This window comes from Picosynechococcus sp. PCC 8807 (assembly GCF_001693295.1).
Taxonomy (GTDB): domain Bacteria; phylum Cyanobacteriota; class Cyanobacteriia; order Cyanobacteriales; family MRBY01; genus MRBY01.
In genome coordinates this window covers 399,593-630,278 of the sequence record NZ_CP016483.1, presented here as the reverse complement: position 1 = coordinate 630,278, position 230,686 = coordinate 399,593, and the positions used below count along the sequence as shown (strand labels likewise).

The following is a 230,686-nucleotide window of genomic DNA, read 5'->3' as shown; positions in this document are numbered from 1 at the left end:
TTACGGTTTTTCCTTCAATGGTTAATTTCCCAGTTTTGAGCTGGCCATAGCTCACCAAACCAAAGGTGGGCCGCACTCGGCGCGGAATCGAAAAATCCATCACCGGGGCGACAATTTCTTTATCTTGGACGGCACAGTGGGCGATGACTTCCTCATGGAGAACCGGTAAAGGCACCCCCACGCCCAACATTAAAGAAGGGCCGTACTTGGTGAAATAACAACCCCGTACCCACTTGGGATCCATTTGTTTTGCGTCGCCAATCAAAGCCAAGGTGGAGGCTGGCCCCAGGGGGGTGCGATTGCCCAGACGTTTCTGGAGGGGAAAATGCTGGGTGCCTTCCCAGGCTACATAACCAATACCGCCCCCCAAGAAAATTTTGCTGCCCACCCCAATTAACTCTAGATCGGGATCATTTAACAAAGGAGAAATTGCTCCGGCACAGGCATAGACGGCGTTTCCCAAATGGGGCTGGAGGGGGCCGAGGTAAGTATAGAGGGGGCGATCGCCACCGTTAACGCCCACAATAAAATTTTGATAAAGATTGCGGGGATTGAATAGATAAAACTGATTAATTTGATCTTTCGTGAGGGTATTGTCCCAGGTAGCGCGCGGATAACAATCGGTCACATGGCCCAGGGCATGGAGATGGACAGTCTTACCTGCGATCAGATCTTCAATGACGTGGCCGCCGCCTTTCTGGGAGAGGGGGCGATCGCCAATTTCCGCCGCTTCATTTTCCAGGGGATCTTCCATCATGGTTGCCCCTAGGTAAATATCCACCGCCCCCAAGCCAGGATAAGCAGGCACCCCATTGAGCCAGCATTTGCGAATTTTAATGGGGGGATCCGTATGGCCCAGGTTGAGCATTGCCCCCGAAGATTCCATCGGCTCAAAGGTACCTGTGGTCACCACATCAACGGTTTCAGCAATTTTTTTGATGCCCCATTCCGCCACCCGTGCTTTCACTTCCGACACCGTCCAGACAACGGCCTGGTGGGCGAGAATCTTTTCGTTGATGCTGGCGATCGTTCTCATGGTTGAACAGAGGGAAGCGTACCCTTTCATCCTAGGAGAAAATTACCCTTGGTTACGCCGCCGCCGGCACCGCTCCGAACAATATTTCACGTCATCCCAGCATTTTTCCCATTTTTTGCGCCAGGTAAACGGCAGTCCGCAAACGGTACAAATTTTCGTCGGGAGATCGGCTTTTTTACGCTGTCGTGCCATGGTCAATCATTGCAACTGGATGTCGCCTTGTTTCAGGTTGCTTTTTTACTTCAGGGTGCGGCCTAATACATCCGGCCCAAAACGTAGTCAATGAGATCCGTGAGGGCATCTTTGGAGGGAGACGGATCTAGGCACTCTAAACTGTGGCAAGCCAATTGACCGTGATGGGCTGCAAGTTCTTTAGCGCGACTGATCCCATTGCTGTTGCGCACAATTTCGAGGGCTTTTTCGGGGTCGCCATTTTCGGCAAATTCCCGCTCGATCAGTTGGGTTAGGTTGGGATGCTCTTCCATGGCAAACAGGGCTGGGGCGGTGATGTGGCCGCCGATTAAATCAGATCCGGCGGGTTTCCCCAGGACATCGGTAGAGCCAGTGAAGTCGAGGATGTCATCGACAATCTGGAAGGCCAAGCCTAAATTGCGGCCATAGTCATAGAGGCGATCGCCAATTTCTGGGTCAACCTCACTGAGAACAGCCGCCGCTTTGGCGCTATTTCCAATTAACGACGCTGTTTTGTAATAGGATTTTTCGATGTAAATTTCGAGGTTCATTCCGGTGTCGAAGCGGTTCAGCCCCTGTTGAATTTCCCCTTCGGCAAAGTCTTTAATCACCTCAGAGAGCAATTTCACCACGGTGAGATTATCTAAATTCGCGAGGTACCACGAGGACTGGGCAAAGAGAAAGTCTCCGGCCAAAACCGCGATGCGATTATCAAAAAGGCTATTCACGGTGGGCACACTCCGGCGCAGGGCCGCTTCATCGACCACATCGTCGTGGACAAGGCTCGCCGTATGAATCATTTCGGTAATTTCTGCCAGGCGACGGTGCCGCTGGGTCAAGGGGCGATCGCCTAGGGTTGCCCGGGAGGCCAAAAGCACAATGGCGGGTCGAACTCGTTTCCCCCCCGCAGAAAACAGATGCTCTGCCGCGGCCCCCAAAATCGGATGTCGGGCGCTAATTAGCCGCGTCAGATTTTCACTGAGCTCCTTGAGGTCGGCTTCGACGGGAGAAAAAAGGGTAGTCGCTGAAATCATTATTAAGCCGAGGGAAACGAAATTTACGAAAATTTACATATTCTATATTGTATGGCAATGGATTCGTTTCAGCAGAAAACGGCTCTTTTTTGCGGGTCTACCCTGGCCCGATCGCTCGTAGGGACACCTGTTTCAGGCAGGCGATCGCCCTTTAGCCATTGGTGATCGAAAGGGGCGATGTATTCACCATGAGGTTTTTTAAGTCCACCTGTTCCACTAGGGGCTGATGTCCAAGCCATCCCTTCGCCGATTGGGCGAACTGGTCTGGGCAACCGCTCACCGCAAAGCGGGTTGGTAAAGGTGACTGGGGATTTTTCCAACCCATCAATTCCAATTCCTGTTCCGTGGCACTGACCACATATTCCGCCGGATCGACACAAATCACATGGCTCGGCAAAATTGATTGAATTACCCCAGACAAGTGGCGATAGTGGGTACACCCATAAACCAAGGTATCAATGCCCTGTTCGAGGAGTGGTTGCAGACGTTTCTGAACAATGCGTTTCGTGTGGGGATCGTTAATGCGATTGGCCTCAATGAGGGGGACAAATTCTGGGCAGGGCATTTGCCACACCGCCGCCTCTGGGTTCGCTTCCAGAATCGCGTTTTGGTAAGCGCCGCTATTCACTGTGGCCTGAGTAGCGATCACCCCGATGCGTTTCCCTTGACTGACTGCCCCCCTTGCTCCGGGAAGAATCAGCCCTAAAACGGGGGTCTTAAATTCTGAGCGGATCACGTCCAAGGCGATCGCCGAGCTTGTATTACAAGCCATCACCACCATCTTCACCCCTTGGGCTTCCATCCAAGTCAGAATTTCGCGCACATATTGAATCAACTCTTCGGGTGAACGATCACCATAGGGTAATCGGGCCGTATCGGCAAAATAGATAATCGACTCTTGGGGGAGTTGTCGGTAAAGGGCTCGAAGGACGGTGATGCCCCCCAAGCCACTGTCAAAAATGCCAATGGGGTGTTGCTGTTGGTTGCCCATAGATTCTCGTTCACACCAAATAAATTAAACAAAGATTAGCGCAGTTTTAAGGTATTTGCGCTTATTTCTGTGGCGAATTACTGATTTTCTGGCAACCCCCTGGGCTAGCGCACATTGTTTTGGATATATTCCAGGATGCCAGCGGCGATCGCCTGGGCCATTTGGCTCCGAAATGCAGGATCATTCAAGCGGGGAGCATCTTCCCGACCCGTGACAAAACCTGTTTCCACGAGCACTGAAGGCATCGATGTATTACGCAATACATAAAAGCGCGCCGTTCTCACACCCCGGTCTCGCATTTGGATCCGTCGCATAATGTTGCGGTGGATGGATTCAGCTAAGGCTCGACCACTTTGGTGATAGTACACTTCCAAGCCGTTCACATCGGGGCGACTCATGCTGATGGCATTGGCGTGGATACTCACGAATAAATCGGCATTGGCATTGTTAGCCAGTTGAGTACGTCCTTCTAGGCTGACAAAATAATCCGTATCCCGGGTCATTCGGGCTGTGATGCCACTTTGTTGTAAAATTCGGGCTACTTCCTGGGAGATGGGAAGAATCACGTTTTTTTCCTGTAGGCCGCCAATCCCCACAGCACCGGGATCACGACCACCGTGGCCGGGGTCGATCATGACCATAATATTGCTCCGGGGCGGGCGAAAATTTGGCAGTACCGCTTGGGTTGTGGGGGGCGGTGCCGTTGGGGCCGGCGGCACAAACAGAGAACTTGTTGTTTGGGGACGATTGAGGTCTAGGGCAAGGAACTGAGCGTTGGGTTGACTGAGACTTCCAATTTGGACTCCCTCGGCAGGTTCAATCTGGACGAGCACCGTATTGGCCGTTTCCTGGCGGATGGCAATGCGGGAAATGGGACTATCTCCACCCCACTGGGGGCCACGCACAGGTTGAGCAAGGCGAGCGTTGTTAATGCGAATTTGGTAAAGACCTTCGTTTCGATTCCAACCACCGTCGGCCTGGAGGCGATCGCTGCCACGGATGACTAACTGGGTACTGTTGCGGGCAAGTTCTAGGGCTTCAACGATGGTTTGTTGGGGTTGAGCTGTGGCGACTGATTGTTGGGTGGGGACGGCGATCGCCCCGGTTTCTCTTCCCCCTAGGCTACTGGTGCCCCCATCCGGAAGCAGTACCAAACCGCCATCACCGTAGGTGGTATACAGCGCGCGCCACCGAGGGCTACCGGGTTCTAAATTTAAGGTAATGCGGGCTTCGGTACGGCTGGGTTGCTCAAATTTGATTTGGCGGACTTTGTAGCGGTTAACATCTAGGGTCTGATTTTCTAAGCTCCGGGGCAACTGCAAATCCCGCAGGGTAAAGGTAAGGCGATCACCATCTTGGTCGGTAGTGATGCGACTACCGGGCCGGGGATCCAGGTTCACGAGGAATCCCTGTTGGGTCACCCGCACCAAGTTATTAAAAAAAGCTTCTTCTGGAGCGGCGTTACTGGGATTTCCAGGATTGGCAGAATTGTTAAAAATTTCTGGGGTACTGGGAGCTACTGGGGCCACGGGAATGAGTTCAGGTTCTGGTAAATTCACAACCCAATCCGTCGGCGATCGCCCTTCAAAACGAATTGCCTCAGGATCTAAGGTATAGCCAGGGGCTAATTCCACCACCAACCGTGTGACATCTGGCGCAAACTGACCTAGCCGTACGCTCGTAATTTTGCCGCCATAGCTGCGATTGACCGTAGAGCTTCCCAGGACAGTGCCCGGTAAATCAATCACCAAACGGCTGGGATCTGGGATCAGTTGCGCTTCGGGCTGCACCCGTTCATTGGTGCGAAACTGCAATTGACGTCGTTGGGTATTAAATTCCCAAAAGACCAATTGACCTGCCCAAGCCGGTAGTTGCCAAGTGGATAGCGTCAGTAGCGTCAGAAAAAACCAGAAAAATCTCACAGTTAAAAATCCTCGACTCACAAGGGAAAATGCCACGCCCTCAAGATATAGAACAATTCCGGTGGATAGAGATAAAACCTCTTCCTACCTTCTCCCAAGGGACGTGGGTCGCTTAGGATATGTTTCAATGGTTGCCCAAGGCTGAATTATTGTAGCTTCTCCGGCGTCTCTCCAGTGGCGATCGCCGCCTGGGGTTCCTTAAAGACCAAACGCAAAAATGGCGGTGCAATAAATGTCGTCAAGATGACCATCATAATAATTGCCGCTTCCGTCGATTCCGAGAGGGCGCCACTGGCCGAACCAACCCCTGCAAACACAAGGCCCACTTCGCCCCGGGGAATCATGCCTACCCCAATCGCCAACTTGTTCAACTGGTCTTGGCCGAAGACGGTAAAGCCCGTAATGACCTTACCGACAATTGCGACCACGATCAAAAAGGCGGCAATAATTAATCCCTCACGGTTCGCGGGGACAGCCGGGTTGAGGACACTGAGGTCTGTTTTTGCGCCGACGCAAACAAAAAAGATCGGCACAAACAAATCCGCCACCGGCAATACCTGTTCTTCTAGTTCGCCCCGTTTATCCGTTTCCGCCAGAATCAGTCCAGCCGCAAAAGCTCCAAGAATCGCCTCCAGTTGGATTACCGTTGCAATGTAGGACAGCACAAAAGCAAAAACGACGGATACAGTTAACAGTTGGCCTCTGGTTTTCATCCCATCCACCAAACTGACAAATAAAGGACTCAGGAGACGACCGACAATAATCGCACCAATGAGAAACGCCCCAGCACTCACAATGAGCCAGATAGTGTTGACAACCTGCACTTCTCCTGTTTTCGCCAAGCTTGCAACCACAGCGAGGACAATAATGCCGAGGACATCATCGAGTACAGCCGCGCCAATGATAATTTGTCCTTCTTTGGTGGTCAGTTGACCCAATTCTGCTAGCACCTTCGCGGTAATCCCGATACTGGTTGCCGTGAGGGCTGCCCCCGCAAAAATCGCTGGCACTGTACTGAGATGGAATAAAAAGACTAAACCTGCTGTCCCTGCAGCAAAAGGTGCCACAACCCCAACCACGGCGACAATGGCGGCTTGGGGGCCAACTTTAATCAATTCTTGTAGATCCGATTCAAGACCAATTTCAAACAGAAGGATAATGACCCCTAGTTCTGCGAGGACAGAAATTACTTCGCTTTGGGTGGCAAACACTGCCGGGGCTGCCTCTGGACTTAAACCGGCTGTATTTTGCAGAAATTGCATCAGTAGTGATTGGGACGCTTCGATGCCCCCTTCTGGAAAGACCAGTAAACTCAGGGCAGATACGCCCACCAATACTCCGCCGACTAATTCGCCCAGTACTGGGGGGAGATTGATGCGGGAACAAAGCTCTCCGCCCACTTTACTCGCAAAGTAGATGACCACAAGGCTCAGTAGCACCGCAGCCAGAATAATGGAGGGTTCCGCTGCTTCACTAGCGGGGGGCGCATTGAGAAGGAACGATTGAAAATACGGCATGAATTTTTGATTACAAGGTAACGACAAGCGTAGGGACCAAAGTTGTCCGGGGAGGTTTGGCTTCGGTCAAAAAACGGGGCAGAATAACCAGAGGCTTCCTGGTCGCGTTTTACCAGATTAATGTAACAAACCCCTGGATCATTAAAGGGTTTATTCTTGACGGATTTATCGGCAACTTTTCGTTTTGGGACAATAATTAGAAGGTATTTGCCCTGGAAATTGCCATGTCAGAACCGTTATTTTTAGTTGCGAATCTATTATGCCGAACACCGACTACTGTTCATTCAGTCAAGGCGATCGCCTCCCAAACCTGTGTCCAAAGGGCAAGCAATCCAACGGCCACCAACCTTTGGGCAACAGCGACACCGCAATATTTAGCTAGCCCTCGCTTTCGTTCCGGGGCGCAACTCTATACTTTTCGTCTCAATGCTTTATTACGGGGACAGATCCAAACCACCCTTAAGGCAGGGGCAAGTACCCGGCTATGGACAAATGGCGCTCCCCAACCCACCTATCAGCAGTGGCAACAGCTCTTGAGCCAAGAAGTACACTTGGCGGCCCAATATCGAGGGCGGCAGTCCCTCGGCATTTTGTTGGGGGATTCCTTGAGCCTCTGGTTTCCCAATGATCTTTTACCGGCTTCTAAAATTTGGCTGAACCAAGGGATTTCAGGTGAAAATACGAGTCAAATCCTGGCGCGCCTCGGAACGCTTCATGGCCTCCAAGCAGACACGATTTATCTCATGGCCGGAGTCAATGATTTCAAGCAGGGAGTTTCTGAGACGACGGTACTGAATAATCTGCGGATAATCATTCGTCAATTGCGCTGCCAACATCCTGAGACGGTGATCGTCGTGCAGTCCCTTTTACCCACGAATCACGGTTATTTACGCAAAGACCGGGCCATTCGTATTAATCAACAACTCCAGGCAATCGCCTCCCAAGAAGGTGTCAATTACCTCAATCTTTATCCTTTATTCACCGACGCTAATGGTGGACTCCGGTCGGAGCTAACCACCGATGGCCTCCACTTGAGCGATGCTGGCTATGCTCAATGGCAGGGAGCTTTACAACGCCTAGAAGATTGTTTGATTTTTAGGAGTTAAACCTTTTAGGAGTTAAACCCGATAAGATTCCGAGCATCACCCCTAGATTTTTTTAGGCAATTTGGCGGGAAGCCAATTTTTCCAAGTGGAGTTGGGATTCATGGAGCAACTGATGCCGACCATCCTGGGGATGTTCTAGGGAAGGCACGAGATTCTTGGCCTGGAGTGCCATATGGAGTTGCAGTTGGGCCACGTATTCACCCATCTCTTCTGCCCAGGGATTGACTTGATTCTTTGTAGAGTAAATAGCAGTCATTGCTTTCACAGTTGTTCGAAAACATTTCAAGTTCGCTGGCTATGAGGTTACCATGCCCAGGAGAAACAACGGACGCCCTCCAGAGAACTGCAATATTTCTCAATGGGGAACCCGCAGAGTCTGTTATAAATCTTGATGTTTTGACTGCTTTTGATCCTAGGAAGCCGCCGCAATCTCTGTTTCGAGCAGTTCCCGGAAGCGAATTTCATCTTTATGGGGATCGGCTTGGCTTACTTTTACTTCTAGGCGATCGCCCAAGGCAACGGCCCGTTCAAAGCGATGGGGAAGTTCTAGACCCAGTTCTTCCAGGAGGATAATGCCTAACTTTTCATCTTCCCGGAGCCAGCGTAGGACTAACCCTTGCCATACTTGATCCGCATTACGCCGTAAATATTCGAGGCTCCAATAGCGGTTGGTTTGGCGCTCTACATGGACGGCTTCCTGACTGGAAGTGACAACGCTGTAGAGAATTTCCTTGAGTTCATCCACCGAGAAAGGCAGTTCATCCCCCCGCAGATGGGCCTTGATTTGGAAATGGGCCAACAGGTCAGTGTAACGACGAATGGGCGATGTGACTTGGATATAGGAATCTAACCCCAAACTGGCATGGCGTACAGGATTGGTGCCCATTTCACTGCGGGGCATACAACGCCGTACCGCACAGGCGCGCACAGGCCCGGCGGGTAATAATAATAGTTCCTCTTGGGGGGGGAGTTCCGGTTGGGGTTGTCCCCGGAAAGGCAGGGGTAAACCATGGGTACGCCCATAATGGCCTGCCACTTCGCCAGCGAGGATCATCATTTCAGCAACCAGTTCCCGGGACATGGAGGCATGGAGGACTTCGATAAAAATGTTTTCGTCCTGCACCTTAATGGAGGCTTCTGGCATCTTGATACTGATAGAGCCTTGGGCATCCCGCCACTTTCGGCGTTTGTGGGCAAAATCCGCGAGGAGGGCGATTTCTGATTCGGCCTGGATCCGCAGATGGAGCATTTCGTCCACATCGTCATAGGTGAGGCGATAGGTGGGCTTCACCCAACTGGGGGTGATTTCATAATCGGCGATCGCCCCATTTTCTGTGAGCAAGACCCCAAAACTGAGGGCGGCACAGACCTGACCTTGGCGTAAGCTCATCGGCCCCGTCGCCAGCTCTTCCGGGAACATGGAGATCATCCCCGTGGGCAAATAGAGGCTGGTACTACGACGCCGGGCTTCTAGATCGAGTTCATCCCCTGGGCTCAATAGTCGTGTGGGATCCGCGATGTGAATCCAAACTTTATGGCGACCGCTTTCTAGGGTTTCGATACTGAGGCCATCGTCAATTTCTGAGGTACTCTCATCGTCAATGGTGTAGGTCTTGAGATGGGTTAAATCGATACGGTTCCCCTCATCGGTATCACCGGGCGAGGCTGACAGGCGGGCATGGGACACATCGAGTACCTTCTGAGAAAATTTTCTGGGGTAACCGCTCCGGAGGAGAGCAAGATTTTCGTGGGAACTCCACCAGCCAAGGGAGACCAAGAGGCGGAAAGCCTGTTCTGTCGTGGGCGATCGCCCCAGCATTTCGAGGAGATCGTGGGCGGCTCTGGCTGACTGCTCCGGGTAGAGGACAAATTTTTCTAGGCTTTCGAAACGTTGCCGATCACTGTCTTCCCAGGTTACTGTTTCTCCGGCGATCGCCTGGTTAACCCGCTGTAAAAATTCTGTTTTTTCACGTTCTTTCTGAGCTTCAACTTCTAGCTGATGCTGAATTTCGCGGACCTGCGCCTCTGCACGGGGTTCGTAGTAATCCCCTTTGCGTTTGAAGAAAATCTTATCTTCCGCCAGCATCAGATGACAGGCATAACATTGCTGGGGCGTTTTGGCCGAAAACAAAAGTTGCGCGAGGGATTCTGGGGTTGCCGGTTCCGAGGCTTCGACGAGAAACTCCCAGGCGACGGCCAGATTGTCGGGATCAACTAATGCCTGACTTTCTGTGAAAAAGCTGGGGATCTCAGTTGGATCGTAGGGGGAACCCGCCACGGTGTATTCAACCCTTTGGGGACGCAGCTTATGGGATTGCCCCCGTCCATCGATTACGATCCAATCTTTTTTTCCTTCAGGACGCTCAGCGACAGCAAGTACTCGTTCTCCCTGTAGCCGAAACTCAATCAGTTGTCCTTTTTCCACCAGCTTTGTTGCCTAACGCGACTATACAAGAGCAATCCTAAACTCAACACCTAGAATTGCTTGGCATCACTTTAGCCTTCTTTGTTGATGAAGGGCAACAGGGCCAGCATCCGTGCCCGCTTAATGGCGGTATTGACATCCCGTTGTTGACGCGCTGTTAAGCCGGTGATCCGACGGGGTAAAATTTTGCCGCGCTCGGTGATGAATTTGCGGAGGAGTTCGACATCTTTATAATCGATCGGCTGGCTAGGAGGAATCGGAGAAAGACGTTTACGGTAGTAGGCCATGGTTAATAAATAACGTTAAAAAATAAAAAATTTGTCGATAAAATTTCAGTGGTAAAGGAATTACCTACTTAATTTCTTTGTGGACAGTGTGCGCGTTGCAGTGGGGGCAGAATTTTTTGATTTCGAGCCGCCCGGTGGTGTTCCGACGGTTTTTGCTAGTGGTATAGCGGGAAACGCCATTGGAGCGCTTGTTGGTATTGGTGCGACATTCGGTGCATTCCACGGTGATGGTAATGCGGACGCCTTTTTTGCTTGCCATAATTTTTTACTAGATTAGCGGTTGTGGATCGCTAAGGTTTACACACAAATTTCTATTTTTGCATATTTTGTCTTAGCTCGGCAAGGATTTGTTTGAGACGTAAATCTAGGGAAAAACCGCGCTGGGTTTGGATCATATAGGTTTCGGCGATGCGATCGTGGAAGGCTTGGTTGAATTCTTCGTCGGCGATCGCCACGCCACAGGAGGCCAACAGGGGAGAGATTAACAAAATCAAAGAAATGCCGTTCCCCATCAGAAAAAAACTTTGGATCCCATACATGGCGAGCATGGCGGCAAACCCTAAAATGCCTTCTCGTTTGCTGAGGTTGATAATTTCTGGCACTCGATAACGGATGTCGATGACTTTGATATCAAAGGCCCAACTGCCCAGGCTTTGACCCTGGTTACGGCTGACGAGAAAGACCCGCAGGCCAAACCAGACGACGAGAAAAACCAACCACTGTAGGGTTAAACCCCCTAAGCCACTGACAATCCAAGCGACGATAAAATCCACAAAAAAAGCCCAAAAGCGTCTGTCTAGGGGGACTTTTGGGAAACGGCGGACGGGACGGTAATCTTCTTCGTCATACATAGGCGGGGAAATCGGGCAAAGACGGATTGCTTTTATTGTAGAGGGTTCAGGGAAACGGGGATGCGGCCTATCGAGGGAGTTGTTGCGATCGCCAACCCTGGGGATTTTTTTCGAGCGATCGCCAGGTTTTTCCTTCCGGTTGCCGCTGGAGATAAACCTCAAAGGGATTGCGGCGACGATTTTCTGTGCGCTGGGAAGGAAAATTCAGTACCACATCATAGGTGCCCTGGAGGTGATAAACCGGCAGTGCCTGGAGAAAAAAAGAATCGAGCTTTTTGACCTGGATATTTTTCAGTTCCAAGTTGGGCGGCGGCGCATTAATGGTCTGGCTCAGTTGTTGGTAATGGCTTTTGAGTTTGGTGGCGATCGCCCGTTGGATCACCTCACCGTCCGGGGCAAATTCCCGGGGAGCCTCCGTCCCAGTACAACCCCAAAGATTGAGTAAAATGACACCGAAAATTACAAGCTGCCCCAGACGTTTCCACAAGGGCCTTACTTTTTGGGAGATTGGCAACCCTGGCGCAGGGTTCGTCGCCGCACCAAGGAAAACTTTATCTGTACACTGGGGAAATGTCACAATAGCAATTGTTGCAGAATAATTTTCATCTTATCTGTTAAGTCCTATGCTGCTTAAATCCACGACCCGCCACGTCCGCATCTACACTGCCGAAATTCAGAAAAATGAATTAATCCCCAGTGAAACCGTGCTCACCTTGGATGTCGATCCAGATAACGAATTCGTTTGGCCCGAAGAAAGTCTCCAGAAAGTCTATCGCCAGTTCGATGCCCTCGTGGAAAGTAACAGCGGCGAGGATTTGACCGAATACAACCTGCGGCGGATCGGCTCTGACCTAGAAGCCTTTATCCGTGACCTCCTCCAAAAAGGTGAACTCCGCTATAACCTCGACTCACGGGTAATGAACTTCAGCATGGGCTTACCCCAAATGGATCACCCCGATAGCCAAGGCGCTTACCTCCAGTAAGGTTTAGTCTAGACTTAAAATTCACACAAGAAAAACCCGCAGTCTTTGATGAAATTCCCCTCGGAAAAACAAAAGAAACTGCGGGCGATCGCCCCAAAAAATTCAGCAGAAAATCTTGTGAAACTGTAAGCCCTATCCCTAATGAGAATGGGAATGAATAGAACTCAGTTGACCCCGAATAGCACCGTTCGGGAACTGGGGATTATGAACATTGATATAAAAATCGCTGGGATTCTCTAAAATACGTTGCACAATTCCGGTTTCACCCGTGGGAAATTTCCCTTCTTCCCCTTCTGTCAGGCAGTCCGCAGCATTGCCATCCTCTGGCCCGGCTAAAACTGCGACCACTGGGCCATTTTCATCCATTGCGCCTTCGTGAATATGGGCCGCCATCCCAGAGCCGACGGGAACGAGTTGGATCCCAGTGACCGTCATCGAATAACAAAGGGTAGTCGGATCATTATCAATGCCAAAAACGTAGGCATGGCCTTCACCATTAGCATCACCGACAAGCATTTCCATATTGCCGTCTTCTGGCACCTCTGCGCTACCATCCATCATCGTGTGCAAAATCGTATTGGTATGGCCGGCGAAGGCAACCGAGGGAACCATTGCACTAAGGGCGAGGACGAGATAACTACAAGCGCGTCTTAGGCGTTTTGTTTGACTTTTCATCGGAACTCCTGATTGAAATTGAGATAGCTTTGCAAAAAACAGCGATCAGAACTAGCTATTGATCGTTGTACTATCTCAGCGAAAATAAAGCTTGAATTTGGACGTCAAAGCTCACTTTTTCCGCATTTTGGCGCAGATATTCGGATTTTTAAATTGTTTTGTGAAACAATCAGCCAGGAAATGTTTCTTTGATCCTGCCGACATCAGCAAACTGTCCCATTCTAAGTATTTTTAACTACTGTAAATTGCCTAATTTGCCTCCGGCGATCGCCTAAAGATTGTGAGCTTTGCCGCAAAAAAAAGCCGCCCCAAATTTATAGATGCGGCAGCTCCTTGGGATTAGTTGGCGTTTGTCAAGATAAACCCAAACTTAATTGAATCGCTTTGGTCATCGGCTACGGTTAACCGAAAGTCGAACCATTCCAGCCCCACATACTGCCTTTGGCATCGGCAAACTCAATGTAGATACGGTTTTTGGCAACACCAAGACTCTGGTGAATTTCATTACAGAAGTCTTCACTCATGGTGCGGGTGCGATCGCCCATGGTGCCCACACTTTTGATCTCCACATAGCAAGCTGGATCAATCGATCCCCCAAAGGTCATGGGAATCCCGGCCTCAAAAGCGGTCATCACATAGGATTCTGGCTTACCGAGGTGCGCCGCGAGTTTGCGGGACAAATTGAGCAAAAGGGCTTCTACATCCCCCTGGGAAGCGGGTGGTAAAGATGTTTGAACTTTAATCAGAGGCATCGTTTTAAATCAGGAAAATTTTGTTGAAAGACTAGGTCGGTTTTCGGCAAAATAGAGCCTTACTTTTAGCCGCCGTAACTCCAGCCCGTACTCGCCAGGTCGAGAATTTTGCCTTCCCGGTGTACGCCAGCGCCGATCACTTCGCCCACAAAGACCGTGTGATCGCCCTGTTCAACGGCCCCGACCACTTTACATTCCACATAACCAAGGGAATCTTTAATCACTGGACAGCCAGTTTCAGCTCCTTCGTAAAATTCCACATCTTCAAATTTATTGCCGACCCGACGTTTGGGTTTGAAGAAATTGGCGGCCATATCTTTTTGGGAGTCGTCAAGAAAACTCAGGGAAAAGACGCCGGTTTTTTTGAGCATGGCGTGAGAACCAGAATCGGAGCGGACACAATTGACCACGAGGGGGGGCTTAAAGGAACCTTGCATCACCCAACTGGCAGTAAAGCCATTCATCTCATCACCATCCCGCACACCGCAGATATATAATGCGTGGGGAATGTGGAGGAGCATTGTTTTTTTGGCCTGTTCGTCTAGCATTTTTTAACTTCTCCTGTAGGGGTTTGTTGTCACAACCATTGTTAATCATCTTTGCTGATCATGCTGCAACCTCATCCTGATCCTGCTGCGCGTGTCGTCCGTTGTGGGGTGATCACTGTCAGCGATACGCGATCGCCAGAAACAGACAAAAGCGGCCAGTTAATTCAAGCATTACTCACCGCCGCAGGCCATGAAATCGGGGATTATGAGGTGATTAAAGATGATCCAGAGGCGATCGCCCATCGTTTAGAGCACCTCGCCCACGCGAATTTGGAAGCCTTAATTTTTAATGGCGGCACCGGTATCGCCCACCGGGACAACACCTACGATATGCTGGCCAAACATTTAGAAAAAACCTTGCCGGGGTTTGGGGAAATTTTCCGGGCCTTGAGCTACGAGGAGATTGGCTCTAGGGCGATCGCCTCCCGGGCGGTGGCAGGCACCTATCGGGGGATGATTTTATTTTCCCTACCCGGATCGACTGGGGCGGTGCGGTTAGCCATGGAAAAACTCATTTTGCCGGAACTGCGCCATTTAGTCAGCCAACTGCAACCCGCCGCCCCGCAGGTTTAAGATGTAGACAATTTATTGCTTGGAATTTTTTTGACGCGCTATGGTACGCCGACGTTCTCAACCCTGGATCCATCAGTGGTCCCGCCCTATTATCGGGGCGATCGCCATCATTGGCTTTTTGCTCACCAGTTACCTGACGATCTCCAAACTTTTCGGGGCAGAGGTGGCCTGTGGTACAGAAGCAGCAGCGAGCTGTAGTGATGTGCTCTCTAGTCCCTACGCCTTTGTCTTTGGCTTGCCCTTGTCACTGTTTGGGGCGATCGCCTATCTCGCCATGGCCGGTTTTTCCCTAGTGCCCCTGGCGATTAATCCCGAAGACAACAAAAAACTGCGGAACAAATACGAAGATTGGACATGGCTCTTTCTCCTCATTGGTGCCACCGCCATGAGCCTGTTTAGTGCCTACCTGATGTACATTCTCTTTGCGAAAATTGGCGGCGTTTGTCTCTACTGCATCACCTCGGCCACCTTTGCCGCGAGTTTTCTGCTATTAACCCTCTTTGGTCGCTTTTGGGATGATTGGGGTGAAGTGTTCCTGACAATTTTTGTGGTGGCGATTATTACTGCCCTCGGCACCCTCGGCTTATACAACAGTATCGAACGCGATATTCAAGGTAGCGTCCCGGTGCTCAATGACCAGGGCCAAGAAATTATTACCCCAGTCCCCAACCGCGCCCCCGAACCGCCCACAGGCTGGGAAATCACCACCACCTCTGGCCCCGCAGAAATTGCCCTAGCCGAACACCTCACAGAAATTGGGGCGCAAGAATATGGCGCTTACTGGTGTCCCCACTGCTACGACCAAAAACAGTTGTTCGGAAAAGAAGCCTTTGCCAAAGTACCCTACATTGAATGCGCCCCCGAAGGAGAAAATGGCCAGCCTGATGTTTGTGCTGCCGCGGGGCTAGAAGGATTCCCCACCTGGGAGATTAATGGGGAACGTTATGCTGGCACCCAATCGCTACAACGCCTGGCAGAGCTTTCTGGTTACCAAGGTTCCACTGATTTTAAATATGCCTTGCCCCGTTAAGGAGTGAATGCATTACCCATCAGCTTTTACATCCCTAAAATGCATCACCTGATCTGCCAAGGTCAGGTTTTTTTGTCAACGATTGAGCTAAAATTTGCCAAAAATTTTCCTGAAAGGCCCAGGGAAAGATCGTGCTAATCTGCTAGGGGAAAGCTGAAACCAGCGTTTCTGAATCTTTTGAAGCATCTTACGGGCGATCGCCATGGCTTCTGTGCGTAATTGGTGGATTTTTCGATCCTTAGGCCAGCACAGCTTAAACAATAACTATTTATTAATCGAAGCCTGCCTCATTGGTGTCATCTCCGGTTTGGCGGCCCTTTTCCTCAAACAAGGCATCGGTTTCGTGGGGGGATATCGGGTCATCCTGAGTCGTCAATACGGCGCCTGGTTAATCCTGCCTCTGTTTGGGGTGGTTTGCGGCTGGTTGGCAGGCTATCTCCTAGAGACCTTTGCCCCAGAAGCCAAGGGGGGCGGTGTCCCCCAGGTCAAGGTTGTCCTGGCCCAATTTCCCCTGCCGCTAAATTGGAAGGTAGCCTTAGCTAAATCCATTGGCACGATTTTGGTTCTAGGTGGCGGATTAACCCTCGGACGGCGCGGCCCCAGTGTCCATATCGGCGCGGCTCTTGCAGCTCAACTCAGTCAATGGCTCCCGACAACCCCGAACCACCGACGGCAAATGATTGCAGCCGGAGCAGCGGCGGGTTTAGCGGCGGGATTTAATACCCCCATTGCTGGGGTACTGTTCGTGGTCGAAGAACTGATGCGGGATATGTCGGGGCTGACCTTAGAAACGGCGATCGTTGCCTCTTTTACAGGTTCGGTGGTTTCCCGCTGGTTTGGCACTTCGGATCTGAATTTGCCCGCAGAACTATTAAACGCGGCGAATCAAAGTAATTTTTATCTGGCAGAAATCCCCTGGTATTTGCTGTTGGGGGGCTTGGCAGGGGTTTTGGGGGCTTTATTCAATCGCGGTATCTTAACGGTTTTGGGGTTTAATCGTCGTCTCCGTTTGAGCTTGGGGGTGCGGATGGCGATCGCCGGAGCGATTTCGGGCACTGTGGTCGCGTTTTTGCCGCCTTTTTTCCGAGACAATGCAGGGCTACGGGATTTTTTGCTCACGGGGGATGCGGGCTGGCAGGTAATTGCGATCGCCTTTGTCGCCCATTTTTTCCTAAGCTTGATTGCCTATGGCTCCGGCGCACCGGGGGGACTATTTGCACCGACCCTCGTTTTAGGCACGGCCCTCGGTTATTTGGTGGGTACCTGTGCCGAGATCTTTGTGCCAGAGGCGACCCAATATACCTACGCCCTTGCGGGGATGGGGGCTTTTTTTACAGGGGTGGCGCGGGTGCCAGTGACCGCGATTGTAATTGTCTTTGAGCTGACAACAGATTTTAATTTAGTCCTCCCCTTGATGCTGGCTTCGGTGACAGCGCTCATCGTAGCCGAAAGCATTTTTAAAGGTTCGATCTACGAATATCTCCTGGAAGCCAGCGGCATTCACCTAGAGGAGGAAAAAAATCCCCAAGTGTTAACGGATCTCACCGCCGCTCAGGTGATGCAACCGGAGGTAGAAACCCTCGAAAGCCATCTCAACTTAAAAGATTTAGTCCCCATCCTCTCCGAATCACCCCACCGGGGTTTTCCGGTTTTAAAACAGGGCAAGCTCGTCGGCATCGTCACCCAAGGAGATCTGGCCCAAATGGCGGCCCAGGGCAAGAATTTAACGGTGGCCCAGGTGATGCAACGCAAGGTGATTACGGTCTCTCCCCGGGCTTCCCTCAGTGATGTGTTGTACCTGCTCAATCGCTATCAAATTTCCCGCCTACCTGTCGTCGATAATGATCAGCTCCAGGGGATTATTACCCGGTCAGATATTATTCGTGCCGAGGCCCAGGAACTCCTCGGGAAAAGTCACCATGCAGTACAGCGCACGCCGTCCTATTGCGTTTATCAAACCCACACCAGCGACAATTACAAGCGCAAACTCTGGGTGGCGATCGCCAATCCCAATACCGCCGAAGCCCTCATCACCTTTGCGGCAGCCATTGCCAAGGAAAAAAATGCCATGGTCTATTGCCTGAATGTGGTGCAGGTGGCAGCAACCTATCCCCTCACCGATGCCCACATGAACACCTATCCAGAACGGCATCTGATGGAAAAACTGGAACGCCTTGGGGAGACATTGGGGATCTCAATCCACACCCAAGTGATCCTCGCCTACGATGTGGCCGGGGCCATTCTTCAGGAAATTTCGAGCAAGGATCAGGGGTTAATCTTGGGTTGGCAAGGCGATCGCCACCCAGGGGGGCAACTGTTCGGGAGTGTAATGGAATATCTCGTGAAAAAAGTGCCCTGTGATGTGATTTTGGTGAAAACGAGCCACGCCCATCCCCTCCAGTTTAAGGTTCAACCAGGCAAGATCCGCGCCCTCGTTCCCATTGCGGGTGGCCCCAACGCCGAACGCGCCCAGGAATTCATCCCGGCACTGTTGCACCTATCCCCAGAGGTGGTGCGCTATTCCCTGCCGTCTCAAATTTGCCTCTGTCAGGTCTATCAACCCCAACAACGCCCCCAACATTTTCCGCTGCTCGTCAAGGCCAAGCGAGGCTTGGATCCCCTGGTCGAAATTCCCATTATTCCCCTACCTATTCGCTCGTCCCACATTGCTGACAGTTTAATCCGCTTAATCAAAGAAGAAACCTACGATCTGGTCATTCTGGGAGCTAGCCGAGAAAGCTTATTTCAAAAGGCGCTCCATGGAAATATTCCGGAGGCGATCGCCAAGGGGACAAACCGCACAGTGGTGATTATTCGGGGGGCCTTAGACATCACTGACCCCGAATGATCTTTCATTTTCTCGATCCACAAAAGGCCCATCGTTAGGCGATCGCCTCCTTGAGGGACTCACAAAATTCTTTTACTGCCGCTAAACCTTCGGCGGGCGTTCCAGTTGCGAGGCGTTTGACCACCGCACTGCCGACGATGACGCCATCCGCGCCCCATTCTTTTAGTTGTTTCGCTTGAGCTGGATCCGAAACCCCGAAACCAACCCCGATGGGTTTATCGGTCACTTGACGTAACTTCGGCAACAGTTCCCCGACACGGCTAGCCACAGAGGTTCTCGCCCCCGTGACCCCCGTCACACTCACGAGGTAAATGAAACCTTGGGATGCTTTGGCGATCGCCTCGATTCGCGCCGTGGGACTGGTGGGAGCCACCAATAAAATCAAATCAAGACCATGACTTGTTGCTGCATCCAGCACCATCTGGGATTCCTCTAGGGGCAGATCCGGGATCACCAAACCTTTGACTCCCGCCGCTGCCACTTGGGCCATAAAAGCATCAATGCCCCGATAAAAAATCGGATTGTAATAGGTGAATAAAATAATCGGTGCTGTTAATTGCCCATGGACTCGTTGCACGATCGCTAAAACTTGCTCAAGGGTGACGCCCCGACTCAATGCCCTAGTTGCCGCCGCTTGGATCGTTGGCCCATCGGCGAGGGGATCAGAATAGGGGACGCCGAGTTCAATAAAATCAGCCCCGGCTGCGTCTAAAATTTTGAGGGCCTGTTCTGTCGTTTCTAAATCTGGGTCACCCGCTGTAATGAAGGGAATCAGCGCACATTGGCCCGCCTGCTTGAGGGATCGGAAACGTTCAGAAACAGAGGTCATGATTTTGTTCGATAAAAACACACAAGGGGTTATTGTACGTCCCCAACTCCCCCTTCGGTAAAGATTGCCGTTACTTTTTTGGCGAAGTTTGATCTTCCGTTGCCTCAAGTTCTGCCTGGAGTTGGGCTAATTCTTCGGGGCTCATCTCATCTAAGCGCCGCTGCAGGGCTGCTTCTTCGTAATCTCGCCGCTGTTGATGAAAGGTCATATTGCGGGTTCCTACTCGAAACAGATAGGTTCCCACCCAGACAAACACCACAATTACCAGCAACGCCTGGGACCAGATCCCCGCATCTAAACTTTCGAGGCCCGCAACTTTGAGGCCACCATAGAGTAGCCCACCAACGATGAAAATACCGAAACTGATGGCCAAGATATCAATGCGTCGCATGGTTTTAGGGGGAGAAGTTGGCAAGGATGGGAGAATTCATTTGGCAAAGCCTTAGACTTCGCGACGACGGGGGCGGAAATTCAGGAAAGGGCTTAGGAGTAGCATCCCAGGGAACAAAAAGAAAACGAAGAAATACATCACAAGTCGCTCGATGGAACTGGCGACATACCAACGGTTATTGAGATAAAAATAGAGACCAGCAGGCAAAACGAGCAGGTAGGTCACGCTGAGGCTGAGGTAGAGGGTGGCAATCAGGAAGGTTTCAACGGGAATATCAAAGGGCATGGGTTTGTGGTGGTGATGATTTGCTTAGGGATTATTTTATCCTAGTGCCCCAAGGGTCAAGCAAGGTGTGGTGATTTGAGAAATTATTTTTGTCTATGGCAAGGATAACGAGAAGCTTTACCTTGAGGGATTTTTTCCGATACATTGCAGCTAGGCTAAATCCATCAGGGGAGTTTTAACATTGCAGGATCAGATCGCAAAATCACCCAGAGCGCCTTGGAAGACTGGGTTAGTTTTATTGGGGTTGTGGCTGGGGATTAATCTCGGCGATCGCCTGTGGTTATGGCTCGATCAAAGTGTGCCTTCTTGGGATCATGCCGACTATCTCACGGAGGGTTTGAACTACGTTGCCGCATTTCGCCAATTCCCCGGCTGGGAGGATTTTTGGCGCTTATCCAATAAGATTCCTCCCTTCACTCATTTTATTGCAGCGCCATTTCAACTCATTTTTGGGCCGGGAAATGATCAAGCTCTGCTGATGAATCTGGTATTTAGCGGTGTTCTAATGCTGGTGGTTTACGGCATTGGCCAGCGATTATTTAATCGTTCGGTGGGTTTGTGGAGTGCGGCGATCGCCCTTTTAATGCCCCGCTTGACGTTTCCTCGACTTTACTATGTGACGGATTTTCCCCTTGCTGCTGTCACGCCATTGGCATTTTGTTGTTTAACCTATTGGTATTTTGCGCAAACCCGTCGCGCCCAATGGCTCTGGGTAATAGGGTTTGGGATCAGTGCTGGGTGTGCCCTGATGACAAAACAAACCGCTCTCTTTTTTTTGTTTGTGCCGACAGGATTTTCCTTGGCCGCTCAACTCTGGCAGAAGCAATGGGCAAGGGTTCTACAACTTCTCTGCGGTCTGCTGCTCTCCCTTCCGATCTGGGGAATTTGGTATCGCACAAATTTTATCTACTTATTCAGTACCTATGAGCGCGCCAACGTCGCATCGGCAGCGAGGGAAGGAGATCCTCCTCTAAATACCTTGGGGGCATGGGTTTACTATTGGTTGGATTTACCCCAGGCGATCGCCTGGATCCTGTTGCTGGTGCCCCTTGTTGGTATTGCGTTGCACTTACTACGTCGTTTTCCTACCCAAAACGCTAAATATCAACTTCCTGAACGGCAAAGTTTGTGTTGGTTAGGGATTTATTTTGGTGGTGCTTATTTGCTGCTATCAGCGATGTACAACAAAGATGGCCGCTATATCATGCCCTATCTGCCAATTGTGGCGGTTTTCTTGGGGTATGGCCTGACCCAGTGGCGCGGTAAATGGCAACCAGTGCGTTGGGGAACCGTGGGTTTAGCTGCAATCTTTTGGCTGATCCAATTGTTTCCTTTGCCAGTCATTGCGGGACTGGTATCAAATCCTAATTATCCGGATCGGCAGACCTATCCCCACCCAGAAATTATCCAGGAAATTATTCAGGAAACTCCAGATTTAAGAAGTAACTTGGGGGTGATCCCTGGGGTGGCGATCGCCAATAATCACACGCTCAACTACTATGGCGCTCTACGGGATTTTCAGGTGTATGGGCGGAATTTAGGGAGTACTCCAGAACAGTTGGCTCAAGACAAAGAGTCCTTTGATTGGTTCCTCACGAAAACAGGAGAGGACCCTCACCGCAACGCGGATCAGTTGGCCCTCGCGGCGAGTTTAGATACTGATCCTGAGTTTCTGCTCCAGGGGAGTTGGCCGCTGCCGGATCAAGATCAGCTAAAGCTCTATCACCGTCGCCAACCTTTGGTTTCTGTCGAAGCTGCTGATACCACTCAAAGTCCTGTGGCATTACAAAATGTGGCCGTCGCACCAGAGGCGATCGCCGGCCAACCTCTTCCGATTACCTACACTTGGTCGGGAAATCGGCAGGATTTAACCAAGGGCATGGCGTTACTCACTTGGTCGAACGGCGAACAGTTTTGGATCCAGGATCATCAGTTGGCCTTCGGGATGCTACGGGAAGATTCAGAAAATAAAGGCGATCGCCTCGAAATTATTGAACGCACCGCCACCTTACCGCCAGCAGATTTACCAGCGGGCCGTTACACTTTGGCGGCTCAGTATCTCGATCCAGCCACCGGGGAAGCCCGCCCCTTGAACCAACCGACAGTCACTGTAGAAATTTTGCCAGCCACAGGCGAAGCCTTAACGCCAACGCAATTAGTGACCTTGGATTGGTTGACCCAACTTCGGGAAATTGCGCCCCAACTTGGTGGAGGCATTACGGGTTTAGAGCCATTATTTGCCCACGTGGAGCGATTAAATCAATATGATCCGGTGCAGGATTATTTACAGCAAGTAGAAGATAGTCTTGCCTATCGCCTCACACAAACGCCAGCCAACGCAACCAACCGCCCCCAACTGCGGGATTGGTATTGGGCGAAAACCCTCGCCCATGCCCTCCAGGAGGAATCCCAGGCCACCATTAATACCCTGACCGAACTGCAAACACTGACCCCAGATGATCCCTGGGTGAATGCCTACATCGCTTTCGTCCATCTGTACCGTTGGGAACCCAGGCAGGCAGAATTGGCCATTACGCCAGTTTTAGACAAACTAGGAGATGTCCCAGAAATTCAGGCGATCGCCGGGGTGGCGGCGCTCCTCCAGGGGAAACTCTTCAAAGTCTGGTCAGTGGTGCAAACCCTCAAGGCCCAGGGCGTTTTGTAATCCATTTTCACTGGTTTTCGGGACGCAAAATAGCGGTGTGATACCTTGGGAAAAGATTTTGCGTTGGAACACGATAACCATGGCCGCACAAGTGGGACAATTGGCACCGGACTTTACCGCTACCGCCGTCATTGATCAAGAGTTCAAAACCATTAAGTTGTCCGACTATCAGGGGCAATATGTGGTGTTATTTTTCTACCCGCTCGATTTCACTTTTGTCTGTCCAACAGAAGTAGGAGCCTTTAGCGATCGCCACGGGGAATTTCAAAAACTCAATACAGAAGTATTGGGCGTTTCCGTAGATAGTGAATTTGCGCACCTCGCCTGGATCCAAACAGACCGCAAAATGGGTGGCGTGGGCGATTTAGCCTTTCCCCTGGTGTCTGATTTAAACAAAACCATTAGCACGGCTTACGGCGTCCTCGAACCGGAAGCGGGGATCGCTCTCCGGGGACTTTTTATCATCGACCCGGAAGGAATGATCCAACACATCACCGTGAATAATTTTTCCTTTGGCCGCAGCCTTGACGAAACCCTGCGGGTACTCCAAGCAATTCAGCACGTCCAGACTAATCACAATGAAGTTTGTCCCGTCGATTGGCAAGTGGGCGATCGCACCATGGTGCCAAACCCAAGCGAAGCCCAGGCTTATTTCTCGACCCTCTAGGGAAAAACTGCAAGATTGACCACAAGAAAGGCTAAAGTGTGAAGGCACTTTGAAAGCGAACTTAGCACCATGCACCAAGGCGATCTAATTGAACTCTCCATCCATGACCTTAATAGCCAGGGGGCTGGGGTCGGTCGCCATGGGGATCAAGTTGTGTTTGTGCCGGATACGGTGCCAGGCGATCGCCTCCAGGTGCGGATCGTCCGTCTCAAGCGCCAATATGCCATCGGTCAACTGCAAAAAGTTTTAGAACCAGCCCCAGAGCGGCGGCGTCCCCCCTGCATCGTGGCGGACAAATGCGGCGGTTGTCAGTGGCTCCAGGTAGAAGATTCTCTACAACAACAGGTCAAAACCAACGAAATTCAACAGGCCCTCCAGCGCATCGGTGGTTTCCAGGATCTCGAGATTCAGCCGATCCTGAGTGGTGACGGGCCATTGAGTTATCGCAATAAGGCCACCTATCCCCTGGGTCGTTCCAGCAGCATGGGCAATGTGCAAGCCGGGTATTACCGCAAAGGAAGCCACCAACTGATCAACCTCAATCAATGCCCAGTACAGGATTCACGCCTCAATCCCCTCCTGGAAAATGTCAAAATTGACATCCAAAATCAAGGCTGGTCGATCTACAACGAAACCAAACACCAGGGCAAATTACGCCACCTCGCCCTCCGCATTGGCCAGCGCACCGGGGAAATGCTCCTTACTTTGATCTCAACCAGTGCTGATTTGGTGAACCTAGAAACCCAAGCTGAAACCTGGCTCGAAGAATATCCTGGTCTCGTGGGAGTTTGTTTGAATGAAAACCCGAAAAAAGGCAACCTCATCTGGGGTGACACCACAAAGGCGATCGCCGGCCGTCCCTACCTCGAAGAAATCTTTGCGGGGCTAACCCTCAAGCTCCGGCCCGAAACCTTTTTCCAAGTGAATACCAGCGCCGCCGAAGCCCTCCTCGCAGCAATTACTCAACAGCTCACCTTTACGGGCGAAGAAATCCTCGTCGATGCTTATTGTGGTGTGGGAACCTTCACCTTGCCCCTAGCGAAAAAAGTTCAGCAGGCGATCGGCATCGAAGTTCAAGCGAGCTCTATCCAACAGGCCTGGGAAAATGCCCACCACAACGATATCCATAATGTGGAATTCCACGCTGGCACCGTGGAGTCAATTCTACCTAGTCTGGATGTCACCGCTGATATCGTGCTCCTTGATCCTCCCCGTAAAGGCTGCGATCGCCAAGTGCTCGATGCTCTCCTTCACAGCAAACCCAAGCAAATTGTTTATATCAGTTGTAATCCTGCAACCCTCGCCCGCGACCTCAAACACCTTTGTGCCACCCAACAGTACCAAATCCAGTGGGTGCAGCCCGCCGACTTCTTTCCCCAAACGCCCCATGTCGAATGCGCCGTTCTCTTGAATTTCGTGGAAACCTAAAATTTTTTGTATAATACAAGGCAGAAACCACGACAAGATCGTTCGGGATTCCCTACAGGCAAACAAACTATGTTGTGACCACTACTTTTTGGGTTTATGCCATAAGCTACCCCACTGAGCCCAGTTTTCCCCATTCATCCCTGCGCACATCCCCAAAGGAGCATTAACTGTGATCGCGATTTCATTGCCGCCGCTAAAATCCCATTGGACGACCCTCAGTTTTGCCTCTACCCTCTACTTAGTCCCGATTCTCGACCTTCTCCTAGACCGTATCCCCAGTGACTGGCGCTACGAAGTTCAACTCGGTCTCCAGGAAGCACTGATTAATGCGGCCAAACATGGTAATCGACTAGATCCCAGCAAAAAAGTCATTGTTCATTTCTACATGGGGGCAGAACAATGCTCATGGATTATTACCGATGAGGGTCAAGGCTTTGACCGTCAGGCTCAATGTTGTCAATTAAATGATGATCTCCTCCCCCCTGAAGAAGATGAATGTGGTCGTGGCCTCTGTTTGCTCTATCAAATTTTCGACCAAATTCACTGGAACGCCGCCGGTAATCAATTACGCCTAAGTAAACGCTTCAGTAGCGCCCCGGTGATCTCCCTAGACTCTGCACCGTCAATCCATTAAGCGGCCCCAGAAAGTCCTCAGAATTAATTTTAATTTTTCCAGATTTCTCTAGTGCAACCACTAACGCCCCTGTTTCATGGGGCTATTTAACTGTTATCTCTGGCTGGGCCATCACTTCCGTAATTCATCCCTAGCTTGCCGTTGCCGGATTAGTAGAGGAAGGGGGCGTACGACGGCTTGGGAAGGTTTTAGAAGATTCGGATTCGCCCATGGGCACGAATTCAATGTGATTGAGTAGCGTTGTCACAAAGGCAAATAAGAGAAAGGGCAAAGATAAGACAACAACAAGGGCAACGGTGGCCAGGGCATAAACTTGCCGGGTTGCACTCCAAAGGGCGAGGGTGGTCGCAAGACTCAGAAAGATGACAATCAGCCAAACAATAATTTGCCCATAGATATCGCCAAAGGTTAGGGTGCAAACCATGCGGTATTTTTTAATTTCGTTATCCATTATCAATAATTGATTTTTAATTTTTATTTTTGTTTTTAGCCAAAGATGACTGATTGTAGTCAGCATCATGTTCTGGTTGTAAACGATTTATGAGAATGAATGGTCAAAGTTGCAACATCAATTAACAAAGAAAGCAACTAAAAGTTGAGTAAAAACACTTATCTGCAATGGTGTTTTGGCTAAAAATTTCCCGTAAAAAGATAAAGTCCCAGTTGTCGCTAGAAATGTCGCGCTAACCATGACATCAATCAGTAAAATATTAAGATTTGCTTTTATTTTTTCTGCTTTATTTGTGCCCAAATGTCTTTAGAGAACCAGACCCAAAAAGAAAGGCTATGTGCTGTGATACGGCAACTCCATACCCAGGGAAAATCACCGGCCACTTCGACGAATTATTCATTTTTGGACGAAGATCAAGTTATTTTTGTCTCCCGCAGTGGCGTTGATAAATCTCAATTTCAACCGGAGGATTTTATTGCGGTAGATACAATGGGTTTGCCGCTGCCCCCCGATGAAGGAATTAAGCCTTCGGCAGAAACTTTAATTCACTGCTTTATTTATCAAAACTTTCCGGGAATTACCTGTGTGTTGCATACCCATTCAGTGGCGGCAACGTTGTTGTCTGGGATATTTGCGGCGAAACAAGCTGTTACCTTTAGCGGCTACGAGGTAATTAAGGGCATTGCGGGTCAAACCACCCACGAAACGGCGATCGCCTTACCGATTTTCGCCAATGACCAAGACATGAAATCCTTTTGTCAACAACTCGCCCAGCGACAGGAGGAGTTAAATAATTACGGCTTTTTAATCGCAAAACATGGCCTTTATGCCTGGGGAGAAACCATGGCGATCGCCAAGCGTCATCTAGAGGTTTGGGAGTTCATGTTAGAATGCGAGCTTGAGCAATTGAAAATCACGCCCCCCTTGGCTGCCCGATGACGACGTTATATCAGACCGAATCGAAACAAACCTTAACCGACCCCGCGACGATCAAAGATTTTTTAAAAAGCCATGGTATTTGGTTTGAGCAATGGGAAACGCCTGCCCAATTAACCCAGGAGGCGTCCCAAGCAGACATTCTCGCCGCCTATGCCGATGTGCTCGATCCTTTCATGGCGGCCAATGGTTACCAAAGCGCCGATGTGGTGAATATCCACAGTGGCATTGAAAACTACCAAGCGATCCGCGAAAAATTTCTCGCAGAACATACCCACTCCGAAGACGAAGTGCGCTTTTTTGTCGCTGGTCAGGGTTTATTTTGGTTTAACCTCGACGGTACCGCCGTGTTTAATGTTTGTTGCGAAGCGGGCGATTTAATATCTGTCCCCCAAGGCACTAAGCACTGGTTTGATGCGGGGCCAGTGCCCAATGTGAAAGCCATTCGCATTTTCTCGGATACCGCAGGCTGGACGCCCCACTACACTGGCTCCCAAGTTGAACAACAATACCGCGCCATCACCCTATGATTCAGTTTGTCTTGATGGACATCGAGGGCACAACCACCTCTGTGAGTTTTGTGTTTGATGTGTTGTTTCCTTATTTTCGGGACAATATTCAAAGCATTGCCAGCCGGGCCGAGGAACCAGAAATTGCGGCAATCCTCAAACAGGTGCAGGATTTAGCCCTCACTGAAACCGGAACATCTCTCGATCAAACTGGGGCGATCGCCACATTACACCAATGGTCAGTAGAAGACCGCAAAGTTGCCCCCCTGAAAGCAATGCAAGGTTTTTTGTGGGAAGAGGGTTACAAAAACGGCGATTTTCGGGGCCATGTTTATCCAGATGTATTGCCCAAACTAAAAGAGTGGCAAAAAGAGGGCATCCAGTTGGGGATTTATTCCTCTGGCTCGGTTAAGGCCCAAAAGCTCCTGTTCGGCTACTCTGACTATGGTGACCTCACGGGCTACTTCGATTACTTCTTTGATCTCAAGGTCGGCCAAAAACGAGATGTGCAATCATATCAGGCGATCGCCCAGGCTGTGCAACTTCCGCCTGAGGCAATCCTGTTTCTATCGGATGTCCCTGCCGAATTAGACGCGGCGATCCAAGCCGGATACCAAGCATGGCAACTCGTCCGCCCCGGAACAACTGCTTCTCCGACCCATCAGCAAGTTACGGACTTTGGGGCAATTACAAGCCTGCATTAAGGGGGGCAATAGATGCATTACTGGCATCGCTCAACATCGCAATTCTAACCTCAGCCCTAGCCATCCCCCTCCAATCCTTTATCCCCCACGGGATTTATTCGGTTCCTTTGGCCTTTTTGATTTCTGCTTTAAGTTCTTCAATTTGACGACGCAAACTATCTAGATCACTTTCATCTTCGGCATTCACGTCTACTGAACCAGTACCGGCTTGGGCATAATGACCCTGTTTAATCCGTTGATATTCTTCAGAGGCTTCCCAGGTTTTGATAAAGCTCAATCGCTCCACCGGGAAAGGATGACTTAGAAATGTCCCATTACCGCCGTTGTAGATTAAAAACTTATAAATTTGGTTCAATTGATCCTGATCAAGCTCATCGTAATCCTGAGACTGTTGGGTAAACTCAGTCAAACTCATTTCGTGGCCGTATTTCGCACTGCCGCCGGCGAGCTTCATCATGGTATGCAAAATGGGGTTGAGATCATCCATCACCAGGAGAGCGGCCCGATCCGCCGAAAGTTCTGCCTTCCGCCGCCATTCATAAAAAGCGTAAAGTAACCCTGTGGTGATGACATTACCGAGGCCAAGGGTAATTTCCCCCAGGAAAGAAGCTGCCCCCATGGCCCACATTGCCATTTGGATCAAAATCGTATGGTCGCATTTAATGTGTCCCAACTCATGGGCCATTACCGTCCGTAACTCTGTTTCATCGAGTAAATCCATTAACCCCGTATTCACCACAATGTAAGGATGATCATGGCCGAGGGCATAGCTATTGACCATCGGATTTTGGTTGACATAAAGGGTCGGCTCTGGGGAAATATCCAAATCATGGACACATTCCCGAAAAATGCCGTACAGGGTTGAATACTGACGGGGGCCTGCTTTGATATTGTTGCCCATTAAAAAAACCTGCTGGGGTCGTTCGTAGATATATTCCACAAAACGACTAGCCAACAGCTTAAAACCGGGCAGGTTACGGAGGGCTTCTTCTGCTTGGCGATCGAGGGGATGACGAAAGGCTTCGCTAGAAATTCCGGGATAGGTCGGCATTAATACTTCCTTTACCGCTCTCAATCCATGGGAACGGCTTTGCTAGACAGTGGCTTTTTCTAACATTAGCTTAGATGACTTGATCGCGTCCGGAATTTCAATGGGATAGTGACCATCGAAGCAGGCAGTACAGAAACTAGAAGTGCGTTCGTTGGTGACATCCAGCATGCCCTCTTTGCTAAGGTAGGTCAGGGAATCAACTTCAATTTGTTTTTCGATTTCAGCCAAGGTCTTTGTCGCGGCAATCAGTTGATCTTGGCTGTCGGTGTCGATGCCGTAGAAACAGGGATGGGTCACAGGGGGCGAAGAAATGCACATATGGACTTCGGCGGCCCCAGCTTGCCGGAGCGCCCGGACAATTTTACGGCTGGTAGTGCCGCGCACAATGGAGTCGTCCACGATGATAATTCGTTTACCTTGGAGGACATCTTTTAGGGGGTTGAGCTTCATGCGGATCCCCACTTCCCGCATGTGCTGGGTCGGTTGAATAAAGGTACGGCCTACGTAGCGGTTTTTAATGAGTCCTTCCCCAAAGGGAATCCCAGAGGCACGGGAAAAACCGATGGCGGCGGGAATGCCAGAGTCAGGAACCCCCATGACGAGATCGGCTTCAATGTTGGATTCTTTGGCCAATTGCGCCCCCAGGCGGAGACGGTAACTAAAAAGGGTTTCGTCGTGGACAATGCTATCGGGCCGGGCAAAGTAGATCATCTCGAAAACGCAGAGCTTCCGGTCTGGTTTTTCAGACCACTGCTGGGCAGCTAGGCCAGATTCGGTGATCCAGACCATTTCGCCTGGTTCGACGTCCCGCAGATAGTCCGCACCAATGATGTCGAGGGCACAGGTTTCAGAGGCTAGGACATAACGGGTGCTGCCATCTTCCTCGGTGAGAGTTCCAATAACAAGGGGACGAACCCCCTGGGGATCCCGCGCACCAATAATGCCGTCCGGGGTGCCGATGACTAGGCTATAGGCACCGGAGCAGAGATTAAAGGCTGCGATCGCCGCTTCGGTCCAATCTTTTCCCTGATCGACATAGATGGCGATCGCCTTAGCGATCATTTCTGAGTCTGTGGTCGTCTGAAAATCTAGACCATCGGCAAGGGACAACAACTTATCCTTCAGCTCAATGGTGTTTACCAGGTTGCCGTTGTGGGCGAGGGCCAAAGTCCCCAGGCGAGTTTCTTCAAGGGCAGGCTGGGCATTGCACTTATGGCTAGAGCCAGTTGTGGAGTAGCGGTTGTGGCCCACAGCCCAAACCCCAGGCAGTTCCTGCAGTTTTTCTTCGCTAAAGACTTGGGAAACAAGGCCCATACCTTTGTGCACGTGCATCTGCGTACCGTCAAAGGTCGCGATCCCTGCGGATTCTTGCCCCCGATGTTGGAGCGCGAAGAGTCCGAAATATGCCAGTTTTGCCACTTCTTCCGTTGGGGCATAGATGCCGAAAACACCACAGTATTCCTTGGGTTTGTCGGGGAGATCGTTGGCATAGACAGTTTGAGGGACAGTCATCCTACAGGTTGCACTCCTAGTTAGTGGGTGAAAAAGAGTAAGGAAATTCAGCGGTTACGATGGCTACAATACCACGTCAATGAATGCCTTGAGGGACAAAATCCACAAAGGCTTTAACCCCACTTAATCTCGTTTTAAGGGTCGCGGCATGATTAATGGGGGCAAAGGAAGAAAATATTCCTTGGGTAAGTTTATTTTAGGCCAGAATTTTGCTATGCGGGGATCAAAGTTTCGCAGTGATCCCTAAAGTCGTTGCTGGAGGCTGCGACCATGGGTATCTGTGCCGCAGGTGAGCCATAGATTGTGCTGATGGCCGAGGGCAGCCACCACCGGGGTATGTTTTTGGCTAGGCACCCAGGGTTTTGGGTTGTCGTAGGCGTAATAGGCTTCTACACCATCAATGTTAAGGGATGCTGCTGCCGGGATTAACTCCATGGCAGGACGACGATAACGGGCGGGATGCGCCAGAACAGCTAACCCTCCAGCGGCATGGATCGCGTCAATGATTACTGCGGCGGCGGCGCGATCGCCCTCTGGAATTTCCCGGTTAAAGTAAGGGGCGATCGCACTGTGATCGGGGTTAAACCCATAGGCAAGGATATGTACCGTGGTGTCAAGGAGGATGCCGTTAATTTCGATGCCCGTCCAGAGGTGGGGCAAGGGTCGTGTCGTCTCGTTCTGCTGTCGGCCGAGGTAGCCTTGGGCCTGTTGGTAACCTTGGAGCGTGTGGTGGTCAGTGATCGCAAAGCCTTTTAAGCCAATGGCGATCGCCTGGTCAACAATTTCTCTGGGGGTGAGCTGACCATCGGAACAGACCGAATGCATGTGGAAGTTGTATTGATTGGGGCAACTGGTTGCCGTTAGACTGCGCCAAGCCTTTTCGAGCGCTTGCAAATCTTGAGCCGCACTTGGAACAGACAAAGTAGAAGTCATGGCGAAGGCGATCTTTGGCGATCGCAGATTTAAAGGGCGAGCGGGATGGTAATAAAAGGGTAAAGAAAACCTGAAAAAAAGATTAGATATTGCAAATTGTTACAAACAAGATAGCAAAGATTTTTGCCCTTGGGCAGCACCATAAAAAAATCTCTCCGCGTCCTCAATGACCCGGAGAGAAAGAACCCGATCCGCATTGCCGAAAATTCAAGCAAAAAAGAGCCAGGTGAAGCCGAGAAAATTAAGCTTAGGAAATCCCCGCATGACCCATGGCAAGGCCTGCCACCAGCATCCCCAACACTAGAAAAGGCTGGGCACTGGCTTGGTATTTCACATCATTTTTCAGGGGATCCCGCAGGAAATACATATCTTGGAAGGTAATTTGGGGAATCACAAGCAGCAAGAGAATCGTGGCATATAACTGTTCGTGGATACTGACCAGGTAACCCGCAATGCCCACCTGAAAAATATCAATCATCAGCACACAAATCCAAGCTGCAGTTCCGACCCCAAACATGACCGGGAGAGATTTTAAACCCAGTTGGCGATCGCCTTCGACGCTCTTGAAATCATTTACAACGGCGATCCCCAGACCCGCAAAACTATAGATCAAGGTCACCACCATCACCGTCGGCGTCAGCGTCCCAAACAACGCATGGCCAGCCCACCAAGGCAGCGCAATATAACTCGCCCCCAAGGCATAGTTCCCAAGCCAACCATTTTGTTTCAGCTTCAGCGGCGGCGCAGAGTAGATATAAGCAATGAAGCAGCCCACCACCGTTAAGACCAACATCACGGGGAAATCATGGCCAGCCCAAAGATCAAGGAGATAGCTCAAACCGATGCCAGAACCCAGGAGTACGAGAATTTGCGTCACTACCTGGGGTACAGAAATTGCCCCCGAAGGAATGGGACGGTAGGGTTCATTGATCGCATCAATCTCCCGGTCATAGAAATCATTAAGGGTTTGGGTATAGCCCGTGAGTAAAGGCCCTGACAACAACATACAGGTCATGGCCTTGAGAAAATCTTCGACTCCCCACACATAGCCACCGGAGGATGCTGCCCCGCAAACAACCCCCCAGATCAGCGGAATCCAGGTGATGGGTTTCATTAATTGCAGGCGAATTTTCCAGATGGAGGTTTCCCCCCCAGCGGCGCCTTTCATGCCGAGGAGTTGGCGAGCCTTAGAACCCTGTTCCTCTGGGGCTGTGGCTGGTTTCGTGTCTGGATTAGGCGTTTCTGTCATGGCGTCTGGATTGGAATATTTTGTACAGAAAAAGAGCGTAAAGGAAAACCACTCGTCATTGGGCATATTACGCCGCAAGGGGTTTATTTTAACCTAGTCCCCGGTGGGATTTTGCCAATGGGTGAGCCTTGGCTCAAAAAGCTCAAAACACCGTTATGCTGAACATGACCGTCTCTAATGAAATTTACGCAAGCAACAACTGATGCAAGATACTGTGATTGTGCCCCTGGATGTGCCGGATCTCCCTGCGGCGATCGCCTTAGTCGAGAACTTACCGGAGGTCACTTTTTGGAAAGTGGGCCTAGAATTATTTGTCGCCACTGGGCCGGATATTTTGCGCTACCTCAAAGACCAGGGCAAACGCATTTTTCTTGATCTCAAATTCCACGATATTCCCAATACCGTTGCTGGTGCCTGCCGTTCGGCGCGGGCCTATGGGGTCGATCTGCTGACCATCCACGGTACCGCCGGGGCGATCGCCTTAACGGCTGCCAAAGAAGCCCTCGGAGATTCTCCGACTAAACTAATTGCGATTACCGTCCTCACCAGTATTAGTCCAGACCAGTTGCGGGACGATTTGCAAGTGGATCTGCCCCTCGATGCCTTTGCCCAACACATGGCCAACCTGGCCCAAGGCGCTGGATTAGATGGGGCGGTGTGTTCCCCCCAGGAAGTGGCGATGCTGCGGCAATGTTGCGGTCAAGATTTCACCTTGGTTTGTCCAGGGGTACGGCCCACCTGGGCTCAATCAGGGGATCAACAGCGGGTCATGACTCCCCAGGCGGCGCTTCAACAGGGGGCGAACCACCTCGTCATTGGCCGACCGATCACCCAGGCCGCAGATCCCCAAGCGGCTTGGCAGAAAATTCAAGCAGAGTTGGCGATCGCCTAAATCATTCACCCCAGCAAATCCAGAGACGGAAGACTAAAGATACAATGGCTTAAGTATTCCTGCTTACATTTAGGATTGATTTCACACTAATTACCTATGGTTAGCTTATCGGCAGTCAAAACCTCCATTGAAACCCATCTTTCCGGAGCCCAAGTGTTCGTGAAAGATCTCACCGGTGGCGGCGATCACCTAGAGGCCATCGTCGTTTCCCCCGACTTTGCAGGTCAATCCCGGGTACGCCAACACCAAATGGTCTATGCTGCCCTCAAGGAGGATTTAGCCTCAGAAGCGATCCATGCTTTAGCCCTGCGGACTTTCACCCCGGAGAAATGGGCAGAAGTGGGTCAACCCACTTAAACGGTCGGGGAAACAATGTTTTCCTGAACCCTTGTCAACCCATACTATGAGGAAAAATAGATGTCTTTAACCCCTGAAACCCGCGAAAAAATTGATCAATTGGTCAACAGCAGCAAAATTTTTGTGTTCATGAAGGGCAGTAAGCTAATGCCCCAATGTGGCTTTTCTAACAACGTTGTGCAAATTTTTAACAGTCTCGGCGTTGAGTACCAGACCTTTGATGTCCTAGAAGACTACGATGTGCGCCAAGGCATTAAAGAATATTCCAACTGGCCGACGATTCCCCAGGTCTATGTCAATGGAGAATTTGTTGGTGGTTCCGATATCATGATCGAGCTTTACAACTCAAAAGAACTCCATGAGATGCTTGAGGTCGCCCTCGCGTCCTAAGGAGATCGCCTGTTCGAAAACGAAAAATAACTTTGGGAAACAGCGTCACTTACCTGTGAAATCAGAGGCTGTTTCCCTACATTCTGGCCGTCTCAGATAGGCCAAAAATCCCCAGGTTATGCTTAGCCCCGATCTCTATAAGCGCCTACTACGAGGGGAGAAGCTTGCTGCCGAGCTCCCCCCGCTACGTGCCGGTCACCGCCGTTACATCACCGTTTCTGGTGTCAAAAGTATACCTACCAAGCATCCCAACTTTGATAGGGTTTCCTTGCTTTTTCGGGTCAGTGGCTACGAATTACGAGAAAAGCTGCTTGATGAGCATCCTGGCCTAGAAAGTCTTCGGGATTTCCAGAGTGAAGTGGTTGGGGAGGATCACCTTGAAGCAACGGTTGAACGCCTTGCCGGTCAGGCCGTGATCCTACAATCTGCTTCCATTGTCGATGCTCCCTGGTAAAAACAACGCCCCAGGGACAAAAATTCCCTTGCCCCGACGGCAGCCTTAGTAATAGAAATCTGTTTCCGTTTGGGTTTGGGGGTAGGCCATCTCAAAATTGGATGGATCCCGCAGAAAACGAAAAACCTCTTCTTCTAAGCGGTGAATCTTATACACTTCAAGGGCTCCCGTGTGGTGAAGACAGGCAATATAACCGTCCATGTATTGACGAATATCTTCATAGCGGTTGCCTCTGCGCCACAGTTCTACCATGGCGTCCGTTAAGCGTTGATAGTAGCGGATGGTGAGACTGTCTTGGAGCATAGTCACGGAAGATTAAAAAAACAGTAGATGAGTCTGGGTACAGAGGGAAACGGTTATCGTGTCACCTGATACCTGTTTCTCTTGGCCCTATTTTAGCGATTTTTGTGAATTGGCGCTGATTTTTTTCCCTTTTAAAGGAGATCTCGGCTCTTCGTGCAACAACAAAAATCCCCTGCAAATACCCTAATTGCCGATAATTTTTCTTAAAGCAATATTAAGTTTTACCAACAAAAAAATAAAAGTATTTCCCAAAATTAATTTTTACACCACGGGGGCGATCGCCGTTATTTTTTCGCTGAACAACACCAGTAAAAAAGCATGGTTGCCCATGCTAAGTTTTTTGCCATCAATTTTTTGTTTTTAAAGCCATTTCTTTGTCGGCCAGAGAGCCAATCCCGACTATTGGAGATGAATCTCAGAATAGGTCGTTGGCAGCGGGGCGATCGCCGTTGGTACTTTTTGGGCCACACATTCCAACGAAAAAGATTTTTCGAGCAATACCAGATCCGTTGTGGGTTCCCAACTGTCTTCAAAAATAGGGAGTGCAAAGGGACAGCTTGTCCAGTCCCCTGCCGCAAACGTTTCGAAGCGTTTACAGATGCCGCCACGACGCCCTTCAGCCTGAAAACAACGACAATGCTTACAAGTGGAGACTGAGCAACTTTGCGGTTTCATAAACGCTCCCCTAGGAACCCCATGTCATAAAAATTTTATTTATGTTTTCATTATGTGACTGTTACCCAGATCACCAGATCCCCTGAAGCTTAATCCCTGCCCTTGATTAACCCGGATCAAGGCACAATTAAAGTTTGTTTTTTTTTATATTTGATGTTTCAACTTCTTAACAGTAATTTTAAATAGGTATATGTGCCTGTAACCCCCTAAGATATGGCAAAAACGCAGCCAATTCACTATGGGGATCATTTAACAATCAAGATGTTTTTTCTCTGTATTTCCCCAGAAAAATAAAATAAGCCAGTGATTACGTCCAAAAAACCTTGGCGATCGCCATATTTTTACTGAACATTTCAGAATTCCCACAGCTCAACAGTCGCGATTCCGGCGCTTTGCTTTATTCCCTGCAAAAAGTAAGTTAGGGATCATCCCCAGGGGGAGCATTTTCTGGCTCGGTAGAAGTGTCCGGGGCCGAAGATTCGGGGGGAAGGCCCAAACCTAAGGGTTGTTGTTCCTGCCAAACCTGCACAATGCAAAAGCTACAAACCTGCCACCGTTGTAGTTCCCCAGGGGGCGTCGCTCTTTGGCAACGGGGACAGGCAGGTAACCCAGCGAAGAGTTGCTGTTGGGTTTCGGCCCAGTGGCGCGCGGCTTCGAGGGGATCTTGATTTGTTTGACGAGTATCCGGGCGCTGGGGTTGGTCTGGACGAGGGGGGATCTGGCTCGGATGGGGGAGATTTGGGTCGGCGGCCAGGGGGGAATAGGCAGGCCGTCGGTGCCAATGGACGGTAGAAAACTGGAGATCCTTGAGGGGAGGGTTTAGTTGGGCATTGAGCTGGGCCAACAGGCGGCGGCGCTGGAGATTCAGATGCTGTGACCAGGTGTGATTGGGGGTGGCGACCCACAAAACGTCATCAATGATCCGAATGGGATGACTGTTAGCCAGGCTTTTTTTCGGCAGGATCTTTTGCCAACGCTTATTAACGGCTGTAAAACGTTTTTGGTGCGCCCAGGCGGGTTGGTCGAGCAGATGGTTGAGGAGATGATCAATGGATTGGAATCCCATGGGGCGTCGGAGAATACAGGGCAAAGGACAGGCAAGGGACAAGGGAAAATGGCGAAATGGCGATCGCCTTTTGTCTGTGACTACCACATTACCTCTGGGGAGAGAGAACGATAAAATATGGGGCAAGTCTTTGGGGTTTGTTCACGATGGCTCGTTCTTCCCAACGGTCTCGCACCACCGAAAAAGTCCTTGATGTCAAAACACGCATTGCCCAGAGTCATTATGGTCTTTTGGGCCTATCACCGACGGCATCGCCGCTAGAAATCCGCCAACGTTACCGGGAACTTAGCAAGCAGTTTCACCCCGATACGACGGTTTTGCCGGAAGCGGAAGCCACGGCAAAGTTTCAACGTCTCAATGAAGCCTACGGCATTTTAAGCAGTCCGGAGCGGCGATCGCTTTACGATTTGCAGATTGGGTTTTCTCGCTATAGTGTGATCCAGCCCTTACAAAATGAGCAGGGAGAGCGTGGTTATTCAAATTCTGCCTATCTCGATCCGACGGATCGGCCCCTCTCGGCGGGGGAAATTTTCGCGCTTTTTATTATGGGTTTAACTTTTGTCGGTTGTGTATTGTTGGCGATCGCCCTAGGGATTAGCCGCCAAGACCTAAATCTAGAGGGATTCTTTTAGGGTTGCAGTGCAGTTGTCACCAAAAAGAAATTGGTAGACTGAACTGTGGCCTTTTGAGCCAAGCCAATCACCCTCTACCAAAACCATGTCCACGATGCCTTCCCTTGATAGCCCCCTCTACAACCATCCCCTCCCCAAAATTGAGCAGTGGCTCCGGGAGATGGGCTGCGAGCAAGATCCCCAAAATCTCCACTGTTGGACAGTCGGCCGCCCTGGTTGGCAAGCAGAAATTCGCCTCGAAATCGAAGAGCTGGCGGTGTCCTACCTCAAAGCGGGGGCCGATGGTTCTGACATTGAGCGTTCGTTTAAATATTCCCTTAGCCGTCGAGATATTGAAGCTGCTGTTTTTTCAGGGCCTTAAGGGTTTCTGGTTGCAAATCCGGGAGAGTAATGATTTCCAGAAAGCCTTCCTGGGCCTGGGGTGGCGCGGCTTCGAGATCATGAATCATTTTTTCGATAATTTCTGGGGGAACCTGGCGCGATCGCCTTTGGTTACGGGCCAAGCAAATCCCTAAAGGACAAGCTAAATACCAAGCCAGCCAATTCATGGGCGGGCATTTTTCTAAAAAATCTAATCGCCAGGGTTGATGGCAGTTGGTGGCATCATAAATGACAGGTTTTCCCTGGGCGATCGCCTGGTGTAGCCGCCACAGCACAATCGCCTCAATGGTGGGCCAATCCCCTTGAATCCCTGGGTCGCCGTACAATTGCGACCGAATCCCATCGGTAGAAATTAAGCAAGCCTGGGGCATACTTTGGCGCAACCACTGGGCAAAGGTAGATTTGCCAGAACCAGGGGCACCAATGAGAAAATGCGATGGGGGTTGTGCCGAGGAAAACACAATCAGTTTGAACTCATGTTTTGCGTAATATCGACGAATTAACGGGGATAGATGAAGACTTTTGCTGAGATGACAACGGGACGCTGGCTCGCCTGCGGGGGCTTGGCACTCTTGATTTTTTTTATGTTTTTGCCGCCGAGTTATTACCTCATGGCCGCCTTCCCTTGGATCTTACTCTGGCAGGGGGGATTCTTACTGTTGGGTCTTGCCCTCTTGGTGATGCTCCGGAAATTTGAGCTGCCTTTTCGTCCCCTAGGCTATGGTTTGGATTGGGGCATTCTCGCGGTGGCGATCGCCTGTGGACTATCCACCGTATTTGCGCCGTTTAAAGGGGTTGCCCTGTTGAATCTCGTCACCCTCTCAGGGTATGGCGTTGTCCTCTATGGTCTCCGGAACCTTGGCGGCCTGGGTGCTTGGACTTGGCAAAATCAATGGCGGGGTCTTGTGGGGCTGGGTTTTGGGATCAGTTTCGTGAGCCTGATTGGTTGGTTGATGGCTAATGGTGAGCTAGAACGCAACTCCATTCCCCTGGGCCATCACAACTTTATGGCGGCCTATTTCTGCCTTGTGTTGCCGATGATCTTGAGCTTTGCCCTCGCCCAACGGGAAAAATTGCGGGGCCTGCTCTTGGTGCTGAGTACTCCCCTGCTTTATCTCCTCTACACTTGCTCCTCCCGGGGGGGCTTTGTGGGGTTATTTTTGTGGGCGATCGCCACCATTGCCTTCGTTATTGGCCGCACAAAAGGTAAAAAACGCTTGATTTCCGGCACCATTGCCCTATTTCTGTTGGGGATCATGGTGACAGCGGGATTACAACACCCCCGGGTGCAGCGGCTGATTCAAATTAATCTCAACGATGGCTTCCCAACGGTGCAGTTCCAAGTGGATGGGGAAACCGAAGACCGCTTATTTATGTGGCAGGCGGGCTTAAATATTTTGCGAGATCGCCCTTTAACGGGGGTCGGCCCTGGGAATATGTCCCGGGAATATAACCTCTACCGTCCGATCAATGTCGGCTCCGGCGCCGCCCACATCCAACAACTCCACAGCAATCCGATCCAACTCCTGGGAGAACTGGGTTTAATCGGTGGGGTGGCGATCGCCTTTTTCTTGGTGCAGCTAATTCGGCTCGGTCATCGTATCCATCACCACACAGATAACCCGAAAATCAAACGGTTGCTCTATGGTTTGGGGGGCGGTTGGTTTGCCTACGCCATGGCGACCCTCACCGATTATCAATTAGAAAATATCCCCATCAGCCTTACCCTAACTTTGACCATTATTTTGCTGCTGAGTGTTGCAGATCAGATTTTAAACGAAGTCACTCCCCAACCCTTACCCATTCCCGAACGTCGTTTGTGGAGCTTAGGGAGCCTCGCTGGTTTTTTAGGGGCTTTGTTAGTTGCGGTGCCCTACAGTGCTGGGATGTATCTTTTTTCACGGGGACAGACCCTCTGGGCCAATGGGCAACCGGAAGCGGCCTTTACCGCGGTGAACCGCGCCTATGCCCTCAATGGCTGGAATGTGAACTATCCCCTCCGCTTGGGCCTGTGGCTGTGGGGAACGCGCCAGGCAACGGATAACCCAGAAAGCAACCAACAAACCACAGAACTGGCGGCGGAATATTTCCTCGATGCCCACTCCCTGATCCCCAACGATTACTATGCCAACGTTAATACAGGGGTTGTGCTGCGGGAATTAGACCCAAGCTTGGCGCAACCATACTTTGAACGGGCAATCCAGTTGTTATCGCGGGAAGCAGAACCTACCTATTTTCTCCTTGGTCAAATCTACCTCCAGACCGATCAACAGGAAAAGGCGATCGCCGCCTTTGCGCTCCAGGGCTTAGTCGACCCCAATATCATGACCCTCGGCCAATGGGAGCAAGAACCCTTTGCGGCGGTGCGGGTGGAGGCCGTCGAAGCGTCCCTCGCTTTGTACCAGGATCTACTTGAACGTCTTGATCCCCAAGATCCTTACATCATCACCCTCCAGGAACGAATGGCTTGGTTGGCCTGGTGGCACGGTCTGCCGATTCCCCACCGGGATCATCTCAGTCAGTTTTCACCGATGGTGCAGGCATTGATTTTAGGCGATCGCCAACCCGAACAAGCCATGGAAATCATCGACCAACAAATTGCCCAAAACCCGGACAATAATACCCGTTGGCTCATTCTCAAGGCTTGGTTTCAGCCGGACTTTAATCTGAATCTAAACCTCAAACAAGCCGATGCAGAAGACTCCCAAACCTATCTCCTGACCTCCCGCCGTGCCGAAGGGGTGACGCTCCAGGCATGGTTGAAGCAGATTGCCGAACTTGCCAAACCCGTCGGTAGTGAGCGCCTAGCCTCTCGACTGCTTTACCGTATTGAGGATTTTGAAGCGGTGGATACGGTGTTGCGTCCCGATGATCTCCAGACGTTTCGTCTCCTATCACTGTTGGGGCTGGGAAGTGGTTATCCCCGCACGTTCCCGGTCTTAGATCAGCTGATCAACGATGTCCGTACCGAGGCGTTGGGCCTGCCTCACCCCACTGAAAACGATTTCCAACTCAGGGAACAATAAATTTCACGGTCAACATTTAAGCGCAATTTAAAAATTTCATGGGTAATGCATCAAAAACTTGGCTGCTGGGCCTTGATCGCCAGATCTGGATCCTCGCCGCAGGCCGACTCCTTTCCCAGATTGGCACCGGGTTCACTGCCTTTTATGCGCCAATCTTTTTCGTAAATCAGGTGGGCCTATCAGCGACCCAGGTGGGCCTTGCCTTAGGGAGTGCCTCGGTTTCGGGGGTTGTGGGCCGTTTTTTAGGGGGAACAGGGGCGGATAATCCAGCCTGGGGACGCAAAAAAACGCTGCTGGCTGCCGCAGGGGTTTCGGCGATCGCCGATGTGGCTTTGGCAACGGCAGATACGTTTTGGCTGTTGGTGTTGGGAAATTTGTTAATGGGGCTGGGGATCGGTTTGTATTGGCCTGCGACAGAAACAGTGGTGGCAGATTTAACCAGCGGTAGTCAGCGCAATGAAGCCTTTGCCTTGGTGCGCCTGGCGGACAACATTGGCCTCGGTACAGGGGTGATGCTGGGGGGCTTGATCATTGCGACGATTCAAAATTATCGCTTACTGTTTGTCCTCGATGGCGTCAGTTTTGTGGTGTTCTTTGGGGTGATCTGGGTGGCGATCGCCGAAACCTACCAAAGCCACGAAGATGTCCAAGCGGATGGTAATAGCTGGTTAACGGCCCTCCAGGATCAACGGCTGGTAATTTATATGGCCGTCAATGTGATGTTTACGCTGTATATCGCCCAGATCCAAAGTACAGCCCCCCTATACCTCACGAATTTCATTGAATTTTCGCCCCAGGTGATTAGTGGCCTGTTTGCCTGGCATATCGTGTTTGCTTCCGTCTGTCAGTTGCCCATCGCCCGGCGTTTAAATAGCTTGAGCCGCCCCCATGCCCTGATGGTTTCCCTCCTGTTGTGGGGCATGGGTTTTACGGTGATGTGGGGAGCGGGTATTGGTGCGATTCCGGCCCTGGTGGGGGCGATCGCCAGTCTGGGGATTTTAGCCCTAGCCACCGATGCCTATACCCCAGCCGCTTCTGCTTTGGTGGTTGATCTCGCCCCAGCCTCCCAACGGGGTGTTTACCTCGCACTGAATTCCCAATGTTGGGCGATTGGTTATTTAATTGGGCCACCGATCGGCGGTTGGGCCTTGGATCAGGTGCCGGCGATCGCCCATGGATTTTGGCTGGCGGGGGCAGTGAGTATTGTCCCTTGTCTGTTAACCTTGCGTTACCTCGAAACCCTCATCACCCACAAAAAAACGGAGGGTTAACTCCGTTCAATGGTCAATTATTTCCTGTAAATTCACTAAGTCTGGGAAACAAAACTTTCTTCTTCTCCCTGGTGGGTGGTTTTAACCCACTTGAGCCGTTTGGGGCGCACCGACATCCGGGCCGTAGTTAGGGGCATCACGACCATCCAATGGAGCATATAAACCATCGTTAGGCCACAGGCCGTAAAAATTTTTGTGACCTTCGCCCAAGTCCAGGGCAACTCGCGATAGACACGCATATTTCCCTGCACCATTGCCCAGAGGGAAAGGCCTAGGGCGAGGGTCGTCATCGGCATCAGGACGGGTAAATGGCCCTTCAGTACTGCAAAAATAAAGTCGGGAATCGCCGCAGTGGGGAGCAAATACTGCATCAAGATAAAGGAAAAGAGATCGACTTTTTTACCAAAGCCGAGGCGCTTATTCGAGAAATATCGCCAATAGTCGAGGTAGCGCTGGTAACCCCCTTCGGCCCAACGGCTGCGCTGGTGCCAGAGGGCGATCGCCTTGGTGACTCCTTCTTCGTTAACAGCGGGATTAAGCAAAAAGCCAATTTTCCAATTGTCCAGGTGAAGGCGGATGGTGAGATCCAAATCATCGGTGATCGTTTCTTCGTTCCAACCACCACATTGATCCAAGGCAGAACGGCGCACAAACTGACCATTACCCCGTAATTCGCCGATGCCCCCCAGGGCAATCCGTTGTTGTTGAAAATAACTGTCGAGGATCATTTCTGTGGCTTGACCCTTCGTCCAGAAATTTAGCGGTTCGTTGGCGATCGCCTTCCGGACTTGGATCGCCCCGACATTCTCATCGGCAAAGAGAGGCACCACATGGCGCAAAAATTCCGACGGTACCGTGGCATCGGCATCAAAGACCGCAATAATTTCGCCCTGGGTTTGGGCTAGAACTTGGTTGAGGGCACCTGACTTCCCACCACCGGCATTGGGAGAGCGATGCACCACCTTTAACTGGGGATACTCCAGGGCCAATTGATCGAGGATCTGGGGCGTTTTGTCGGTGCTGGCATCATCAATTAACCAGACCTCACATTTCGCCGTCGGGTAATCCAATTGGCAGAGATTTTTTACTAAACGCCCAATCACTGCCTCTTCGTTCTTCGCCGAGACAATGAGGGAAACGATGGGTGCAGTGGTTAAATCCTCGTCAGCTAGGGGTTGGGGTTGGGGATCAGGCTGGGCGCTAACCAAACGGATGGCCTGAACCAAAAGCAGACCCGTAGCCCCCAAAACCGCCGTTGACCCCCAGCTCACACTGTGCAGGACAAAGGCGATCGCCCAGATGAAACTGAGCATCAAGGCTGACTTTTTACGACGTCCCCCTAATCCCTGGAAAAAATCACTCCGAAATTCCGCTTCGGCTACCTCTGGATCAGTCAGTTCATCTAAAAAAGCCCCAAGGGGATCGTGATTGTCATCGGTTTGCCAGGGTTGATTTGCCATGCGGAGATTCTCCTCTTCCAAAAAGTGCGGTTCGGGGGCTGGGGATAATTGCGTTTGCCGCTCGACATTCATGATAATCGATAGGCTTGTCCCCTTGGGGAACGATGCTCAAGGGACTGGACTGCTATTGCTACGGGGTTGGCACGGTGAAGGTTACTCCTTCGTAAATGTCCGTGAGGGGGGCATCAAGATCAAAGGATTCTAAATGGGCGATCGCCTCAAGCCCTTCGTAAATTTGTACTGTCCAGATGTCTTGGGTCTGTCGGCGAAAACATTGCACAAAGGGGCTTTCTGTGCCAACGAGTAGATATTCTTCTAGGCTGGGCAGGGTGCGATAGTACAAAAATTTAGCAGTTTGATCAAAATTTTTCGTCGAGGGAGAAAGCACTTCAATGATCAGTTTCGGAAAGTTGAGATAAGTCTGGGCCGGATCATCGCGGCGATCGCAGGTTACAAGGACATCTGGATAAAAAAAGCGTCGTTGATGAGCAACATTTACTTTCATGTCGGACATATACGTCAGACAGCCAGAGCCTTTTAGATGATTTCTCAACAACATGGCACAGTTCAAACTAATCAGGTTGTGGTTTCCTGTGCCGCCCGCCATGGCATAAACTTCACCATCGACATATTCATGGCGGATATCACTGGTGGCTTCAAAAGCGAGATATTCCTCTGGGGTTAGGTATGAATGGTCACTGAGGGCAATCATAATTTTCTTTGAATTGGTATCTACTTAAAGCTTTTTCATCGGGGCCACCCGGGGATCAATGATTTTTTTACCGAGATTGGGAAACTGGATCGCCAGGTTGGTCTTTTTGTCATCCCCAAAAATTTTAATCACTTCCCCTTCCCCAAAGACGTTGTGGTGGACGCGATCGCCAATGTCCCATTTTTGTTGGGCCACTTCGGTGCGGGCGGCTTGTCGTTCCCGTCTTTTCTGGGAGCGTTGCTTCTGGCTAATGGACATCATCTTTGGCTCCTGCTTTGGGGGCATTGGGGCCGGCGATCGCCCATTGGAAGTTACCAACTCCTGGGGGAGTTCTGCGAGAAATTGCGAGGCAACGGCAGGCTCTCGATAACCCCACATATACCGCTCCCTGGTATAGCTGAGGAATAATTGCTCCTGGGCGCGGGTCAGGCCCACGTAACACAACCGCCGTTCTTCTTCTAAAGCAACAGGATCATTTAAGGAGCGGGTATGGGGAAATAGCCCCTGCTCTAGCCCTACCAAAAAGACCACCGGAAATTCCAAACCCTTCGCTGAATGGAGCGTCATCAAAGAAACCTGCTGGGACTCATCATTGAGGTTATCGAGATCCGAAGCGAGGGACGCATTTTCCAGAAAGCCATTTAAGCTACTGTCTTCATTTTCGTCTTGGAATTGCAGCATTGCATTGTAAAGCTCGGAAATATTTTCCACACGACTGTCGGCTTCTTCAGTACCTTGCATTTTTAAATCATCGATATAGCCGGAATTTTCCATCACATAATCGAGGATATCGGCACCGCGCATGGTCGCCATTTTGCCCTGCATTTCCTGGATTAGCCCAGCAAACTCGTTAATTTTCCGAGCCGCCCGTCCAGCGATGGTGGCTACGGAGGTTTCATCGCTGAGGATTTCCCAGAGGGGACAGCCTAATTCTTGGGCGGCGTGGTTGAGTTTATCGACGGTGGTTTTGCCGATGCCCCGCTTGGGCGTATTGATCACCCGCATCAGGCTCAGGGTATCGGCGGGGTTGGCGATCGCCTTGAGGTAAGCGAGGGCATCTTTAATCTCTTTGCGGTCATAGAATTTGAAGCCGCCCACCACTTGGTAGGGAATATTGTTACGAATCAGGAGATCTTCAAAGGGACGGGATTGGGCATTGGTGCGGTAGAGGATCGCAAAGTCGCCCCAGTCGAGTTCTGGATTTTTGCGCCGCAGACCGAGGATTTGATTTAAAACAAACCGCGCTTCTTCGTTTTCGTTATCCGCCTTGTGGCAATAAATTTCTTCCCCGGCGCCCCGGGTGGCCTTGAGCACTTTATCGATGCGCTGGCTATTTTGCTCGATCAAGGCATTGGCGGCTTTCAGAATATTTTCCCGGGAGCGGTAATTTTCCTCCAACTTAACCATCGTCTGGGTCTCGTCATCGGGGAGGCGATCGCCAAAATTTTCTTGGAATTCCAGCAAGATTGTGAAGTCCGCCATCCGAAACGAATAAATGGATTGATCCGCATCGCCAACAACAAACAAAGAGCGATTATGCCAACCCAAAGCGGCCTGGTTTGTTTCGCCATTGGTACTGAGTAGCCGAATCAACTCATACTGAATCCGGTTTGTATCCTGATACTCATCCACAAGAATATGGTGAAATTGACTGTGCCAATAGCCGAGGATCGATTCATTTTGTTGGAGCAGCCGCACCGGGATCAGGATTAAATCATCAAAGTCAAGGGAATTATTCGCCGCCAAAGCCGTTTGATAGGCTTCATAAACTTCCGCCACCACTTTGCCTTTGTAACCCCCTTGCTGCCGGGCATAGTCATTGGGGGCAAGGCCGAGGTTTTTGGCGTTACTAATCTGATAGCGGATGGTACGGGGATTAAATTTTTTATCGTCTAGGTTCAGTTGCTGGGTGACAATGCGTTTGATCAATGTCTGGACGTCGCTATCGTCCATGATCGTGAAATTGCGCTGCCAGGTACGGCCCCGTTCGTCCTGATATTTGTTGATGTCATACCGGAGAATTCGCGCGCAGAGGCTGTGAAACGTGCCAATCCAGAGCTGTTTTGTCACCTGCTTGTAAACCTGCGATCGCAATTTTTTTTGCTCAAACTCCGGCAGCCCTCCCAGGGGTTTACCATGTTGCAGTTCTGCGAGCTGTTGGGCATAGAGCAGTTCTACCCGTTCTTTCATTTCGCGGGCAGCCTTGTTCGTAAAGGTGACGGCCAGAATATTCTCTGGATCAACACGGTGGTTGCGAATCAAATGGGCAATGCGAAACGTCAAGGCCCTGGTTTTGCCTGAGCCAGCCCCGGCCACCACCAGGAGTGGCCCACAAAAATGTTCAACAGCACGACGTTGGGAGGGGTTGAGTTGGGCTAACAAGTCAGACATGGAAGGTAAGGTTCACAGCACAAGGAGAGACCTTATTTTGACATACTCCCCGGCGTGGCAGGGTTCGGTTAGTTCATCTCGGCGATCGCCCCTTTGTAGAGTTTTTGGATGGACTTGATCACCCGCTGAAAAGGAGAGTTTGCGTGCTGGGACTCCGGCGCTAGAGATTGCAAGCGATTAAGCAATTTTGCCTCTTCCGTTTCAATTTGACTATCGCTATAGACCATGTGACTAACCGCATCGAGCAGTTCTTGGTATTCCGCCTCGTTGGTATGGTCATCAATATATTCTTCAACGAGACGGTAACAATCCTCTGGTTTGACGGGAACCGCCTCACATAACAAAGCCCGAATATCCGGATCTTGGGAGAGGTTTTTTTGATCCGCAATTTGGTGGAGATATTGACGTTCTTCTACCTGGATTTCGCCGTCGATCCAAGCGGCACTAAAAAGAATTTTAAAAAGTTGTTTGTTTTTATCTGCCGTCTGCATGGGGGTCCTCCCGAATCAGTGGGGAAAGTTATGGGCCAAAACCTTCTTGATTGTCTCTACCCTAAACTCCCTGTCTTGTTACCCCGAATTTTCTGTTGAATATCTTAAACATTCTGACTTGAACTTTTCCTGAACCCGCACCGATTCAACCAGAAAGAAAGGCGATCGCCCCGAAGAGACCCCCACCAATCGTTTACAATAATTAATACTTTTTTGAGAATCAAACCGTAGGACAAAAGTAATGCGTGTAGCAATCGTTGGAGCAGGCCTCGCCGGACTCAGCACCGCCGTTGAACTGGTCGATGCAGGCCATGAAGTCGAAATCTTTGAAGCTCGCCCCTTTGTCGGTGGAAAAGTCGGCAGTTGGGTTGACAAAGACGGCAATCACATCGAAATGGGCCTTCATGTCTTCTTCGGTTGCTACTACAATCTGTTTTCCCTGATGGAAAAAGTCGGTGCAGGCAATAACCTCCGCCTCAAGGAACACACCCACCAATTCATTAACGAAGGGGGCAAAATTGGCGAACTCGACTTCCGTTTTCCCGTCGGTGCTCCTTTCCATGGTCTCAAAGCGTTCTTTACCTCTTCTCAACTTTCGGCGATCGACAAAGCCGCCAATTCCCTGGCCCTAGGAACAAGCCCCATTGTGCGGGGCCTCGTTGATTTTGACGGAGCCATGAAAATGATCCGCGACCTCGACAAAATCAGTTTTGCCGATTGGTTCCGGAGCCACGGTGGTAATGACGGCAGTCTCAAGAAAATGTGGAATCCGATCGCCTATGCCCTCGGCTTTATCGACACCGAAAATATCTCCGCCCGCTGCATGTTGACCATTTTCATGTTCTTCGCCGCAAAAACTGAAGCCTCAGTGCTGCGGATGCTCGAAGGCTCTCCCCACGAATATCTCCACAAACCGATTGTCAACTACCTCGAAGCCCGGGGCACCAAGATTCATACCCGCCATCGGCTTACCGATATCCACTACACCCTAGAAGGACAATCCAAAATTGATGGCATCGTCATTAACAACGGTGAAACTACCGAGACCATCACCGCCGATACCTATGTTTTTGCCCTTGATATCCCTGGTATCCAGCGCATTATTCCCGAAGCTTGGCGTCAATGGTCGGAATTTGACAACATCTACAATCTCGAAGCTGTACCTGTCGCCACTGTGCAATTACGCTTTGACGGTTGGGTAACAGAACTCAACGACCCCGAAAAACGTAAACAACTCCAAGAAGCGGTCGGTATTGATAATCTGCTCTACACCCACCAAGCCGATTTTTCCTGTTTTGCCGATTTAGCTCTCGCCAGTCCCGCCGATTACTACAAAGAAGGTGAAGGTTCTCTTATGCAATTGGTTTTGACGCCCGGCGATCCATTTATCAAAAAGAGCAATGAAGAAATCGCCCAGCACGTCTTGGCCCAGGTACATAAACTCTTCCCTTCTTCCCGAGAGCTGAATATGACTTGGTCGAATGTTGTCAAGCTCGCCCAGTCCCTTTACCGAGAAGCCCCCGGCATGGATGTGTATCGCCCAGCCCAAGCGACGCCCATCAACAATTTATTCTTAGCCGGAAGCTATACCCAGCAAGACTACATCGACAGCATGGAAGGCGCGACAATTTCCGGTCGCCAAGCGGCAGCAGCGATCCTCCGTACCGTCGAAGAACCACGCGAGAAAACCCCTGCGGTTGTGTAGGACGGCACTACTGCGGCATTACTGCAACTGAAAAAACTGTTCACCAAGCCTCCTGATACCAATAGAACGGGGGCTTTTTAATTGTTTTCTGACAAAAAACAAAAAAAGAGAGGAATTCAATCCTCTCTCAAACTTTTAAGTGCTTTTTTTAACAATCAATTTGTGATAACTGATCCTGGAATGTCGTCAGTTCTCAGAAATTACATGAGGCCGAGTTGTGCCAGAATACCTTTTCCGGTTAGGAGCTCAGTCAAAAGACCGATTACGAAACCGAGCATTGCTAGGCGGCCGTTCCAGTTTTCAGCGAAGGCGCTAAAACCAAATTTGCTTTCTTGATTTTCCATAATTTATTTCCTCAGAAGAATCTTGACGTATATAGTTGTTTTCTAGTCAACCAGTTGATACTTAATTTAACAAAAGTACAGATATCTTGCAACGTTTTGTTACTTGCTTAAAGGGGAATTTCTTCGAGGATTGAAACGAAAACAGGGCTGGAACTCTTTTCCTTCAAGGGTTTTCGCCTACATCTTGTCCGTAGGCTTTCCATGACAAACTAATCAAACCATTGATAATCGCCACGGCAACGGTCGCGCCACCTTTACGACTTTGCATGCAAATGTGTGGAATCGCCGCTTCTTCTAAATACTTTTGGGGCGCTGTGCCTGTCAGAAAATTAGCAGGAGTAAAAATGACCAGCGCAGGGCGAATGATGCCTTTTTTGACTAAAGTGACCAGACTAGACAGGGCGGTTTGGGATTGGCCAATGACAAAAATTGCTTCTGGATAACGGCGCGCCAGGGTTTCCATGCCCCAAGCGGTTTTTGTCTTTTCCCGCTGGGGGCGGGTGAGGGTATCGGCGCTACAGTAAACGGGATTGGCGAAGGAATTTTGAAGCTGTTCTGTGATGCCGACACGAACCATCGGAGCATCGACGATGATCGTACCGCGAGCGGCCAGGGCCGCTGCACCAGCCTGGAGGGCGTGTTCTGAAAAGTGAATCAGTTGAGCATACTCAAAGTCAGCGGTACAGTAAATGACCTGACGCACAATTTCATATTCGGCAGGGGAAAAGGAGTGTTTGCCAATTTCGCGATCAATGAGGGCTAAACTTTGGGCGTCGGTCAGATGCCATTCCATCATATTTTGTACTGCCTCGGCGTTGTTGGGCTCTGTTCGGTAGTCCTCCACAATTTTGACATACCCGAAAAGCCGCTAGAGTAGTTCTCCGGGAAAAATTAACTTGACATTAGTTTCATTGCAAGGCGCCTAAATATCTTGATGGGTAAGTGTTTCGGCATTATTCGGACAGTTTTTTATCTCGGCTTAGAATTTTGGAAGTAATGATTGGATCTTTGGTTTTTAATTGCCTTGAATGCGTTCGGGATTGCCGAAATAGTCTGGGGGAGATTTTTGAGTTGAGTCAACGGGGGGAATTACCGGCCACTGCTCACTTAGGGTTTGTAGGAGTTGATCCTGTTGTTGTCGATAGCCGCTAACGTCCCAGGTGCCGTTATTGATAATGGCAAACCAGACATTGCCTTGGGTTTGGGTTGGCATAACCCCAGCGAGGGCACTGACTTGGTTGAGGGTGCCCGTTTTAAAGGCGATGCCTGGGGGAATGGTGCGGTTATTGACGGTGCCGCCGCGATCTTGGCCTGCAATGGGTAGGAGATCGAATACGGTAAAGGGTTGTCCTTGGAGTTTGCTGTCGATGGCTTGGAGCATTGCTACGGCAGCCCGAGGGGAGACTTTGTTTTCGACGCCGAGGCCAGATCCGTTAATGAGCTGGATTTCTGATGTCGGAATATTCAGGTTTTGGGCAATGCGCGTTCCCATGGCTGGGCCACCGTTTAGGTTTTGGGCGATCGCCTCGGCCACGGCATTGTTGCTGTAGAGATTCATTTGTTTGAGGATGTCGGCCAGGGTTAAGGATTGATGGCTAAGGATGAGGGTTGCACCATCGGGTAGGGCTTGGCGAGCAAGGATTTTTCCGGCGATCGCCACCTGGGGACGGGGAGGACGCGGCGACATCTGTTGATATTGGGTTTCGATGGCGTCGTTCCAGGCGCGTTGATCAAGGGCGAGGCGCAAACTGTCCCCAGATGTGGCAGGCTCGGCGACATAATTCATCATGAAGTCACCGACAATAATTAAATTTCCTTCAATTTGACGAATTCCCGCTTGATTCAGGGCATTTCCCAGGGCGATCGCCTCTTCCCAAACAAATAAAGGATCACCCCCTGCCTCAACAATCAAATCTCTCTGAACTAGACCATTAGCCACCGTCCCCGTTGTGTAAACACGGGTGGTAAAGCGATGGGTCAACGGCCACTGCTCCAAGGCCGCTAAGGTAGTCGCAATTTTCGTTAGTGAAGCTGCCGACAGAGGTTGATTTCCCTGGTGGCTCCCCAGGGTTGACCAGGCTGATTCTAGCCAAATGCCCTGTAACGCCGGATCTTTGCCGCCAGAATCCAATTGCGCTAAGTATCGATCCACGATGGTTTGGGTATTTGTGTCCTGTTGGTAGCGAATCTCGAAGAGGCCCGCTTCTTGCCATTGCAAGCTTGCGTAGGAGGCGATCGCCAAATCCGTGCCATCCCCTTGCTGAAAAAAGCCCAAAAAACCCAAAATCCCCAAAGTTAACCCACTTAACATACCGTAAACCCCCATTGATCCCCGTCAATGCAAAATCACAATCAAAATTTGGGTCAATGATATCAACATCAAAATCTTCTCAGCCGTGACTTCAGTGACCCAACAGGCTTCTGGTAATATGTTGAAGGCTTCTATTCCTGATAAAAATGTCATCGACACGCGCAAAAATAGCCGTAGACGCTATGGGGGGAGATTATGCTCCAGACGAAATCGTTGCTGGGGCGATCCGAGCCGTAGAAGAACTCAATGTAGAAGTTTTTCTAGTCGGTGACCCTGTCCGCATCCAAAAGTATTTAGACGAACATTCATCTCCAGCCAACCAGTTTCTCCATGTGGTAGAAGCCGAAGGAGTGGTGGAAATGTGCGAAGAACCCCTCGTGGCCATTCGGCGCAAGCCCAAAGCGTCAATTAATTTATCGATGCAGCTTGTCCGTAAAAAACAAGCCGATGCCGTCGTTTCAGCTGGGCATTCTGGGGCGGCGATGGCTGCGGCTCTTTTGAAATTGGGTCGCATTAAGGGCATTGATCGGCCTGCAATCGGGGCTGTATTTCCGACCTTGAATCCCGAACGCTCGGTGATCGTGCTCGACGTGGGAGCGAATGTCGATAGTCGTCCGAAATATCTGGAGCAGTTTGCCCTGATGGGGACTATTTACAGCAAGTATGTCCTGGGGAACCGGGAACCACAGGTGGGCTTATTGAATATTGGAGAGGAGCCTTCCAAGGGCAACGAACTGGCCCTAAAAACCCACGAACTATTGAGTAGTAATCCCGCAATTCCTTTCAAAGGGAACGCTGAAGGACGGGATGTGCTGTCCGGTGAGTTTGATGTGGTGGTCTGCGATGGTTTTACAGGGAATATCCTCCTAAAGTTTGCAGAATCAGTCGGCGCAGTGCTCCTACAAATCCTAAAAGAAGAATTACCTCGTGGTCTGCGGGGTAAGCTGGGGGCGGCGGTATTAACTCCAAACCTCAAACGGATTAAGCAACGCATTGATCATGCAGAACACGGTGGCGCACTGCTATTTGGAGTGGCTGGGGTGTGTATCATTAGCCATGGTAGCTCGAAGGCACCGTCTATTTTTAATGCAATTCGTTTAGCCAAAGAAGCAATTGACAATCAGGTAATCCAACGGATTCAAAATTACACGGAGGAACACCAAGCTCTGCTTGAGCAGCAAACGAACTCCGCCACCACACTCTCTGAAGTGGCATCCAGTGCCATGATAGAAAAAAGCGAGTGAATGAATTACTATCAGATGAATCATCTCCGAGGAAGGAAGGGAGTCGAGCATTGAAATTTGATGGGGCAGGTATTGCCATTACAGGAAGTGGCTCTGCCACACCAAAAGCAGTCATCCATAATGATGATCTGAGTCAGTTGGTAGAGACTTCAGACGAGTGGATTCGCACTAGAACGGGGATCGCAAATCGTCATTTACTCCCAGAAGATAGTAGTTTGAGTGAATTGGCGGCAGAGGCGGCAAAAAAGGCGATCGCCGCCGCCCATTTATACCCAGAAGAAATTGATTTGATTATCCTGGCGACTTCCACGCCGGATGATTTATTTGGCAGTGCCGGGAAAGTGCAGCAGTTGATCGGCGCGAAAAATGCCACCGCCTTTGATCTGACGGCGGCCTGTTCTGGGTTTGTGTTTGGTTTAGTGACAGCAGCCCAATATCTGCGGACAGGCACCTTTCAAAAGATTGTTGTGATTGGTGCCGATGTGTTGTCCCGGTGGGTGGACTGGGGCGATCGCACTACCTGTGTCTTATTTGGCGATGGTGCTGGGGCCGTGGTGTGCCAGAGTAGCTCCCAAGATCAGTTACTCGGCTTTGAGATGTACAGCGACGGCAGTCAAAACGAATGCTTGAATCTTGCCTACGACGGGCATCCCAAATATTTAATCCATGATGTGTCAATTCAAAAAGGTGGCTATCGAGCAATCACCATGAATGGGCGCGAGGTCTATCGGTTTGCGGTGGCGAAAGTGCCGGAAGTCATTGAAAAAACCCTATTTCGGGCAGGTCTCACCACAGAGGATATTGATTGGCTCATTCTCCACCAGGCAAACCAACGAATTATTGATGCCGTGGCAAAACGCTTAAAGCTGCCTTCAGAAAAGGTAATTGCCAATCTCCAGGAGTATGGAAACACTTCGGCGGCCTCGATCCCCATTGCCCTCGATGAAGCGGTGCGGGCTGGCAAAATCAAACCGGGTCAAACGGTGGCCACCTCTGGTTTTGGGGCGGGTCTCTCTTGGGGATCGGCAATCTTTAAATGGGGAATGCCTCATTAGTGAAAGAAAAAGGCGATCGCCGCTTTTAAAAAATCACTTGAGTAAAAATATTACGCTGGGGCAAAACAACAAAACAAGCATACCAATGCCTAAGAAATTACCTTTGAGTGGGTTGAAATCATCCACAATTTTTTGCCACGGTAATCGAAATACAACTCTGCCAAAGTACAAATCCAAAGACAACATCACCATAACCCAAATCAAGCCAATGCCAGCACACTCAAGTAGATTTTGAGGCTTGATCCAAGGCAAGCAAAAGTAAGCTAATCAAGGTAAAAAGAAAGATTCCTGAACAGAGGCTAATATTTTTTCCTTTGCGGCGGCCAAACTTTTTCTGGAGATACCTAACGCGCAAGTTGCCATTAATAATTTCTCCAAAAGCAATTAGAATCCCAACTAAAAAGGCTCTAAAAATCATAGGTCATTGGCCTGAAGTGAAAACAATTTAGCTTTAATTCAATTTTCTGGCAATATATACTCCATAACTGTAATAGGCTTTGTATTGTTCATATAATTCAATTTCGTGCGTTTCCATTTCAACAATACTGTGGGCATTTTCACTATGATTGTTTCGTTTCAGAAAATCTTGAAAACGTGCCTGCATCGGTTGGTAATAATTTTCTAACCAACAATATTCTGGCAAAACAAAATAACCGATTGGCGAATACCCATGCTCTTCGAGCAGAGCAAACTTTGCAGAGGCTAGATCAATTTCTGGATATTCAACTTCCCAATATTTTTGAATTTCTAGCGGACGAAAATTTGTAAGCCAAGTGATTTCTGAAACGACCAATAATCCACCTGGTTTTAGGTAACAGTGCCAATCTTTGATCCCTTTTTCAAAGCCGATATTATAGATTGCTCCCTCAGACCAGATTACGTCAAATTCTGTATTATTAAAGGGTGATTTTTCCATGGAGCAGCACAGGGTCGATATTTTCTCAGAAAGTCCCTGTTCCTTTGCCCTAGTTTCAAGGACTTCCAGAAAATCTGGGAGGAAATCGACTGCGGTAATTTGTGCGTTTAATTGTTCCGCAAGTACCAACGTCGAAGCCCCTGTCCCGCAACCGATATCAGCAATTTTTAGGGGAGCAGTTTTATCTATCCCCGACAGATCAAGGGCAAGTTTAGTTTCTGTCTTTCCCCCAGGCCCTTGACGTTCAGCATCCTTGTGCAAGTCGATTAAAAGTTGATAGTCTGCCACTGGTTTGTCCTAGCCCACGGGTTTATTCCCTCAGGATATCGTCCGTACTACCAACTTATTTCAACAAGCAAAATATTCTTAAAGAAAAGACTGATATCCTTTCAAAGTTTAGGCAGGTGGCGTCAGGGTGACAATGCCGTAAGCTTCAGGATTCAGATATTTTTGTACAGATTGTTGAATGGTTTCGAGGGTAATGGCTTGGAGTAATTCCGGATAATTTAAAGCGGGTTCGAGATCCCGTAATAGCGAGTAATAGTAACCGTATAAATTGGTGCGATCGCTGGGCCGTTCATTCCCAAAAATAAAGCGATTAGCCACTTGAGTTTTCACCCGCTCTAATTCGTTGGGCAAAATAGAAGCGGTACGAATGGTTTGAATTTGTTCAAGAATCGCCGCTTCTACCGCAGGGATGTGCTCCGCTGGCAATTGGGCAGAAATATAGAAAACGCCCTGTTGTTTTTGGGTGAAGTTACTAACGCTGATTTGAGTCACTAGACCTCTTTTTTCCCGGAGATCCTGCACGAGGCGCGAGACTTTACCTTGCCCTAACACCGTCGCCAAAATATCGAGGGCATAGGTTTCTTCGAGATCCGTTAGCCCCGGCACGCGCCACATCATCACTAAACGGGCTTGCTGTAGGCCTTCATCTTCATAATGACGACGCACAATATTTTGAAAAGGGGCTTCGGGAGAGTGATCGTCAAAGGTGGGAACGGTTGCTGTGGGTTGGGATTGATACAGTTTATCGAAGGCTGCGGCGACTAATTCAATCAGGCGATCGCCTTCTAGATTTCCGGCAACGGCGGCAGTCATCCGTTGGGGTTGGTACCAAAAGCCGTGGAAATCCCGCATTTGTTGGGCTTGAAGATTTTCAATCACCTCACTAGGGCCAAGCACCGGACGACGGTAGGGCAACCGCTCAAATCCCGTCTCAATGGCGCGGAAATAGGTACGACGGCGGGGATTGTCCTCAGAACGACGAATTTCTTCGAGCACCACCTGGCGTTCCCGCTCAAAGGCAGCATCGGGAATGCTAGGATTTAGCACCACGTCCAGTTGCAGGGGCGCAAGTTCCGCAAAATCCTGGGGCGCACAGGTAATGTAATAGTGGGTGTATTCTTGGCTAGTGGCGGCGTTGGTGACGGCTCCTTTAGCTTCGATGCGCTGTTCAAATTCGCCATTGCCGATTTGGGGCGTTCCCTTAAAGACCATGTGCTCCAGGAAATGGGCCATCCCATTAATGCTGTTGGCTTCCACCGCAGACCCCACATTGAGCCACACATTGAGGCTCACGGCATCAACCGGCACCTGTTCGGCAATGATTGTCAACCCATTGGCCAGGGTCTTAATCGTTGGTTGGTTGAGGCGTGGGCTGGGCACTAGGATGGAAGTCATGGGCGAAGCGCTGGCAATTCAAAGTTTTTCCGTGTTTTTACTTTAACGCAATGTTGTTCATCGAGTTTTTACAGAAGGTTTTTGGGGACAGGTTTTTGGGCTTTTTTCTAGTGGTAACGCACCTGGGGGGAGAGGCAATTTATATTTTGTTGTTGAGTTTGTATTATTGGCTACTAGATCCCCGTCAGGGTCGGCTACTAACCCTTATTTTGACCCTGAGCGTGATCAGTAATCTTGTTTTGAAAAATGCCTTTGCCTTGCCCCGTCCCTATGTGGTTAATCCGGCGGTAATTACCCCAGAAGCGTTTCATACGGAGGGTAGTTTTAGTTTTCCCAGCGGCCATGCCCAGGGGATCACGACATTTTGGGGGGCGATCGCCTGGTTACATCAAAAGGTCTGGCTGTGGTTGGTGGCGATCACCATTATTATTTTGGTCTGTCTCTCGCGCTTATATTTGGGCGTTCATTTTCCGGTGGATGTGGCCGCTGGGATACTCTTAGGAATTTTTTGGATTAGCGTTGGCCTGTGGCTCAACGGAATGATTCCCTTACCGAATTATCAACTTTGGCAAAAAATTGGCTTTTGGGGCCTGGGGGGATTGGTGGCGATCGCCTTACCGGGATTAGCAGATTTACTGGGGATCTTCTGCGGTTTTTTGGTGCTTCCAAGTTTTACCTTTACGCCGCCCCAGGGCCACCGCGACAAAATAATGCTCGGATTCGGCGGGTTGGTGATCCTAATTCTCAGTTATCTCTTGCTGAAAGGAGCGAGTCTTGTGCTGCCCCCAATTGGCCTGGTTAATTATGGGCGCTATTTAGCGATCGCCCTCATCGTTACAGAAGGTATCCCCCGTCTCTGGCAACGCCTCCACCCAGTAAGATAAAAACACGCCACATCGCACAAATTCATGACCCAAGACTTTGATCTCAACCCGACTATTCCCGTCGCCCCCGCCGATTTTCGCTCTGGTTTTGTTGCCCTGATCGGTCGTCCCAATGTGGGCAAATCCACCCTAATGAATCAATTGATCGGTCAAAAAGTGGCGATCACCTCCCCCGTCGCCCAAACCACCCGCAATCGCCTCCGGGGCATCCTCTCCACTGACCAAGCGCAAATTATTTTTGTTGATACCCCTGGGATTCATAAGCCCCACCACGAGCTGGGAAAAATTTTGGTCAAAAATGCCCGCAGTACCGTTGGGGCCGTAGATTTAGTGGTGTTTATCGTTGATGGTGCGGTTCCCCTGGGTAAAGGCGATCAATTTATCGCGGATTTTTTGGTCAAAACCGAAGCCAAGGTGATCCTTGGGGTCAACAAAATCGACCAGCGCCCCGACAAGCGCCCGGAGATTCTTGCTTCCTACCAAGCCCTTGCCACCCAAAACCATTGGCAACTCCAAGAATTTTCGGCCCTCGCTGGCGATCGCCTCCCCGAACTCCAAGACAAACTTATTCAGGCTCTCGATCCTGGCCCCTACTACTACCCCCCCGACCTCATTACCGACCAGCCCGAACGCTTTATTATGGCCGAGCTAATCCGGGAACAAATTTTGCTCCACACCCGCCAGGAAATTCCCCATTCCGTGGCGATCGCCATTGAACAAGTCAATGAAGGGGAAGAAATTACCGAAGTCCGTGCCGCCATCAACGTCGAACGCAATTCCCAAAAAGGAATCATCATCGGCAAAAAAGGGGCCATGCTTAAAACCATTGGCACCGCCGCCCGTCAGCAAATCCAAAAACTGATCGCCGGTAAAGTTTATCTCGAACTCTTCGTTAAAGTTCAACCTAAATGGCGACAATCCCGCACCCGCCTCGCCGAACTTGGGTATCGCCTCGAAGATAACTGAACCGTCCAAACTGAAGCCTAGGCATAGCAATACCAATAACAAAGACTCCAAACCAAAGGGCGACTGGAGTCTCAGGAGGCATCCACCAGGAATACCGTTTCAATTTTGTCGCAACGCAAAAATAGCCTAACCCTCGTCGGAGTTCCGCAACTGGGGGCTGGGCTTCGGCGTGCGGGGCCGTCGGGAAGTGCGACCACGCCGACCGTCTTCCCTTCTACCACGAGAAGAACCAGAGGAACGCTCTCTCTGGCCACCATTGCCATCATGGCTACCGTACACATCCAAGGAAATTTTTTGCTGAGGATTGGTGGCAGCCCCATTGAGTACGGTTTCAATGGCCCGTAGATTTCGGCCACCACGCCCAAAGACCTTTCCCTTATCCTCTTGCTCAAAAGCAACACGGATCAAAACCCGGTTGCTACTCGATAGCTGTTCGCAATCTATCGCCAGGGATTGGGGGTCATCAAGCAATGGCTCTAGAAGAAATTTGGCTAATTTTTCGTAGTTTGCCGTTGCTGAATGGGATGCACTAGACAGATCGTCTAAATTAGACATTAAACTTGGTCGAATACTTTAGCTTTTTCGAGGAGGTCACGCACTGTGTCCGTCGGTTGGGCACCTTCTTTGAGGCGCTTCACGATCGCCGGCACATTCAGGCGGGTTTCATCGGTACGGGGATTATAAAATCCGAGTTCTTCTAGGGGACGACCATCGCGGCGGCTGGTGCTTTGGGCAGCCACAAGACGATAGCTAACTTCTCTTTTCTTACCAAAACGCTTTAGACGGAGCTTTACCATTTGTTTTAACTGTGAAAAACTTCTATAGAAATAACTATAACAGAGCCAATATACTATCAAAACATAAGCACTGGGGGATGTCAATTTGCCCTGGTTACAGTGAGAACCCCAGCGGCAGGGTGGGCAAGAATTGTTTATGATCAGTTTAGTTGAAGTTTTGTGAAGAATCTTGACTCTAGCACTCAATTCTCCGTTTTTGGCAACGTCTAAAGAGCGTCAGTGGCACTGTTTAGAACCCATCTGGCAAGGGGGGATGGCCGAAGTACAAAAGGGACTCCCCCACAGCCAACTCGCCCCGCCCTGGCAAATTTTGCTCTTGGGGGATGGTTCGCCGACCCGCCATTTGGGTCTGCTGACACGGGAAAAAATTGAGGTCGATGTGATCGATATGTCCCCCATTGGTACGGATAATGATGGGGCACCGAGTTTGATTTCTGCGATTCCAACACCCCATTTACGCCGTCAGGTGTGGTTGCGAACGGCGGGGGGACAACGTTTAGCCTATGCAACGTCCTGGTGGGATGCGAACCATGTGGATGATTATTTGCAAAATCGCAGTTTGCCCATTTGGGAGAGTTTGTCACGGCTCCACACGGAACTGTACCGGGATATTCAAGGAATTTATCTGGGGCGATCGCCAATCCTAGAAGCCGCTTTTCAGGAGGAAGGGCCTTTTTGGGGCCGCCATTATCTGTTTTGGCACGATGGTAAACCCTTAACTTTGATTTATGAGGTGTTTTCGCCCTATTTACGCAAATATTTAGGAAAACCGAGCCAGGAATTTCCCCAATAAAAAAATCCCCATCCCCAGGCGATCGCCAGCAGTAGGACGGGGTAAATATTTCTTACGTTTGCGGATGTTTAACGGTGCCTGAAAAAGTTAGACCAAGGCCGCTGGTTGGGCTTTTTCGGCAAAGATTTTCGCAATGACGTCTTCAACGACTTTGTCGGGGGTAGACGCGCCGGAAGTCACACCAATTTTTAGTTTGCCAGCCGGGAGCCAATGGGTTTGGGTCGTGATTTCACCATCGAGGGGTTTGTGGGCAATGGTGTTATTCCCTAAAAGGCGATCGCCGCTGTCGATGTGATAGGAAGGGATATTGCGCTCGACGGCGATTTCCTGGAGGTGGGTGGTATTGGAGGAATTGAAGCCACCGATGACGACCATTAGATCTAAATCTTTTTCCACGAGGTCAAACATCGCATCCTGGCGCTCTTGGGTGGCATCACAAATCGTATTGAAGCTCATGAAGTGGTCATTAATTTCCGTCGGGCCAAATTTTTCGAGCATCGTCTGTTCAAACAGTTTGCCCATTTGTTCCGTTTCGCTCTTGAGCATGGTGGTTTGATTCGCCACGCCCACACGGTCTAGATCTTTGTCAGGGTCAAACCCTTCGGAATAGGCATTTTTAAATTTGTCGAGGAACGCTTGGCGATCGCCTCCATGGAGAATGTAATTCCGCACATATTCCGCTTCTTCTAGATTCAAGAGCACTAGATAAGTCCCCGCAAAGGAACTGGTAGCCACCGTTTCCTCATGCTTATATTTGCCGTGGATAATCGAAGTGTAATTTTTCTTTTTGTGTTTCTCAACGGAATTCCACACCTTAGAAACCCAAGGGCAGGTGGTATCCACAATCGTACAACCGCGATCATTGAGCAGTTGCATTTCTTGCACCGTCGCCCCAAAGGCCGGCAGAATCACCACATCGCCATTCGCCACGCCACTAAAATCCTTAGCGCCATCAACCACCTCAATAAAATGAACATTCATCTCCTTCAGACGATTATTCACCGAGGGATTGTGGATAATTTCGTTTGTTACCCAGATTTTTTCCGTAGGGAAATGCTTGCGGGTTTCGTAGGCCATCGCCACTGCCCGTTCTACCCCCCAACAAAAGCCAAACGCCTCCGCCAGGTAAATGGTGACATCACCACGGGTTAACTCATAGTTGTTGTCACGGATCTCTTGGATCAGGCTACTTTGATATTCGCTGGTCATCATGCCAGCCACTTCATCTTTATGGCCAAATCCTTGGCGATAGTAATTTTCAGAGTGATTTAGGGAACGTTTAAAGGCTTTGGTATCCATAGGGCACGGGAGATCAACGATACGCTTCAGTCAAAGATCATAGCGAATTCTTGGGGCGATCCCTAATCTTTGGGAGTATCTTCGGTTTTGGAGGTTTCGTCTAATTCAACCGAGGCTTCTGTTTCCGCCTGGGTTGCTGCTTCGGCAGATTCAGCTTGGGGTTCCTCTAGAGGGGAAGTTTCGTCGGTGACATCATTAACAGCAGTGTCTGGCTCAGACGCATCTTTTTCTTCGGCAAAAATTTGGTCAATATCTTCGTCTCCTGCCGATGCAGTGGATTCCGTTGGGGCTGCGGTAGATGCGGTTTTACGTCCAAATAGCCGACCGAAGGAAAATCCTTTTTTAGAGGGTTGTGCCGTAATCGGTGGATCGGTGATGGCGTCGCTTTCTGTTTCTGGGGTGTCGGATACTTCCGTGGGTGCCTCAGAAGCTTCTTCTGGCGAGGGAACGGGCTTTGTAGAGTCAGCTTTGTCTAAATCTTTTGGGGCAGAGGGCGTTGCTGGTTCTGGGGTCGGCTTTTCAGCTTCGGGAGATGTAACTGGGGCCGTTGCAGGAGACTCAGATGGTGTAGAGGTTTCTGGAGCTTCCTTTGCGGGGTCAGTAGTTTTAGAAGAATCGGAGGAAGATTTTTGGTTTTTTTGGGTTGCTGGGGCAGGCGCGACTTTTGATTTTTTAAAGCGGTCTTTGACGTAGCCAACCAGGGAAACTTTGTCGAGGTTGGGGATTTTGCTGGGGTCGGTGATCGCCTGGCGGAGTCGGAGGGTTTCCCAGGCAAACCAACCGAGGAGGATCACACTGGCCAATTGCCCCAACAGGATGGCACCGGCCATTTGACCAGCACAAACCCAAAGGACGAGGGCGTAAAAAAGACCAACAGTGCTCCAAAAAAAGTCATCTTGGCGGTGGAGTTTCGGGAAAATAAAGGCAGTCAGAAATAGCAACCCGCTCCCCAGGGCAACGGCGATCGCCAAAATTTGTGCCAACATGACCAACAACTCCTACTGATGCTAACTGCTTGCCCTATTGTGCCAGAATCATCGGATCTTCGCGTAAAAAACTATTCTAGGGAACGAATATCCCGCACCCGACGAATGGGCAGATTTGCCACCAAAGCCGTCATCCGGTCACTACTCGAAAGGTCGAACTCCATTTCCTCTGGATCCACCTCGACGTATTTAGCGACGACGGCCAAAATTTCCTGGCGCATCTCCTCGACTTTTTCGGGGCTGAGGCCCACCCGGTCGTGGGCAATGACCAGCTTGAGGCGTCGTTTTGCTTCGTCACTGCTCTTGGGAGACTGCCAATGGAGCAGCTTTTCAAGTAATTCCTGGATCATGACTCATTACAAAGGGAAACATTAATTAGATTTCAGCATAGAGGGGAATGAGGGCGATATTCCGCATCAGAGACAGCAGTTAACTGGCAAAGATCCGGCGAATTTTGGCAAGGAATCCCTCTTGGTTGGCCATTAGGTTTAACAGGGGCACTTTTTCCCCCTCTAGACGGCGGGCAATATTCATAAACGCGGTGGCAGGGAGGTCATTTTGTTTGTCTCCTAGCACCAACGGTTCGCCCCGGTTACTGGAAACAATCACTTGTTTATCGTCGGGAATAATCCCCAGGAGCGGAATGGCGAGAATTTCGAGGACATCCTCGACGCTCATCATTTCATTTTGCTTGACCATTTCTGGTTTGAGACGATTCACAATAAGGCGCGTCCGTTTAATGCCATAGGCTTCTAAAAGACCCACAACCCGGTCTGCATCACGCACAGCAGCCACTTCGGGGGTTGTGACAATCAGTGCTTCCCTCGCGGCGGCGATCGCATTCCGAAAACCCATCTCGATGCCCGCCGGACTGTCCACCAAAATATAATCAAAAGCTTTATTCAGCCGCATAATGAGCTGTTTCATCTGGGTGGGAGTGACGGATTCTTTATTCCGGTTTTGGGCTGCTGGCAGGAGGACGAGACCATTCTGCCGTTTGTCCTTCACAAGGGCTTGTTCGAGGCGACATTCTCCGGCGATCGCCTCAATGGCCGTATAGACAACGCGATTTTCTAAACCCAAAAGCAAATCCAGGTTTCGCAGACCAAAATCCGCATCGACCAGGGCCACTTTTTTGCCGAGCTTGACCAAGGCCGAACCAAGGTTGGCGGTACAGGTACTTTTGCCGACGCCTCCTTTTCCGGAGGTCACAACGATAACGCGACTCATAGACTTCTGGGTGGATAAATAATTCAATAAGCTTACGACATAGCCACTGGTTGCGGCAGCTTAGCTACGATATTACAGGTAAGAGGGGATCAGATGTTTCCTGCCAATGCTGTTGATCGGCTTGGTATTGGTAGTTTTTCGAAAATTTGAGGGCCGGAGCTAGACGAATTCCCTCTTGGGTCAGATAGGCCACCTCTGGCTTTCGTTGCTCAACGGCCTGGGGGGCAGCACGGGCGACCACATCGGCAATGCGCAGTTGGGTCGGCTCCATTTGCAACGCCATAATCCGTCCCGTGCGATCGCCTTTCGCACCAGCATGGGCAACCCCCCGCAAACAGCCCCACACCACAATATCTTTATCAGCGACGATACTCCCCCCCGGATTGACATCCCCTGTGACAATCACCGAGCCAGGATGAACGATTTCAACCCCGGAGCGGACGGTTTGATCGATGTACAACACCTCTGGTTCTTTATCGGGGGCCAAGAGCGGTTTTAACTTGAGGGGCACATCCGCCAACAGTTGATTCGGGGGATCTTGGTCGACGCTATAGCCTGCCGTGGCGGCGGCGATCGCCGTTTGGCGTCGGTTGGTGTAAATGCGTTTGAGCTTGAGGTCGTGGGGTTTGAGGAGGTCAGCCAGCTCTTGGAGTTGACGGCCTCCCACCAGTTGATTTTGCGCGATTAAGTGAACGTAGGCGACCGGAAAATTAGAGGCGGCTTTCAACTGCTCCTGAAACTTGACCCAAATTACCTCCCAAGCCTCAATTTCATAGGTCTGGGTGGTGGGCAAGACCAGGGTGAGGTGATCAGCTTCGAGGCCGAACTGCAACTCCGGAGCCGCTGCCATCGCTTCTGACTCTTTTGGGTTGAGATCATCAGGTGCCGTAACAATCTCCTCGGTTGTGCTTGCAACGGCAGCAGAAGGAGCCTCCGTCGCTGCTGGGTCAGGATTGGGGCGGGTGTGATCGTCAAGCTCGGCCATAAAGTCAATTAGAAATTTACCCCTGATTTATAACAGTCAGGACTGGGCTTCGGCAAAATTCCGCCTAGTGAGAAAGGGACTGGAGAAATTTGCCAAGACGAGACATTCCCTTTTCGATGGTGTCGAGATCTGTGGCGTAGGACAGACGAATGCAGCGGTCGTTGCCAAAGGCCACCCCAGGGATCGCCGCCACCTGCTGCTCGGTGAGGAGCTGTTTACAAAAGCTGAGGGAGTCGAGACCGTAGGCGCTGACATCCACAAAGAGATAAAAGGCGCCGTCGGGGGACGGACAACTCAAACCCGGCAGATCTTGAATTGCCCCCAGCATCACTTCCCGACGCTGACTAAAGGCGGTTAACATTTCCTGGACGCAATCAAGTCCTCCTTCTAGGGCGGCGATCGCCCCGTATTGGGCAAAGGTACAAACGTTGGAGGTGCTATGACTCTGGATCGTGGTCATGCCCTTAATCAGTTCCACCGGCGCGGCAATGTAGCCCAAGCGCCAACCCGTCATCGAAAATGCTTTAGCAAAGCCGTTACAAGTAATGGTCAGGGGAAAAATTTCGTCACTCACGGAACCAATACTGCGGTGGACAGCGTTGCCATAGAGGATTTTTTCGTAGATTTCATCGGCCACCACCAACACTTGTTTCTCCACTAAAACTTGGGCGATCGCCGCCACCTCTGCCGGACTGTAAACGGCCCCAGTGGGATTAGAAGGGGAATTAAAAACGAATAATTTCGTTTTGTCGGTGATCGCGTCGCGCAACTGATCCGGGGTAATCTTGTAGCCCGTTGCTGCTGTGGTTTCCACAAAAATCGGAGTGCCGCCCGCTAAAATCACCATTTCTGGGTAGCTCAACCAGTAGGGAGTCGGGATAATCACCTCATCCCCCGGTTCAATGAGGGCCATCATCAAACCATAGAGGGCGTGCTTGCCGCCATTGGTGACGATCACGTTTTCGGGGTTGTAGGGGAGATTATTTTCCGTTTGTAATTTTTTGGCGATCGCCTGACGCAGGGCTGGTTCTCCGGGGGCAGGGCCATATTTGGTTTTTCCCGCATCAAGGGCGGCTTTGACAGCGGTTTTAATGTGATCGGGGGTGTCGAAATCCGGTTCTCCAGCACTAAAGCTGCAAACGTCAATCCCATCCGCCTTCATGGCCTTTGCTTTTGCGGAGATTGTGAGGGTAATCGAAGGCTTGATTTGACCGACTCTGGCTGCCAATTTCATGGTGATTTGCGTTTAGATAGGAAGTGGAAAACGTGAAATAACGGTGCAGGAAAATTCCCAATTTTTAGGCTAAGGCGACTCCCCACCGCACCAACGTTATTTTTACATAACGCAACCTTAAACTTATGATCGATTTCACAGATTGATTACATTTCAGTTGTGTCCATTTCAATGCCCTTGGGGAATTGATTTTCATTCTTCTTTTTTCACAGCACCTATGTCCTTTTTGCGTTCTGACTTGGCCCAACTCAAAGCCTATGTGTCCCACCCCGGTGGCCCGGTAAATACGCCGGTAGATATTCTCGACACCAATGAAAGTCCCTACGATCTCCCAGCGGATCTCAAAGAAATTCTGGCTCAACATTATCAAAATCAAATTGCCACAAACCGCTATCCCGACGGGGGCCATGGGGCGCTCAAGGAAGGCATTGCCGACTATGTGAACCGTTCTGGGCAGTTGACCGGGGATATTCAAGCAGCTCACATCTCCGTGGGAAATGGTTCCGATGAGTTGATCCGCTCGTTGTTAATTGCCACTTGTCTGGGCGGGGAAGGATCGATTCTGGTGGCCGAGCCGACTTTTTCGATGTATCGCATTTTGGCGCAAACTTTGGGAATTCACACCGTGGCGATCGCCCGACAGCCAGAAGACTTTAGCTGGGATCTTGCGGCGGCCCAAAACGCCATTGACCAACCCCAAGGGGCACCAGTGCGGGTGGTGTTTGTGGTGCATCCCAACTCTCCCACGGGCCAATGTCTCACGGCAGCAGAAATTAGCTGGCTCCAGTCTTTGCCGCCGGATATCCTTGTGGTGGTGGACGAAGCCTATTTTGAATTCAGTCAAAAAACTTTGGTGGCAGAAGTCCTACAGCGGCCCAACTGGGTGATCCTGCGGACATTCTCGAAGGCGTTTCGATTGGCAGCCCTGCGGGTGGGCTATGCCGTGGGCAGTTTAGAAATTATCCAAGCCCTCGAAAAGGTACGCCTCCCCTATAATTTGCCCAGTTTTTCCCAGGCGGCGGCCCGACTCGCCCTCGACCATGGCGATCGCCTGTTGGACACCATTCCCGAAGCGCAACAGGAACGGGGGAAACTTTACCAAGCGTTAGGGCAACTGCCGAATTTCCGGGTGTGGCCCAGCGATGCGAATTTCCTCTATGGTCGCCTCCAGCCAGCGATGGAACCCCAGGCGGAAGCCTTAGCAAACCTCGTCGAAACCCTGAAAAATCAGGGGACTTTAATTCGACACACGGGGGGCGGCCTGCGGATCAGTGTAGGAACACCAGCGGAAAATCAGCGCACTTTAACTCGGTTAACAGGTTACTTGCAGGCTCTGTAAACAGGTAATTTCAGAGGCGACGCCGCACGAAAATTAAGGCTCGGAGGAGTTGTTGGAGCAGCTTAATCTGGGCGATGACTTGCTGCCCTTGCTGTTTTTTCATCTGGATCTGTTGGGTGGTGGCAGGGATCACGTCCGCTTGTTGTATTAAATCTTCCACGACAATTTTGATTTTGCGTTCGTTGAGGGCGAAACGGTGCCGACTGAGGCGCAGATCCTGGTGCCAACGGCGAACTTTTCGCCAGAGAATATAATTCACCCCGATTAGACAAAGATTACTGGCGATCGCCACCAGCCAGAAAAACGTTACGCTCATGCCACGGACTCCATCCACTGAATACAAGCTTTTAAATCTTGGTGTAGGGTTGCGCTGTCGGCCTGGTAGCGGCGGCCATGGCCCGGCAAAATCCAGGTGATTGGGTAGGAGAGGAGTTTTTTCATCGATTCAATTTGCTCTGTCCAAGAATACCAACAGTGATTCCGAAAGCCCGTCAAATGACCCAGGCGCGCCGAAAAAGCTAGGTGATCCCCGGTAAAAAGATATTGATCGCGGTAGAGCAAGACCGCGTGACCCTCGGTGTGGCCTGGCACCGGAATAATTAGGCAATCCTTGAGAAAGGGGATCGCTTCGGTGCCTTCGAGAACGGTTTCTACAGTTTTTGTTCCCTCCCGGAGATCGGCCCGGTGCAACAGGCGATCGCAACCGAAATGATCATGGAATTTTTGGTGATTGGCCACGTCATCCCGGTGGGTTAAAAATAAATATCTCACGCCGCCTAGGGCTTCGAGTTGCTTCACTAAAGAGGGTTGGAAGCGTGGGGAATCCACGAGAATATTACCTTCTGGATGCTGGATAAAATAGCTGGCGGCCCCAAAGGATTTGCGCGAATGGTAGCCGCAGTAATAGATATTTTCAACAAGGGGCAGGGGAAACTCGGCTTGGATTGCGGGGAGATCTTTCGGTGCGGTTTCGGTGGCGATCGAGGCCGTTGGACAGGCTAATAAAGCTTGCAAGGCTGCCCGCCTTTGGTCAGGGGTTTGGGGTTGGTGGTAGACGGCAGATTGCCCATCCTGGCGGTTAAAAATCTCTGGACTGAGCCAACGGCAAGTGTCACAGTCGATGCAACTACTGTCCACATAAAAGTCACCGGGCACATTTTGCGATCGCCGCTGGTGTTGGGTAGCCATGGATCTTTTTCCCCTGAACTTTCTGATGGGATCTTAACATTCACCCCCAAAAGCAGCCGATCCAGATTTTTTATTGTAAAATAAACACTAAATTAATTCATTGGAGGCGAAAGACGCACCATGGTTGGGAAAAATTTAGACATCACGGCCCAGGACTACAGTCTGTTAACGGATCTTTACCAACTCACCATGGCAGCCTGTTATGTGGGGGAAGGGCTGGCGGAGACCCCGGCTTGCTTTGAAATGTTTGCCCGTCGTTTGCCCGATGACTTTGGCTATCTGGTGGCGATGGGCCTGGAGCAGGTTTTAAGTTACCTAGAAGGATTACGGTTTACGGAGGCGCAAATTGACTATCTCCGCAGTACCGGGATTTTTGAGCAGGCCCCAGCCGCCTTTTGGGATTTACTCGCCACGGGTCGTTTTACAGGGGATCTTTGGGCCGTCCCAGAGGGAACCGTGATTTTTCCCCAGGAGCCGTTTTTGCGGATCGAAGCCCCCCTGTGGCAAGCCCAGATTATTGAAACGTTTCTGCTCAATGCCATCAATTACCAAACCCTAATTGCAACACGGGCGGCACGGATGCGTCACATTGCGGGCGATCGCCAATTATTAGAATTCGGCACAAGGCGGGCTTTTAGTCCCCAGGGGTCTACCTGGGCAGCGCGGGCGGCTTTGGCTGGCGGGTTAGATGCCACGTCCAATGTTTTAGCCGCACAACAGTTGGGGATTAAACCCGTGGGAACGATGGCCCATGCCTTGGTGATGGCGGTGGGCACCCTCGAAGGCTCGGAGGATGATGCGTTCCGGGCGTTTCACCGTTATTTTCCGGCGGCCCCTTTGCTCATTGATACCTACGACACCGTGGCGGCGGCGGAGCGTTTAGGTAAGGCGATTCAAACTGGCGAAACCCATCTAGCGGGAGTGCGCCTCGATTCGGGGGATTTATTAACCCTCTCCCAACAGGTGCGGCGAGCATTACCAACGACGGTGAAAATCTTTGCCAGTAGTGATCTCGATGAAGGGGAAATGGCGCGGCTCCAGGCGGCTGGGGCAACCATTGATGGCTATGGTTTGGGGACGAAATTGGTGACAGGCGACCCAGTTAATGGCGTGTATAAATTAGTGCAAATTGGCGATCGCCCGACGATGAAAAAGTCCAGCGGAAAAGCGACCTATCCGGGTTGTAAGCAGATTTTTCGCAATCTAGAGGCTGGCCAGGATCGCCTCAGTTTAGTGAATGAAGCTCCCCAATCAGGAGAAATGCCTCTGCTCAAAAAAGTGATGGCCCAGGGCAAGCGGTTATTTTCGACCGAAGACCTCGGCACGATTCGCCAACGAACGACGGCTAATGTGTGTCAATTACCAGATGAAGTAAAACGTTTAGGAAAGCCTGAGACCTATCCCGTCAAAATTTCTGAATCCCTGCAAACCCTCACCGAGGCGATCGCCCAATCCCTCTAGGCAGGCCGTTGCAACTTCACCATAAAGAAACCATCCATGTCATGGCGCTGGGGTAAGACCTGAATCCAACCCTGTTCCTGGGCGTAGGGAAAAGCGGGTGAATCGGGGCTAGGGGGAATAATCTGCCAGTCTGGGTGTTCCACGAGAAATTGGTTGGCGATCGCCTCATTTTCTGCCGGATTGAGGGTGCAGGTAGCATAGACTAAATAGCCTCCCGGTTTGACCCAAGTCGCCCCCGTGGTAAGCAGTTCTCCCTGGAGTTGAGTCAATTCAGCAATTTTCTGGGGGTTTTGTTGCCAGCGGATATCGGGGCGTTTGTGGAGTGTCCCCAATCCCGAACAGGGCACATCCAGCAGCACCCGGTCAGCCATATTGCGAAACTGCGAATAGGTGCGACTGTCACCGATGAGGGTGCGGATCATCGAGAGCTTGAGACGGCGGGCATTTTGCTCAATTTTATTAATGCGGGCTTGATATTTATCGCTGGCCCAGATGGTGCCGCGATCTTGCATTTTTTCGGCGATGTGGGTCGTTTTGCCGCCGGGGGCTGCACAGGCGTCGATAATCACTTCCCCCGGTTGGGGATCGAGCAAGTGGGTTACCAATTGGGCGCTGGCATCCTGGATTGTCCACCAGCCTTCTTTGTAACCCGGCAAATCTTGGATCAAACCCCGTTTTTCGACTAGGCGCAGGGCATTGGGTAAATTGGCGATCGCCTCGGCTTTGACCCCTGCCTGGGTGAGTTTATCCTGGACAGCGGCGACATTTGCCCGGAGGGGATTTACCCGGAGATCCAGTTGGGCAGGCCGATTAAACCATTGACAAAGCTGTTCTGTTTCCTCCGCTCCAAATTGTTCAAGCCATTGGCCAATCAGCCATTCCGGAAAACTATATTGCAAAGCTAGCTGCTCTGCCGCTGCCTCTGGTAACTGGAGCGGATCATGGCCTTTGTCCCGTTGCCGCAGATAACCGCGCAGACAGCCATTTACCACCCCTGCTAATTGGCCCAGCTTGTTGGTTTTCGCAATTTCAACGCTGGTATTGACCGCCGCCGAGGGGGGAATTTGATCTAAGTAACGCAGTTGGTACAAACCCAGTTGAAGGAGTACCCGTAGATCAGGGGGTTGTTGATCGATGGGCTTTTTCCCTAATTGATCAATAATCGCATCGAGGGTTTTTTGGCGACGGACAGTACCATAGACCAATTCGGCAACTAAAGCGCGATCGCTCCCGGTGAGGTTACTTTTGTGGAGGACTCGATCAAGGGCCACATCGGTATAGGCGTTGTGGTACATGATTTGCCGGAGGGCGAGGAAGGCGAGTTGGCGGGCTGAAGACATTAAATCCGATAAAAACGTAGTAGGTTGATTATCCCCTAGTCTGTTCCTCCCCACTACTTCTGAACTTAGCTTTGGGTTTGAATCGGACAAAACTTCTAAAATGTATGGGTAATGCTCTGGATGAATCGATATGCTGAAAAGTTACGAGGCAATTTATGAGGCAGGACAAATGATTTGGCTTGGGGAAGTGCCCCAAATTGATCAAGCACGGGTAATTGTGACGATCATTGAGGAAGGTTCTCCGATTCAGAAAAAACGCCACTTTCCCCCATCACACTTGGCTGACAAAGCGAAAGTCCTCGGTGATATTGTGGCACCCCTAGTAGATGAAGCAGATTGGGAATGTCTGAAGTAATTCTCCTAGATACCCATATTTGGTTATGGCTCATCAATGGCGATTTTGATCAATTTCCGTCCCACTGGGTTGAGAAGCTGGAACGAGTCGATGTTGTTGGTGTTTCGCCGCTATCTTGCTACGAAATCGCTCTAGCCTGTCAGCGACAGCGTTTGCAACTGACTTGTCGCCCCGAAGAATGGATACGGCAGGCTTTAGACCCGGCAGGTATCGAGATTTTGCCTTTAACAGCAACAATTGCAGCAAGGGCTGTAAATTTATCTCCTATTCATCGAGACCCATTTGATCGCATGGTTATTGCGACAGCTCTGGTGTATCAGGCTCAGCTTGCCAGTATTGACGGGCTTTTTGGAAAATATCCTGAACTCGAAAATTATTTAATGAGATAGATTGTTTGGTTTAATACTGGCAATCTTTACAGTATTGTGAGCATGAGAGCAAGATTATGGTCAGGTTAATTTCGGACTTTGATGGGGTGGTCGTAGATCTGTCGGAACGCTACTACCGTGTTTATCGCTGGCGATTAACCCAAGTCGCAGCACCGGAGCAAACCTTATCCCCCTTAACAAAGGAGGAATTTTGGGCTTTAAAGCGACAAAAGACTTCCCAGACCGATATTGGTTTGCGGTCAGGTCTCCGGGAAGATCAGTTGCCAGAGTTTAAGCAGCTCCGGGATGACCATGTGCATCGACTAGAAAATATGGTGCACGATCGCCTGATTGAGGGGTCATTGGAAGCGTTGACGGCGGCCCAAAGTTGGGGCTGGGAAGTGATGACCGTTACCATGCGTCGTTACAGCGAACTAGACAAAATTCTGCAGCTTCATCCGGTTTTGCAGGATATTTTTCCGGGCGATCGCCGTTTTTGTTTACCCGACTCAACGGATCGCAACCAAGATTTTTATCAAAAGCCGTTACTCATGGGCGAAAGCCTCGCCCGACTGCGTCCCAAAGAGACCACTTGGATGGTGGGGGATACGGAAGCCGACATCCGCTCGGCCCAGAGCCATAATATTCCTGTGATTGCAGTTCTTTCGGGGATTCGCGATCGCCAATTATTGGCCGCCCACAACCCAGATTTCATTGTGGAAAATTTATGGGAAGCGGTGCAACTGATCCGAGAGCAGGTCGCTAGTTAGCATAGAAAAAAAGCTATGTTATAATTTTGGCGCTTTATTGGGGCTGTGGCTCAGCAGGATAGAGCAAGCGCCTCCTGAATCTTTCGGGCAGCATGGATCGGAAACGCCATGGCTGAATGTGGTCAAATTCAAGGAAGCCTAAGTGATAAGAAAATCGAAAATTTTTTTGTCATAGGGTAACCCTGAGCCAAGCCTTTCGGTGCCTCGCCGGAGGAAGGTGCAGAGACTAGCAGGTTGGTTTTGGGGCAAATTTTTTTTGAGGATCTTGAATGCTAACGTTTGTAGCGAAAGGTCATCGCCAACCCAGCATAACGGCCACCACCTACGGAAACTGTAGGGATTTGGTTACCAAATCTCCTGTATTTTTAGGGTGAAGAGATAGTCCAGAGAGTCGGGGAAACCCACACCAATCTGAAGCGCTAGGTCGCCGGTTCGAATCCGGCCAGTCCCGTTTTTCCCGTAGGGATTTGGAGACCAAATCCCATTATTATGAAATCCCCTGGCAACCAAATCCCTACCATTTCGATGGGATATTGGGGTGTAATTGGTCGGTGTGCCAATTGTAGGGATTATTTTCTATGTATTCTCTGAGGATATTGAGAAATTTTTCATGGCGAATAATGTGCTCGTAATAGTTTTTTTGCCAAATTTTTGTCCCAACTAGACCGCGTTTTTGGTTGATTTTTTTCGTTGTTTGATATTTAAAATAGGCGATGATTTTGCCGAGGTTTGTTTTTTGTTCGTAAAAAGGGCGATCGCCTTTGTTATGAATGGCGTTAAAAGCATCTTTTGGCGGTGGCACAGGGAAATCTGTCGTTTCAGGTTCGGTACAAATTAAGATGCCATGAAAATGATTGGGCATAATCACGGCGGCATCAATTTCTAGATTTTCAAAATGTCTAGGCAAATAATTCCAAACTTGTTCAACAATTTTTCCATACTCGTTTAACTGCAATATTTGATTTGTGATCGTTCCCAATAAACATTCACGACCCTGCACACAAATTGTCACAAAATACGCGCCTGCCCGGTTGTAATCATAGGATTTCAAACGAATGGAGTGCCGATGATGAATTTGCGGATTATATTGATTTGCCATCGCAATAACCGTAGGGATTTGGTTTCCAAATCCAAAATAATAGAAACCAAGGGCATGGGAACCAAGCCCCTACGGATGGTTAACGGGTGGGGAAACGGGCATTGTCTAGCATTTCACGGGCTGTTTCGCTGGGTTGATAGCTATAACCCCACATAGCATTGTCCGAATCATCAACAACCTGGGGGGTAATAATAAAGAGCAATTCACGACGGCTGTTTTCTCGCGTGGTACTTCTAAATAAGGCTCCAAGAATAGGAATATCACCCAAAATAGGTACCTTAGAAGTCGTTGTTAAATCCCGTTCATCAATCGCCCCGGCCAAGATCAATGTTTGGTTGTCACGAAGGCGTACTGAACCGGAACTAAGAATACTTTGACGCTTCAAAGTTAAGATATTTTCACTGTCACCAGCTTCAAATCTTACCTGATTTCCAGGGATTGATACCTCAGGCGTTACGTTCAAAGTAATGAAACCGTTGTCATCAATATTTTCTACGGTAATCGGCACGACTAAACCGACTTCAGCTAGAACAGGTTCGGGTAGAGCAGTAGATGCATTGTTGCCGTTCGTATTATCTCCCGTCGCCGCCACAATTCTCACATTATTAACGATCTGATCCGTAACACGCAATTCACCCGTTTCAGTTTCTTGAATGATTAAAGTAGGGTCAGCAATAATTTTAGAGGTTGTATTACGCAGTAAGCCAGCAACCAAATTACCGATAAAGTTAGTTCCTCGACCAATAGAATTGTCTTTCTGCACCCCGAGTCCTTGGATAGAGAGGCTAACATTTCCCAAATCATCAACTGTACGAATTACTGCGGCAATCTGATTTTCGTTGAAGGGGGGATCACCTTCACCCGGCGTAGGTATAGTCTCACCTGCAATTTGAAGAGCTTGCCTAATTGGCCCAACAAAAACTGTATTTGCAGGATCTAAGCTATCGAAAGCATCAAAAGCCTCTCCAAAAGAAACCTCTTGATTGCCTTGCTCAACAACAATTCCAGCAGGGTTAAACTCAGAAAAAATGCTACTACCTCTGGAAAGATCACTGGGAGATAAAATTATCCCGTCTCCAGCGCTAATTCCAATACGATCTTCAAGCAAGAGTTTAATATCAGAAGAGATAGAGCGATTTCCCGTGAGTGTTACATCAATAATTTTGACGTTTACTGCTACTTGCCGCTGACGAGCATCTAACTGTTTCAAAAAGTTGCTTGCAATCTCAATCGTCTTCGGATCACCCGCTAGCGTAATCGCATTCAAGCGTCCATCTGTAAGAATATCCAAGTTACTGAATTTAGCGAATAGGCCTTCAGTTCTCTCTTCACCGACACATTCCCTCGTCGTTTCCCGCGTCACTGAAGAGCTTTGTGATCGAGTGCCGATCCCGCCACCTTCAAGGCTCAATGCTTCCCCCGTTGATTCTACTTCTCGCTCTTCGGTAACGGTTTCAGTGATACTAGAGTCCCCTGTCAGCAAAAAACAACGAGCTTCCTCTGCTGCCGCCTGATTCAATCGGAAGCTGCGCGTAATCCTGGGGGCGATCGCAAAGGGCAGATTTCTCCCGACAAAAATTGTGTTGCCATTTCTCACAGCATTCAAATCACCGAGCATTAAGACGTAGTTGAAGACATCTTGCACAGGCGCATTTTGCATATCTAAAGAGACGGTCACAGGTGGCGCTTCACCTTCCCCGGCAGGTGCTTTTACATCATTGCCCACAACGATATTGAGGCCGGAAGCGCGGGCCAACAGAGACATCACATCCTCAATGGGAGCTTCCTTCAGTACAAGACGAGGTACCACTGCATTTGTTTGTAGATTCACATAGCTAGGCAGGGTCGTATCAATTGTCGAAACCGCAATATCCCCCACTGGTGGCGCACTGGCCCTTGGTAAAAACGGTGGAATTGGGGCCGTCGGTTGGAGGAAATTATTTTGATTGTTATTGCTGGGGGCACTCTGAGCCAACAAGGTCGGTTCAATGACTGTGGAGGGCTCTGTGACCTGGGCCGTTTCTGTCGTGTCTGCTGTCGAGGTGGTCACATTGAGCAAAATGCTGTTGTCATCCTGGCTGAGGATTTCCCCTTTTGGTGCTGCCACTTCCCCTAGGGCGACGATTTTGACATTGCCTGGAGCCGACTCCATCACCTCGATGCGCTCAATCCCCGGTAAAGGATTATCTTGGCTGAAAATATCCTGTCCATTGCCGAGATCTAACCGTGCATTGGCAATTTCTGCAATGAGTACCCGGTCTTTTTGGGTCGTCGAAACCTGGGGCTTCTCACCAGACAGATTTGCACTCTCTGGTGCAAGACTGAGAGCGAGTTCTAGGTTGCCATCTCCTGGCCGTACCGCCAGTTCCCGTACTTGTATATTTGCTGCCTGGGCTGGGGTGACTAAAACTGTTGTAGAAGCAACGACACCAGCGACGACTCCGGAATAGGACTTGATATTCACGACAGAAAATCTCCACACACACTAATTAAATGTAATCGAAAAACCGAAATGAATCCCGCTTGAAATTAACAATAATTTTAAAAAACAACCCTAAAAATCCAAAATAATTAGCAATTTAAAATAAGTTTTGCTAATAATGTCTTCAGAAATTTGTTTTGAAACCAAAATTAATGGTTCCTATGCCGCTAGTTTACCTCCCTATCTCCTCAGCAAATTGTTTTGACCTCGAAACCTAGCCACCATTCTCTGCAGGTTGTTCCTCTTGACCTTCTTCTCCCTCGGCTGGGGCGGCCTCAGCAGCTAATTCTGCTTGTCGGGCAGCTAGCTCTTCCGGGGTCGGGGCAATGAGGGCATCCACCACAAAGGAAACCCCTAGCTGGGCTTGGGTTTGTGTTACCAAACGGCCATTTTCGTAGCGGAATGTCGCTGGTTCAGCCACCGTCGTCGAAAAATTACGCAATACCAACAACGGCTGCAACACATCGATGCTCGTGAGCATAGACTCTGCTTCTGTGTAGGTCATATTATCGAAGCTGACGTTAAAGGTTTGGTATTTCAGTTTATTTTGGGCAGCTTCACCGTAGGTAGCGGCATCGGTAATAAATTCGGGTTTAGGCGGTGTCGGCTCGTAGCTCGTTAGTTGTACATTGCTGGCTGTGAGGATCCGGTTGAAATCAAGCAAAAAAGTCTGCATTTGCTTGTCTTGACCATAGGCATTGAGAATTTCGGTGGCAATCCGTTGCTCGTTGGCTAATTCCACCTCGCGCTGGGCAATTTGCTCTTGGATATTCCCGGCGCCTTTTTCTTGTAATTCTGCTTGTTTTGTCTGGAGTTCCTGTTCGAGGGTGCTGATTTCCCCTTGGATGGGCCGAACGAGAAACCACCATAGTCCGGCGCTGGCCCCAATGCCGGCGATCGCCAACATCGTCCCTAAAACTTTTGAAGTGAACTGAATCCCAAAGGCTTCAAAAAAGCCCTGTTCCTGACCAACCATGGTCATTTCCGTCATCGTTTGCCGGAACTCTTCTGCGTATGTCATCGGTTGTTGCTCCTCCTCACAGTGTTGATGAATATCGAGATCGTTAAATCCTAAAAGCTACTCCGCAAGCGTTCGGCCATCCCCCGTGCCCCCTGGCTGTCTAGGGTGCGAATCACCTCTGCATCGGTGAGGTCATTGAGGGAGATTGATACCGTATAATCCACCACCTGGGGCATGCTAAAAGAAGCAACGGGCCGCGGAAAATCCACCTGGGCAGTAGTAATCGGGTTATCGACTAAATTTGCACTGACAATATAGATTTCTTCCCCTTGCAGCAAAGGCGATTCCGGCAGGTTGAGAACAAAATCATTCACTTCATTAAAAGTGCGTGCGTTACCCCGTACCAACACTTGATTATCCGACTGCTCGAAGGAGGTGATCTTGAGACCGGGTGGGGTTAAATCACCCACTTCCCGCAAAATGGCCGACCAGGGCTTAATCCTCGTTTGCAGCACATCTACAAAGGCTTGGCTTTGGGATTTATAGGTATCAATTTCTTGTTGAATTTGCTGTAATCTTGCCTGCTGGGCATTGGCTCCCTGGAGCTGTTGATCGACAACGGCAATCTCTTCTTGGATGTTCGCTTTTTCACGACTTTGCTGGAACCATAACAGACCCACCACCGCCAAGGCCGCCGCAGTGACCGCCCCACCGATAATTAGTGGCTTTGGCTCTTGGCCCGGAATCACCCCAGGTTTGCTCACCAGACGATCGGCGATCGCCATCGAAGAATCTTTCGTTAAACCACGGTCTTTCAGGAAATTAATATCTAAACCATACATAGCCCTATACCTCCCGGAGTCCTAAACCCAATGCAGTGCCCAAGGATGGCCGTTGCACCTTGGAAATTTCTTCATCAACGTCAATAGACAGCGCCTCAAACGGATCAATTTGAATCGTCGGAATGCTGAGACGCTGCGTAAAAAATTCATCCAGTTGACTAATCCCACCACCAGGGCCAGCCAGCATCAATTGGGCCACTTCCAGCTCACCACTCTGGTTGAGATAAAAATCAATGGAACGGCGCAATTCGTCTGTCAGTTCCCCCAGAACGCGCAGGAGGGCCGCCATCCCAGGGTTAATGCCCGTGGCGCCGGTGCGCGATCCTTCCATTGGTGTGTTGGGAATGGTCATCCCCTGGAGAAGTTCGATGTCGCGGGGGGCAGGTAAATTCATGGCGCGGGATAGGGCATTTTGTAGTTGCGAAGCGCCGATGGGTACTGTCCGGGAAAACTGCGGCACCCCATCGACCACAATGGCAATTTCTGTACAGTCAAATTCAATATCAACCAAGACCACCGCTTCCTGGGAGCTAAACTGCCGTAGTTGCTCACGAATCGTCCGGAGGAGGGCAAAACTATTGATTTCGAGGATATTGATCTCTAGTCCCGCCTGGACAATGGTCTCCACATAGGCGTCGGTCACTTCTCGCCGGGTGGCCACCAACAGAACTTGCACCTTTTCAATGCCATCTTCATCTTGGAAAAACCCAAGTTTTTGGTAATCGAGATCCACTTCTTCGCGGGGGTAGGGCAGGTAGAGGCTTGCTTCGTGGTTGAGGACCATATCCCGCAGTTCGGCATCATCGAGTTCGGCGGGGATCGGGATCAGGCGGATAATTGCCTCCCGCATGGGCACGGCGGCCGTAACCTGTTTGGCGCTGATGTTGTTGGCGCTGAGGGTATTTTGGATCAGCTCGGCGAGGGCGGGAACATCAACAATTTTTCCTTCTTCAAAAATGCCTTCGGGGACGGGTTCGGTGATGTAGGTCGCCAGCTTATAGACCTGTCCCTGTTTTTTGAGTTGGACAATGTTTAAGCGTTCCGTTGAGATCTCGATGCCAATCCCTTTACGCTTTGGTTTGAAGATATTTTTGAAGAAATCTAGCATAGGAAAATGTTCCGAAAGGATGACCTATGGAGCCATCGGTGCTAACCACCCATACCCCGGTTGCTATTAAATTTAGCTCAGTTTGCCGAAAGTAAATAACAATCGCAAAAAAGGGAGCAATTTTGCCCCTGAAGCTGTCTGGATAATGGCATGATCTGAAGGTCAATTCAATGTGAGTGATCACTGCGGCTGAAATTGGGAGGAAAGTTTTTATGTTTAATGGTCTCAAAAGGCTACGGCGTGGACTGTTTGTGGGGGTGAGTTTGGTGGCGATCGCCGCCTGTCAGCAGATACCTGGGGGCAATGGCAACACCCCAGAAACGGTCGAATTTTGGACAATGCAATTGCAACCAAAGTTTACAGATTATTTCAATGAATTAATTACGGCCTTTGAAACCGAAAATGCGGCAGAAACGGTGCGCTGGGTAGATGTCCCTTGGTCAGCGATGGAAAGTAAAATCCTGACGGCGGTTTCGGCGCGCACGGCTCCGGATGTGGTGAACCTCAATCCTAATTTTGCTTCCCAGTTGGCCAGTCGTGATGCTTGGTTGGTGCTGGATGATCGTCTGACGCCAGAATTGCGCGATCGCTATTTGCCGAAAATTTGGCAGGCGAATCAAATCAACGGCCAAACCTTTGGTATTCCCTGGTATCTCACGACCCGGATTAGTTTTTATAACGAAGATTTATTTGCTGAGGCGGGCATTGACGCTCCCCCTAGCACCTACACAGAGTTGGCGATCGCCGCCCAAACGATCAAAGAAACAACTGGGAAATATGCCTTTTTCGTCACCTTCGTTCCCGGTGACTCCAATGAAGTCCTGGAGTCCTTGGTACAAATGGGAGTCACCCTAGTCAATGCTGATGGTTCTGCGGGCTTTAATACCCCCGAAGGCATTGCTGCGTTCCAATACTGGGTCGATCTTTACCAGGCGGAATTATTACCCCCAGAAGTGTTGACCCAAGGCCATAGCCACGGTATTGAACTCTACCAAGCTGGGGAAACGGCGATCGCCAACACTTCCCCCGAATTTATCAACACCATCCAGCAGAACGCGCCCCAAATTGCGGTGGTATCCGTCCCAGCCCCCCAAATCACTGGGGAAACAGGTAAGAAGAACGTCGCCGTAATGAACCTTGTGATCCCCAAAGATAGCGACGATCCAGAGGCTGCCCTCGATTTTGCCCTCTTTGTCACCAATACTGAAAATCAACTTGCCTTTGCTGAAGCCGCCAATGTTTTGCCCTCTACCCAGGCCGCAGTGGAACAATACATTGCGAAACTCGCCACCAGCGCCGCCACTGATAGCCTCAGTTTGGCCCGGAAAATTAGTGCAGAACAACTAGCGGATGCCGAAATTTTGATCCCCGCCCAGGAGAATCTCACGGAACTACAAAAGCTTATCTACGAGAATCTCCAAGCAGCGATGCTCGACCAAAAGACAGTCCCCCAGGCGGTAGCTGATGCGGCAGCAGCCTGGAATGCCCTTTAACCCTCCCTCCAGGGAATTCACCCTCCGCCCTTTGGGCACCTCCCTCCAGGGAGGATATTTCTTGGTTTTTTTGCAAAACGTTTATACTGACATTTCTCAAGCCCTATTATCCACAAACAATATGGAAGTCCAATTTCGCGAATTTTCCCCCTTCGACCTCTGGATTTGGTTGGAATTTGACCATGTGCCTTCGGAGACAGAAAAACAATATGTCGAAGAGCTATTTGACTCTTGGTTTTACATCGGGAAACTAGGAGGATTTAATGCGGAGAATCTCCAGATCCAAGAAACCGGTGTCGATATCAGCTACCTCACCTATGACGAAGACCACGCAGATAATGCGCTGATGGCCCCAATGCACAACAAAGGGGACTTTGAATATGAGGGCATTTGGGGACGTTGCTGGTTTGATTTGGGGACGAGTGATCTCCTTGCTTTAGATGTTTTGGTCAATGCCCTGAAGCAATTAAGCAAGGATTTTGTAGATTTGCGCTGCATTGTGGTGGGCGGCGAAAACGAAGATTGGCCCATCGAACGGGATGAAGCTGACAGTTGGTATGCATAGGCAGCGGCCCCAGGTAACAGCGATCGCCGCCATGAGTGCCGACGGTAAAATTGCCGATTACAGTGGCGCTCCAGCGCGGTTTCCTTCGGCCCAGGATAAAGCCCACTTGGAACGGTTAATTGCCCAGATGGATGCGGTGATGTTTGGGGCCAATACCCTCCGCGCCTATGGCACAAGTCTTCCGATTGGCGATCGCCACCTATTGCAACAACGCCAAGACCGCCACCAACCGCCCCAACCGATTCACTTTGTTTGTTCTGGCTCCGGCAATCTTTCCCAGGATTTGCCTTTTTTTCAGCAGCCCCTCCGCCGGGGTCTTTTAACCGCTCCTGAACAACTCCCCCGGTGGGCGGAATTTCCGGGCTTTGAGCAAATTATTGCTTTAGATTCAGCCGGAGCATGGCAACCAACTCTCACGGAACTGAGGCAACAGGGAATTGAAAAGTTGGGTCTGTTGGGAGGGGGAAACCTCATCGCCAGCTTCGCGGAGCAAGGCTGCTTGGATGAACTGTGGCTAACGGTTTGTCCTGTTTTACTCGGCGGAACAGCGGCTCCCACCCCCATGGCAGGTAATGGTTTTTTACAGACGGCGGGCTTGACCCTCGAACTTCTGGAATATGAGGCGATCGCCTCGGAATTATTTCTCCATTACCGCATGAAACAATAACAGCAGCACTCTGTACTCTGGCACCTTATCCATGGCGATTTTAACGGTTGAACAACTCACCCTTACCCTTGGGCCGAAGGATATTCTCCGGGATATTTCCTTTGCCCTAGAGCCAGGCGATCGCCTAGTGCTGGTGGGGCCATCGGGCTCCGGAAAAACGACCCTCCTCCACTGTCTCAATCAACTCCAGAGTCCCACCGCAGGCCGCCTCACCTTCCAAGGTCAGCCCTACAGCGCTTATAATCCCGTTGTCCTGCGGCAACACATTGCCCTCGTCCCCCAGGAGGCCCGCCTTCTGGCTATGACCGTCAAGGATGCCCTATGGTACCCACTCCAGTTACGGAAACAATCGGCCCCAACCATCCGCAACCATTGGCAACAGTGGCAAGATCAACTGGATATTCCCCCAGAATGGCTTGATCGCCACGAAGCACTCCTGTCCGGCGGCCAAAAACAATGGGTGGCGATCGCCAGGGCACTCCTCTGCAAACCCCAAGTTCTTCTCCTAGACGAACCCACCGCCGCCCTAGATTTAGGTCGCATTCAAACCTTAGTTGCGCTGTTGTTGAAATATCAGGCTCAATCCAATATCCCTTTGGTTATTTCTACCCATAACCTCGACTTTGCCCAGCAACTCGCAACAAAATTGATTTACCTCGACCAAGGCCAAATCCAGCACCAATACAACAATCACTCCATTCCTTGGTCAGTCATCCAGCAAACCCTCCAAAGTCGTCAATCTACCAATACCGAACCTTGGTGATGACCCTCTAACCTTGATTAACCAGCTCACGAATGGAGGTCCGAGTTTTGAGTTTTGGGTGGCTTGGGCGAGCCGGTGTCGGTGAAGGTTCTAAGGTTGCATTGCCATTGCCGAGACCAGACCCAATCCCATCGAGATTGAAACGATAACCCACATTGCGTACCGTTTGAATCAAATTGGGCTGGCGGGGATCCTGTTCAATTTTTTTCCGCAGGGATAATACATGAGTGTCGATGGTACGGGGGTTATCAATGGCATCTGGCCATGCCCGCCGCAATAATTCTGAGCGACTGAGGGGTTCTCCGTTGGCCTGGGCGAGCACATACAACAAACTAAATTCTTGGGGCGTTAAATCAATGTACAAACCCCGGAATTGTACCCGCCGCTGCACGAGATCAATGCGCAATTCACCATAATCAAGTTGGAGGGGAGCACTCACTGCCCGAATCCGCCGCGTCAAGGCTTCTACCCGCGCTAAAAGTTCTTGCATCCCGAAGGGCTTCGTTAAATAATCATCAGCCCCGGCCTTTAACCCTGCCACAACATCTTTTTCTGTATTTTTGGCTGACAGGATGAGAATGATGGCCTGGGTATTTTGGCGCAACCAACGGCAGAGTTCGAGGCCATCACCGTCTGGTAATTCCGAGTCTAGTAGCACCAAGGCTGGCATGTGCTGTTCAAAGACACGCCGCGACTGGTTGAGATTTGCTGCTTGGTAAATGGCATAGTTGGCTTGTTGAAGATGCCACCCAAGCAATGATCTCAAGTGGGGATTTCCTTCGATGATGGCAACAGAGATTAAAGTCACGATGGTTTGACTTCCTTGCGATTGTTGCTCCTACGTTAACAAAGTTAATGTCAACAGATTGTAACCGTGGTTACGTCTTAACTGTTTCTTTGGACTCGATTAATTGCCGCAAATCACAATCTTAAAAGTTCACCTAAATAGATCATGTATCTTAATGATTATTTAAGCTGAACTTGATAACAAAAGGCGAAAGAACGAAGTCAACCATCGTCATTTTAGTTACAGAATATGGATGATAAAAGGGTAGCGATATTCTGTTGCTGGACTGCCCAAGATTTTTAAAATCGCCAGAATTGGCATTACAAAGCTCAGGAGCAGTAGGGGAATGGCTAAGATGATTGCAATGGGAATGCCGATCACTGTAAACCAGAGGATGCCAAAGATTATCCAACCGACCCAGAGGTTTAGGTGGAGATTGAGAGATTCCCGTGCATTGGCTTTAACGACAGGATCTTCACTCACAAGTAACAGGGCCACCGGAATTCCAATGGAGACAAATGTATAGTTAATAAAAATGGCTCCGTGGCAAAGACTCGAAAGCAGTTTTCTTTTATCGGGATCAAAGGTCATCGCTTAAATTCTCCTAACTTTAGTAAAGTTGTATTTTTTAAATAAAGGTTAAATGGTTGTTATGAATGTTACGTTTTGCGAGCACGAAGACATCCATTAGTTGTCTAAACGATAAACAATTTTGCCATCGGTGGCACGATTCGTCACTTGCAAAAATTCTGCCCGCACTAAATTTTCTAGGTGGGATTCGAGGATATTTCTTGGAACTTCTTCAATTTCAAGGAAGCAGTCTAGAAGGGTAACTTCGCCTTTGGTCTGACAAAATTTAAGGATGCGACGATCGAGGGCTTCTTTGGCAATGTTTTGATCGACAGGTGTGTCTGGGGCCAAACTGGGAGTCACATTTTGCTGATTGGCGGCGATCGCCTGATCCCCAATATTCACAATCACCTGGGGAGGGATCGCGTCACGGGTTAAGCGTTTAGACTCGTATCCCATAAGGGCTTTGGTGTTGTACTTTTTGTCAAAATCATCCTGGGACATACTAACCAACACGATTGCTTCGACAAAGCCGACAATGGTGGGAATGTAAGTCCAGAAAAAAATAGCGTAAATAATCCCCCAGCCGATTTCCCCCAGATAGAATTTATGCCCCCCCACACCACCGAGGAAAAAGGCTAACACTGCGGCTGTACTTTTCTGTCTCATGCAGGGTTCTTGGTCATACTAAGCGGACATTGGCAATCAACCAGGCGATCGCCTTTCCCCACTATTGTAGAAACCCTAGTCGAAAACGGCCTAGAACTGACGCAAAAAGCGCAGATCACTGTTATACAAACGGCGGATATCGTCCAGCTTGTGCAGAACCATCGCAAAGCGCTCTACCCCTAACCCCGCGGCGAAGCCCGTATAAACTTCTGGGTCGTAGCCGACAGCTTTGAGGACATTGGGGTCCACCATGCCACAGCCCATCACCTCCAGCCATTTACCCTGCCATTTCACATCCACTTCGGCGGAGGGTTCAGTGAAGGGGAAGTAGCTGGCCCGGAAGGTCACCTCTAGGTCTTCGCCGAACATCTGCCGCAAAAATTCTTTGAGGGTGCCTTTTAGGTCGGTGAATTTCAAATTTTTATCAATTGCCAACAGTTCAATCTGATGGAACACGGCGGAGTGGGTCGCATCGACGGTATCGCGACGGTAAACCCGGCCCGGGGCAACGATCCTTAAAGGGGGTTCGTTTTGCTCCATGTGGCGAATCTGCACCGAGGAAGTATGGGTGCGCAATAGGCGATCGCCCGGCAGATAAAATGTATCCTGCATATCCCGTGCTGGGTGGTCAGCAGGAGTATTGAGTGCCTCAAAGTTGTAATAGTCTGTCTCAATTTGGGGGCCTTCAGCAACGGTGTAGCCCAGGCCCACAAAAATATCTAAAACCCGATCAATGGTGCTCTGGAGCGGGTGCATTTTCCCCAGGGGACGCCCCACACCGGGCATGGTGACATCGAGGGTTTCGGCCTTGAGTTGGGCTTCGATCTTCGCTTTCTGGAGAGTTTCAAGCTTGGTATCAAGAGCCCCCTGAAGAGATTCTTTAACTTGGTTGGCGATCGCCCCAATTTTTGGCCGTTCTTCAGCGGAGAGTTTGCCCATACCCCGGAGGATTTGGGACAGTTGACCCTTCTTGCCGAGGTAGTTGACCCGCAATTTTTCGAGGGTGTCGAGATCTGTCGCCGTGGCGATCGCGTCGGTGGCTTCCTGTTGGAGCGTTTGCAAATCAGATTCGATTTGGGTCAAAGTAGAAGTGGTCATGCCAAAAAGAGTGCGACTAAACTTGTTTCGATGGTGAAGACCCTAACAGTTTAAACCGTCCTTGATCATAAAAAAACGTCAATTTTTCACCAGGAACCCATGACACCTGCTACGCCGCTGAATTTATTAATCAGTAATGATGATGGCATCTCCGCCCTGGGGATCCGTACCCTCGCCAATACCCTTGCCGAAGCAGGTCACCAGGTCACCGTCGTTTGTCCTGACCGGGAACGCTCTGCCACGGGGCATGGTTTAACGCTCCACCGCCCGATCCGCACTGAGATTGTCGAAGGGATTTTTGATCCCCGTGTCACCGCCTGGAGCTGCTCTGGTACACCATCAGACTGTGTCAAATTTGCCCTCAGTGCCGTCCTCAAGGAACGCCCTGATTTTGTCCTCTCTGGCATTAACCATGGCTCTAATTTGGGGACTGATGTGCTTTATTCGGGGACGGTTTCGGCGGCGATGGAAGGGTTATTAGAAGGTATTCACAGCATTGCCCTAAGCCTGGCGGACTATACCAGCCACAATTTTCAACCTGCCGCTGATTTCGCAGTCAAGCTCCTCTGTCAACTGATGGAAAAACGTCCCCACTGGGCGATCGCCAACCAAGATGCGCCAGTTTTGTTGAATATTAATGTGCCCAACCTAGAAAAAGAAAAGCTTGCGGGGGTAAAAATTACACGTCAGGGGTTGCGCCGTTACATTGAGCAATTTCAGAAGCGTCAAGATCCGCGCGGCAAAACCTATTACTGGCTTTCTGGGGAAGTGATCGAAGAATTACCCCAACCGGATGAGCCGAATATTCCCCTAGATTTTCCGACCGATGTCCAGGCGATCGCCGCTGGCTATATCACCATCACGCCTTTGCAGTACATCATGAATGACCTGCACCGCATCCAGACCCTCGCCCAGGAGGATTGGCAGATCTAAGCTCTGTGAATTTCGTTAAGGTGTGACCCCATCGCTGACGGGCCGAATTTCTTCGTTGGTAAACGGATCTGTGGAGCCGTTCCAATTAAAACTATTGATCGTGATATTCACCGAACCAATTTCAAGGACGGGATTGTAGCGCAATAGCACACCGTGGGTTCGCCGACTATATTCAAGGAAATAATCGGTGCTAATCGCTTCTTCGCTGTCGAGGTTGATCGCCGTCTGGAAACCCACCCGAAAGGGGCCATAGAGTTGTTGGGTCAGGCCGAATTCGAGGGTACGTTGATCAACGGCCCGGTCAAAGAGAAACGGCGATAGTTCATCACTGAGGACGCTATTGGTGTAGCTCAGATTAAAACCCGTATAGTCGAAACTGTTCCCGGCAAAGCGGCCAAATTGTCCTTCGATACCAATTTTCCCCCGGAGGGAATTTTGGCGATCGCCATTGCTATAAACCCCCGCTACCCCCTGTAACCCCGTCACCAGAGAAACATAGGGAACAATGGGCCTCGGACTGTACCGTAAGCCCTCAAAGCGAGTCGGCGGCAACGGTTCACCGCTCCAGAGAGGGAAACGATGGTCGAGGTTAAAGGAGCCTTGGTAACGGGTGAGGTTCACTTGGTCTTCGCTGACCCCAGGTTCCAATAAGTCTGGGCGGTCGGTATCGGCTTCGATATTCTGCACGCTGGCCTGAAAATCCACCTCAAAGCCGGAATTTCCCAAAATATAGCGCGGCGATCGCAGCACAATTCCAAAACTCCGCTGTACTCGCTGGAAGCCGAGGGAACCATTAAAAAGGCGATCGCGGTAGTTAAATTCCTGACTAAGACGAAAGGGATTATCTAAATTGCCAAGCTGTTGTTCTAGGCGAAAATTCAACTCGAGTTTATCTTCAAAATTATCCAGCTTGAGATTCTCTAAAGAACCCCGTGCCGCAAATGACACCCGTGGATTAAACCGATAGTCAAACTCACTGGTCACCGCAAACACCCCAGGGGCCAAGATTTCCCCTGCATCATCATCGTTGGTTTCTGCGAGGATCGTATCCGGGAACCAAGCCTTCTGGAGGAGGTATTGGGGGGTCACTGTCCAGCGACCCTGGGCACTGCGATAGAGAGAAAACCGCCGCTGCAGAAATAAACCGCCTTTTTCCTCATCATCAAATCCAAAGGACACCTGGCTAAAAATCCCCTCGGATTCGCCAAAGCGAAAGGTCCGCGGAAATACAGGTAAAGAAACGTTGTTATCAATGACGAGGCGGGTCTTGGTGGTGACGAGCTCGTCGTTAAATTCGTCTACTTTTTGGTAAGTGGCCGTGTCTGCCACCAACTGCAATTCCGGTGGCGAAAAGGGATCATTGGTAATGCTGATATTTTTAGCTTCCCAGCGATCGCCGACAAATTCCACCGATTCAGCTTGGAAACGCACCCGATTAATGACGTTCGTTTGGGTATCAATGTCACGGGTGCCAATGTCGCGCCCACTGCCCAGGACAAAACTAATCCCTTCTTCGCCTATGACCTCTGTGGCTGGTTGATTGAGCAAAAGCCGTTCGTTTAAAAGCACGGCTGGATTGCTACTGACCCCAAAACGTGTGGGTCGTACTCCCAAGTCTTGGTTTAAGGTCGTTTGGGAAATTTCCCCTTCTGCCTGTTGGATCTGGCCGCGATTTTGTACAAAGAAATAGGTAAATTGTTCACCCCGTAAAATCTGTTGTCCCCGACGTAGGGCGACATCTCCCCTGGCGATCGCCAATTTGCTGTTGAGATTGATCTGGAGTTGGTCGGCGCTGAGAACGGCTTCTTGAAAGCGGACAATCACATTCCCCATGGCTGTCACCACCTGGGTTTGCTCGTTATATTCCTGGCGATCGCTGATCACTTCGAGCACCGCTGGCGGAGTCGGGATTGCTTCGGGATCTGTCGCCCCCTCGGTTGGATTTGCTTCTAAGGAAAATTGTTGCTGCTGACCCGTACGGTCTTGAATTTGAATTTCGCCATAGTTCATTTCCCCTTCCAGCTCAATTTCCTGGGCCGCTACGCCCCCTGGTAATTGCGCCATCGGTGAGCCTTGGCCCGTCTGCATCAACGGCTCTGCCACCACAGGCATCACAGCACAATTCAATGTACAAAGGACGGCGATCGCAGACATAACAGTACTCACCTGCAAAGGAAATTACACAAAATCTATCCTAATCCCTAAATTCAGCACCACACGTAATTTTATTTTTTGGGGAAGTTATTTTGTAATGTGCCGGGATTTGACGAAACCCACAAATTAAATCTATATTAGATGATTGTGTCTTTATATCCTGCTCGGATCAGGTGACACAGTAAAAATGCGATCGCCAGCCTTAACTTTGTGAAGCAAACAGACTTAAGCGCGATTGCTACCTGTACGGCAACCCTATAGAAAAATTACTATTTTTATGAGCTACGCAATTATTGAAACCGGCGGCAAGCAGGTTCGTGTTGAGCCCGGTCGTTTCTACGATATCGAAAGACTCGATGTGGACGTTGATGGCAACCACACCATTGAGAAAGTGCTTTTGATCAGCGATGACAATGGCGTCACCGTCGGTCAACCCTACATCGACGGCGCAACCGTTGAAGGGACTGTTGTTGATCAGCGCCGGGCTAAGAAGGTGCTGGTTTACAAAATGCTGCCCAAGAAGAAAACCCGTAAAAAGCGCGGTCACCGTCAATACTTCACCCGCTTCATGATCGATAGCATCAAAGTTGGTGGCAATGTTGTTGCGGCCAAAGCAGACGCCTAAATCCCCCCAACAGTCAGCAATAGTTCACTGTTACAATAAATCCCTAGATTTCTAGCAACTGGAGAATCCCAATGGCACATAAGAAAGGTACTGGTAGTACGAGAAACGGCCGCGACTCCCGCGCCCAAAGACTCGGTGTAAAACGCTATGGTGGCCAAATCGTGACCACTGGCAGCATCCTCGTCCGTCAACGGGGCACCAAAGTTCACCCCGGCAATAATGTTGGTCGTGGTGGCGATGACACCTTGTTTGCCCTTGTCGATGGCATCGTTAAGTTCGAGCACTACAAGCGTGGCCGCCGTAAGGTCAGTGTTTACCCCGCAGATGCTTCTGCCTAAGTTTTTTAGCAAAGGTTTCTGAGGAATTGGGGAACAAAACCCCACCGTTTATACTAGGAAAGCTCAATAATTGGGCTTTCTTTTTTATTGGCATTCATTGCCCCAATTAGTCGTTATTTTTTAAAGATTTGGAGATCGTCAAAATGAGTTTACGTGGTGCTATCCCACTGGATCAGGTGCGTTTCAATGAGCAGGGATTGGTGCCGGCGATCGCCCAAGATTATCTTGATGGCACCGTGCTGATGTTGGCCTGGATGAACCAAGCATCCCTAGAAAAAACCATGGACACGGGAGAAGCTTGGTATTGGAGTCGTTCCCGCCAAGAGCTATGGCACAAAGGGGCCACCTCCGGACACATTCAAAAGGTACAATCCCTCCGCTATGATTGCGATAGTGATGCGATTTTAATGTCCATTGAGCAGATTGGTGATATTGCTTGCCACACGGGGGAACGGAGCTGTTTCCACCAACTGGATCACAGTAAATCTGCCCCCCCAGCGGATACCCTCTCGGAAGTTTTTAACGTCATCCGCGATCGCCGGGACAATCCCCAAGCGGGTTCCTATACCAACAGTCTCTTTGAAGCAGGGGATAATAAAATCCTCAAAAAAATTGGTGAAGAAGCCGCCGAAGTGGTGATGGCCTGTAAAGACGATGACAAAGACGACATCGCCGGGGAAGTGGCCGATCTGTTTTATCATTCCCTCGTGGCGATCGCCCACCATGGCGTAGAACTGCGGGATGTTTATAAAAAGCTCCAAGATAGACGCCGGAAATAAAATACCGCTACACTGACCAGTAGGAGAGTTAGCGCGGCAGTTGCAGGGTTGACCTTGAGATCAGCTCTGAGGAAAGTCCGGGCTCCCCAAAGACCAAACTTGCTGGGTAACGCCCAGTGCGCGTGAGCGTGAGGATAGTGCCACAGAAACATACCGCCGAAGCTTAGCATTAGGTTCGCCTAATCTATCTGGTAAGGGTGCAAAGGTGCGGTAAGAGCGCACCAGCAGTATCGTGAGGTGCTGGCTCGGTAAACCCCGGTTGGGAGCAAGGACGGTGGGATGATGGTTGGTCTTTTTCCGATCCCATAATTTGGAGTGCCGCTGGAGGTGGCTGGTAACAGTCATCCTAGATAGATAACTGCCCTTTTGCGCTGCAAGAGAACAGAACCCGGCTTATGTCTAACTCTCCTGAGCTTTTTTTGAAATCAACTCCACTACGATGCCGCCATAGAAGAAGATACATTCGCGGCGATCGCCACTGGCAGTTTCCGAAACAGATAGCCTGTGCCCCGTTCTGTAATGATAAATTCTGGCTGGCGTGGATCCTGCTCAATCTTCGAGCGCAGGCGCGATACATGGACATCCACCACCCGCAAATCACTGTGGCGGCGGGGCACATAACCCCAGATCGCCGTCAAAATATCCGTGCGGCTTAGGGGTTGTCCCGCTTGGTTCACGAGCAATTCCAGCAAATTAAATTCAATGTGGGTTAACCGCAGGGGCTTATTATTTTGGGTCACCTTGCGGCGATTCGTATCAATCACTAGGTTGGCCGTCCGTAAAATACCCGCTTCCTCCGTGGGGGGCAGCGTTTTTTGGGTGCGCCGCAAAATACATTGGATCCGCACCTCCAATTCCTTGGGCGAAAATGGTTTGATCAAATAATCATCGGCCCCAAAGCGCAATCCCGTAATCCGGTCGGCCACATCCCCAAGGGCCGTCAACATGATGATCGGTGTACTAGATTCGCGGCGAATTTCTTGGCAGACGTAATACCCATCGCGCTTGGGCATCATCACATCCAGGATGACTAAATCAGGATCTTCACGCCAAAAAATGTCGAGGGCTTCATCACCATCGGCAGCAGTGATAATGTCGTAGCCAATCATGGATAAACGAGTTTGTAAGATACGACGTACGGCGATTTCGTCATCGACTACGAGGATGGTTGCCTTGTTGTCTACCACGATGGACGGGACTCCTTGTTGCAACGGTGGGATTTCTTAGAAATGATTCTTTACATTTCGTTACAAGAAGTATAGCAAGATCCTTTTTGTCGTGCCAAGCCAAGATAGGGCAAAATACAAAGGCTCATTGTCATTGGTGACGGAAAAAAGGGGGCCATTTGAATCAGCAACGGACAGGATCAGCCTTTAGCGGGTGGGGCTTTATTAACTTGCAAAAACCGGCTGGCTGGACTTCCCATGATTGTGTCGGGAAACTGCGGCGGCTCCTGGGCCTCAAAAAGATTGGCCATGGCGGTACCCTTGATCCAATGGCTACGGGGGTTTTGCCTGTTGCGGTGGGTAAGGCAACGCGTCTTTTGCAATATTTGCCGAAACAAAAAAGTTATCAAGGGATTGTCCGCTTTGGGGTCAAGACAACCACAGACGACCTAGAAGGGGAAGTAATCACCCAAAAAGCCTGTAACGCCCTAACTTTGGCGGAGATTCAACGGGTTTTACCGGACTTTTTCGGTACTATCACCCAAATTCCCCCAGCCTTTAGCGCGATCCAGCGGGATGGTAAACGCTTATATGAGTTGGCTCGCCAAGGCATTGCGGTGGATGTGCCTAGTCGCTTGGTGGAAATTTACGACTTGCAAATTAAGGCGTGGCAACCGGGGGATTTCCCGGAGCTAACCCTAGAGATTTGCTGTGGGGAAGGGACTTACATTCGGGCGATCGCCAGGGATCTCGGTGAACGGTTGGGGGTCGGGGCCACCTTAGCGGGTTTAACGCGGACTCGCAGTGGCGGTTTTGACCTAGAGGAGAGTATTCGCCTAGAAGACATTGCCGCCCAGCGGGAAACGGGAGTATTTGCTTGCCTCGCACCGGATCAAGCTTTGGCCCATTTGCCAGCCGTCGTTTTGAATGAAGCCCAAGTAACCCAGTGGAGTTATGGGCAAAAAATTAGTTGGGATGTGGCCTTGGCTGATCCCCTGGGGGAACCTCTGGCTGTCTATGATCAGGCCCATAACTGTCTCGGTGTGGGTGAGTTTCGTCCCAGTAAAGATAATCCGCATGAACGGGTTTTGGCGGGGCTAGTAGTCTTAATCGGTCGCTAGGCGATCGCCTGTGATTTCTTTTCCCAAAAACGATTTCCAGAAACGAAAAAAACCTCCGGATCATCCAGAGGTCTTTCGAGGGTGATGATTAGATTTTTTTCGTATCGGAACGGCGGGATTTGAACCCACGACCCCCACTACCCCAAAGTGGTGCGCTACCAAGCTGCGCTACGTCCCGTTTTGTCAACAGTATTACATTCTAGGGGATGTTTTGGGAAATGACAAGACTTTTGTCCCGAAAAAAGGCGATCGCCTAAAGTTGCTATGATCACAGTGACCCTCACCATCGTCGCCAATTGGTCTTGTGCGTGCTATGCAAAAAAACTGGCAAGTGGGATCGCTGTTTGGGATTCCGTTATATCTAGATCGCTCTTGGTTTGTAATTTTAGTTCTCATCACGGCGGTGGATGCCAATGACGTCCTCGGACAGGGGTTTGTGCAATCTCCCCTAGTGGCTGTGGGGCTGGGTTTCGCCATGGCATTATTGTTGTTTGGCTCCGTATTACTCCACGAATTGGGCCATAGCCTCGTGGCTAAATCCCAGGGAATCAGCGTCAAATCAATCACCCTCTTTCTCTTTGGGGGGGTGGCTTCCATCGACCGCGAGTCCCAAACCCCCTTGGCGGCCTTTGCGGTGGCGATCGCCGGGCCATTGGTAAGTTTTACGTTATTTGGTTTGTTTTGGGTACTGTGGCAATATGCTCCCCTCGGCGGCGCGGGTACTTTTTTGGTGCGGGATCTGGCTCGGTTAAATTTGGTCTTGGCGTTGTTTAACTTAATTCCGGGGCTGCCTTTGGATGGAGGGCAAATGTTTAAGGCCATCGTTTGGCAATGGACGGGCGATCGCCTCAAGGGAATTCGTTATGCCGCTGCCAGTGGAAAACTATTAGGCACAGTGGCGATCGCCTTTGGGCTATTGGCGGTGTTGTTGGTCGGTGAATTAGGGGGATTATGGTTGGCGCTGATTGGCTGGTTTGTATTGCGTAATGCCGATGCCTACGAACGCTTGAGCGATCTCCAAAATCTTCTTTTGACCCTGACCGCCGAAACAACCATGGGCCGCGAATTTCGGGTAGTTAATGCCCATTTGTCTCTACGGGAATTTGCTGAACAGTACCTTGTGCTGTCGCCCCATCCCACTCGCCCCACCTATGCTAGTTCCGAAGGTCGCTACCGGGGCTTAATTCGACCCAAGAGTCTTCACCGCCTTGAGCGTAGCCAGTGGGATCAGTTGGAACTCATGGCGATCGCCATCCCCCTAGACAAAATTCCTTCCGTCACTGAACAGGACAACCTCGCCACGGTGATCTGTGCCCTCGAAACCCTCGAAGAACCCTTTATCACCGTGCTTTCTCCGGCGGGGGCTGTGGCGGGGATCATCGACCGCGCGCAAATCGTCCAGGCGATCGCCAAGGAATACAACATCAACTTGCCCGCCCAGGAACTCCAACGGATTCGCAGTGAGCGGGTCTATCCCAATGGTTTTCCCCTCGTGGAAATCGCCCAACAACTGCAACCCTCTGAAAGTTGAAAGATCAACGCAATGGCCATGAACCCAACGGCATGCCTGGATTTTGTCTAGCATAGGGGATGTTGTTCTAAAAATTCTTCTAAGATGCTGAGCCGTTTTTTGATTCTTTGCCTTGCTCTCTGCCTCTGGGCTGTATCGCCACTGTCAAGTTTTGCCGCTTCCCCCTTTGCCGGCGAACGACCAACGGATTTAGGCGTCGAAGCCGGACACCTCGCGCCCTGTCCTAGTACGCCTAATTGTGTGGTGAGCCAAGGCGGTGATGGGGAACATCAAATTGCGCCGATTCCCTACGCCGGCGATCGCCAACAGGCCTACCAAGCCGTTGTTCAGGTTTTAGGAGTTGTCCCCCGCACAGAAATCATCACCAAAACAGAAAATTATCTCCGGGCCGAATCCAGTAGTCGTTTATTTGGCTTTGTAGATGATGTGGAATTTTACTTTCCAGAAACAGAACCAGTGATTCAAATGCGTTCAGCCTCCCGTCTGGGGGAATCAGACCTGGGCGTTAACCGTCGCCGCCTCGAACAAATTCGCCTCGCCCTCCAGGATTTAGGCATTGCCCAAAATTCTTAATGTGAGCACGAAAAAAGTGGGCCGCCATCGTGACCCACTTGCTTGCTTAGACGATTTTTTCAGTTGCCATCGAACAGGTGATCGCCGTTAAAAATCTACAGCTTGACTGAAACAGGTTTAGCACACCAGATTTCTTTGACATATTCATCGATGGTGCGGTCAGAAGAGAATCTGCCTACCCGTGCCGCATTTAGGATCGACATCCGTGTCCACCGTTCCGTCTCTGTATAGGCATTAGCCACATCCTGTTGACGTTCAACGTAGGATTCATAATCCGCCAACAACACATATTGATCGTTGTACAACAGAGAATCCACAATCGGTTTAAACATCTCCGTGTCCCCATGGGAGAAATCACCACGGGCAATCCGGTCAATGACGCCTTTGAGTTCCGCATTATTGTTGTAATAATGCAGCGGGTCATAGCCACTAGCCTTGAGATGGGAAACTTCTTCCGCCGTGAGACCAAAGAGGAAGAAATTATCGGCTCCCACCTCCTCACGAATTTCGATATTTGCTCCGTCCAGCGTCCCAATGGTCAGAGCACCATTCATCGCAAACTTCATGTTGCCAGTTCCAGAGGCTTCTTTCCCCGCAGTAGAAATTTGTTCCGAGAGGTCTGCTGCCGGATAGATTTTCTGGCCGAGGGAGACATTAAAGTTCTCCATAAAGACCACCTTGAGGCGATTGTGGGTATCGGGATCATTATTGACCACTTCTGCCACAGCATTCACCAATTTAATGATCAATTTCGCCATGAAATAGCCCGGTGCAGCTTTACCACCGAAGATCATTGTCCGGGGCACCATATTAATCGCCGGATTATGCTTAATGCGGTTGTAGAGGGTGATGATAAACAATACATCTAGCAGTTGGCGTTTGTATTCGTGGATGCGCTTCACTTGGATATCGAAAATTGAGTCAGGATTAATCTCAATACCGTTGTGATGCTCAATGTAACTGGCCAGCTTGACTTTATTTTGATGCTTGATTTCGCGCCACTGACGACGGAACTCTGGATCATCCACAAATTCTTCGATGCGTTGCACCTGTTCTAGGTTTTTAATCCAGCCAGTGCCGATTTTGCTAGAGATCAGATTTGCAAGTTTAGGATTGCATTGGCGAATCCAACGACGGGGGGTAACGCCATTGGTTTTGTTGTAGAATTTCTCCGGCCAGATCCGAGCAAATCCCTTGAGGGTGTCGGATTTCAAGAGTTCCGTGTGGAGGGCAGCAACCCCATTAATCGCATGGCTGCCGACGCAGGCCAGGTTCGCCATCCGGATCGATTTTTGGGGATATTCCTCGATGATGGACAGCTCTTGAATGAGAGCATCGAGATCATCGTGGTCGGCGTACCAGGTTTTGAGATTTTCAATAAACCGGAAATTAATTTCGTAAATGATCTCTAGGTGACGGGGCAGTAGCTGCTCGAACATCTCCACGGGCCAACGCTCGAGGGCTTCGGGCATCAGGGTGTGGTTGGTATAGGCAAGGGTTTTTTGGGTGATATACCAAGCCCGATCCCAGGGGAGACTATGTTCATCAATGAAGAGGCGCATCAACTCGGCAACGGCGATCGCCGGGTGGGTATCGTTGAGTTGAACGGTGTAGAAATCGAAGAAATTATCCAGATTGGGCTGTTTCTTCAGGTGCGCCCGGATCATATCCTGCAAGGAAGCGGACACAAAGAAAAATTGCTGTTCTAGGCGCAGTTGACGTCCCTGGGGGGTGTTGTCGTTGGGATAGAGCACCTTAGAAATATTTTCCGAAGAAATCTGGTTGGCGACCGCTCCGTCATAATCCCCGGCATTAAAGGCCTCGAAGTTAAAGCCTTCATCTTCCGCTGCCATCGCACTCCAAAGACGGAGAACATTAACGGTGTTATTGCTATAGCCCGGAACTGGGGTATCGTAGGGCACTGCTTTAACGCGGCGGGCTGGTACCCAGACAGCACAGGGGTAACCCTTATCGCAGTGGTAAATCTCAGTGTGGCCCCCAAAGGGAATTTCCAGGGCCTCAGCTTGGCGACAAATTTCCCAAGGATTACCGTTACGGAGCCATTTATCGGGCACTTCCACTTGCCAACCGTTGCGGATGTATTGGTGGAAAATGCCAAATTCGTAGCGAATCCCGTAACCAATGGCTGGAATTTCGAGACAGGCCAGGGAATCTAAAAAGCAAGCGGCGAGACGACCCAGGCCGCCATTCCCTAAACCAGGATCAACTTCTTCTTCGAGAATATCTTCGAGTTTAATGTTGCTTTCGGCGAGCATTTCGGCGACGGTTTCGTAGATTCCGAGGCTGATGAGGTTGTTGCCCAGGTACCGTCCCATCAAAAATTCTGCGGAAAGGTAGCAAACCGTTTTTGCACCCGTGTTGAGGTAAGTTTGCTCAGTTTGTTTCCACCGTTCTAAAAGGCGATCGCGGACAACATTTGCAAGCGCAACGTAATAATCGCGTTGTTGGGCCGCATCTTTATCACTTCCGGCGGAATAGAAAAGGTGATCGAAAAATGCACGGCGGAGACTTTCTTTGTCCATCCCCGTGCGATCGCCACTCCCCCCAAGGGAAGGGAGGCCATGGGCATTAGTCGCAGAGGTAGAAGGTTGTGTTTGCACAGTAAGTTATCACTCCTAACAAAATAAACGAGGGTCGCGGGTTTGTAGCATTGCAGTGGTAGGGACGTTCCCGTAGTCTGACAACGCGCATGATTCAGTCAATGATTTTAATTAATGGTCAATGGTGAAAATTTCTGTACTGCTACGGCCCACCGTTGTACTGCTATTTTGCAGTCTGTCCTCATAATCATGCAAAAGAATCGTTAATAGAACATGACATTATCAGGACTTATGAATTTCTTTAGCGAAAGATGTCGAAATGTTCTGGAGAACGGATGTTGTAAAGCGTCCTTTGCTTTTAGTCAACGGCCCACCAACCGAAGCCAGGGCCAATAATTCGCACGGTAAGCCACAGTACAACCATGAGACCAATGCCAATCCAGGCACCTTTGGTGGTCAGATTATAAGCTTGTTCTGCTTGGGTTTTGGTGAGGGGTAACCAGGGGTAAATGCGCTGTTCTTTACCATAGTTTTCCTCCATGGATTTCTTGCGGCGCTTTGCTTCTCCCATTGTTTTTTTGTCCTAACTGTTTGAATGGCTTGCATTGTGGGTACTGCGATCGCCATCATATCAAAGTGGCCCTCGGCGATCGCCCTTATGGCAACCAATTTAAAGCAACTTAATCAATTAAGGCCTTCAGCAGCACTTCCGGGAGAGACATGGCCGTCATTTCATCGATGGTGATGGTATCGACAATATCAAACTTCGCCCCAGCCTGACCTAGTTGATCATCGAGGGCTTTGAGATAGGCCTTAGCCTTACGATCTTGGCCCACTTGAATCAGCGAGATCCCGATTTCTTCATCCCGCTCAATTTTATTGGCGGCATCGATAATCACCCGCATCACGGCTTTACTGTCGTCCGGCTCCCCATCGGTAATCACCAAAAATGTTTCACCGTTGGGTTTGGCTTCCCCTCGTTCTTTCCGTTGGAAATAGTTATCGAGGGCATCTTGCAAAACTGCCGCCAAGTCCGTCCGTCCCATGGGCTCATTTTCAGCGTAAACTTGGGTCACTTTATCGGCAGTGACATTGTCGTAACGCCGGAATCGCCCGGAAAACAAGTAGACCGTAATGCCATCGGGGTCAATTTTTTCGCAGGTTTGGGCAAGGGCAAGGGTAGAGTCTTGGGCTGCATCCCAGCGGGTTTTGTCAGAGGTGGGCAGATCGCAGGTGTACATACTGCCACTTTTATCGATGATGAGGGTATAGTCGCGATTTTCGACTAAAGAAATTTCTGCAAGATCTACCATGGGCCTTCTCCGTCACAGGTGGGGTTTTGGGGTTCCCCCTGCTTTAGCCTAGCGAATTTCTCCAGAAAAAACGGGCTCAGTAACAATAGTTTTTGGACATTTCACAACAAATAAAGTTTGGGTGACATCTTCCAGACACTGAGTTAAAGATTACAAGGTTAAACGACAATTTAAGATGCGCCTAACTGGGTGGCGATCGCCTTAATTTTTTCCATTGGCGCATCGGTTTTCAGCGCTTGGGGATTAATGTGGGTGCGACTGGCTTGGAAACCTTGCGCCTGGAGACTATTCAGTAGCGAATCTAATTTCGGCAGATCGATTTTGGCCCGGGCACCAATCTCTTTTAAAGGGAAAAAATAGGGGGGTAAATCATTTTCTAAGGCCATCGTTTCTAGAACCTTGACCACATCCTGCCAGTGCCAGCGTTGGGCGATCGCTAACATTTGCCGTAAATAATCCGGGTGGTGCAGCTTGCCTAACCACATCGGGCCACTGAGGGTTAAGGGCAAATCGTCATGGGCACAGGTCGCCTGGGAGAGTTTACGCCATGTCGGTAGGCCATAGGTGCCGCAGTGGTGACAATAGCCGAGGAAGCCGTAGTTTGTCTCCGTGAGGGTAGGTTTACGGGTCAAACGGGCCATAATCCGGCAAGTATCTCCCCAAAACAACGAAAAAATTGGCTCAATGCCGAAATTTCGCTGGGCTGCCTGTTGGGCGAGGCTCCCTAACAAGAGGCGTAGGCCCTGTTCCTGGACGGCGGGATGCGATCGCCCATAGGCTCCATATTGCCGCAAGGCTCGCTGGGGTTCCCGACCGCTGTAGGTTCGACCATCGGTGCTGGTCAGATACATCAATCCGCCCAGGGTCGTCACGGTGAGGGCATCCTGGACGAAGGCTGACCCAGACCCGAAGGCATCAAAATCAACCAGATCATAGCGATCGCCCATTAAAGACCGTTCCAAACAAAGCTGCCGCAGGGAAAGCACACTAATGCACCGTTGGGCCGCGGGAATTCGCCGCAAATTCGTGGTCAATGTCTCCAGGAGATCTGGGTTTCCTTCATTGGCCCAGACCCAATCGGCTTGGGCTTCTTGGTAGTATCGGAGCGATCGCACCCCCGTCGCTGATAGGCCATCTAGAACCCGCAATTGCCCTTGATTTTGCCGATAGACTGCCGCCGCTAATACCCCTAAATCTCGCACAATGCGGCTGTGGGCCCGGTAGAATCCCCCATCTACCTGAAATTGTATCGACCGCTCTTCAACCAGTTGCACCACAACGCCACCTACTCAGGGATGGTGATGTCAACAGGTTTAATCGTCTCAAACAGACTGCTTAGGGGAGGATCCATGGCGGCGGCATTGCCCACCACCAACACCGTTAGTTGTTCCGGTTTGAGGTAGGTTTGGGCCACCCGTTGTACATCTTCAATGGTGGTTGCTTCCACTTCCCGTTGGTACTGGAAAATAAAATCTTCCGGGTAGCCATAGTACTCGTAGCGCATGAGGCGAGACAGGGTTTGACCTGGATCTTCAAAATTAAAGACAAAGGAATTCAGAATCGAATCCTTGGCATAGGCGAGTTCGGCGGGGGTAATCAGTTCCGTTTGTAGTCGCTTGATTTCCCCTTTCATGGCCGTGATAAAGGGCACCGTCGCCTCGGTACGGGTCGATCCCCCGGCGATAAATTGACCGTCGTAGTCATAACGGGGACTCCACACGCCATATACAGAATAGGCGAGGCCCTGGCGGGAGCGAATTTCGTTAAAAAGCCGCCCCCCAAAGCCATTAATCACACCATTCATCACAGAGAGTTCTGGATAATCAGGGTTACTCAATTGTCCCCCCTGGTGGCCGATCAAAATGCTGCTTTGGGTCAGTTGGGATTGATCAACGAGGAAAGCGCCACTTTGGGCGGGTTGGGTGACAGCGGGTGGAGCAAGGTCAGGACTGGGACTGGGGTTACGCCAGGGGCCGAATTTAGCGGCAATTTTTGCTTTGGTGGCTTCTACGTCGATGTCACCGACAATGCCGAGGATCATTTGGTCAGGGCGGATATAGCTGCGGTAGAAGTTAAATAAATCGACCCGGTCAATGTTATCGAGGGTGGCATATTCGACGGTGCGGGCGTAGGGACTATCGGCACCGTAAATCAGTTTGTCAAATTCCCGGGCGGCGATCGCATCGGGTTCATCGTTACGGCGGGCAATACCTCCGGCGGTTTGTCGTTTCGCGAGATCGAGTTTGTCCTGGGGGAAAGCAGGTTGCTGGAGCACTTCGGCAAATAGATCAAAGACGAGTGCAAAATCTTCTTTGAGGGCACTAAAAGAAGCACTACCAGAAGCTTCCCCGATGCTGGTCTCAATGCTGGCAGCCCGTTGTTCAAGGATGTTATTTAAGGTGTCAGCGGGATGTTTGAGGGTGCCCCCACTGCGCATCACGGTGCCTGTGATACTGCCGAGGCCCACTTTGTCTGCGGGTTCCAGGCGGGAGCCAGTGCGAATCACCATAGATCCCCCCACCAAGGGCAGCGTGTGATCTTCCATGAGATAGACCACCATCCCGTTTTCTAGTTCGTAGCGTTCGTAATCGGGGAGGGTGATTTCGGGTAGGGGAGGAAATTCTAACTCACTGTAATCTTTGGGGGTGAGGGCGATCGCCGGACTGGGGAGCAGTTGTACCGTCACTAAACCGACAAAAAATAAAGTCCAACCGCGTCGGTATAATTTCGAGACCAGGAGACGCATCTTTTTGAGTTGGGGATTTTTCATCGATTTTGTGAGATTGAAGGGCTTCTATGGATTTTAGCAGGGCTGTCCTGGGGATGGGCAGCTAACTCAGCTCGGCAACTTTTTGGTTTTCAATGAGGGTGACATTGCGCAGTAGATCCTCGACGGTAACCCGCAAGGTGCGATCGCCATCGACGAGAAATTGCAACTTAATGCGGTCGGTGCCGGGATAGCCCACGGGGTCGAGCTTGGCAATGGTGCGCGCCCCCTCTCGGTCGTTGAGGGGTTTAACGTTGGTTTGGCTAGCTCCCAGTTGTTGGGTCACGAGGCGATCGCCATCGAAATAAACCTCCGTGCCGCTGCTTTGCTCGCCGAGTTCGCCAATGATCAGTTCGATACTAGGCTGTTGATCCATCGACGCCCCCAGGGTAATTTCCAAGGGTTCTGTCATCGGGTAGGGCTGCCCTTGATTGATAATCGGTTGCCAATCGTGGCGGTTCTGGCGGCGGTTCCAATAGCGAATCCCGTAGCTGTGGTAGAGAAAATCTTTGAGTTCAAACCCCTGGGCCAACTGCAACGCCCCACAGGCGATCGCCCCAAAAGGATTATCCCGTTTGATTTTTTCCGTGGGGAAATAACCCTCTAGCCAGCTTTGCACTAGGGGAATTTGGCTTGTGCCTCCCACCAACAGTACCGCTTCAATGTCCTCTTTGCCGACGCCGTTACGGCGGGCCTGTTGCAAGACCTGGGCCAGCAAATCATCGAGTTGAGCAATGAATCCTTGAGTTTCTAAAATCTCCTCAAAGGCCGACCGACTGAGGCTTAACTCATAGCTTTCAAAGGTTTGGTCATTGTAATAAATCTCCGTCGCCTTAGTCTTTTGGGAGAGGGCAATTTTCAACCGTTCAACTAAACGCAAACTCAGGGCATCCTGGGGGAGGTTTTGTTGGGTCTGGAAATATTCAAAGAGCCAATTATCTAAGTCCGAACCACCGAGATTTTTACCTGCTTTTGCCAGCACTTTTGCGGTTTTGACCTTTTGGGTTTTGCTGTCAGCAAAGGATTTGCGACCCCACTTCAAAATAAAGCCCGTCGGTTTAGTTTGGCCCTGGGCGAGATTCAGATCCACCAGGGAAAAGTCCACGGTGCCCCCACCAAAATCCACCACGAGAATTCGTTTCAAATCTTCAGCCAAGGCCCCATAGCCCAAGGCAGCGGCGGTGGGTTCATCTAAAAGCTGAATTTTTTCTAGTTCCGGCAACTGTTCGCAAAGCCGACTCAGCCAGCTCCGATAGGCTTCAAAGCTATCGACGGGCACGGTCAAAACGAGGCTATCAAGGGATTCTCCCTGGGCTTTGAGTTGGGCAAAAATGCCGTTGAGGAAATATTCCCCCATTTTCTCGAAGGTGATCTTTTCACCATCTAGTTCCGGTAAAAAGCCTTGGATTGCGGTGCCAATGCCCCGTTTAAAGTTACAAAAATAGCGGGGATCGGGGCCGCGATCTAAACCGCGATCGCCAATGGCCTGACCGACGACAACCTTTTGTTTAGAAGCATCTTCGATGTATAGCAAACTGGGGATTAGCGGCGGATTTGGCGCAAGCTGCTGAGAGAGGCCGTCGAGCTTCAGAATTTCCGGTGCCCCTTTGGCGGCATTCCACCGGGTCACTAGGGTATTGCTTGTCCCAAAATCCACTGCGATCGCCATAATGATTTCGTGATTTTCTTGAAAGCTAAACTGGACAATTTTTGTATTGTATCGAGTTCGACGGTTTCCGGTCGCCCTGACCCAATCATTCCCGAAAGCACCAGACACCCAGTAGACTAAAACAGCAGCGGTGGCATTGGGGAAGAAAAACTTTGGCCAAACAACGATTAGACCTCCTGTTGGTGGAGCGTAAACTGTGCGAGTCTCGGCAACAGGCCCAACGGGTAATCCGGGCCGGAGAAGTCAAAGTAAAACAGCAGATTGTGGATAAACCAGGCACTTTGGTTCCTGCGGATGTGGACATTGAAGTCCAGGCGAAACCCCCCTTTGTGTCCCGGGGTGGCGAAAAACTAGCGAAGGCGATCGCCCACTTTCAAATCACAGTCAAAGATCGCATTTGTCTAGATGGCGGGATTTCCACCGGTGGCTTTACCGACTGCCTCTTACAAGCCGGTGCCCAACAGGTCTATGGCATTGATGTGGGTTATGGCCAAGTCGCCTGGAAGATCCGCCAAGATCCACGGCTGATCCTCCGGGAGCGCACCAATTTTCGCCATGTGACCCCGGCTGATCTCTACCCAGAAAGTACAAAAAAACCGACCCTAGGGGTGATGGATTTATCTTTTATTTCCTTGACGAAGGTTTTGCCCACCCTCTGGAGCCTTCTGGATGAGCCGAAGGAAGTGATCCTGTTGGTTAAACCCCAATTTGAAGTGGGACGCGCCCAGGTGGGAAAAAATGGCGTTGTCCGCGATCCCCAAGCCCAGGCCCAAGCAATCTTTTCGGTACTAGAAGCCGCCCAACAACTGGGTTGGCACCCCCAAGGGCTGACCTATTCGCCGATCACTGGCCCCGCCGGAAATGTGGAATATCTGCTGTGGTTAAGTACAGATACTCCCCAAATTAACCTCGATTTAGAGGCTCTAAAACAGCTCACCAAAACGGCGATCGCCACCCTCAGTAAACCAGCCAATTCAGACGAGCAGACAACTGAAAATACTAAAGAATAAACTTAAAATCACGCGTTAAAATTGCGCGAAAGTTTCCCGGGACGGATCTGGGTTAGACGATTTTCTCAAGCGTTGCTCCTTGCTTGCCGCCTCCCCTTCACTGAGTTGTTTCCCTTGAATGCGCACAAGAATTTTTGGCCCAGAGGTTGCCAAGCGGAACACGAGACCATCCTTAGCCACACATTGTTCAACCCGTTGATCCTCGATGTAGGTGCCGTTGGTGCCAAGATTAACAATGGACCATTCTTCTCCCTCTAGTCGCAGTTCAACATGGTGGCGAGAAACCACTGCACTGTAGAGAACCACATCATTATCAGTTGAACGGCCAATACTGATCGTGGTTTCGGTCTCAAAAGACCAATTTTGCATCGGAGTAGCTTGGATGGGATGAAGTAAGGTCAGAATAATCACGGATTAACAAGGGTTTGCGGATGGGGCACGGCACTAGAAAAAACGAAAATTTTAGAGATGCGGCTCGTGAAATAAAGACTTTTGACCCTATTTTACCCTTAAGGGTAGTCGAACTTACCGATTAGATTATCTTTCCTCGCCCAAGATGATCTCAGAAAATTTGATGTCCGTAACACTGATGAGATCAAGAAAATCAAAGAAAAAACACCACACTTGATCCTTGGTATTAAAAAACCCCCTACGGCTGTGTGGAGCACTGCTGCTATCCGTCGCTGTAGAGGGCTTGACTGTGGTGATGACGTTTGATGAGGGAACGATTAGCTATGACTGACAGGGTTTTCTGCAATATTCAGCACTTGGGAAGTCAGCCTAAAATTTGTGCGCATACAGTACCTCCGCGTCACAGATGTAAGTGATCCCTGAATAGTCATCGAAAAACTGGGCGGCAACCTCATCCGAAATCTTTAGAGCCATCTCTCGACTAGCGGTCAGTACCTCAATTTTTACATTCGAGGAAGTGTCAGAGACGTTGGGCTGTCCCGATGAGCGCACGTTGCGGCTCCCTTTACCGCCGGCGGGCACCACCGTGTAACCGGTTGCTCCAACACCATCGATAATTTTGGCGATTTTTTTGAGTAATAATTTTTCTGTAACGATGACGAGCTTAATGGCTTGCTGAGTCATGGGGGGTTCCTCTTGACGCGTGATGTATGGCGAGTCGAAAAAAATTGTCGCTTTTCTATTAAAAATATGGGTTGCGACAATCAAAGACAAGACTCTATGGTTTTGTCTTAAACCATATCTTTAAGTCTATGCCAAAGGATACCCTCTATTGGAAAGGATTGATTTAGATTAATCGAAGCATTTTATAAAAAACGCTTATCCCTTTAGTGCCGCGATCGCCTTTTAATCACTGGTTTGAACGCTGTTTGCAATGGAACCCGTCAAATCCTAATTCATCGTCTAACGACAAGCCAGCCCTTGAGAATCACCCTCGTCACAGCAGATATTTTTCTAACGGATGTTGGCCTCGTAAGTTGATCTAATCCACGGATACAGATCTAGGAAAGTTACGCATAGCATGGCCATTTAGATTCGATTCATAAGCTTGGGTTATCAAAAGATTCAGCAAGTTTAAGGCGATTTTTAACAAAAAAGGCCACTTGTTGACCCGGCATTGTATAGACTAAAAAACATGGCATTCACTCAATCCATAGGCTTATTTCTATGGATTGGGCTTACTCAACTATTTAAAAAATTCAACTTAAAGTCGCCATGGATATTGCATTGGTGGTTGTTGGCTACGTTCTCTGTTTTAAACGGGCACGTGATTGTTCGGAAATACATACAAACAGCATGGAGTAAAAAGCAATGAAAAAATTTGACGCGAGACCATCGCAACCCACCTTAAATGCAGATGAGGGGTGGGTAGTGCAAGTGTATGGTAGTGACCGCCGCTTACTTTGCGTTTTAGAGCCTTCCCACGGTTGGATGTTTTTGATCGGTTGTGGGGTTGGTTTACTGCTTTCTGTTATCTGGGTGAACATTGCCCCTTACAGTCCCCCTTTAGAAAGTCCTGCACCGGAACAGTCTCCTGCTTTGCAAGTGGACTAAATTCTCCCCTTGGAGGCACTCAATACAGCGAGAAATAAATCAAGGGATAGCTTGGTTGCACGAACAATAGGCGATCGCCATTTACTTGAACACCATTCACCTTAACTAGGAGCAATGAAGACAATAGAAAAGAAAAACTTATGAATTAAATTTGACATTGCGTATCAAATCCAGGCTGAAAAACGTAAAAATCTGCGCAATTCAAGATAGACTTAAGCACATAGAAATTTGGGTGTTAATAGAGCTAAATCTATAAAAGCCCGATAACAGATTTTCGCATCGTACCCGCGCTGTAGGTGTGAAGCTCTGCAGCCTTACTATTCAAAGCTCACAATTACCGCTCTTCATGGGAGGAAGCGGAAGGAGGTATTAGTGGATTTTTTGTCCGATTTTTTGACGAAATTTGGGTCGCAGTTGCAGTCCCCGACGCTCGGCTTTTTAATTGGCGGTATTGTCATTGCCGCCTTCGGTAGCCGACTTACAATCCCCGATGCAGTGTATAAGTTCATCGTTTTTATGCTGCTCATCAAAGTCGGTTTGAGCGGCGGTATTGCGATTCGTAATGCCAATATCACGGAGATGCTCTTGCCTGCGTTATTTGCTGTGCTCATGGGCATTCTGATCGTTTTTATTGGGCGTTTTACCTTAGCAAAGCTGCCAGGTATTAGGACCGTAGATGCAGTGGCAACTGCCGGCTTGTTTGGGGCAGTGAGTGGTTCGACCCTTGCTGCTGGAATCACGGTTATGGAAGGGCAAGGTGTTTTCTACGAACCTTGGGCAGCGGCACTTTATCCTTTTATGGATATTCCCGCCCTGGTGACAGCGATTGTTGTAGCCAGTCTTTATAAGAGCAAGCAGCGCGAGGTTGAAGCCGATGATTTCAGCAAACAACCCGTTGTCGCTGGTGAATATTCTGGTGAACCCGTTTATCCCACCACGAGGCAGGAATATCTGGGTCAAAAGCGTGGTAAGGCTACTAATCGGGTTGAAATTTGGCCCATTGTTAAGGAAAGTCTCCAGGGTTCTGCCCTATCAGCATTGTTGCTTGGTCTTGCTCTCGGTTTATTGACTCGGCCGGAAAGTGTCTTTGAAAGTTTCTATGAGCCCCTCTTCCGTGGTTTCCTTTCGATTTTGATGCTGGTGATGGGGATGGAAGCTTGGTCTAGGCTTGGGGAACTGCGCAAAGTTGCTCAATGGTACGCTGTCTATGCGTTTATTGCGCCGCTACTCCATGGGTTTATTGCCTTCGGTCTCGGCATGATCGCCCACTATGTTACAGGGTTCAGTCCTGGTGGTGTTGCCCTCTTAGCGATTATTGCGGCCTCTAGTTCGGACATCTCCGGGCCACCTACTTTACGGGCTGGGATTCCGTCTGCCAACCCTTCTGCTTACATCGGTTCGTCTACGGCCATCGGTACTCCTGTGGCGATCGCCATCGGCATTCCTCTCTATATTGGTCTTGCCCAAGCAATTATGGGTGGCTGATCTAAAATCGGTCATCGTCAAATAATCCAGAATTTCGATCATGGTCTGCATTGTCTCCGGTCAATCGTCGGGCGATCGCAAAAAATAAACACTAGCAAGTCGAGGTTTAGCCTCGGCTTTTTTTGTTGCAGGGGTCAAAGTTTTGGCTTCAGAGGAGATTCCACTAGGGTTTAAGCGAGCGAGAAGGGTGTCTTTTGGGAAGCTTGATTTTTGTGAAGTCTTTGGTAGCTGTATGACTTGTTACAGCTTCAGTCGCTCAATGCTTGATACATCTAGCTAGCTGGGACGATTGAAGCACAGAAGGCAGTGGTCTGTTTGGCGATCGCCTGAACTGTAGCTTGATCTTTGGCCCCACTTCACAGCAGGTTCGAGGGTAATGGCATGGTAAATAGTCTAGAAGGTTACAACCCCGGAGATTTTTATGATGAGCTTTTTGCGGAGCAGGGGATACCACGACCAGCCGCTGCGGCGTTGATTCAGCATATTGGTAAGTTCCCCCTCAACGTCCTGGAACAACAACAAAAATCTGCGCAAAATATGTTGTTCAAGTTGGGCGTGACCTTCAATGTTTACAGCGATAACCAGGGGACAGAGCGGATTTTTCCCTTTGATGTGATTCCCCGGATCATTGCCCAGACGGAGTGGGACTGGCTCGAAAAAGGCTTACAACAGCGCATTGAAGCGTTAAATCATTTCCTTGACGATATTTACAATGAACAGCGCATTATCAAGGATCAAGTGATTCCGCGCCATGTGGTGGAATCAGCGTCAGGCTACTTGAAACCCTGCATTGGCCTCAAACCCCCCAAGGGCAAATGGTGTCACATTACGGGTACTGATTTGGTGCGCGATCGCCAGGGGCAATGGTATGTCCTCGAAGATAACCTCCGTTGTCCGTCGGGGGTTTCCTACGTTCTCGAAAATCGTCGGGTGATGAAAAGTCTTTTTCCGAGCTTTTTTAATACCCTAAAGATTCAACCCGTCGATGACTATCCGGGACAATTGCTAAATCTGTTAATGAATTTGGCCCCCGATCACATTGCCGATCCCTGCGTTGTGGTGCTGACACCAGGCATTTACAACTCTGCCTATTTTGAACATTCTTACCTCGCCCAGCAAATGGGGTGTGAGTTGGTCGAAGGGCGAGATTTGGTCGTGGTGGATGGCTATTTACAGATGCGCACCACCAAGGGATTGCAACGGATTGATGTGATTTATCGGCGCATTGATGATGACTTTTTAGACCCGTTTGTTTTTCGCTCGGATTCGGTGCTTGGGGTGCCGGGCCTGATGGAAGTCTACCGCCAAGGACGGGTGGCGATCGCCAACGCGCCAGGAACAGGGATCGCCGATGACAAAATGGTTTACGGCTACGTTCCCCAGATGATCCGCTACTACCTTGGCGAAGACCAAATTTTGCCCAATGTCGAGACTTATTTTTGTGAAGATCCCCAGCAGCAATCCCATGTGTTGAACCATTTAGACGAGCTTGTGGTGAAGGCCACAGATGCCTCCGGGGGCTATGGGATGTTGGTCGGCCCCCATGCCAGCCCCACCGAACGGGAACAATTTAAAGGCTATATCAAAGCTAACCCCAGAAAATATATCGCCCAACCCACATTATGTTTATCGCGAGTCCCGACCCTAATTGATGGCGCATTTGTCGGCTGTCACGTGGATCTGCGGCCCTTTATCCTCAACGGTGGCGATCGCACCTATGTTAACCCCGGTGGCCTGACCCGTGTCGCCCTCAAACAAGGCTCCCTAGTCGTTAACTCATCCCAAGGGGGCGGCAGCAAAGATACCTGGGTGATTAATACCAAGGCCGCCTAAAAAAATTACGCCAAACTGCAAACTCCCTACTACACCCTATCCCTAAGCAAATTCGAGGAGTAAAGATCCACCATGTTGAGTCGTGTTGCTGATTCTATTTATTGGCTCAATCGTTACGTCGAACGGGCCGAAAATGTTGCTCGCTTTGTGGAGGTCAATTTAACCCTCTTGTTGGATACGACAACCACCACCAACTATTGGCAAGCTCTGATCACCACCACAGGAGATTCTGCTCTATTCCGCGAGTCCTATGGCGAAGCCACCAGCGAAAATGTCCTGCAATTTTTAACCTTTGATCAGAACTACCCCAGTTCAATTGTGTCCTGTCTCAAACGGGCGCGGGAAAATGCCCACGCTGTCCGGGCCAATATTTCTTCTGAAATGTGGGAACAGCTCAACGAGCTTTATCACACAGTACAACGGGCCGCGAGTCAGCCCATGACCCTAGAGGAGCGTTATCAATTTTATCCTGCCATTCGCATGGGGAGTCATCTGTTTGCGGGCATTATGGAAGCGACAATGTCCCACAATGAAGGCTGGCACTTTGGCCAGTTAGGGCGTCTCCTGGAGCGGGCAGATAAAACAGCGCGAATCCTTGATGTGAAATACTTTATCCTCTTGCCTTCTTTGCAGGATGTAGGGAGTCCTTTAGATAATTTGCAGTGGATTGCCCTGCTCAAATCTGCCAGTGCCTACGAGATGTACCGCAAACGCCAACATCGGATTACCCCAGAGAATGTAGCCGCCTTTTTGATCTTGGATGCACAGTTTCCCCGGTCGATTTGTTTTTCGTTGCTCGAAGCCCAAAAATCTCTCCATTGCATTGCCGGGACTCCCGTTGGGAGCTGGAGTTGCTCTAGTGAGCGCTCCCTTGGTCGCCTCTGTTCTGCGTTGGACTACATGACGATGGATGAAATTTTTGACCAGGGCCTCCATGAATTTCTTGACGATCTTCAGAGTAAATTGAATCGCGTTGGTCAGGATATTTATGAAGATTTCATCGCTGTCCCCCTGGCGGTTTAGTTTGAATTGACTGTTTACTTTTTTAGGCCTGTGTTGTGCGCTATCAGATTACCCATTCGACCCTCTACACCTATAGTCATCCCGTAGAACTGGGCAGTCATTGTGTCAAATTATGTCCACGCACCGATGGCCAGCAACGGCTCCGGCAGTTTCACTTAGAGGTTGACCCGCTACCCCGGCAGCACACCCGCCTCCTGGATCCAGATGGCAACGTGGCAGATCGCTTCTGGTTTGATCCGCAACCTGTACAGTCCCTAAAGTTCGTCACAACGGCAGAGGTGGAAGTCGTTTGTCAGAATCCCTTTGATTATCTTGCGGCTCCCTGGGCGATCGCCTGCCCCTGGGACTACCCCAGTTCCCTCGCCCTCAGACTTTATCCCTACCGACAACTCACCACTCCCCATCCCCGCGTCGTGGAGTTAGCCCAGGATCTCTTGCACCAAGTAGAAGGAAATGCCGGCCTCTTTGTGAGCCAACTGACCCAGCGCATCTATGAAGATTGCCGCTATATCCATCGCCTTGAAGGGGCACCCCAACTTCCTGGGATCACCCTCAGCCAGCGGACAGGTACCTGCCGTGATTTTGCCTTGTTATGGGTTGAGGCCTGTCGAGTCGCTGGTCTAGCGGCACGGTTTGTCAGTGGCTACCAACGGGGCGATGAAACCACAACCCAACATGAACTCCATGCCTGGGGAGAAGTGTATATGCCGGGAGGTGGCTGGCGTGGCTTTGATCCCACCTTGGGTTTAGCGGTCACAGACGGTCATATCGCCGTTGCGGCAACGGGAGATCCCCGACGGGCGGCCCCTGTATCGGGAGATATCCAGAGTCCCTTGGGGAGACCCCAGACGAGCTTGGTTTGCGATATTCGTCTGGTTGATGATGTGCTTTTTTCCCAAACACAATCACAATCGCAATAATTCTCTAGGGTCTATCATCAGTTAAGCCAGAGGATGGCATTAGCGAATCATTTCTATATGCCAAACCCCGTTAACTTGACAGCTTTACGGAAAGCTTTCACCATGAAATCGGTTCAGTTAACTTGAGCAGAATACTTTTTATTTTCTCTCAGTACTGATGGCATTGTTGCCAATCCTAAAATTTTTGTTGAATTATTCTCCTAATTATATTGAGTTTCACTACAAACTGAAGCCACACATTTTATGAGCCAAATTACAGAAACCATTATTAACAGTCTACAAGCCATTTTAAGTATCGGTATTCAACGAATCCCTGGCTTGCTAACTGGAATCATTATTCTATTTTTAACAAGGTATTGCTCGGAAATTTTCCAGAAAATAACCAAAGAAGTTACCGCCAAAACCATCAAAAATCATTCACTACAAATTCTGGCTGACAAAGGCGTTTATGTGGGGACATGGGTTTTAGGTGTTTTATTTGCCTGTGTAGTCGCTTTTCCTGGCCTGAGTTTAGGGGATATTGTTGCCACTTTAGGGGTGGGTTCAATCGCCATTGGTTTTGCGTTTCAGGATATCGTCAAAAACTTTTTTGCGGGGATTATCCTACTGGTTGAGGAGCCTTTTCGCATCGGTGATGAAATTGCAGTCAGTGATTACCAAGGTATTATTGAAGATATCAGCATCCGCACAACGAGCATTCGCACCTATCAGGGGGAAAAAGTCTTGTTACCAAATGCCAGCGTGTTTACTGATGCGGTAATGGTGAAAACAGCTTATCCTAATCGGCGCACTGATCTCGGTGTGGGGGTAGATTACAATACGCCCCTGCCAATGGCCAAGGATTTATTACAGCAAACGATTTGTGATTTGGATGGCGTTTTAGCACAGCCTGCCCCCGAAATTGATCTCGTCAGTTTTGGCGATAGTTCCATTGACTTTATTGTCCGCTATTGGACAACGCCTAAACAAAAAGAAGTTCGTCGCGTCCAAACCCTGGCAATTATTAAGATCAAAGAAGTATTCGACGCAGCTGATATTAATATCCCCTATCCTATTCGCACTTTATATTATTACAATCAGGATAAATACAATGATTATTTGCCCAGCCAATTACCTGCAGGAGATGATACTTAGAAAGCTGATTTGAAAACCGAATATTTAATTTGTTGACTCACACAAAAAATTACTTTAGATACCGATGATTACCTCTGACAAACTGGATAAACCCGATTGGCTCAGTACTATCTTTCAGGTCAAGGGGGCTGTCTTGTCTATGATTTTGCCGCGCATCCTTTTTTTCTGTATTTTGACTGCGGCATTGACATTTATCTACCTCCAGGGTTTACCTATCTATCTTGAGAAACTGGGAGATTTGACCACAAATGTTATTTACAATCTGATTCTGGGTTTGCTCATCGTTTTTCGCACCAACACATCCTACGAGCGTTTTTGGGAAGGGCGAAAAGCATGGGGAGGAATCGTTGTGAATATCCGTAACCTTGCCCAGGAAATTTTGATTGGGATTACGACCTCAACAGAAAAAGAAATACAGGGCAAAAAACAAGCTTTAAATCTACTGCTTGCTTTTGCGATCGCCACCAAGTTGCACCTACGGGGAGACCAAGTAAACGACAGACTAGAAGCATTGGTCGAGCCGGAGCAGGTCACGCAACTGAAAGACTCAAAAAATCGCCCCTTTGATATTCAATTTTGGTTACGCACCTATCTACATCAGCAACTCAAGCTGAAAAATTTTGGGGATGCGCAGCTAAATATGACCACCGGTATGCTGAATAATCTCACGGATAGTGTGAGTGGTTGCGAAAGAATTTTAACCACGCCAATTCCAATTACTTATCGTGTGTATTTGAGACGCTTGATTTTAATTTATTGTTTTGGTTTACCATTCCGCCTGGTGCCAGAGATGACCTGGTGGGCAATTCCGATTGTAGCAGTGGTCAGCTTCTTGCTATTGGGTGTCGAAGAAGTGGCCCGGGAGCTAGAAAATCCCTTTGGTTTTGATGTAAATGATTTGCCCCTAGACGATCTTTGTGACGTGATCGAAGGCAATCTTGAGCGTGTTTCTAGTTTGCATGCCCAAGGGAAAGAATTAGCTGCTGTATCGTGATTGGAGGACTAAAGAAAATCTGTCCCATTGCTTGCGGGATCTTGTCCCTGCTGATTTAAGTCACGATTCCATTCCACCCCTGGCATTGCTTCAGAGGCTTGCTTGAGGGCGTTTTCCCAATAGCGACGAATTTTGAGTAAATAAGGGTCCCGGGCTTCTAACCGCAGACGGTGCTGGATTTTCAAGCTATTGACTGCATAGGAGATCATATCGATGGGAGGCCCCACAGAAAGATTTGAGCGCATTGTGGAGTCGATGGAAAGGAGGGCAGATTTGGCGATCGCATCTAAAGAAGACTCATAGGAAAGGGTGCGATCCAAGATCGGTTTGCCATACTTCGTTTCGCCAATCTGTAGATAAGGGGTCTCTGGGGTCGCGCGAATACAATTTCCCTGGCTGTAGATGAGAAAAAGCTCCGGCGGTGCCCCGGCAATTTGCCCAGCGAGGAGAAAATTACACTGGAAATCAATGTGATCCTTTTCGAGCCAAGGTCGATCTTCCTGTTGCAGTTGGCGAGTCTTTTTGCCAATGTAGCGGGCGGCATCATAAAGACTAGGAATCGTATGGAGATTATGGGGCGTACCACTGCGAATCTCCTGTTCTAGTTGATAGGTGATGGCTTGGGTAATGGATAGATTGCCCGAAGTACAGAGAATAAGCACCCGTTCCCCTGGGCAGGAAAAATCAAATAACTTTTGATAGGATGAAACGTAATCAACCCCCGCATTGGTGCGTGAATCGGCGGCGAGAATAAAACCCTGGCGAACTAAGATTCCTAAACAATACGTCAATCTTGATGACCTCGTTTGACCTGATGGGATTCACAGAAAAAATTTTGGGTTGGCCGATCGTAACCTGTCAGGATATGGACGACAAAAGCCAGTTGCTGTCACGTTAATCATCGCATATCTTCCAAGCTGCGCGAGCATTATTTTTGCAAATTATTGTTGGAGTTTCCCCATGAATTACGTCTGTTATCTCGGTTCTGGGCAACGGCTTGATTTGGCGAACCAAGGCTCCCATACCGTTATTACCCTCAGCCAAAGTGGCCCCGGACAACAACAACAAAGCACAAACCGTTACCTAACGGGCACCTGGACGGCACAACCAACGGTGATGCAAGCGGGCGGGATCACGGTGATCACGGTTTTTAGCGCGACAAAAACAACGCAAATTACTGTACAAGGTCAGGCGATCGCCCTTTGTGAACAACCCCTCAATTTACAGGGTGCCCAATCGCTGCCTTTAGAGCAAACGGCGGCGAAATCTCCGGAGCTAATGTCACCTTTAGAACCTCTGCCCCCACTCAAAATGGGCAACATGGAAATGAAAATGAAGCCGATGGAAATGCGCCTGGGCAATATGGAAATGCGGATCAATGATCTGAATCAACCGGCCCAGCAGCAACCGACGCCAGCAGCAAATTCGGCAGCAAATAATAAGCCAAAACGGTTTTGCGGCCAATGTGGTCAAGCCATTACCGCAGGTGATCGCTTTTGTACCCAGTGCGGTCAGCCTTTGTCGCCCTAGCGATAGCGCTTAATCTAAGGGTTCCATCGTTGAAATTACTGAAAACCTTTTTTCCGGGCCTTGCCTTGGGGCACCTGTTGCAACCAAAGATCAATTTGCTCTGTATCCAGTTGCAGTTGCTGCAAAAGAGCTTGGACATTCGCACGGGTATATTTTTCTGGGGGGCCTGGGGCGATCGCCTCTCCCTGAGCAGCCAAATGTAAAACGGCGGTAAATAAAGAAGCGGCCTGAAGAATTGGCGTTGTCTCTAGCCAAACGGGGAGAATCCGCACCTCAATCGTGTTTTTGTAGGGTAGGGCATTGATGCAGTTCACCAAATTAAAATCACAATATTTTGTCAGCTTGAGGCGATGGAGTTGCTGCTGGACGGCGGGCCAGGGAAGTTGTCGAAATTCCGGCTGGTTCACGGTGGTGAAAAGGGTTTCGGGCCAGGGGCCGAGGCGACGACAATGGGGATTCGTGCCCATAAGAGTTTTGAGAATAGCCCCATAGCGCCACAACAGATTCACTAAATTGGCGATCGCCGGGGCTGACTGGAGGGGCGTCGCCTCAAAATGAAGGTGAGTTGCGCCTTCAACGGGAGCTGTAAATTTTAGGTGCCGCGCTAAGGATAATAGGGTTTCTAATTGATGCTCGTGGTCTGTCTCCAGGGGCGCTGTAATCAATTCACAGGGACGTTCTCGTTCTCCGGGTAGTGGGGCGGCGATCGCCACGGATGCCCCGCTTTGATCATTCACCCGCCGCATCCCCCCTGGCCCCGGTTCTGGTACCGTGCCAAACAAATCGCCGATAGGTTCCATCACGGTTTCTAAAGGGGCTTTAGCCTCGGTCTGACGGGCAATCAAACGCAGCAGACGCTCGTCATCACTGACAATGCGATACCAACCTGCCTGGGGTTTGGCCTGGCGATTCAAGTCTTTTTGTAACGTTAGATCATCGACACATTGGGCGATCATCCGTTGCTGGGGATCTCGGATCTCAAAGCCGAGGGTTAAATTGTGGAAGACTGGTTTACCCGGTACTTTGCTGGGTTCCGATTGGGGGTGAAAAAAGCGATGGACTTGCCCCCCCTGGGCAGTGGCGATCGCCGCTGCTAGATCCTGACGACTGCTTCCTGATGGTGCCAATAACTCAATTTCAAAGCCAATTTTCCAATCTAGAGTAATCACAGTTTTTGCGCCTCGGCCCTTGTCTGTTGTCGTCGATGTTTATCAAAAAAAATGTGGGAGATGATGGCTCACCTCCCAAGACGATTGCCGCTTAGAAACCCATCGCATAGAGGGGCTGGGGCGCACCCGGATCGGAAGAATAGCGATATTGAATTTGATTGAAATGATAGTCCAAATGAATTTCCATATTGCGTGAAGCGTCGAAGAGGGTCACCACCAACGGATCCCGCTCAATTTCATTGAAGTAAAAAATTTCTTCCCCGGCAGCAGTAAGCTCGACCCATAGACCATCGGCCCGTTGGACAAAATAACCCAAAGTGTGGCCATCACGATTCAAATTCTCAAAGGCGATGGTTTCGACAATCGCGGTGGGATCATAGTGGGATTGCTCGGCGTAGGCCATCTCAACGATGTCATGGGCAACACCCGGTAAGCCCCATTCCAATTTGTCAGCGATGGTTGTTTTTGCTTCAGTCACAGACACATCCCAATATTCAGCGACGACAACCATATCTTCATAGCTAAAGCCTTCGTCGGTATAGTTGCAAAGACCTTGGCCACCGTAATAGTCCCGGGCCGCCGTTAATTTACTTTCAACGGTTTGATAGTCACCATCCTGGAGGAGTTTGCCGGCACTGACCTTGGCATTACCGGGGCCTTCTCCCCAGAATTCCCCCAGCATTTTTGCGTCGCACCAGGTGTAATCTTCAAAAAATAGGGACGTTGCATCCTGGGCGGGGCTTACGGTTAAAGGGGAAGCGGTGGTAGGAAGGGCATTGGCGGAGAATCCGGACACAAATACTGCACCAGTGGCAATCATTTGTAAGAGGGTGCGGGGGGCGGTAAAAAGTGTGGTTGTCATGGCTCTTGATTTTAAGTGGGAATTTTTGTGTGTTGCCCAGTCTTAGTTGTGCCGCCTATTTACTGATGCACTTTGTGGGGCGATCGCCACTGCAACTAGGCTTGATCGACGCGCCGTTCAGCGAGTTTGAGACGAATTTCTTCGTGGTACTGCTGGGTGATGGGATAAAAGTAGGCGAGTCCTAAGCCAATGATAAGCGCAAGGGTCGGTAAGGGGGCGATCACTTTAATTCAGGTTAAGACGACTTTTCTCCAAAGAAAGTACGTTACAGATTTGTATTTTTGAGATGAAGGCTTAGTGGAAAGGGAAGACGATCTTCTCTCTGTAAATTTTTTGGAGTGGATAGGACCCTACTCCTCTTATCTTCAGTTTCGGTCAAAAGTTCCAGACATTTAGCTTTCTGCCGAGAAATCGCTGATCTGAAAATTTCAAACAAATGAGCTAAGATCTCGCAACCAGTTATTAAACAGTTTCTCAAGTTTAATAGCCTAATCGTGTGAGGAAAAAATGAAAACATCTCTATCTCTCTGGAAGTCTCTATCCATTGCTTCGGCTGCTGTTGGCGTCTCCGTTGCCACTGCTGGCACCGCCCAAGCCCAAGCAAATAACAGCGAACTCCTTAATCAAATCAACACCTACAGTCAAGATGACATTGCTCAGGTAAACAGCGTTTTCCAACTCAGCGATGTTTCTCCCTCTGACTGGGCTTTTGATGCGCTTCGTAACCTAGTCGAAAACTACAACTGTATCGTTGGTTACCCCGATGGCACCTATCGTGGCAGTCGTCCTCTCAGTCGTTACGAATTTGCGGCTGGTCTGAACGCTTGTTTACAACAAATCGAGCGGATGATTCAAAGTGGTGGTTCTGAAGTAACCCCCGAAGATCTCGCTGCACTCCGTCGCTTGATCAACGAATTTGAAGCGGAACTCGCTACCCTCGGTGCTCGTGTTGACGATCTCGAAGGCCGTGTTGAGTTCCTCGAAGATCACCAGTTTTCTACCACGACCAAGCTCAGTGGTGAAGTTGTTTTCGCCATCCAAGATAGCTTTGGTGATACGGTGTCTGATGGCGGTGTCGATGAAGATGACACAGCAACAACCTTCAGTGATCGCGTTCGGTTAACCCTCGAAACCAGCTTCACTGGTAAAGACACTCTGATTACCCGTTTAACAGCCGGTAATTCGGCAAGCTTGACGCCTGAAATCGGTGGTGGTGTGGGTTTTCAAACCTTCAATCTTGACACCGATGGTAATGATGTCGTTATCGACTGGTTGGCATACTACTTCCCGCTCAGAAGAGCAAACGTTTATCTAGCAGCCTTTGGTGGTCTCCACAGTGATTACACAAGTACCACTTTTGGCGCCAATGGTTTAGAAGATTTTACCGGTGCTTCTGGTTCTCTAACTCAACTTGCAGCGTCTAGCCCCATCTATACCATTGGTGGCGGCTCTGGTCTTGGTTTCAACATGCCTCTTGGCCCTGTTGATATTTCCTTGGGTTACTTAGCTGATGAAGCCAGCTCTTCTGCCGAAGGTGATGGTCTTTTTAACGGTGAATACGGTGCTTTGGCACAGATTGCTTTTAACCTCGGTGAGCGTGCTGAGCTCGGCGTAACATACGTCAACAGTTACCATGACAGCGGCGCGATCTTCGACTTTGGTGGTGGTGCTGCCGTAAATGGAACATTTGCAGCTAACGGACTGAGTGTCGGTGATCTCGAAGCAAATACTTATGGTGTCCAAGGAAAGTTCTCCCTCACTGACAAAATTGATATTGCCGCCTATGGCATGTATTCCGATATCAATGTTATTAGTGGTGGTGACCTTGACGTATACAGCTATGGCTTAGGTGTCTCTTTCTCTGATCTTGGTAAAGAAGGGAATGTGCTTGGTTTGTTTGCGGGTGTCCCCCCTTACCTTGATGGGTCTGGACAAGTAGCCTTTGATGGTGATGAGACTCCGATTCAAGTGGAAGGTTTTTACAAGTATCAACTTAACGATGGGATTTCCATTACTCCTGGTTTAATTTGGCTAAGTAATCCAGGCGAAGGTGCCTATGGTGAAGAAGATGCACTCATTGGTACTCTCCGCACCACCTTCACGTTCTAAGCAGGTTTATCTCACCTAAAATCGTTTGTTTTTTCACACATTTTCTTTGTGAGCCTCGCCTCCGGGCGAGGTTTTTAATTATCTGCTATCTGAGTTTCAGAGTTAATGACTTTTGTCGGAGGCTTCGTCTAATGGAAAAGAGTGCGAGATTTGAAAATCTATTCACACTAGCATTTAGACTAGGCTTGATCGACTCGTCGTTCAGCAAGCTTGAGACGAATTTCCTCGTGGTATTGCTGAGTAATGGGATAAAAATAGGCCAGCACCAGCCCAATAATGAGGGTAATGGTTGGTAAGGGGGCGATCGCAAAGCGGATTGCTAGGAGGGCAGAATCAGGTTGCACGGGGGGCGCTTGACCCGGAATAGATTCAACGAAACCGGCCCAGGCGAGGGCTTGACCCACCAGAAATAAGCTAATAGCCAGACCTATTTTCTGGAGGAGCACCATAAAGCCATAAAAAACGCCTTCCCGCCGTTGTCCGGTGGTGAGTTCATCTAGTTCAATCACATCGGGCACCATCGACCAGGGGATCAGATAGCTCACGGACACCCCACAGCCAGCCAAGATTGCACAGGCAAACATTAAACCGATTTGTCCCGGTTGTAGGAAAAATAACCCCACCTGGGCAATAATCCACAGGAAAACGCCCCCAAAATACACCGTTTTTTTCCCTAAGTGTTGACTGAGGGCGCTGGCCACAAATAAAAGCACCAGGGCTGTTCCCTGTACCGCCAGAGCCACATTGGGAAACATCGCATCTGGTAGGCCCATCCAGTTGATCACGAAATAGGGCAAGATCGAAGCGGTTAATTGAATCGCCAGCCAAGAGGCCAGATAGATCCCAATCACGAAGAGAAAGGGTTTGTTACTAAAGGCAATTTTCAGTTGCTCCCGGAAGGGAATCGGGGCCGCAAGATCCGTTTGTTCAGCCAAAGGTACTGTTAAATGGGGTTCCGGCACAGAGCGCACGAATGTCCAACCCGCCACCGCCAGCAATAGCCCCGCAGAAATAAACAAAAATGGCCATAAAATTGGCCCCTGGAGCAACCCCAACCCAGCCAGGCCACTCACCCCAGCCATTCCCCATAACCCTTGACCCAATCGCTGTCGTTGCCGAGGGTTTAGGATTGGTGATCGCCCCTTTTCTTGAAGCCGCAACGTACACCACAACAGCGCCAAGCCCGCAAACACTGAACAAACGAGCCCCAGAAGGCTGTACTGCTTTAGGGGATCATCGGGATAAGCTTGAAAGATCAACCGCGCCACAATCAGCGAAAAAATACTAGAGCCAATGGAAAAACTAAACCGAAAACTATTGAGGCTGGTGCGTTCGTGGTAATCCTGGGTTAACTCTGGAGTGAGGGCAGCATAGGGCAAATTGACCGCTGTGTAGGCCAGATTAAATAAAATCCCCATCACAATGTAGTAGCCAAACAAAAACCAATCATTCACTTGATCAATTTCGCTCAATTGGGGAACCAACCACTGCCCAAAAAAGACAAAGACAAAGGGAATAATTCCCCCCAGCATCCAGGGCAAGCGTCGGCCCCAGGGATGACGGGTGCGATCGCTCAAAACCCCCACAATCGGATCATTGATGGCATCGGAAATTTTGCCGATCATCAAGATGCTCCCCGCCAGGCCCGGTGGTAAACCCGCCACTTGGGTAAAAAAGTACAACAGAAAGAAAACCAAGACATTTGCCGTGAGAGCTGGCCCAATATCGCCTGCCCCAAAGGCAATTTTTGTCGATAGGTTGAGTTTTTCTGATGGGGGATGGAGCGGCTGGGTCATGGCAGGGACGCCCGCTTGGGGGCGCAAAGAAACTGCTTGCAATTGTAGTGGCTGCTACGGTAATCGGCGATCGCCAACTCAGAAACGGGGAATGTAAAATAAAATTCACGCCTTTTCGTAACCAAATCCCTATGCAATCTTCCTTGATCAATGGCCGTTACCAAATCGTGAAGACCCTCGGACAGGGTGGATTTGGGGATACCTTTTTGGTGAAAGACCTACAACTGCCCTCCCAACGGCAATGTGTGCTGAAATCCCTCAAGGTACAGGCCACCAGCCCCCAAACGGTCCAGGAGATGCAGCGACGCTTTCAACGGGAAGCCGCCATCCTCGAAGGCCTGGGGGAAAAACATAACCAGATCCCCAAGCTCTACGCCTACTTTGAGGAGCAGGGACGATTTTATTTGGTGCAAGAATGGATCGATGGGCTGACACTTCAGGACATCGTTAAACAGCAGGGCAGCCTAAGCCCGCTCCAGGTACAACAAATTTTGCTGGACTTGTTGCCCGTCCTCCAACTGGTTCATGACCAATACATCATTCACCGGGATATTAAGCCAGAAAATATTATTCTGCGCAGTAGCGATCGCAAACCCGTTTTAATTGACTTTGGGGCCGTCAAAGAAGCCCTGACCACCGCCATTCACCTGGACTTGAGCCAGCCCGTCTCTGTGGCGATCGGCACCCCCGGCTACATGGCCCCCGAACAGGGCACCGGGCGTCCCGTCTATTCCAGTGATTTGTATGGCCTTGGGTTTACGGCGATTTTTCTCCTCACTGGCCAATCTCCCCAACAGTTCCCCAATGATCCCCAAACGGGGGAATTGATTTGGCAGCAGGATTTTCCCTATCTGCAAACGCCATTGGGTCAAGTCATTGCGAAGGCGGTGAAATTCCATCCCCGCGATCGCTTTCCCACGGCCCAGGCGATGTTAAATGCTCTCCGGAATGCAGTGGGCACTGCGGCGGCTCCGGCTCCTGTAGTTAATGGCAATCAAACCACCGCCACGCGGGTTGTGGGATCGCCCCCCGTGGCAAGACGTACCACATTACCGACAAGCACCACCGCCGCCCAACCCCAGGAAACAGAAAATGGTGGCTGTTGGCGTTTGGCGATTCTCACGGTTTTGTTTAGCGGTATTGGCATTAGTGCGGGAATTTGGTTGACCTTTGCCCTCGTCGGGCGATCGCCTGAACCTCAAACTTTCCCCGAAGATCCAGCCTTGAACACAGAGAGCAATTCGCCTGTTCTTGAAACTCCCCTACCCGAACCGACCCCAGAGCCGGAACCGGAACCCGAACCCATTCCAGAACCAGAGCCAGAACCGGAACCCATTCCAGAGCCGGAGCCGGAGCCAGAACCGACCCCAGAACCTACTCCCAGCCCTGGAGAAATTCCGTTAATTCCCGTGGGGACTCCCGGCGCCGCCATTCCCCAAATTATTTCTGTGCCCCCCACCGATCAACGACCTGGCTTTTGGGGTGATAGTACGGCGATTTTGTATCGCAACTATGGCCCGGCGAATGTCAGCCTCGGCTACATCGTTGACAACACAACGGGCACTCTGGCCCAGACGGAAATCACTTTTCCCGTGGGGACTGACCTCAGCGTGATCCAACAAACCCTGGGTGGCCTCTTGCCCGAAGGCGTGCCCCCGGAAGTGAGCCAAGCGGTGGCTAGCGTCTACAACCGCAATAGCAGTTCCCAATCCTTCACCACGGCTAACCACCGGGGTCAAATTAAACGCAACGATAGCGATCGCCTTTATCTCGGCATCTGGAATCCTGGCTTCCACGATTAGGCTCTGGGCAGTCCCCGTTGGGCGAGGAGAGCGCTCCCATAGGCGGCTTCTGGTTGGGGTGAAATGAGCACTGGGCAACGGAGGTAACGGGCACGAATTTGTGTCCAGATTGGATTTTTTGCCCCACCGCCGGCGGTAAAGACAGTGCTAACGGGGGGCGCTCCTAGGGCCTGCAGCTTTTGGTAACCCTGGGCTTCAATGCGGGCGATGCCTTCTAAGAGTCCTTGCAAAAACTGGCGGGAATCTTGGGGCCGGGGGGTTAATTTTGGTGGCAAAGTTGGGTCATTGATCGGAAAGCGATCGCCAGGCCGCAGCAACGGATAATAATTTAAGCCGCTGTCCTGGTGGGGATTAATAGTGGCACTGAGTTGTTGCAGTTGTGTGTCATCAAAATAATGTTTGAGCACCGCACCGCCTGTATTTGAAGCGCCACCCACGAGCCACAGATGACCAAACCGATGACTGTAGACCCCGGTGGCCAGATCTTGAATCGGGCGATCGCCTAACAATTTCAGCACCAACGTGGAGCCGAGGGAGGTCACTGCTTCCCCAATTTCTTGGGCACCACTGGCGATAAAGGCCGCAATACTATCGGTGGTTCCGGCGCAAATTTGACAGTGGGGGTTGATCCCAAACCGCCGGGCAACGGTCGCTAAAATCTTCTGTTTCCCAGCACCGGGGGTTTGCACTTGGGGCAGTAAATGAAACAGAGGATGCTGTTGTAACCAGGGAGGATAACCGAGATTTTCAACGTCATAGCCAAGTTTTAGGGCGTTGTGGTGATCGCTCAGGCCAAAGTTGCCGTGGAGTAAGCCACTTAACCAATCCGCCTGGTGACAAAAATAGTTGGCCCCCTGGGTTAATCCCTGGGATTCAAACCAGAGTAATTTGGCGAGGCTGGCCGTGGCCGATTGGACGAGATGTTGGGGCGGTGCCAAGGTGCGGAGCATTGGTAAAACAGTCTGGCCCTGGTCATCGTTGTAAAGCAGGGCTTCTGTAATCGCTTCTCCGGAGGCGTCACAGAGTAGAACTGTGCCAGAGGTGCCATTGAGGGCGATCGCCTGGAGATTTTGCCGAATCTCTAGATTGAGGGCGGCGAGTAAATGCCAGAGTGCCTCGCGCCAACCCTGGGGCGTTTGTTCAAGGGGATTTACACTAACTGTCTGGGAAATTTCACCCTCACCTGTAATGGCGATCGCCCGCGCCCCAGAAGTCCCGAAATCAAGGCCAAGGTAAAATGGCGCGGTCATCAGTCTTCGGTGTAAATACAGCCTGCGGTGCAAGTTTCTTTAATTTCTACCGCCGCTAAACCCGGTAAATCCACTTTTTTTAGTTCTTGGTAAATCCATTGGGCGATCGCCTCGCTGGTGGGACTTTCCATCCCCAAGGAATCATTCAAATGGTAGTGATCTAGGTGCTGATCTAGTAGCGGCTGGACGTATTTTTTAATCTCGCCAAAATCGAAAAGCATCCCCTGTTTTGGCCCCGTTTCCTGGAGGCGATCGCCCCGCAGATACACCCGCATCACCCAACTATGGCCGTGGAGACGGGCACATTTACCATCGTGGTGGGGCAGTTGGTGAGCTGCCTCAAAGCGAAATTCTTTATAGAGTTCCCACTGGGCCATGACGGTTTAAGCCCAGGCCAGGTAAGGCAATTTTGTCGCCGTTGTGGCAATCTCCGCCTGGTTCGCCACCAATTGACCACAACTATCCCAAGTGCCAGCGAGTAATGCTTGTCTAGCGCCTTCTCCTAGCTGGATTTGACCCGACCAGTCACCGCAGGAAACTGTCAAATTTTCTAGATCGACGCTGGTGGTCGCCTGGGGGTTAGCTTCTAACTGGCTTTGTAATGCTTCGACCGTAGCTCGATCCGCCGTCACACAGGGGACGCCGTTGGCGAGGCAGTTCCCAAAGAAAATTTCCGCAAAACTTTCACCCACAATGGCTTCAATACCCCATTTCAAAAGGGCTTGGGGGGCATGTTCCCGTGAAGAGCCGCAGCCGAAATTACCGTTGACCACGAGGATATTCGCATTCTGATACTGGGGTAAATCAAAGGGATGCTCGCCGTCTAGTTGCTGGCGATCGTCCGCAAAAGCTTGTTCCCCAAGGCCATCAAAGGTGACACACTTCAGAAATCGTGCGGGAATGATGCGGTCTGTGTCGATGTCGTTGCCCCGGAGCGGGATCCCTGTGCCAGAAACTTGCTTGATTTCGCTGCTCATATCTCGTTTGAATCGGTGACCAGTGGGAGATTGCTAATTTAGCATACTTTCCTGGGGCAATTGCCCCAGTGAAAAGGAAACCCCAGGGGCGATCGCCAAAAGACGAAACCTCGTTTAATAGATATAATCTGTTACGAAAGCCATTAAGAAATGTTGCGTCCCATGAACAACCCCGTCCTCCAAGCCCTGGCCTATGGCCGCGCCTTTGCAGAAGTCCTCAAAGAGAGGGTAGAAGACAGTTTGACGGATCTGCTTAGTGATCTTGGTAAATTCGATGCAGAACGCAATCAATGGTTTCAGGAATTTGCCCAAGAAGTCCAGACCCGCGCCGAACGGGAAGCGGCTAATCAAGGTAATTCTAGCCGCCCGATCACCATTGACATTGACGGCGATGATCGCCCCGCTGACCTCCAGGAGATGATCGACAATCTCCGGGCAGAAATTGCGAGCCTCAAAGCGGAACTCAAGCAATATCGCGATACCCAAAATTAAGCTTTTTCTCCCAAGGCGATCGCCCTAGCCACACCATACTTTTCTTTTCCGTAAACCCATTTCGATAGGCAAATTCTTTGTGTCTGCTCTGTCTTCCCAAGCCAATTCCAGGGTCTCTAATCCCAACGCCACCCCAACACCGCGCCTAGAGCGGGCTAAATCTACCTATCGCTGGAACCGTGGAAACTACTCCAAAAATCGGCGACGGTTCGACATTTGGGTATTTGTGCTCACCCTAATCTTTAAACTGATCCGCAACGGCAAGAAATGGACTTATGCGGGTGGTTTTACCGAAGAGAAACTCGCAGCCCGGCAAAAAATTCAAGCCCAGTGGATTAAAGATAGCTTCCTCGAATTGGGGCCTACTTTTATTAAAGTCGGTCAACTCTTTTCAACCCGCGCCGACCTATTTCCCGAAGCATACGTCCAGGAACTGTCTAAGCTCCAAGACCGCGTACCAGCCTTTTCCTACGAACAAACGAAGCAAATAATCGAAGCAGACCTCGGCAAACCGATTAATGTCCTGTTTCGCAGTTTCGACCCCGTTCCCCTCGCGGCGGCGAGTCTCGGCCAAGTCCACAAAGCCCAACTCCACAGCGGCGAAGAAGTAGTGGTTAAAGTCCAACGACCGGGCCTGAAACAGCTTTTCACCATTGATCTGGCGATCCTTAAAAAAATTGCCTGGTATTTCCAAAACCATCCCCGTTGGGGCAAAAACCGTGACTGGCTTGGAATCTACGCTGAATGTTGCCGTATCCTCTGGCAGGAAGTAGATTACCTCCAGGAAGGACGCAGTGCCGATACCTTCCGGCGCAACTTCCGGGGGATTGACTGGGTAAAAGTACCAAAGGTCTACTGGCGTTATGCCTCACCGCGAGTGCTGACCTTGGAGTATGTACCGGGGATCAAAATTAGCCATTACGAAGCCCTGGAAGCGGCCGGCCTAGAACGCAAACAATTGGCGAAACTCAGCGCCCGGGCCTATTTACAACAATTACTAAATGATGGTTTTTTCCATGCTGACCCCCACCCCGGTAATCTGGCGGTGAGTCCCGATGGGGCACTCATTTTCTATGATTTTGGGATGATGGGAGAAATCAAAGCCAATGTCAAAGCTGGCCTCATGGAAACCATGTTGGGAATTACAGAAAAGGATGCCGACCGGGTGATGAACTCCCTCGTTACCCTAGGGGCCTTGGAAGCAACCGGAGACTTGGCACCGGTACGCCGCTCGATCCAATTTATGTTGGATAATTTTATGGATAAGCCCTTTGAGGCCCAATCGATTACGGCGATTAGTGATGACCTTTACGAAATTGCCTACGACCAGCCCTTTCGGTTTCCAGCAACCTTTACCTTTGTGATGCGGGCTTTTTCTACCTTAGAAGGGGTCGGCAAAGGTCTTGATCCAGAGTTCAATTTTATGGCGGTGGCTCAACCCTTCGCCCTCCAGGTTATGAGTGAAAATTTACCCAGCGGCAGCAACATTATTGACCAGTTAGGACGCCAGGCGGCACAACTGAGCACTTCCACCTTTGGTTTGCCACGGCGCATTGAAGACACTATCGACAAGCTAGACCGGGGTGATATTCGTATCCGGGTGCGAGCCCAGGAGTCTGACCGACTGCTCCGCAAATTGGGGGGAATGCAACTGGCGACAAATTATACGTTGATTTTTTGTGCGCTGATTTTGTCTGCTACCCTGTTATTTGTGAATGGCTCATTCATTCCGACGGCGGTGGTGGGGGCGATCGCCTTGGTGCCTGGTTGGGCATTATGGCGTCTCCTTAAAAAACTAGATCGCTACGACCGCAAATTTTAGCTAAATTTAGATAAGTTCTAATCTAGTACGCTACTTTTCCAGCTATTTTCCCGAAACCATGCTTATGAAATGTCGCTTTACGGGGCAAACCGATCCCGGGTTGGTGCGCTCCGCTAACCAAGACTCCTACTATTGTGATCCCGACGGGCGATTTTTCATCGTTGCCGATGGCATGGGAGGACACGCGGGGGGAGAAGAAGCTAGTCGGATTGCCGTAGAAACCATCCAGCAATATTTAGAGGCTAATTGGGAAAGCCCAGAAAGCTCAGAAGATCTTTTAGAAACAGCTCTCATCAAAGCCAATGAGGCAATCCTCGCGGATCAACTCGACAACCCAGCCCGTCAAGACATGGGTACGACAGCGGTGATGGTGCTATTTCGGGGCGATCATGTTTGGCGCGCCCACGTGGGGGATTCTCGCCTCTATAGTTTCCGGGAAGATGCCCTCATTCAAGTAACTGGCGATCATACCTGGGTCTCCCAGGCGGTGCAGTCGGGAGATATTACGGCAGAACAGGCGAAGGTGCACCCCTGGCGTCATGTCCTTTCCCAATGTCTGGGTCGTAAAGATTTAAGCTTGATTGACCTGGCTACCCTAGAGATTCACAGTGGCGATCGCCTGTTGTTATGCAGTGATGGACTAACGGAAGAGGTAGATGACTCAGAAATCCAATTTATTCTGAGCGCTAATGATGACCTCGACCAGGCAGCGGCGGCTTTAATTGAAACGGCTAAAGATAACGGTGGTTCCGATAACGTCACCGTAGTTTTGGTGCAAGTTGAAGCTGCTTCATAATGATTTTTTCACTGTTTAACTAATCCAGGGGCGCTAGACAATAAGTTACACCGAGGCTGTAGTTAGTGCCGGGAGCGAGGGTGATAGTCTCGGCGGCAGCATTGGCCGTTTCAACACAGAGAAATCGTTGATAGGCGTCCGGAGAAAGATCACCCATGGTTGCAGTTTTCTCCATGCCAGGATTCCAGACGATGGTCGTGGTACTGTTTCGGTTACAAACCTCAATTTTGCGCTCAAGACTAGGATCATCAATGAACAGCTTTGGGGCGGTATTTTGATAAATGCGGTCTACTTCCCCCTGAATAGTGACTTCGCCAATTTGCGATTTTTGCTGTGCGCTGTCTACCTTGTCGATGTAATTCAGGCCCGCAAGACCCAACACTTTCACCCGCTGAATGTCGCCGATGGTGAAGTAGGTGTGGAGAGCTTGGGTAATGGTCATCGGCCTTTGATCGCGGTTATGACTCGTGAGTTCGAGATCTAAGCTTTCGCTTACGGTGATGGCGATCGCCAGTTCAAAAGCATAATCCCAAATTTTGCGGGTCTCTTCGTCATCTTGCAAGCTTAAAATAACGCGGGTTGCGCCATTGGCGAGGGTTTCGGTGTGCCGGACAGTCCAGAGGCGATCGCGGGCAAAACCATGGTTTGCTCGCCCTAATCCGTCCGGGTCTGCCCCAAACCAGGGCCAACAGATGGGAATGCCACCCCGGATCGCTTTTCCTGGTTGGTAATGACTGCGATCGCTCAAAAATAAAAGATCGGCCTGGGCGTTACTGGGCTGAAAAGAAAGCACCTGTCCGCCATAGAGAGAGATTTCTGCCGTGGTAAACCGATTCTTAATTTTGATCACCGGAAAACCCCGTTGGCGATCGCCAAAGGAAAGTTCAGGCAGGCCGTATTGTTGATTGAGTTGGTCAAGATGCATAAAAACTGTGGAGCGCTACTGCCATTTTAGTGAAAATTGCCAGGGCCAGAATCTGCCACTGCCGCCCCAAAACTCCGGCATAATAGACAGCGAACGACTTTTCTTTTCCCCAACCATTTATGCTGTGTTGCCTCCGCATTGAAAATTTTGCGTTGATCGATCATCTAGAACTTGATTTACAGGCTGGGTTGATGGTTTTGACCGGGGAAACGGGGGCCGGAAAGTCAATTATTCTGGATGCCCTCGATCTTGCCCTTGGCGGAAAAGCAACGGCGCGGTTAATTCGGGCGAAAAATGATCAAGGAGATGCCACGGGGGAACGGGCGTTTATTGAAGCAACCTTTAGCCTCACCCCCAGCATCAAACAATGGTTACAGAGCCAAGACATTGATCTGCTAGAAGATGAAACGGTGGTTTGTAGTCGGGAGTTGAGTCTGACCCGCACTGGTTTACGATCGCGCAGTCGTGTCAACGGAATTATTCTTAATCAGGGTTTGATGGCAGAACTCCGGGCGCAACTGCTAGAAATTACCGCCCAGGGTCAAACGGTTGAACTCCTGATTCCTGAACGGCAGCGAATTCTCCTCGATAGCTACGGTGGCTCCCAGGTGCAACAGCAACGGCAGCTTGTGACTACCGCCTATCAAATTTATCTCAAAGCAAAGCAATTACTCGAAAGTCGGCGCACTTCAGAGCAAGAACGGCTCCAACGGCTAGATTTACTGCAATATCAACTCCAGGAGCTATGTGATGCCCATTTAGAGGATTCTGAAGAGCTAGAAACCTTACAACAGGAAGGCGATCGCCTCTCCCATGTGGTGGAATTGCAACAGCTCAGTTACCAGGCCCACCAAATTTTGTACCAAAATGATGACCCCGAAGCCCCGGCGGTGGCAGATCTTTTGGGGGAGGCTGAGAACCTGCTCAAAGAAATGGTGGACTACGATACCCAGTTAAATGGCATTCTCGACATGGTGCGCAATGCCCTTACAGAAGTAGTAGAAGCAGGCCACCAAATCAGCACCTACAACAACAATCTTGAAGCTGACCCAAAACAATTGGCTGACATTGAGGCCCGAATGCGGGTGCTAAAGCAAATTTGCCGTAAGTATGGCCCGACCCTCAGCGAGGCGATCGCCTACCGGGACAAACTTCAGGGGGAACTAGATGTCCTCACCGCTGCGGATCAGTCCCTTGAAGCCCTAGAGCAAGACTGTGGAATTAAATATCAAGACTTAGAAGTTCATTGCCAAAAATTAAGCCAATTACGCCAAAAAGCAGCCCAAAAATTAGAAAAGCAACTGATTAAAGAACTGAAACCCCTGGCGATGGCAAAGGTGAGCTTTGAATGTCGCCTTAGTCCCATCTCGCCTACTGCCGCCGGAGCCGATCAGGTGACGTTTTATTTCAGCCCGAACCCTGGAGAGGTGGCTCAACCCCTCGCCGAGATTGCTTCTGGTGGGGAAATGAGTCGCTTTCTCCTCGCCCTCAAAGCCTGTTTTACCCAGCAGCAGACGACGCCGAAAACTTTGGTGTTTGATGAAATTGACGCGGGGGTTTCGGGGAAAGTGGCCCAGGCGATCGCCACCAAACTCCACCACCTCAGCCAGTATCATCAAGTTCTCTGTGTCACCCACCAACCCCTCATTGCCGCCATGGCCGATGGACATTTTCGCGTGACAAAACAAGTGCAATCCCAGGCAAAAAATCAAAAAGGCGATCGCACCCTTGTCGCCGTAGAATCCCTACAGCACCATCAGAAACGCCGGGACGAATTAGCCCAGTTGACGGGGGGTCATGCCGCCGAGGAAGCGATTTCCTTTGCCGAATCCCTCTTGACCCAGGCCCAAACCCTCAAGGCGGGCAGCAAAATGACCCAAGCCTAGCCCAAATGGCTTTGCACCACATTGACCAAGTGTTGCGTCCAATATTCCGCGAGGTATTGTTCTTCGGCCTCGACCATCACCCGAATGACAGGCTCTGTCCCCGAAGCTCGCACCAGCACCCGTCCTTTATCACCCATGGCCGCTTCGGCTTTAGCAATTTCTGTTTGAAGCACGTCGCAGTTCTGCCAATCTAAACGGCGATCGCGATCTTCGACCCGCACATTTTTCAGGAACTGGGGATAGGTTTGGAAACTTTGATCAATTAACTCATTGAGGGGAACCCCTGCCTCCCGGACGAGGGCCGCTAAATGCAATGCCGTTTGGATCCCGTCCCCAGAAACGCTGTGGTGATGGCAAAGAATATGACCCGATTGTTCGCCACCGAGCATCGCCCCCGTCTGCCACATGGCCGCTTGGACATACTGATCGCCAACGGCAGTCCGATGAAGTTGTCCTCCCAGTTTTTCCCAGGCCCGCTCAAAGCCCAGATTTGCCATTACGGTACCGACAATTAAATTGTTCGGCAGTTGGCTCGCTGCCTGGAGTTGTTTCCCCCAAAGGTAGAGGATGTAATCCCCATCAACGATCCGGCCTATGTTATCCACGGCAATCACCCGGTCGGCGTCCCCATCAAAGGCAAAACCGAGATCCGCGTTGTGGAACTGCACCGCCCCTTGGAGTTGGTCGATGTGGGTAGAACCGCAGTTGACGTTAATTTTGTTGCCGTCTGGTTGGTGGTGCAGGGCAATCACTTCTGCACCGAGGGCTTGGAAAAGTTCGGGAGCCAAATGCACAGAAGCGCCCCAGGCCAAATCGAGCACAATTTTGAGGCCGTCGAGGGATAAACCTTGGGGAAGTGTCGCAAAAACTGCATTCCGGTATTGCTGGGTCAGTTCCTTTTGGTGTTGGTAGGAACCACAGTTATTGGTTTGCGACAGAATATTTTCTAGGCGATCGCCGCGCAGACCCGCTTCAATCTTGGCACTGAGATCCTTGAGGAGTTTCGTCCCAGCGTCACTAAAAAACTTAATGCCATTATCTTCGGGGGGGTTGTGGCTGGCGGAAATCATGATTCCCCCAATGGCGTCCGTGGTGCGGGCCAGATAGGAAACACAGGGCGTTGGACAAAGGCCCACATGCCACACTTCTAATCCAGAGGCGGTCAAACCAGCGGCGATCGCCATCGCTAACATATCACTGGAGTTGCGAGAATCTTGCCCAATGATCACAGGGGCGCGTCGTGCCGCTGTTTCCTGGAGCACTTGTCCAGCCCAGTAGCCAACTTGGAGCGCAAAGGGAGCCGTCAGCAGATCCCCCGCTTTACCCCGAATCCCGTCAGTCCCAAATAATGAACCTGCGGGTAAATCACACCGTAGGGCTTGGGGCGGATAGCTCGCCAACATACGACTCAGGGGATGTCCTTCCTCTGGCATGATCATCATGGGTTTTGCTCCTCACAACATACAGACACAACGATATCAGTGATTGATTTGTCCTGACCACTATGGGGCCGCTTTTATCAGGGATTGGTATCAATGGTGTCTGGTTTAAAAACCTGGGGTGAGGCTTGGGTGGCGATCGCCTTTATTTATTTCTCATCGGGGAATTCCGGCTCAACTTCCGGCAAATCGACAGTGGCATAGATATCTACTAGGGGAATTTCTAGGTCTAGGGATTGCAGTTTAAGCGTTGCCTCTTGGCCCTGGTAACTTTCTAGAATCCAGAGCTTTCCTTCGCTACGTCGAAAGCAGTCTACTGAGTAATGGGTTGTGCTGACCAAAATGTATTCCTGCAAGCTGGGAATCGTGCGGTAAAACTTAAACTTATCACCCCGGTCAAAGCCTTCCGTCGATTCGGAGAGGATTTCAATGATTAACTGTGGATGATCCATCGCGTAGGCGGTTAAGTCATTGATTTCTGGATCGCAGCTGACGAGCAAATCAGGATAAAAAAAGCGCCGTCCTTCCTGAACGCGTACTTTCATATCACTGCTATAGGGTTGGCAACCAGAACCCCGGAGTTTAAGGCTGAGGGAAACTAACAGATTAGTGTTGATTTTGTTATGGACATTGCTAGCGCCGGCCATCGCATAGATTTCTCCATCGATATACTCATGCTTAATGTCGCTATGTTTTTCAAACTCTAAATATTCTTCGGGACTGAGGTACTGATCTGAGGTGAGGGCAACCATGATGTTTTCAACAATTGGGTGACATTCCCTTCCATTTTGCCAAGAATTTACGGAGTGGTATCCCTAAGGGTACTGATTCGCGATTTGATTCAGGTCAGCTCCGGGCAAGATAAAGTGTCTTTTCCTGAGATCGTCCCAAGCCATTTCGTAAGCCGCAATACTTTAGGAAAAGGGAAAAGTAGGGTTAAATGAGATGGGAATTTTTCCTCTCTTCGTTTTTTCAATAAGCAAAATTTAACGCAAATTCTATGGTTGCCCTCACCCCCAATCCTAGCTACAGTGTCACGATCCAGCTACGTATCCCTAACCGGGCGGGCACTTTGGCCAATGTGACCCAGGCGATCGCCAACGTGGGAGGCAGCCTCGGCAATATTGAGTTGGTAGAACGGGATCTGAAGTTTTTAATTCGCAATATCACCGTAGATGCATCCAGCGAAAAACACGCTGGGGACATTGTCGATGCTGTCAAAGCGGTGCCAGAGATTGAAATCCTTAAGGTTTTAGACCGGACTTTTGCGATTCACCAGGGGGGGAAAATTACCGTCGAAAGTCGCATTCCCCTAACGGTGCAGTCCGATTTAGCGATGGCCTATACGCCGGGGGTGGGTCGCGTTTGTCAGGCGATCGCCGAGAAACCGGAACAGGTCTATGATTTGACCGTGAAAAGCAATATGGTGGCGATCGTCACCGACGGCAGTGCTGTTTTGGGGTTAGGCAATTTGGGGCCAGAGGCGGCAATGCCTGTGATGGAAGGGAAAGCGATGCTCTTTAAGGAGTTTGCTGGGGTGAATGCGTTTCCCATTTGCCTGGCCACCCAGGATGTCGAAGAAATTGTCCGTACCGTGAAATATCTCGCCCCAGTATTTGGCGGGGTCAACCTCGAAGATATTGCAGCGCCCCGCTGTTTTGAGATTGAACAACGGCTGAAGGCAGAAACCGATATTCCCATCTTCCACGACGATCAGCACGGCACAGCGATTGTTTCCCTTGCCGCCCTATTTAATGCCCTGAAATTAGTCAAAAAAGACCTACAAAGCGTCAAAATCGTGATCAATGGGGCAGGGGCTGCGGGGGTGGCGATCGCCAAATTACTCCGGCAAGCAGGGGCAACGGATATTTGGATGTGTGATTCCAAAGGCATTATTTCCAGCCAGCGGGATAATCTCACCCCCGAAAAGCAAGCCTTTGCCGTGGCCGCCTCTGGTACCCTCGCCGAGGCGATGCAGGATGCAGATATTTTTCTTGGGGTGAGTGCGCCCGGTGTGGTGACCCCCGCAATGGTGACATCCATGGCAAAAGACCCAATCGTCTTTGCGATGGCCAACCCGATCCCCGAAATTCAGCCGGAACTGATCATGGATAAAGTGGCGGTGGTGGCCACTGGCCGGAGTGATTACCCGAACCAAATCAATAATGTCCTCGCGTTTCCGGGGGTCTTCCGGGGAGCTCTCGATTGTCGCGCCTCCAGCATTACCACCAATATGTGCCTCCAAGCGGCCCAGGCGATCGCCTCTTTGGTTAGCCCGGCCCAGTTGGATCGAGAGCATATTATTCCCTCGGTTTTCGATCAACGGGTCGCCGCCGCCGTCGCTGCTGCCGTCGGTCAAGCCGCCCGCCAAGATGGTGTTGCCCGCCGCTAGAACACCTTGATTCTCCCCTTGAGGGGAGATGCCGCGAGGCAGAGGGGTTAGCTTCTGAGGGTCACGGCAAACTGTTTAACCAGCGCATCCCGCACCTTTTGGTGGACTGGATCAATCTCCTCGTCCGTTAGGGTTTTATCCGTAGCCCGATATTGCAAACTAAAAGCCAAACTGCGCTGGCCTTCAGGGGCGTGCTCACCGCGATATTCATCAAATAACTCCACCCCAGCCAACAGTTTTTTTGCTGTTTTCTGCATGGCCTGCTCCAGGTCGGCTACAGACGTTTCGAGGGGGGCAAAGAACGCCAAATCGCGGGTGACTGCGGGGTAAGTGGAAAAGGCCTTAAAAATAGGCACCTGTTGGGACGGACGACTCAGTACCGTTTGCAGCAGATCAAGTTTCAGCTCAAAAACATACACCGCATCGATCAAATCTTTTTCCTGCCGCAATTGGGGATGAAGTTGCCCGAAAATCCCCAGTTGACGTCCCTGAAGCCAGAGAGAAGCAGTCCGGCCGGGATGTAATTTTTCGTTGCTGGTATCCGCCCGATAGCTCACCTCCAAGCCCAGTTGCCGGAAGGCGGCATCGAGGAACCCTTTCGCTTCATACCAAGACATCGGTTGACCTTTGCCACCAACAGCCCAACTGCCATCGGGATTGAGATTGCCCCCTAGAATTCCAGCCAGATAATCGGCTTCGGCATAGTTTTCGTTGTCGTCTAGCCAAAAAACGCGACCCAGTTCAAAGGCATTGAGGGCACCATTCCCTTGGGATTGGTTGTAAGCAAAGGCATCAATTAACCCTGTGAGCAGCTCCTTTCGTAGGGCAGAATATTCTACAAACAGGGGGTTACTGAGTTTGATGTCAGCAAGTTCTGGCTTCACCAAGGAGTAATGCACCACTTCGGTCAGGCCAATCGCCCGGAAGCTGCCCCGCAATTGACGATTGACTTTTTCGGCTGGGGACAAGAAACCAGCAGCAGATTGACTCGGCAGGGTATCACAGAAATTGTCATAGCCATAGAGACGGGCCACTTCTTCGATGAGATCAATTTCGCGCTCTAAATCGCGATAACGGTAGGGGGGCACAGCCACTTCCCAGACCCCTTCTCCTGTGGATTCGAGGGTGCAGCCGAGGTCAGCTAAAATGCGTTCCACATCGGCGAGGGGCACGTCAAAAATTTTGCCGTCCTTGTGGACATGGCCGAGGACTTCGTGGAGCCGTTGTAAGCGCAGCGGGATTTTGGGGCGGGCGTTGGGATCGGGTCGGGTATCCGTGAGACCACGCTGAACCACAGTTCCCCCGGTGAGTTCTTGGAGGAGGGCGATCGCCCGTTGGGCCGCCCGGTCTAATTCCACTTGGTTGACACCCCGTTCATAGCGAGTCGAAGATTCACTGCGCAAACCCACAGCACGGGAAGACCGTCGGATAGTGACCGGTTCAAATAGGGCTGCTTCTAAAACAATATTCTGGGTACCATTGTGAACTTCCGTACTTTCACCACCCATTACCCCCGCCAAAGCAACAGGGACATCATTGGCGGTAATCACCAAATTTTTCTCAGCTAGCTTGCGCTCTTGACCATCGAGGGTCGTTAACATTTCCCCGGCTTTGGCAAACCGCACCCCAAGGGCAACGGTTTCAGATCCTGCCACCTGGGCAAGGCGCTCCCGGTCAAAGGCATGGAGGGGCTGTCCCCATTCGAGGAGTACATAGTTGGTGATATCAACAACATTATTAATCGGGCGAGTGCCAGCCGCTTGGAGCCGGAATTTTAACCAATCAGGAGAAGGCGCTGTCGTCACACCTTCGATCACCGTACCGAGATAGGCGGGACAGGCGACAGGATCGGCCACGGTGATGGTCAACGTTTCTGGGGCGGTATCCATGGCCGGAATTTCTGGGAGTTTGACATCTACGCCAGTGAGGGCCGCCACTTCCCGCGCGACCCCAACCATACTGAGAGCATCGGCTCGGTTAGCGGTGGCGGTTAAATCCAACACCACATCATCTAAACCGAGGAGGGGGCGCACATCCATCCCCGGCTTTAGGTCTGGTTGTTCAAAAATGTGAATGCCTTCGGAGTCTTTTTCTAAGCCCAATTCGGAGAGGGAGCAAATCATCCCGGAAGATTTTACACCCCGGAGTTTGGTGGGTTTTAGTTTGAGGTCAATGGTGGGTAAGTAGGTGCCTAGGGTGGCGACGGGGACAAAGATATCGGCCCGGACATTTTTCGCCCCACAGACAATGGTTGAAAGTTCGTCTGCACCAATATCGACTTGACAGACGCTCAGTTTGTCGGCGTCGGGATGGGGTTCGCGGCTGACAACTTTACCAACAACGACACCATCGGCCAGGCGGCGGCGATCTTCGATTTCTTCTACTTCAAACCCAGCAATGGTTAGGGTTTTGGCTAATTCTTCTGGCGATAGGGTGATCTCAACAAACTCTTTTAACCAATTCAGGGAAATCCGCATTGACTTTTTGGGGCATTACACTAGTTTCAAGGAGTTTATTTTAAACGTTTCCCTCCCCTTACCGGGGAAAATATTGGGGGCGATCGCCATAGATGATATCCCACAGATCCTGATAGAAAGACCCAAGCCCTGAGCCGAAACGCGCCCTTTTAGGGAACGCTAAGAACACGCCTAGCAAACCCCCAGACACCATCCCAGTACGTTAAGGTGGTGGGATATGATGGAGCTTGAGGTGAACACACCATCACAGGTCATCCCCGTTGGTGCGTCAGATCACAACGCCATGCTTGCTCACGGTAACAAAATAGGCGACCAAAACTTTCCTTGCAGAGGCGATCGCCTCTCCCATTAAGGTGACTCTGGATGAGCTACTGTATCAATCCCAAATGTTCCAACCCCAAAAATCCCCTCAAGGCGCGAGTCTGCGGAACCTGTGGCAGTAGCCTAATCCTGCGCCAACGCTATAAACCCCTCAAAAGCCTAGGCCATGGTGGTTTTGGTGCCACCTTTCTCGCGGTAGATTTGAACCTCCCCGGCAAACCATCCTGTGTGATCAAGCAACTGCGTCTTGCGAGCAACGTGCCGCACCTGTTCCAGATGGCCCGCGAACTTTTTGAACGGGAGGCGGAGACCCTCGGTCGCATCGGCAATCATCCCCAGGTGCCTCGCCTCCTGGATTACTTTGAAGACGACAATCATTTTTACCTGGTTCAGGAATATGTCAAAGGCAATAACCTGCAGCAAGAAGTGAAAAAAAATGGGCCATTTAGCGAAGCCGGAGCGCGGCAATTCCTCAGCGAAGTTTTACCTGTCATCCAATACATTCACTCCCAACAGGTAATCCACCGGGATATCAAGCCCGCCAACCTGATTCGCCGTGACCAAGATAAAAAATTAGTTTTGATTGATTTTGGTGCGGTGAAAAATCAAATTAACGTCGAGGCGATCGCCTCGACATCAGAACAAACAGCCCTCACCTCCTTCGCCGTTGGTACCCCAGGTTACGCCCCCCCAGAGCAAATGGCCATGCGTCCAGTCTATGCCAGTGACATCTATGCGGTGGGGATCACTTGTCTTTATTTGCTCACCGGGAAACCCCCCAAAGACCTCGACTACGACTCCAAAACGGGAGAGCTGCTGTGGGAGTCCCACGTCAATATCAGCAACAGCCTCGCGAGTGTCCTCCACAAAATGCTGGAGAGTTCAGTCAAGCACCGCTATCAATCCGCCCAGGATGTGCTTGATGCCCTCGAAATGGAACCCTATATGGAAAGCCTAGCCCAGGGCATGGCAGATTTGAGTGGCGCAGAATCCTTTACGGGAACCACTGGGGGCCAAGTTTCTCCCACCGCCTCAAGCGATGACGATGGGGAACTGACGGGCGGCCCTTCCACCCTGGCTAATTCTCAGTTAGCGATGGCCATCCGAGCAAGACGCGATCGCCAAAAGAAACCCTATGGTGCCCCTTCCCAGACAGACACTTATCACCCCTCTGCCTCTGCCCAACGCATTAATCGATTGACCGCAGGACGCAACAAACCCCGTTCTACCATGGGCAAAACCATGCGGATCGAGCCGAACAAAGCTAATCGGGCAAATCCGATGGAAACTAAGTTGACCGCCCAGGATATGTTGAGTGCCTATGGCCAAGGTCGCCGAAACTTTGCTCAACTACAACTGTTAGGTCTCAGCCTGCCGCGCATGAATTTATCAGGTTGTATTTTCCACCAATCCCAAATGATTCAAGCCAATTTCCAGGGGGCAAATCTCAGTCGTGCTGATTTTGGCAAAGCTAACTTACACCAAGCGAATCTCCGGGACGCAAATCTAGAACAGGCTTACCTGAGCTATACCAACCTCAGCCAAGCCGATCTGCGGGGAGCTAACCTAGAACAGGCCTATTTAAACTACGCTCTGCTGGACGGGGCAAATCTCTGTGGCGCGAATTTGCGTAACGCCAAAATCACAGACCAGCAACTCAAAACCGCTAAAACGAACTGGGCCACTATCATGCCGAATGGTCGGCGAGGTCTATTTTAGGGCGGTCATTCCTAGGCTTCCTTGCGCCAGGCGGCAATATTCCAGGTGTTCATATCCCAGGGCGTGAGGCTAACCCCCGTAAGGCGATCGCCAATCCCGGCGGTCTCTGCCCGGTGAATGAGGGGAATGACCGCAACCTCTTGAATCAGCAAATCATTGAGGCGAATTAAAGAGGCTTGCCGCTCTTCTGGATCGAGGGCTTGGGTGGTTGCGGCCCAGAGTTCGTCATAATCGGGGTTGCAATAACGGGCATAGTTATCCCCCGTCCAGTTGTTCGCCTGGGTCGGAATTTCAGCGCAGGTGTAACGTTTGAAATAGGGCAAGGGATCAGGATTAGTATTGCCCGTCGTAAACATCTGCAAATCTGCCGTAAAACGTTCTGTGGTGTCCACATTGGCCGGATCGCCGGAAAAGTAAATGCTGGCGTCAATGCTTTTTAGCTCAACGGTCATCCCAATTTCGGCCAAATTTTGCTTAATAATCGCTTGGGTTTTCTGGCGGAGTGGATTCACAGAAGTCTGGAACAGCAACCGCATCTCCACGCCGTCTTGATCACGGGTCCCATCGCCGTTGGTATCGACCCAGCCCGCTTGGTCGAGGAGTGCCTTGGCCTGTTCTGGGTTGAAGCTATAGCTGGTATTAGGAGAGACGAACTCAGGGGGATTCACCACAAAATTACTGGTGGGTTTGCCCGTGACACCATACAGTTCCTGGGCAATGGTCTCGCGATCAATGGCTGTGGCGATCGCCTCCCGCACGCGCCGATCCGTCAAGAAAGGATGGGGAAAAGCCAAACTCGACCGTTCACCACTGGGGGTTTCCTGATTCGGGTCAGTGAAGTTGAGGACTAGCCGTTCACTCAAAGACCCAAAGTTCGCTAAAATTTGCCCCTGTCCCCCTGCACTCAGTTCCGTCAAAACCTTGGTTTCTACCTGGAGATTGTAGGCAAAATCTGCCTCCCCTGTTTGGAGGACAGCCCGCGCCGCTGCGGTGGCATCCCCACCCCCTTTTAGCTCTAGTCGCTCAAAACCTAACTGCTCGACATCCCGATAATGGGGATTCTTTTCGTAAACCACTACATCCCCCGGCTTAAATTCCACCACCCGGTATGGCCCTGTGCCCACCGGTAACAGATTTGCTGGCGCAGTTCTGGCCTGTTCTCCTTGGTAATCGACAAATTTGTGACGGGGTAAAATCATCCCCTCGGCCCCGACAAAAACCCCAAACCAGGCAGGGGTCACATCTTTAAAAGTAACCTTTACCGTTGTTTCGTCGATGGCTTCTACGGTTTCCACCCCCTGAAAAACCCCCGCATTAGTCGCCCCCGCCGCCGGGTTTGTAATGAATTCATAGGTAAAAACCACATCCGCCGCCGTGAACGGCTCCCCATCAGACCAACGCAAATCCGGTTTGAGTTTCCAAGTTACGGAGCGTCCATCGGCACTGAGACCCCCATTTTCGAGGCTGGGAATTTCTGCGGCTAATACAGGTACCAACTCGCTATCAGGATCAAACGTTGCTAGAGGTTCGAGGGTAATTCGGCTGGCTTCCCAGTCCTTAAAACCCGTAGAAAGATGGGGATTTAAAATGGTTGGCCCTTGCCAGTACAGCAGTCGGAGCAACGTCGGTTCGCTGGGATTTGGGGGTGTAATGTTATTGGCAGTACCACAACCCACAAGCAAGAGACAGGCGGCAGCAGCACAGGTACGGGTCAAAAAACGTTTCGCAATGGGCATGGTAACGGGTAGTCAACAACAAGCAATGGAGGACGGGGACGGGTCTTAGGGGGCAATGATGGGATTTTCGAGTTCGCCGATCCCTTCGATGGTGATCAACAGGCGATCACCAATGCGGACAGGGTGAACTCCGGCGGGAGTCCCCGTCAAAATCACATCACCGGGCAACAGGGTCATAATTTCGGAGATGTAACTCACCAATTTGGCCACGGAAAAAACCATATCCTGCACCGAGGCGGCCTGGGCTGGGTCTGGTTGTTCAGGGAGTTCTTCCCCCAGGGGCGTCACATAGGTGCGCAATTTGGCATCGGGGCTAAGCTCGCGCACAATCCAAGGGCCGAGGGGACAGAACGTATCAAATCCCTTTGCCCGCGTCCACTGGGCATCCTGCCGTTGGAGATCCCGCGCCGTCACATCATTGGCGATGGTATAGCCCCAAATTTTTCGGTGGGCCTCTTCTTCAGAGCAATGGCGGGTGCGATCGCCAATCACAAGGGCCAATTCCCCCTCAAACTCCAACTGTTGACATTGGGCCGGATACACAATGCCCTGTTGGTGGGCCACAATCGCACTGGGAGGTTTTAAAAATAACACTGGTTCCGACGGAATCGGCTGCTGGAGTTCCGCCGCATGGGCGGCATAATTATGACCCACCGCAACAATTTTTGACGGGGCGCAGGGGGCCAATAATTGGTACTCATCCGGCGCGAGACTTTCCCCCGTCGGTTGTCCCCCCAACCAAGCTGGCGCATCGATCACCTGCACTTCACGGTTGAGCTTTAGCAGTCCGTATAATACTTGCCCTTGGGGAGTTTGAACCCGAACATATCGTTGCGCCATAAATGAATTTTGATCAACTAAACACAGAACAAAGCTCCACCTCAAGGTGGCGATCGCCAATCGATGACAGACCCTCAGACCCAAGTCATGATCTGTTTTTCATCAGTTTCAGATCCAGCCAACACTCCCTAAAAGGGGGCAAGGTGTAGTAGAATTTTATATCCTTGCTTCTCGAATCGTAAAAGAAATCCGAAATTTCCACACATCGAGCGGCCTTATTGTCCAGAAGGATTTATATCAAACAGTAATGAGCAACAACTACGAAATGATGTACATCCTGCGCCCCGACCTCAGCGAAGAGCAGGTGCAGGAAGTCTCCAGCAAATACAAGACCATGCTCCAAGACTCTGGGGCAAGCGACCTTCAGGTTCAAGTACGGGGCAAGCGCCACCTCGCCTATCCGATCCAGAACTTCAACGATGGTATCTACATCCAAGTAAACTACAAAGCCGATGGCAGCCAAATCAAAGCCGTCGAGCGGGATATGCGCTTAGGGGAAATGGTTATTCGCTATCTCACCATGAAGCTGGATGCAGAACCCATTGCCCTCGAGGCCGACGCACCTCCCTCTGAGCCAGCAGCTCCTGGTGCCTAAACCTCCAGCACCCGATAAAAACTAAATCGAAAATTAACAGAGATGGGCTCCTCTAGTGTGGCCCATCTTTTTTGCATCAATGGTGGGATTCAGCGTTTGGTTAGCAGAGACATTCCCAAGGGGAATTTAGGGTGCTCTATCATGCCCTTACGAGATCTAGAGGGGCACAGCGAAGCTATTGCCGAGGGGTAAGAAAATAGCAAAGACTTCTTCCCCGGAAGCCCGGCGTCGAATTGCCAGTTTGCCGCCTAACTGTTGAAAGAGATTTTTGGTCACATCTAAATTCAGACTCAAGCTGCCCGTTTCTGGTTGGAAAATGAGTAACTGGCCAATCGCCTTTTCAAGGCATTTTTGACCCAGACCGTGGGACTGGACTTCTAACTTCAGTTGGTTGCCGGCGGTGCTGACTTGGATTTGTACCTCTGCTCCCGTCGGTAGGCGTCGCGTGAGGGTCTCGATTAACCCGGACAGCATTTGGTCTAGCATCGCTGGATCACTTACCACCTGGGGCAGGTATGGGGGCAAGGCGACCTCTAGGTTGACATTGCGCCGTTGGGCCTGTTTTTGCCAACGGGGTGTTCCCTCCTGGAAAATTTGTTCTAAGGAAATGGGCACCAGTTGCAGGGTTTGCTTCGGGTGATGGGATGGAGTTTCCAATTCGGCCGCCCGAAAAATAAGTTCCATGCGCCGGATTTGTTCGTTGCACTCTTGCTCAATGGTTTCAATGCGTTTGACAATATCCTGAGTCAGTTGGGTTTTCTTTTTTAACAACAACTTTGTCATGGTACGGATCGTTGTTAGAGGAGTGCGAATTTCATGGGTGAGGGCCTGCAATAGCTCTAATTCCGGTTGAGCTTGGGCAGTTGGTTCAGGGGTTTGGTGGGGTTCTGGAGATGGTAGGGAATCAGCCTGGGGTAAATTAACCGTCAGCGATCGCACCATTAACTGGCTAAACCGGGAGACAAGACGATAGTCCGGAACAACCTCAGCGAAGCGGGGCCAAAGTTGGGCGAGGGTTTGGAACTGAAATGGTTGCGTTAGGGCCATGCGCCACTGCAAAATTTGCCAAATGGCGGCGATCGCCTCTGGGTCAAACGAAAAGAGCAATCCCTGGGGAGACAGGGCCATCGCAAAATTGAACTTCGCCGTCAAAATCAAACAAAATTGTTCCTGGGCCAGGGGATCATTGGGCAGAATTGGAAACTCAACGATTTGATTATTGTGGTGCCGAATGCTTTGATTCAAGCCGGCCCCCGGCAATTGCAGATGACTCAGGGCAATGTCCTGGAGATTTTTCGGCGTTAAAATGTAATGATGGTGGTGGCGGGTGATTTGGGGCGCGTCAAAGACTGGGCTAGGGCTCGATAAAATAACACCACGGGTTTCGCCCCCGGAGCGCAGGAGTAAATCCGTTAAGGCGGCGATCGCCGCGCGCCACTGCCCAGTTTGTCCAGAAGAAGAGGAAGACGAAAAAATCGGGTTAAAGTCCTGGAGAATGCCGGCCACCGTTTGCTGAATGTTGAGTTCTTCTAGTTTCTTTAAATCCACCACAGTATTGCTCTCTTCTGACCCTAGGTTATATTGATACTAAAAGGATTTTTTCCAAAATAGAAGCAGTACAACCGAACATCACCGAGTGGGGTTTTACCTGCTATTTCTTTTCCCTCAGCCATCAACTTCAGATTGGTTCTCCGGCTGCCATAGATTCTTGTAAGCCATGAATTTCTATAACCTTTACCGCTGGATTCTCCTCGGCATCACCCTCTACAACGTTGGGAATGTCCTGCTAACGGCCCTGGAGTATCGGCAATATTACGAAAAACTGCCCCTAAAATTGCGCCATTATTTACAACAAAAAACAGCCCGCATTCTTGGAGAAAAGATGAATACCTATAAAAAAGAATTGTGGGTAAATTTTGGTTTATTATTGCTGCTAATTAGTTTAAATGGCATTTCCTTTATGATTTGAGCTGCAACCGATTAATAATCACTATCGGCGACACAGATCCCCTTACATTTGATGCCATTGGTCGCAGTGCGCTTGCAGTGAAGACACAGCACCTTTTCTGATGTTGTTGTGGTTCCCTGGGCGGGTGCTGGCTGGGTCTTTTTTTTCTCAGTCATAGATGCTTAGGATAATTCAGTTTTACAAAGGCAATGGGTAAACCCAGTGCGCCTCCATTAATCCTAAAGAAAAACAAAAGATTGCGGCAACGGCAGATATCCGCAGGAATAATAGTCTAAGCGAATATTCAAACGCCTTTCATACTGGTTAACAATTGACTGTTTTAAGAAGCCCATAACGAGATTTGAACTCGTGACCTCTCCCTTACCAAGGGAGTGCTCTACCCCTGAGCCATATGGGCAATGTGGTGGGCCGAGCTGGATTCGAACCAGCGTAGACATAGTCAGCGGATTTACAGTCCGCCCCCATTAACCACTCGGGCACCGACCCACGTTTTTTTGTTTTCACAGTTATCAATCCTAGCATAAAAATAAAATATTGCAAGGCGATCGCCAATTTTTTTCTGACAGATCCCCAATTCAATTTTTATCGATCAGAAAACCGCCCTGGCAAACCCGGCTCACGGGGGGCATAATCGCTCTCATCATAAATTTCTCCCACCAGCTCTTCGAGTAAGTCCTCTAGGGTGACGAGACCCACCGTTCCCCCATACTCATCAACGACAATGGCGATGTGGAGGCGTTGTTGGAGCATTTCTTTGAGCAAATCGGCTACCCGCTTCGTTTCAGGGATATAAACGGGCGTATCCATCACAGAACGGACAATGGCTGGGGTCTGGGTCTGGGGAGATTCTGGAGAATGGAGACCCTTGAGAGCTTGCTTGAGGTTAACGATGCCGATGATGTGGTCTTTGGATTGTTCCTGGACAGGAATGCGGGTGTAGCCCGTTTCGAGGCAGAGGTTGACCAACTCCTGGAGGGTGGCATCGTGGGCGATGGTTTGCATATCGATGCGCGGTTTAACTACATCTTTGACCATCATTTCATCGAGGAGGAGAGCATTCCCTAAAATGCGGCGACGTTGCAGATCAAGCTTGCCTTTCCCCCCCAGGATTTCGATCATCAGTTGCAGTTCGGTGAGGGTTTCGCTGGTGGGAGAATTTTTATTCTGGCGGCCTTCAAAGATCTTGATCGTTTTTTCGGTGATGGTTTCAAAGATATAAATGATCCCCAAGGACGACAGAATACGCGACAGCCAATAGATGGGCGGCACAACGAAGGTAAAGGCCGAGCGCACGTTGAGAATGGCGAGGGACTTGGGGGTGATCTCTGCAAAAATGAGGACGACAATGGTGACGACAGCCGTCGCAATCCCGATCCCGGCGTTCCCTAACCAAATCGCGAAGAGGTTACTGGTGAGAATCGCTGAGAAATTATTAACGAGATTGTTCCCCAGCAGCAGGGTCGTGATAAATCGCGTCCGATTTTTGAGGACGATCCGGAAGATGCCCTGGGGATCGCCTTGGCGCTTAATCAGTCCTTCGAGTTTGAGGTTATCAAAGGCGGTAATGGCGGTCTCGGAGCCAGAGAAAAAGGCAGAAAGGCCAATCATGACCACCAAAACAGCGAGATCAAGCCAGACTTCCCCCAACAGGGGGCTTGGTTTGCTAGATTCAGCGGCGGCGATCGCAAACAGGAAATTCAAAGTGTGTCGTAGGAGCTAGAGGTGACTGGATTAGTTTAGAACGAATAGGCGGTTGTGAGACCCCAGATCACCAGGGCGGCGATCGCCCCTAAAACTAAAACAGCAGAAACGGCGACGACGATGGGTTTATCTGCGCCGTCAAATTTCATGATGCCACGATTGAGATCAGACATAGTCAGTGCAGCGGCTCCTTACCCGCTAAAGTCAAAGGATGATTGTTTATCTATTAAGGGTAGCGAAAACTGCGCCCCTTCACGCATCGAAAACGCAAAATATCAAGAAACGGAGAGGGGCGTGACGATGGTCTTCGGCTTATTGAGGTGTTGGTAATGGCGATCGGCCTCTTTCCAAACTTTGCCATCCAGGGCACTCTGTTCAATCAAACTTGCAAGGCGGAGCGCTTTTAAGGCCTGCTCCCCACCAACGGAAGGCTGTTCGCCCCCCCGGACACATTGAACGAAATGTTCGAGTTCGGCATGGAGCGGTTCGATATTACTGGTGTAAACTTGCTCGATCAAACCATCCTGACGGTAAAGAACTTGGCCATAGTCGGTGGTGTAATTGGCGGTGGTTTGGCGGTGAATTTCGATTTCGTTATTGAGAAAATCGGCTTCGGTGAGGGAATTCTGGCAGTGGGCGGCGATCGTGCGAATTTTGCGGTGGGTGACTTTGCTCGCCGTGAGGGTCGCCACGATGCCATTGGCAAAATTCAAGGTGGCTGTTACATAATCTAAATGGTTAGAGTCGTCTTTCTTTGAACCCGTAGCCGTTAGTTGGACCACCGGAGAAGCTGCCATCTCTAAGAGCAGATCAATATCATGGATCATTAAATCCAAGACGACGGAAACATCGTTTGCCCGTTGGGAATAGGGGCTCATGCGATGGGCTTCGATTGCCAAGAGCTTTTCGGTTTTGAGCACTTTGCTCAGTTCTTGGAAGGCGGGATTAAACCGTTCGATGTGACCAACTTGAAGAATGACATTATGTTCAGCGGCCGCATTTACAAGGGCTTCGGCTTCACTGATACTCGCCGCGATGGGTTTTTCGATCATCACGTGTTTGCCCGCTGCCATGCACTCTAGGCCCACTTGGTAATGGAGCTTGGTAGGAACCGCAATGCAAACCGCATCGACGAGGGGCAGTAGGGCGTGGTAGTCCTCAAAGTAACGGATGCGATATTTACTGGCGAGGTCTAAGCCGCGTTCAACGTTGAGATCCGCGACGCCAATGAGTTCAACATCTTTGAGGAGGCTAAGGACACGGGTGTGGTGTTGCCCCATGTTGCCTACGCCAATCACGCCGATTCTGAGATTCGTATTGGGGGATAGACTGGACTGTAGTTGGGCCATAAGATTTAGGAAACTCCTTGAACTCCTCCACCGCAGATGATGAGGGATGATGTTGCCTCGCCACCTTTTTGACTACCGATGGTAGCACGGATGTCCGGAGTCTAAAGAATTGATAAGTAGATTTTGTGGAATGGCAGAGGGTGATCGCCAATGGATCCGGCCCTGGGATAATTCTTGGGGCGATCGCCAAGTGGTTGACAAATTGCTGGGCTATTCAACTCATTTTTTTCGACGCAAAATCGCCCCGGAAAGTTCGCCCCAAAAGTGCAGTTAAGGGTTGCCCTGGGCTTCGAGTTTGGCGAGGCGACTTTGCAGTTGTTTGTTGTCTTCCCGCAGTTTATCGAGGTCTTCGCGCAATCCTTGAATCGCTTTATCGGTGCTGAGTTTTTTCTGGAGGCTGCTCACGGTTTCCTCGGCCCGCTGGCGGACGCGCTTGTCGGGGGCTTGGTTGGCCAAGGTTTGGAGGAGCGTAACAGCTTTGGGATTTTCGATCTGGCCGAGAGCGCTCACAATGGCAACTTGGGTGAGGAAGAAGGTTTCCCTGGCGATCGCCTCTAAGCGATTGAGAATGACTGCTAATTTGTCGTTGGTTTGGCCGCTGGCGACGGTACCTAGAGCCCGGATCGCGGCAAGGCGTAGCGGTTGGGGGATGCCCAATTCGGTGTAGGGCAGGATCGCATCCACGGCTTCGGGGGAGGTTTTCATCGCGGCGAGTCCGCCAATTGCTCCGGCCCGGACAACTTCATTCCAACCTGCGCGGGTTTTGAGGATCTGGTTAAGCAAATCACGGGTGGCCTCGGCTTTGTCCGTTAAACCAACAGCAACCATTGCGCCTAGGGTGCGGGCGGCGGCGGCTTCGGTATAGTAGCTGGCATCTCCTGCCAAGAGAAAAGTTTTCATCGCTTCGTAGCTGCTTTCGGTTTTAAACTTACCGAGGCTAGATAGGGTGGCACGACGCACACGGGGATGGGAATCTTTTAAACCTGCCATCAGGGCATCCTCGGCTTGATTGAGTTGGATTGTCCCGAGGGCTTTGGCAATCTCTACCCGTACACCCCAAAACGCTTCTGTTGTTAAAGCTGTTTGCAACGTATTGACCGCTTCGAGGTTTCCTTCCTTGGCGATCGCCTCGGCTGCTTGAATGCGAGAAATGGGATCGGAATCATGGGTCAGTTGATTTTTTAGTTCCGCCATCGGGTAGGACAATTTCACCGTTTTTGTCCAATGATTGCCCACATCAAAGCTGACAAAATCCGGTTTCCGGTCGAGGGGAATATAAAAGGTATGTTCCGCATCGTTGAGCCTAAAGGTAAAGGTTTTTTGGCTGACTGTTTTCCCATCGAGATAGTTAAAGGCAATGGGAATTTTTAGATCAAACAGGACTTTTTCGTCTTTTTTCCCTTGGGTCTGTTTCACGGTCAATTTAGCTAAACCATTTTCCCCGTCCCAACTGTAAGCCACCTCAAAATCCGGATGCCCACCCCGAAAAACATATTGATCAAACAAAGGCGCAAGGTTAAACCCAGTGGATTCCTCAATCGCCCGCAGGAGATCAACGGTTTCGACGGTTTGGTGGGCGTGCTTTTGGACAAACTTTTGAATTGCTTTTGAGAACAACTCATCACCAAGCACCGTGCGGATCATGTGGTAGACGCAAGCGCCTTTTTCGTAGAGGTGGCGGTCATAGAGTTCAATGGGGGCGCGATAAACATGGGTGACGATGGGGCGACGGTAACGGCTGCTGTCTTCGTCGAGATAGTTCCGCATCTGTTCGAGGAGATAATAGGCCGCTTCCTCCTTGCCATATTCATGTTCCGTCCAGAGCACCTCGGCGTAGGTGGCCATCCCTTCTTTGATCCAGGCGTGGCTCCAATGTTTGATCACCACCAGATCGCCAAACCATTGGTGGGCTAACTCGTGTAACACGAGGGTTTCGGTGCGTTGATCGTCGAGGCTCGCCCGTTCGTCAAGTAAACAGCGATCCGTTAAAAGGGTGGTAGATGTGTTTTCCATGCCGCCGAAAATAAAGTCATCGACGCACACTTGGGCATATTTCGGGAAGGGATATTTGTAGCCGTAGATTTCACTGAGAAAAGCCATCATCTGGGGCGTTTTGCCCATGCTGCGATCGCCATCGGCTTCGCGCCCTTTTTCGACGTAGTAGAGAACGGGGATGCCTTGCCATTCGGTTTTTGTTTCAGCAAAATCACCCACGGCCAAGGTGATCAGATATGACGGGTGAATTTCCTTTTGATACCAGTGATATTCTGTTTTTTTTCCTTGTTTCTCACTGCTGATCAATTCACCATTGGATATAGCGCGGTAGGGTTTCGGCACCCGGATTTTCAGTTCAGAAGTGGCAAGTTGGCCGGGATAGTCGAAACAGGGGAACCAAAAACGGGAGTCTTCATCTTCTCCCTGAGTCCACACCTGCACAGGTTTATCGGGGTAATGGTCGTCCGGCTGAATGAAATAAATGCCCCGCTGGGGTTCCGTTAATCGGTAGGCGATCGCCAACTCAATTTTTTTCGTCGTCGTCGGTTGCAGTAAGCGGATATTCAGGGTTTCGCCATCATAATCAAAGGGCTGACTAACGCTGCCAATGCACACCGATTCAATGGCCATGTCCACCGCATCGAGGGTCAGGGAAGTTACCCCAGAACGCACCGGAGCCAAGGTAATCGTGCAAGTCCCAAAGAGCGATCGCCCCGTAATGTCGAGATCCAAATCCAAATAGATATGCTCCACCTGTCCCGGACGGTCGGGGTTGTAGTGGGGTTTTGCGCCGGGCAACTCAAAAGAACGGGTCGTTTCTGTATCCACAAACGCTTCAAAATTAATTCCAGACATTTTGCTCGACATATCCTCAGGCTCAAAAGGCGATCGCCGCCCATAAAATTCATTCGTTTCAAATCATAACAACCCCGTTGATGGGCCAGCCAACCATGCCCAGATATCCCCACTGCCTTCCCCAAAAACTTGCTGTCATAATGGAAAACAGCGTAAACATCAGAAAAATTAACCGCATATGACCCAGAATCCCCTCCTCATCGGCCATGGTCTGCCCCCCTTCGCCGAGATCAAAGCCGAGCACGTTGAACCCGCTGTCACCACTCTTCTGGCGGAACTAGAGCAACAGGTCAGCGATCTTGAGACGAACCTCAAACCCACCTGGACAGACTTTGTCGAACCCCTTACCCAGCTCGAAGAAAAACTGATGTGGACTTGGGGGGTGATCGGTCATCTCATGAGTGTCAAAAACAGTACAGAACTGCGCGCCGCCTACGAAACAATGCAACCTGCTGTAGTGCAGTTTATCAACCGCTGGAGCCAAAGTCGCCCCATCTACGAAGGGTACAAAGCGATCCGCGAAAGCGACCAATGGGACAAACTAGAACCCGCCCAGCAACGCATTATCGAAACCGCCCTCAAGGAAGCCGAACTCGCTGGGGTGAGCCTTGAAGGAGAAACCAAAGAGAAATTCAACGCGATCCAATTAGAATTAGCGGATCTTTCAACGAAATTTTCAAATAATGTCCTCGATGCGACCAAGGCCTTTAAACTCAAACTGACCAATAAAGAAGATATCGCCGGGTTACCCGATAGCGCCCTGAGTCTCGCCGCCCAAACCGCCCGCAGTGAAGGGGAAGAAAACGCGACCCCAGAAAATGGCCCCTGGGTCATTACCCTTGATTACCCCAGCTACCTCCCCTTTTTGAAATATGCCGAAAACCGGGAACTGCGGGAAAAAGTCTACAAAGCAGCAGTCTCGAAGGCTTCTTCTGGGGAATTTGATAATCACCCCCACATTGATCGCATCCTTGAGTTGCGTAAACAAAAGGCCCAAATTTTAGGCTTTGAAAATTACGCCGAACTGAGTCTAGCCCGGAAAATGGCACCGAGTGTAGCCGCCGTTGAACAACTTATGGAAGAGTTGCGCCAAGTGAGTTTCGAGGCCGCTCAACAAGAATTGGCGACCCTAAAAACCTTTTCGGGACAGGCTGACTTGGCCCACTGGGATGTGGCTTACTGGTCAGAGAAACAACGGGAAGAAAAGTTTGGCTTTACCGCCGAAGAATTGCGCCCTTACTTTTCCCTGGGGCGGGTCTTAGAGGGTTTGTTTGGCCTAGCGCAACGCTTGTTTTCCGTCGAAATTACCGCTGCCGATGGCGAAGCCCCCGTATGGCATGAAGATGTACGTTATTTCAAAATTAACGACGAGTCTGGAGAACAAATTGCCAGTTTTTACCTTGATCCCTACAGTCGCCCGGCAGAAAAACGCGGTGGGGCTTGGATGAATGATTGCGTCGGTCGCGCGAAGTTGGTGGTGAATGGTCACACCGTTACCCGTTTACCTGTGGCTTATTTAATCTGTAACCAAACACCTCCCGTCGATGGCAAGCCCAGTTTAATGACCTTTGGGGAAGTAGAAACCCTCTTCCATGAGTTTGGCCACGGGTTACAGCATATGTTGACCCATGTGGATTACCCCGGTGCGGCGGGCATTAATAATGTCGAGTGGGATGCGGTGGAGTTGCCCAGCCAATTTATGGAAAATTGGTGCTACCACCGGGAAACGCTATTCGGGATGGCCAAGCATTACGAAACGGGAGAAACGCTGCCAGAACACTATTACCAGAAGCTCCTGGCTGCCCGCACTTATATGAGTGGCTCGGCGATGCTGCGGCAGTTGCACTTTAGCTTGCTCGACATCGAACTGCACGCGAAATACGACCCGGCCAGTGGTGAAACCCCGGAACAGGTGCGTGATCGCCTTGCTGAAACCACCACAGTCATGAAACCGTTGCCGGAAGATTCGTTCCTCTGTGCCTTTGGCCATATCTTTGCTGGGGGCTATGCGGCGGGCTATTACAGCTACAAGTGGGCGGAAGTGCTCAGTGCGGATGCGTTTGCGGCCTTTGAAGAGGCTGGCCTCGAAGATGTGGTGGCGATCGCCGATGTGGGTAGACAATTCCGCGAAACGATCCTCGGTTTAGGCGGCAGTCTCCATCCTTTGGAAGTCTTTAAGAAATTCCGGGGTCGGGAACCGCAAACAGAACCGTTGCTTCGCCATAGTGGTCTATTGCAAACTGCTTAATTTTAACTCTTAAAAGTATAGTCATGAGCCTTTGCGTTAATTCCAAGGCTCATTTTTTATTATTTCAAGTTTTATATTTTAGCTCTTCCAATAAAATTCTAGGACGAGAAACAACGACATTTGAATATAAACTTGAATGATTTTTAAGCATATACAATTCATATTCAAACCAGTCCATATCTAGCTTTTCTCGATTACATCTAGAACAAATCACCCAGAGATTCCGAAAATCCATAGAGAGCCAAGGATATTTAGAACGTGGTAATTTGTGATCAATATTTCGGCCATTGTAATAATGATACTTTTCTTCGCAAATTGGACAATTAAAGGTCGAATTTTCTTGCACCCATGCTTTACTTTTTTGTGTTGTCCCTAGCTCTCCATCACCACCAATATATCGCCAATGATTATATTTGCAGTATTCTTCAAAGTCTTCGCTCGTTAAACGATGATAGTGTTTACTGCCAATCTTTTTAGCTAAGCCCAAAAGTTCTTCAAGACTTTGGTCAAGAAAATCATTTTTTTCCATAACTTACTTTGATGAATTGCCAAAATCAACGAACTCTACTTCATTATCTGGAAAGAGTTTTTCTGCAGCAATACCAATACTTTCTAGAATATTTTGAAATTTTTCTTGGAAGTCTTTTTTTTCCTGTGAAGTCTGATACTTTTCTCCTATTCGATCAGACTCTAAAAATAATTCTTCTAGCGACATCTCATGAATTTCAGTTTCTCTTTTGAAGTCAAGAATCTTTTCATAAAGCCCAATAACCCTATTCCAACCAATGTTTTGATAGTTATTTTGTTTTAACCAAACTTGATGTTTTTTTTCTAAAAGCAGACGATGCTCCTTATTCCATCGTTGAATTCTTCGATAGGACATCCCCTTATATAACTTTTTTGATTTTGTTTTTGACATATCAACCACTTATTAAATTGACTAACTTTAACAAACCTTTTCGGATTTCGCTGTTTTCAAGATTCATCAACTTTGCCATTTCTTTTGCAAATTTCAATCTCAAGGCATCATTTATATTTTTTAGATCTCTATTTTCTCACTTTAAAATGCCATTTACATCAATCAATTGGTTGTTTCTTAACAATATTTCTTGCTTCTCTTGTTTCTCTGCATGTAGGCGCTTTTTGAGTTCTTGTTTTTGAGCTTTTAATTCTTGTATTTCTTGCTCAATTTTGCGAGTATCTTCTGATAAATCTGCTTCGATGCTTCTCAGTTTATTTTTTTGTTTTTCTAGGCTGCCAATTTTTCCTTGCAGCTCTTGGCATTCCTGCTCTATTTTTTTGCATTTCTTCTCAAGCCTACTGCGTTGTTGTCCTAAAACGCGGTTATTTTTACCTAATGTAGAATTTGTTTCAGCGAAAGACTGCACTAATTTCTGGAGAAAGACAGATCTTCCTTGCTCTAGAGAGTCTAGAAGCTCTTGGCACTCTATTTGTTGTAAAGAATTTGTAATTGCTTTATTAATTTTATATTTGTCTTTTAAAATTGCTTGTATTTCACTCTTGCTTAACATGCTAAATATCTTTCGTTATTGCACTCAAGTATTGTTTCTTTGAGAAAATCATAACAAAAAATGGTCGCAATAATAATAGTTTTGGAATTGTTGAATATTTATAATTTTTTTGAATTTTGTTTCTTTTTTTTGAAAAATATTAAAATTAATCGATATTTAAAAGACTCCCAGAATTTCTGGAAGTCTTTATTTACATTTAACTTAAGGCCAGTTAATTTAGATTGAATCTAACCAGTTTTCCTCTGGGTCAGAATCCGCGCCAACATAGGCTGGAGGATTTGTTTCTCTGGTCGGAGATTCTAAACCATTAGCTGTTTGCTCTGGCTCATCTGTCCCAAACCATTGATCATCGGGCTGTTCGGCATCAAAGGAAACAGTCGTCTCATCTTCACCCCAATCATCATCGGGTTCATCAAGTTCAGCCTCTGCAACCATGATTTCATCCGGTGCGACGACAGGAAGAATTTCTGCTTCTGTTATAGATGCCTCTTCTGTTTCTATGGGTTGCTCTTCCGGTGCTGGGGCGATCGTCTCTTCCGAAATCACCTCCTCTGGCATTGTCTCCGCAATCACCTCTGGCACTTCTCGTTCAGGTCGTTGCCGATCAAAAACCAAGGCACCCTCGACGCAATCAACTAAAATGCGATCGCCTTCCATAAAGTCCGTTTCTAAAATGCGATTAGCGATCGGGTTTTCCAATTCCCGTTGAATCGCCCGTTTTAAGGGTCTTGCCCCAAAGGTCGGATCGTAACCCGCTTCTACTACATGATCGAGAGCCGCATCCGTGAGAGATAACGTAATCTTTTGGTCGGCTAATAATTTTTCGATACGGTGAATTTGTAGTTTGACAATCTCGCGCAACTCATCCCGTTTCAGGGTATGGAAAATAATCAGTTCATCAATCCGGTTGAGAAATTCTGGGCGGAAATTTTTTCGTAATGCCCCCGTCACTTTGTCCCGCATCTTGTCGTAGTTCGCGTCATCTCCCGACAAACTAAGGATAAATTCACTACCAATATTGCTCGTCATCACAATGATCGTATTGCGGAAATCCACCACCCGCCCTTGGGAATCGGTGATCCGGCCATCATCCAGCACCTGCAACAGGATATTAAAAACATCCTTATGGGCTTTTTCCACCTCATCCAGCAGCACCACCGAATAGGGCCGCCGCCGCACCGCCTCCGACAGTTGCCCTCCTTCTTCGTAGCCCACATAACCCGGAGGCGCACCAATGAGCCGCGACACCGCGTGTTTTTCCATATATTCGGACATATCAATGCGTACCATCGCCTCTTCACTATCAAAGAGAAAAGCCGCCAAAGCCCGCGCTAATTCTGTTTTTCCGACCCCCGTCGGCCCCATAAACATAAACGAACCAATCGGACGACTGGGATCCTTCATCCCTGCTCTGGCACGACGAATTGCCGCCGAGACCGCTTCCACCGCTTCCTGCTGACCGATTACCCGCTCGTGCAAATGTCCTTCGAGTTGCAGCAGTTTTTGCCGTTCGGATTCCATCAGGCGATTCACGGGAATCCCTGTCCAACGGGCAACAATTTCGGCAATGTCAGCTTCCGTAACTTGTTCCCGGAGCATCGCATCCCCTGCCGCTTGGATTTCCAGCAGTTTGACTTCTTTTTGGCTTAGTTCTGCTTGTAAACCTTCGAGACGGCCATATTTCAATTGGGCCGCTTTGTTGAGGTCATAGGCGCGTTCTGCTTGTTCCACCTGGAGACGCAGTTGTTCTTCCTCTTCCTTGAGGGAATTAATTTCATCGATGAGATTTTTCTCGGCGAGCCATTGGGAAGAAAGGTCTTTCTGTTGAATTTCAAGGCTTTTAATTTCTTCGTCGATCCGATCTAAACGTTCCTTGGAAGCGAGGTAGGCCGGGGAAGTTGCCCCCAGTTGTTCCTCACCCTTGAGGGAAAGCTGCTCCATTTGCAGTTGCATCAAGCGACGATCAATGGCTTCGAGTTCAACGGGTTTGGAGGTAATCTCCATTTTCAGTTTGGCGGCGGCTTCGTCTACTAGATCGATCGCCTTATCGGGGAGAAAACGGTCGGTGATGTAACGGTTGGAGAGGGTGGCAGCGGCAACGAGGGCGGAGTCGGTAATATTGACGCCGTGGTGCAGTTCATAGCGTTCTTTTAAGCCCCGCAGAATGGAAACGGTATCTTCCACGGTGGGCTGTTGGACTAAAACTTGCTGGAAACGCCGTTCGAGGGCGGGATCTTTTTCGATATGTTTGCGGAATTCGTCGAGGGTGGTCGCCCCAATACAGCGCAATTCGCCCCGTGCCAACATCGGTTTGAGTAAATTCCCCGCATCCATCGAGCCATTAGCAGAACCTGCGCCAACAACGGTGTGGACTTCATCAATAAAGAGAATAATTTGTCCGTCGGACTGGGTCACTTCCTTGAGCACCGAACGTAATCGTGCCTCAAACTCTCCTCTGTATTTTGCGCCGGCAATTAGAGATCCCATATCGAGGGACATCAACTGCCGATTTTTCAGGGATTCGGGCACGTCGCCATTGACAATCCGTTGGGCCAAACCTTCGGCGATCGCCGTTTTTCCAACCCCCGGTTCACCAATGAGAACTGGATTATTTTTCGAGCGCCGAGAAAGTACCTGAATCACGCGCCGAATCTCATCATCCCGCCCAATCACCGGATCAAGTTTGCCGTCCTTGGCCTGTTCGGTGAGATCGCGGCCATATTTACTTAGAGGACTACCACCATAGGAACTGCCACTCTCTTCTTGGTTCTGGGCGGTGACCTTTTGGCTACCTTTGAGTTCTTTGATTTTGAGTTCGAGATCCTGGGGGTCGAGGTTAAAACTTTTCAGCGATCGCCGCCCGATCCGCTCATCCTCCGCAAAGCCCACCAGCAAATGCTCAACAGAAATAAAATCATCCTGCCAACTGTTACGACAGGCTTCGGCCCGGTCTAACATCACATCTAAACCTTGACCAAGATAAAGCTGATCGCCCCGCATTAGTTTGGGCTGTTGCTGGGCAAACCGTTCTAACTGCTGCTGGAGCCTGATCCCATCGACACCTGTCTGAGTCAAAATCGTTTGGGCCAATCCCTGTTCCTGCTCCTGTTCTAGCAATGACAAGAGTAGATGTTCCACCTCAAGATTTTGGTGTCTGTAGCGACGGGCGATCTCCTGTGACTTGACGATCGCATCCCAAGCTTGTTCGGTGAATTTGCTGGAATCGGTGGGCTGCATCAGTAGTTTGTTTTGGCGTTAACGGTTTTTATCAGCACAGTATAACAAGTTGCTGATTTTCCCTTGGGGGCAGTGCGAAAATTTCCCCGATCCAAATTTAGGTAAAAATACGGATTTATTTTCCTCAGAAAATCATTGAAACTGAGATCTTCTTTGTGATATGAACGCAAAGTTTATCCCCTTTACTCGGAGTGTAAGGATAAAAAGAATGAAAAAATTGGGTACTCACCTTGTGGTGGATGGTTGGGGTTCCCCTGCGAACCTCCTCAATGATCCCGAAGGTATCCGTCGGGCCATGATCGAAGCGATCGCCGCCGGAGAAGCGACTCTAATTGATCTCTGTGTCCATCAATTCAGTCCCCACGGTGTAACAGCCACCGCAACCCTTGCTGAGTCCCACATTGCCATTCATACCTGGCCCGAATATGGGTACTTTGCGGCTGATCTTTTCTTTTGTGGTCGCGGCAAACCCGTTGAAGCCATGAAATTCCTCCAGCAGGCGCTACAGGCAACGGAATGTAAAATGACCGAATTTGATCGCGGTTTCCCCAAAGAAATTTTGGTGCCCTCCATGGCTGCGGCGATCGCCTAAATAATCTAACGACTGCTCCAGGGCGAAATTGAACCTCCCCGGCAGTCCAGTTATTACTGAATAACTCAATAAGTTTAGATGCCCCTCTATGTCCCCCAGACCAGAGGGGTTCCTTGTTTTTGGGCAACAAAATGGCAGCCCCATCAAGAAACCGTCACAATTTTGGCTGTCTAAATGAATCCTTCATCATGGTCTTAACCAAAGGCGATCGCCTCCGCAGACCCTACATTAAAAGTCTTTAGCATCCTCTTAGAGAGCTTGTAATAGCGCAAAAGATAGCAACCTCGATTAGGGAAATTACCCAAGCCCCTTGATACAGAGACGCAAACGCCCTTTGATAGAATGTAGCTCATTCAATGGCCGCCATTTCTATGGAAAATCACCCCACCGACCCCCAACGACAGCCCGAAAAAACCCAGATTTCGATTCACATCGATCCAGAAGTCCTCGATCAGATCAAACATCTTACTAACGACCCCAGCAAAGTGATCGAAACTGCCGTTAAGCAGTGGCTCCGGGGCGAACGGGTCCGCGATGATGAACTGACCCGACGGTTTCGGCGTAATCCTCCAGTTCCGCCCAAGGGGGAATGGAACGATTAAGAAAGGTAAGTATATTGTTGTTAAGCTGGCCTTTACCCCCAAAATTGTTAGTCATAATGGGCCTTTGTCAGCCATCAAGGAAAAGTCCGATAAAATCCCCAATAGGGTTTGATTTTCTCAAAAGCGCACCGCGCAGCGGATCTCATTGCGATCGCCTGGGCTAGTCATCAAATACCCGGACTTAATCTCGACAATATTCACTCAATGCCTCCATGGGTTGTTTTCCGCCTCAACTACCAGCAGATCAACGGCAGCACTTCGCCTATTGGCAAGCCCTCAACGCAGAAATTATCTGGCTCCAGGACAATATGGGGGTTTGTACCGCTTTTTTTTGGCAATGGGCAGAAACCTTTGGCTGCCAACCCCAGGCAATGGTGACAACAGAAATTTTTCAGCAATGGATCACGGTAGACAACGCCATCTACACAACTGCTCTGCAACGGGTGGGTCAGGGGGGCCTCCCCGAAACCCTAGACGGTACTTTTCAATGGGCCGACCAGACTTTTCCCCTCAAGCTTTTGGTCACTGCCATCGGCGCGGGCCAACTGTTGGTGGTGGGTTTCCCCCAGGCTGTTGCCCCCAGTTCCCTCTCTCCCCTGTCCTATCAAAAAGCCCTCAGTCGCATTGCTCGCAAGATCCGCAATACCTTTGACCTGACGGTGATTCGTCAAGAGGCGATGAATGGCCTAGGTAAAACTTTACAGGTGAGTCGTTGTCTATTGTTGACCGCCGATGCAACCCAAAGCCGATTTCAGGTCGAAGCAGAATATCGTTGCAGCTCGGTTCCCTCCTGTCTTGGGGCTAGTTGGCGATCGCCCGATAGCCCAGTCCTCGAAGAAATTTATCAAACTCAAGTTTCCCAATCTTTAACAACCCTTTGCCCGGCCCTGGCCGACAGTCAAGCGGTGCTTATCTTGCCTACCCTCTACCAAGGTAGTGTCAATGGTTTTATCTGTCTGCAACAGTGCGATCGCCCCAGGATTTGGCAGGAAGTTGAGCAAGAATTTGCCCAGGAGCTAGCTGAACAACTGGGAACGGCGATCGCCCATGCCACCCTCTACCAAGAACTCGAACAACTCCACCAAGCCGCCACCGAAGCCGCCCGCCTCAAAAACGACTTCCTCGCCAATACCACCCACGAACTCCGCACCCCCCTCAATGGCATCATCGGTTTTCTGACCCTCGTCCTCGATGAAATGGCCGACGGCCGCGCCGAAGAGTTAGATTTCATTGCCGCCGCCCACGAAAGCGCCCTCCACCTGCTGAACCTGATCAACGATATCCTCGACATTGCCAAAATTGAATCAGGCAAACTCGACCTCGATCTCCAGCCCATTAGCCTAGGGGAACTGCTCGATAACCTCAATAACTTTGCCCGGCCCCAGTTACAAACCAAAAATCTCACCTGGGAAATTTTAGTGCCCGAAAGCCACGACGATATCATCCTCTACGGCGACTACCAGCGTCTTTTTCAGGTGCTCCTGAACCTCGTGGGCAATGCGATCAAATTCACCAATGCTGGTGGTATTACGATCAATGTTGAGCTAGTTTTCAAACCCGTCATCCACGATGATCAACAATTTCCAGGGATGGTCAAAATCAGTGTGATCGATACGGGGATTGGTGTGGCTTTGGATATGCAATCTAAGCTCTTCCAAAATTTTTCCCAGGTGCGGGGTGGCCATACCCGCAAATATGGCGGTACGGGGTTGGGCCTCGCCATTTCCAAGAAACTGGTTGAAGCCTGTGGCGGCAAAATCTCTTTCTACAGTATGGGCGAAGGCTTAGGATCAACGGTCACTTTCTCGGTACTTCTCCAGCAAAAACCCGTGCTCAAACAGCCCAAGCACCAGGATCCCCAAGTGATTATCTAGGCCGCACCGACCCCGGCAAAACGTTACAATAGAAACTAAATATTAAAGAAACATTACATTTAGCAGACCGGAAAATACGTGGATACAGCTTGGCAGTTTGATTCGATTGAAGCGGCATTGGGCGACATCAAAGCCGGACGGGCCATCGTTGTCGTAGACGATGAAAATCGTGAAAATGAGGGGGACATCATCTGTGCGGCCCAACATGCCACCCCAGACATGATTAACTTCATGGCCGTAGAAGCACGGGGCTTGATTTGTTTGGCCATGACCGGCGATCGCCTCGATGCCTTAGATCTGCCTTTGATGGTTCACAAAAATACCGACAGCAACCAAACCGCCTTTACGGTCAGCATTGATGCCCATCCCCGCCTGGGGGTTACTACGGGAATTTCTGCCGAAGACCGTTCCCGCACAATTCAGGTGGCCATTGACCCCACCTCGTGCCCAGAAGACCTCAATCGCCCCGGCCATATTTTCCCCCTCCGAGCCCGGAGTGGTGGTGTCCTTAAGCGCGCTGGCCACACCGAAGCTGCGGTGGATTTGTCCCGTTTGGCTGGTCTATATCCTGCGGGGGTCATTTGCGAAATCCAAAATAATGATGGCTCCATGGCGCGGCTGCCAGAACTGATTGAATATGCCCGAAAATTTGACCTCAAAATTATTAGCATTGCTGACTTGATTTCCTATCGCCTCGAAAATGACCGCTTTGTCTACCGTGAGACTGTCACGAAGCTCCCCACAGAGTTTGGTCAGTTTGAAATCTATGCCTACCGCAACACCATGGATGGCACAGAACATGTGGCCATTGTGAAGGGTGATCCGAAGAATTTTGCCGACCAGCCTGTGATGGTGCGTGTTCACTCAGAATGCTTGACGGGGGATGCCCTCGGTTCCCTGCGCTGTGATTGTCGAATGCAACTCATTGCCGCCCTCAAGATGATCGAAAATGCCGGTCAAGGGGTGGTGGTCTATCTACGTCAGGAAGGGCGCGGCATTGGCTTGATTAACAAACTCAAGGCCTATTCCTTGCAGGATATGGGGTTGGATACGGTGGAAGCCAACGAACGGCTGGGTTTTCCGGCGGATCTCCGGGACTACGGCATGGGGGCACAAATGCTCAATGACCTTGGCGTCCATGCGATTCGTCTAATTACCAATAATCCCCGGAAAATTGCGGGCCTGAAGGGCTATGGCCTAGAAGTAGTCGATCGGGTGCCGCTTCTGATTGAGAGTAATGATTTTAATACCCGTTATCTCAATACTAAGGCCCAAAAGTTGGGACATATGCTCCTGCAAACTCACCTGGCGACCATCGCCCTCCGTTGGCAAGGGAAAGACAATATCACCCAACGCTATGAGCATTTAGAACGGCTCCGTCACTTGACCCAAAAACAACATTTACTCGTGCGGGAGGAAGCCCGTCCGGTCGCTAGTGCGGTCTTTTCCAATGCGCCCTTAATCGTTCACCTAGGCTTCGACCAGGCCAAGTTAGCCCGCGCAGATTGGTACACCGATACGCAACATCCCTATCTCCAGGCGATCGCCTCTCTCCTTGGCGACATTGCCCAATGGGACGATCTCACAGAATTGGAGTTTATGATTGCCACAGGGGATGACCCGATGACGGGGCTACAAATTCAACTCGACCGTGAATTTTTGACCTGGCCCCAGCTACCTACCTTTATCCAAGCGGCCCCCGTCAAAACCCAGACTATCTACCACTTCCAGCAGCCCAAATAATCATCCCGGTGAGGGTTGTTTGTCGTCGGAATCTCACCTGGATCTGCCTTTTGTCGGATTGTAAAAATCCTCTGGTCGCTTTCCGGAAAAATTGCGATACCATAAGTACGATTGAACTCAGAAACCCAATCACCTTTGACCCATTACGCCACGGCGATCGAGGTAACCATGTCAGCCATCACCAATAATCCCGACAAAGAAAAAGCCCTAAACCTAGTACTCAACCAAATCGAGCGCAACTTCGGTAAAGGGGCAATTATGCGGTTGGGGGATGCCGCCCAGATGAAGGTCGAAACAATCCCCAGTGGGGCTTTGACCCTAGATCAGGCGATGGGGGGTGGGTTCCCACGTGGGCGAATTGTGGAAATCTACGGCCCGGAGAGTTCTGGGAAAACGACGGTTGCTCTCCATGCGATCGCCGAAGTCCAAAAAGCGGGTGGCGTCGCTGCTTTTATTGACGCTGAACATGCCCTGGATCCCACCTATTCCGCGGCCTTGGGAGTTGATATTGAAAACCTGCTGGTGGCCCAACCCGATAACGGCGAATCTGCTTTAGAAATTGCCGACCAATTGGTTCGCTCGGCGGCTGTGGATCTAATCGTGATTGACTCGGTGGCGGCCCTTGTGCCCAGGGCAGAGATCGAAGGAGAAATGGGCGATGTGCAGGTGGGTCTCCAGGCCCGTCTCATGAGTAAAGCCCTCCGTAAAATTGCCGGGAATATGGGGCGTTCGGGTTGTACAGTAATCTTCCTCAATCAATTGCGCCAAAAAATTGGCATCAGTTACGGTAATCCAGAGGTGACGACTGGCGGGACAGCCCTCAAATTCTATGCTTCCGTGCGCCTCGATATCCGACGCATCCAAACCCTCAAGAAAGGGAGCGAAGGGGAATTTGGCATCCGCGCCAAGGTTAAGGTGGCCAAAAATAAAGTTGCCCCACCGTTCCGCATTGCCGAATTTGACATTATCTTTGGGAAAGGAATCTCTCGTGTGGGCTGTATGCTAGACCTCGCTGAACAAACGGGGGTTATTACCCGTAAAGGTGCCTGGTACAGCTATGAAGGGGATAACATTGCCCAGGGTCGCGATAATGCAGTGAAGTATCTAGAGGAAAATCCGGACGTTGCGGCGATCGTCACCCAAAAAGTTCGGGAAAATCTGGATATGAGTTCCATGGGTTTCGGGGATGAGCACCACACCACCGAAGAGGAATAATCATTTCTGTGGCGGCAAATATTGCTTATCCAATGCAAGATGGTAAGACAAGGGGCAAATTTAGGCCTCTTTTTTCTTGAGTTTCTTGAAAATTAGAGGAACAAGCACCAGACAACAGCATAATTTGCGGCGTGCTAGAATCGGATGCGTCATTTTGAAAAAAAACGTTACGTTCACTATGGGTATTCGTTTCTCTCGTTGGTCAGTGGGTTGTGGTGCGGCGATCGCCCTCGGCGTCTTGTCCCCTTCAGTCACTTGGGCTAATCCCCAACTCAATGCCCTCCTCGAACAGGGAAATGAACAGCTGACCAATCGGAATTTTGCCCAAGCAGTGCAGCATTACCGCCAGGCTCTCACCCTAGAAGCCAACAACGCCCGGATCCATGGTGCCCTCGGTTACGCCCTTTCCCAACTGGGCAATTATTCAGAAGCGGTGACGGCCTACCGCCGGGCTACGGAATTAGAAGATGACAATGCAGAGTTTTTCAATGCCCTGGGTTTCAATTTGGCCCAAAGTGGCGATAACCGCAGTGCCATCAACGCCTACCAGCGAGCCACCCAGTTGCAGCCGAATAACCTGGCCTACAGTCTGGGTTTAGCGACCGTACAATTTCGGGCCGGGGACTACGATCAAGCTCTGGTCGCGTACCGTAAAGTTTTGGCTAAAGACAGCAACAACACCATGGCGCTGCAAAATAGTTTAACCAGTTTGTTGCAATTAGGACGGAACCAAGAGGCGGCGGTTTTATTTCCTGATTTGCTGCGCCAACGGCCCAATGACGCGGAACTTCGCATTAAGGCAGCGGTGACGTGGTTTGGCCTCAATGATCGTGACCAGGCGATCGCCTTCCTGGAAGAAGCCCGCCGCCTCAGCACCCGCGACAGTGCGATGCAAATTCGGGTCGGCAAGATCTACGAAACCCAAAATCTGTTACCCCAGGCGATCGCCGCCTATGAACAGGCTAGTTTTGTCGATCCCCAATCCCGCGAAGCCTTTGCCTTATATGGATCGGCGGCGATGAAGACCGAGGATTATATCAACGCCATTATTGCCTACCGCGCCCTAACGGAATTGTCCCCCACGGATCCGGCGGCCTTTTACAATTTTGCGGTGGCCCTCCAGGGGCGGCGGCGTTCCCGCGAAGCCCTCGAAGCCCTGGAAATGGCGCGGGATCTCTACCAACAACGGGGCGATCGCCGGGGGGTTAATATTACGGAATCTCTCATGGCGGCCATCGAAGAGGGCTAGGAACCGCACCAGTCACGATCACCATGCGTTACCGACGGTTTGGGAAAACAGAATTAGACATCTCAATTTTTTCCCTGGGGACAATGCGAGCCTTAGAAAGCAGCGCAACCATGACGGCAACGGTGCAGCGGGCTTGGCAGTTGGGGATTAATCATTTTGAAACAGCGCCGAACTACGGGGTGAGCGAGCGTTTGTTGGGGCAAGCCTTTCGCGAATTGGGTCTCCCCCGGTCAAATTTTTTTCTCACGAGCAAACTATTACCCAAGGGGGCAGCGGCGGAAATTGAGCAGACCATCACGGTTTCCCTCGAAAATTTAGGCACCGATTATTTAGATTGTCTGGCGATCCACGGGATTAATACAGCGGAACATCTCCAGTGGTTTTTAGAAACGGGTCTGGGGCCGCTCCAACAATTGCAACGGCAAGGCAAATTTCGCCACCTTGGTTTTTCGACCCACGGCCCCCTGCCTTTAATTCTCACGGCCATCGAAACGGGCTATTTTGAATTTGTTAACCTCCATTACTATTATTTTTTTCAGCGTAATGCTGAGGCGATCGCCCTTGCTGCAGCACGAGATTTAGGGATTTTTATCATTTCCCCTGGCGATAAAGGAGGCCAACTGTTTACCCCACCCCAGACCCTCCAGACCCTCTGCCAACCGGATACGCCCCTAGAACTCACCTACCGTTTTTTGTTGGGCGATCGCCGGATTACGACCCTCAGTTTTGGGGCAGCCAATCCCACTGAATTGGCTGTTTTAGTACCCCTCGTTGACCAAGACCAGCCCCTCACCCCCCAGGAACAACAGCGCCTCACAAACCTGAGTCAGCATCAACACCAACGCCTCCAGGGGACAGAATGCCACCAATGTTACGCCTGCTTACCCTGCCCTGAAGCGATTGCGATCCCCGAAATTCTCCGCCTCAGAAATTTGGCGATCGCCTACGATATGCAAAGTTACGGCGAATACCGCTATCAGATGCTCGAAAATGCCGGCCATTGGTTCCCTGGCAAAAAAGGCAATGCCTGTACAGAATGTGGCGACTGTTTACCCCGTTGCCCCAGCCAACTGCCCATCCCCCAACTGCTCCAGGAGGCCCACCAGCGCTTGAACGGAAAACCGCGCCGTCGTCTTTGGGAAACTTAATTTTGATTTTTGCGCATATTGGCGGATGCATTTAGCCTGTCAATAACCATTAAATTTTCGTGGGGCCGATTCGTCGCCAAAACGAGTCATTAAACTCAGCCAAATGTCAGATTTTCCCTATTTTCAGGGGATAAACCACAGCCAATGGCCAAAAGCCAAGTAGAATTTAGCCCCTAAAGGGATCATCGAAACTTCATTATTCTTGTTTAACTTGCCAGTTGATTCGTTTGGGGAACTCTGAAAATTGACCAATTCCTCTGGGGCTTTTTCGTCGATGGCACAACCGGAACTAGAACTGCTCCAAGCCCTAAATCCGAGTGCCTTTGATCAAGTGTTGTTGTCCTTGGCGTTTTTTGCGCTCCGGCAAAGCAGTTATCGCCATGGGGCTTTTTTGGATGCGGCGGCAACGGCGGCCAAATGTGCGGTCTATACCACCTATGTAGAGCAGGGGGGAAATCTACGCATGACTGGGCATTTGCACCACATCGAACCGAAACGGGTCAAGGCCATTGTCCAGGAAATTGAGCAGGGTCTCCAGGCGGGCCAACGGTTGCAGCATGCGGCTTTCCAGGAACCCACTTACTTGACCGAGTTACCCCAGGTTTGGTTAGGGCAGTATCCCTGGCATCGCTCCCAACCCCGGTTAACGGGCGATCGCCTCAGCGAAGACCAACAGACTTACCTCGAAGCGAAACTGCCCCCAGATCTACCAGCAGCCCAGGGGATCTCCTCCGCCGAATTTGCGGATCTCATTGCTTTTTTACACCAACAGGCCCAGGCAAAAACCCCAGGCGATCACCCATTGCCCCTCAGTGAAGCCCTCGCCGAACATATCAAACGCCGTTTGCTCCACGCCGAAACGGTTATGCGCCTCGATAACCCCTGGGGAATGCCCTATTACATCCTTTTGAGTTCTACCTATGGCGGCCCCGACAGCCCAACAAAAGCCCCCCATTCCCTCCTCGAAGACGCCGCCCACTTTCTTCGTCTCAGCCATGCCTGGACAAAGCAACAACACAACGTCATGCGCATTTTTGAATCCCTTGATATTGCCCCCGCCGATTTGTCCGAGGCCCAGACAGAACTGCATGAATTAATGCGGCACTGGGCGAAAAAATATCACCAACGGGGCAAACCCACCATGGCGATTCACATGATGTTTGGCCCCAAAGATCATTCTCTTTCCTGAAGCCGAAAACAGCCGCCCTTTCCCAAACGATTTAGAGCATAAAAAAACAGGGGCGATCGCCGAAATTGCACGATCATCCCCCATTATTCTTTTTGAAAACAATTTCAGTTGTCTCGAAAGCCAATGGCCTAGTCTTTTTCTGGGGCCGTAGAAGCGACAAAAAGTTCCTTCAATTGCTTTTGATCGACTCCCGCCGGCGCATCAGTCAACAGACAGCTTGCCTGTTGTGTTTTCGGGAAGGCAATCACATCGCGAATGGAATCCTCCTGGGCCATAAGCATCACCAAACGATCTAAACCATAGGCAATACCACCATGGGGCGGGGTGCCATATTCAAAGGCTTCGAGCAGAAAACCAAATTTTTCTTGGGCCTCGGTTTCTGATAAGCCAATGGTCTGGAAGACTTTTTCTTGGACTTCCCGCTGGTAAATCCGTAGACTACCACCACCGATTTCAATGCCATTTAAGACGATGTCGTAGGCAAGGGCGCGGGCCGTTGCCAGATCCTCTAGATCTTCTGGATTCGGTGCAGTAAAGGGATGGTGTAAGGCTTCGAGGCGTTTTTCGTCGCTATTATATTCAAACATCGGAAAATCTGTAACCCAAACAAAATTGAGCTGATTTTCATTGATCAAGCCCATCTCGGCACCGACCAACTGTCGCACTCGGTCTAGGGACTTATTGACAATATCCGTTGCCCCGGCCCCAAAGAGGAGGAGCGTGCCCGCTTCAGCCCCAGTACGACTGAGAAGTTCTTGTTTTTGGGCGTCACTGAGGTTGTCCTTGATCGCGCCGATGGTATCGATCGCCCCGTCTTCCCGCACCCGAATAAAGGCAAGCCCTTTGGCTCCCATTTCGACGGCGGCATTAAACAGATCGCCACCGGGCTTGATCCGTACATTGGAAATAGAATCGTTTCCGTTGGGAATTGGGAGGACTTTTACTTGGCCACCGCTCTTAACCGCGCCAGAAAAGACTTTAAAGCCCATGTCCGCAACAATATCAGAGACGTTGACTAGCTCCAGGCCAAAGCGCGTATCGGGGCGATCGCAGCCGTATTTTTCCATAGACTCGGCGTAGGTGATGCGGGGGAAGGGGCGCTCTAGTTCAATGCCCTGGGCCTCCTGGAAAATCCGGCAAATTAGGCGTTCGTTGAGGTCAATGATTTCGTCGAAGGACATGAAGCTCATTTCCATATCCAACTGGGTAAACTCCGGTTGACGGTCGGCCCGGAGGTCTTCATCGCGGAAGCAGCGGGCAATTTGATAGTAGCGATCGCAGCCGGCCACCATCAGCAATTGTTTAAAGAGCTGGGGCGACTGGGGCAGGGCATACCAATCGCCTGGGTTCACCCGGGACGGCACCAGATAATCCCGTGCCCCTTCGGGGGTAGACCGGGTCAAAATTGGCGTTTCCACCTCCATGAAGTTTTCATCGTCTTCGAGGAAGCGGCGCATCGATTTGACGACGGTGTGGCGCAGTTGGAGGTTTTTCGCCATGGTTTCCCGGCGCAGGTCGAGGTAGCGATATTTTAGCCGGAGGTCTTCTTTGACTTGATCGCCGTCGGCACTACTGGAAACGAGGATCGGTAGCTGTTTATGGACGCCATTTAGGATCTCGATGGTGTCAGCGTAGATCTCCACTTCGCCAGTGGGCAATTTGGGATTCTTCGCCCCTTCTTGGCGGGCACTGACTTTCCCAACAATTTTTACAACATACTCACTACGGCTGGCGTCGGCATCATTGTAGGAATCTGGCGTCCGCTGGGGGTCACTGACAATCTGGACAATGCCCGTGCGATCGCGCAGATCAATAAAAATTACGCCACCATGATCCCGACGGCGATCGACCCAGCCATACAGGGTTACGGTCTGGTCAATGTGCTCGGAGCGCAAATCCCCGCAGTAATGAGTACGCATAGTTAGTATATATAGTTAAAGCATAGAGTTTTAAAGCGATACTAAGCCTACCAAAGATCCTGGGTCTTGCCTATATTCCCTGTCATTGTCCCAAACTTGAGCGTAAAACCTGCTGTCATATTACAGAAATCCGATATTAAGGATTCGTCAAGGCCCATAACGTGCATCCGTCATGAAAACTCGCGTGGCGATCGCCTGATTGTTGTGTAAACCCGTAAAATGCAACAAGGTTATTGAGACAGCCTTTCCTAGGGGATCGATGCGTAATTACTATCTCGTTATTGAAGCAGGCAAAACGGAAAAACAGTATTGGCAGGATATTTGGCAATATCGAGAACTGTTCTATTTTTTGGCCTGGCGGGATATCTTGGTGCGCTACAAACAAACGGCGATCGGTGTGCTCTGGGCTTTACTGCGGCCTTTTTTGACGATGATTGTGTTTACGATTGTTTTCGGTAACCTGGCGAAACTCCCCTCTGAGGGGGCACCTTACCCAATTTTGGTATTTGCCGCGATGCTACCGTGGCAGTTTTTTGCAAGTTCCCTGGCGGAATGTAGTAACAGCTTAATCACCAACTCCAATCTTTTGGCAAAGGTTTATTTTCCTCGGTTGATTGTGCCGACCAGTGCCGTAATCGTCAGCTTTGTGGACTTTCTCATTTCGGGGTTTATCCTGCTGGGGCTGATGGCTTGGTATAATTTTGTCCCCAGTTGGCGAATTCTAACGTTACCGATTTTTGTGGCGATCGCCTTTATGGCAGCAATGGGAGCAGGACTATGGTTAGCTTCTCTGAATGTACAGTACCGTGATTTTCGCTATATCGTGCCGTTTTTTGTGCAGTTTGGTTTGTATATTTCGCCAGTGGGCTTTAGCAGTAGCATTGTGCCGGAGCAGTGGCGGTTATTGTATTCTCTCAACCCGATGGTCTCGGTCATTGATGGTTTTCGCTGGGCAATTTTGGGGGGCGAGTCCCAGATTTATCTCCCAGGATTTTTGTTGTCCTTCGGTTTGGTGGTCGCAATTTTTGCGGGTGGTGTTTGGTATTTTCGGCGGATGGAGCGTATTTTTGCCGATATCATCTAAACTTCAGTCATTTCAAAAAAGCTCATGCGCACTGACAAATGGTTTTACGAGTTATTTTTATCCCAACCGGGGATGTTAGCGGAATTAATCCCTGGTATTGATCCTGACTGGGCATTTGTTTACAGCGCCCCCGTCGTTAAGGAAAAGGAATTTCGCTTGGATGGTCTGTTTTTGCCCGTCACTGCAAAGCCTGGGATCCCAATCGTATTTGCAGAGGCGCAAATGCAAGCAGATGAGCGGTTTTATGGCCGCTATTTTGCGCAATTATTCGTTTATTTGTACCAGTACAATGTTGACTGTGACTGGCGAGGGCTACTGATTTTACGGAGTAGAGGACAAGGATTAGGCTCGGAATTACCTTATCAAGATTTATTAGAACAACGGGTAACGCGACTATACTTGAGTGACCTTAAGGACAAGGTGGACTTGAGTCCTAATTTGATGCTGTTGCAGTTGTTGACGACAGAGAAGCTGCAAAGTATGCAGCTCGGCCAAACCCTGTTGAAAACTGCAGAAACAGAGGCGGAGTTTGACCGTCGACTGAGTTTAATTGAGACTATACTGACAAATAAATACCCAGATTTGACCCAGAAGATGATTATGGAAATTCTCGATCTGAAACAGACAGATATTACTCGTTCTCGCTTTTACCAAGAGATCATGACCAAAGGTCTTCAAGAAGGCCGCCAGGAAGGTCGCCAGGAGGAAGCGGCAAATTTGGTAATTCGTCAGTTAAAACGGCGCTTTGGAGAATTATCAGAGTCACAGAGCGAAAAAATCCGGTGTTTATCTGTGCGGCAGCTAGAGGATCTGGGAGAGGCACTATTGGATTTTGCTGCGGTAGCTGATTTGGATGGATTTTTGGCGCAGGTGGATTAGGGGATTCGGAAATCTCTATATTTTTCTATTTTTCTAAAATCGATACTTTCATGGCTATCTCTCTTAGTCCGACACTTTACGATGATGATTATGTTGCTTGGTTAGATATCACCCTAGAGCAACTCAAAAAACATGATCTAGATCATCTTGATTGGCAAAATCTGACCGAGGAAATTGAAGCATTGGGACGGGAACAACGCCGCAAAGTCGAGAGCTATCTACTTCGACTTTTAATCCATTTACTGCTCTATCAACATTGGCATACCGAAAGAGAATGGTCGGGCAGAGGTTGGGAGAAAGAAATCGATAACTTTCGCTTGGAATTGGATTTACTTCTAGAATCGAAAGTCTTATCTAATTATTTAGAGACAGTCTTAGAAAAAGACTACCAAAAGGCGCGGAAAAGCGCGATTCGCAAGTCCCGGCTTTCTCCCGAAACCTTTCCCATCAGTTGTCCCTACAGTATTGAGCAAATCCTCGACCCGAATTGGCTCCCTAAAATTTGATCATTAGAGCTGATTTATAGAGCCCCCTGGCCCCCAGTCTGGGGGAGATTTTCGGATCAAAATTCTCCATGGTTATAATGCCCAGGGTACTCTTCTCGTCATCAGTTTTACTGAACGTGATCAGAGGATACGATTGATTAGTGTTCGTCCTGCAACTATTAAAGAAAGAAAAGATTATGAACGAAACCAAAAATTCTAAAATGATGCCTGATGATGACTTACTTCCTGAGTACAACTTTGATTACAGTAAGGCGCACCCTAATCGTTTCGTGGCAAAACAACGCAAAAGCGGGGTTACGGTTGTGTTAGAGCCTGATGTCGCGCAAGTTTTTACGACTTCCGAATCAGTAAATAAAGCTTTGAGAGCAATTCTCTCTGCGATTCCTCAGTAGTGCTCGGAGTAACGGTTTGTTGAAACTGATCGCCTGTAGGGTCTGATCGGGTAGGCTATTTTAAGAGTCGGTTGTGTTACTGGGTTTCTATGTCGGACACCATTATCCGGGTTGAAAATTTAGGGAAAAAGTACATCATCGGCCACCAAGCGCAATCGGGGGGCTGGAAACCGAACCGTGGTAATTATGTGGCGTTACGGGATGTGGTGGCGAATGGGGTCAAGTCTTTTGGAAAGCGGCTAATTGGCAAGGAACGGCGGCGCAGTTACACAACGGAAGAATTTTGGGCGCTGAAGGATATCAATTTTGAGATTAAACGGGGCGAGGTGGTTGGTATTATTGGCCGCAATGGGGCCGGGAAATCAACGCTCCTAAAAATCCTCAGTCGAATTACGGAACCAACAACGGGCCGGATTGAGTTACGGGGCCGGGTGGCGAGCTTATTGGAGGTGGGGACGGGTTTTCATCCGGAGCTAACTGGACGGGAAAATATTTATCTGAATGGGTCGATCTTGGGCATGAGTCGGCTGGAGATCCGCAAGAAGTTTGATGAGATTGTGGCGTTTGCGGAGGTGGAACGGTTTCTGGATACGCCAGTGAAGCGGTATTCGAGTGGGATGTATGTGCGGTTGGCGTTTGCGGTGGCGGCACACTTGGAGCCTGAGATCTTGGTGGTGGATGAGGTTTTGGCGGTGGGGGATGCTGCTTTTCAGAAGAAGTGTTTGGGGAAGATGCAAGATGTAGCAACACGGGAAGGGAGAACAGTTCTATTTGTAAGTCATAACATGGGGATGATTCAGAATCTTTGTTCTCAAGGCTTTTACTTATCAAAAGGTCACATCATGATGGTGGACAACATTGAAAAAGTTGTCAAGGAATATCTAGAGGAATCCAAAACGATGTATACCCGAATCGGTCAATCTCTAAGGCAAAGAAAACGACAAAAAAGTAGTCATGGAGAAATAATAAGAATAGAAAAGTGTGAAGTTTTTGATTCTCAAAATAAAGTAAGTCAGTCTTTACTTTTTGGTGAGCCTTTTAGGATTATAGTTGAAGCATTTTCGAAAACAGAACTCAAAAATTTAGTAGTCTCTATAAGAATTGATTCTATTGTAAAAGAACCGATTGTCACAACAGCAAGTCAAAATACAAATGATTTCTTTGCCACCTCAGACTGCGGATTTTTATCAGTAGTAGCCTCATTTGAAAATTTAATTATGAGCCCAGGAATTTACTTCATAACACCAAGTATTCGAAGGGGAGGATTCATTTTAGATCAAGTTTTACAATGCATACAATTAGAGATCCATCAAGCCACTTATGAAAATACCAATCCGCACCTTGGAACATGGGGATTTGTTCAGGCAATGCCAACGTGGAAAGTTAATGATGAATCAGCTAAAAATAATATAGTAGATGTATGATCCAAAATCAAAAAAATCAAATTGTTCCGTCTCGTAGCTCTTTTTTAATTCGCCTGATAAACAAATTAAAGTCTTTGAGAAATAATTCTTGCAAAGCTGAATATGCATTGGTAAATCAACGAGTTACCTCTCAGTACAAGTATGTTGATGCTTTCGCAACTGTATCTTCTGAACACATCCAAGACGTAAACTTGATTTTTAAAGGTTTTCAAAATTTTCCTTGCTTAAGTCTTTATATCCATGGCAGTTGGGCAGATCAAACCAAGACATCTTTTTCGGATTTAGACGATTTGATTGTTGTCAAAAGAGATGGCATAAAAACAGTTAGAGAAGTTCGTAAAATTGAATCTTGGCTTAATAGAGTAGATATGAGATTTTGTCGCATAGACCCTTTGCAGCATCATGGACACTGGATTATTTATGAAGATCAGTTAGAAAATTATGATGAATCTTATATGCCTCTACTAGTTTTAGAGAATTCAATATGTTTACAAGGAGAGAAAAAAATCTCTGCAAAAGTCAATATAGAAGCTACTCAGGTAGGCTTAGAACGAAACTTAAAAGTTACATTACTGAATATAGAAAATTATTATATTAAATATCAAAAAAATCAAATCAATCTTTATGACATGAAATGTTTAATTGGTTCTTTTTTATTAGTGCCGGCCTATGTATTCCAAATGAAAGGAAAGCGTGTTACAAAAAAGTGGGCAATTGAAAACGCATCAAATATATACTCTGCTGATGTACATAAAGTACTAGAAATATGCTCGACTATGCGTCAAGATTGGAAAAAAGCGCTAAATACATTTCAATTTGAATTGTTTTCTATATCACCAAAATTTTTTACTAATCCTCACCTATATCGAAAATTCGCACAAAAATTTGCTCCCAAATTTCCTTGTGAAGTTTTTCCAACTTTAAAACAGAAGTCTGTTGATGCTTTTATACAAGAGACAAAAGATATAATCAATGAAAAATAACTTTAATATTATTGATGATCTACCCAGATATCTAACAATTGAGGATTATCAATCAACTAAGCAACAATTTGAAAAAATATGTAAACAATCAGGTTTAAGCAAAGATCAATTTGCTTATTTTGGTTCTGTTTCTTGTCCTCAAGTATCAGATATTGATGCTCTAGTCGTAGGCTCTGAACAACAAATAAGATTAATTCATAAACTCTTTCTAGATGAACAGAAAAAAAACAAAGTTTTTAATGATATTTTTTGGCATCCTCCTGTTTATTTATTAGATTCTCCAAGTAATTCATCAATATACCTGCATACTTTAGAAAATCTTGATAGAACCATCACAATAAATTCTAAACCTGTCAATCAACATAATCCCTATTCTTCAGGCTTGTATTTTACGTGGATAACATTTCTGCTGTCAATTATAGGTTCAGTAACTTGTAAAAAAAATATTCCTCTTAGATTGCTGCTACTTTTATATAAAAACATTGAAGTTTCAGAGATGTATCTTGGAAGAAAAAATAAATTCATATCCACAAAGAAAATCAATATTTCTAGCGACTATATAAGAAAGCTTGCCCTTGAAGATTATAAGAGTAATCAAGATGCTATTCTTAAGGCCTTCATCTCTAAAATCAGGGGCTTGATGTTCTCTTTTGATTTATATTGTAATTTTATTGAGAAGAAAAATAACAAATATGACACACCAAAATTTTCCTTTATAAACAAAAAAAACCTAGCATTAACCTCAAAAAAAACTTCGATAAATCAGTTTGGTAAATTAATACTTACTAATCTGAATCCAGTTGCAATGACAGCTCTTCTTTATTGGAAAAAATATCCTGATATCCCAAAAGAATATGAATATTTTGAGTATATAAAAATTTCCAAGGAAACAATTAATTTATATAAAGAAAAAGGTTTTTACTATAATTTCGTCACTCCTTTTGGAATCAAATCTTAAACCATGAAAGGATATATTAATCTGGGCTGTGGCTCCAGATTTCATCAACAATGGAAAAACTTGGATTTTACAGCCTTATCACCTGGTGTAATTGGCCATAACTTAACCCAAGGAATACCCTTTGAGAATCAATCTTTTGATGTGGTCTATCACTCCCATCTATTAGAACACTTTAAAAAGCAACAAGCAAAAGACTTTTTACAGGAGTGCTATCGTGTTCTTGTCCCCCAAGGAACAATTAGAGTCGTTGTGCCAGACTTAGAAAAAATTGTTCGCTGTTACCTACAAAAACTAGAAGTAACCCTTAACTATAATGAATCTACCCCTGATTATGATTGGATTTTAATTGAGCTATTTGACCAAATGGTGCGCGAGCAGTCTGGCGGTGAAATGGGACAACTGCTAACTTCAGAAAATATTCCGAATAAAGCATTTATCCTCGAAAGGATTGGCTTAGAAGCCCAGAGGATTATGGACACACCCAAACAAAAAACGACGATAACGCCGCAAAACTGGCGACAACTACTTAAAAAAGTGCCACGAAAATTCAAAACCTGGGGTTATGGGAAAGAATTACTCATTCGTCTGCTCCTAAATAAACAAGACTATATTGCTTTAAAAATTGGTCGTTTTCGGCAGAGTGGCGAAATTCATCAATGGATGTATGACCGCTATTCTCTCCAGCGACTCTTAGAAGAATGTGGCTTTGTAGATATTAGACAATGTGCTGCCCACGAAAGTAGAATCCCCAATTGGACAAACTTTAACCTAGATACAGAACCCGACGGTACAATTTATAAACCAGATTCTTTGTATATGGAAGCCACTAAACCAGCATAATCTTTCATGAACATTCTATAAATTAGTACCCGTGATATTTCCGGTAGAGTGGCGATCTGATTAAGGTATAGACTCTGGTTATTCTTAATAGAAGAGGAATTTTACTATGCAAGCCCAACATATCATTCTCGAGACTGATCAATCAGGCAATATCAAAAATATTCCCAAATTACCACCCAACAAAAAAATAGAAGGCATTTTTCTTGTCCTTGATGATGTCGCAGATTCTAGCTTACCCGTCCGTAAACCCCACCCAGATCTCGTTGGCCAAGTACAAATCCTTGACGACACCTTTGATAGCGTCCCTGAAACCGACTGGGAAATCCTGCAATGATTGTGATGGATACCCACATTTGGCTGTGGTGGGTTAACGGTAACCTTGACCGATTAGGCCCAAAAAGAGTCCAACTGTTAGAACAGCCTAAACCCTTGGCAGTTAGTTCAATTAGTTGCTTTGAGGTCGCTTGGCTAGATCACCATCAGCGCATCATACTGCCACAAAAGAAAACAGCATGGTTTGATAAAGCTCTTGGTGGGTCAGATATTCTATTGCTACCGATTACCCCCAAAATTGCCGAAATAGCAGTCACTTTGCCGGAACATCACCGTGATCCCCATGATCGTCTAATCATTGCCACTGCTATTTTTTACGACGCTTATCTGATGTCCGCTGACCAAAAATTCCCCCAATACTCTGAAATCAACGAAAAACTGGTATAAGTACTGATTTATTTTTAATGATTCAGATCACAATCCCACTCAGATGTTAAAAGTACTCCAGATTAGCAGTAGTGATATTTCCGGTGGGGCATCCATTGCCGCCTATCGACTCCACCAAGGTTTACAAAGAGTCGGTATTGATTCCAGCATTTTAGTCGGTAACAAACAAAGTGGCGATCGCCATGTAGATCAAATCAGCAAACGTCGCTATGTTAATAAAGCCCTTTCCCGTATTGGCGCAAGCTTTGGTCTCCACTACCTGACCATTCCCGATACCTGGCAGATCAAAAAACACCCCTTCTACCAAACCGCTGACATTCTGAATCTCCACAACCTCCACGGCGAATATTTTAATTATCTGGCCCTGTCCGCATTAACCGAAAATATTCCCGCCGTCTATACCCTCCATGATATGTGGAGCTTTACCGGACACTGTGCCTATAGTTTTACCTGTGAAAAATGGCAATCTGGTTGTGGTTCCTGCCCAAATTTAAGTACCTATCCTGCCGTTAAAATCGATAATACTCAACTCGAATGGCGACTAAAAAAGTGGGTTTATGACAAATCAAATCTAACAATTGTCGTCCCCAGCCAATGGCTAAAACAACAGGCTGAAAAAAGCATTCTTATCGCGAATAAAACAACCCAAATTCACTGGATTCCAAACGGTATTCCTACTACAATTTTTCAACCACTTGATCAGCAACTATGTCGCTCCGTATTAGGTTTACCCCAGAATAAATATATTCTTGCTTTTGCGGCCCAGAACCTCAACGATCCCCGCAAAGGCTCCGATCTTCTTCAAAAAGCCCTCCAACTGATTCCCACCTCCCTCAAACAAGAAATTCAACTTCTGATCCTGGGTAATCAATCCGCCGGATTTCTAGCAGACATTGATATTCCTGCCGTCTCCCTCGGTTATGTAGAAGGCGATCGCCTAAAAACCATTTTTTATAATGCCGCTGATTTATTGCTTTGCCCGACCCGTGCCGATAACTTACCCCTCGTTTTACAAGAAGCAATGGCCTGCGGTACACCTTTAGTCTCCTTCGATATTGGTGGCGTGCCTGATTTAGTGCGTCCCGGTGTAACTGGTTATCTCGCCCAACCCGAAGATCCCCAAGACCTTTGCAATGGCATTGTGCAACTGCTCGAAGACAAAACCTTAAGGGGAAAAATGGCGCAAAATTGTCGCCGCATTGCCGAAACAGAATATCCTATTGAACTGCAAGCCCAACGCTATATTGAACTCTACCAACAGATCCTCAACCAAAAGACCACTGCATAAATGAAAGGTGAGTTTTGTCGGGGGATTTAGACAATAAGCAATATCTTAGGCTAACAGCGATAGTAGGCGATCGCCCTTTTATCGCAGCAGCAGCTCACTATAATCGAAATGAAATCAACAAACCCACCCATCGGCGGCAATACCCATGAGTACCCTGTATGAACAAGACTTTAGTCAATGGGCCGAAACCATGGCCGAATTGCTTGAAAGCGGTCAGTTCAGTGCCCTCGATTTAGAAAACTTAGTAGAAGAGATTCGAGATTTGTCTAAACGGGAACGCGATCGCCTTTTGAGTAGTATCCGGCTGATTTTACATCACCTCTTAAAGTGGGATCACCAGCCTCAAAAACGGTCTCGCAGTTGGCAGGTCACCATTGAACGGGAGCGTAATAATATTCAACAATACCTTGAGGATAGTCCCAGCTTAAAACGCTTTCTGACGCAACAGTGGATTGATAAAGCCTATGTCAACGCCCGTTTAAATGCGATCAAAGAAACGGATCTCGACTATCCTCTTGATTGTGGCTATGGCGTTTCTGATGTCCTAGATCGGGTAGTTGAGCTTTAAGTTGCGATGTTTTACAGCAGAATTTTCTAGAGGCGAATCGGGAAAGGCGATCGCCCTCCTATCTCCGCAGCAGCTCACTATAATCAAAATAAAATCAACAAACCTACCCATCGGCAGCAAGACCCATGAGTACCCTATATGAACAAGACTTTAGTCAATGGGCCGAAACCATGGCCGAATTGCTTGAAAGCGGTCAGTTCAGTGCCCTCGATTTAGAAAATTTAGTAGAAGAGATTCGAGACTTGTCTAAACGAGAACGCGATCGCCTTTTGAGTAGCCTACGTTTAATTCTCCATCACCTCCTCACATGGGATTATCAACCAGAGCTTCGATCAAGAAGCTGGTTGGGGACAATTCAACGAGAACGATCAAATATTGCCGATTATCTAGCCGATAGCCCCAGTCTTAAGCGATATCTCACGGACGACTATTTACTCAAAACCTACCAAAACGCCAGACTACAGGCGATCGCCGAAACAGGTATCGATATGCCAAAGGATTGTTCTTATCGCTTGGCAGACGTCCTAGATCGCTCCTTAGATTTTTAATATTCCACAGCAAATTCTCCGTCACAAAGTTATTGCCTAGGTAAGCTTTGACTATATCGAAGCGTTCTTTAGACAGTAGGCGATAGTAGGCGATCGCCAAAAATGATGACGACAGAGAAAACTCATAGACAAGAGTGGGTATTCTAGACTTATATCTTCAATCAAGCACGTCCAACGTGGCCTCTACCCAAAAGATGCATGATCTCTATATCCTGCTGCCTGTTCATAACCGCTACTCGATTACGCAACATTTTATTCGGCATCTTCAACGACAAACTTTCCAAGACTATCATCTTGTTCTGTTGGATGATGGTTCCACCGATGGCACCGCAACGATGGTCAAAGCCGCAATTCCCAATCTTACAATTATCCGAGGTACAGGCGACTGGTGGTGGGCAGGAGCCTTGCATCAGGGTTATCTTTGGCTAAAAAAACAAAAATTTGACTATAATCCCGTCATTTTAATCATGAATGATGACACTGAATTTGACGCTGATTTTCTTCAAAATGGATTAAGCCAAATCAAAAATAAATCTAATACACTACTTATGGCTGAATGCCATCAAAAAGGAAATATCGGAAAAGGAACAAAAATTAATTGGCAACAGTTCAAATTCCGCCCAGTACAAAATAATGAAACTCCGGACTGTTTTTGCACCAGCGCCCTTTTTCTTCAGTGGCAAACCTTTGAAAAAATTGGAAGCTTTTACCCTAGATTATTACCCCATTATATTTCTGATTATGAGTTCACTTATCGTGCTAAGCGTAAAGGATTTCAGCTTTTAACCAATCCCAACGTGATCATTCGTTGGGATAATGAAAACACTGGACATCATCATCTAAATAATTTTATTGCACCCACCTTTCAGCAATCTTTACAAAAATTTTTCTCGCAAAAATCTGCCCACAATCCAGTGACTTTTAGTATTTTTATTTGGTTGGCCTGTCCGTGGCATTTAAAATTGTGGAACTGGAGTATCGTTTGGACAAAAGCTTTTGTAAAAATATTTTACCTTCTTTGGCGAACAACAGTCTCTAAACCCACAAGTTTAATCGTCCACTAAAATTTATAAATACGGAAAATCTTTACGAGATCTTAAAAGAGACAGCTAATGCAGACCCCCGTTGCTTTTTTAGTCTTTAATCGACCTGATACGACCCAGCAGGTTTTTAATGCTATTCGTCAGGCTAAACCCCCAAAGCTTCTCGTTGTCGCCGATGGGCCAAGGGGAACCCACCCCGACGATATTGAAAAATGCGCTGCTGTCCGAGCAATTATTGATACCGTAGATTGGGACTGCGAAGTTTTGACTAACTATGCTGAAACTAATTTAGGTTGTAAAAATCGTGTTTCCTCCGGTTTAGATTGGGTTTTCGAAAAAGTTGAAGAAGCGATTATTTTAGAAGATGACTGTTTGCCAGATCTTTCATTTTTTCCTTTTTGTGAAGCGATGCTTGAGAGATATCGCTATGAACCAAAAATAATGCATATTTCTGGTGATAATTTTCAATTTGGTAGAAAAAGAACAGAATACAGCTATTATTTCTCAATCTATAATCATTGTTGGGGTTGGGCAACTTGGCGCAGAGCTTGGCAACATTATGATATAGAAATGAAACTTCTACAGTCTTCTGATTCTCAAAAACAACTAAAAAAACTACTCCATAATCCTTTTGCCGTTAATTATTGGCAAAGAAAATTCAAACAAGCTTATCTAGATAAAGTAGATAGCTGGGCATATCGGTGGACATTTTCTTGTTGGATGAATGATGGTCTCACAATTCTTCCAGAAGCCAACCTTGTTAAAAATATCGGCTTTGATAATTCTGCTACCCACACGACCAATAAGTTTAATCCTTATGCAAACCTAGAAACTGCCCCAATCTCTTTTCCGTTAAAACATCCTCCTAAAGTTATGCAATGTCAAATCGCTGATCAGTTTACACAAAGTCATAAGTTTGGCTTCTGGCCTCGCGTCTATAGAAAACTCAGAAATTTAATTTAAGAAAATGAATCTGCAAGAACAATGTCCAGTCTGTACTGCCCAGCAATCAAAATATTTATTCCCAGTCAAAACAGGGAAACTGGTGAAATGCAAGAATTGCCATCTCATCTATTACACTCCACAACCCTCACCACAGGAACTAGAAGAATTTTATAACTCCGAAGCCTATCGTAGCGAATTCTCTGGAAGCCTAATGTCTGGCACTGAATTTGCGACCAACAGATATTTACAGTTTGAAAGTGCACTCAAAAAGTATGCCCCACAGATTTTAAGACAATCTTCTCGAAAGTTACTTGATATCGGCTGCGGTACAGGTGATTTCTTGAAAGTTGCCAAACAATATAACTGGCAGGTTTCAGGAACAGAAATATCTCCAATTGCATCGGCTAAAGCAAATCAGTTTCTTGGGGAAATGTGTGTTGCTACGGGTGATGCTTTGTCTCTAGAGTTACCCTCTAATTACTATGATGTGGTAACTTTGTATCATGTTATTGAACATTTACTCAATCCTAATACTTTAATCCAAAAAGTCTATCAACTGCTTAAACCAGGTGGCATTTTCTTTATTGAAACACCAAATATTGCTGGATTCGGCGCTAAGCTTAAAGGTCATAGATGGTCTCAGATAAAACCCCCAGAGCATATTATTTATTTCCAACCCAGTTCTTTGAAATATTGTCTTCAACGTGCTGACTTTAAAACAAATTTTATCTTTACCGCTTCTCCGTCTGTTATCGAAAGCACCCAAAATATGCCTTCTATAAAAAGGAAAATTATTAATGCTTGCTATAAATTTTTTCCTTTAATAAATATGGGAGCATTACTACAATCTATTTCTATTAAGCCTCAATAAGACTTCGATATATTTCCAAGAGATAATTAATATTTTGATCAGCAAAATAAATATCATCTAAGTTTTCTAAAACTCTTTGCTTAAGTGTAAGCCATTTTTCTGGATTAGCTTCAATAAAAAATAATGCTTGTGTCAAAGCCTTTTCATCACCTACCGGATAAGTTAAACCCGTAATTTCATTTTGGATTGCATAGCTCACGGAGCCGATATTTGAACCAATCACTGGCAAAGACTGACTATAAGCTTCCAAAATTGTTAAGGGAAACCCTTCATACCAAGTAGATGGAAAAATTAAGGCGATCGCCCCTTGCATATATTGAAGAACTTCTTCCCGCGTTCTTTGTCCTAAATATTGAATTTTATGATTATCAGAGGCATATTGTTCCACTACTGACTGTAAACTACCACTGCCGACAATATATAAAGGATATTCAGATTTTAAATTTTGATATGCATTTAATAAATTTAGAATTCCTTTTTCTGTTTCTAGTCTGCCAACAAAAAGATAATATTTTCCAAAGTCAATAGTTTCAAGCCGCTTAGTCTCGCCTTGAAGAAAATTGGGTTTTAAATAAATTTTTTCCGCAGGAATCCCCATCTCAACAAGCTTATTTCTAACGAATGGACTTACCGCAATATAGGCAGTTATAGTTTCTGTCCAAGTTCTCAATAAACGGTGAACTTGTAACATCAATGCAACCGTTACTGTCTGTAATCTTGAATCTCGATAACATTTATAGTAAACACTAAACAATAAAGATTTATTCAGGCATATCTCACAGGTACTATTATTCCGAAAAAAAGTTCCTTTAGGACAACTTAAACGATAGTTTTGAATTGTAACAACCGTTGGAATTGTTCTCTTTTTAGCTGCATGAAAAATAGATGGTGAAAGCAATGGTAGAGTATTATGGACGTGAATGATATCTGGTTTAAAATCATCAATAATCGCTAAAAGCTCCCTGTAAGATTTGCTAGACCATATTGTACTAAGCGCTAATCTTATAGCATCTAAAAAATTATCTACGTCGATGTCTTTATTGTCCTTCGTCCAGACTTGAATAGAATGATTGCTCTGTTGTAATAAAGCAACTTCTTGATCAAAAGTAGAGTCTTCTCCTGCTCTATTACGATATCTATTATGAATAACTAAAATTTTCACTTGGCTTTTTGGTCAGAAAATTACAGCTTAAAGTATTTTTTCACATTCCTCCCAAACAGCCAGGCATCGACTAGGGCTTATCAGTCGGTCTCTGTGAGATCGAGCCAGTAGCGGAGTTCCGTAAAACAGCATTAACCCAGATTTTGGAAATTTCCCATACACAAATCCATTATAGTCTGGGGATATTGTCCCAAATTTTTGATATTCACTATGAGCCAAGTGGCGATCGCCAATCTCCTTGAAACCTTTGAACGCTTTGGCATTAACCTCGGTTTAACGCGCATTACCCAACTATTGGCGAACCTTGGTCATCCAGAGCGCCAAGTACCGATTCTCCATGTGGCGGGCACCAACGGGAAAGGGTCGGTCTGCGCCTATTTGTCTTCCATTTTGGCGGCAGCGGGCTATCGGGTCGGGCGGTTTACGTCACCCCATTTGGTGGACTGGACAGAACGGATTTGTTTGAATAATCAGCCGATTCCTTCCGAGCGGTTACTGACGGTTTTGGAAAAGGTGAAAGCGGCCATTGATCCCAACCAAGAAACACCGACCCAATTTGAGGTGATTACGGCGGCGGGATTTTTGTATTTCGCCCAGGAACAGGTAGATATTGCCGTGATTGAGGTGGGGTTGGGGGGACGCTTGGACTCGACGAATGTTTGCGATCGCCCCCTCGTTTCTGTCATTACCTCCATCGGCATGGATCACTGGCAGCGCTTAGGTAACAGCTTAGATAAAATTGCCGGGGAGAAAGCGGGAATTTTAAAACAAGATTGTCCGGCGGTGATTGGGGAAGTACCGGAGATCGCGGCGAAAGTGATTCGTGAAAAAATTAGTGAGTTAAATTGTCCAGCCACCTGGATTCAACCCGCCCAAGCCATTCATTCCCCTTCAGGAGGAGAACAGAGGAGGATAGCGAAATACGGTGAATTTGAATATTTTTTGCCGCTTTTAGGGGATATTCAACTTCATAATTCGGCGATCGCCATTGAAACTATTTATGCGTTGCGCAAACAAGGCTGGCAAATTGCCGATCAACAACTGCGTGACGGTATTGCGAAAACTCGCTGGGCGGGCCGCATTGAATGGCACCAGTGGCAGGGGCAAAAAATCCTCATTGATGGCGCTCACAATGGTGTGGCGGCGGCAGAATTACGCAAATATGTAGACACCCTCCCCCAACCCGTCACTTGGGTCATGGGAATGCTCTCCACCAAGGATCACCAAAATGTCCTCCAAGCCCTCCTGCGAGACGGGGATCACTTGCATCTCGTACCAGTAGGGGGTCATAGCAGCGCCGATCCCCAGAGTTTGGCAATGTTGGCCCAGGTGATTTGTCCGGCCCTCGCCTCCTGTCAAACCCATGAAACCTTATCTGAAGCCCTTGATCAGGCGATCGCCACCCCCCACACTAGGGTGTTATGTGGTTCGTTGTATCTTTTGGGAGAATTTCTAAGTTATGCAGCCAAAATTTAAAACCCGTAAAGCCTGGAATCAGGCCGAAATGCTGCTCCAACCGGCCTTTATTCGGGTCGTCGATAATTTCCGTGCTCAATTAGAAGATTCCCCCTGGACTGGGGAGTACGAAGACATCCAAGACCCCTACCCTGGTTATGTTTTGCGCCTCAAGAAAGACCACATCGAAACGACGGTTAATATCTGGGATCTCTGTTATCAGATCTGTTTTGTCGCCTATCCCACCAAAACTCTTGTGGAAAATGGCTGCGCCGTGGAAATCGATGAAACCCTGTTCGAGGCGTCCGGGGCCGTGGATTGGCAAAAACTGGAAGCGAAAACCCAACAGTTGATCCACAATATGTTTGAGCAATTTGATCACTTAGGGGGGTAATCGTTGATGGTTACGCAAGCGCAGATTCACGGGGGATTATTGGGGCTTTGTGTGGGGGATGCCCTGGGCGTGCCTGTGGAATTTTCTGAGCGCAGCACCCGACAGCGGGATCCTGTGACAAGGATGCGGGGCTATGGCACCTACAATCAACCCCCCGGTACCTGGTCGGATGATAGTTCCCTCACTTTTTGTCTGGCCGAGGCGATCGCCGAAGTGGGTCTGGGCGAAGAACTCCCCGAACATCTGGGCCGTAAGATGGGTCTCTGGCTCAAGGAAGCCTACTGGACACCCCACGGCGAAACCTTTGATGTGGGCAACACGACCGCCGCCGCAATTCACCAAATTTTAGCGGGTATCAATCCCCTGGAAGCAGGTGGAATCGGGGAGCGGAGTAATGGCAACGGCTCCTTGATGCGTATTTTGCCCCTCGCCTTTTGTGGTGAACGACTGCCCTATGCCGATCTCTTGGATCTCGTGCACAACATTTCCTACCTGACCCACCGTCATCCCCGTTCCCTCATTGCCTGCGGCATGTATATTTCCATTGCCCTGGAACTGTTACACAGAAAAAGTATTGAAATTGCCTACCAACAGGGAGTACAGCGGGCCGAAGAGTTTTATCACGATTCCATCTACAAACCAGAACTCAGCCACTACCAGCGTATTTTTGACGGAAATTTAACAACATTGCCCATCCATGAGCTTCAATCGAGCGGTTATGTCGTCCATGCCCTCGAAGCCGCCCTCTGGTGCTGTTTAAACCATGATAACTATCAGGATATGGTGCTCGCGGCGGTGAATTTGGGGGATGACACTGACACCACAGCGGCGATCGCCGGCGGTTTAGCCGGACTTTACTACGGCCTCGACAATATTCCCCCTGATTGGCTGGCGCAAATTCCCCGGCGGGATGACATTCTCCAGTTAGGCGATCGCCTCTTCAGGGCTATCCGCTGACCGAGCAGGGGCACGCAGTCCATTTTCTTTAATGTAAAGTTAAATTAATTCTTCTCCATTAACAAACCCTTGAATCAAGCGCATCGGCACTTTGTATCAAGTGTCACATTTTTTTAGGGGCGGGACTTTTACACTGCAAAGCTTAAACACGACTTAAACTTTTAAGCTTCTTTCCTCCCACACACTATCCCAAAGCCCCTTGAGAAAATCGCATTAACCATGAGTAATCTCGGAAGACGTAAATTTATTCTCTACAGTTCCGCCGCCCTCGGTTCCAGTATTCTCCTCAAAGCCTGCGGCCAACCCACAGAAACCCCTGATACCCCCGATAGTGGCAGCACAACCTCAACCCCCAGTGGTGACACGATCAAAGTTGGCATTCTCCACTCCCTCAGTGGCACCATGGCCATTAGTGAAACCACAGTGGTCGAAGCCGAACAACTCGCCATCAAAGAAATTAATGCCGCCGGTGGCATCGATGGCAAACAAATCGAAGCCATCGTCGAAGATGGTGCCTCCGACTGGGATGTCTTCAAAGAAAAAGCCGAAAAACTCATTGACCAAGATGGTGTCGCCGTCGTCTTTGGCTGCTGGACGTCTGCCAGCCGAAAAGCGGTTAAAGATGTCTTTGAAGCAAAAGACCACATGCTGTTCTACCCTGTCCAGTACGAAGGCCAGGAATGCTCGAAGAATATCTTCTACACTGGGGCCGCCCCGAACCAACAAATCGAGCCCGCTGTGGATTGGCTCCTCGAAAATAAGGGCACAGAATTTTTCCTCGTGGGTTCTGACTATGTATTCCCCAGAACCGCGAACACCATTATCAAAGCCCAGTTAGAAGCCAAAGGTGGCACCACGGTCGGCGAAGACTATCTCCCCCTCGGTAACACTGAAGTGACGCCGATTATCACCAAAATCAAAGCAGCGCTTCCCAACGGCGGCGTGATTTTCAACAGCTTGAACGGTGACAGTAACGTTGCGTTCTTCAAACAAATTCGTGATGCGGGCCTCACCCCGGAGCAATATCCGGTAATGTCGGTGTCGATCGCCGAAGAAGAAGTCCGTCAAATTGGCCCCGAATATCTCACGGGTCACTATGCATCTTGGAACTACTTCCAAACCGTAGAAACCCCCGAAAATGAAAAGTGGGTGGCAGACTTTAAGGCGGAATACGGTGAAGACCGGGTGACCAATGACCCCATGGAAGCGGCCTACATCATGGTCTACATCTGGAAGCAGGCGGTAGAAGCGGCGATCGCCAATGGGGCGACCGATGCCTATGACCTCGAAGCCGTGCGGAGTGCCGCCATTGGTCAAGAATTTGCGGCTCCCGAAGGCCCGGTGACGATGAATGTTAACCACCACCTCTCAAAGACCGTGCGCATCGGCCAAGTACGGGAAGACGGGATGTTCGACATCGTCTGGGAAACCGACGGCCCCATCGCCCCCCAAGCCTGGAACCAGTATGTTGAATCCACCAAAGGATTTGCCTGTGACTGGAGCGACCCCACAAAGGGTGAGAAATATGCCATCTAGGGTTTAACGCCCAGATGTTTTCCGGGAAAGCTGGGATTCCGCCCTACAGAATCCGGCTTTCTCGCGGTTTTATTGCGCGTATTGTGGTGGGTTTGCCCTGTGACAGAACTTCTAATCGGTATTTTTAACGGAGTCAGCATTGGCTCTGTGCTTTTGGTTTCGGCCTTGGGTTTGGCGATCGCCTTTGGTTTGATGGGGGTGATCAACCTGGCCCATGGCGAATTAATGATGCTGGGCGCCTACACAACCTTTGTGGTCCAAAATGTATTCCGGGGGTTCGGGGAACCTTTTTTTAATCTCTACATTATCTTTGCGATTCCCCTGGCTTTTTTTGTCGCCGCCGCAGTGGGCTTTGGCCTAGAGCGGGGCGTAATCCGCTATCTCTATGGCCGTCCCCTAGAAACCCTCTTGGCCACCTGGGGGGTCAGCCTAATTTTGCAGCAGTTTGTCCGCAGTGTGAACTGGGCGATCGCCTTCGGGGTCATTGCCTTTCTCCTTAAAGATTTGATCCGCTGGGCTGTGCTCCAAGCTTTAAATCTCGCCAAGATCCAATCCGTGGCCCTAAAAACGTGGCTGGATAAATTAAACGTGGTTGCCGCCTTTGCCCTTGGTTTTGGGGTAATTTTCGCGGTCAATCTGACGAAAAATGACGCCCTCACAAAGCCGTGGTTTAGTGCCCGAAATGTGGATGTGACTGCGCCGCAATGGCTCCAGGGGGGACTTTCCCTGGGTTCCGCCCAACTGCCCTACAGCCGCATTTTTATCATCGTCTTGACCCTAATCTGTCTGGGGGCGATGTACTGGTTTTTGAACAAATCCAACTGGGGCCTCCGAATCCGTGCCGTTACCCAAAACCGTGAAATGAGTTCCTGTTTGGGGATTCCTACGGCTCGCGTTGATGCTTTGACCTTCGCCCTGGGGTCTGGTTTAGCAGGCATTGCCGGGGTGGCGATCGCCCTGTTGGGTTCCGTCGGGCCAAATACCGGCCAAAACTACATCGTCGATGCCTTTATGGTGGTCGTGGTGGGGGGCGTTGGTAATTTGCTCGGCACCATTTTGGCGGCCCTCGGTTTGGGGATTATCAACTATCTCATCGGTTCTGGCACATTTGTTACCGTTTTTACCTCTCTCCAAGCCCCACAATTTCTCTTGGATTTGGCCACTTTTTTTGCCACCACCAGTATGGCGAAGGTGATGACCTTTGTGATTATTATCGGCTTCCTCCAGTTCCGGCCTGCGGGTCTCTTCCCGCCGAAAGGCAGAACCGCAGAACTATAAGCCCTTTTCCCGATAGCCCAGCCCATAAACAGCACCATGAATGTAGGTTTAACCCGACGTGACCAGCGCAAACAACAGCGCACCAAACTTCTCATTGAGGGAGCAATCATCCTTGCTCTGGTGATCATTACGATGGTCATCTTGCCCTTGATTTTGACGGAATTTCGCCTCAAACTCGTGGGGCGTTTTCTCTCCATGGCGATCGTCGCCCTGGGGATCGACCTCATTTGGGGCTACACTGGCTTGCTCAGTCTTGGCCAAGGGATTTTCTTTGCCCTCGGTGGCTATGCCCTGGCGATGCACCTCAGTTTGCAACTACCCGATGGTGCCATTCCGGAATTTTTTATGCTCTATGGCGTCGAAAAATTACCCCTCTTTTGGCAGCCTTTTTACTCGTTACCCCTGACTCTGCTTGCCATGGTGCTGGTGCCGGGGATCGTTGCGGGGATCTTGGGCTATCTTGTCTTTCGCAATCGCATTAAGGGGGTTTATTTTTCGATCATCACCCAGGCGGCCTTGTTGGTCTTTTTCAATTTTTTCAATGGTCAGCAAAAACTGATCAACGGCACCAACGGTCTCAAAACAGATACCGCCGTTTTCCTAGGGCAGCGGGTCGGGGATTCAGGGATTCAGTTGCTGTTTTATGAAACAACGATTGTGGCCTTGCTGTTGGTTTATCTCCTTTGTCGCTGGCTGACGAGTGGTCGCTTTGGCCGGATGTTAATCGCCATTCGGGATGATGAAACGCGGGTGCGGTTTACAGGCTACGATCCCACCTGGTTTAAGGTCGTTGTTTTTGCGATCGCCGGGGCGATCGCCGGAATTTCCGGCGCCCTTTATACGGTGCAAAGTGGGATTATCACGCCGAACTACATGGAAGTGGCCTTTTCCATTGAGATGGTGATCTCCGTGGCAGTGGGAGGCCGGGCGACCCTGATCGGCGCAATTATTGGCACGATTTTGGTCAATTTTGCCCGCATTTATTTGAGTGAAAGCTTCCCAGAAATTTGGCTGTTTTTCCAAGGGGCGCTGTTTTTAATCGTGGTGACGGTGCTCCCGGACGGCATTGTGGGCTGGGTGCGGGACGTTCTCTGGGTCAAGGTGGCCCGTCTGTTGGGGATCGGCCAGCCAGTGAGTTATCCGGCGATCGCCGACGATCCCGATGTGCAAAATATCCAAGAAGACCAATTAGTGACAAAGGAGTAGGGCGAGGCCATGGAAAATATCTTGGAAATTGAGAATTTGACCGTTAACTTCGATGGCTTTAAAGCCCTCAATAACCTCACCTTCCGCATGGGTAAAGGGGAGCTACGGGTGATCATTGGCCCCAATGGTGCGGGGAAAACTACGTTTTTAGATGTAATCACCGGCAAGGTTAAACCCACCACAGGCAAAGTCAAATTTAAAGGCAAAACCATCAGCGGTCTCCCAGAACATAAAGTGGCCCGCCTCGGCATTGGTCGCAAATTTCAAACGCCTCGGGTCTACCAAAATTTAACGGTACGCGAAAACCTAGACCTCGCCTGTAATCGCCACAAAAACGTTTTACCTACTCTTTTTGGGGGAACCAAGGCCACGGAAAGAACCCAAACCCTAAGTCTTTTAGAAACCATTGGCCTCACCGAAAAAGCCGATATCCAAGCGGCCTGGTTAGCCCATGGGGAAAAACAGCGTTTAGAAATTGGTATGCTCGTGGCCCAGTCCCCGGATCTGTTGCTGGTGGATGAACCCGTGGCGGGCTTGACCGATGAGGAAACAGAAAATGTCGGTAATTTACTCCTCGCCCTCGCCGAAAGCCATTCCCTGATCGTGATCGAACATGATATGGAGTTTGTGCGCCAGATTGCGCGGCAAGTAACGGTACTGCACCAGGGTTCTGTGCTCTGTGAAGGCAACATGAATCAGGTACAAAACGACCCCAAAGTGATTGAGGTTTATCTGGGGGAAGCGCCCACCGTCACCCCGGAGCAAATGAACCTGATTCGCATCGCCGCGAGTATGGCCTGGGCCGATGGCAACTTTGCCCCAGAGCAGAAACAGGTGATCCTCAGTCGCCTGAGTGAGCAATTTACCAACGACAGTCAGCACCAGGCGCAACTGCAAGGGGAACTGGAAAACTATCTGGCAAGCAATCTGCCCCTAGAGCAGTTGACAGATACCCTAACCACGGAGAACGAGAAAATTACCGCCCTAAAGCTCAGTTATGAGGTCATTCGGGCCAATGGGGTCAATGAACTAGAGAGCATTGTTTACCAGCAACTCCTGGGGCAGTTGGGCCTTCCTCTGGAGATGGTGCGAGAAATCGAGGCCGAGATTGATCAAGTCTATGGTGGCTAGGGAGATGGCGATCGCCTTGGGGCCAAAAGCACCAGAGCAATCTGTTAAGATCCCAGGCTAAACCTTCAGTGAACGCGGCGATCCATGGCTTGGCAAGAAAAACTCACGGCACTGCAACATTTTTTCGAGGCAACGGAACGGGCTTTAATTGCCTATTCTGGGGGCATTGACAGCACTCTGGTGGCAAAGGTAGCCCACGATGTTTTGGGCGATCACGCCGTGGCGATGACTGCCGTCTCACCATCCCTGTTACCCGAAGAATTGGAAGCGGCGATCGCCCAGGCGAAAACCATTGGCATTGTCCACGAACAGGTGGAAACCCACGAAATGGACAACCCTAATTACGTCAGTAATCCGGCCAACCGCTGCTATTTTTGCAAAAGCGAACTCCACGACACCCTCAAACCCCTGGCCCTAGAGCGGGGCTATCCCTACGTGATTGACGGGGTCAATGCCGACGATCTCCAGGACTATCGGCCGGGGATTCAAGCGGCGAAGGAACGGGGGGCGCGATCGCCTTTGGCAGAAGTGGGGATCACCAAATTAGAAGTGCGGGAGATTTCCAAACAGTTGGGGTTGCCCTGGTGGGATAAGCCTGCGCAACCCTGCCTCAGTTCCCGGTTTCCCTATGGAGAGCTGATCACCACCGAAAAACTCCAGCGGGTCGGTCGGTGTGAAGTTTATCTGCGACGTTTGGGCTGGCGATCGCTGCGGGTCCGTTCCCAGGGTGACACTGCTCGCATTGAGTTGCCCCCCGAACAAATTCGCGATTTCGTCGTCCAGGTAGATCTTGATGCCCTGGTCAAAACGTTCCAAGGCTATGGGTTTCTGTACGTCACCCTAGACCTAGAGGGCTACCGCAGTGGCAAGCTGAACCAAGTCCTCGATCCCCAAACTCGGTCTGTCCAACAATATTCGGGGTCAAATCCCGCTATGATCAAGTCCACCTAGTCCTGTTGTCCAAAAGCACTATGATCCATTCCCGGCAATTTTATTCCGCAGCGGCGATCGCCCTTTGTTTTGGTTCCCTTCTGGTGAGCTGTAATCCCAATCCCAACGACACCACTCCCAACAGCGAAACGACGACCATTAGCGCCGATGTCAATAATCGTTTGGCCCTGGGCACCACCGCCAAACCCCGCACCATCGATCCCGCCGATAGCTACGAAATTGCCGGTTTAAATATCATCTACAACGTCACCGAAAGTCTCTACACCTACGAAATCGGTACCACGGAGATCAAACCCCTCCTGGCCGCAGCGCTGCCCACCATTAGCGACGATGGCCTCACTTATACAATTCCCCTGCGGGAGGGCATCACTTTCCATGATGGCGAACCCTTTAACGCGGCGGCGATGAAATTTTCTTTAGATCGCTTCATGGAAAACAAAGGCAAACCCTCCTTTTTACTGGGGGACATCATCGAGAATATCGAAGCGACCGGGGAATATGAACTCACCATTACCCTCAAGCAACCCTTTGCTGCGTTTCCTGCATTATTGGCTTTTGCTGGGGCTAGTGCTGTTTCCCCCGCGGCCTACGAAATCGGCGAAGGTGCCTTTAACCCCAGTCAACTGGTGGGCACTGGCCCCTACAAGCTAACGGCTTTTACGAGCGACACCATTACCCTCGACCGTAATGACGATTACTGGGGCGAGACAGCGAAGAATGCCGGAGTTGATATCCAAATTTTTAATAGTAATGCTGCCAATTTATTTAATGCGCTCCAGACGGGGGCCGTGGATATCGCCTACCAATCCCTGGAGCCGGAACAGGTGAGTAATCTCCTACGGGAGGCAGAAAGCGGCGAAATTCAAGCCCTAGAAGCAGAGGGGACAGCGGTGAATTTTATGGTGCTAAACCGTAACCAAGCCCCCCTCGATCAGCTCGAAGTCCGCCAGGCGATCGCCGCTCTCCTCGACCGCAACCTGATCAACGAACGGGTACTCAATGGCCAGGCTGATCCCCTCTATAGTTTGATTCCGACTTCTTTTCCAGCATCACAACCGCTATTCCAAAGCGCCTATGGTGATGCCAACATTGAACAGGCCAAAACCCTCCTCACCGAAGCGGGCTTTACCCCAGAAAATCCGGCTGTAATTCCCCTGTGGTATCCGTCCGGCTCCACCACCCGTGGCATTATCGCCACAACCCTAAGGGAGTATGCCAACCGTGAACTGGAGGGCTTGTTGCAATTTGAACCCAGCAGTGTGGAAGGGGCGACCTTTTTTCAAAATATTGCCCAGGGGATTTATCCGGCAGCCCTGGGGAACTGGTACCCGGACTTTTTAGATGCGGATAATTACATTCATCCCCTTTTAAATTGTGAAGTGGGATCCCCAGAAACGGGCTGTGAATCGGGAGGCGCACAGAACCAAGGGTCTTTTTATTGGAATGAAGCGATGAACCAATTAATTGATGCCCAACGAACCGAAACTGACCCGACAAAACGCCTCGAAATTTTTACACAAATTCAGGAACAAATGGTGGCGGATGTGCCCTATATCCCCATTTGGCAAGGGAAAGAATATGTTTTTGCCCAGGCTAATATTCAAGGTTTGGCCGTAAACCCAAGCCAAAGTCTACCCCTCTGGCTGGTGGAAAAGTAGCGCAAAGATCGCCGCTATGATTCTCCAAAAAAGACTAAGCTTTGTTCTCCTCGTCGGGGAGTTCAAGGCTTTTGCGGGTACTTTTTAGGGTTTTCCAAAGGTTTTTTATTTCTTGATAGGCTTGCTGTGATGAAATTTTGCCATTCGTTTCTAAGTTGCAGATAAAATTTACCCGCTGGGCAAACTCCTGTAGGTTGGCATTAAAGAGGACTTTCTCCATTTTGAATTCGCCTCGGTAGCTCTCAATGGGAAATAGAAATTTTTCTTTTTCGGATTCAGACATGGCGATCGCCTTAGGTAACTCCAATGAGGTTTGAATCAATACAAAACACCAAGAAACGACTCTAGTGTAACGAAAGAATTTCTTCAGGGGAGGTGTTGCTTAATGCTTTTTGTAAATTGCCTTCTCCCCCACAGTCATCAAAAGTAGCCACCAAAAAAGGCAGAGCAGAACTCTACCTTGGGAAAAATTATTCAAAAAATAATAAATGGGTTGCCTAAACCATTGAGACAGAGACCCATCGCTACCAACTGGATTTGACCACACCGGGGAGCAAGCCTTGGTGGGCCCAATCCCGAAGTACGTTGCGGCACAGACCAAAGTCACGGTAGTAGCTGCGGGGTCTGCCGGTAATTTGGCAACGGTTGCGCATCCGGGTCGGAGAGCTGTTGCGGGGAAGATTCTGGATTTTGCGGTGGATTTCGAGTTTTTCGAGGGGATCAGCTGCGTTGTTAAAAGCTTCCTTAAGGGCAGCTCTTTTTGCGGCGTATTTTGCCACCATGCGAGCACGTTTCTTGTCGCGCTCAATCATTGATTTCTTGGCCATGAAATTTAGTCTAAAAATTCTATATAAAGACAGCATTTTCTATCATAGCTTAAATGGCCCAAATTCCTAATCCCTGGGGCTAAATTTACTGGGCTACCGTTGGGTAATCGGCAGGCGATCGCCTAGAATGAAAGGCCTGTTATTTGTGGCAATTTGCAGACATCTATGGCGATCGCACCGGAGCCCACCTTGGGTTTAGCACTCCACACCACAACCCCCCAGTTAGGGCTGAGTTTACGGAACTTGGTCACAGGGGAACAACGCACGGCCCTGTGGGAACTAGGACGGGATCTATCGGCCCAACTCCATTGCTATCTCCAGGAGTTTATCCAGCCCCATGCTTGGCAAGACATCGCTTTTTTAGGGGTGGCAAAGGGGCCTGGTGGCTTTACGGGCACTCGGTTAGGCGTTGTCACGGCCCGCACCCTCGCCCAACAGTTAAACATTCCCCTCTATGGCATCTCGACCTTAGCGGCGATCGCGCAGCGATCCACGACGGGGTGCGCCTTTCGGAACCGAGAAAATTGTCTGGGTCAAACAGTGGCTGTGGCTTTGCCAGCGCGACGGGGCGCAGTCTTTGGGGCCATTTATCAAATCACGGCGACAGGGGCGATCGCCCTCGTGCCGGATCGGTTATTTACCCCCACGGCCTGGGCAGATTGTCAGGGCAATTTTCCTGATTTGCAGGTGATCGATCCCCCAGAAACGATTGGTGATACTGTAACTGAAGTTTTAAGCCTTGCCCAATCCCAATGGCAAGCAAACCCCCAGGGGCCTTGGGGCACGGTGGTACCGTTCTATGGGCAACACCCCGTTTATCAGTAATGTGTCATAAAGCAGCTCATCTTATTATTTTCACCCGCTACCCGGTGCCGGGCCAGACAAAAACCCGTTTAATTCCTGCTTTAGGGGCGGAAGGGGCCGCAACACTACAACGCCACCTGACGGAACATACCCTGAAAACCGTAGAAGTTTTGAAAAATATCGAGATTTCGATTTACTTTTCCGGCGCTACAATGCCCCAAATGGCGGCCTGGCTGGGAGAACAGTGGCATTATCAAGCGCAACAGGGCCAAGATTTAGGCGATCGCCTGATTCATGCTTTTCAAACCAGTGAACAACAAGATTATGACAAAACCGTGGTGATTGGTATCGATTGCCCAAGCATTACCGATGAAATTCTCGCAGCGGCCTTTGATAAACTCGATGCGGCTGAAGTTGTCCTTGGCCCGGCAGTAGACGGTGGTTATTATCTGATTGGTCTGCGCCAAAATATTGCTGCTCTCTTTACAAAAATGCCCTGGGGTACAGCTCAAGTTTTCTCGGAAACTGAGGCCCGCTGCCAGCAGTTAAATCTAAGCCTTGCATTACTGCCAATACTCCAGGACATTGACGAACCCGCCGATCTCAGGGTTTGGGACAACCTTAAAAACACCCTTAAAAAAGCTGCTGAATAATTCGCTTGGCTTGGTTGCCATAGCCCCCACCAAATAAATTGAAGTGATTGAGCACGTGATAGAGGTTGTACAAATCGCGGCGATCGCCATAGCCAGAATCCAGGGGCCAAGCCTCGTTATAGCCCTGGTAAAAACGTCCCGGAAAGCCACCAAATAGTTCTGTCATCGCAATATCCACTTCGCGATCGCCGTAGTAGGCCGCCGGGTCAAAAATAATTGGTTCCCCCTGGTCGGTCACTGCGGCATTTCCTGACCAAAGATCCCCATGAACGAGGGAGGGTTGGGGCTGATGATCCCGCAGAATTCTTCGTACTCCTTCAATGATCCGCTGTGGCTCCGGAAAATCGCCCCCTTTTCGCCTCGCAAGACGCAGTTGATAACCAAGGCGTTGTTCCGCCCAAAATTCAGCCCAATTGCTTTGCCAGTCATTCATTTGGGGCGTAGAACCAATGGTGTTGGGGCGATCCCAGCCAAATTTTTCCGCCGTACCCCGACGGTGAAGTTCTGCGAGGTGGCGGCCCATAGCTTGCCAAGCCTCACCACTACCACCACCAAGGTCGATCCATTCCAGGACGATATAACTATTACTCTCGGTTTCCCCCCAACAGATGGGCTTTGGAACACGGATAGTTTGGGTTGCGCCCATTTGCTGGAGGGCCAAGGCTTCTGCGGCGAACATTGCCGTCTGATTCGGACGATTGAGCTTCACAAAGTACCGCTGGCCAGAGCCTGCCAAACAGTAGCCCTGATTAATACAGCCGCCCCCCACGGAACGCTGCTGTTCGAGGGTGAACGGTTGGCCCGTGGTTGCCGCAATGTGCTCGGCAATGGCCCCTAGGGAAGTACGCATCGCAATACCTCAATTCGTCGGCGGAGTCTATCTCCAGCTTAGGCGATCGCCTCTTGTAACGGAAAGCCTAATTCTTCCCGTTGGGCAAGGTAAAGGTGGGCCACCTGGCGGGCCATGTGACGAATCCGCCCAATGTAGCGGGTACGTTCGGCCACGGCAATTACCCCCCGCGCATCGAGTAAATTAAAGGTGTGGGAACATTTCAGCACATAATCGAGGCTCGGCATCACCAACCCTTTCTCAATGAGTTGTTGGGCTTCTGCTTCGTAGAGCGAAAATAGCTGAAACAACATTTCCGGATTAGACGCTTCAAAATTGTAGGTGCATTGCTCAATTTCACTTTGCAGGAAAATATCTCCGTAGCTGGTGGTCTCATTCCAGCGGATCTTGGTGATCGCATCCACTTCCTGGAGGTACATTGCCAGGCGTTCTAGGCCATAGGTGATTTCAATGCAAACCGGGCGGCAGTCGAGGCCACCACATTGCTGAAAGTAGGTAAATTGGGTGATTTCCATGCCATCAAGCCACACTTCCCAGCCCACGCCCCAGGCACCGAGGGTCGGCGACTCCCAGTTATCTTCTACAAAGCGGATATCGTGGTCTTCCGGCTGAATCCCTAGGGCTTTGAGGGAGTCTAAATAAATTTCTTGAATGTTGTCCGGTGACGGTTTGATGATCACCTGGTACTGGAAATAATGCTGTACCCGGTTGGGGTTTTCACCGTAGCGGCCATCGGTAGGGCGACGGCAAGGTTCGACATAGGCAACGGACCAAGGTTCAGGGCCAATCGCCCGCAAAAAAGTGTGATGGTTCATGGTGCCGGCCCCTTTTTCGGTGTCGTAGGGCTGGGCAATTAGACAACCACGATCCCGCCAAAATTGATTGAGGGTGGCGATGATTTCTTGAAAATTTAACGACACGCTATTTTGCCTCGAACACTTGCTAGGAAATGGACAGAATTATAGATTTTGTTCCCTAATGAAGATATCACAAGACTTCTACCCCTGTGGCGTCCTGGTTTCAGGGAAGCGGCTTCGCAACCACGACAAAAATCCCCATTATGAATAGCGCCGGGGCACACACAGAAAATGGGGATTACCAGGGGGAATAATTCAGAAGCTAGTGGCTAAAGCTAAAGATGGGCATCAGGGTTTTTTTTGACCCAGAGTCATCAAAAATGGTGAGATCTTTGGGAGTACGACATCGTTGTAGGTTTACGTCGATGTTCTGGGCGCCTTCGTTGGTAAGGTCTTCGAGGAAACCGGGCTGGGCGGCGATCGCCTCTTTGCGACTGAGGTAAGGACCAAAGTAGTAGGTACACTCCGGTTGCTCAGTGGTAATTTCAAGCCAATAGGCGCGGCCAATGGTCTCGAAGAGCTTGAGCAAAAGTTCTTTCATATCTGTCCCTGTGGTGGTGAAGTTTGAGGTATGGGTCTACTGGAAAAATACTTGTTGTTGAAGATAGCTTGTCTGGATCCAAACCAACAACTCTTGTTTTATCCCGAAAGCGCTCACTTTGCATACTGCCTTAAGGGGTATCCGGGAGGGTGATTTGCACCTGGCGTACAAGCTTTTGTCGGTACACTTCATATAAGGCGATCGCCGCAGCGACGGAAGCGTTTAGGCTAGGGGTTTTCCCGGTCATCGGAATTGCAACCAGTTCATCACAATGCTTTTGCGTCAACAAACTAAGACCTTGTCCTTCCGAACCGATAACTAATCCTATCGCACCTTCAAATTTGATATTGTGTAAGGCTTTACTGGTTCCGGCGGCAGTGCCATAAATCCAGAAACCAGCTTCCTTGAGTTCTTCCATGGCCCGACTAAGATTGACCACCCGCGCGACCGGGAAATGTTCAAGGGCACCAGCGGCCACCTTCATCACCGTTGAGGTCACCCCCACCGCTCGCCGTTGGGGAATAATCATCCCTTGGGCACCAATCGCTTCGGCAGTACGAATAATCGCCCCTAAATTATGGGGATCGGTGATGCCGTCGGCAATCACGACCACGGGGGATTCTGTTTTGGCCTTCGCTTGCTCAATGAGATCCGGCAACTCCATATATTCATAGGGAGCCGTCTGCACAGCGATGCCCTGGTGGACGCCCCGGTTGGTCAGATAGTCTAGGCGGGACATACTCACTTCGTCGATCACCGTGCCTTGGTTTTTGGCAGCCTGGAGGAGGGTATGGAAACGATTGGCGTGGCGCAGGCGAGAGGTGACCCAAATTCGGTTGAGGGGACGTTCGCTCTCCAGCACTGATAACACCGCATGTTTGCCGTAGATCAAGTCATTATCTTCTTCTGGGGTGACTGCTTCGGTAACTTCCTCTGGGGTGGTTTGGGGCGTGAGTTCAGGCGCATCTTGGGGGATGAATTCTGGCCCTTGGCTACGCTGGGGCTTGGGACGGTCTGTAATGGGGCGTCTTTTATTCGGGCCAGCACCTTGGCTGCTGCGTTTATCAAAGCGTTTAAAGGAGCGCTCTCCTCCTTCGTCTCGTCGGGAAAATTGACCCTTGCGCCGGGGGGCTGGGCGATCGCCCCGTTCAAATTTACCGCCATCTTCGCGGCGATCAGAACGTCGATCCCGATCAAAGGAAGAAGCTTTTCCATACTTTTTGCTCGGCTTGCGGTCTCTTCCCCCGGCGGCTCTACCGTATTTTTTACCCGAATCGGATCGATGTGGCTTGTTCATAAAAAATCAGTCTTTGGTCGTTCAGATGTATTAACTTGTCAAGGAAAATCAGTTGCAGGGGCTGGGGCGATCGCCTAGAGTACGACTCCGGTTATTTGTTATTTAAAATCAACAAAATCACCTTTTTCAGCCAACCTTTAAATCAACACAAACATATTTTTGTCTTACCTCAGGCGGGGCGCTCCCTAGGGGAAAAAGCCCCAACGAAACACAAAAGAGAGTCGATCATATCAGACCCCAGACCGTTCTTGGGGTAAATAGGTAAATAATTCGGCCAAACGCTGCGGGTTTGTGAGATAGAGATATCCGACTAGGGCTTCAAAACCTGTGGCCTGCCGATAAATAGCTAAACTCAAACGCCTTGGTTTTCCGGTGGCTGCATTGCGCCCCCGGCGAACAATATTCTGTTCTAGCTCGCTTAAATGGGGTTCTAGGAGAGTTAAATATTGGGCTTGGGTTTCTGCCCGCACCTCCGCCACCACCTTACCGTGGTAATCCGCGATGCGACAGGGGGGCAACAAAAAATAACAGCGGCTGTAGAGTTCATAAACAGCATCCCCCACATAGGCTAAGGACGCGGGGGATAATTGTCGGAGCTGATCAGGGGTAATGTCAGGGACAAACAATGGTTTTCTCGTCCCTATTTTTTCTCGTCTAGGTGGGCGATCGCCTCATCAATGGAGTTTCGTAGAGACAAAAACTTCTCTAGACGAACTAACTTCACCGTTTGGGTTACCCGTGGATTGGTCACCACCTGCATCGTTCCCCCAGCATTTTGGGTGTGTTTTACCAACTGCACCAGGGCACCGATCCCAGAACTATCCACAAAATCAATTTGGGCTAGGGAGAGGATAATATCGTGGGGGCCTTCATTAATGCGATTTTTGATGGCTGTACTAAACACAGGCTCGGAAAAAGCATCCAATAACCCAGTTAAGCGGAAAATTTGATATTTGTTGTCAATGACTTCGTAAGTTCCTCTCAAACTTACAGTCAGATTTAGCGGTTCAGGAATAGTCCTCTCCTCCTCAAACTGAACGGATATGCAACGCTAATTTTAGCTCATTGCGACTGCGGGCAGAATAAGGGACGAAAAACAGTACAACAAACTACAGATTTTTTGCCGCACCATCGTCCCTAGTGCCTGCTTAAAATTCATCCCAACCCGTAATCCCCGATGACATCACGTAGCTGGTCACCCCGGCCTCAAAGAAGTTGGCTTTGGTGTTGCCTTCTTTTTTTGTGTCTGAGAATCGTTCGAGGTGACGGTAGGGGCTTTTCTTGTATTGATCCCCTTTGTACAACGGTTCGAGGCCGATGGCTTGGAGACGAATATTCGCCAAATACTTAGTGTAAATCTCGGTGCTTTGTTCTGTAATGCCAAGGATATCGTTACCGACAATGTGGTTTGTCCATTGGCATTCGTACTGTACGGCCCGTTCCACCATTTCATAGATGTGATCGACAGAGTGATCAAAGGTGGCCATGGCCTCTGGGATCAGTTTTTGGAATAGGCGCACGTGGCTGAGTTCGTCCCGGTTAATCATCTTAAAAATATCCGCAGAACCGGGCATCAACATCCGCGAGGCGAGATTGTAGAAGAACACAAAACCATTGTAAAAATACAGCCCTTCTAGCAAATAGTCGGCGACAAGGGTCGTAAAGTAATTTTCTGGGGTGGGGTTGTCAATGTAGCGCTGGTAGTTGCTGGCAATGTACTCACAGCGATCGCGTAAGACTTTATCCGTGCGCCAAAAATCATAGACGGCACTGCGGCGATCGCTAGGGATGATCGTCTCAATCATGTATTGATAGGACTGGTTGTGCATCCCCTCCTGGGAGATCTGCTCGGCAATGCAGAGGCTAATTTCTGGGGCCGTAATCGAGCTTTTGATGTGAGGAAGATTACAGGTTTGGACAGAATCAAGGAAGGTCAGGTAACTGAGGATTCCGTCAAAGGCGCGGCGTTCTGAATCTGTCAGGTTGTGGTAGTCGGTGACATCCTGGGTAATGTCCAGCTTCTGGGGAATCCAAAAGTTTTCCCGCATCTGTTGGTAGAGTCCCACCGCCCAAGGGTAGCGAACATCGTTCAGTTGCATCAGGTTAGTGGTTTCCCCGAACCAAATGGAACGGTGGGCGATATCGTCATTCCCATCGGGATTAAAGATGGGATTGGTGGGCATCCGGTCAAGGAGAGATTGTTGCATAGTGGCTGGGGCCGCGTAGAGGATACAAATCTTAAAAGGTCTTAGTTTAGTTTAAAAGAGTTTGCTGAGAGATACCACACCAGTGATGGGTGCAGTTGGAATGATTGTCCCCCAGAAAGCACTATTTATAGTCTGATTGCAATTTTTGTTTTTTCTGGGCGAGCAGATAAAAAAGCCTCCCAAGGAACTGAGAGGCATCAGGTTGAATTTTACAAGGGGATAAGCTTTAGGATTCAGATTCGGAAGGATTCGGTTGATTAAACATCGGCGCAATAAATGCCACGATCGCCCCCATCATGAAGCCGAGGATATTGCGAAATAGGGGTAACCAGTCGGAGGTGCGAGTGACAACGGGGCCAACCCCAAAGGCGAGAAAGAGGATGCCCCAGAGGGGAGACATGATTAAGGCCCACTGCCAGGCAAAGGCTTGACCTTCTTTGCGGGGAATGGCAGCAAAGCCACAGATAACGCCCCCAACAACGGAACTAATGAGGGTGAGTAGCCACTGTTCACGGGGTAAGCCAGGCACAACAATACAGCCACCTTCTTTGGTGACACAGACTTTAACGGTTTCTAGGGCATCGGCGATCGCCTGATTTTCGCCATGTTCACGGACGTAATACATATTGCCGAAGCGGGTCTGGAGTTCGATCCAGAAGGTGCGGGGCATTAGCTCATAAACATCATCACCAATGCTAAAGGCCAAGAGGTTGCCCCCCCGACCATCGGCGACGAGCAAAATGCTTTTATCATCGAGACCCCAGTATTCCTTTACGGCCCGTCCGGGACTGCGGTCAAATTGAGTTAAGACGCGCATTTTCCAGCCCGTTTCTGCTTCAAAATTGTTCAGATCCGTCACGAGATTTTCTTCCTGGAGCTGGGGGAGGAAGTTCGCCAAATCCACGACCGGCGTTTCATAATCGGGGAGCAGTTCAGGGTTGTTAACGGCGAAGGCAGCGGGGGCGATCGCCCAGGTCATCACCGCCAAACAGACCGCGAAAAGACTACGGAGCAGGGGACGAGGCAAGAAATGATTCATAGAAATTTCTGAAAATAATGAAGCCAGCAGGGGCCGCTAATTATGAAAATTAATCGCGTTTTTATTACGGCTTGTTACTTTATTTTAAGTATTTTAAGATTTTTCTCAATGCTTTTTCGGGATTTACCTGGATTACACGACCAGTTGACCGCTCAAATGCTGGAGGTGGCGCAGGGCTGGATGGTCGATTTGGAGAGCGTTTAAGGAAAAATCAACTCCCTGAATTGCTTGGAACGGAATCAAGCCCACGACGCTGTTGCTGTAGGCGATCGCCTCGAAGGTTTGGATCAGATCAATGTCCCAAGGAATTTCCTGGACGGGGAGTTGCTGATTTTGCAATTGCCCTAGGAGGTGCGATCGCATCACCCCAGGCAAAATTCCCCCCAGGGGCGGCGTGTACCAAGTGCCTTGTTTAAAACCCCATAAATTTCCGGTGGCGGTTTCGAGCCAGTGGCCGCCGGGAGCTTGCAGAATGGCTTCTCCTGTCCCCAAGGCGATCGCCCGTTGACGGGCCTGCCACGCACTGAGGTAATTCCCTGTTTTAAAATCCGCCTGGGGTCTCTGGAAATAGGGGTCTTGGGCCAACCAACCTTGGATTCCCTGCTGTTGCTGTTGGGCTAAATGTTCTGGCAGTGGACGACCGAGGATCAGTTCGCGGCCATCATGAAGGATTGTGACCCGCACCACGGGCGCAACGGTGGCCACTTTTTGGGCACCCTGGTTAATGCGCTCCCAATCGGGTGCTGGCCATTGCAAAGTTTTGATGCTGTGGCGGAGGCGATCGCCATGGTGAGACCACAGACTGCGGGGATCCGTGAGGGAATTTTGGTGAACCCGGAGGGTCGTAAAGAGGGTCGCCCCAAATAAAAAACTCGGATCACTAACCGTGAGAGTTAGTTCTGTCCCCTCGTACCAAGCCCCCGCATACCAATAGCCCATGACCATAAGATTCTAAAAATTTCCATCACACCATACTTCAAACTGCTTTTACCTGGCGGAGAACGTTAAACAGGATTTTCCGGCGCCGTTTGGGATTGTACCCGGCGCAGCAACCAATCGAAGCGGGTGGTAGCGACATTGAGATTTTCTTGAATCATGCTGGGCACGGCTTCGGTAGCGCGACTTTGATTAAACACGAAATCTTTATCCTCGCCGAGGTGACGCACCGTATTCCGGAGACGACTCGCTAAAAAGGTGGCGATCGCCCGATTAAATCGTGCCGAAAAGCCAATATCTTGATTCAGGCGGTCGGAAATTTTGTCTTGGGATACGGCCAATAATAAGCATTCACCGCAGGTTTTGACACTGGCACTGGGTAACTGCTGATCAATGAAAGACAGTTCCCCAAAAACTTCCCCACTCTGGAGCACCGCAATATCTTTTGTCACTCCCATGAGGTCAATGAAAACCGATACCGAGCCATCGAGGAGAATGTAAAAATTTTCCAGGGGTTGATTTTCCTGGATTAAAACTGTTTGCGGCGGAATTTTGGCAATCTTACCGGCAGTGATAAGCCAGTCAATATCATCATCATTTAATTCTCCAAACAGAAATAATACTTTCTGCATTGCCAATGTCCTTTAGCACGAATGGTGCGGTCTGTGGTTATTTTACCCCGGATCTCCAAGGGACTTAGACCGCTGCGGCGATGTGTAACAAGATTTTTTGATTGGGTTACCGTGTCACTATCCGGATTTCAGTCTCCCCACAATTAATCCGAAAGGGAGTTGGAGGAACTTTATAGCCGTGACCGGAGGGTGAACTGATAATCGCCGCCTGGTTCCAGACGATAATCACTCTGCTCCAAAAATCGGCCCAGGGGTTCGTAAATTAAGGCGCGGCCGAGGGTCGGATGTACCCGCAATTTTCCCTGGCGGAAATGCCACTGAAATTCCCATTGGTAGGAACCCGCTTGCACTTCGCCAATGATTTTGCCCTGCTGCCAGGACTGTTGCAAAATTCGCACATGGGCCGGGGTTTCAGGCACAACAACAACCTTAATTTGGTGCTAAAGAACGTTCCCTATTGTGGAAGTTTTTGCCGCAAAACGCACCATCATTTCAGCATTTCATGGCAAAATTGTCCCACTTTCTGTCGCTACCAGGGCAAAGGCTCACCATCCCAGTTAAAAAATTTACCCGTATCCTGGGGATGCAGATTGGCGATCACTTGGCGCAATTGGCTCACTGTCCGCGTGGGTGAAAATAGCTTTTCGAGGGGGACATTTTTCTGGAAAGGCTGGGAGAGATCGGTAGCCGTTGTCCCTGGGTGCAGGGCCGCCACAATGATATTTGGGGCAACGCGACTCCATTCAATGGCGATATTTTTCAAAAACATATTCAAGGCTGCTTTCGAGGCACGGTAGCCATACCATCCCCCTAGGCGATTGTCTTCGATGCTGCCGACTTTAGCGGAAATAGCGGCAAAAATTGCGGGTTCTGGGTGACGGAGAAAGGGGAGGAGATGCTTGGCCCAGAGGACGGCACCGATGGCATTGACTTGAAAATAGGTCAGTAAATTTTCTGTTTGGATATGGCGGAGACTTTTTTCCGGTTGGAGGGTTTGGTGATGCAGGAGACCGACGCAATAAATTACTTCATCAAGGCGAGAGGTTTGGGCTTTGAGGGTGGCGATCGCCGCTGTGATTTGCGCTTCCTGGGTCACGTCCACAGGAATGAGTTGGAGTCGATCAGGGTAGCGCGCCTGTAACGCCAGGAGATCGGCGGAGGGATGGCGGTAGGTGCCATAGACCCGCTGATACAGATCTGAGGCGAGGTATTGCCGGACAAATTCTAGGCCGATGCCACGACCAGCACCAATAACAAGGGCTTCCATTATGGACGACTTACCTCCGCAGTATTTAAGGTCTGGCTGGGAGCCGCAGGGTTTTCGTGAGCCTCTGGGGTGGGGGGACGTAGGGCAAGGTATAAAGCGGCACCAAGGGGAGGGGTAAAGGCGATCGCCCACAGCAACCAGTTTTGCTCCCCAAGGCCACGGCGGGCTAAATCATCCTTGATCAGGGTCGGGAATAGGAGCGCCAGCAAACAAAAATCTAGGCTCATCACGTGGATAAAGCGATCGCCCCAAAATCTGGTGCCAAAATCACCCCAATCCCCCGCACTGAATCCGTAAATCAGGAGTCCTAGCAGCGCAACCAAACAAAACAAGCCCAACAGTCGCGAATCCTGCCACCGGAGCCACCAGTTTTTTCGCCCCGTAAAGGTGGGATTATCGCGCCGCAACGCTAAATAGGGCAGCAACGCAAACGCACCGAGGAAAAAACTGCCTGTCGCAAAGACCCAAGCGGGTAACTTTTGGCGATCGCCATCGAGAAACAAGAGCGCCCCATACATGACCGGGAAAATACCCATGATGTTAAACAGGGCAATGATCAACGGGTTGATGCCGTCCCACTGTCCACCGGATAAAGCGGTAATCAGCTCTAGGGTTTCCGGTTGGTTGGGGGGCGCACCCAAAAAGGCATACAACACAAAGGCAAGCCACAGGGAACCAAGGAAAATCGAGCGGGCCATAGCGAGTGAACTCCTAGGGACAGGGAAGAATAATAAATGGCGTCATTGAAACAACTACAGGGTGCGGAGGTAACTCAACAGATCCGCCATTTCCTGGGGGGCCGGCTGGAATTTCGGCATGGGGGGTGTTTTCCCGCTGATGACCTGTTGAATCAAACGCACGTCGGATTTTCGCTGGGCGACGGCCCGTAAACTTGGCCCCACGTTGCCATCCGCCTGGGGGCCGTGACAGCCAGCACAATTAATTTGAAAAATGGCATTGCCCCGCAGTTCATCCCCTTGGAGCGCTAAAACCTGTTGAATGTAGGGGTCACTGGCCTGGGTACTGTACACACCAAAGATCCCCAGGGCAGCAATGGCCAGCACTAGGATGATTACGAAGAGGAGCTTCGAAAAATTTGGGACGGAAAGCTCAGAAGAATTAGCCACGGGGTTTGCTGTAGAGGAGATACAACTTTGTTGATATTACGCAATTTTTCTTAATGGTTATCCTACTGCGATCGCCTAAGAATGTCGAATCAAATCCCTTTGCACGGACTTCCTCCATCCCATAGAATGATTAAAAATCTTTAACAGTTAGCTTTAATCTGCCGCCATAAGGAGAAACCCCTGTGATTGAACCCCTCTTACTCGGTATTGTGTTGGGCCTGATCCCCGTAACCCTCGCTGGTTTATTCGTCGCTGCCTATCTCCAGTACAAGCGTGGTAATGACCTCGGCATGGAGTAACTAGCCATCTACGGCTTCTATCCCAGTAGCGATCGCCAATCCTTGCTTTTTTTGGAGCAGGGATTATTTTTTACAACACAATGCACCATGGGTTTAAAAGAGAATTTCCCTTGTTAGAATTTTGGGCAGAAACGTTGGTGGGCGATCGCTCCCCGCCCATGGTTTGGACTGTTTCAACTTACCTTCTCAAGTCTTTAGAGGTTAGCGCCATTGTCATCTAGTACCGTTCGGCAGAAAACGAAAAAAGCCCTTGCCCGTCAGCCCAAGGAAAGGCGATCGCCCCAAGGTTTCTTGCGGGGGGTTGCCCAAAAGGCCATGGGAACGGTGATTGGTTGCACCATGCTTGGCAGTGCGATCGCTGCTGGGGGGTTAGTGGGTCTCGCCATAAGTTTCCGGAACCTGCCCGATGTGCGGACCCTAAAGACCTATGTGCCCACCGAAACCAGCTATATCTACGACATCAACGGCAAAGTCCTCCTGAGCCTCCATGGTGAAGCCAACCGAACCAATATCGAACTCAGTGAAGTTTCCCCCGAACTCAAGATGGCCGTCCTCGCCATCGAAGATAGCCATTTTTACCAACACAACGGCATCAATCCCACCAGTATCGGTCGGGCAATCCTCTCCAACCTCGAAGCAGGCGGCATCACCGAAGGAGCCTCAACCATCACCATGCAATTGGTGAAAAACCTCTTCCTAGCCCAAGATCGTACCTACAACCGTAAACTCGCCGAAACCGTTCTTGCCCTCCGCATCGAACAGATTTTCCCCAAAGACGAAATCCTAGAAATGTACCTCAATAACATCTATTGGGGCCACAACAACTATGGCGTCGAAACAGCCGCTGAATCCTATTTCAATAAATCCGCCGCCGATCTAACCCTGCCCGAAGCCGCCGTAATGGCCGGGATGATCCAAGCCCCCGAAGATTACAGCCCCTTTCGAGATTACCAAGCCACCAAACAACGGCAAAAAATCGTTCTAAATCGCCTAGAGGATCTCGGTTGGATTACTCCCGAAGAAGCCACTGCCGCTGCCCAAGCTCCCCTCCTGGTGGGCCAACCGACCGCCTGGAAAGCCAGTGCTTCCCCCTATATCACCCAAGCCGTAGTAGAAGAGCTCACCCAACGCTTTGGCGAAGAATTAGTTCGCAAAGGCGGGATGCGCGTCCAGACCACCGTGGATCTCAATATGCAACGCCGTGCCGAAAAAACGGTACAAAAAGCCTTTCAGCAGGCCCGCAGTCGGGGGTTACGGGCTGACCAAATTGCCGTAGCTGCCGTTGATCCGCGCACCCATTTTGTCAAGGTTTTGGTGGGGGGCAGAGACTACGAAGAAAGCCAATTTAACCGGGCGATCCAGTCTCAACGTCAGCCAGGATCAGCCTTTAAACCTTTTGTTTACTACACTGCCTTTGCGAGTGGCAACTATACGCCCTTTTCGACCATCGACGATAGCCCTGTGAGTTACCCCGATGGCAACGGTACCTATTCACCCCAAAACTATGGGGGATCTTTTTCTGGCACCGTGAGTTTGTATGACGCCCTAATCACTTCCAAAAACGTCCCTGCCGTCAAACTCGGAAAAGCAGTGGGTCTCGAAAAAGTGATCGAACTATGTCGTTTATTGGGAATCGAGAGTCCGCTCCAACCAGTTATTTCTCTGCCCCTCGGCGCAGTGGGGATCAGCCCCCTAGAAATGGCTAGCGCCTACGCCACTTTTGCGAGTAATGGCTGGCAAAGTGAAACAACTTTGATCTTGCGGGTCACCGATAGCCAAGGGAATGTTCTTTTGGATAATACACCCCAGCCACGTTTAGTTTTAGATCCTTGGGCCACGGCCTCCCTGACAACAGTCCTCCAAGGAGTTATCAATGGCGGCACGGGTCAGGCCGCTAATTTAGGCGATCGCCCCGCCGCCGGAAAAACTGGCACTACCTCCTCAGAACGGGATGTGTGGTTTGTGGGCTATGTACCCCAACTGGCAGCGGCGGTTTGGATTGGCAATGATGACTATCGGCCTATGGGCACTGGTACCACTGGCGGCGGCGATGCGGCTCCCATTTGGCGCGCCTTTATGCAGGAAGCCCTTAAGGGAGAAGAACCCCAATATTTCCCGGCAGCGTCTAAATATCCCCGCCCTAAACCGTAGGGGTATCCGGCATAATAGGACAGTCTTTTTCCATTTCCTTGGGTTAAAACTTTGGTTTACATTAGTGTCGTTATCCCCACCTACAATCGCAAACCCATCTTGACAAAATGCCTCCAGGCCCTAGAACAGCAGCAGGTGCCGGAAGAGCTAGAAAATGGGGGCTACGAGGTGGTGGTGGTGGACGATGGCTCCACCGATGGCACGGTGGATTGGCTCCAGACCGAAGCGGATCAATATCCCCACATACGACTCTTTGAACAGTCCCACAAAGGGGCGGCGGCGGCCCGAAACCTCGGCGTAGAACAGGCCCAGGGGGAGATTATTATTTTTATTGATAGTGATCTGGTCGTCACAGAAACTTTTTTGGCAGCCCACCTAGAGGGACTCCGCCGGGGTAAACGCAAACTCAAAAGCGATCGCCTATTTACCTACGGACGTGTGATCAACACTGCCAATTTTGAAGATCCCACCAGCGAACCCTTTAAGGTGACAGATTTTTCGGCGGCCTACTTTGCCACGGGAAATGTGGCGATCGCTCGCAAATGGCTCCTCGAAGCTGGCTTATTTGATACTGGCTTTCAGCTCTATGGTTGGGAAGATTTAGAACTGGGTGTCCGTCTCAAAAAACTGGGTCTCACCCTGATTAAATGTCCCGATGCCGTCGGTTACCACTGGCATCCCCCCTTCAGTTTGGCGCAAATCCCTCAGCTCATTGATCAAGAAATTCAGCGGGGCAAAATGGGGGTCATCTTCTACAAAAAACACCCCACCTGGGAAGTTCGCATGATGATCCAAATGACCTGGCTCCACCGTCTGCTCTGGGGCATCCTTTCCCTGGGGGGCTGGCTCAATGAAAAACGCCTAAAACCCCTTTTAGGTTGGCTAATCCAGCGGGGAAAATCACAACTGGCCCTCGAAATTGCCCGGATTTTTCTCAATTGGTACAACGTGCAGGGGGTCTATGCTGCCTACCGGGAAGATCAACTGGCCCGTCGATCTTGAATTGCGCAAAAATTATCTTGACAAGATCATGGGGATTGAGCTATGAATTAGCAACCGTAAAAAATCAATCTCTTTTAGTTCTTAAAAATTGAGTATTTTTTTCCTGAAAAAAGCTAACTTTTTGTTGGTTACGGAATCTGTCTCAGGGTTGATTTTTTAACAATTTTATTTGTACTAGGTCTACTTCTCTACACATCCCACGAAAACAACGATTGTGACTCCTTCTGCCTCTAACTTTGCCACTCCCAAGTATTTTGACCCTGCCGCCCGGGAGTCAGAGTTGCAGCTCGTTTCCGGCAAGCCAGACTCCCGCTTAGAAACGGCCATTGGCGAAGATGTCGAATTTTTGCGGGCGCAAATTGCGAAGCTCAGCCGAGAGCAAACGAAGGTTCAAGATCTGTTGAGTTCCTTGGGTTTTGCCCTCAGAAGTTTTAATAACCTCAACCAATTTCTTGAGTTGACCCCCCTAATGTCTGCGCGGGTGGTGGATGCTGATGGTGGTGCTTTGGTGCTGTTTGATGCCCAGGGCCAGGTGCAGCTCGAAAAATTTTATTGTGGCGAAGGGGGAGATTGTCAGTTTATTCGACAAGCATTTACGCAGCTTCAGACCGGATCGAGGACCACAAACCCGGAAGCAGCGACATGTACAGCCCAGGAAGCGTTGCAGTTTGACGAAAAACTCCAGGCCCAGCTCGGCGAAGAAATTCGGGTTTGTAGCACGCCCATCCTTGTCAAAAATGTGACCCGTGGCAAGCTCTACGTGTTTAGTCGTGATCCCCAGTATGGCTGGGATATTACCCGGCGAAAATTGGTGCAACTGGTGGCGGATCAAACGGCGGTGGCGATCGCCAACAATGACCTCACCAGCAAACTCCGGAGCAAAGAAAAGCAAGACCGGGAACTAGAAATCGCCTCGGAAATTCAAAACCATCTTTTACCCAGTGAATGTCCGCAAATCAAAGGTTTGGCGATCGCCGCCGATTATCGCAATGCCTACCGGGTGGGGGGCGACTACTACGACTTCATTCCCAGTAACTACGACCGCATCCGCCGCCAGGATGATCCGAAGCTTGTGCAATGTGTCCCCTGGAGTATCGTCATTGGCGATGTCATGGGGAAAGGCGTCCCGGCAGGTTTGATTATGACCATGACCAGGGGGATGCTCCGGGCCGAAGTGCTCAACCGCCACAGTCCCGCCAAAATCCTTGAACACCTAAACCGGGTCATGTACGCGGATCTAGATAATTCCCACCGATTTGTGACCCTATTTTATTCAGAGTACGATCCGAAAACCCGTACCCTGTCCTATAGCAATGCGGCCCATCACCCGCCACTACTGTGGCGCGCCCAAACCCAAAACATCGAACCCCTCGACACCCAGGGCATGTTGATTGGTCTGGATCTAGATTCATCCTACGAAGACGCCAAGGTGGTGCTGGAGGTGGGGGATATCATTCTCTATTACACCGATGGGTTTACCGATGCCGTCAACTCCCACGGCGATCGCTTTGACGAAGAAAACCTTGTGCGCGTCTTTCAAAATGCCTGCCAAAATTGCCAGACGCCGGAAGCAATTGTGCAGGAACTCTTTACCCAAGTGGAAAAATTTACCTATCCCAAAGTGCGGGGCGGTGATGATATGACCTTGGTTGTTGTGCAGGTACAATCAGAAGCAATTGAATCCCATCTGTGTCAACACCATGACTGCTAAATCTCCTTTGCCCTTACCATCCGTAGCATCTGAGCAAATTGTGATCGCCCAAACGGGCTATGTCGAAGATCCTGATATTTTGGGTCAAATCCGTGATGGCTTTCAAAATTTCGTCGATAGTGGTCAAATGTGGGCCTTAATCTTGGGTTTTGTCCTCGGTTATTGGTTTAGTGGCATCCGTCGCGGTTAAGGGATTTCTCTCCTTTGATAAGTACGGTATGCTTAAAAGGAATTTTTCCTGCTTTGGAAAGATTTCTGTCGATATTACTAGCCCCTAGACTGTTTTCGTGTCTAAGTCTTTTCGCTTACGATCATCTCCTGCTTTGATTGCGAAGGTGCGCCGTTTCAGTCAGCGCCCGCGTCGATGGTTTGCCCTCAGTCGGTCTGTGGATTGGCTTTGGGTGGGCAAAGTTGGCGGATTGGGGGTCGGCATTACTAGTCTTTGGCTCTGGCAGTGGCAACTACTGGTGGCGATCGCCTTGGGAGCTGGGGCAATGGCCGCGATTTATCTTTTTGAAGCTTCGCCTTGGCAGAAATATTTAGAAGAAGGTTATCGACTCTGGCATAGTCGCCACCGACGGTTACTCCTGGCGGGTATGGGCGGCAGTCTCACGGTGTTACTGAGTTATGGGGCGATCGCCTTTTGGCAATCTATGGCGAACCACTGGCTGACCAGCGTGATGCTCCTTCAAGGGTTAATGATTAGTGCGATGTTTGCCCTGATGTTCAGTCGCCACTGGCAGTATCGATCGCCTCAACAACAATTCGAGCAAGCCCTGGAAAATTTAGGCGATCGCAGTAGTATCCGCCGACTCTACGCGATTCGTCAATTGCGGCAGTTATTACAAGAGCAACGATTGACGGCAGAACAGCGCCACACCCTCCACACCTTTTTGCAATTAAGCTGGCAACAGGAACGGGAAAAGCCCCTGCGGGAAGCCCTCCTGGGAACATTGCGCCTCTACACCAGACCCCAAACCCCATCTCCTCAGCCCCTCCAACTCCAAAAATCCCGCCCTCCCCTTAACTTGACCAGGCAGCAACAAACCCGCAAATCTTTAGTCAAAGAGCAGGTCTAGGGGTTTTTGAGCAACAATGGCCCAACCCTTTGACCTGATTATCCTGACCAATGGCCCCGGTGAAGTGACCACTTGGCTCCGTCCCGTCGTGCAGGCTGTGCGTGCCCATTGGGGAAGTCTGCCGCGCATTTCTGTGGTCTTGGCTCCCTGTTCCCACAGCACGGGTCAAGAAGCGGCGATCGCCCGCAGTTATCCCGAAGTTGACCGGGTTCAGGCCGCCAAGCATTTTTTCCCATTTCTGCTCTGGGGAAAAACCGCCGAATCTTGGTCTTGGTTTTCCCAGGGGGTGGTGCTTTTTCTCGGTGGGGATCAATTTTTTCCCCTGGTGATTGGTAAACGCCTCGGCTTTAAAAGCCTAATTTACGCCGAATGGGAAGCTCGATGGTGGCGCTGGATCGATGGTTTTGGGGTGATGAATGCCCAGGTTTTAGAAAAAATCCCTCCCAAGTACCAGGCTAAATTTCAAGTGGTCGGCGATCTGATGGTGGATATCTCCCAGAAGGCGCAGCAGACTAGCACCCCACCGATCGTCGGCCTCTTACCAGGCTCTAAGGGAATGAAACTCGCCCAGGGAGTCCCTTTACTCGTGGCCACCGCCAGTGTGATCCGCCGCCAGCGCCCAGCGGTGAAATTTTTGCTCCCCGTGGCCCCGACCATCACCGTGCAAACGCTACTGCACTATGGCGATCGCCAACGAAATCCCATAGTAAAACGCTTTGCTGCACCTGCCATTGAGCTTTGCCACACTGGGGATCAGCCCTATTTACAAGTCGCCGATGGCACGCAGATTCAATTGATCACTGACTTTCCTGCTCACCAGGACTTAAGACAATGTCAACTTTGTCTCACCACCGTTGGCGCAAATACCGCTGAATTAGGCGCTTTGGGCTTGCCGATGCTGGTGCTTTTGCCCACGCAACAATTGGATGCGATGCGCGCCTGGGATGGCATTCCCGGTCTCATTGCGAAAATTCCCTGGTTAGGAACCTGGTTTGTGCGCTGGCTTAACCGACGCATTATTACCCATGCCCGCAAACATCGGGTGCGTTATGCTTGGCCAAATATTTGGGCGAAAAAAGACATTGTGCCGGAGCTGTTGGGGGAACTAGATCCAGAAACCCTAGGAGCTTTGGTCTTAGATTATTTAGACCATCCTGAAAAACTCACGGCGATGCAAGCCTCTCTCCAGGCTTGTCGTGGCGAGGCGGGGGCCGCCCACAAATTAACGCTGATGATCGGTGATCTGTTGCACTTAACGACGGTGGATTTAGGCCATCAGCCGCCGCCAGTACACCATCAGGATTCCCGCTTAAACCAGGGAGAATAGTTAAGGATAAATACTTAACCTTTGGGGATCAAAGGCGATCGCCCTTTGCCAGACGGGAATTTTTTCGAGATAATAGACCTAAGCATAGCGTAGCCCTTTTTTTGCACCGAATTGCTGCTATTGAAGCGAGGCACAGATTAATAATGTTTCATTTCTTGTTTATTTTGGCATTTGGAATTATCGCCACCATCGCAGCGGTGAACTTGGTGCGCAGCTTTATGATGCTGAGTAATGAAACAAGGGTCTACCCGAATTTTCAGAGTAATACCCAAGGAGCGCAATCCCAACGGCCCCGGCCGACCCCCCACCCAGAAATGGTTGACGACTTGGGCCAACCGATTAATGAACCGCTATTGGTCGTGCGATCGCTAGATGTAGAAGACGCGAGGCAACGCTTGGACAATTTATACAACTCATCGCCGAGTGGTGAAAATAACCAAGAAGAGGATGCCTAGAACCGATGGCAAGCTTACCCCCTTGGCTTATCATTGATCCCCTCCTCCAACAATGGTTACAGGAAGATCTCGGACGGGGCGATCGCACGACCCAATCCCTTTTTGCAAATACCCAAGCTCCCATCGGTCAGGCGAAACTGATTTTAAAAGCGGATGGTCAGGTGGCGGGTTTACCTTTAGTGGAACGGGTTTTTCAGTTACTTGATCCCCAGAATTTTAAATTTGAAACGGTTTTGTCAGAAGGTTCTTCGGGACAGCCTAAAAATTTAATCGCCACGATGACGGCTCCCCTCGATATTTTGCTCATGGGGGAACGGGTCGCGTTGAATATTTTGATGCGCTTGAGCGGGATCGCCACATTGACGGCGCAGTATGTGGAAAAAATTGCTGATTTACCGACGCAATTGGTGGACACCCGCAAAACCACTCCTGGCTTACGTCTGCTGGAAAAATATGCGGTGCAGGTGGGTGGCGGGCAAAACCATCGTTTCGGGCTGGATGATGCGGTGATGATCAAGGACAATCACATCCAGGCGGCAGGGGGAATTTCCCAGGCGATCGCCCTTGTGCGGCAAAATATGCCCTATCCTCTAGCGATTGAAGTAGAAGCCGAAACCCCGGAACAGGCTTTTGAAGCGGTGACAGCGGGGGCCGATATTTTAATGCTGGATAATATGTCCGTGGCGATGATGGCGGATTTGATCCCCCAGTTACGGGAAAAAAATCCCCGTTTGAAATTGGAAGCGTCGGGCAATATTACCCTGGAAACGTTGCGGGAAGTGGCGTTGACGGGGATCGATTACATTTCTACCAGTGCGACGATTACCCGTGCGCCGTGGCTCGATATCAGTATGAAAATTACGGCTTAGTTTTAAAAAATTTTTCGCTGAATGGCTAATCGATATACAACGGGTCAACGTTAATTGAAAGACTCACTGGGCGCGGGCAGAATTCCCGCAAAAAAGTCAAATCGGGGATCTCCGTTTTGCGCTGGGGAAATTTCAGCACCACCTGCCAACGGTACCGCCGCGCCACTCGGAGAATATTCGCTGGTACAGGCCCAAGGAGTTCGTCTTCGGGTTCGAGCAACGGAAAACATTTTTCGGCGATCGTCTCGGCGGTGTAGCGTACCTGATCATGATTTTCTCCACTAAAGCGCAGCAAAATTAATTTGCCAAAGGGCGGATAGTCCAATTCCTGCCGTTGACTTATTTCCCGCTCGGCAAAGGTCAGGTAATCATGGGTTTTCACCGCTTGAATCACCGGATGCTCTGGGGAATAGGTCTGAATGATCACCTGTCCCGGTTCATCGCCTCGACCCGCCCGACCTGCCACCTGGGTTAGGGTTTGAAAGGTGCGTTCCGCAGCCCGATAATCACTTTGATGCAATAGTCCATCCGCCGCAATCACCCCTACTAAAGTCACTTGAGACACATCTAAACCCTTCGTGAGCATCTGGGTTCCCAGTAAAATATCCGCCTCACCCCGCGCAAATTGCCCTAATAAGTCGCGGTGCGCCCCTTTGCGACGGGTCGTGTCACTATCAAATCGCAGACAACGTAACTGAGGAAATTCCTTGGCGATCGCCTGGAAGACCTTTTGGGTGCCGTTCCCGAAAAACTTGAAATAGGGGGAATTACAGCTAGGGCAATGTTTGGGTTGGAGCTGGCTATGATCGCAATAATGACAGCGCAATAGAGGCAGACTTCCCTCCTGGACATAGTGGTAGGAGAGAGACACATCACAATGGGGACATTCCATCACGTAGCCGCAACTGCGACAGGAAACAAAGGTGCTGTGACCGCGACGGGCAACGAATAAAATGCCCTGTTCGTGGGTCTGGGCGATGCGTTCGAGGGCTTGCCGGAGGGACTGACTAAACAGAGAATAATTGCCGACCCGCAGTTCGTGGCGCATATCAACAATTTCCACGGGGGGCAGGGGACGGGATTGCACCCGTTCGGGGAGGGAAACGTAATGGTAGCTGGAATTTCGGGCGGTTTGAAATTTTACCCAGGTGTCTAGGGCCGGGGTCGCAGACCCGAGAATGAGTGGACAATTTTCCTGTTGTGATCGCCACCGGGCAACGGTGCGGGCGTGGTAGGTGGGAGCGGGTTGATCCTGTTTGTAGCTGCTGTCGTGTTCTTCGTCGAGGATGATCATCCCCAAATTGGGCAGGGGGGCAAAAACAGCGGAACGGGTGCCGATGATAATTTGACTGTCGGGGCGTAACATTTGCCGCCAAGTATCGTAGCGTTCCCCTTCTGATAAACCGCTGTGGTAAGTCAAAACGCGATCGCCAAACCGTGACCGAAACCGATCCATTAGTTGCGGTGTGAGACCAATTTCTGGCACGAGAATAAGGGCAGATTTTTGCTGGGATAATAGGGGGGCGATCGCCTGGAGATAAACCTCCGTTTTCCCTGAACCCGTCACCCCATGTAACAAAACTTCCCCGTATCCTTGGATGGCTTGAATGGTGTTTAAAGCCTGTTGTTGGGCGGCAGTTAGGGTTTTTGCTTGATCTGAATTTTGATCTGGGGCGCGGTGTAGGCGTAATTTTTCCCGTTCGGCGATCGCCACACAACCGACTTTTGCCATTTTCGTCACCGTTGCCGCCGTTGTTTTCGCCACCCCCACCAATTCCGAGAGCCACATTTCGCCCCCTTCATGGCGCAACACCAGCAAAATTTCCCGTTGCCGTTTGGTGAGCCCTTCCCGTTCGCCCACGTAGCTCACCCACTTTTGCCGCTGCCCGTGGATGACCTGAGGCGTCGCTAAATATCGTTCTGCGAGGCCCGCCTTTTCCAATTCCTGTATCCCCCGATAGACCGACTTAATCTGTCGTTGGAGGTACTTCACACTGTAGTCCTGGGTTGATCCCCGCTGGAGTAACTGGAAAAGTTGTTGGGCCGTCGGTGGTAAAGAGTCAATGTCGATGGAGGCGAGATCGGTTTTCAAAAGCCGAACACGGGGTTGCGATCGCCGCAATAAACCCGGCGGCAAAGCCATTCGTACCACCGTCATCATATCCGTTTGATAGGCCTGGGCAACCTGCAACAAAAGCTGCCAATAGTGGGGCGAAAAAAAGCCCCGCGCGATGATCCCCTGCACTGGACGAATTTGCTCAGGATCCAGTCCCTGGGGGAACTTTGCAATGAAGCGAATGGCGATCGCTCCCACCTGTTGCGCCCCAAACCCAACCAATACGATATCCCCTGGCACCACCGTCAATTCTGGTGGCACTCCATAGGTAAAAAGCCCTTGAGTATAACCACAATCAACTAAGACCTCAAGCCAATCCAAATCCCCAATCTCCTAAGATTCCCAAAACTCACTGCAAAAGCACTATACCCCATGATTTTTTATCAATTCAAATAAGCATAATTATTTTTCTCTATATACAACCCTAGGTAGAGTGAAGTAAGAAGTAAATTGTGAGAGTTTATCTTTACTAATCAAAACTAAATTTTCTTGAAATTTCCTGGATTACATCACATTAAATAATCCTTAAAAGAAGTGTCGCTGATAAGACAGAGGTCGACAGTCTGCTATGTCAAGCTATTTTGATGGGCAACCGATCTTTTTGGGCTTGGCAAGCAATTTAAGAAAAATTTACACAACTTCTCTGGACAAAAGATCCACTCAACAAAACCTTAATTTTGTATTTAACAAAACCATATTCTACTCAACCATCTGCTACATTAATTCTGAGAAAAGTCTCGGATTTTTCCCAGAAACCTTTACTAATTGCTGCAATTGTTGATTTTTATTAAAAGCTTATTTACATTCCCAGAGCTCAAACAGGTATAACAGTTCTAAGGAATGAACTGTCTGCTCCTTGAAATTGTTTTAGCTGCATCCTGATAAACGATTATTTGGTATTGAATTCTGCTTATTTTTGTTTTTCTTTAGCTAATCCTCGCTTCCCACCACACATCCCCTGACTCTTTATTTCGTAGGATTATGTTCGACACAACCACAACCAACAGTCTTGACCCTGTGTATGCTCAAGATAGCCATCAAGCCACTGAATTAGAATCGAGCAATTCAATGGTTGAAGCGGAATTTTCAGAGACAGAACTCACAAATTTGCGGGGAGTCCGTAGTCGCAATGAGGATACTGTCGGTGCTTTTTTTAAAGAGATGGCCCGCTACCCCCTCCTCAAGCCAGACGAAGAAATTCAACTGGCCCACAGTGTTAAGTTTCTCAATGATGCTGAAGAGCGTCGCCTTGAACTTCAGGAACAATTGGGGCGATCGCCTACCAACGAAGAATGGGCGAGTGTCCTTGGCCTCGAAACGGTTAAACAGCTCAACTCTGCCCTGTACAAAGGCCGGGTGGCGAAGCGGAAGATGATTCGCTCCAATCTGCGTCTTGTGGTCTCCATTGCGAAGCGCTATCTCAACCGGGGTGTACCGTTCCTGGATCTGATTCAAGAGGGGGCGATCGGCCTTAACCGTGCTGCCGAAAAATTTGACCCCAACAAAGGCTACAAGTTTTCGACCTATGCCTATTGGTGGATTCGCCAGGCGATTACCCGTACCATTGCCAATGATGCCCGGACAATTCGCTTACCGATCCACATCGTCGAGAAGCTCAATAAGCTCAAAAAAGCCCAACGGACGCTCAAACAAAGCCTGCAACGGAATCCAACCGAAGCGGAATTGGCCCAAGAACTCGATATTACCGCTGATCAACTCCACCAACTCCTTCAACTCCGGCGTCAATCTCTCTCCCTGAACCACCGGGTGGGTAAAGGCGAAGACACGGAACTGGTTGATCTCCTTGAGGATGATGGCCTTCAACTTCCCGAAGAACGGATGAGTGAAGCGATGATGCGCCAAGAACTTTGGGATGTCCTCGGTGACGTGCTCACTGACCGTGAAAAAGAAGTCATTGCCCTCCGCTATGGCCTCTCCTCTGAGCAGCCCCATACCCTCGAAGAAGTGGGTGGAATGTTTAATCTGTCCCGGGAGCGGGTACGACAAATCCAAAGTAAGGCGATGCGCAAGCTACGGCGTCCCCAGGTGGCCCGCCGCCTCAAAAGTTGGCTGTATTGATCCCCTAAATTAATCTTTACCGGATGGATTTGGCGATCGCCAACCTAATGATTATTCCTCCTTTCGCTTTTGCCCCCGTAGCCCCTCTGTAATATTTAAGAGGGGTTTTTTCTATGGTTTATTGCTTTTGTGCCCACAAAAAAACCCGCTTGGTGCGGGCGCGCTTTTTATAAATTAATCATTTCAACGATTTTATGTGGTTCCAACCTGTAGCCTCATTCCCAAGACTGTCTAGTACAAGGGAACGTTAGCATCAACTTCTTCACTCCAGGCTTTGATCCCGCCTTTGACGTTGATGCCTGTAATGCCTGCCTCTTGGAGGATACCGAGAGCTTTCGCTGAGCGGCCGCCCATCTTACAGTGGGCAATTAACTTTTTCCCTTCCGTCAGTAATTCCTTGACCTGATCAACCCCATCGCCTTGCTCAATATCGGGGAGAGGGATCAGAGTCGATCCCGGAATTTGGGCAATGTCATATTCGTGGGGATTGCGGACATCAATCAAAACATAATCATCAGCACCGCTGTCTAACAATGCCTTGAGCTCTGTAACTGTCATTTCTTCCATAGCTGCCTGCTGTTCTGCCTCCGCTGCCTTTGCTTGGGGAATGCCACAAAACTGTTCGTAATCAATTAATTTTTCGATTACAGGACGTTCTGGGTTGGGACGTAATTTCAATTCCCGGAATTTCATATCGAGGGCATTGAAAAGTAAAAGTCTGCCACTGAGGGTATTTTTTGCCCCAAGAATAATCTTGATGGTTTCTGTGGCTTGGATCGTGCCAATAATCCCTGGTAATACACCGAGGACACCACCCTCTGCACAGGATGGCACCATGCCTGGTGGCGGGGGTTCGGGATATAGATCGCGGTAGTTGGGGCCGCCTTCGTAGTTAAAGACGGTGGCTTGGCCTTCAAACCGGAAAATCGAACCGTAGACATTGGGCTTATTTAAAAGCACACAAGCATCGTTCGTGAGATAACGGGTGGGGAAATTATCAGTCCCATCCACAACGATGTCGTAGTCTTTAATAATGTCGAGGGCGTTACTCGAATTAATCTGGGTCTCGTAGAGATCAACTTGACAAAAGGGGTTGATTTCTAGAATCCGGTTTTTAGCCGATTGGATCTTCGGCTTGCCAACCCAAGAAGTGCCGTGGATGATTTGGCGTTGCAGGTTAGAAAAATCTACAATGTCGAAATCGACCAGACCAATCCGACCGATTCCCGCAGCAGCAAGGTAGAGCAGTAATGGCGAGCCGAGACCACCACTACCGATACAAAGGACACTGGCGGCTTTAAGCTTCTTTTGTCCATCTACGCCCACTTCCGGCAAGATTAGGTGCCGTGAATAGCGTTCGTAGTCATCCTTTGTTAGTTCTATAGTGTCTAAATTAGGATTTAACATTTTTGGGTGTTCTGAGGAAATGTTTTAGAGTCTGCGGTCTGGGGTCACGACCAAGAACACGATTGCAGTCTTTTAGTCTACTGCGTTGTGGGGTTAGATTCTAGGTTAGCTTAAGGGATTGTGCCTTGGGCAGAAAATATTTTGCCCAGGAATAGGCGACGATTGATGAATTTATTGGTATTTTTTGAGGAAAGCATTGTGCAACACTGCGGCAAATTATATTGACAGGGTATAGTCGCTTTTAGGATTCACTAAGCGGGATAATTTTGTATTAATCCCTAGGAGAAACGGTCTTATGGTTCACGGTCAGGAAGTTACGAATGGGGATCACCCCCGCAAAGGCTCCACGAAGCTTCTTCGATCGCCACGCCACAATCTCTCCCGCCACCATAAGCCAAAGTCTAAGGTTTTTTCGCCTTTCGTGCGGGGACTGTCATGGGGGGTTGGGTTTATGGGCACAATTCTCCTATCCGCTTCCCTAGGCACGGCGATCGCCGTCTATACCCCCATTGCCCAATTGGTATTACCTTTCCTGCCAGCTCCCCTGGGAAGCCTTGCCACCGACGGTTTACGGCAATTAGGGACTTACAGTTTGGGTCGCCCCGTGAATGTCCTTGTGATGGGGGTTGATCGCGTCGAAGGGACGGAGAATCCAGAAGCCGAATTTAATGGACGCAGCGACACAATCCTCTTGGTTCGCTTCGAGCCAGAACAGGGACAAGTCAATATGCTTTCGATCCCCCGGGATAGCCAAGTCAGAATTCCCAATGTGGGCATTACAAAAATTAATGAAGCTAATGCCTACGGTGGCGGTCAGTTGGCGGCCCAGGTTGTGAGTGACGCCTTAAATGGTGTGGCAGTTGATCGCTATGTGCGTTTGACCACCGACACCTTCAAAGAGTTGGTTGATGCCGTGGGGGGAGTTAATGTGTTTGTCCCGGCGGATATGCAATACACAGACCAGACCCAGGGCCTAGAGATCAACCTCGAAAAAGGCTGGCAAGTGCTAGATGGAGAACAGGCAGAACAGTTTGTCCGCTTCCGGCAGGATCAATATGGTGACATTGGTCGGGTACAACGCCAACAGATACTCCTCAAAGCGCTCCGGGAAAAAATCCAGTCCCCGGCGATTATTCCCCGTCTCCCGGCTCTGATTGGTTTAGTACGTGAACACATTGATACGAATCTAACCTGGGAAGAAATGCTGGCATTGATGAATTTTTCACGACAGCTTAAGCCAGAAAATTTTCAGATGGTGATGCTCCCAGGGCGCTTTAGTGACGTGGGTGAATATAACCGCAGTTACTGGATTATTTCTGACCAGGGTAAAAATCAGGTGATGACAGAATTTTTCGCGGTGGAATCGCCCGTCTGGTCAGCCCCCGGCGAAAATGATGGCACTTTAACGAACAACGTGCGCATTGCGATTCAAAATGCCTCTGGTTCACCGGGTATGGCGCGGCAGGTGTCGGAATTTTTGCAGGCCCAGGGCTTTACGAATATTTATTTGTCGAGTGATTATCCAGACCGCCTTGAGCAAACCCAAGTGATCGCCCAACAGGGAAATGTGGCTGGGGCAAATCAATTGCTAGCAAACCTAGGTACGGGCAGAGTTGAAGCTTCTTCCATCGGCGAAATTGAATCGGACTTTACGATCCGTGTGGGCCAAGATTGGCTGGAACAATCCCAGGAATCGTTTGTGTCCAATTAATTTGAAAGTAATTGAATCGATTAGCAACTAAGCAAATTAATGGAAAACTTACGGACGCAGGTCTTGGTGGTTGGGGGCGGCACCGGGGGGACAGCCGCAGCAATTCAATGTGCGCGACAAGGAATTGAGACAATTTTGGTGAGTGAGTTTCCCTGGTTGGGGGGGATGCTCACGGCGGCAGGGGTTGCGGCACCGGATGGCAATGAACTCAAGGCCTGGCAGACAGGACTTTGGGGCGCTTTTCTCCGGGAGCTACAACGGCGACATCAGCAAGCAGGCTTGGATCACAGTTGGGTGAGTATGTTCACTTTTGATCCGCAGGTTGGGGCTGAGATTTTTGCAGATTGGGTTAAAGCGGAGCAGCAGTTAACCTGGATTGCGGGACAGATCCCCCTGGAAGTCAAAAGACAAGGCGATCGCCTTTGTGCGGTACGTTTTCCAGATTATTGGATTGAGGCGGACATTATCTTCGACGGGACAGAATTAGGGGATCTACTTGCCTTAGGAGATGTGCCCCACCGTTGGGGTTGGGATTGGTCAGAGAAATTTAAGGAACCCAGCGCTCCCACTGCCCCAAATGAAATGACGCAAATCTACCCGGTGCAGTCGCCCACCTGGGTTTTTTATCTAAAGGAAAAAGGGGTGCAGCCACCGCCTAGCCATGGCGATTTTTCGGCGTTCCAAGGGGCTTGGGAAAAATATGGCCTGGAGCATTTTCTGAATTATGGGGGCTTACCCAATGGCCACTACATGATGAACTGGCCCCTCGCTGGTAATGATTTTGGTTTGGGGGGCGATCGCCTTTTAGATCCCCAGCAACGTCTTAATTTTTATCGGGAAGCCCAGGCCCACAGTTTGGCGTTTGCGGATTACATTTACCAAGCATCTGGCGGAAAATATGGCCTAGCGACGGGCGTTTTTCCCCATGACTTGTACGGCGGCAGTTTTGCCCTGATGCCCTATTTCCGGGAAAGTCGGCGTTTGATCGGGACAGAAACTCTTACGGAGCAGCAAATTTTACCCCAAGGTACTGTTGCACCTTTGCCGTTAAATTCAGCCGGAGAAGTCCAGGCGATCGCCGTTGGGAATTACGCCAATGACCACCATTATCCGGGCTTTGAGTTTCCCCTCATGCCAAAGTCGATCCCCTGGGGCGGCCGCTGGACAGGTACTCCCTTTACGATCCCCTACACGGCTCTGTGTTCAGCCACGGTGGAAAATTTGTTTGCCTGCGAAAAAAATATCGCCGTTTCCCACATCGCCAACGGGGCAACACGCTTGCAACCCCTGGTACTCAATCTTGGTCAGGCAGCAGGCCAAGCAGCGGCCCTGGCAATTCAAAATCGGTGCGCCCCAAAAGAGATTGATGTCCGGCAACTTCAGGAAAAGTTATTGACAGATAATTTTGCGCCCGCAGCAGTGATCCCTTTGTATAATTTGGCCTTTGACCATCCCGAATGGCTGAAATGGCAACGATTTTACCTCGATCATCCCGAACAATATCCCCAGGATGGTTTATGCGATCGCAGACCGTTTGTCTCAGCACCCACACCCCAGGCAAAACTCTACAGCGGTGAAATTTTTCCCCAAGGTAATTGCCAATATGCGATCGCCTTACCTGATCAGTCGAAACCAATTCAGGTGGTAACCCTTGATCCCCAGATGCACCAATGGCTGGGAAATTTGCAGACTCCCCAAAAAATTCAGGCGATCGGCAGAATTAACAAGGCTGCCCCTTGGTTTGTCCTTGAGGACATTGCCTAAAACCTGCTACTGCATTCGGTCAATGGTGCGGTATTGAATCGCTTCGGCAATGTGGACTGTTTGGATGGTTGGAGCTGCGGCTAAATCGGCAATTGTCCGGGATACCTTCAGAATCCGATCCATGGCCCGGGCCGATAATCCCAACTTACGGATTGCCCCTTCGAGTAAATTACGACTACCTTGGTCAAGGCCACAATGTTGCCGCAAATCCTTGGTGGTCATCTCCGCATTGCAGTGCACTTGGGGGTGATCCTGAAATCGCACTTGGGCAATCTGTCGCGCCTGGTTGACCCGTTCTGCCACCGTGCGAGAGTCTTCACCCACACCCTGTTGCATCATTTCTTCTGGCTTCAGGCGATTGACCGCTACCTGGAGATCAATGCGATCCATCAGTGGCCCGGAGAGTTTTGCCCAATATTGCTCACGAGCGCGCGGACTGCAAGTGCAAGCTTGGATCGGGTCGCCAAAATAACCACAGGGACAAGGATTGGTGCTGGCAACGAGGGTAAATTGGGCAGGAAATTCCACTGACTGGCGGGTACGGGAAATAGTCACAAAACCATCTTCGAGGGGTTGCCGCAGAAACTCCAAAACAGTACGCTTGAACTCTGTTAATTCGTCGAGAAACAATACCCCCCGGTGAGCCAAAGAAATTTCTCCAGGGCGCGGAAAACTACCACCACCGACGAGGGAAGGGCCAGAGGCGGAGTGGTGGGGACTACGGAAGGGGCGTGCTGTTACCAATGTGCCACGATCTTTGAGTAAACCAGCGACGGAATGAATTTGCGACACTTCTAGGGCTTCATCGAAGGACAGTTTCGGCAAGATGCCCGGTAATCTTCGGGCTAGCATCGTTTTTCCGCTACCGGGTGGCCCCACAAAAACGAGATTATGGCCGCCGGCGGCGGCGATTTCGAGGGCGCGACGGGCATGGGTCTGGCCTTTGACGTCTTTGAGATCGGGGACGAGGTGGGCGGCTTTGGCGATCGCCTCTCGGATATCGATTTTTACAGCTTGATGCCCATGGGGTGCCCCCAACAGATCCGCCACTTCCTTTAAATTTCCACAGCCATAAACCGTTAGACCCGCTACGACTGCTGCTTCCTGGGCGTTGGCAGTGGGAACGACCATCCCCTTAAACCCTAACTTTTGGGCGGCGGCGGCGATCGGTAAAACTCCTGCCACAGGCCGGAGGGTGCCATCGAGGGACACTTCCCCCAGGAATAAAAAATCTTCTAGGAGCGTTGTTTCAATTTGTTCCGTCGCGGCCAAAATGCCCACACTAATGGGAAGATCAAAACTAGGGCCTTCCTTGCGGAGATCGGCAGGGGTGAGATTGACTAAAATTTTGCGCACAGGGAAGCCGAAGCCAGAATTTTTGAGGGCAGCCTTGACCCGTTCCCGGGATTCTTGTACTGCTGTATCCGGCAGTCCGACCACCATCATTTTCGGTAAGCCGCCGGAAATATCCACTTCCACCCCGACCCTGAGGGCATCGACCCCGACAATGGTGGCACTCCAAATTTTTGCTAGCATGGCTCTGTTTTAGTGTGCTGTTAGGACAATATTATAGAAAAATTGGCGATCGCCCGCCCTTTGATTTCCCTTTGACCTATGCGCTATGTTTCTTTTCTACGCAGTTTTTTCCTCGGTAGCCTCGGTTTGCTGCTCCAGAGCTGCGTTGGTTATCCGCGCATTGTCAATTTTCCCGTTGATCCCGGTGGCCGCAGTTTAAATAGTCGGGCCCTCGAATTTGACCCGGCGATCGCCGAACCCTACCTCGTTTTTGCCTCAGACCGCAATGGTTCCCAGGATATCTATCTATTTGATACCAGCACCAGGCAAACGATTCTGTTACCGGGCCTCAATACCCTAAATGAAATTGCCTCCCATCCTGCCGTTTCTGAAGATGGTCGCTACATTGTCTTTGCGGTCAATCGTCGCGGCGAATCTGATATTTATCTCTATGATCGCGAGTTTGAACAAAAGCGGAATTTAACCGATAACTTAAACCAAGAAGTGCGTAATCCAACCATTAGTGCTGATGGGTCTAAAATTGCCTTTGAAGCCGCTGAAAATGGCCAGTGGGATATCCTCGTTTATGATCGCAATGGCCGTCAGCTAGATGTCGAATAATATCTCCTGACCTTCTTAGCTAATGCAGCACCAACTGATCACTAGAGGGTAGCGTAGTAGCACTTGGTTTCGGTTTCGGTGTGACTCAAAATGACGCCGAGGTCTTCGAGGATTTCTAGGCAGTTTTGAATCGTTTCTAATTTTTTTGCGCTTGTGCCTTTGAACTGGGCGGCAATTTGGGTAATTGTCCATTCGCCGCCTTGGGTACGCAATAAATCTCGGATCGCGGCGAGTTGGCCTTTGAGTTTTGTCGGGAATTTTTGTTGTTCAGGAGGGGCAATAACGGCTTCTTTTGTTTCCTCTTCTACGCCAATACCTTCTATGACTTTCTGGGTGACGACTTGATCGGGGGCTTGGTATTCGGGACGGAGCCAACGGACAAAGCCGTTTCGTTCTTCTTCGGCGCGTTCGGCATTCAGATCGACTAATCTTTGCAAAATGCTTTGTTCGAGTTGTTCTTTGGTTTCGGTGTTGTTGGGTTCGGTTTGACATCCCTCTAAATCTCCCTTCGGAAGGGAGACTTTTTGCCAGAGGGGGATCAGGTCTTCCCATCCGTAGGCGCAGAATACGGCTTGATCGAGGTCGTCGTGGATTTGTTTGAGGGTGGTGATCAGGGCTTTATTGTTAAATTCTCTGTCGCCATCGGTGAAGGGTTCGCCACTACGCATTTTTTCGAGGCAATTATACATGGCGGTAATGGTGACTTCGGGATGGGCGGCTTGGACTTGTTTGCGGTGGCTGTCTAATCGCTCGCCTAATTCTCGTATTTCTTGTTTCAGTTCTTCCGATGGATCTGGAAATGGAAAACGATAAAAACAAGCATCATGATTATATACGGGACGATCTTCTAACCTCCCGCCTTGTGCCAGGGCCCAAATAATATGCAAACTCGAAGAACAAATGCCAAGAAAGTATGAATCATCGAGAAAAATCATCACCACACCACTTTCAGCCATTATTTCAGAGTTTAAAAATTGGAAAACTCTATGCTTAGCGGTTCTAACTGTTGCAATATATCGATTTAAATCTTTAATTCCATCTCGAATACTAGTATTAGCCCTTCGATATCTCCACCATTCACGTTTCAATTTCGGATCATTATTTGTTGATCTTTCTAATTTTACAGTCTCAGAAAGCCATTGATACGTTTTTGGATATGAAGATAAAAGCTGTTTTTTAGATAAATGATTAACATCAATTGTCTGTCTAAACTCTGGAGACTGTGTTAGATCTCGTCCTGTTTTAAACGGATGGATAATTTCTTGCTCTAAATTTTCCACTAAAGCTTGATTTTTAAGAACAAATCCTGAACCACCTACTACAAATCCTTGAGAAGCCAAGTTTTGATTGCTTGATAGACTATTCGCTTGATTGACATCATACCCAAATTGCAGATTGCTAAATATCTCATTAGCTTTGACATATGAAAATTTCAAACTGAATGCTGTTTCTTCAGGAGTATTCAGCTTGGACTCTTCTAAAATATGAGTTAATTGAGAATACTGTCTTCGCTTTTTCTTTAGTTCAACACCCGTCATTGAGATTCTTACAGCTACCTCGCCATCTGACCAAGGGTGATCAGGTATTGCAAAAAATAAGCGTATTCGTTTTTTTTGATTGAAATGAAAATCGATAACTGAACGTAAACGGGCTTGTCGAATACTATTGGTTGTAATAAAACCAAATCTTAAAGTCTTTTCTTTTCTGATTAATTCTGCTGCTTTATGCCACCAATACATTACAAAATCAACAGTATCAGGCACATCTTTATACACTTTCCGCAGCGTTTCTGTGTAGCCATCTCCCAAATATTCCCGCATTCTGGCATTACCCAAAAAGGGCGGATTTGAAACAATATAATCAGCCTGTTGCCATTGCGCTTCCCTTGGGTTGATATATTCCAAAATTTCAACTTGATCACTCGGATCCGGCACATCTTCCCCCGTTACTGGATGCTTCATTGTGCGTCCACCCCAGCGCGTCCGCACCTTACCCGTTTTCGGATCAATCGCCGGTTTCGTCCCGTCATAATCCAGCACCGCATCCCGATTCTCGATATTTTTATATTCCCGTAACACAGGCTCCACCGGCGGCAAACTCCCAAACAACCGAAAATGCCATTGCAGATAACCAATCCAGATCACCAAATCCGCGATCTCCGCCGCCCTGGGGTTAATCTCGATCCCCAAAAACTGCGAAGGATTAATTTGATCAAAATCTAGCCGTAACTGAGAAGCCCCCATCACCGTCCCCAGACGATTCAGCACCTCCAGCTCTAGCGTTTTCATCAAATCCATCGTCACATAGAGAAAATTCCCCGACCCACAAGCCGGATCCAGCACCCGAATTTTCCGCAACTCCCCCAGAAATTCCGTCAGCTTTTCCGCCGCCGCATTCCGTTTTTTCGTCTTCGCTGATGCCGACTTAGCCGCTTCTTCTTCTTCCAAAAGCGTCTCAACCTCCCCCTGAATCAACTGCCACTTTTCCTGTAAAGGCTCAATAATCACCGGACGCACCAACCTTTCAACATATGCCCTCGGCGTATAATGCGCCCCCAACTTACTCCGCTCCTTCTTCTCCAAAGCCCTTTCGAGTAATGTCCCAAAAATCGCAGGCTCCACATTTTTCCAATCCCGTTCCGCCGCCGTGAGGAGAATTTTTAGCTGATCCGCTGTCAGGGCGATCGCCTGCGGTTTCGCAAACAGACCCCCATTAAACCGCAGCAACTGCCCATGAAACCCAAAACTTGTCCCGTCATTCATCGCCTGCCAGAGCGCTTCCACTTGGGGCTTAAAATCCTGCGGTTGCGGAATCCAACGTTCCTTGAGTGCCTCCGTAAATAAATGCTCCTTCAGTAAACCCACATCCTCCGCAAACATCGTAAAAATGCACCGCATCAGGAATTGCGCCACTTCTTGAGGCTTGGTGGTTTGTTCCAACGTTTTCGCCAACTCCGCCAAATCCGCCGCCACTTCCCGCGTCACCTGCGCCGCGATCTTTTCCGGGTTTAACGATTGCGGATCCGTAAAAACCTTGTAGAAAAAATCCTGTATTTCTGGCTTTTCCAGATCCGTAAACGGAATTTTCGGCACACTGTCATAGGTTCCGTAATTCCCATTCGCACTCAGCCACGACTCACTAAAATCCTGCCAAACCCGAAAATGATCCCCGATATCACAGGTAATCAAAAACGGCGGCTTCGGCTCTACAAACCGCGCATACTTCAGCGCCTGCCCGAATGCCTTTTTCATCTCCTTCCGGTAGGCAGCCGTCCCCCGTTTCCCGTGACCCTTGTTGCTGGTGTTGCTACCCTGCTTCGTCTCTAGGACAAAACAATCCTCTTTGTAAAAATCAATAAAATTTGTCGTTTCCGCCCCACTCGGCGCAATGATTTTCACATCCCGATCAAAACAATAACTATTATTCCCGCTTCCCTTCGGTGGCGACTTTTCTACCCCTAGAAATTCACAAAAATCATTCAAAAAGCTCTGGTAATTGGCTCGCTCATTCCCTTCTGAGTTCTGCCATTTCTGAATAAAATCCGTCATACCCTATACACATATTGAGGCGATCGCCCTCTGATTTTAC

General features: G+C 49.7%; 222 protein-coding genes, 3 tRNA genes, 1 other RNA gene and 1 pseudogene (1 of these 227 only partly in view). 112 read left to right on the top strand and 115 right to left on the bottom strand.

All coding sequences use genetic code 11. The features are described 5' to 3' along the window. The 6 genes from AWQ24_RS03020 to AWQ24_RS03000 all read right to left on the bottom strand — a co-directional run. On the bottom strand, positions 1-1,036 hold the 5' portion of the coding sequence (locus tag AWQ24_RS03020; protein ID WP_012306212.1) for a homocysteine biosynthesis protein. The gene continues 158 nt to the left of window position 1, outside the view; the window shows 1,036 of its 1,194 coding nt (coding positions 1-1,036); its start codon is at positions 1,034-1,036; the stop codon falls past the left edge of the window. 42 nt (positions 1,037-1,078) lie between these two features. Then, positions 1,079-1,228, bottom strand: coding sequence for a DUF2256 domain-containing protein (locus tag AWQ24_RS15855; protein ID WP_071932263.1), 150 nt, complete (start codon positions 1,226-1,228; stop codon positions 1,079-1,081). Between the two features lie 62 nt (positions 1,229-1,290). Beyond that, positions 1,291-2,262, bottom strand: a complete 972-nt coding sequence (gene sds, locus AWQ24_RS03015; protein ID WP_065715969.1) for a solanesyl diphosphate synthase — start codon at positions 2,260-2,262, stop codon at positions 1,291-1,293. 151 nt (positions 2,263-2,413) lie between these two features. Further along, complete coding sequence (gene murI, locus AWQ24_RS03010) at positions 2,414-3,253, bottom strand: glutamate racemase (RefSeq protein WP_065715968.1); 840 nt, start codon at positions 3,251-3,253, stop codon at positions 2,414-2,416. A 104-nt stretch (positions 3,254-3,357) separates the two neighbouring features. Then, complete coding sequence (locus AWQ24_RS03005; RefSeq protein WP_065715967.1) at positions 3,358-5,175, bottom strand: N-acetylmuramoyl-L-alanine amidase; 1,818 nt, start codon at positions 5,173-5,175, stop codon at positions 3,358-3,360. A gap of 146 nt (positions 5,176-5,321) precedes the next feature. Next, on the bottom strand, positions 5,322-6,692 hold the full coding sequence (locus AWQ24_RS03000; RefSeq protein ID WP_065715966.1) for a cation:proton antiporter: 1,371 nt from the start codon (positions 6,690-6,692) through the stop codon (positions 5,322-5,324). 224 nt (positions 6,693-6,916) lie between these two features. Here AWQ24_RS03000 and AWQ24_RS02995 point away from each other — a divergent pair, with 224 nt between their 5' ends. Further along, the gene (locus AWQ24_RS02995) at positions 6,917-7,798 is read left to right on the top strand and encodes a GDSL-type esterase/lipase family protein (RefSeq protein WP_065715965.1); all 882 of its coding nucleotides are present in this window, start codon (positions 6,917-6,919) and stop codon (positions 7,796-7,798) included. 52 nt (positions 7,799-7,850) lie between these two features. Here the strand turns inward: AWQ24_RS02995 and AWQ24_RS02990 are convergent, their stop codons facing one another. The 6 genes from AWQ24_RS02990 to AWQ24_RS02965 form a co-directional block, all read right to left on the bottom strand. Beyond that, entirely contained in the window at positions 7,851-8,054 is a 204-nt protein-coding gene (locus AWQ24_RS02990) for a hypothetical protein (RefSeq protein WP_012306206.1), read from the bottom strand. A gap of 156 nt (positions 8,055-8,210) precedes the next feature. Then, a complete protein-coding gene (locus AWQ24_RS02985; protein ID WP_065715964.1) occupies positions 8,211-10,223 on the bottom strand; it encodes a ribonuclease catalytic domain-containing protein in 2,013 nt (670 codons plus the stop codon). Positions 10,224-10,294: 71 nt separating this feature from the next. Then, entirely contained in the window at positions 10,295-10,510 is a 216-nt protein-coding gene (gene rpsR / locus AWQ24_RS02980) for a 30S ribosomal protein S18 (RefSeq protein ID WP_012306204.1), read from the bottom strand. A gap of 64 nt (positions 10,511-10,574) precedes the next feature. After that, a complete protein-coding gene (gene rpmG / locus AWQ24_RS02975; protein WP_012306203.1) occupies positions 10,575-10,769 on the bottom strand; it encodes a 50S ribosomal protein L33 in 195 nt (64 codons plus the stop codon). 52 nt (positions 10,770-10,821) lie between these two features. After that, positions 10,822-11,361: an RDD family protein gene (locus AWQ24_RS02970; protein WP_012306202.1), complete on the bottom strand. Its 540-nt coding sequence runs from the start codon at positions 11,359-11,361 to the stop codon at positions 10,822-10,824. A 67-nt stretch (positions 11,362-11,428) separates the two neighbouring features. Next, on the bottom strand, positions 11,429-11,938 hold the full coding sequence (locus AWQ24_RS02965; protein WP_083993482.1) for a hypothetical protein: 510 nt from the start codon (positions 11,936-11,938) through the stop codon (positions 11,429-11,431). Between the two features lie 46 nt (positions 11,939-11,984). Here AWQ24_RS02965 and AWQ24_RS02960 point away from each other — a divergent pair, with 46 nt between their 5' ends. Next, a complete protein-coding gene (locus tag AWQ24_RS02960) occupies positions 11,985-12,344 on the top strand; it encodes an NAD(P)H-quinone oxidoreductase subunit M (protein ID WP_012306200.1) in 360 nt (119 codons plus the stop codon). Positions 12,345-12,482: 138 nt separating this feature from the next. On the opposite strand, the gene AWQ24_RS02955 is transcribed toward AWQ24_RS02960, so the two are convergent. From AWQ24_RS02955 to AWQ24_RS02945, 3 genes are all read right to left on the bottom strand, one after another. After that, positions 12,483-13,019, bottom strand: coding sequence for a CHRD domain-containing protein (locus tag AWQ24_RS02955; protein WP_065715963.1), 537 nt, complete (start codon positions 13,017-13,019; stop codon positions 12,483-12,485). A gap of 401 nt (positions 13,020-13,420) precedes the next feature. Beyond that, a complete protein-coding gene (locus AWQ24_RS02950) occupies positions 13,421-13,771 on the bottom strand; it encodes a phenylpyruvate tautomerase MIF-related protein (RefSeq protein ID WP_065715962.1) in 351 nt (116 codons plus the stop codon). A 65-nt stretch (positions 13,772-13,836) separates the two neighbouring features. Next, positions 13,837-14,319 carry a flavin reductase family protein gene (locus AWQ24_RS02945; protein WP_012306197.1) on the bottom strand — a complete coding sequence of 161 codons (483 nt, stop codon included), beginning with the start codon at positions 14,317-14,319 and terminating at the stop codon, positions 13,837-13,839. Positions 14,320-14,379: 60 nt separating this feature from the next. On the opposite strand from AWQ24_RS02945, the gene AWQ24_RS02940 reads away from it, so the two are divergent. The 3 genes from AWQ24_RS02940 (at position 14,380) to AWQ24_RS02930 (ending at position 18,770) form a co-directional block, all read left to right on the top strand. Continuing rightward, positions 14,380-14,892 carry a molybdenum cofactor biosynthesis protein B gene (locus AWQ24_RS02940; RefSeq protein WP_012306196.1) on the top strand — a complete coding sequence of 171 codons (513 nt, stop codon included), beginning with the start codon at positions 14,380-14,382 and terminating at the stop codon, positions 14,890-14,892. A gap of 40 nt (positions 14,893-14,932) precedes the next feature. Next, positions 14,933-15,922 (top strand): vitamin K epoxide reductase family protein, encoded by a 990-nt coding sequence (locus AWQ24_RS02935; RefSeq protein ID WP_062432370.1) that lies wholly within the window; start codon positions 14,933-14,935, stop codon positions 15,920-15,922. 202 nt (positions 15,923-16,124) lie between these two features. Beyond that, positions 16,125-18,770, top strand: coding sequence for a chloride channel protein (locus AWQ24_RS02930; protein WP_065715961.1), 2,646 nt, complete (start codon positions 16,125-16,127; stop codon positions 18,768-18,770). Between the two features lie 34 nt (positions 18,771-18,804). Here AWQ24_RS02930 and trpA read toward each other — a convergent pair whose 3' ends face one another. From trpA to ndhL, 3 genes are all read right to left on the bottom strand, one after another. Next, positions 18,805-19,599 carry a tryptophan synthase subunit alpha gene (gene trpA / locus AWQ24_RS02925; protein WP_065715960.1) on the bottom strand — a complete coding sequence of 265 codons (795 nt, stop codon included), beginning with the start codon at positions 19,597-19,599 and terminating at the stop codon, positions 18,805-18,807. Positions 19,600-19,669: 70 nt separating this feature from the next. Further along, positions 19,670-19,990 (bottom strand): DUF3007 family protein, encoded by a 321-nt coding sequence (locus tag AWQ24_RS02920; RefSeq protein ID WP_030005830.1) that lies wholly within the window; start codon positions 19,988-19,990, stop codon positions 19,670-19,672. A gap of 51 nt (positions 19,991-20,041) precedes the next feature. Then, positions 20,042-20,275 carry an NAD(P)H-quinone oxidoreductase subunit L gene (gene ndhL / locus AWQ24_RS02915; protein WP_065715959.1) on the bottom strand — a complete coding sequence of 78 codons (234 nt, stop codon included), beginning with the start codon at positions 20,273-20,275 and terminating at the stop codon, positions 20,042-20,044. Positions 20,276-20,456: 181 nt separating this feature from the next. Between ndhL and AWQ24_RS02910 the strand changes: the two genes are divergently transcribed. The 4 genes from AWQ24_RS02910 to AWQ24_RS02895 all read left to right on the top strand — a co-directional run bounded on the left by AWQ24_RS02910 (position 20,457) and on the right by AWQ24_RS02895 (position 25,669). Beyond that, complete coding sequence (locus AWQ24_RS02910) at positions 20,457-22,940, top strand: glycosyltransferase family 39 protein (protein WP_083993481.1); 2,484 nt, start codon at positions 20,457-20,459, stop codon at positions 22,938-22,940. Between the two features lie 79 nt (positions 22,941-23,019). Beyond that, the gene (locus AWQ24_RS02905; RefSeq protein ID WP_065715958.1) at positions 23,020-23,607 is read left to right on the top strand and encodes a peroxiredoxin; all 588 of its coding nucleotides are present in this window, start codon (positions 23,020-23,022) and stop codon (positions 23,605-23,607) included. A 69-nt stretch (positions 23,608-23,676) separates the two neighbouring features. Further along, positions 23,677-25,035, top strand: coding sequence for a 23S rRNA (uracil(1939)-C(5))-methyltransferase RlmD (rlmD, locus tag AWQ24_RS02900; RefSeq protein WP_065715957.1), 1,359 nt, complete (start codon positions 23,677-23,679; stop codon positions 25,033-25,035). 169 nt (positions 25,036-25,204) lie between these two features. Then, a complete protein-coding gene (locus AWQ24_RS02895) occupies positions 25,205-25,669 on the top strand; it encodes an ATP-binding protein (protein ID WP_012306187.1) in 465 nt (154 codons plus the stop codon). A 130-nt stretch (positions 25,670-25,799) separates the two neighbouring features. Here AWQ24_RS02895 and AWQ24_RS02890 read toward each other — a convergent pair whose 3' ends face one another. Continuing rightward, complete coding sequence (locus tag AWQ24_RS02890) at positions 25,800-26,120, bottom strand: hypothetical protein (protein ID WP_012306186.1); 321 nt, start codon at positions 26,118-26,120, stop codon at positions 25,800-25,802. Between the two features lie 300 nt (positions 26,121-26,420). On the opposite strand from AWQ24_RS02890, the gene AWQ24_RS02885 reads away from it, so the two are divergent. The 3 genes from AWQ24_RS02885 to mtnC are packed head-to-tail and all read left to right on the top strand — an operon-like array spanning position 26,421 to position 28,269. Beyond that, positions 26,421-27,059 (top strand): methylthioribulose 1-phosphate dehydratase, encoded by a 639-nt coding sequence (locus AWQ24_RS02885; RefSeq protein ID WP_012306185.1) that lies wholly within the window; start codon positions 26,421-26,423, stop codon positions 27,057-27,059. Then, the gene (locus AWQ24_RS02880; RefSeq protein ID WP_012306184.1) at positions 27,056-27,586 is read left to right on the top strand and encodes an acireductone dioxygenase; all 531 of its coding nucleotides are present in this window, start codon (positions 27,056-27,058) and stop codon (positions 27,584-27,586) included. Before AWQ24_RS02885 ends, AWQ24_RS02880 begins: the two co-directional genes overlap by 4 nt. Then, on the top strand, positions 27,583-28,269 hold the full coding sequence (gene mtnC, locus AWQ24_RS02875) for an acireductone synthase (RefSeq protein ID WP_012306183.1): 687 nt from the start codon (positions 27,583-27,585) through the stop codon (positions 28,267-28,269). Before AWQ24_RS02880 ends, mtnC begins: the two co-directional genes overlap by 4 nt. A gap of 94 nt (positions 28,270-28,363) precedes the next feature. Here mtnC and AWQ24_RS02870 read toward each other — a convergent pair whose 3' ends face one another. The 4 genes from AWQ24_RS02870 to chlG form a co-directional block, all read right to left on the bottom strand. Beyond that, positions 28,364-29,320, bottom strand: a complete 957-nt coding sequence (locus AWQ24_RS02870) for a M48 family metallopeptidase (protein ID WP_012306182.1) — start codon at positions 29,318-29,320, stop codon at positions 28,364-28,366. Between the two features lie 42 nt (positions 29,321-29,362). After that, the gene (gene purF, locus AWQ24_RS02865; RefSeq protein ID WP_065715956.1) at positions 29,363-30,832 is read right to left on the bottom strand and encodes an amidophosphoribosyltransferase; all 1,470 of its coding nucleotides are present in this window, start codon (positions 30,830-30,832) and stop codon (positions 29,363-29,365) included. A gap of 243 nt (positions 30,833-31,075) precedes the next feature. Continuing rightward, positions 31,076-31,765 carry a PHP domain-containing protein gene (locus tag AWQ24_RS02860; protein WP_065715955.1) on the bottom strand — a complete coding sequence of 230 codons (690 nt, stop codon included), beginning with the start codon at positions 31,763-31,765 and terminating at the stop codon, positions 31,076-31,078. 247 nt (positions 31,766-32,012) lie between these two features. After that, positions 32,013-33,014, bottom strand: a complete 1,002-nt coding sequence (gene chlG, locus AWQ24_RS02855) for a chlorophyll synthase ChlG (protein WP_041443765.1) — start codon at positions 33,012-33,014, stop codon at positions 32,013-32,015. A 202-nt stretch (positions 33,015-33,216) separates the two neighbouring features. On the opposite strand from chlG, the gene pyrF reads away from it, so the two are divergent. The 4 genes from pyrF (at position 33,217) to AWQ24_RS02835 (ending at position 35,107) form a co-directional block, all read left to right on the top strand. Next, complete coding sequence (gene pyrF / locus AWQ24_RS02850; RefSeq protein ID WP_065715954.1) at positions 33,217-33,906, top strand: orotidine-5'-phosphate decarboxylase; 690 nt, start codon at positions 33,217-33,219, stop codon at positions 33,904-33,906. 96 nt (positions 33,907-34,002) lie between these two features. Beyond that, the gene (locus AWQ24_RS02845; protein ID WP_012306177.1) at positions 34,003-34,263 is read left to right on the top strand and encodes a BolA family protein; all 261 of its coding nucleotides are present in this window, start codon (positions 34,003-34,005) and stop codon (positions 34,261-34,263) included. A 60-nt stretch (positions 34,264-34,323) separates the two neighbouring features. Continuing rightward, complete coding sequence (grxD, locus tag AWQ24_RS02840) at positions 34,324-34,653, top strand: Grx4 family monothiol glutaredoxin (RefSeq protein ID WP_012306176.1); 330 nt, start codon at positions 34,324-34,326, stop codon at positions 34,651-34,653. Positions 34,654-34,771: 118 nt separating this feature from the next. Next, complete coding sequence (locus tag AWQ24_RS02835) at positions 34,772-35,107, top strand: hypothetical protein (protein ID WP_065715953.1); 336 nt, start codon at positions 34,772-34,774, stop codon at positions 35,105-35,107. Between the two features lie 45 nt (positions 35,108-35,152). Here the strand turns inward: AWQ24_RS02835 and AWQ24_RS02830 are convergent, their stop codons facing one another. The 3 genes from AWQ24_RS02830 to AWQ24_RS02820 all read right to left on the bottom strand — a co-directional run bounded on the left by AWQ24_RS02830 (position 35,153) and on the right by AWQ24_RS02820 (position 37,238). After that, positions 35,153-35,410, bottom strand: coding sequence for a DUF6761 family protein (locus AWQ24_RS02830; protein ID WP_012306174.1), 258 nt, complete (start codon positions 35,408-35,410; stop codon positions 35,153-35,155). Positions 35,411-35,809: 399 nt separating this feature from the next. Beyond that, positions 35,810-36,085 (bottom strand): hypothetical protein, encoded by a 276-nt coding sequence (locus AWQ24_RS02825; RefSeq protein ID WP_065715952.1) that lies wholly within the window; start codon positions 36,083-36,085, stop codon positions 35,810-35,812. A gap of 418 nt (positions 36,086-36,503) precedes the next feature. Further along, positions 36,504-37,238 (bottom strand): DciA family protein, encoded by a 735-nt coding sequence (locus AWQ24_RS02820; RefSeq protein ID WP_157096822.1) that lies wholly within the window; start codon positions 37,236-37,238, stop codon positions 36,504-36,506. 59 nt (positions 37,239-37,297) lie between these two features. On the opposite strand from AWQ24_RS02820, the gene AWQ24_RS02815 reads away from it, so the two are divergent. Together AWQ24_RS02815 and AWQ24_RS02810 are read left to right on the top strand one after the other, a co-directional pair. Next, a complete protein-coding gene (locus AWQ24_RS02815; RefSeq protein ID WP_065715950.1) occupies positions 37,298-37,783 on the top strand; it encodes a J domain-containing protein in 486 nt (161 codons plus the stop codon). A gap of 85 nt (positions 37,784-37,868) precedes the next feature. Then, complete coding sequence (locus AWQ24_RS02810) at positions 37,869-38,144, top strand: DUF3143 domain-containing protein (RefSeq protein WP_030005814.1); 276 nt, start codon at positions 37,869-37,871, stop codon at positions 38,142-38,144. On the opposite strand, the gene AWQ24_RS02805 is transcribed toward AWQ24_RS02810, so the two are convergent. Beyond that, the gene (locus AWQ24_RS02805) at positions 38,101-38,625 is read right to left on the bottom strand and encodes an AAA family ATPase (RefSeq protein ID WP_065715949.1); all 525 of its coding nucleotides are present in this window, start codon (positions 38,623-38,625) and stop codon (positions 38,101-38,103) included. The genes AWQ24_RS02810 and AWQ24_RS02805 overlap by 44 nt on opposite strands. A gap of 51 nt (positions 38,626-38,676) precedes the next feature. On the opposite strand from AWQ24_RS02805, the gene AWQ24_RS02800 reads away from it, so the two are divergent. Together AWQ24_RS02800 and AWQ24_RS02795 are read left to right on the top strand one after the other, a co-directional pair. Continuing rightward, a complete protein-coding gene (locus AWQ24_RS02800) occupies positions 38,677-41,190 on the top strand; it encodes an O-antigen ligase family protein (protein WP_083993480.1) in 2,514 nt (837 codons plus the stop codon). Between the two features lie 38 nt (positions 41,191-41,228). Continuing rightward, entirely contained in the window at positions 41,229-42,461 is a 1,233-nt protein-coding gene (locus AWQ24_RS02795; protein WP_065715947.1) for an MFS transporter, read from the top strand. Between the two features lie 35 nt (positions 42,462-42,496). On the opposite strand, the gene AWQ24_RS02790 is transcribed toward AWQ24_RS02795, so the two are convergent. From AWQ24_RS02790 to AWQ24_RS02775, 4 genes are all read right to left on the bottom strand, one after another. Next, complete coding sequence (locus tag AWQ24_RS02790; RefSeq protein ID WP_065717282.1) at positions 42,497-43,921, bottom strand: glycosyltransferase family 2 protein; 1,425 nt, start codon at positions 43,919-43,921, stop codon at positions 42,497-42,499. Positions 43,922-44,051: 130 nt separating this feature from the next. Further along, the gene (locus tag AWQ24_RS02785; protein ID WP_065715946.1) at positions 44,052-44,633 is read right to left on the bottom strand and encodes a Uma2 family endonuclease; all 582 of its coding nucleotides are present in this window, start codon (positions 44,631-44,633) and stop codon (positions 44,052-44,054) included. 24 nt (positions 44,634-44,657) lie between these two features. Then, on the bottom strand, positions 44,658-47,024 hold the full coding sequence (pcrA, locus tag AWQ24_RS02780) for a DNA helicase PcrA (protein ID WP_065715945.1): 2,367 nt from the start codon (positions 47,022-47,024) through the stop codon (positions 44,658-44,660). Between the two features lie 68 nt (positions 47,025-47,092). Beyond that, positions 47,093-47,515 carry a TerB family tellurite resistance protein gene (locus AWQ24_RS02775; protein ID WP_012306161.1) on the bottom strand — a complete coding sequence of 141 codons (423 nt, stop codon included), beginning with the start codon at positions 47,513-47,515 and terminating at the stop codon, positions 47,093-47,095. Positions 47,516-47,756: 241 nt separating this feature from the next. On the opposite strand from AWQ24_RS02775, the gene zds reads away from it, so the two are divergent. Beyond that, a complete protein-coding gene (gene zds / locus AWQ24_RS02770) occupies positions 47,757-49,220 on the top strand; it encodes a 9,9'-di-cis-zeta-carotene desaturase (RefSeq protein ID WP_065715944.1) in 1,464 nt (487 codons plus the stop codon). Between the two features lie 200 nt (positions 49,221-49,420). Here the strand turns inward: zds and AWQ24_RS02765 are convergent, their stop codons facing one another. The 3 genes from AWQ24_RS02765 to AWQ24_RS02755 all read right to left on the bottom strand — a co-directional run bounded on the left by AWQ24_RS02765 (position 49,421) and on the right by AWQ24_RS02755 (position 51,875). Beyond that, positions 49,421-49,564 carry a high light inducible protein gene (locus AWQ24_RS02765; RefSeq protein WP_030005805.1) on the bottom strand — a complete coding sequence of 48 codons (144 nt, stop codon included), beginning with the start codon at positions 49,562-49,564 and terminating at the stop codon, positions 49,421-49,423. Positions 49,565-49,727: 163 nt separating this feature from the next. Then, a complete protein-coding gene (locus AWQ24_RS02760; RefSeq protein ID WP_030005804.1) occupies positions 49,728-50,357 on the bottom strand; it encodes a precorrin-8X methylmutase in 630 nt (209 codons plus the stop codon). Between the two features lie 222 nt (positions 50,358-50,579). Next, positions 50,580-51,875, bottom strand: coding sequence for a D-alanyl-D-alanine carboxypeptidase (locus tag AWQ24_RS02755; RefSeq protein WP_065717281.1), 1,296 nt, complete (start codon positions 51,873-51,875; stop codon positions 50,580-50,582). Between the two features lie 146 nt (positions 51,876-52,021). Here AWQ24_RS02755 and plsX point away from each other — a divergent pair, with 146 nt between their 5' ends. Both plsX and AWQ24_RS02745 read left to right on the top strand, forming a co-directional pair. Beyond that, entirely contained in the window at positions 52,022-53,119 is a 1,098-nt protein-coding gene (gene plsX / locus AWQ24_RS02750) for a phosphate acyltransferase PlsX (protein ID WP_083993478.1), read from the top strand. A 50-nt stretch (positions 53,120-53,169) separates the two neighbouring features. Then, positions 53,170-54,174, top strand: coding sequence for a beta-ketoacyl-ACP synthase 3 (locus tag AWQ24_RS02745; protein ID WP_065715942.1), 1,005 nt, complete (start codon positions 53,170-53,172; stop codon positions 54,172-54,174). A 451-nt stretch (positions 54,175-54,625) separates the two neighbouring features. On the opposite strand, the gene AWQ24_RS02735 is transcribed toward AWQ24_RS02745, so the two are convergent. Next, complete coding sequence (locus AWQ24_RS02735) at positions 54,626-55,378, bottom strand: class I SAM-dependent methyltransferase (RefSeq protein WP_065715941.1); 753 nt, start codon at positions 55,376-55,378, stop codon at positions 54,626-54,628. Between the two features lie 108 nt (positions 55,379-55,486). Then, the gene (locus AWQ24_RS02730; RefSeq protein ID WP_065715940.1) at positions 55,487-56,773 is read right to left on the bottom strand and encodes a pitrilysin family protein; all 1,287 of its coding nucleotides are present in this window, start codon (positions 56,771-56,773) and stop codon (positions 55,487-55,489) included. A gap of 110 nt (positions 56,774-56,883) precedes the next feature. Between AWQ24_RS02730 and AWQ24_RS02725 the strand changes: the two genes are divergently transcribed. Together AWQ24_RS02725 and era are read left to right on the top strand one after the other, a co-directional pair. Further along, positions 56,884-57,657 carry a phosphatase PAP2 family protein gene (locus tag AWQ24_RS02725; protein WP_232318860.1) on the top strand — a complete coding sequence of 258 codons (774 nt, stop codon included), beginning with the start codon at positions 56,884-56,886 and terminating at the stop codon, positions 57,655-57,657. Positions 57,658-57,681: 24 nt separating this feature from the next. After that, complete coding sequence (gene era / locus AWQ24_RS02720) at positions 57,682-58,623, top strand: GTPase Era (protein WP_065715938.1); 942 nt, start codon at positions 57,682-57,684, stop codon at positions 58,621-58,623. Positions 58,624-58,749: 126 nt separating this feature from the next. Here era and AWQ24_RS02715 read toward each other — a convergent pair whose 3' ends face one another. Continuing rightward, positions 58,750-59,178 (bottom strand): KH domain-containing protein, encoded by a 429-nt coding sequence (locus AWQ24_RS02715; RefSeq protein WP_012306150.1) that lies wholly within the window; start codon positions 59,176-59,178, stop codon positions 58,750-58,752. Continuing rightward, a complete protein-coding gene (rpsP, locus tag AWQ24_RS02710) occupies positions 59,178-59,420 on the bottom strand; it encodes a 30S ribosomal protein S16 (RefSeq protein WP_030007128.1) in 243 nt (80 codons plus the stop codon). The genes AWQ24_RS02715 and rpsP overlap by 1 nt, the downstream gene beginning before the upstream one ends. A 196-nt stretch (positions 59,421-59,616) precedes the next feature. Between rpsP and AWQ24_RS02705 the strand changes: the two genes are divergently transcribed. Continuing rightward, entirely contained in the window at positions 59,617-60,213 is a 597-nt protein-coding gene (locus tag AWQ24_RS02705) for a chorismate lyase (protein ID WP_254903397.1), read from the top strand. Positions 60,214-60,300: 87 nt separating this feature from the next. Here AWQ24_RS02705 and AWQ24_RS02700 read toward each other — a convergent pair whose 3' ends face one another. From AWQ24_RS02700 to AWQ24_RS02675, 6 genes are all read right to left on the bottom strand, one after another. Then, a complete protein-coding gene (locus AWQ24_RS02700) occupies positions 60,301-61,512 on the bottom strand; it encodes a 4-hydroxy-3-methylbut-2-enyl diphosphate reductase (RefSeq protein ID WP_065710100.1) in 1,212 nt (403 codons plus the stop codon). Between the two features lie 62 nt (positions 61,513-61,574). Further along, positions 61,575-62,498 (bottom strand): Ycf66 family protein, encoded by a 924-nt coding sequence (locus tag AWQ24_RS02695; RefSeq protein WP_065715937.1) that lies wholly within the window; start codon positions 62,496-62,498, stop codon positions 61,575-61,577. A 71-nt stretch (positions 62,499-62,569) separates the two neighbouring features. Beyond that, entirely contained in the window at positions 62,570-62,848 is a 279-nt protein-coding gene (gene minE, locus AWQ24_RS02690) for a cell division topological specificity factor MinE (RefSeq protein WP_012306146.1), read from the bottom strand. Between the two features lie 79 nt (positions 62,849-62,927). Next, positions 62,928-63,728 carry a septum site-determining protein MinD gene (minD, locus tag AWQ24_RS02685; protein ID WP_012306145.1) on the bottom strand — a complete coding sequence of 267 codons (801 nt, stop codon included), beginning with the start codon at positions 63,726-63,728 and terminating at the stop codon, positions 62,928-62,930. Between the two features lie 64 nt (positions 63,729-63,792). Then, on the bottom strand, positions 63,793-64,713 hold the full coding sequence (minC, locus tag AWQ24_RS02680) for a septum site-determining protein MinC (RefSeq protein WP_083993477.1): 921 nt from the start codon (positions 64,711-64,713) through the stop codon (positions 63,793-63,795). A 64-nt stretch (positions 64,714-64,777) separates the two neighbouring features. Further along, positions 64,778-65,947, bottom strand: a complete 1,170-nt coding sequence (locus AWQ24_RS02675; protein WP_065715936.1) for a pyridoxal phosphate-dependent aminotransferase — start codon at positions 65,945-65,947, stop codon at positions 64,778-64,780. A 217-nt stretch (positions 65,948-66,164) separates the two neighbouring features. Between AWQ24_RS02675 and AWQ24_RS02670 the strand changes: the two genes are divergently transcribed. Next, positions 66,165-67,286 (top strand): histidinol-phosphate transaminase, encoded by a 1,122-nt coding sequence (locus tag AWQ24_RS02670; RefSeq protein WP_065715935.1) that lies wholly within the window; start codon positions 66,165-66,167, stop codon positions 67,284-67,286. Between the two features lie 10 nt (positions 67,287-67,296). On the opposite strand, the gene AWQ24_RS02665 is transcribed toward AWQ24_RS02670, so the two are convergent. After that, positions 67,297-67,602, bottom strand: a complete 306-nt coding sequence (locus AWQ24_RS02665) for a hypothetical protein (RefSeq protein ID WP_012306141.1) — start codon at positions 67,600-67,602, stop codon at positions 67,297-67,299. Continuing rightward, a complete protein-coding gene (locus tag AWQ24_RS02660; RefSeq protein ID WP_065715934.1) occupies positions 67,599-68,474 on the bottom strand; it encodes an MBL fold metallo-hydrolase in 876 nt (291 codons plus the stop codon). Before AWQ24_RS02660 ends, AWQ24_RS02665 begins: the two co-directional genes overlap by 4 nt. A 120-nt stretch (positions 68,475-68,594) precedes the next feature. Between AWQ24_RS02660 and AWQ24_RS02655 the strand changes: the two genes are divergently transcribed. After that, on the top strand, positions 68,595-69,935 hold the full coding sequence (locus AWQ24_RS02655) for a nicotinate phosphoribosyltransferase (RefSeq protein WP_065715933.1): 1,341 nt from the start codon (positions 68,595-68,597) through the stop codon (positions 69,933-69,935). Here the strand turns inward: AWQ24_RS02655 and AWQ24_RS02650 are convergent. After that, positions 69,932-71,275, bottom strand: a complete 1,344-nt coding sequence (locus AWQ24_RS02650) for a 16S rRNA (cytosine(967)-C(5))-methyltransferase (protein WP_065715932.1) — start codon at positions 71,273-71,275, stop codon at positions 69,932-69,934. The two genes, AWQ24_RS02655 and AWQ24_RS02650, sit on opposite strands and share 4 nt — an antisense overlap. 130 nt (positions 71,276-71,405) lie before the next feature. On the opposite strand from AWQ24_RS02650, the gene AWQ24_RS02645 reads away from it, so the two are divergent. The 3 genes from AWQ24_RS02645 to AWQ24_RS02635 are packed head-to-tail and all read left to right on the top strand — an operon-like array spanning position 71,406 to position 72,768. Next, the gene (locus AWQ24_RS02645) at positions 71,406-71,630 is read left to right on the top strand and encodes a hypothetical protein (RefSeq protein WP_030007117.1); all 225 of its coding nucleotides are present in this window, start codon (positions 71,406-71,408) and stop codon (positions 71,628-71,630) included. Further along, entirely contained in the window at positions 71,618-72,019 is a 402-nt protein-coding gene (locus tag AWQ24_RS02640; RefSeq protein WP_065715931.1) for a type II toxin-antitoxin system VapC family toxin, read from the top strand. The genes AWQ24_RS02645 and AWQ24_RS02640 overlap by 13 nt, the downstream gene beginning before the upstream one ends. 56 nt (positions 72,020-72,075) lie before the next feature. Next, positions 72,076-72,768 (top strand): HAD family hydrolase, encoded by a 693-nt coding sequence (locus AWQ24_RS02635; RefSeq protein WP_065715930.1) that lies wholly within the window; start codon positions 72,076-72,078, stop codon positions 72,766-72,768. Positions 72,769-73,282: 514 nt separating this feature from the next. Here the strand turns inward: AWQ24_RS02635 and AWQ24_RS02630 are convergent. The 5 genes from AWQ24_RS02630 to pilM form a co-directional block, all read right to left on the bottom strand. Next, positions 73,283-73,867, bottom strand: coding sequence for a transposase (locus AWQ24_RS02630; RefSeq protein WP_062432257.1), 585 nt, complete (start codon positions 73,865-73,867; stop codon positions 73,283-73,285). Between the two features lie 79 nt (positions 73,868-73,946). Then, positions 73,947-76,331 (bottom strand): AMIN domain-containing protein, encoded by a 2,385-nt coding sequence (locus AWQ24_RS02625; protein ID WP_065715929.1) that lies wholly within the window; start codon positions 76,329-76,331, stop codon positions 73,947-73,949. A 232-nt stretch (positions 76,332-76,563) separates the two neighbouring features. Next, a complete protein-coding gene (locus AWQ24_RS02620; protein WP_030007112.1) occupies positions 76,564-77,370 on the bottom strand; it encodes a hypothetical protein in 807 nt (268 codons plus the stop codon). Positions 77,371-77,420: 50 nt separating this feature from the next. After that, entirely contained in the window at positions 77,421-78,152 is a 732-nt protein-coding gene (locus AWQ24_RS02615) for a PilN domain-containing protein (RefSeq protein ID WP_062432249.1), read from the bottom strand. A 4-nt stretch (positions 78,153-78,156) separates the two neighbouring features. Continuing rightward, a complete protein-coding gene (gene pilM / locus AWQ24_RS02610; RefSeq protein WP_062432248.1) occupies positions 78,157-79,260 on the bottom strand; it encodes a type IV pilus assembly protein PilM in 1,104 nt (367 codons plus the stop codon). A gap of 212 nt (positions 79,261-79,472) precedes the next feature. On the opposite strand from pilM, the gene AWQ24_RS02605 reads away from it, so the two are divergent. The 4 genes from AWQ24_RS02605 to AWQ24_RS02590 all read left to right on the top strand — a co-directional run bounded on the left by AWQ24_RS02605 (position 79,473) and on the right by AWQ24_RS02590 (position 82,748). After that, positions 79,473-80,753, top strand: a complete 1,281-nt coding sequence (locus tag AWQ24_RS02605; RefSeq protein WP_065715928.1) for an ABC transporter substrate-binding protein — start codon at positions 79,473-79,475, stop codon at positions 80,751-80,753. 121 nt (positions 80,754-80,874) lie between these two features. Further along, a complete protein-coding gene (locus AWQ24_RS02600) occupies positions 80,875-81,318 on the top strand; it encodes a DUF3531 family protein (RefSeq protein WP_065717279.1) in 444 nt (147 codons plus the stop codon). After that, a complete protein-coding gene (locus AWQ24_RS02595; RefSeq protein ID WP_065715927.1) occupies positions 81,311-81,985 on the top strand; it encodes a RibD family protein in 675 nt (224 codons plus the stop codon). The genes AWQ24_RS02600 and AWQ24_RS02595 overlap by 8 nt, the downstream gene beginning before the upstream one ends. Positions 81,986-82,016: 31 nt before the next feature. Further along, positions 82,017-82,748 carry an ATP-binding cassette domain-containing protein gene (locus AWQ24_RS02590; RefSeq protein ID WP_065715926.1) on the top strand — a complete coding sequence of 244 codons (732 nt, stop codon included), beginning with the start codon at positions 82,017-82,019 and terminating at the stop codon, positions 82,746-82,748. A 7-nt stretch (positions 82,749-82,755) separates the two neighbouring features. Here the strand turns inward: AWQ24_RS02590 and AWQ24_RS02585 are convergent, their stop codons facing one another. From AWQ24_RS02585 to pheS, 4 genes are all read right to left on the bottom strand, one after another. Further along, positions 82,756-83,556: a response regulator transcription factor gene (locus AWQ24_RS02585; protein ID WP_065715925.1), complete on the bottom strand. Its 801-nt coding sequence runs from the start codon at positions 83,554-83,556 to the stop codon at positions 82,756-82,758. A 219-nt stretch (positions 83,557-83,775) separates the two neighbouring features. Next, on the bottom strand, positions 83,776-84,126 hold the full coding sequence (locus AWQ24_RS02580; RefSeq protein ID WP_065710084.1) for a DUF4870 domain-containing protein: 351 nt from the start codon (positions 84,124-84,126) through the stop codon (positions 83,776-83,778). Between the two features lie 96 nt (positions 84,127-84,222). After that, the gene (locus AWQ24_RS02575; protein ID WP_012306125.1) at positions 84,223-84,774 is read right to left on the bottom strand and encodes a TM2 domain-containing protein; all 552 of its coding nucleotides are present in this window, start codon (positions 84,772-84,774) and stop codon (positions 84,223-84,225) included. Between the two features lie 90 nt (positions 84,775-84,864). Then, positions 84,865-85,872: a phenylalanine--tRNA ligase subunit alpha gene (gene pheS, locus AWQ24_RS02570; protein ID WP_065715924.1), complete on the bottom strand. Its 1,008-nt coding sequence runs from the start codon at positions 85,870-85,872 to the stop codon at positions 84,865-84,867. Positions 85,873-85,971: 99 nt separating this feature from the next. Here pheS and surE point away from each other — a divergent pair, with 99 nt between their 5' ends. After that, a complete protein-coding gene (gene surE, locus AWQ24_RS02565) occupies positions 85,972-86,805 on the top strand; it encodes a 5'/3'-nucleotidase SurE (protein ID WP_012306123.1) in 834 nt (277 codons plus the stop codon). Positions 86,806-86,820: 15 nt separating this feature from the next. Here the strand turns inward: surE and AWQ24_RS02560 are convergent, their stop codons facing one another. Continuing rightward, complete coding sequence (locus AWQ24_RS02560; RefSeq protein WP_232318859.1) at positions 86,821-88,971, bottom strand: DUF3769 domain-containing protein; 2,151 nt, start codon at positions 88,969-88,971, stop codon at positions 86,821-86,823. Between the two features lie 265 nt (positions 88,972-89,236). On the opposite strand from AWQ24_RS02560, the gene rplU reads away from it, so the two are divergent. The 4 genes from rplU to rnpB all read left to right on the top strand — a co-directional run bounded on the left by rplU (position 89,237) and on the right by rnpB (position 91,113). Further along, positions 89,237-89,584 carry a 50S ribosomal protein L21 gene (rplU, locus tag AWQ24_RS02555; RefSeq protein ID WP_012306121.1) on the top strand — a complete coding sequence of 116 codons (348 nt, stop codon included), beginning with the start codon at positions 89,237-89,239 and terminating at the stop codon, positions 89,582-89,584. Positions 89,585-89,655: 71 nt separating this feature from the next. Continuing rightward, complete coding sequence (rpmA, locus tag AWQ24_RS02550; RefSeq protein WP_065715923.1) at positions 89,656-89,922, top strand: 50S ribosomal protein L27; 267 nt, start codon at positions 89,656-89,658, stop codon at positions 89,920-89,922. 143 nt (positions 89,923-90,065) lie between these two features. Beyond that, positions 90,066-90,701 (top strand): bifunctional phosphoribosyl-AMP cyclohydrolase/phosphoribosyl-ATP diphosphatase HisIE, encoded by a 636-nt coding sequence (gene hisIE / locus AWQ24_RS02545; RefSeq protein WP_065711609.1) that lies wholly within the window; start codon positions 90,066-90,068, stop codon positions 90,699-90,701. Between the two features lie 23 nt (positions 90,702-90,724). Beyond that, an RNA gene (gene rnpB, locus AWQ24_RS02540) (RNase P RNA component class A) lies at positions 90,725-91,113 on the top strand. A gap of 22 nt (positions 91,114-91,135) precedes the next feature. Here the strand turns inward: rnpB and rpaB are convergent. Further along, positions 91,136-91,888, bottom strand: a complete 753-nt coding sequence (gene rpaB, locus AWQ24_RS02535; RefSeq protein WP_030007099.1) for a response regulator transcription factor RpaB — start codon at positions 91,886-91,888, stop codon at positions 91,136-91,138. 209 nt (positions 91,889-92,097) lie between these two features. Here rpaB and truB point away from each other — a divergent pair, with 209 nt between their 5' ends. Then, positions 92,098-92,988, top strand: a complete 891-nt coding sequence (gene truB, locus AWQ24_RS02530; protein WP_232318858.1) for a tRNA pseudouridine(55) synthase TruB — start codon at positions 92,098-92,100, stop codon at positions 92,986-92,988. Positions 92,989-93,092: 104 nt separating this feature from the next. Here truB and AWQ24_RS02525 read toward each other — a convergent pair. Beyond that, positions 93,093-93,166 (bottom strand) — tRNA-Pro (locus AWQ24_RS02525). Positions 93,167-93,301: 135 nt separating this feature from the next. On the opposite strand from AWQ24_RS02525, the gene AWQ24_RS02520 reads away from it, so the two are divergent. After that, positions 93,302-94,519, top strand: coding sequence for a site-2 protease family protein (locus tag AWQ24_RS02520; protein ID WP_065715921.1), 1,218 nt, complete (start codon positions 93,302-93,304; stop codon positions 94,517-94,519). Between the two features lie 84 nt (positions 94,520-94,603). Next, positions 94,604-95,092, top strand: coding sequence for a DUF1499 domain-containing protein (locus AWQ24_RS02515; RefSeq protein WP_065715920.1), 489 nt, complete (start codon positions 94,604-94,606; stop codon positions 95,090-95,092). 95 nt (positions 95,093-95,187) lie between these two features. Here AWQ24_RS02515 and AWQ24_RS02510 read toward each other — a convergent pair whose 3' ends face one another. The 6 genes from AWQ24_RS02510 to AWQ24_RS02485 form a co-directional block, all read right to left on the bottom strand. Next, positions 95,188-97,713: a glycogen/starch/alpha-glucan phosphorylase gene (locus AWQ24_RS02510; RefSeq protein WP_065715919.1), complete on the bottom strand. Its 2,526-nt coding sequence runs from the start codon at positions 97,711-97,713 to the stop codon at positions 95,188-95,190. A 298-nt stretch (positions 97,714-98,011) separates the two neighbouring features. Continuing rightward, a complete protein-coding gene (locus AWQ24_RS02505; protein WP_065715918.1) occupies positions 98,012-98,224 on the bottom strand; it encodes a DUF2839 domain-containing protein in 213 nt (70 codons plus the stop codon). A 109-nt stretch (positions 98,225-98,333) separates the two neighbouring features. Then, positions 98,334-98,966: a VWA domain-containing protein gene (locus tag AWQ24_RS02500; protein ID WP_012306111.1), complete on the bottom strand. Its 633-nt coding sequence runs from the start codon at positions 98,964-98,966 to the stop codon at positions 98,334-98,336. A 170-nt stretch (positions 98,967-99,136) separates the two neighbouring features. Continuing rightward, entirely contained in the window at positions 99,137-100,243 is a 1,107-nt protein-coding gene (locus tag AWQ24_RS02495) for a N2,N2-dimethylguanosine tRNA methyltransferase (protein ID WP_062432204.1), read from the bottom strand. An 8-nt stretch (positions 100,244-100,251) separates the two neighbouring features. Then, positions 100,252-101,712: a pitrilysin family protein gene (locus tag AWQ24_RS02490; protein WP_045441984.1), complete on the bottom strand. Its 1,461-nt coding sequence runs from the start codon at positions 101,710-101,712 to the stop codon at positions 100,252-100,254. An 85-nt stretch (positions 101,713-101,797) separates the two neighbouring features. Further along, a complete protein-coding gene (locus tag AWQ24_RS02485) occupies positions 101,798-103,402 on the bottom strand; it encodes an Hsp70 family protein (protein WP_065715917.1) in 1,605 nt (534 codons plus the stop codon). 152 nt (positions 103,403-103,554) lie between these two features. Here AWQ24_RS02485 and AWQ24_RS02480 point away from each other — a divergent pair, with 152 nt between their 5' ends. Next, entirely contained in the window at positions 103,555-104,412 is an 858-nt protein-coding gene (locus AWQ24_RS02480; RefSeq protein WP_065715916.1) for a TlyA family RNA methyltransferase, read from the top strand. Positions 104,413-104,427: 15 nt separating this feature from the next. On the opposite strand, the gene AWQ24_RS02475 is transcribed toward AWQ24_RS02480, so the two are convergent. Both AWQ24_RS02475 and AWQ24_RS02470 read right to left on the bottom strand, forming a co-directional pair. Then, a complete protein-coding gene (locus tag AWQ24_RS02475; RefSeq protein ID WP_065715915.1) occupies positions 104,428-104,823 on the bottom strand; it encodes an FHA domain-containing protein in 396 nt (131 codons plus the stop codon). Between the two features lie 369 nt (positions 104,824-105,192). Next, positions 105,193-105,507, bottom strand: coding sequence for a P-II family nitrogen regulator (locus tag AWQ24_RS02470; protein WP_012306104.1), 315 nt, complete (start codon positions 105,505-105,507; stop codon positions 105,193-105,195). Between the two features lie 687 nt (positions 105,508-106,194). Here AWQ24_RS02470 and AWQ24_RS02460 point away from each other — a divergent pair. The 7 genes from AWQ24_RS02460 (at position 106,195) to AWQ24_RS02430 (ending at position 113,826) form a co-directional block, all read left to right on the top strand. Continuing rightward, entirely contained in the window at positions 106,195-106,437 is a 243-nt protein-coding gene (locus tag AWQ24_RS02460; protein WP_030007089.1) for a hypothetical protein, read from the top strand. A 372-nt stretch (positions 106,438-106,809) separates the two neighbouring features. Continuing rightward, positions 106,810-107,922 (top strand): sodium-dependent bicarbonate transport family permease, encoded by a 1,113-nt coding sequence (locus tag AWQ24_RS02455; protein WP_065715914.1) that lies wholly within the window; start codon positions 106,810-106,812, stop codon positions 107,920-107,922. 381 nt (positions 107,923-108,303) lie between these two features. Continuing rightward, entirely contained in the window at positions 108,304-109,755 is a 1,452-nt protein-coding gene (locus AWQ24_RS02450; protein WP_065715913.1) for a circularly permuted type 2 ATP-grasp protein, read from the top strand. A 72-nt stretch (positions 109,756-109,827) separates the two neighbouring features. After that, the gene (locus AWQ24_RS02445) at positions 109,828-110,778 is read left to right on the top strand and encodes an alpha-E domain-containing protein (protein ID WP_030007086.1); all 951 of its coding nucleotides are present in this window, start codon (positions 109,828-109,830) and stop codon (positions 110,776-110,778) included. Positions 110,779-110,813: 35 nt separating this feature from the next. Next, entirely contained in the window at positions 110,814-111,698 is an 885-nt protein-coding gene (locus AWQ24_RS02440) for a transglutaminase family protein (RefSeq protein WP_065715912.1), read from the top strand. 243 nt (positions 111,699-111,941) lie between these two features. Then, complete coding sequence (locus AWQ24_RS02435; RefSeq protein WP_065715911.1) at positions 111,942-112,832, top strand: mechanosensitive ion channel family protein; 891 nt, start codon at positions 111,942-111,944, stop codon at positions 112,830-112,832. Between the two features lie 64 nt (positions 112,833-112,896). After that, positions 112,897-113,826, top strand: a complete 930-nt coding sequence (locus AWQ24_RS02430; RefSeq protein ID WP_065715910.1) for a bestrophin family protein — start codon at positions 112,897-112,899, stop codon at positions 113,824-113,826. An 8-nt stretch (positions 113,827-113,834) separates the two neighbouring features. Here AWQ24_RS02430 and AWQ24_RS02425 read toward each other — a convergent pair whose 3' ends face one another. Continuing rightward, the gene (locus tag AWQ24_RS02425) at positions 113,835-114,617 is read right to left on the bottom strand and encodes a proteasome-type protease (protein ID WP_065715909.1); all 783 of its coding nucleotides are present in this window, start codon (positions 114,615-114,617) and stop codon (positions 113,835-113,837) included. Between the two features lie 169 nt (positions 114,618-114,786). On the opposite strand from AWQ24_RS02425, the gene AWQ24_RS02420 reads away from it, so the two are divergent. Next, entirely contained in the window at positions 114,787-115,356 is a 570-nt protein-coding gene (locus tag AWQ24_RS02420; RefSeq protein ID WP_065715908.1) for a zinc-ribbon domain-containing protein, read from the top strand. Between the two features lie 35 nt (positions 115,357-115,391). Here the strand turns inward: AWQ24_RS02420 and AWQ24_RS02415 are convergent, their stop codons facing one another. The 3 genes from AWQ24_RS02415 to AWQ24_RS16635 form a co-directional block, all read right to left on the bottom strand. Next, positions 115,392-116,525 (bottom strand): amidoligase family protein, encoded by a 1,134-nt coding sequence (locus AWQ24_RS02415; RefSeq protein WP_065715907.1) that lies wholly within the window; start codon positions 116,523-116,525, stop codon positions 115,392-115,394. 91 nt (positions 116,526-116,616) lie between these two features. Beyond that, a complete protein-coding gene (locus AWQ24_RS02410; protein WP_030007079.1) occupies positions 116,617-117,387 on the bottom strand; it encodes a hypothetical protein in 771 nt (256 codons plus the stop codon). Positions 117,388-117,482: 95 nt separating this feature from the next. After that, entirely contained in the window at positions 117,483-117,611 is a 129-nt protein-coding gene (locus AWQ24_RS16635; protein WP_255355996.1) for a hypothetical protein, read from the bottom strand. Positions 117,612-117,894: 283 nt separating this feature from the next. On the opposite strand from AWQ24_RS16635, the gene AWQ24_RS02405 reads away from it, so the two are divergent. Beyond that, a complete protein-coding gene (locus AWQ24_RS02405) occupies positions 117,895-119,496 on the top strand; it encodes an iron uptake porin (RefSeq protein ID WP_065715906.1) in 1,602 nt (533 codons plus the stop codon). Between the two features lie 179 nt (positions 119,497-119,675). On the opposite strand, the gene AWQ24_RS02400 is transcribed toward AWQ24_RS02405, so the two are convergent. Continuing rightward, a complete protein-coding gene (locus tag AWQ24_RS02400) occupies positions 119,676-121,292 on the bottom strand; it encodes an MFS transporter (RefSeq protein ID WP_062436468.1) in 1,617 nt (538 codons plus the stop codon). A gap of 131 nt (positions 121,293-121,423) precedes the next feature. Between AWQ24_RS02400 and AWQ24_RS02395 the strand changes: the two genes are divergently transcribed. Then, complete coding sequence (locus AWQ24_RS02395; protein WP_065715905.1) at positions 121,424-123,094, top strand: serine/threonine-protein kinase; 1,671 nt, start codon at positions 121,424-121,426, stop codon at positions 123,092-123,094. Here AWQ24_RS02395 and AWQ24_RS02390 read toward each other — a convergent pair. The 3 genes from AWQ24_RS02390 to leuD are packed head-to-tail and all read right to left on the bottom strand — an operon-like array spanning position 123,091 to position 125,321. Next, positions 123,091-124,344, bottom strand: coding sequence for an FGGY-family carbohydrate kinase (locus tag AWQ24_RS02390; protein ID WP_065715904.1), 1,254 nt, complete (start codon positions 124,342-124,344; stop codon positions 123,091-123,093). The genes AWQ24_RS02395 and AWQ24_RS02390 overlap by 4 nt on opposite strands. Beyond that, positions 124,344-124,721 (bottom strand): 6-carboxytetrahydropterin synthase QueD, encoded by a 378-nt coding sequence (queD, locus tag AWQ24_RS02385; RefSeq protein ID WP_065715903.1) that lies wholly within the window; start codon positions 124,719-124,721, stop codon positions 124,344-124,346. The genes AWQ24_RS02390 and queD overlap by 1 nt, the downstream gene beginning before the upstream one ends. A gap of 6 nt (positions 124,722-124,727) precedes the next feature. Then, the gene (gene leuD, locus AWQ24_RS02380) at positions 124,728-125,321 is read right to left on the bottom strand and encodes a 3-isopropylmalate dehydratase small subunit (RefSeq protein WP_065715902.1); all 594 of its coding nucleotides are present in this window, start codon (positions 125,319-125,321) and stop codon (positions 124,728-124,730) included. A 162-nt stretch (positions 125,322-125,483) separates the two neighbouring features. Here leuD and AWQ24_RS02375 point away from each other — a divergent pair, with 162 nt between their 5' ends. The 3 genes from AWQ24_RS02375 (at position 125,484) to AWQ24_RS02365 (ending at position 128,431) form a co-directional block, all read left to right on the top strand. Then, positions 125,484-125,813: a DUF6825 family protein gene (locus AWQ24_RS02375; protein WP_041443335.1), complete on the top strand. Its 330-nt coding sequence runs from the start codon at positions 125,484-125,486 to the stop codon at positions 125,811-125,813. Positions 125,814-125,892: 79 nt separating this feature from the next. Continuing rightward, on the top strand, positions 125,893-127,635 hold the full coding sequence (locus AWQ24_RS02370) for an AarF/ABC1/UbiB kinase family protein (protein WP_065715901.1): 1,743 nt from the start codon (positions 125,893-125,895) through the stop codon (positions 127,633-127,635). Between the two features lie 64 nt (positions 127,636-127,699). Then, complete coding sequence (locus AWQ24_RS02365; RefSeq protein WP_065715900.1) at positions 127,700-128,431, top strand: Stp1/IreP family PP2C-type Ser/Thr phosphatase; 732 nt, start codon at positions 127,700-127,702, stop codon at positions 128,429-128,431. A gap of 19 nt (positions 128,432-128,450) precedes the next feature. Here AWQ24_RS02365 and AWQ24_RS02360 read toward each other — a convergent pair whose 3' ends face one another. Continuing rightward, the gene (locus AWQ24_RS02360) at positions 128,451-129,356 is read right to left on the bottom strand and encodes a D-hexose-6-phosphate mutarotase (protein ID WP_062432157.1); all 906 of its coding nucleotides are present in this window, start codon (positions 129,354-129,356) and stop codon (positions 128,451-128,453) included. A 119-nt stretch (positions 129,357-129,475) separates the two neighbouring features. On the opposite strand from AWQ24_RS02360, the gene recN reads away from it, so the two are divergent. Beyond that, positions 129,476-131,242, top strand: coding sequence for a DNA repair protein RecN (gene recN, locus AWQ24_RS02355; protein WP_065715899.1), 1,767 nt, complete (start codon positions 129,476-129,478; stop codon positions 131,240-131,242). Here recN and glmM read toward each other — a convergent pair. Continuing rightward, complete coding sequence (glmM, locus tag AWQ24_RS02350) at positions 131,239-132,645, bottom strand: phosphoglucosamine mutase (RefSeq protein WP_232318894.1); 1,407 nt, start codon at positions 132,643-132,645, stop codon at positions 131,239-131,241. The genes recN and glmM overlap by 4 nt on opposite strands. 185 nt (positions 132,646-132,830) lie before the next feature. After that, positions 132,831-133,433, bottom strand: a complete 603-nt coding sequence (locus AWQ24_RS02345; protein WP_062432149.1) for a Uma2 family endonuclease — start codon at positions 133,431-133,433, stop codon at positions 132,831-132,833. 248 nt (positions 133,434-133,681) lie between these two features. On the opposite strand from AWQ24_RS02345, the gene AWQ24_RS02340 reads away from it, so the two are divergent. Further along, positions 133,682-135,073 (top strand): NAD-dependent malic enzyme, encoded by a 1,392-nt coding sequence (locus AWQ24_RS02340; RefSeq protein ID WP_065715897.1) that lies wholly within the window; start codon positions 133,682-133,684, stop codon positions 135,071-135,073. A gap of 47 nt (positions 135,074-135,120) precedes the next feature. Here AWQ24_RS02340 and pheT read toward each other — a convergent pair whose 3' ends face one another. Continuing rightward, the gene (pheT, locus tag AWQ24_RS02335) at positions 135,121-137,550 is read right to left on the bottom strand and encodes a phenylalanine--tRNA ligase subunit beta (RefSeq protein WP_065715896.1); all 2,430 of its coding nucleotides are present in this window, start codon (positions 137,548-137,550) and stop codon (positions 135,121-135,123) included. Between the two features lie 363 nt (positions 137,551-137,913). Between pheT and AWQ24_RS02330 the strand changes: the two genes are divergently transcribed. Beyond that, the gene (locus AWQ24_RS02330; protein ID WP_065715895.1) at positions 137,914-139,590 is read left to right on the top strand and encodes a serine/threonine-protein kinase; all 1,677 of its coding nucleotides are present in this window, start codon (positions 137,914-137,916) and stop codon (positions 139,588-139,590) included. A gap of 11 nt (positions 139,591-139,601) precedes the next feature. Here AWQ24_RS02330 and AWQ24_RS02325 read toward each other — a convergent pair whose 3' ends face one another. Then, the gene (locus AWQ24_RS02325) at positions 139,602-141,326 is read right to left on the bottom strand and encodes a peptide ABC transporter substrate-binding protein (RefSeq protein WP_065715894.1); all 1,725 of its coding nucleotides are present in this window, start codon (positions 141,324-141,326) and stop codon (positions 139,602-139,604) included. A 45-nt stretch (positions 141,327-141,371) separates the two neighbouring features. Next, on the bottom strand, positions 141,372-142,166 hold the full coding sequence (locus tag AWQ24_RS02320) for a fumarylacetoacetate hydrolase family protein (RefSeq protein WP_030007064.1): 795 nt from the start codon (positions 142,164-142,166) through the stop codon (positions 141,372-141,374). A 247-nt stretch (positions 142,167-142,413) separates the two neighbouring features. On the opposite strand from AWQ24_RS02320, the gene rpsF reads away from it, so the two are divergent. Beyond that, entirely contained in the window at positions 142,414-142,761 is a 348-nt protein-coding gene (gene rpsF, locus AWQ24_RS02315; RefSeq protein ID WP_012306075.1) for a 30S ribosomal protein S6, read from the top strand. Between the two features lie 156 nt (positions 142,762-142,917). On the opposite strand, the gene AWQ24_RS02310 is transcribed toward rpsF, so the two are convergent. Further along, entirely contained in the window at positions 142,918-144,309 is a 1,392-nt protein-coding gene (locus AWQ24_RS02310; RefSeq protein ID WP_232318857.1) for a sensor histidine kinase KdpD, read from the bottom strand. A gap of 169 nt (positions 144,310-144,478) precedes the next feature. On the opposite strand from AWQ24_RS02310, the gene AWQ24_RS02305 reads away from it, so the two are divergent. Beyond that, complete coding sequence (locus AWQ24_RS02305) at positions 144,479-144,730, top strand: hypothetical protein (protein ID WP_030007062.1); 252 nt, start codon at positions 144,479-144,481, stop codon at positions 144,728-144,730. An 11-nt stretch (positions 144,731-144,741) separates the two neighbouring features. Here the strand turns inward: AWQ24_RS02305 and AWQ24_RS16380 are convergent, their stop codons facing one another. From AWQ24_RS16380 to AWQ24_RS02285, 6 genes are all read right to left on the bottom strand, one after another. Continuing rightward, a complete protein-coding gene (locus tag AWQ24_RS16380) occupies positions 144,742-144,885 on the bottom strand; it encodes a hypothetical protein (protein WP_198158683.1) in 144 nt (47 codons plus the stop codon). A 170-nt stretch (positions 144,886-145,055) separates the two neighbouring features. Continuing rightward, positions 145,056-145,127 (bottom strand) — tRNA-Thr (locus AWQ24_RS02300). Between the two features lie 4 nt (positions 145,128-145,131). Next, positions 145,132-145,216 (bottom strand) — tRNA-Tyr (locus AWQ24_RS02295). 96 nt (positions 145,217-145,312) lie between these two features. Then, entirely contained in the window at positions 145,313-146,338 is a 1,026-nt protein-coding gene (locus tag AWQ24_RS02290; RefSeq protein ID WP_315862029.1) for a hemolysin family protein, read from the bottom strand. Between the two features lie 128 nt (positions 146,339-146,466). Continuing rightward, the gene (locus tag AWQ24_RS16375; RefSeq protein ID WP_012306071.1) at positions 146,467-146,604 is read right to left on the bottom strand and encodes a hypothetical protein; all 138 of its coding nucleotides are present in this window, start codon (positions 146,602-146,604) and stop codon (positions 146,467-146,469) included. Between the two features lie 102 nt (positions 146,605-146,706). Then, positions 146,707-147,780 (bottom strand): Gfo/Idh/MocA family protein, encoded by a 1,074-nt coding sequence (locus AWQ24_RS02285; RefSeq protein WP_012306070.1) that lies wholly within the window; start codon positions 147,778-147,780, stop codon positions 146,707-146,709. A 130-nt stretch (positions 147,781-147,910) separates the two neighbouring features. Between AWQ24_RS02285 and AWQ24_RS16190 the strand changes: the two genes are divergently transcribed. After that, positions 147,911-148,054 (top strand): hypothetical protein, encoded by a 144-nt coding sequence (locus AWQ24_RS16190; RefSeq protein ID WP_157096820.1) that lies wholly within the window; start codon positions 147,911-147,913, stop codon positions 148,052-148,054. Here the strand turns inward: AWQ24_RS16190 and AWQ24_RS02280 are convergent. Further along, positions 148,051-150,630, bottom strand: a complete 2,580-nt coding sequence (locus tag AWQ24_RS02280; protein ID WP_065715892.1) for a M1 family metallopeptidase — start codon at positions 150,628-150,630, stop codon at positions 148,051-148,053. The genes AWQ24_RS16190 and AWQ24_RS02280 overlap by 4 nt on opposite strands. Positions 150,631-150,808: 178 nt before the next feature. Between AWQ24_RS02280 and AWQ24_RS02275 the strand changes: the two genes are divergently transcribed. After that, on the top strand, positions 150,809-152,878 hold the full coding sequence (locus AWQ24_RS02275; RefSeq protein ID WP_065715891.1) for a M3 family metallopeptidase: 2,070 nt from the start codon (positions 150,809-150,811) through the stop codon (positions 152,876-152,878). A 64-nt stretch (positions 152,879-152,942) separates the two neighbouring features. Here AWQ24_RS02275 and AWQ24_RS02270 read toward each other — a convergent pair whose 3' ends face one another. The 4 genes from AWQ24_RS02270 to clpB form a co-directional block, all read right to left on the bottom strand. Beyond that, the gene (locus AWQ24_RS02270; RefSeq protein WP_065715890.1) at positions 152,943-153,407 is read right to left on the bottom strand and encodes an HNH endonuclease; all 465 of its coding nucleotides are present in this window, start codon (positions 153,405-153,407) and stop codon (positions 152,943-152,945) included. Positions 153,408-153,410: 3 nt separating this feature from the next. Further along, the gene (locus AWQ24_RS16035) at positions 153,411-153,806 is read right to left on the bottom strand and encodes a hypothetical protein (RefSeq protein WP_157096819.1); all 396 of its coding nucleotides are present in this window, start codon (positions 153,804-153,806) and stop codon (positions 153,411-153,413) included. A 127-nt stretch (positions 153,807-153,933) separates the two neighbouring features. Beyond that, entirely contained in the window at positions 153,934-154,410 is a 477-nt protein-coding gene (locus AWQ24_RS02260) for a hypothetical protein (protein WP_065715889.1), read from the bottom strand. 216 nt (positions 154,411-154,626) lie between these two features. Further along, positions 154,627-157,647, bottom strand: a complete 3,021-nt coding sequence (gene clpB / locus AWQ24_RS02255; protein ID WP_065715888.1) for an ATP-dependent chaperone ClpB — start codon at positions 157,645-157,647, stop codon at positions 154,627-154,629. A 208-nt stretch (positions 157,648-157,855) separates the two neighbouring features. Here clpB and speD point away from each other — a divergent pair, with 208 nt between their 5' ends. The 8 genes from speD (at position 157,856) to hetR (ending at position 167,259) form a co-directional block, all read left to right on the top strand. Next, positions 157,856-158,239 (top strand): adenosylmethionine decarboxylase, encoded by a 384-nt coding sequence (gene speD / locus AWQ24_RS02250; protein WP_041443332.1) that lies wholly within the window; start codon positions 157,856-157,858, stop codon positions 158,237-158,239. 371 nt (positions 158,240-158,610) lie between these two features. Continuing rightward, complete coding sequence (locus AWQ24_RS02245; protein ID WP_030007054.1) at positions 158,611-158,841, top strand: hypothetical protein; 231 nt, start codon at positions 158,611-158,613, stop codon at positions 158,839-158,841. A 212-nt stretch (positions 158,842-159,053) separates the two neighbouring features. Further along, positions 159,054-160,715 (top strand): ATP-binding protein, encoded by a 1,662-nt coding sequence (locus AWQ24_RS02240; protein WP_065715887.1) that lies wholly within the window; start codon positions 159,054-159,056, stop codon positions 160,713-160,715. Positions 160,716-160,793: 78 nt separating this feature from the next. Further along, complete coding sequence (gene ribBA / locus AWQ24_RS02235; protein WP_065715886.1) at positions 160,794-162,458, top strand: bifunctional 3,4-dihydroxy-2-butanone-4-phosphate synthase/GTP cyclohydrolase II; 1,665 nt, start codon at positions 160,794-160,796, stop codon at positions 162,456-162,458. Positions 162,459-162,626: 168 nt separating this feature from the next. Then, positions 162,627-163,673, top strand: coding sequence for a recombinase RecA (gene recA / locus AWQ24_RS02230; protein WP_030007051.1), 1,047 nt, complete (start codon positions 162,627-162,629; stop codon positions 163,671-163,673). A 178-nt stretch (positions 163,674-163,851) separates the two neighbouring features. Beyond that, positions 163,852-164,922 carry a tetratricopeptide repeat protein gene (locus AWQ24_RS02225; RefSeq protein WP_232318856.1) on the top strand — a complete coding sequence of 357 codons (1,071 nt, stop codon included), beginning with the start codon at positions 163,852-163,854 and terminating at the stop codon, positions 164,920-164,922. 23 nt (positions 164,923-164,945) lie between these two features. Then, a complete protein-coding gene (locus AWQ24_RS02220) occupies positions 164,946-166,070 on the top strand; it encodes an aldo/keto reductase (protein WP_065715884.1) in 1,125 nt (374 codons plus the stop codon). Positions 166,071-166,314: 244 nt separating this feature from the next. Further along, entirely contained in the window at positions 166,315-167,259 is a 945-nt protein-coding gene (gene hetR, locus AWQ24_RS02215; RefSeq protein WP_232318855.1) for a heterocyst differentiation master regulator HetR, read from the top strand. A gap of 128 nt (positions 167,260-167,387) precedes the next feature. Here hetR and aspS read toward each other — a convergent pair whose 3' ends face one another. After that, the gene (aspS, locus tag AWQ24_RS02205; protein WP_065715882.1) at positions 167,388-169,178 is read right to left on the bottom strand and encodes an aspartate--tRNA ligase; all 1,791 of its coding nucleotides are present in this window, start codon (positions 169,176-169,178) and stop codon (positions 167,388-167,390) included. Positions 169,179-169,437: 259 nt separating this feature from the next. On the opposite strand from aspS, the gene AWQ24_RS02200 reads away from it, so the two are divergent. The 16 genes from AWQ24_RS02200 to AWQ24_RS02125 all read left to right on the top strand — a co-directional run bounded on the left by AWQ24_RS02200 (position 169,438) and on the right by AWQ24_RS02125 (position 182,227). Next, positions 169,438-170,262 (top strand): ABC transporter permease, encoded by an 825-nt coding sequence (locus AWQ24_RS02200; RefSeq protein ID WP_012306055.1) that lies wholly within the window; start codon positions 169,438-169,440, stop codon positions 170,260-170,262. A gap of 24 nt (positions 170,263-170,286) precedes the next feature. Beyond that, the gene (locus AWQ24_RS02195) at positions 170,287-171,141 is read left to right on the top strand and encodes a DUF2887 domain-containing protein (RefSeq protein WP_065715881.1); all 855 of its coding nucleotides are present in this window, start codon (positions 170,287-170,289) and stop codon (positions 171,139-171,141) included. Positions 171,142-171,191: 50 nt separating this feature from the next. After that, positions 171,192-171,647, top strand: a complete 456-nt coding sequence (locus AWQ24_RS02190) for a DUF29 domain-containing protein (RefSeq protein WP_030007045.1) — start codon at positions 171,192-171,194, stop codon at positions 171,645-171,647. 176 nt (positions 171,648-171,823) lie between these two features. Then, positions 171,824-172,039 carry a hypothetical protein gene (locus AWQ24_RS02185; protein WP_030007044.1) on the top strand — a complete coding sequence of 72 codons (216 nt, stop codon included), beginning with the start codon at positions 171,824-171,826 and terminating at the stop codon, positions 172,037-172,039. An 89-nt stretch (positions 172,040-172,128) separates the two neighbouring features. Further along, positions 172,129-173,463: an ABC transporter ATP-binding protein gene (locus tag AWQ24_RS16025; protein ID WP_083993474.1), complete on the top strand. Its 1,335-nt coding sequence runs from the start codon at positions 172,129-172,131 to the stop codon at positions 173,461-173,463. Continuing rightward, the gene (locus AWQ24_RS02175) at positions 173,460-174,446 is read left to right on the top strand and encodes a hypothetical protein (RefSeq protein WP_065715880.1); all 987 of its coding nucleotides are present in this window, start codon (positions 173,460-173,462) and stop codon (positions 174,444-174,446) included. Before AWQ24_RS16025 ends, AWQ24_RS02175 begins: the two co-directional genes overlap by 4 nt. Continuing rightward, the gene (locus AWQ24_RS02170) at positions 174,436-175,404 is read left to right on the top strand and encodes a hypothetical protein (RefSeq protein WP_065715879.1); all 969 of its coding nucleotides are present in this window, start codon (positions 174,436-174,438) and stop codon (positions 175,402-175,404) included. The genes AWQ24_RS02175 and AWQ24_RS02170 overlap by 11 nt, the downstream gene beginning before the upstream one ends. Positions 175,405-175,407: 3 nt before the next feature. Then, a complete protein-coding gene (locus tag AWQ24_RS02165) occupies positions 175,408-176,244 on the top strand; it encodes a methyltransferase domain-containing protein (protein ID WP_065715878.1) in 837 nt (278 codons plus the stop codon). 106 nt (positions 176,245-176,350) lie between these two features. Beyond that, positions 176,351-176,578 (top strand): hypothetical protein, encoded by a 228-nt coding sequence (locus tag AWQ24_RS02160; protein ID WP_065715877.1) that lies wholly within the window; start codon positions 176,351-176,353, stop codon positions 176,576-176,578. A 5-nt stretch (positions 176,579-176,583) separates the two neighbouring features. After that, the gene (locus AWQ24_RS02155; RefSeq protein WP_232318854.1) at positions 176,584-176,964 is read left to right on the top strand and encodes a type II toxin-antitoxin system VapC family toxin; all 381 of its coding nucleotides are present in this window, start codon (positions 176,584-176,586) and stop codon (positions 176,962-176,964) included. A gap of 43 nt (positions 176,965-177,007) precedes the next feature. Then, complete coding sequence (locus AWQ24_RS02150; protein ID WP_065715875.1) at positions 177,008-178,252, top strand: glycosyltransferase family 4 protein; 1,245 nt, start codon at positions 177,008-177,010, stop codon at positions 178,250-178,252. Positions 178,253-178,397: 145 nt separating this feature from the next. After that, on the top strand, positions 178,398-178,820 hold the full coding sequence (locus AWQ24_RS02145; protein WP_065715874.1) for a DUF29 domain-containing protein: 423 nt from the start codon (positions 178,398-178,400) through the stop codon (positions 178,818-178,820). Between the two features lie 125 nt (positions 178,821-178,945). Beyond that, on the top strand, positions 178,946-179,368 hold the full coding sequence (locus AWQ24_RS02140; protein ID WP_065715873.1) for a DUF29 domain-containing protein: 423 nt from the start codon (positions 178,946-178,948) through the stop codon (positions 179,366-179,368). Positions 179,369-179,544: 176 nt separating this feature from the next. Next, complete coding sequence (locus tag AWQ24_RS02135) at positions 179,545-180,432, top strand: glycosyltransferase family 2 protein (RefSeq protein WP_157096818.1); 888 nt, start codon at positions 179,545-179,547, stop codon at positions 180,430-180,432. A gap of 48 nt (positions 180,433-180,480) precedes the next feature. Continuing rightward, entirely contained in the window at positions 180,481-181,374 is an 894-nt protein-coding gene (locus AWQ24_RS02130) for a hemolytic protein HlpA-like protein (RefSeq protein WP_065715871.1), read from the top strand. 4 nt (positions 181,375-181,378) lie between these two features. After that, the gene (locus AWQ24_RS02125) at positions 181,379-182,227 is read left to right on the top strand and encodes a bifunctional 2-polyprenyl-6-hydroxyphenol methylase/3-demethylubiquinol 3-O-methyltransferase UbiG (protein ID WP_065715870.1); all 849 of its coding nucleotides are present in this window, start codon (positions 181,379-181,381) and stop codon (positions 182,225-182,227) included. On the opposite strand, the gene AWQ24_RS15840 is transcribed toward AWQ24_RS02125, so the two are convergent. Continuing rightward, positions 182,214-183,389: a glycosyltransferase gene (locus tag AWQ24_RS15840; RefSeq protein ID WP_071932314.1), complete on the bottom strand. Its 1,176-nt coding sequence runs from the start codon at positions 183,387-183,389 to the stop codon at positions 182,214-182,216. The two genes, AWQ24_RS02125 and AWQ24_RS15840, sit on opposite strands and share 14 nt — an antisense overlap. Before the next feature lie 219 nt (positions 183,390-183,608). Here AWQ24_RS15840 and AWQ24_RS02115 point away from each other — a divergent pair, with 219 nt between their 5' ends. The 9 genes and pseudogenes from AWQ24_RS02115 (at position 183,609) to AWQ24_RS02075 (ending at position 193,955) form a co-directional block, all read left to right on the top strand. Further along, positions 183,609-184,865: a folylpolyglutamate synthase/dihydrofolate synthase family protein gene (locus AWQ24_RS02115; RefSeq protein WP_315862324.1), complete on the top strand. Its 1,257-nt coding sequence runs from the start codon at positions 183,609-183,611 to the stop codon at positions 184,863-184,865. Next, positions 184,849-185,238 (top strand): hypothetical protein, encoded by a 390-nt coding sequence (locus tag AWQ24_RS02110; RefSeq protein WP_065715867.1) that lies wholly within the window; start codon positions 184,849-184,851, stop codon positions 185,236-185,238. Before AWQ24_RS02115 ends, AWQ24_RS02110 begins: the two co-directional genes overlap by 17 nt. Positions 185,239-185,244: 6 nt before the next feature. After that, positions 185,245-186,195 carry an ADP-ribosylglycohydrolase family protein gene (locus AWQ24_RS02105; RefSeq protein ID WP_065715866.1) on the top strand — a complete coding sequence of 317 codons (951 nt, stop codon included), beginning with the start codon at positions 185,245-185,247 and terminating at the stop codon, positions 186,193-186,195. A 219-nt stretch (positions 186,196-186,414) separates the two neighbouring features. Next, positions 186,415-187,731, top strand: coding sequence for an urea ABC transporter substrate-binding protein (urtA, locus tag AWQ24_RS02100; protein WP_012306032.1), 1,317 nt, complete (start codon positions 186,415-186,417; stop codon positions 187,729-187,731). 99 nt (positions 187,732-187,830) lie between these two features. After that, positions 187,831-189,009: an urea ABC transporter permease subunit UrtB gene (locus AWQ24_RS02095; protein WP_065715865.1), complete on the top strand. Its 1,179-nt coding sequence runs from the start codon at positions 187,831-187,833 to the stop codon at positions 189,007-189,009. Between the two features lie 36 nt (positions 189,010-189,045). After that, on the top strand, positions 189,046-190,215 hold the full coding sequence (gene urtC, locus AWQ24_RS02090) for an urea ABC transporter permease subunit UrtC (protein ID WP_065715864.1): 1,170 nt from the start codon (positions 189,046-189,048) through the stop codon (positions 190,213-190,215). A 9-nt stretch (positions 190,216-190,224) separates the two neighbouring features. Further along, positions 190,225-190,959, top strand: a pseudogene (urtD, locus tag AWQ24_RS02085) (urea ABC transporter ATP-binding protein UrtD); the annotation flags it as partial. A 471-nt stretch (positions 190,960-191,430) separates the two neighbouring features. After that, a complete protein-coding gene (gene larE / locus AWQ24_RS02080) occupies positions 191,431-192,297 on the top strand; it encodes an ATP-dependent sacrificial sulfur transferase LarE (RefSeq protein WP_065715863.1) in 867 nt (288 codons plus the stop codon). Between the two features lie 20 nt (positions 192,298-192,317). Next, entirely contained in the window at positions 192,318-193,955 is a 1,638-nt protein-coding gene (locus AWQ24_RS02075) for an ABC transporter substrate-binding protein (protein WP_065715862.1), read from the top strand. Between the two features lie 34 nt (positions 193,956-193,989). Here AWQ24_RS02075 and AWQ24_RS02070 read toward each other — a convergent pair whose 3' ends face one another. Both AWQ24_RS02070 and rpsN read right to left on the bottom strand, forming a co-directional pair. Further along, positions 193,990-194,238, bottom strand: coding sequence for a hypothetical protein (locus AWQ24_RS02070; protein WP_062432061.1), 249 nt, complete (start codon positions 194,236-194,238; stop codon positions 193,990-193,992). A 241-nt stretch (positions 194,239-194,479) separates the two neighbouring features. Further along, on the bottom strand, positions 194,480-194,782 hold the full coding sequence (gene rpsN / locus AWQ24_RS02065; protein WP_012306025.1) for a 30S ribosomal protein S14: 303 nt from the start codon (positions 194,780-194,782) through the stop codon (positions 194,480-194,482). Positions 194,783-194,947: 165 nt separating this feature from the next. Between rpsN and tsaB the strand changes: the two genes are divergently transcribed. Continuing rightward, positions 194,948-195,607 carry a tRNA (adenosine(37)-N6)-threonylcarbamoyltransferase complex dimerization subunit type 1 TsaB gene (gene tsaB, locus AWQ24_RS02060; protein ID WP_065715861.1) on the top strand — a complete coding sequence of 220 codons (660 nt, stop codon included), beginning with the start codon at positions 194,948-194,950 and terminating at the stop codon, positions 195,605-195,607. Next, positions 195,535-196,239, top strand: coding sequence for a TIGR04282 family arsenosugar biosynthesis glycosyltransferase (locus AWQ24_RS02055; RefSeq protein WP_232318853.1), 705 nt, complete (start codon positions 195,535-195,537; stop codon positions 196,237-196,239). The genes tsaB and AWQ24_RS02055 overlap by 73 nt, the downstream gene beginning before the upstream one ends. Here the strand turns inward: AWQ24_RS02055 and AWQ24_RS02050 are convergent. The 14 genes from AWQ24_RS02050 to AWQ24_RS01985 all read right to left on the bottom strand — a co-directional run bounded on the left by AWQ24_RS02050 (position 196,220) and on the right by AWQ24_RS01985 (position 206,992). Continuing rightward, the gene (locus AWQ24_RS02050) at positions 196,220-197,089 is read right to left on the bottom strand and encodes a fructosamine kinase family protein (protein WP_065715859.1); all 870 of its coding nucleotides are present in this window, start codon (positions 197,087-197,089) and stop codon (positions 196,220-196,222) included. The genes AWQ24_RS02055 and AWQ24_RS02050 overlap by 20 nt on opposite strands. A gap of 38 nt (positions 197,090-197,127) precedes the next feature. Further along, positions 197,128-198,009: a glycine--tRNA ligase subunit alpha gene (gene glyQ / locus AWQ24_RS02045; RefSeq protein WP_065715858.1), complete on the bottom strand. Its 882-nt coding sequence runs from the start codon at positions 198,007-198,009 to the stop codon at positions 197,128-197,130. A gap of 199 nt (positions 198,010-198,208) precedes the next feature. Next, on the bottom strand, positions 198,209-198,487 hold the full coding sequence (locus AWQ24_RS02040) for a DUF1816 domain-containing protein (protein ID WP_065715857.1): 279 nt from the start codon (positions 198,485-198,487) through the stop codon (positions 198,209-198,211). A gap of 130 nt (positions 198,488-198,617) precedes the next feature. After that, the gene (gene rlmB, locus AWQ24_RS02035; protein WP_065717275.1) at positions 198,618-199,508 is read right to left on the bottom strand and encodes a 23S rRNA (guanosine(2251)-2'-O)-methyltransferase RlmB; all 891 of its coding nucleotides are present in this window, start codon (positions 199,506-199,508) and stop codon (positions 198,618-198,620) included. Between the two features lie 506 nt (positions 199,509-200,014). After that, the gene (locus tag AWQ24_RS02030) at positions 200,015-200,410 is read right to left on the bottom strand and encodes a Mini-ribonuclease 3 (RefSeq protein ID WP_065715856.1); all 396 of its coding nucleotides are present in this window, start codon (positions 200,408-200,410) and stop codon (positions 200,015-200,017) included. A gap of 14 nt (positions 200,411-200,424) precedes the next feature. After that, a complete protein-coding gene (locus tag AWQ24_RS02025; RefSeq protein ID WP_041443323.1) occupies positions 200,425-200,781 on the bottom strand; it encodes an STAS domain-containing protein in 357 nt (118 codons plus the stop codon). Between the two features lie 151 nt (positions 200,782-200,932). Then, positions 200,933-201,991, bottom strand: coding sequence for a ribonucleotide-diphosphate reductase subunit beta (locus tag AWQ24_RS02020; RefSeq protein ID WP_012306016.1), 1,059 nt, complete (start codon positions 201,989-201,991; stop codon positions 200,933-200,935). A 226-nt stretch (positions 201,992-202,217) separates the two neighbouring features. After that, positions 202,218-203,030, bottom strand: a complete 813-nt coding sequence (locus tag AWQ24_RS02015; RefSeq protein WP_030006154.1) for a TPM domain-containing protein — start codon at positions 203,028-203,030, stop codon at positions 202,218-202,220. A gap of 132 nt (positions 203,031-203,162) precedes the next feature. Further along, positions 203,163-203,969: an aminotransferase class IV gene (locus AWQ24_RS02010; protein ID WP_232318852.1), complete on the bottom strand. Its 807-nt coding sequence runs from the start codon at positions 203,967-203,969 to the stop codon at positions 203,163-203,165. 65 nt (positions 203,970-204,034) lie between these two features. Continuing rightward, positions 204,035-204,598, bottom strand: coding sequence for a cyclic nucleotide-binding domain-containing protein (locus AWQ24_RS02005; protein WP_030006152.1), 564 nt, complete (start codon positions 204,596-204,598; stop codon positions 204,035-204,037). 170 nt (positions 204,599-204,768) lie between these two features. After that, positions 204,769-205,017: a DUF3146 family protein gene (locus AWQ24_RS02000; protein WP_012306012.1), complete on the bottom strand. Its 249-nt coding sequence runs from the start codon at positions 205,015-205,017 to the stop codon at positions 204,769-204,771. A 110-nt stretch (positions 205,018-205,127) separates the two neighbouring features. Continuing rightward, complete coding sequence (locus AWQ24_RS01995; protein WP_065715854.1) at positions 205,128-205,865, bottom strand: SDR family NAD(P)-dependent oxidoreductase; 738 nt, start codon at positions 205,863-205,865, stop codon at positions 205,128-205,130. Then, positions 205,865-206,563: a DUF2834 domain-containing protein gene (locus AWQ24_RS01990; RefSeq protein WP_065715853.1), complete on the bottom strand. Its 699-nt coding sequence runs from the start codon at positions 206,561-206,563 to the stop codon at positions 205,865-205,867. The genes AWQ24_RS01995 and AWQ24_RS01990 overlap by 1 nt, the downstream gene beginning before the upstream one ends. 54 nt (positions 206,564-206,617) lie before the next feature. After that, positions 206,618-206,992 (bottom strand): cytochrome c, encoded by a 375-nt coding sequence (locus AWQ24_RS01985; RefSeq protein ID WP_012306009.1) that lies wholly within the window; start codon positions 206,990-206,992, stop codon positions 206,618-206,620. A gap of 182 nt (positions 206,993-207,174) precedes the next feature. Between AWQ24_RS01985 and petG the strand changes: the two genes are divergently transcribed. The 9 genes from petG (at position 207,175) to nadC (ending at position 215,885) form a co-directional block, all read left to right on the top strand. Then, positions 207,175-207,291 (top strand): cytochrome b6-f complex subunit V, encoded by a 117-nt coding sequence (gene petG / locus AWQ24_RS01980; RefSeq protein WP_012306008.1) that lies wholly within the window; start codon positions 207,175-207,177, stop codon positions 207,289-207,291. 210 nt (positions 207,292-207,501) lie between these two features. After that, positions 207,502-209,442: a transglycosylase domain-containing protein gene (locus tag AWQ24_RS01975; RefSeq protein ID WP_065715852.1), complete on the top strand. Its 1,941-nt coding sequence runs from the start codon at positions 207,502-207,504 to the stop codon at positions 209,440-209,442. Between the two features lie 51 nt (positions 209,443-209,493). After that, on the top strand, positions 209,494-210,444 hold the full coding sequence (locus AWQ24_RS01970; RefSeq protein WP_030006148.1) for a glycosyltransferase family 2 protein: 951 nt from the start codon (positions 209,494-209,496) through the stop codon (positions 210,442-210,444). Positions 210,445-210,769: 325 nt separating this feature from the next. After that, positions 210,770-212,155, top strand: coding sequence for a GAF domain-containing SpoIIE family protein phosphatase (locus tag AWQ24_RS01965; RefSeq protein ID WP_339374416.1), 1,386 nt, complete (start codon positions 210,770-210,772; stop codon positions 212,153-212,155). Continuing rightward, on the top strand, positions 212,145-212,345 hold the full coding sequence (locus tag AWQ24_RS01960) for a hypothetical protein (RefSeq protein ID WP_012306004.1): 201 nt from the start codon (positions 212,145-212,147) through the stop codon (positions 212,343-212,345). Before AWQ24_RS01965 ends, AWQ24_RS01960 begins: the two co-directional genes overlap by 11 nt. A gap of 97 nt (positions 212,346-212,442) precedes the next feature. Next, complete coding sequence (locus AWQ24_RS01955; protein WP_157096816.1) at positions 212,443-213,234, top strand: hypothetical protein; 792 nt, start codon at positions 212,443-212,445, stop codon at positions 213,232-213,234. 16 nt (positions 213,235-213,250) lie between these two features. Then, entirely contained in the window at positions 213,251-214,561 is a 1,311-nt protein-coding gene (locus AWQ24_RS01950) for a lipid-A-disaccharide synthase (protein ID WP_065715850.1), read from the top strand. Between the two features lie 143 nt (positions 214,562-214,704). Further along, entirely contained in the window at positions 214,705-215,016 is a 312-nt protein-coding gene (locus AWQ24_RS01945) for a DUF2973 domain-containing protein (RefSeq protein WP_065715849.1), read from the top strand. A gap of 5 nt (positions 215,017-215,021) precedes the next feature. After that, entirely contained in the window at positions 215,022-215,885 is an 864-nt protein-coding gene (nadC, locus tag AWQ24_RS01940; protein WP_065715848.1) for a carboxylating nicotinate-nucleotide diphosphorylase, read from the top strand. A 25-nt stretch (positions 215,886-215,910) separates the two neighbouring features. Here nadC and priA read toward each other — a convergent pair whose 3' ends face one another. Beyond that, positions 215,911-218,322, bottom strand: a complete 2,412-nt coding sequence (gene priA / locus AWQ24_RS01935) for a primosomal protein N' (protein WP_065715847.1) — start codon at positions 218,320-218,322, stop codon at positions 215,911-215,913. A 660-nt stretch (positions 218,323-218,982) separates the two neighbouring features. On the opposite strand from priA, the gene AWQ24_RS01930 reads away from it, so the two are divergent. After that, positions 218,983-220,080, top strand: a complete 1,098-nt coding sequence (locus tag AWQ24_RS01930) for an RpoD/SigA family RNA polymerase sigma factor (RefSeq protein WP_030006142.1) — start codon at positions 218,983-218,985, stop codon at positions 220,078-220,080. Between the two features lie 231 nt (positions 220,081-220,311). Here the strand turns inward: AWQ24_RS01930 and moeB are convergent, their stop codons facing one another. Then, positions 220,312-221,487 carry a molybdopterin-synthase adenylyltransferase MoeB gene (gene moeB / locus AWQ24_RS01925; protein WP_065715846.1) on the bottom strand — a complete coding sequence of 392 codons (1,176 nt, stop codon included), beginning with the start codon at positions 221,485-221,487 and terminating at the stop codon, positions 220,312-220,314. A gap of 295 nt (positions 221,488-221,782) precedes the next feature. Here moeB and AWQ24_RS01920 point away from each other — a divergent pair, with 295 nt between their 5' ends. Both AWQ24_RS01920 and AWQ24_RS01915 read left to right on the top strand, forming a co-directional pair. Next, a complete protein-coding gene (locus AWQ24_RS01920) occupies positions 221,783-223,198 on the top strand; it encodes an LCP family protein (protein WP_065715845.1) in 1,416 nt (471 codons plus the stop codon). A 39-nt stretch (positions 223,199-223,237) separates the two neighbouring features. Next, positions 223,238-224,962: an FAD-dependent oxidoreductase gene (locus tag AWQ24_RS01915; protein WP_065715844.1), complete on the top strand. Its 1,725-nt coding sequence runs from the start codon at positions 223,238-223,240 to the stop codon at positions 224,960-224,962. Between the two features lie 6 nt (positions 224,963-224,968). On the opposite strand, the gene AWQ24_RS01910 is transcribed toward AWQ24_RS01915, so the two are convergent. Continuing rightward, a complete protein-coding gene (locus AWQ24_RS01910; RefSeq protein ID WP_065715843.1) occupies positions 224,969-226,498 on the bottom strand; it encodes a YifB family Mg chelatase-like AAA ATPase in 1,530 nt (509 codons plus the stop codon). Between the two features lie 78 nt (positions 226,499-226,576). On the opposite strand from AWQ24_RS01910, the gene AWQ24_RS01905 reads away from it, so the two are divergent. Further along, on the top strand, positions 226,577-227,098 hold the full coding sequence (locus AWQ24_RS01905; protein ID WP_012305993.1) for a TolB family protein: 522 nt from the start codon (positions 226,577-226,579) through the stop codon (positions 227,096-227,098). Positions 227,099-227,139: 41 nt separating this feature from the next. On the opposite strand, the gene AWQ24_RS01900 is transcribed toward AWQ24_RS01905, so the two are convergent. Beyond that, positions 227,140-230,646, bottom strand: a complete 3,507-nt coding sequence (locus AWQ24_RS01900; RefSeq protein ID WP_012305992.1) for a DNA methyltransferase — start codon at positions 230,644-230,646, stop codon at positions 227,140-227,142. Positions 230,647-230,686: the final 40 nt, after the last annotated feature.

Excerpts from the sequence above, each read along its gene's own strand:
- AWQ24_RS15855 (WP_071932263.1), bottom strand. The coding sequence starts at position 1,228 with ATGGCACGACAGCGTAAAAAAGCCGATCTCCCGACGAAAATTTGTACC.
- sds (WP_065715969.1), bottom strand. The coding sequence starts at position 2,262 with ATGATTTCAGCGACTACCCTTTTTTCTCCCGTCGAAGCCGACCTCAAG.
- murI (WP_065715968.1), bottom strand. The coding sequence starts at position 3,253 with ATGGGCAACCAACAGCAACACCCCATTGGCATTTTTGACAGTGGCTTG.
- AWQ24_RS03000 (WP_065715966.1), bottom strand. The coding sequence starts at position 6,692 with ATGCCGTATTTTCAATCGTTCCTTCTCAATGCGCCCCCCGCTAGTGAA.
- AWQ24_RS02995 (WP_065715965.1), top strand. The coding sequence starts at position 6,917 with ATGTCAGAACCGTTATTTTTAGTTGCGAATCTATTATGCCGAACACCG.
- AWQ24_RS02990 (WP_012306206.1), bottom strand. The coding sequence starts at position 8,054 with ATGACTGCTATTTACTCTACAAAGAATCAAGTCAATCCCTGGGCAGAA.
- rpsR (WP_012306204.1), bottom strand. The coding sequence starts at position 10,510 with ATGGCCTACTACCGTAAACGTCTTTCTCCGATTCCTCCTAGCCAGCCG.
- rpmG (WP_012306203.1), bottom strand. The coding sequence starts at position 10,769 with ATGGCAAGCAAAAAAGGCGTCCGCATTACCATCACCGTGGAATGCACC.
- AWQ24_RS02970 (WP_012306202.1), bottom strand. The coding sequence starts at position 11,361 with ATGTATGACGAAGAAGATTACCGTCCCGTCCGCCGTTTCCCAAAAGTC.
- AWQ24_RS02960 (WP_012306200.1), top strand. The coding sequence starts at position 11,985 with ATGCTGCTTAAATCCACGACCCGCCACGTCCGCATCTACACTGCCGAA.
- AWQ24_RS02955 (WP_065715963.1), bottom strand. The coding sequence starts at position 13,019 with ATGAAAAGTCAAACAAAACGCCTAAGACGCGCTTGTAGTTATCTCGTC.
- AWQ24_RS02950 (WP_065715962.1), bottom strand. The coding sequence starts at position 13,771 with ATGCCTCTGATTAAAGTTCAAACATCTTTACCACCCGCTTCCCAGGGG.
- AWQ24_RS02945 (WP_012306197.1), bottom strand. The coding sequence starts at position 14,319 with ATGCTAGACGAACAGGCCAAAAAAACAATGCTCCTCCACATTCCCCAC.
- AWQ24_RS02940 (WP_012306196.1), top strand. The coding sequence starts at position 14,380 with ATGCTGCAACCTCATCCTGATCCTGCTGCGCGTGTCGTCCGTTGTGGG.
- AWQ24_RS02935 (WP_062432370.1), top strand. The coding sequence starts at position 14,933 with ATGGTACGCCGACGTTCTCAACCCTGGATCCATCAGTGGTCCCGCCCT.
- AWQ24_RS02930 (WP_065715961.1), top strand. The coding sequence starts at position 16,125 with ATGGCTTCTGTGCGTAATTGGTGGATTTTTCGATCCTTAGGCCAGCAC.
- trpA (WP_065715960.1), bottom strand. The coding sequence starts at position 19,599 with ATGACCTCTGTTTCTGAACGTTTCCGATCCCTCAAGCAGGCGGGCCAA.
- AWQ24_RS02920 (WP_030005830.1), bottom strand. The coding sequence starts at position 19,990 with ATGCGACGCATTGATATCTTGGCCATCAGTTTCGGTATTTTCATCGTT.
- ndhL (WP_065715959.1), bottom strand. The coding sequence starts at position 20,275 with ATGCCCTTTGATATTCCCGTTGAAACCTTCCTGATTGCCACCCTCTAC.
- AWQ24_RS02905 (WP_065715958.1), top strand. The coding sequence starts at position 23,020 with ATGGCCGCACAAGTGGGACAATTGGCACCGGACTTTACCGCTACCGCC.
- rlmD (WP_065715957.1), top strand. The coding sequence starts at position 23,677 with ATGCACCAAGGCGATCTAATTGAACTCTCCATCCATGACCTTAATAGC.
- AWQ24_RS02890 (WP_012306186.1), bottom strand. The coding sequence starts at position 26,120 with ATGGATAACGAAATTAAAAAATACCGCATGGTTTGCACCCTAACCTTT.
- AWQ24_RS02885 (WP_012306185.1), top strand. The coding sequence starts at position 26,421 with ATGTCTTTAGAGAACCAGACCCAAAAAGAAAGGCTATGTGCTGTGATA.
- AWQ24_RS02880 (WP_012306184.1), top strand. The coding sequence starts at position 27,056 with ATGACGACGTTATATCAGACCGAATCGAAACAAACCTTAACCGACCCC.
- mtnC (WP_012306183.1), top strand. The coding sequence starts at position 27,583 with ATGATTCAGTTTGTCTTGATGGACATCGAGGGCACAACCACCTCTGTG.
- AWQ24_RS02870 (WP_012306182.1), bottom strand. The coding sequence starts at position 29,320 with ATGCCGACCTATCCCGGAATTTCTAGCGAAGCCTTTCGTCATCCCCTC.
- purF (WP_065715956.1), bottom strand. The coding sequence starts at position 30,832 with ATGACTGTCCCTCAAACTGTCTATGCCAACGATCTCCCCGACAAACCC.
- AWQ24_RS02860 (WP_065715955.1), bottom strand. The coding sequence starts at position 31,765 with ATGACTTCTACTTTGTCTGTTCCAAGTGCGGCTCAAGATTTGCAAGCG.
- chlG (WP_041443765.1), bottom strand. The coding sequence starts at position 33,014 with ATGACAGAAACGCCTAATCCAGACACGAAACCAGCCACAGCCCCAGAG.
- pyrF (WP_065715954.1), top strand. The coding sequence starts at position 33,217 with ATGCAAGATACTGTGATTGTGCCCCTGGATGTGCCGGATCTCCCTGCG.
- AWQ24_RS02845 (WP_012306177.1), top strand. The coding sequence starts at position 34,003 with ATGGTTAGCTTATCGGCAGTCAAAACCTCCATTGAAACCCATCTTTCC.
- grxD (WP_012306176.1), top strand. The coding sequence starts at position 34,324 with ATGTCTTTAACCCCTGAAACCCGCGAAAAAATTGATCAATTGGTCAAC.
- AWQ24_RS02835 (WP_065715953.1), top strand. The coding sequence starts at position 34,772 with ATGCTTAGCCCCGATCTCTATAAGCGCCTACTACGAGGGGAGAAGCTT.
- AWQ24_RS02830 (WP_012306174.1), bottom strand. The coding sequence starts at position 35,410 with ATGCTCCAAGACAGTCTCACCATCCGCTACTATCAACGCTTAACGGAC.
- AWQ24_RS02825 (WP_065715952.1), bottom strand. The coding sequence starts at position 36,085 with ATGAAACCGCAAAGTTGCTCAGTCTCCACTTGTAAGCATTGTCGTTGT.
- AWQ24_RS02815 (WP_065715950.1), top strand. The coding sequence starts at position 37,298 with ATGGCTCGTTCTTCCCAACGGTCTCGCACCACCGAAAAAGTCCTTGAT.
- AWQ24_RS02810 (WP_030005814.1), top strand. The coding sequence starts at position 37,869 with ATGTCCACGATGCCTTCCCTTGATAGCCCCCTCTACAACCATCCCCTC.
- AWQ24_RS02800 (WP_083993480.1), top strand. The coding sequence starts at position 38,677 with ATGAAGACTTTTGCTGAGATGACAACGGGACGCTGGCTCGCCTGCGGG.
- AWQ24_RS02795 (WP_065715947.1), top strand. The coding sequence starts at position 41,229 with ATGGGTAATGCATCAAAAACTTGGCTGCTGGGCCTTGATCGCCAGATC.
- AWQ24_RS02790 (WP_065717282.1), bottom strand. The coding sequence starts at position 43,921 with ATGGCAAATCAACCCTGGCAAACCGATGACAATCACGATCCCCTTGGG.
- AWQ24_RS02785 (WP_065715946.1), bottom strand. The coding sequence starts at position 44,633 with ATGATTGCCCTCAGTGACCATTCATACCTAACCCCAGAGGAATATCTC.
- pcrA (WP_065715945.1), bottom strand. The coding sequence starts at position 47,024 with ATGTCTGACTTGTTAGCCCAACTCAACCCCTCCCAACGTCGTGCTGTT.
- AWQ24_RS02775 (WP_012306161.1), bottom strand. The coding sequence starts at position 47,515 with ATGCAGACGGCAGATAAAAACAAACAACTTTTTAAAATTCTTTTTAGT.
- zds (WP_065715944.1), top strand. The coding sequence starts at position 47,757 with ATGCGTGTAGCAATCGTTGGAGCAGGCCTCGCCGGACTCAGCACCGCC.
- AWQ24_RS02765 (WP_030005805.1), bottom strand. The coding sequence starts at position 49,564 with ATGGAAAATCAAGAAAGCAAATTTGGTTTTAGCGCCTTCGCTGAAAAC.
- AWQ24_RS02760 (WP_030005804.1), bottom strand. The coding sequence starts at position 50,357 with ATGGAATGGCATCTGACCGACGCCCAAAGTTTAGCCCTCATTGATCGC.
- AWQ24_RS02755 (WP_065717281.1), bottom strand. The coding sequence starts at position 51,875 with ATGTTAAGTGGGTTAACTTTGGGGATTTTGGGTTTTTTGGGCTTTTTT.
- plsX (WP_083993478.1), top strand. The coding sequence starts at position 52,022 with ATGTCATCGACACGCGCAAAAATAGCCGTAGACGCTATGGGGGGAGAT.
- AWQ24_RS02730 (WP_065715940.1), bottom strand. The coding sequence starts at position 56,773 with ATGACTTCCATCCTAGTGCCCAGCCCACGCCTCAACCAACCAACGATT.
- era (WP_065715938.1), top strand. The coding sequence starts at position 57,682 with ATGACCCAAGACTTTGATCTCAACCCGACTATTCCCGTCGCCCCCGCC.
- AWQ24_RS02715 (WP_012306150.1), bottom strand. The coding sequence starts at position 59,178 with ATGTCTAATTTAGACGATCTGTCTAGTGCATCCCATTCAGCAACGGCA.
- rpsP (WP_030007128.1), bottom strand. The coding sequence starts at position 59,420 with ATGGTAAAGCTCCGTCTAAAGCGTTTTGGTAAGAAAAGAGAAGTTAGC.
- AWQ24_RS02700 (WP_065710100.1), bottom strand. The coding sequence starts at position 61,512 with ATGGATACCAAAGCCTTTAAACGTTCCCTAAATCACTCTGAAAATTAC.
- AWQ24_RS02695 (WP_065715937.1), bottom strand. The coding sequence starts at position 62,498 with ATGTTGGCACAAATTTTGGCGATCGCCGTTGCCCTGGGGAGCGGGTTG.
- minE (WP_012306146.1), bottom strand. The coding sequence starts at position 62,848 with ATGATCCAGGAATTACTTGAAAAGCTGCTCCATTGGCAGTCTCCCAAG.
- minD (WP_012306145.1), bottom strand. The coding sequence starts at position 63,728 with ATGAGTCGCGTTATCGTTGTGACCTCCGGAAAAGGAGGCGTCGGCAAA.
- minC (WP_083993477.1), bottom strand. The coding sequence starts at position 64,713 with ATGGCCGAGCTTGACGATCACACCCGCCCCAATCCTGACCCAGCAGCG.
- AWQ24_RS02675 (WP_065715936.1), bottom strand. The coding sequence starts at position 65,947 with ATGAAATTGGCAGCCAGAGTCGGTCAAATCAAGCCTTCGATTACCCTC.
- AWQ24_RS02670 (WP_065715935.1), top strand. The coding sequence starts at position 66,165 with ATGTCCTTTTTGCGTTCTGACTTGGCCCAACTCAAAGCCTATGTGTCC.
- AWQ24_RS02665 (WP_012306141.1), bottom strand. The coding sequence starts at position 67,602 with ATGAGCGTAACGTTTTTCTGGCTGGTGGCGATCGCCAGTAATCTTTGT.
- AWQ24_RS02660 (WP_065715934.1), bottom strand. The coding sequence starts at position 68,474 with ATGGCTACCCAACACCAGCGGCGATCGCAAAATGTGCCCGGTGACTTT.
- AWQ24_RS02655 (WP_065715933.1), top strand. The coding sequence starts at position 68,595 with ATGGTTGGGAAAAATTTAGACATCACGGCCCAGGACTACAGTCTGTTA.
- AWQ24_RS02650 (WP_065715932.1), bottom strand. The coding sequence starts at position 71,275 with ATGTCTTCAGCCCGCCAACTCGCCTTCCTCGCCCTCCGGCAAATCATG.
- AWQ24_RS02645 (WP_030007117.1), top strand. The coding sequence starts at position 71,406 with ATGCTGAAAAGTTACGAGGCAATTTATGAGGCAGGACAAATGATTTGG.
- AWQ24_RS02640 (WP_065715931.1), top strand. The coding sequence starts at position 71,618 with ATGTCTGAAGTAATTCTCCTAGATACCCATATTTGGTTATGGCTCATC.
- AWQ24_RS02635 (WP_065715930.1), top strand. The coding sequence starts at position 72,076 with ATGGTCAGGTTAATTTCGGACTTTGATGGGGTGGTCGTAGATCTGTCG.
- AWQ24_RS02630 (WP_062432257.1), bottom strand. The coding sequence starts at position 73,867 with ATGGCAAATCAATATAATCCGCAAATTCATCATCGGCACTCCATTCGT.
- AWQ24_RS02620 (WP_030007112.1), bottom strand. The coding sequence starts at position 77,370 with ATGACATACGCAGAAGAGTTCCGGCAAACGATGACGGAAATGACCATG.
- AWQ24_RS02615 (WP_062432249.1), bottom strand. The coding sequence starts at position 78,152 with ATGTATGGTTTAGATATTAATTTCCTGAAAGACCGTGGTTTAACGAAA.
- pilM (WP_062432248.1), bottom strand. The coding sequence starts at position 79,260 with ATGCTAGATTTCTTCAAAAATATCTTCAAACCAAAGCGTAAAGGGATT.
- AWQ24_RS02605 (WP_065715928.1), top strand. The coding sequence starts at position 79,473 with ATGTTTAATGGTCTCAAAAGGCTACGGCGTGGACTGTTTGTGGGGGTG.
- AWQ24_RS02600 (WP_065717279.1), top strand. The coding sequence starts at position 80,875 with ATGGAAGTCCAATTTCGCGAATTTTCCCCCTTCGACCTCTGGATTTGG.
- AWQ24_RS02595 (WP_065715927.1), top strand. The coding sequence starts at position 81,311 with ATGCATAGGCAGCGGCCCCAGGTAACAGCGATCGCCGCCATGAGTGCC.
- AWQ24_RS02590 (WP_065715926.1), top strand. The coding sequence starts at position 82,017 with ATGGCGATTTTAACGGTTGAACAACTCACCCTTACCCTTGGGCCGAAG.
- AWQ24_RS02580 (WP_065710084.1), bottom strand. The coding sequence starts at position 84,126 with ATGACCTTTGATCCCGATAAAAGAAAACTGCTTTCGAGTCTTTGCCAC.
- AWQ24_RS02575 (WP_012306125.1), bottom strand. The coding sequence starts at position 84,774 with ATGAGACAGAAAAGTACAGCCGCAGTGTTAGCCTTTTTCCTCGGTGGT.
- pheS (WP_065715924.1), bottom strand. The coding sequence starts at position 85,872 with ATGACCACTTCTACTTTGACCCAAATCGAATCTGATTTGCAAACGCTC.
- surE (WP_012306123.1), top strand. The coding sequence starts at position 85,972 with ATGACACCTGCTACGCCGCTGAATTTATTAATCAGTAATGATGATGGC.
- rplU (WP_012306121.1), top strand. The coding sequence starts at position 89,237 with ATGAGCTACGCAATTATTGAAACCGGCGGCAAGCAGGTTCGTGTTGAG.
- rpmA (WP_065715923.1), top strand. The coding sequence starts at position 89,656 with ATGGCACATAAGAAAGGTACTGGTAGTACGAGAAACGGCCGCGACTCC.
- hisIE (WP_065711609.1), top strand. The coding sequence starts at position 90,066 with ATGAGTTTACGTGGTGCTATCCCACTGGATCAGGTGCGTTTCAATGAG.
- AWQ24_RS02520 (WP_065715921.1), top strand. The coding sequence starts at position 93,302 with ATGCAAAAAAACTGGCAAGTGGGATCGCTGTTTGGGATTCCGTTATAT.
- AWQ24_RS02515 (WP_065715920.1), top strand. The coding sequence starts at position 94,604 with ATGCTGAGCCGTTTTTTGATTCTTTGCCTTGCTCTCTGCCTCTGGGCT.
- AWQ24_RS02505 (WP_065715918.1), bottom strand. The coding sequence starts at position 98,224 with ATGGGAGAAGCAAAGCGCCGCAAGAAATCCATGGAGGAAAACTATGGT.
- AWQ24_RS02500 (WP_012306111.1), bottom strand. The coding sequence starts at position 98,966 with ATGGTAGATCTTGCAGAAATTTCTTTAGTCGAAAATCGCGACTATACC.
- AWQ24_RS02490 (WP_045441984.1), bottom strand. The coding sequence starts at position 101,712 with ATGCGTCTCCTGGTCTCGAAATTATACCGACGCGGTTGGACTTTATTT.
- AWQ24_RS02485 (WP_065715917.1), bottom strand. The coding sequence starts at position 103,402 with ATGGCGATCGCAGTGGATTTTGGGACAAGCAATACCCTAGTGACCCGG.
- AWQ24_RS02470 (WP_012306104.1), bottom strand. The coding sequence starts at position 105,507 with ATGACTCAGCAAGCCATTAAGCTCGTCATCGTTACAGAAAAATTATTA.
- AWQ24_RS02460 (WP_030007089.1), top strand. The coding sequence starts at position 106,195 with ATGAAAAAATTTGACGCGAGACCATCGCAACCCACCTTAAATGCAGAT.
- AWQ24_RS02450 (WP_065715913.1), top strand. The coding sequence starts at position 108,304 with ATGGTAAATAGTCTAGAAGGTTACAACCCCGGAGATTTTTATGATGAG.
- AWQ24_RS02445 (WP_030007086.1), top strand. The coding sequence starts at position 109,828 with ATGTTGAGTCGTGTTGCTGATTCTATTTATTGGCTCAATCGTTACGTC.
- AWQ24_RS02435 (WP_065715911.1), top strand. The coding sequence starts at position 111,942 with ATGAGCCAAATTACAGAAACCATTATTAACAGTCTACAAGCCATTTTA.
- AWQ24_RS02430 (WP_065715910.1), top strand. The coding sequence starts at position 112,897 with ATGATTACCTCTGACAAACTGGATAAACCCGATTGGCTCAGTACTATC.
- AWQ24_RS02420 (WP_065715908.1), top strand. The coding sequence starts at position 114,787 with ATGAATTACGTCTGTTATCTCGGTTCTGGGCAACGGCTTGATTTGGCG.
- AWQ24_RS02410 (WP_030007079.1), bottom strand. The coding sequence starts at position 117,387 with ATGACAACCACACTTTTTACCGCCCCCCGCACCCTCTTACAAATGATT.
- AWQ24_RS02405 (WP_065715906.1), top strand. The coding sequence starts at position 117,895 with ATGAAAACATCTCTATCTCTCTGGAAGTCTCTATCCATTGCTTCGGCT.
- AWQ24_RS02400 (WP_062436468.1), bottom strand. The coding sequence starts at position 121,292 with ATGACCCAGCCGCTCCATCCCCCATCAGAAAAACTCAACCTATCGACA.
- AWQ24_RS02395 (WP_065715905.1), top strand. The coding sequence starts at position 121,424 with ATGCAATCTTCCTTGATCAATGGCCGTTACCAAATCGTGAAGACCCTC.
- AWQ24_RS02390 (WP_065715904.1), bottom strand. The coding sequence starts at position 124,344 with ATGACCGCGCCATTTTACCTTGGCCTTGATTTCGGGACTTCTGGGGCG.
- queD (WP_065715903.1), bottom strand. The coding sequence starts at position 124,721 with ATGGCCCAGTGGGAACTCTATAAAGAATTTCGCTTTGAGGCAGCTCAC.
- leuD (WP_065715902.1), bottom strand. The coding sequence starts at position 125,321 with ATGAGCAGCGAAATCAAGCAAGTTTCTGGCACAGGGATCCCGCTCCGG.
- AWQ24_RS02375 (WP_041443335.1), top strand. The coding sequence starts at position 125,484 with ATGAACAACCCCGTCCTCCAAGCCCTGGCCTATGGCCGCGCCTTTGCA.
- AWQ24_RS02365 (WP_065715900.1), top strand. The coding sequence starts at position 127,700 with ATGAAATGTCGCTTTACGGGGCAAACCGATCCCGGGTTGGTGCGCTCC.
- AWQ24_RS02360 (WP_062432157.1), bottom strand. The coding sequence starts at position 129,356 with ATGCATCTTGACCAACTCAATCAACAATACGGCCTGCCTGAACTTTCC.
- recN (WP_065715899.1), top strand. The coding sequence starts at position 129,476 with ATGCTGTGTTGCCTCCGCATTGAAAATTTTGCGTTGATCGATCATCTA.
- glmM (WP_232318894.1), bottom strand. The coding sequence starts at position 132,645 with ATGTTGGCGAGCTATCCGCCCCAAGCCCTACGGTGTGATTTACCCGCA.
- AWQ24_RS02345 (WP_062432149.1), bottom strand. The coding sequence starts at position 133,433 with ATGGTTGCCCTCACCTCAGATCAGTACCTCAGTCCCGAAGAATATTTA.
- AWQ24_RS02340 (WP_065715897.1), top strand. The coding sequence starts at position 133,682 with ATGGTTGCCCTCACCCCCAATCCTAGCTACAGTGTCACGATCCAGCTA.
- pheT (WP_065715896.1), bottom strand. The coding sequence starts at position 137,550 with ATGCGGATTTCCCTGAATTGGTTAAAAGAGTTTGTTGAGATCACCCTA.
- AWQ24_RS02330 (WP_065715895.1), top strand. The coding sequence starts at position 137,914 with ATGAGCTACTGTATCAATCCCAAATGTTCCAACCCCAAAAATCCCCTC.
- AWQ24_RS02325 (WP_065715894.1), bottom strand. The coding sequence starts at position 141,326 with ATGCCCATTGCGAAACGTTTTTTGACCCGTACCTGTGCTGCTGCCGCC.
- AWQ24_RS02320 (WP_030007064.1), bottom strand. The coding sequence starts at position 142,166 with ATGGCGCAACGATATGTTCGGGTTCAAACTCCCCAAGGGCAAGTATTA.
- rpsF (WP_012306075.1), top strand. The coding sequence starts at position 142,414 with ATGAGCAACAACTACGAAATGATGTACATCCTGCGCCCCGACCTCAGC.
- AWQ24_RS02305 (WP_030007062.1), top strand. The coding sequence starts at position 144,479 with ATGAATTTCTATAACCTTTACCGCTGGATTCTCCTCGGCATCACCCTC.
- AWQ24_RS16380 (WP_198158683.1), bottom strand. The coding sequence starts at position 144,885 with ATGACTGAGAAAAAAAAGACCCAGCCAGCACCCGCCCAGGGAACCACA.
- AWQ24_RS02290 (WP_315862029.1), bottom strand. The coding sequence starts at position 146,338 with ATGATTGGCCTTTCTGCCTTTTTCTCTGGCTCCGAGACCGCCATTACC.
- AWQ24_RS16375 (WP_012306071.1), bottom strand. The coding sequence starts at position 146,604 with ATGTCTGATCTCAATCGTGGCATCATGAAATTTGACGGCGCAGATAAA.
- AWQ24_RS02285 (WP_012306070.1), bottom strand. The coding sequence starts at position 147,780 with ATGGCCCAACTACAGTCCAGTCTATCCCCCAATACGAATCTCAGAATC.
- AWQ24_RS16190 (WP_157096820.1), top strand. The coding sequence starts at position 147,911 with ATGGCAGAGGGTGATCGCCAATGGATCCGGCCCTGGGATAATTCTTGG.
- AWQ24_RS02280 (WP_065715892.1), bottom strand. The coding sequence starts at position 150,630 with ATGTCTGGAATTAATTTTGAAGCGTTTGTGGATACAGAAACGACCCGT.
- AWQ24_RS02275 (WP_065715891.1), top strand. The coding sequence starts at position 150,809 with ATGACCCAGAATCCCCTCCTCATCGGCCATGGTCTGCCCCCCTTCGCC.
- AWQ24_RS02270 (WP_065715890.1), bottom strand. The coding sequence starts at position 153,407 with ATGGAAAAAAATGATTTTCTTGACCAAAGTCTTGAAGAACTTTTGGGC.
- AWQ24_RS02260 (WP_065715889.1), bottom strand. The coding sequence starts at position 154,410 with ATGTTAAGCAAGAGTGAAATACAAGCAATTTTAAAAGACAAATATAAA.
- clpB (WP_065715888.1), bottom strand. The coding sequence starts at position 157,647 with ATGCAGCCCACCGATTCCAGCAAATTCACCGAACAAGCTTGGGATGCG.
- speD (WP_041443332.1), top strand. The coding sequence starts at position 157,856 with ATGAAAAAATTGGGTACTCACCTTGTGGTGGATGGTTGGGGTTCCCCT.
- AWQ24_RS02245 (WP_030007054.1), top strand. The coding sequence starts at position 158,611 with ATGGAAAATCACCCCACCGACCCCCAACGACAGCCCGAAAAAACCCAG.
- AWQ24_RS02240 (WP_065715887.1), top strand. The coding sequence starts at position 159,054 with ATGGGTTGTTTTCCGCCTCAACTACCAGCAGATCAACGGCAGCACTTC.
- recA (WP_030007051.1), top strand. The coding sequence starts at position 162,627 with ATGTCAGCCATCACCAATAATCCCGACAAAGAAAAAGCCCTAAACCTA.
- AWQ24_RS02225 (WP_232318856.1), top strand. The coding sequence starts at position 163,852 with ATGGGTATTCGTTTCTCTCGTTGGTCAGTGGGTTGTGGTGCGGCGATC.
- AWQ24_RS02220 (WP_065715884.1), top strand. The coding sequence starts at position 164,946 with ATGCGTTACCGACGGTTTGGGAAAACAGAATTAGACATCTCAATTTTT.
- aspS (WP_065715882.1), bottom strand. The coding sequence starts at position 169,178 with ATGCGTACTCATTACTGCGGGGATTTGCGCTCCGAGCACATTGACCAG.
- AWQ24_RS02200 (WP_012306055.1), top strand. The coding sequence starts at position 169,438 with ATGCGTAATTACTATCTCGTTATTGAAGCAGGCAAAACGGAAAAACAG.
- AWQ24_RS02195 (WP_065715881.1), top strand. The coding sequence starts at position 170,287 with ATGCGCACTGACAAATGGTTTTACGAGTTATTTTTATCCCAACCGGGG.
- AWQ24_RS02190 (WP_030007045.1), top strand. The coding sequence starts at position 171,192 with ATGGCTATCTCTCTTAGTCCGACACTTTACGATGATGATTATGTTGCT.
- AWQ24_RS02185 (WP_030007044.1), top strand. The coding sequence starts at position 171,824 with ATGAACGAAACCAAAAATTCTAAAATGATGCCTGATGATGACTTACTT.
- AWQ24_RS16025 (WP_083993474.1), top strand. The coding sequence starts at position 172,129 with ATGTCGGACACCATTATCCGGGTTGAAAATTTAGGGAAAAAGTACATC.
- AWQ24_RS02175 (WP_065715880.1), top strand. The coding sequence starts at position 173,460 with ATGATCCAAAATCAAAAAAATCAAATTGTTCCGTCTCGTAGCTCTTTT.
- AWQ24_RS02170 (WP_065715879.1), top strand. The coding sequence starts at position 174,436 with ATGAAAAATAACTTTAATATTATTGATGATCTACCCAGATATCTAACA.
- AWQ24_RS02165 (WP_065715878.1), top strand. The coding sequence starts at position 175,408 with ATGAAAGGATATATTAATCTGGGCTGTGGCTCCAGATTTCATCAACAA.
- AWQ24_RS02160 (WP_065715877.1), top strand. The coding sequence starts at position 176,351 with ATGCAAGCCCAACATATCATTCTCGAGACTGATCAATCAGGCAATATC.
- AWQ24_RS02155 (WP_232318854.1), top strand. The coding sequence starts at position 176,584 with ATGGATACCCACATTTGGCTGTGGTGGGTTAACGGTAACCTTGACCGA.
- AWQ24_RS02150 (WP_065715875.1), top strand. The coding sequence starts at position 177,008 with ATGTTAAAAGTACTCCAGATTAGCAGTAGTGATATTTCCGGTGGGGCA.
- AWQ24_RS02145 (WP_065715874.1), top strand. The coding sequence starts at position 178,398 with ATGAGTACCCTGTATGAACAAGACTTTAGTCAATGGGCCGAAACCATG.
- AWQ24_RS02140 (WP_065715873.1), top strand. The coding sequence starts at position 178,946 with ATGAGTACCCTATATGAACAAGACTTTAGTCAATGGGCCGAAACCATG.
- AWQ24_RS02130 (WP_065715871.1), top strand. The coding sequence starts at position 180,481 with ATGCAGACCCCCGTTGCTTTTTTAGTCTTTAATCGACCTGATACGACC.
- AWQ24_RS02125 (WP_065715870.1), top strand. The coding sequence starts at position 181,379 with ATGAATCTGCAAGAACAATGTCCAGTCTGTACTGCCCAGCAATCAAAA.
- AWQ24_RS02110 (WP_065715867.1), top strand. The coding sequence starts at position 184,849 with ATGCAGCCAAAATTTAAAACCCGTAAAGCCTGGAATCAGGCCGAAATG.
- AWQ24_RS02105 (WP_065715866.1), top strand. The coding sequence starts at position 185,245 with ATGGTTACGCAAGCGCAGATTCACGGGGGATTATTGGGGCTTTGTGTG.
- urtA (WP_012306032.1), top strand. The coding sequence starts at position 186,415 with ATGAGTAATCTCGGAAGACGTAAATTTATTCTCTACAGTTCCGCCGCC.
- urtC (WP_065715864.1), top strand. The coding sequence starts at position 189,046 with ATGAATGTAGGTTTAACCCGACGTGACCAGCGCAAACAACAGCGCACC.
- larE (WP_065715863.1), top strand. The coding sequence starts at position 191,431 with ATGGCTTGGCAAGAAAAACTCACGGCACTGCAACATTTTTTCGAGGCA.
- AWQ24_RS02075 (WP_065715862.1), top strand. The coding sequence starts at position 192,318 with ATGATCCATTCCCGGCAATTTTATTCCGCAGCGGCGATCGCCCTTTGT.
- AWQ24_RS02070 (WP_062432061.1), bottom strand. The coding sequence starts at position 194,238 with ATGTCTGAATCCGAAAAAGAAAAATTTCTATTTCCCATTGAGAGCTAC.
- rpsN (WP_012306025.1), bottom strand. The coding sequence starts at position 194,782 with ATGGCCAAGAAATCAATGATTGAGCGCGACAAGAAACGTGCTCGCATG.
- tsaB (WP_065715861.1), top strand. The coding sequence starts at position 194,948 with ATGGCGATCGCACCGGAGCCCACCTTGGGTTTAGCACTCCACACCACA.
- AWQ24_RS02055 (WP_232318853.1), top strand. The coding sequence starts at position 195,535 with ATGGCAAGCAAACCCCCAGGGGCCTTGGGGCACGGTGGTACCGTTCTA.
- AWQ24_RS02050 (WP_065715859.1), bottom strand. The coding sequence starts at position 197,089 with ATGCGTACTTCCCTAGGGGCCATTGCCGAGCACATTGCGGCAACCACG.
- AWQ24_RS02040 (WP_065715857.1), bottom strand. The coding sequence starts at position 198,487 with ATGAAAGAACTTTTGCTCAAGCTCTTCGAGACCATTGGCCGCGCCTAT.
- AWQ24_RS02020 (WP_012306016.1), bottom strand. The coding sequence starts at position 201,991 with ATGCAACAATCTCTCCTTGACCGGATGCCCACCAATCCCATCTTTAAT.
- AWQ24_RS02015 (WP_030006154.1), bottom strand. The coding sequence starts at position 203,030 with ATGAATCATTTCTTGCCTCGTCCCCTGCTCCGTAGTCTTTTCGCGGTC.
- AWQ24_RS02010 (WP_232318852.1), bottom strand. The coding sequence starts at position 203,969 with ATGGGCTATTGGTATGCGGGGGCTTGGTACGAGGGGACAGAACTAACT.
- AWQ24_RS02005 (WP_030006152.1), bottom strand. The coding sequence starts at position 204,598 with ATGCAGAAAGTATTATTTCTGTTTGGAGAATTAAATGATGATGATATT.
- AWQ24_RS01995 (WP_065715854.1), bottom strand. The coding sequence starts at position 205,865 with ATGGAAGCCCTTGTTATTGGTGCTGGTCGTGGCATCGGCCTAGAATTT.
- AWQ24_RS01990 (WP_065715853.1), bottom strand. The coding sequence starts at position 206,563 with ATGGCCCGCTCGATTTTCCTTGGTTCCCTGTGGCTTGCCTTTGTGTTG.
- AWQ24_RS01960 (WP_012306004.1), top strand. The coding sequence starts at position 212,145 with ATGACTGCTAAATCTCCTTTGCCCTTACCATCCGTAGCATCTGAGCAA.
- AWQ24_RS01950 (WP_065715850.1), top strand. The coding sequence starts at position 213,251 with ATGGCCCAACCCTTTGACCTGATTATCCTGACCAATGGCCCCGGTGAA.
- AWQ24_RS01945 (WP_065715849.1), top strand. The coding sequence starts at position 214,705 with ATGTTTCATTTCTTGTTTATTTTGGCATTTGGAATTATCGCCACCATC.
- nadC (WP_065715848.1), top strand. The coding sequence starts at position 215,022 with ATGGCAAGCTTACCCCCTTGGCTTATCATTGATCCCCTCCTCCAACAA.
- AWQ24_RS01930 (WP_030006142.1), top strand. The coding sequence starts at position 218,983 with ATGTTCGACACAACCACAACCAACAGTCTTGACCCTGTGTATGCTCAA.
- moeB (WP_065715846.1), bottom strand. The coding sequence starts at position 221,487 with ATGTTAAATCCTAATTTAGACACTATAGAACTAACAAAGGATGACTAC.
- AWQ24_RS01920 (WP_065715845.1), top strand. The coding sequence starts at position 221,783 with ATGGTTCACGGTCAGGAAGTTACGAATGGGGATCACCCCCGCAAAGGC.
- AWQ24_RS01915 (WP_065715844.1), top strand. The coding sequence starts at position 223,238 with ATGGAAAACTTACGGACGCAGGTCTTGGTGGTTGGGGGCGGCACCGGG.
- AWQ24_RS01910 (WP_065715843.1), bottom strand. The coding sequence starts at position 226,498 with ATGCTAGCAAAAATTTGGAGTGCCACCATTGTCGGGGTCGATGCCCTC.
- AWQ24_RS01905 (WP_012305993.1), top strand. The coding sequence starts at position 226,577 with ATGCGCTATGTTTCTTTTCTACGCAGTTTTTTCCTCGGTAGCCTCGGT.
- AWQ24_RS01900 (WP_012305992.1), bottom strand. The coding sequence starts at position 230,646 with ATGACGGATTTTATTCAGAAATGGCAGAACTCAGAAGGGAATGAGCGA.